This is a genomic window from Luteimicrobium sp. DT211, assembly GCF_049844995.1.
Classification (GTDB): Bacteria; Actinomycetota; Actinomycetes; order Actinomycetales; family Cellulomonadaceae; genus Luteimicrobium.
In genome coordinates this window covers 220,892-451,577 of the sequence record NZ_JBNCMC010000003.1, presented here as the reverse complement: position 1 = coordinate 451,577, position 230,686 = coordinate 220,892, and the positions used below count along the sequence as shown (strand labels likewise).

Here is a 230,686-nt window from a genome sequence, read left to right as displayed (position 1 = left end):
GACCAGGGCTGCTACAGCTTGGTGACCGGCGAGAACCTCAGCAGCAGCCGCTTGGTGCCGTCGGCGCCGAAGTCGATCTTGGCGACGGCGTTCCGCCCGGAGCCCTCCAGCGCGACCACGGTCCCGAGCCCGTACGCGTCGTGGGTGACCTTGTCCCCCAGGCTCAGCGACGGGATGGTCGCGTCGTCCCGCGGCGTGGCGGACCCGAACGACGGCGACGCCTCCTCCCGGGCACCGATCCGCCCACCCCGCGTCGGCGACCGGAAGCCATCGTGGTCCTGGGGGGAGGACTCGCGGCGCGTCTGCCGGGAGGACGCACCCCAGCCGCCGGAAGAGCCGTAGAGCGACCCGCCCGCGCGCAGGGTCTGCATCGACGACTCCGCGCGCCTCCAGTCGACGAGCTCGTCGGGAATCTCGTCGAGGAACCGGGACGGCGGGAACTCGTTGGCCATGCCCCAGGCGGACCGCACCGCGGACCGTGACATGTAGAGCCGTTCGCGGGCGCGGGTGATCCCGACGTAGGCGAGGCGGCGTTCCTCGGCGAGCTCGGCGTCGTCGTGCAGGGACCGCATGTGCGGGAAGGTGCCGTCCTCGAGGCCGGTGAGGAACACGACGGGGAACTCGAGGCCCTTGGCGGTGTGGAGGGTCATGAGGGTGATGACGCCGGGGTCGCGCGCGCCGTCGTCGGCGCCGTCCCCGGCGGGGATCTGGTCGGAGTCGGCGACGAGCGAGACGCGCTCGAGGAAGTCGGCGAGGGTGCCGTCGGGCTCGTCCTGCTCGAACTCGAGGGCGACGGCGTGGAGCTCGGCGAGGTTCTCGACGCGGCTGGCGTCCTGCGGGTCGTCGCTGGCGCGGAGCTCGGCGAGCAGGCCTGACCGGTCGAGGACGGCGCCGAGCACCTCGGCCGGTCCCACGCTGGTGGCGGCGAGCTCGCGCAGGCCGGCCATGAGGTCGCGAAAGCCTTCGAGGGGTCGCAGGGTGCGCGTGGTCATGGCGGGGATCGCGTCGAGCCGGCCGAGCGCGGCCCCGAACGAGATGCGCTCGCGCTCGGCGAACGACGCGACGAGCGCCTCGGAGCGTTCGCCGATGCCGCGCTTGGGGACGCCGAGGACGCGGCGGAGGTTGACGTCGTCGTCGAGGTTGTCGACGGCGCGCAGGTAGGCGATGGCGTCCTTGATCTCGCGGCGCTCGTAGAAGCGCGTGCCGCCGACGACCTTGTAGGGCAGGCCGACGCGGATGAGCACCTCCTCGAGGGCGCGGGACTGGGCGTTGGTGCGGTAGAACACCGCGACGTCGCCGGGCCGGACGCCGTCGCTGTCGCCGAGACGGTCGATCTCCTCGGCGACGAACCGGGCCTCCTCGTGCTCGTTGTCCGCGACGTAGCCGATGATCTTGGTCCCGGCGCCCGAGTCGGTCCACAGGCGCTTGGGCTTGCGGTCGGGGTTGCGGGCGATGACGGCGTTGGCCGCGGTCAGGATGGTCTGGGTGGACCGGTAGTTCTGCTCGAGCAGGATGGTCCGGGCGTTCGGGTAGTCGGCCTCGAACTCGAGGATGTTCCGGATGGTGGCGCCCCGGAACGCGTAGATGGACTGGTCGGCGTCGCCGACGACCGTGAGCTCCCCCGGCGGGACGGGCGCCGCGTGATGGGCCTCCCGCTCGTCCCCCTCGACCGTCTCGACCTCCTCGGCGCTGACGCCGGCGAGCTCCCGGACGAGCATGTACTGGGCGTGGTTCGTGTCCTGGTACTCGTCGACGAGGATGTGCCGGAACCGGCGGCGGTAGTGCTCGGCGACGCCCGGGAACGCCTGCAGCAGGTTGACCGTCGTCATGATGAGGTCGTCGAAGTCGAGCGCGTGCGCCTGCTGGAGGCGCTGCTGGTAGCGCACGTACACGTCGGCGAGGACGGCGTCGAACGGGTTCGCGCTCTCGCTCGAGGCTCCCGACGTCGACCGGTACGTCTCCGGGTCGACGAGCTCGTTCTTGAGGTCGGAGATCTTGTTGGCGAGCGACCGCGGCGGGTACTTCTTGACGTCGAGGTCGAGCTCGCGGCACACGAGCGTCACGAGGCGCTGGCTGTCGGCGGCGTCGTAGATGGAGAAGGTCGACTTGAGCCCGAGCTGGTCGTGCTCGGCCCGCAGGATCCGCACGCACGCGGAGTGGAACGTCGACACCCACATGCGCCGGGCGACCGGCCCGACGAGCGCCGCGACCCGCTCGCGCATCTCGGCGGCGGCCTTGTTGGTGAACGTGATCGCGAGGATCTCGCCGGGCGTCGCGCGCCCGGTCGCGAGCGCGTACGCGATGCGGTGGGTGAGCACGCGCGTCTTGCCCGAGCCTGCGCCGGCCACGATGAGGAGCTGCCCGCCCTCGTGCACGACGGCCTCGCGCTGCTGCGGGTTGAGGCCCTCGAGGAGCGCCTCCGGATCGCGCCGGCCACCGGCCGCTCCCCCGCCCGACGCGCGGGGCGCGGCCGCGTACGAGGGCTGCGCCTCGTCGTCGGGCGCGGGGCGTACGGGCGAGCCGCCGGAGGGGAGGCGTGCCTCCTCGGGGACGCCGGAGAGCCCGGTCGTGGTAGCGCCGAAGGTGCTGAGGCCGGGCAGTGGAAGGTTCTCGAAGAGCGGGTTCATCTCGGGGACCAGCCTAGGCGTCGCCGCCCACGCCCGGGGCGCCGTCAACACCGGCCGCCCTCACCTCTCCACTCTCAACGTATAGCGCAGTGGGGGTCTTGCGGCAAGGGCCCCCCGACGGCGGAGAATCGCAGGCCGCGGCCCGTCCGGCCGCGGACCCCGAGCGGAAGCTGAGCCGTGACGCACCCGAACCCGGACCTGTTCGACCTCCCCCACCGCCTGGCCGCGAAGGCCGACCCCGCGCTCGTCGCCGACGACGAGCGTCACCTCGCGGCGGTCGCCGCGTGCCTGGAGCGGACGGTCGCCGACCTCGCCGCCCGCCTCGACGCCACCCGGCGCGCACCGGCCCGCGCGGGCCAGCAGGCGCTCGACCGCGACCAGGAGGTCCACCGCCTCACCGCGCGCCTGCACACGCTCCGCCGCCACGGCGTCGACCTGTGCCTCGGACGCATGGTCCCCGCGGACGGCGGCGAGCCGGTGTACGTGGGGCGGCTCGGGCTCACCGACGCGGACGGGCGCCAGCTCCTCGTCGACTGGCGTTCGCCGGCCGCCGGGCCGTTCTTCGGCGCGACGCTCGCGGACCCGATGGGGCTCGCGACCCGGCGGCGCTACCGCTGGACCGGCGGGCTGATCACCGACTACTGGGACGAGCTGTTCCTCGCCGACGCGGCCGACGGCGAGGCCGGCCCCCTCGCCACCGCCTCCCTCGACGACCAGTCGGCCTTCGTGGCGAGCCTCGGCGGGGCCCGGTCGGCGCAGATGCGTGACGTCCTCGGCACGCTGGCCGCCGACCAGGACGCGGTCATCCGCGCGGGCGCCCGCGGTGCGCTCGTCGTCGACGGCGGACCCGGCACCGGGAAGACCGTCGTGGCCCTGCACCGGGCCGCCTACCTCCTGTACGCCGACCCGCAGGTGGAGGCGCGGCGCGGCGGGGTGCTCGTCGTCGGGCCGCACCAGCCGTACCTCGACTACGTGGCGGACGTCCTGCCGAGCCTCGGCGAGGAGGGCGTGCAGCTCGCGACCCTGCGCGACCTCGTGCCCGAGGGCGGCCGGGCCGGGGCCGAGGAGGACCCCGAGGTGGCGCGGCTCAAGGGCTCGGCGGACCTGGTCCGCGGGATCGAGACCGCGGTCCGCTTCTACGAGGAACCGCCGACGCGCGGGCGCACCGTCTCGACCCCGTGGGCCGACGTGCGGCTCACCGCCGGCGACTGGGCCGAGGCGTTCGCCGCGCCAGAGCCCGGCACTCCTCACAACGACGCCCGCGACGAGGTCTGGGACGCGCTCGTCGACATCCTCGTCGACAAGCACGACGACGACGCGCCGCCCGAGCAGGTGCGCCGGGCCGTCGAGCAGGACGCCGAGCTCCGGGCCGCGCTCGGCGAGGCGTGGCCGCTGCTGGACGCGGCGGACGTCGTCGGTGACCTGTGGTCCGTGCCCGCCTACCTCAGGCTGTGCGCACCGTGGCTCTCTCCCGAGGAGGTGCGGCGCCTGCAGCGCGCCGAGCCCCAGGCGTGGACGACGTCGGACCTGCCCCTGCTCGACGCCACCCGGCAGCGGCTCGGCGACCCCGCGGCCTCGCGCCGTCGGCGTCGTGAACGGGCCGAAGGCGAAGCGGCAGCGGCCCGGATGGACGACGTCGTCGCGGACCTCGTCGCGGCCGACGACTCGGAGCTGCAGGTCATGAGCATGCTGCGCGGCGACGACCTGCGGGGCGCGCTCGACGGCGCCGCGACGACGCCCCGGTCCGACGTCGACCGGCTCGCCGGCCCGTTCGCGCACCTCGTCGTGGACGAGGCGCAGGAACTGACCGACGCCGAGTGGCAGGTGCTGCTGCTGCGGTGCCCGTCGCGCAGCCTGACGATCGTCGGCGACCGGGCGCAGGCGCGGCACGGGTTCACGGACACCTGGCCGGAGCGGCTCGCACGCGCCGGGATCGAGGGGGCGCGCGTGGCCGGGCTGGGCATCAACTACCGGACGCCGTCCGAGGTCATGGCCGAGGCCGCGCCGGTGATCCGCGCCGCGATCCCCGACGCCAACGTCCCGCGGTCCGTCCGATCGAGCGGGCTCCCGGTCGTTCGCGGCCGGGTCACCGAGCTCGACGACGTGCTCGACCGCTGGCTGGCGGAGCACGACGGCGTGGCGTGCGTCATCGGGGTCGAGCCCGACCGCGAGCGGCGGGTCTCCCGCGGGCCCGACCGCGAGCGGGTCCGGTGGCTCGACCCCGTCACCGCGAAGGGCCTCGAGTTCGACCTCGTCGTGCTGGTCGACCCGGGCGGCTTCGCCGCCGGGGAAAGCACCGTCGCCGCCGCCGTCGACCGCTACGTCGCGATGAGCCGAGCGACGCAGCAGCTCGTCGTGCTGGAGCCGTAAGGTCGCAAGCTAGCTACTTTACGACGAGGCGAGATCAACCTGGAGGCCACCCTCCCAAACTCGAATCTCAAGAACGTACGAAGCGAACTCAATAGCGAGTGCTTGAATCTGGTTTACAGAGTTACGGTCCAGTCGTGTGGCCGTCACACTCAGCCCGACCAGCTCGAAAAGCGGGCCGCCGGGATCCTCACGCCTGAGCTTCCACCTCCCACGGCCCCAGTCCAAAACGCTTCTCGCGGCACCGTCAAACGGGCCCGTCCATTCACGATCGCTGATTTCAAGTTGCCAGTCGCTCTCGCGGGCTCGACTAGCGTCAACCCATTCCACACCCAACGAATCTGCAGAGCACCCAGAAGAGAGCTGGCCACCTGGAGCAACGTGATGCGCGAGGGAGATTTCTACGCATTGTTGGCTCAGGACTGGTAGACAGTCCACTAGTGAAAGCCCTCCGCTTCCTTATATGGCTCACCGTTCCGTAGGGAGGAGGCCTGGCGGCGCGACGGGCTGGGTGTAGGGGTCGAGGTCCCCAATGATCAGAAGCACCAACCACTGATCGACTTAAAGGACCTCGACGTTGTCCAACGCTACGGGGTTCGCTGGCGCGCCCACCACTACTCATCCATGCTCGGGTTGCGATGCGCTGCTCGGGCTGCCTGGCGTGAATGTCGAGCGCGTCGAGCGGGACGACGGCGTGATGATGGTGACGGTCTCCACGCCATGGCAGATGGCGGGCTGCCCGGACTGCGGTGTGGTGGCCCCGAGCCGGGGCAGGCGCGGGCGCGTCCTGCCCGACGCGCCGCACGGCAACGCGCAAGTGCGCCTGGTGTGGCGGCAGCAGATCTGGCGCTGCCCGCAAGCTGCGTGTTCCCGGGGAACGTTCGCCGAGCAAGTCCCTGAACTGCTCGCGCCGCGGGGATCCATCACGGCCCGGGCGGTGTTCTGAGCGGTCGGACAGCTGCGACGCGAGCACGCCACGGTCGCCGGCCTCGGCCGCCGCCTCGCGGTGTCGTGGTGGACGCTATGGCGGGCCGAGAAGCCCGTGCTCGAGCACCCCGCCGCGGACGAGTCCCGGTTCGCCGGGTCACCTCGCTCGGCGTGGACAAGCACACCTGGCGTCACGGTGACCGGTGCACGAAGGACCCCAAGGACCTGACCGGGATGGTCGACCTGACCCGAGACGGGCGGGGGCGGGCGCACGCCCGCTTTTGCGACCTGGTGCCAAGCCGACCAAGAGAGCCTACGCGGACTGGCTCGCTGAGCGCGGCGAAGCGTTCCGGGCCGTGATCGGCGTCGGGCCCTCGACCCGTTCGGCGGCTACAAGTCCGCGATCGCCGAGCAGCTCGAAGACGCCACCGCGGTCCCAGACGCGTTCCACGTCGTCAAGCCCGGCACCACCGTGGTCGACGAATTAGGAGCGACGGCTCGGATGGTCCGAAAACCGTAACTGGTACGAGTAGATCTACCAGCACAGCGCCCTCGGATGTCCCGCGCACCCGGGCGCTGTGGCGAAACGCCGTCGACGCTGCCCGCCGCCCGGCTGCGCTGGCCAACCCAGACGTGAACTGCCCGCCCTGCAGCGGAGGTTGAACGCCCGCACGCACATCAATGCGCCACTGCCAAGCAGCGCCCTCGGGAAAAATCACAAGAACACAAGCTCCGCAACCAAGTCGCGGAAGCGCGGCTCTCCAGTCCCATCGCTGCACTGGGCAACAATATGGCGCGGGCTCACGACATCGACTCGCATACCTGAGTTCCCTATCCAGGCATGAGTGACATTGTGCACGCGCCAGACGTTCCACATCCGGAGAGATCGCCTGTCAGTCGAAGTCCAGAGAACATCGACGTCGACCACGTCCGGTGCACTGTCGCGCCACAAGATCATGTCAGCAGCTTTCGTGCCGGCCACACAAAGCACGCCCCCGCGTACCTTTATCCGTAAGCCCTGCACGGGATTTTCAACGGCATCCAGGAATCGGGCTTCGAATCGGTGAGAGTCGGTCGGGAGGTCGTACAGGCTGTAGAGCGGCCCTCCCCAATCGATTACATTCGACTCTTGCTCGGCAAACAGGTCTGCAAGGACTGGTTCCATCTCAGTACCCCGGATGTCTAAACGGGTCGTGCTCCGCGTGATCCTGAGGCCAGCGAGGATAAACCTCGGTCCCGCCGTCACGGAAGGGCACTGGTTCGTGACTCAACTCCATTGATTCGATGCCACCCTTATCCGGATTATAGCGCTGTGGGGCGCGGCCCCTTCGCATCCTCGTGAGTTGGGCCTCTGCCCAGTCGCCATATTGTGGCGATGCGGCCTCATTCTTCCAAAATCGCGCCCGGATCGCCGACCAAGACGGCTTCTTCCCTGCCCAGGTGGGCGCATTGATGTCATCACCCAGTTTCCATCCACGAGATACTACTCCAGACGCTACCTCTCTCGCAGCCCCCTCTTCAGCGATCTTTGCGACCGCTTTCGCCCCGCCCTTCTCTATGGCCTTGACCCCCAGGCCTTCGACGCCGCCAACGGGGAGGAGGGCTACGGACAAGAACGCCCCGCCGCATGCGAGTTTTGACCCGTTGTTGCAGTCGTCCATGTAGTCGAAACCGAACGCATACCACAGACCCCATTCGAAGATGTTCTGCGGCCGGTCGTGGAATTTGCGGTTCGGATCGTAGACACCAGTGGAGGAAGCCGGATACGAGGAGGTGCTCGTCGACGAGGTCGCCGGGGTGTTGCCCGCCCCGCCAAGATAGGAGCTGCGGGTCCCGCCGCGCGACGCGGTCGGGGTGTCGGACCTCGCGCTGCGCGTCGGGGTGTTCTTGTCCACCGACGCTGGCGGGCGCGCCTGTCCGGGGACCAGGTACTCGCCGTTGGAGTACGGCACCGGGGCTAGCCCGCTCGGGTCGCTGTACAGGAGCGGGTTGTTGCGCGCATAGGCGTACCCGTTCCAGTGCTGCGGGTCCGTCGGGGTCAGCAGCGGGTCGACCGAGATGAACGTCCCGGTCTGCTCGTCGTAGTACCTGGCGCCGAGCAGCGTCAGCCCGGTGGACTCGTCGCGGGTCTTGCCGAGGAACTGCCGATCCCCCGGCACGGTCTCGATCGTCGACGGACCCCGCACGGCCCCGAACGGGTCGGTGAAGAACCGCTCCACGCTCGTCGCAGTCCAGCTCGTGTTCGGGATCGCTGCCAGCGTCGTGCCGTGCGGGTCAGTGACCAGCGAGGTGACTCCGCCCAGACCCCGGTCCGTCCGCACCGCCACCGTCTGGCCCGAGAATGTGTAGTACCGGGTCGCGGTCACTCCGCCGTCGGAGTCGACGTGGAACTCCTGCCCGCCGGGCAGGTACACCGTGGTTCCGCCGGCGTCCGTGCGGGCGATGCGGTTGCCGTCCGCGTCGTAGACGAACGACGCCTCGCCCTCGTCCAGTCCTGGGTCGGACTCGTCGCCCGCACCGGTCGCGGCGATCTGGGAGAGCGCGCCTTCCGCGTCCCACGACATCGTGAATGCCGACGTCCCCGGCACGTGACGTGAGGTTTGCTGCCCTGCCGCGTCATACCCGAAACTCGCCCCGGCGACCGCCGTGCCACCGTTCGCCGCCGTCGTTGTCGATGTCAACGCGTGTGGGCCCGCGCTCTGCCCGTACGTGTAGCGGGTCGTGGTGCTGCCGGTCGACCCGTCGGTGGCGTGGTCGACCTTGGCCGTCCGGTTGCCAAGCGGGTCGTAGGAGTACTCGGTCCAGTACGGAGCAGCACCACCGACCTTGGCCGCCGTCACCTGTGACGGTGCGAGGGAGCAGTCGGCGGCGGCGGCCGCCGTCCATGCGGTCGTCAGCCGTTGCAGCCCGTCATAGGTGAAGCACTGGTTGTCCTGTCCGGCTGCGCCGCCGAGGGCGGTGTTGGTGGGCTGGTCCTTGACGGATGTGACGTTGCCCGCTGCGTCGTACGTGTAGGTCACGGACAGGTCGGTACCGGTGATCTGCTCGCGCTTGAGCGCGACGTTCGTCAGGCGGCGGGTCACCTCGTCGTACTGATATGACGCGACTGCCCCATAGGTGTTTCCGAGGTCGATCGCGAGCGGCTGCCCGTATGCGGAGAACCGGGACTCGGCCACATAGGTACCCCACCCGAATCCGCCACCCATCCACCGGGCGTGCGAGGCGGTGTCGTAGTAGGTGGTGACCCGCTCCTGCCCGAGCACGGTCGTTCCGCCCGACGAACCGCCCGTCGTGATCTTCGGCAGGGTCGTCGACGCGACCTGTCCGTCGGCGGTGTAGGTGGTCTTGGTGGTAAACGTGCGCCCTGTGAGCTTTGCGAGATCGCCAGTCGCGGGCAGCGTCACGGTGCTCGACAACGGGCGATATCCCTCGTCGTACGTTGACACCGAGGTGGTGTAGGCGGCGCCGTTGACGTAGCGGGTCGACGAGGCGACCTGCCCGAGGAGCGCCTTGCCGGCGGTGTCCTTGGCGGTGTCGTACGCCCACTTGGAGCGCACGGTGCTTCCCTCGCTGACCGTGGTTGGTCTGCCGATCCCGTCGTAGGCGTAGGCGAGCTTCTTGCCCGTGGCGTCGGTGGTTGAGGTGACCTGGCCGGCGGCGTCGAAGGTGGTCGACGAGACGCCGGCGTCGGGGTCGTCAGCCTTGATCTGCTGGCCGGCGAAGTCGTAGGTGTACGACCAGGTGTTGCCCTTCGGGTCCTTCATCGCCGTGAGCTGGCCTGCCGCGTCCGTGGTGTAGCTGGTGGCCTGGTAGGACGACGTGGCGAGGGTGCGCGGGTCGAAGCCGCCCAGCGTGCTCGACTTGCTCGGCGCTCCCTTGGTGACGGCCGGGCGCGCCAGGTGCTCCCACATTCCGGTCGTGCGCCCGCGGGCGTCGGTGACGGTCGTGGTCGCGGTGCCGCCCGAGGGCGGCACGACAGTCGTGTAGCGGCCGTCGTAGTCGGTGACCGTCCGCCACTGCTCGTAGTCCGGGTTGGAGTCCGTCCCGTTCCACAGGATCTGGTCGGTGACCCGGCCTGCGCCGTCGTACACGTACGTCGTGTGAGCGACCGGGACCACCGGTGGCGTCACCGCGGAGCCTGTTGGTGCGCCCTTGGCCCACCACTGGTCGGTCTGGTTGTGGACCCGTCCGGCCGTGTCGTAGTAGGTGTGCTGGATGACCCGTCCCCGCGTCGTAGCGGAGTCCTTCTGCGAAGCTCCACCGTCCGCGGACTCGGTCTGCGTCTGGAACTGCCGCATCAGGCCGTCGTAGAGCACGCTCGACGCGTGCTGGGTCTTCCCGTCGGCGCCGATCGTCTTGGTGACCACGGAGTTCAGGCCGTTCTCATGGACGGCGTACTCGTACGCGGTCGAGGGAACCGCTGCGCCCTGCCGGTCGGGGTTACGCACCTCCTTCAAGCGCCCGAGCGCGTCATAGATCCCGGTCGTTTTCTTGCCGTTGGCGTCCCGGGTCTCGGTGACCGCTCCCGTCAGCGGGTTGTAGACGGTCGTCGACGTCATCCCGGCGAGAGCGCCCGCGCCATCGGGGTCGGGACTGGTGGTCACGACCTGCTGCAGCAGCCCGCCGGCTGACTGCGTGTAGGCGAGGGTGGTCTGTCGTCCGAGCGCATCCTTGGTTGCCGTCGGTCGCCCTCGGTCGTCGTAGGCCACGACTGTCTGCGTCTTGGTGTACCCGGCGTGCGTCTCCGGGTTCAGTGTGCCGGTCGACCGGTTCAGGTCAGCGGCGACCGCCCATCCCTCGAGAACCCTGCCCTTGGAGTCATAGACCGACAGCGAATCGGAGACAACGTCCTTGGGGCGGCTCGGTGTGGTGTCGCACGCCGTGGACACGACCTCGGTGCGGGACGGCAGCGCCACCATGTTGGCGTCGGCGAACGTCGCGTCCGCTTCGTGGGCGTAGGTGGTGCGGGTGCACAGGTCGTCGGCGGTCGTCGTCACGTCGCCGGCGTCGTCCACCGTAGAGAGCTGGGCGTGGGCGTCGAAGCTGCTGACGGACTTCGTCCGCTGGTCGACAGCTCCGTCCTGGCCGAACGTGAACCCGTACGTCGTGGACTTCCCGACCCGGGTCGCCTTGGTGCCGTCCTTGTCCGTCGCGGTCGTGGTCAGACCGCTCGGAACGATCACGGTCTGCGACACCGCCTTCGAACCGCTGCGCTGCTCGACTGAGAAGACCTGCCCTTCGAGGTTTGCGTTGTCACTCGCCGTCACCTCGTACCCGCCGGGCCCTGCTGTCACGTCGCCGCCCTGGCCCCGGAAGTAGCGGGTGACCGTGGTGGTCGCCTCGCCCTCGTCGCCGACGGTCGTGGTGACCGCCGGATACCCACGGAAGTCCGAGTACGTGAGCTGCTTCGGCTTCAGCAGCGCGCCGGTGGGCTTGGCCCACGCCGCATCACCTGCGTAGCTGTACGTAGTGGTGACCTGCGCGCTGCCGGTGACGAGGGTGTTGCTGCCCTGGTTCGGCGCCGCGCCGTTCTCGACGATCGAGCGCACCACGTACTTGTGGAACCACTCGGGCGCGTTCTTGGTCTCGCCCTCGGGGTCCCAGTTCACCGGGAAGCAGAGCTTGGTGTTGGTCTTGGGGTCCGCTGGCAACGTCGACGGCGTGCAGTCGGACCCGTCGCTGTAGTTGACGGAGGTCAGGGCACCGGACTCGCTGCGGATCGACGAGACGCGGGGGCGCCACATCGACGGCGGGCCCGCGGTCACCGAGTTGACCCGGTTCTTCAGCATCTGCTTCTCGAACAGCACCGCAGGGAGGGCGATGTCGTCGCTCGTGCTCGCCGTGCCGCCTTGGCCGGTGTGCACGATGGACTTGAGCCACAGGATCTTGCCAGTTCCACCCGCTCCCGCGGAGCCGTCGTTCGGGCTCACGAACGACTGAGTCAGGGTCCAGGAGTCGACCGGCTGGTACGTCGTGCCGTCGTACGTCTCCGTGGTGATCTTCGTGAGCCGGTACCGGTCGAAGAAGACCGGGCTGTACTGCGTGGGGCACGAGTCCGCCCCTGACGCGCAGTACAGGTCGGACGGCACGTCGGGCCACGCGGCCTTGTTCGCAAGGATCTTCGAGACCGAGCAGTCGACACCGGTCTTTGCCTCGCACCGCGTGGCGGCGGTGAACTCCACGACCGCGGGAGCCTTCGTCGTCAGGTCGCCGCTGCGTGTGCCGTACTCGATCTTCGTCAGGCGGCCGCCTGACGTGTACGTCGCGACGTCGGGGCCCTGGACCTTCTGGTAGGCGGCAGTCTCCGGGGCGTACCGGTAGGTCATCGTGTTCCCGGACGGGTCGACGACGTAGTCGAGGTTCCAGCGCCAGGTCTGCCGGCATGACGACGCCTTGAATGTGTCCTCGTGGCAGGGCTCACCCGGGTGGTTGCCGTACACGGGCACTGACCACGCCGAGCCGAGGCTGGAGTCGCCGGCGGACCGCTTGTCGCGGCCGAAGTAGTACTTCGTGCCGTCGCCGGTCGTCACCACCCAGTACTGGTGCCCGACCTCGTCGTCGTTCCATCCGCCGGTCTTGAGCTCGACTCGCGCCCCGTCCTCGGTCTTGGGATGCCACTCGCCGGTCGAAGCATCCTTCACGAGCTCGACGGCCGACCCGTTGAGGACCAGGGACGCGTTCTCGCCGCCCCAGCACAGGTCGCCGGTCTCCAGGTCCGAGTTGTTGGGGGTCTCCGTGGCCGAGTCGCCGGTCGTGTCGACCGGGTCTCGGTCGTCGAAGCACGGGACGTACTTGCGCTCCACGTAGCTCGACGTGAGGTCGAAGCCTTCCCCGACCCACGACGCCTGGTTGTTCGTCGACGCCACCCGTCCGTCGGACGCGGCTGAAGAGTACGACAAAGCGAGGTCCGGGCTCGGACCCGCGGGCACGGCGGGAAAGCGCAGCGGGTAGGACCAGGTGAACGCACCTGTTGCACCCGAGGTACCCCACGAGGCAGACGAGGCGAGGCTCGTCGCACTCCAGCTACCCGCCGAACCGGAGGCACCGGCAACAAGGGCGAGCGTCGTAGCCCCGGCCGTCGCTGCCGTTTGAACCATCGCGGCGTTGCTGAAGCCCGCGCCCGAGGTGACAGAGGTGCCCGTGGGAGCGACGCCAGTGCCGGCCGAAGGCAGCGTGACCGTTGCCGTGACGACCTGAGCCGACGGGTCGTTCTCGGACTCGACCGGGAGGGGCTGGCAGGCCGGCTCTGCCGGCGTGTCCTGGGCGCAGGCCGGGAGCTCGACCAGGTGAAGACGCGATGCCCAGTCCCCTCCGGCGAGACCCGCGAACTTGCTGTAGTCGAGCGAGATCTGGACATGGGTGGGCTCGCCGGCCGGCGAAGCAGAGGCATCCGACAGGTCGAGCAGCACGCCAGTGACTCCCGCCTGAGCGCTCTCGGCCTGGTCGGCCACCCTGATGGTGACGGCGTCCGGTGCGGCCTCACCGGCAGTCGGAGTAACGCTGATGGGCAGCCCCCCGACAGTGACGTCGACTGGCGCGGGAACCTGGGGCTCCTCTGTCTCCGACCCGGCAAGGGCGCGGAACACCGCTGGCTGCGTGGAGCTGGACGTGCCGCCGAGCTCTACTGTCTGCTGGTCTGCACCGGGGAGCTCCGCCGGAAGGTCGGACTCGTCGTCGTCAGGCGCCGGCACCCACGCTTCGCCTGTGATCTGTGTGACGTCTGCGCCGCTGCCGATGTCGAGGCCGCCCACGACGTCCTCGAAGTTCTTCTCCCGCGTCTGCAGTTCGTCGACCGCGCCCACGTCATCAGTGACCAAGCGCGTGACCGCTGAAGCTAGCGACCCGGGGTCCACACCGAGCGTCAGCACCACCAGGCCAGCCACTAGGGCCAGGCCTGCGGGACGCCGCACGAACCTTCTCCGCATGGAGACCACCTTCACGTTCGCGCGCCGCATCACAGGCCACCCATGGTCGTCGGGTCGAGCGCGGTGTCACCCGTGCTGAAGTCGTTGGCCTCCGCGCCCTGGCACATGCGCCGGATCTTGGCGGGTGCGACGACCTCGTTCTTGAAGATCCGGACGTTGTCGATCTGGCCGTCCCACCAGTTCTCCTTGGCGCCGTCAATCTGCCCGCGACCCAGGACGACGGGACCGGCTGCGCGCCACATCGGGTCCGGTGACGGCGCCTCGGCAACGACGGGTTCACCGGGCGCGGGGTCGTCGGGGGTCCCGATGTCGCAGGTCCACAGGCGGACCTTCTTCTCCGTCTTGTCGAACTCGGCCGTCAGGTGCGTCCACTGCCCGACCTTCGGCGGGACCGGGGAGTACACGGCCTTCCACGCTCCGCCCTCGGTCGCGTACATCACGAAGAGCCAGCACCCACCCGTCCAGCCCGCGGGCTCGTACGCCTCGCAGCCGTTTGGTCGGTACCCGAGGCGCCAAGCGTTCTTCCAGGCGCCCTCCTGGATGATCGCGGTGTGCCACTTCGTCGCCTCGTCGAGACGAAGGTGCGCGCTGACCACGAAGCTCTGCGTGGTATCGAAGACCGGGGACTCGGTGAACGCCTCATCGTTTACGCCGTCAAAGTTCAAAGCCCAGTCCCCATCACGCGAGTCGAACAACGTGTGCGGGCCCGTCACCCATGTAGCCCCCGAGACCGTCAGATCCCCAGCAGGGTTCGCCTCTCCGGTGTCCTTGCGCGACGTGTCCGGGACGGGGTTCGCCTTCGTGTCGAAGTTCCAGATCCCGTCCTCGCGCGCGGTCGCTACCTCGTAGGTGTAGGTGCGCGAGGCCGACACGTTCCCCGCCTTGTCCTCCGACCGGGCGTACAGCCGGTTCGTTCCGGCGGCTGTCGGCGCCCCGGCCGGTGTGCACACTTGCGCCGTCCCGTCGGAAGCCGGCGTCACCGAGGTGCCGTAGGTCGTGGTGTTGAACGAGTACTCGAAGTGGTCCACGTCAGTCGAAGAGCCGCGACTGATCTTGAAGCAGCCCTTCTGTCCCACGCCACCACGTTCGACGTCAGGAACGTAGACGGCCCGGATGCTCGAGTTCGCGCCCGTCGGCTCGACTGGGGTGATCGTCGGGGCCGCCGGCTTGGTCGTGTCGACGGTGAACTCGCACCAGCCAGCCCAGGACGAGTACCTCGCCGCACCCGATTCGTTGTCTTTGCCCCGCGCCCGCCACTTGTACGTCGAACTGGAGGCGAGCTCCCCGGACGGAACGGCCTTGGTGTGCGTCGCTCCCGAAGCCTGCGCGGACGTCGTGGCGGACCAGGCAAGTGTGTCGCCCTTGTACACCTCGAACGTCACCGCGACGTTCTGCCCATCGGGATCCTTCGCCACTACCGACAGGCTCGGCGTCGTGCTCGTGATGAGCGGTCGGCCGGTGCCCGTTTCGCAGCCCTCGTTCGTGGCACCGACCAGCGTCTTCATGCTCGACGGCGCCGTCGGCGCCCGGTTGTACTCGATCGCCAGGGTCGCGTTGTAGAGCTTGTAACGGCGCCACGACGACATCGAACTCTCGCTCGGTGACCTCAGCTCGAGGATCATGTTGTTCGAGCTTCCCGCGATCGCCTTTGCGCCGGCCGTCGCATCCCACGAGACCCACGACGGGGCCCCACACTGCCCGTCCCGATGCACCGGGTTCTGGGTGTCGAGGTTGAGCTTCGCCGACGGCCCGTTGCTCCACGTCGTGCCAGAACTGATCCCGGCAGCCATCATCACGAGGTCGAGCTCGTAGCCCTTGCAGTCGTAGGAATGGGTGCCGTACGCCTTGAAGGTTGCGGACACGATGTCAGCAGCATCGAACGACGCGGTGCTCAGTCCCGTGAACTCCCAGAGCAGGCGCTGCTTGTTATCCAGGTTGCACGCCGCATCCGCCTGCACGTCGCACAGGCCCACACCCTCAGACGCCGTCGTCTTGTACTTCGTGTAGGTGGGGAACCCGGACCGGATGACGGTCCACTCGTGTCGCGTGATCCCCGACATCGGTGGATCGATCGCGACCGGCCAGGTTGTCGAGTCGTCCCCGATCATGGCCTCGTCAGGCGTCAACGTGACTTCCTGATCGCCCTGAGGTGAAACCACCAACGGCGCCTCGGTGTCACCCGCAGTGCGTTCGAGCCCCGCGGCAGGAGATTCCGCGGCCGTGGCCATCGGATTGCTTGGCGTTGGGCCAGACACTCCGGGGGTTGGCGCGATGGGTTCCGGCTCGGTCATCGCACCCGGCTCGGTTGCCCCTGAGCTATCCCACTGCAGCGCCTCGCCGCCCTCGAAGACGTGGACACCCGCACCGTCGACGACCTCGAAGCCGGCACTCGTGGACTCGGCGGGCGCGACGGTGAGTCCGTCGCTCGTCGTGACCGTGAAGGCCAGCCCGCCCGGCCCGGCCGCCTCGGAAACCTCGTCGTAGGCCCGCCGGTCGGCGACCTCGACCACCGGTGTGACACCCGTCGCATCCGGATGGACGTCGGCCCGCACCAGGGCGCCCTCGATCGCGCTTCCGGTGGCATCCATGACCGGCCACGACACGCTCGCTCCGTCGATCTCCGGCTCTCCCAGAGCCAGCGGGAGCCCCATCGAGACCGAACCTGCTTCGCTCGACATCGAGATCAGCTTGTCCGGGGAATCACCGTCAAGGCTCACGTCGTAGACCGGTGACGCGACGGTCAGCTCGCCCGTCGATGAATCCTTCACGATCGTCGGGTCCACCGGCTGCCATGCGCCCGACAGGTCGGTACGCACCGCTCCCGCGTGCACTTCCTCCCGAACCGTCCCGCGCGGTGTTGCGACCAGCGACGTCCACGGGTCGTAGCTGTCCACCGCAGCGACATCATGCCCGCACGCCACGGCGAGATCGGAAGCCTCGCCCATCGTCGGCGCCTCAACCGCGGCGCAATCAGGATCGGGCTGCTCCGATGACGAGTCGCCCCCGTCGGGCAGAGCGGCCCACGCCGCACCTGCCACGAGTGCTGCGATCGCTGTCATGCCCGCCGCACGCCTGACGCGGCGACTCGAAAGAGCCACTGTGCTCCACTCTCTGTTCTGCCCTGATGGCCGCATTGGTGCGGGCCTTCCCAGCACATAGCGATGCCTCGCACAGGCGCCACACACGGCATGGTGACCGGAGGTTAAGGTGGGTCAATTCGGGGAACCGACGTCATCTCAGCATTCGAGACGGATCGCAGATACCGGGGCATCGTCCTTGCGCATCAGCGGAGACGCGGAAGGGCCGACCTCCACGAGGAGGTCGGCCCTTCCGCGCTCGACTGTTACGGGAACCCGCGACTCACCCCGCCCGCCGGCAGCAGCGTCGTCGGGCGGGGGGAACGAGGTCAGAGCCAGAAGACCGCGATGACGATGTTGACGAGCACGAGGGCGCCGACGCCGTGCTTGACCCACATCGGCGTCTGCTCCTTCTTGCGCTGCGCGACGAACGCGAGCACGGCGACGATCAGCGCGAAGACGAGCTTCACACCGAGCGCGGCCTCGGACAGGTGGTAGCCGAGCAGGTCCTTGTTGGACTCGTAGATGCCCATCATGACGATGCCGGCGACGACGGCCGTCGCTGCCCCGTGGAAGACGCCCACGGGCAGGCCCGGCTTGCGCAGGCTCGTGAGGTACCCGCCGAGGACGATCGCCCAGCCGACGAAGTGGAGGATCAGGAAGATGTCGAAGAGGACCTTCATGGGCGCGATCGTATCTTTCTGACACGGGTGTCGTGAAACGGGCGCACCGTGGGATCCGACACGTCAGTTGAGCGCCGCCACCGTGCGCGTCAGTCCCTCGACCCAGGGCGTGGTCACGGCGGGCGCGACGAGCCGGCCGACGGCGAGCCCCGGGACCAGCGCGTCGACGTCGTCGGGCGAGGGCGCGACGTGCTCGATGCGGGCGTCGAGCCCGAGCACGGACCCCACGTCCTCCGCGACGCGCTGCACGGTCAGTCGTGGGCCGCCGCCGACCGTGACGGACTCCCGCCGCTCGCTCGCGGCGTAGTCGAGCAGGCCCGTGACGACGTCGTCGACGAAGCACACCTGGCGCGACCGCGCGCCGTCGCCCGGCACGGTCAGGTGCTCGCCACGCCGCGCCTGGCCGACGAACGTCGGGATCATCCGGCCGTCGTCGGTGCGCATGCGCGGCCCGTACACGTTGTGCATCCGCACGACGCCGCCGTCGAGCCCGCGCGACGCCAGCCAGGTGCTGGTCTGCGCCTCGGCGAAGCGCTTGGCCTCCACGTAGACCGAGAGCGGCGGCGCGCCGTCGGGGGTGGCCCAGCGCGAGCGGACCAGGTACGCGAACTCGGGGTCGGTGTCGAGCGCCGACGACGAGCCGAGGACGAACCGTGCACCCACCGCCCGCGACGCGGCGAGCACGTTGCGGGTGCCGACGGCGCCGGCCTCGAGCGTCTCGACCGGCCGGCGCGCCGAGTCCACGGTCGACGCCGCCGACGCGAGGTGGACGACCAGGTCGGCCCCGGCGAACAGCCGCTCGGCGTGCTCGGTGGTCAGGGTGCGGACGTCGAGCTGCTCGCAGTCGAACGCCCGCTCGGGGCCCAGGTCGGCGAGGTTGTGCTCGACCCCGGTGGAGAAGTCGTCGAGGCAGAGCACCTCGACGTCGTGCGCGACGAGCGCCTCGCAGACGTGACTCCCGACGAACCCCGCGCCGCCCGTGACGACCGCGCGCCGGAACCGCCGGGAAGGCCCGACCGCGGGCCGCAGCTCCTCGGCCGGCGCCTCCGCGCCGTCCGGGACGGCCGCCGTCTCCTCCGCGGCGTCGCCGCCCGGGACGACCAGCTCGCCGGCCTCGAGCCGGTAGCTGAACACCTGCGACGACCGGTCGAAGAGCCGGAACCAGTCGGCCCAGTCGACCAGGGTGAGCCCGGCGTCGTCCCCGGGGAGCGCGAACGTCGGCTCGGCCCGCCGACCGCGCCAGCCCGTGCGCGCCACCGCCGGTAGCGCGCCGTGGACCGCGGCCCAGGCCCGGATCTCCTCGTGGTCCGTCGTGTGTCGTGTCCCCCGCGAGCGCGGCGGAAAGTCCGTCATGAAGTGCCCCTCTTCCTGCCGCCGTCCTCGGCGGGCCGTGCTGCACGACTCGTGCGGGGCCGCCTCGTGTTTCGTCCCCGCGTCGCTTCTCGACGTGCCCCCCTACGGTGACATCGTTGGCATCGATTGCGCCAGGAGACACTCCAATCGATTCGACCGCGGACGGGCGTTCTCGCGCACTTTCACCCGCGAGCCGATCCTCGGTCGACCAGAGCCCGGCCCGGATCCCGAGATTGCGGTCCACCATCCGGACAGCCGCTAGGCACCCGACCTGCGGGCGACTAGCGTCTAGCCCCATGACCGCATCCGCACGTCCCCTCGCGCCGGCAACCCCGGCCGCCGCGGCGTGCGCGGGCACGTGTCTGGGCATGCGCCCGGTCGCAACGTGTTGTTGTTGACCCGCCCGACCTCGGAACCGCCGCCCACGCGGCACCATCCCCCGAGCGAGGGCGCGCGACAGCGGTCCTCGGCTCCCCCCGGTCCTGCCGGCTGAGGCTCCCCGCTCCGCGCGTGCTCGCGGCCCCAAGGAGCCCGATGACCACGCCCGCCCCCGCGTCGACATCACCCGTCCGCCCCTCCCGCAACGCCCGGCCGAACGGCCAGTGGAAGGTCGACGGCACCGAGCCGCTCAACGCCAACGAGAAGTGGAAGCAGGAGGACGGCGGCCTGGCCGTCCGCGAGCGCATCGAGCAGGTCTACGCGCTCGAGGGCTTCGACTCCATCCCCGGCGACGACCTCCACGGCCGCTTCCGCTGGTGGGGCCTGTACACGCAGCGCAAGCCCGGGATCGACGGCGGCAAGACGGCCACGCTCGAGCCCGAGGAGCTCGAGGACCGCTACTTCATGCTGCGGGTCCGCTCCGACGGGCAGCTCCTCGACGCCGACGCGCTGCGCGTCCTCGGCGGCATCTCCGAAGACTTCGCGCGGGGCACGGCCGACATCACCGACCGCCAGAACGTCCAGTACCACTGGGTCGCGGTCGAGGACGTCCCCGAGATCTGGCGGCGCCTGGAGACCGTCGGGCTCGAGACGACGACGGCGTGCGGCGACACGCCCCGCGGCTTCCTCGGGAGCCCGGTGGCCGGGATCGCCGCGGACGAGATCATCGACCCGACGCCCGTGATCCTCGAGATCAAGCGCCGGTACATCGGCGACCCCGAGCTCGCGAACCTCCCCCGCAAGTTCAAGACCGCGATCACCGGGCACCCGAGCCTCGACGTCGTGCACGAGATCAACGACATCTCCCTCGTGGGCGTCGTGCACCCCGAGCTCGGCCCGGGCTACGACCTGTGGGTCGGCGGCGCGCTGTCCACCACCCCGCGCCTGGGCGAGCGGCTCGGCGTCTTCGTCACCGAGGACCAGGCGGCCGACGTCTGGCACGGCGTGATCCGGATCTTCCGCGACTACGGCTACCGGCGGCTGCGCACCAAGGCCCGCCTGAAGTTCCTGCTCGCCGAGTGGGGCACGGAGAAGTTCCGCGACGTCCTCGAGACGGAGTACCTCGGCTACCGCCTGCCCGACGGCCCGCCCCCGGCGCCCGCGAGCGGCCGGGGCGACCACGTGGGCGTGCACCTCCAGAAGGACGGCAGCTACTACGTCGGCGCGGCCCCCACGGTCGGGCGGATCGGCGGCGGCACGCTCACCGGTCTCGCGGAGCTCGTCGAGCGCACCGGGTCCGCCGGCGTCCGGCTGACGGCCCACCAGAAGCTGGTCGTCCTCGGGGTCCCGCCGGACGCCGTCGACGCCCTGGTCCGCGGCCTCGAGCCGCTCGGCCTCACCGCGACCCCGAGCCCGTTCCGGCGCTCGACCATCGCGTGCACCGGCCTGGAGTTCTGCAAGCTGGCGATCGTCGACACCAAGGACACCGCGACCGCGGTGATCGCCGACCTCGAGCGGCGCCTCGCGGACGTGCCGTCGCTGGCCGAGCACCCGATCGACCTCAACGTCAACGGCTGCCCCAACTCCTGCGCCCGCATCCAGACCGCGGACATCGGCCTCAAGGGCCAGATCATCACCGTCGACGGCGAGCAGGTCCCGGGCTTCCAGGTCCACCTGGGAGGCGGCCTCGTGGGCACGGGGCGCGACGCCGGGGGCCTCGGGCGCACGGTCCGCGGGCTCAAGGTGCCGGCGAGCGAGGTCGCGGACTACGTCGAGCGCCTCGTCCGGCGCTACGAGGCCGACAAGCTCGACGGCGAGACCTTCGCCGAGTGGGCCCACCGCGCCGACGAGGAGGCACTCCAGTGACCACCGCAGCACAGGACCCGCTGGCCGCCCTGCGCGCGGCCGCCCAGGAGCGCACCCGCACGCGCGACGCCGCCAAGGCGGCCGACGCGGCCCGGCGCGCCGTCGAGGCCCGCCCGAAGCGCTCGGCCGCCGAGCTCCAGGAGATCGTGCAGCGCGGGCAGGCCGAGCTGCACGGGCCCGGCTGGCCGGGCGCCTCGCCCGACGCCACGCGCGAGGCCACCGCCGAGGAGGTCGTGGCCTGGGCTGCGCGCGAGTTCGGCGACTCGGTCGCCGTCGCGTGCTCCATGGCCGACGCCGTCCTGCCGCACGTCGTCGCCGCGATCAAGCCGTGGGTCGACGTGCTGTTCCTCGACACCGGCTACCACTTCGCCGAGACGTACGGCACGCGCGACGCCGTCGAGACCGGCATGGAGGTCACGGTCGTCGACGTCACGCCCGAGCAGACCGTCGCCGAGCAGGACGCCGCGCACGGCAAGGACCTGTGGTCGCGCGACCCCGGGCTCTGCTGCCAGCTCCGCAAGGTCGCGCCCCTGCACGACCGGCTCGCCGGCTACGAGGTCTGGGTCACCGGGGTACGCCGGGAGGAAGCGCCCACCCGCAGCGCCACCCCGCTCGTCACCTGGGACGCGAAGAACGGCCTCGTCAAGATCAACCCGCTCGCGGCGTGGACCTTCGACGAGCTGCTCGCGTACGCGACCAAGCACCAGGTCGTCCTGAACCCCCTCCTCAACGACGGCTACCCGTCCATCGGCTGCGCGCCGTGCACGCGTCGCGTCGCCCCCGGAGAAGACCCCCGCTCGGGCCGCTGGGCCGGCCTCGACAAGACGGAATGCGGACTGCACGTATGACACTCACCGACACGATCGACGCCCCCGGCACCCCCGTGCCCGACGACGCCGTGCCGAGCGCTGCGCTCGTCGCCGGCGAGCGCCGGCTCACCCAGCTCGAGGCGCTCGAGTCCGAGGCGATCCACATCATCCGCGAGGTCGTCGCGGAGTTCGAGCGGCCCGTGATGCTCTTCTCGGGCGGCAAGGACTCCGTCGTCATGCTGCACCTGGCGGCCAAGGCGTTCTTCCCCGCGCCCGTGCCGTTCCCCGTGCTGCACGTCGACACCGGCCACAACTTCCCGGAGGTCCTCGCGTTCCGGGACGCGACCGTCGATCGGCTGCGCCTGCGGCTCGAGGTCGCGAGCGTCCAGGACTACCTCGACGACGGCCGCCTGCGCGAGCGCGCCGACGGCACCCGCAACCCGCTGCAGACCCAGCCCCTGCTCGACGCGATCACGGGGCACCGGTTCGACGCGGTCTTCGGCGGCGGCCGGCGCGACGAGGAGAAGGCGCGCGCCAAGGAGCGCGTGTTCTCGCTCCGCGACGAGTTCGGCCAGTGGGACCCGCGCAACCAGCGCCCGGAGCTGTGGAACCTGTACAACGGGCGGCACCGGCCGGGCGAGCACGTGCGCGTGTTCCCGCTGTCGAACTGGACCGAGCTCGACGTCTGGCGCTACATCGCGACGGAGGACATCGCGCTGCCGGAGCTGTACTACGCGCACGAGCGCGACGTGTTCGACCGGGACGGCATGCTCCTCGCCGTCGGGCCGTACTCGCAGCCCCGGAACGATGCCGAGGCCGCGGCCGTCCGCACCGAGACGGTCCGGTACCGGACCGTCGGCGACATGTCCTGCACGGGCGCCGTCGAGTCCGACGCGCGCGACGTCGAGGCCGTGATCGCCGAGGTGGCCGCGACCCGCATCACCGAGCGTGGCGCGACCCGCGCGGACGACCGGATCTCCGAAGCCGCCATGGAAGACCGCAAGAAGGAGGGCTACTTCTGATGAGCACGCCCACGCTCTCCCCCACCACCGCTGCGGCACCGGCGCTCCCCACGGGCACGCTGCTGCGCCTCGCGACCGCGGGCTCCGTCGACGACGGCAAGTCCACGCTCGTCGGGCGGCTCCTGTTCGACTCGAAGTCGGTCCTCGCCGACCAGCTCGACGCCGTCGAGCGCGTCTCGCGCGACCGCGGCCTCGAGACGGCGGACCTCGCGCTGCTCACCGACGGCCTCCGCGCCGAGCGCGAGCAGGGCATCACGATCGACGTCGCGTACCGGTACTTCGCGACCGCGCGCCGCTCGTTCGTGCTCGCCGACTGCCCGGGGCACGTCCAGTACACGCGCAACACCGTGACCGGCGCGTCCACGGCCGACGCGGTCGTGCTGCTGATCGACGCGCGCAAGGGCCTGCTCGAGCAGACGCGGCGCCACCTGGCCGTCGCGAGCCTGCTGCGCGTGCCGCACGTCGTCGTCGCGGTGAACAAGATCGACCTGGTCGACTACTCGCGCGAGCGCTACCTGGAACTGGAGCGCGAGGTCGCGGCCGCCGCGCGCTCGCTCGGCGTCGCCGACGTGCACACGATCCCCGTGTCCGCGCTGGTCGGGGACAACGTCGTCGAGCGCGGCGCCGGCACGCCCTGGTACGACGGCCCGACCCTGCTCGAGCTGCTCGAGGAGCTGCCCACGGGCGACGACCCCGACACCGAGGCCTTCCGTCTGCCGGTCCAGGTCGTGATCCGGCCGCAGGGTGCCGCGGCGGACGACGCCGCGGCCGACGTCTTCCGCGACTACCGCGGGTACGCCGGCCAGATCGCGTCGGGCGTCGTGCGCGTAGGCGACGAGGTCGTGGTGCTGCCGTCCGGGCGCCGCACGCGGGTCGCGGGCATCGACACGGCCGACACCCTCCGGGACCCGGCCGACCCGCTCGCCGGGCTGCCCGAGGCGTTCGCGCCCCAGTCGGTCACGCTGCGGCTCGCGGACGAGATCGACGTGACCCGCGGCGATCTCGTGGCGGCCGTCGGCGACGCGCCCGAGCTCACCCAGGACGTCGAGGGCACCGTGGCGTGGCTGTCCGACCGGCCGTTGCTCCCCGGCGCCCGCGTGCTGCTCAAGCACACGACGCGCACGGTCCAGGCCGTGGTGCGGGACGTCGTCGGGCGGCTCGACCTCGACGCCGCAGAGCTCGTCCCGGCCGAGCGGCTCGACCTCAACGACATCGGCCGCGTGACCCTGCGCCTCGCCTCGCCCGTCGCCGCCGAGGAGTACGTGACGTCCCGCCGGACGGGCGCGTTCCTGCTCGTCGACGGCCAGGACGGCGGCACCCTGGCGGCCGGCATGGTGGGCGACGCGCTCGCCGCCACGCGCCACCCGGAACAGCGCCCCGCCCAGTACGCCATCTGACGTCGTAGGTTGAGCGCCATGACCGATGCCCTGTACCCGCTGGCTCTGCGGGTTGCGGGCCGGCGGGTCGTCGTCGTCGGCGCGGGGCCCGTGGCCGCGCGCCGGGTGCGCGCCCTGCTCGACGCCGGCGCCGACGTGCTCGTCGTCGCGCCCGACGCCGTCGACGAGGTCGCCGCGCACGCCGGCGCCGGCCGCCTCAGGTGGGAGCGGCGGGCGTACCGCCCGGGCGACCTGGACGGGGCGTGGCTGGTGCACGTCGCCACCGGGGACCCGGCGGTCGACGCCGCCGTCGCCGGGGACGCCGAGGCGCAGCGCACCTGGTGCGTCACCGCCGCCGACGCCGGGCTCGCGACCGCCTGGACCCCGGCGGTCGCCCGCACGACGCTCGACGGCGGCGCCGAGGTCACGATCGCCGTGAACGCGGGCGGCGACCCGGGCCGGGCGCGCGCCGTGCGCGACGCCGTGTCCGCCGCCCTCGAGTCCGGCGAGCTGCCCGTGCGCGCGGTCCGACGCCGCGACGACGACGCCGTCGGCAGCGTCGCCCTCGTCGGCGGGGGCCCCGGCGCTGACGGTCTGCTCACCGTGCGGGCCCGGCGCCTGCTCGCCGAGGCGGACGTCGTCGTCGTCGACCGGCTGGCGCCCCGCGGCGTGCTCGCCGAGCTCGCGGCCGACGTCGAGGTCGTCGACGTCGGCAAGACGAGCGGCCACCACCCGGTCCCGCAGGACGAGATCAACCGCGTGCTCGTCGAGCGGGCGCTCGCGGGGCACCGGGTGGTGCGGCTCAAGGGCGGCGACCCGTACGTGTTCGGGCGCGGCGGCGAGGAGGCCGAGGCGTGCCGGGCCGCGGGCGTGCCCGTCGAGGTCGTGCCGGGCGTGACGAGCGCGATCGCCGTCCCCGCCGCGGCCGGAATCCCGGTGACGCACCGCGGCCTCGCGCGCGGGTTCACCGTGCTGACCGGCCACGAGTCCGTCGGCGCCGTCCCGGCGGCGCCCGACCACACGCTGGTCCTGCTCATGGGCGTCTCGCACCTCGCCGCCACCGCCGACGCGCTCGTCGCGCACGGGCGCTCCGCCGACACGCCCGCCGCAGTCGTCGAGGACGGCTACGGGCCGCGCTTCCGCACGACCGTCGCGACGCTCGGCACCCTCGCCCGGGTGGTCGAGGAGGCCGGTGTGCGGGCGCCGGCCGTCGTCGTGGTCGGCGACGTCGTGACGCTCAGCCCGGCGTGGCGGGAAGCGCACGACGGCGCCGAGCCGACGCGCTGACGGATCACCCCTCCGGGCGGTCGGCCGGCTCCTGCTCGCGCTGCTCGTCGCGCGTGAAGAAGGACATCTGGCCGTTCGCCTCCAGCACCGCGACCCGGATGTCGCGCACGTGCTCCACCCCGTGCTGGCGGGCGGCGTCGAGCAGGTCGTCGAGCGACACGCGCTCGCGCTTCATCACGTCGTAGGCGGGCTCGCCGTCTGCCACGATCACGACGGGCATGCCGTGCACCACGGGACGCGCGCGCGGGAAGCGCGAGCCGACCCAGGTCAGCACGATCGTGAGCAGCGCGAACGTCCCGACCGCGAGCACCGACGCCGTCACCGAGTAGTCCTGCTGCGTGACGCCCTGCTGGATCAGGTCGCCCATGGTCACGAACAGCACGAGCTGGAAGGTGCTGAGCTCGCCGAGCGTCGACCGTCCGACGACCCGGGTCACGAACCACAGGAAGCAGAACAGCACGAGCGCGCGGACGACGATCTCCATGGCAGCTCCTAGGGCAGCAGCGTGGTGCGGAACGGGGTGGACGCGACCTCGCGCCCGTCGACGACGACGGCGACCCGGCCCGACGCGCCCCGGTGGCTCGAGGGCTGGATGTACGCGTCGAACGACACCGCGAACGTGTCGCCAGCGGGCGCGCTGAACGTCCAGGTGTCGTCCGTGCCGTCGGACGTCTCGTCGCTCGGCTCGGGGTCGAGGCCCTGGCTCTCGAAGATGTCGAAGTACGACGAGGTGACGCGCAGGGTGATCTGGTCCCCGAAGCCGCCCGGGTGCTGGACCGTCACCGTCCACGGGGCGTCGAGCCCGGCGCGCGCGATGCGCGCGTAGTGGACGCTCACCGTCCAGTCGCCGTCGGTGCGCGTCGTCGTCGAGGTCCACAGCCCGAACAGGTTGAGGGCCCCCGCCAGCACCACGACCAGCAGCGCGACGGTCCCGATCCGACGTGCCAGGACCGGCCGGGGTCCTTCGTCGACGGCCCGCGGCGGGTCGAGGGTGGCGAGCGACGGCGTCGGCCGCGGGTCGGAGGTCACCCCCTGATCGTGGCCCAGCCTCCCGGCGGTCGCTCGCGCAGCCGGGCCGTCAGAGCCGGGCGGCCGCGTCGTACCGGTCGAGGACGATCGCCGCGAGCTCCGCCGCCGGGGCGAGCGGGGCGGACACCACGTCGGCCCCGGCGCCCGCGAGCTGGTCGTGGAAGAACCCGGGCGCGAGCAGGTACGACGCCACGACGACGCGCTCCGCCCCGGCCGCGCGGGCCGCCTCGACCGCCTGCGCCACCGACGGGCGCGCGATCGAGCCGTAGCCGACGGTCACGGGTCCGTCCCAGCGGGAGGCGAACGCCGCGACCACGGCCTCCACGTCCGCGACGGCGCGCGCGTCGCTCGAGCCCGCGGCAGCGACGACGACGGCGTCGCCCGCCTCCGCGCCCGCCTCCAGCACGCGCCGGTGCAGGAGCGCGACGAGCCGCTCGTCGGGACCGAGCGCGTCGGCGGCCACGGTGTCGGGACGGCCGCCGGCGGCCTCCGCGATGTCGACGTACACGTGGAAACCCGCGGACAGCAGCAGCGGCACCACGACGGCGGGCACGCCGCCCGGGACGGTGCCGAGCACCTCCTCGACCTGCGGCTCCTGCACGTCGACGTACGTCTCGAGGACCGCGAGGCCCGGGCGGGCGGCCCGCGCGTCGTCGAGGATGCTGCGGATCGCGGCCTGGCCGGCGCGGTTCGCGGTGCCGTGGGAGCAGCCCACCAGCGTGGGAGCGGTCGTCGTCACGGCACCACCCTAGGGTTCCGCGAGGCCCCGCCCGGCAAGCGGTCCGCGCCTCGAGCGAGCGGCCCGCCGCCACGTGCTCGGCGTGCGGGCCCGCTTGCCCGTGGAGGTCAGGGCCGGGCGCCCTCGTCGGCCTCTGGCTCGTCGGTCGGCAGCGCAGTCCTGGGCGCCGCGGACGGCGGCGTGTCCGACAGCGGCGCCTCGGGCTGCGGCTCCGTCGCCGGCGGAGTCGCCGAGGGGGCGGCGCCGCTCGGGGCCGCGGCCGCGGGCTGCGACGGCTCCGCGGGCGACGGTGCGGCGTGCGCGGGCTCGGCGTGCGCGGGCTCGGCGTGCGCGGGCTCGGCGTGCGCCGGAGCAGCGGCCGCGGGAGCAGCGGCGGCGAGCGCAGCGGGCGACGACGGCGCCGGGGACTCGGGCGGCGTGGCGGCCCGCGCCGACGTGCGCTCCACGGGAGGCGCCGCGGCCTCGCGCGGCGGTGCCGCCGGGCGGGTCGGCTCGGCCGGCGTGACCGGTGCGCTGGGTCGAACCGGCGCCACCGGTGCGGCCGACGCCCCCGCCGCCCCGGCGGGCACGACGTCGAGGACGCTCACGTCGCCGCGGCCCAGGCGCCGCAGCGCGATGCCGATGAGCAGGAAGAGCAGGCCGCACGCCACCACGAGCAGCGCGACGCCGAACGCGACGACCGACGTGAACAACGACGCCCGCAGGAACGACGCGTTCATCACGGTGGCCCGGCTCGGGTCGTCCTGGGGCAGCTCGGCGTACGTCTTGCCGCCGGTCATGGCGAGCGCGTGCTTGTTGATGACCTCGGCCTGGGAGTAGGCGGTCAGGGGGTCCTGGACCCGGGCGCCCCCGAAGAACTGCGCGTCGTCGGAGACGGTGATGTTCTCGTCCCGGAGCTGCGACGTGACCATCCCGTAGGTGACGCCCCCGGCGAGGATCATGATGATCCCCACGATGATCGAGAAGAGCCCGATCCCGCGCACCCCGCGCACGGGCCGGACGGTGACGCTGCTGGACATGGTGAGTTCCCCTCGGTGAGTCGGGTCGCGCACGTGCCACGGGCAGGCTCCTGACCTGCCCCGACATTCACGGTAGACCGGACACCGGGCCGCCGCTCGGCGGCACGACGGGACGCGCGGCTCCTCGGCTCAGAGGATCCGGCGCGCGGCCGCCCACCGGGTGAGCTCGTGCCGCGACGAGAGCTGGAGCTTGCGCAGCACCGCGGAGACGTGCGTCTCGACCGTCTTGACGGAGATGAAGAGCTTGCTCGCGACCTCGCGGTAGGTGTACCCCCGGGCGATCAGCCGCATGACCTCCTGCTCGCGCGCGGACAGCCGGTCGAGCTCGTCGTCGGCGATCGCGACGTCGCCCATGCCCGTGCCGAACGCGTCGAGGACGAACCCGGCGAGCCGGGGCGAGAAGACGGCGTCGCCGGCGGCGACGCGCTGGATCGCGCCCGACAGCTCGGGCCCCGTGATCGCCTTGGTGACGTACCCGCGAGCGCCGGCGCGGATCACAGCGACCACGTCCTCCGCGGCGTCGGACACGGACAGCGCCAGGAAGCGGGTGCCGGGCGCGAGGTCGGCGCACCGGCGAGCCACCTCGGCGCCGCCCCCGCCGAGGCCGCCCGGCAGGTGCACGTCGAGGAGGACCACGGCGGGGCGCAGGGCGTGCGCGGCCTCGACGGCGGCGTCGACGTCCGCGGCCTCGCCGACCACGTTCACGCGCGCGTCGAGGCTCGCGCGGACGCCCGCGCGGAACATCAGGTGGTCGTCGACGAGCAGCACGTCGACGGGCGCGGGCGCACCAGCGGCGGGGTCGGTGCTCACGGGGTGGCCTCCTCGGTCGGGGTCCGGTGGTGGGGTGGCTGGTCGGGGCCGGACGCCGCGCCGGGCGGGGCTGCGTCGGGCGCGGGCGCCGGCCGGGCGCGCGTCGCCGCGCGGGGCATCTCGAGGTGCACCTCGGTGCCCCAGTCGGGCCGGCTCTCGACGACGGCGCTCCCGCCCCGGCGCTGCACGCGGCCCAGGATCGACTCGCGCACGCCGAAGCGGTCGTGGGGGACGTCGTCGAGCTCGAAGCCGTCCCCGCGGTCCCGCACGAACACCTCGACCGCGTCGGCGCGGACCTCGAGGTAGAGCGACACGGGCGGCGCGCCGTGCCGGACGGCGTTGAGCAGCGCCTCGCGGGCGGCGCGGAGCAGGGCCGAGGTGTCGTCGTCGGGCACGCAGTCCCCCACGACGACGACCTCGACGGCCACGGCGTGCGCGTCCTCGACCTGCCCGACGAGCTCGCGCACGTCGGCGGCGAGCGACGTGCCGCTGACCGCCCGGTCGGTGTAGAGCCACTCGCGCAGCTCGCGCTCCTGCGCGCGGGCGAGGCGGGCGACCTGGTCGGCGTCGTCGGCCGACGCGCGGATGAGGGCGAGGGTCTGGAGGACCGAGTCGTGCAGGTGCGCCGCGATGTCGGCGCGCTCGGCCTCGCGGGCGCGGGCGGCCCGCTCGTCCCCGAGCGCCCGGACGAGCCTGAGCCACCACGGCGCGAGGACGAGGGCGGCGCCGGCGAGCACCGCGACCGCGGCGACCCAGGCGCGCGCCATGTCGGCGGTCGACGACGTGCGCCCGACGAGCAGCAGCGCCCCGACCAGGACGAGCAGCAGGCCGCCCCCGAGGCGGAGGACCGAGCCGGGGGTGCGCCCGCCCGCGTGGGAGAGCATGCGGCCGCGCTGGGCGGCGTCGAGCTGGCTCCAGGCGAGCGCGAGCCCCGCGAGCAGGACGAGCACGGGCAGCGCCCAGCCGGCGTTGACATCCCAGCCGAGGCGCTCGGCGACGAGGATCCCCGCGGCCGCGAGAAGGATGGCGCCGGCGAGCACGTCCCGGACGGGGAACGTGCGGCGCTCGCTGCGCAGCCGCCGGGCGAGCCGCTGCAGCTCGGCGGGACGCGACTCCTCGGCGGCCGCGTGCGGGTCGCCCACGGGGATCGTGATCCACCAGAACACGTACAGGAGGATCCCGACGCCGGACAGCCCGGCGAGGATCATCGCGAGGCGCACGGTGCGGACCGGGATGCCGACGTGCGCGGCGACGCCCGCGCACACCCCGCCGACGCGTCGGCCCGCCTCCGGGCGCAGCAGCGGCGGGCGGGCCGGGAGCGCCGCGCCCCCGCGCGTGCCCGGGGCGGGCTGCGCGGGCGCAGGCGTCGGTCCGGGCAGGGTGGTCATGTCCCGATCGTGGCACGCCGGGCGGGGCGGGGAGGCATCCGGGCGCCCCCTGGGCCCGAGAATCAGGGGCTTTCTCCCCGCTCCAGGGGTGGGGTCAGGGTCGGATCAGGGCTCCACCGCATGGCCCGCGGCACCCCCGCGCGACGACGATGGAGCCATGAACACGACGACTGGCGCCCCGGGCTCGGAGCCCGGGGGCACGACGCAGGGACAGGGGGCGCCGCAAGGTGACCTCCCGCCGCAGGGGCCGACGCCCCACGGGGACTCGTTCTGGGAGTGGATCGACCGCCTCGGCCTCCGCCGCACCGACGACCGCTGGGTCTCCGGCACCGCCGGCGGCGTCGCGCGTCGCCTCGGCCTCGACCCCCTCCTGGTGCGCGGCATCTGGTTCGTGCTCTGCCTGGTCGCCGGCGCCGGCCTCGTGCTCTACGCGATCGCGTGGGCGCTGCTGCCCGACGACCGGAACGGCCGCAGCCTCCTGCGCGACGCCGTCCACGGGCAGTTCCGCGGGGAGATGGTGGGCCCGATCGTCGCATTCATCCTCGGCGTGAACTGGCGCCTCGGCGCCTGGAGCTGGTGGCGCGGCGACGACTGGATCGCCGGCATCTTCTGGCTCTGCCTGTTGGCCGGCGTCGCCGTGATCGTGGCGGCGGTGCTCGGGTCGCGCGGCACGTGGGGTCCGTCCTCGGGCCCGCAGTACCCGGGAGCCCCGCAGCCGCCGTCGTCGACGCAGCAGTACCCGACCGCGCAGCAGCCGACCACTCCCTACCCGACTGCCCGGTACCCGTCCGCCCCGGTCGGCGGCGCCGTCCCGCCGGCTCCGCCCACGCCGGGGGCCCCGACCGCGTCGTTCTCGGCCCCGGCGGCGCCCTCCCCCGCCGCCGCGCCCTACGCGGCCGCGCCGTACGCGGCCGCGCCGTACGGCGCCCCGGCGAGCGTCCGCGCACCCCAGCCGCTGCCCGTGCCGGACCTCACGCTCCCGACGCCGCCGCTCGCCACGAAGGACCGTCGCGACCCCGGTCGCCGGCGAGGGTCGGGCGCGGTCGCGAGCGCCGTCGTCGGGCTCTGCCTCGTCGCGGGTGCCGTCGTGTTCGGCCTGGACCGGGGCGACCACCTCTCGTCCCCGTGGCTCGTGTGGGGCGGCGTGAGCCTCGTGCTCCTCGGGCTCGGCATCGTGGTCGCCGGGCTGCGGGGTCGCGGCTCGGGCGGCCTGACGACGCTCGCGATCCTCCTCGGCGTCGTCGTGCTGCCCGCAGCGACGCTCGACAGCAGCGGGGCGTTCGACGGCGACGTGCGCGCCATCGCACCCGACACACCCGTCGTCGCGACGGACGTGACGAGCGCCGAGGACGGCTATACCTACTCGGTCGGCGACCTCACGGTGGATCTCACCGGTCTCCCGCTCCCCGCCGCCGGAGGGACACCGGTCGAGGTTCCCGTGAAGCTCGGGGCCGGCGACACCACGATCCAGGTGCCCCAGGGCGCCGAGGTCAGGGCCACGGTCCACCTGTTCGCGGGCGACGTGGACTGGCTCGTCGGCCCGACCGCCGACCACCAGTCGCGCCACGGCGGGCACGCCAACCGCGACACCTTCGAGACCGCCGGCGTCGCCGCGGGCGGCACCCCGCAGCTCGTGCTCGACATCAGCTCCGGGGCCGGCACCGTGACCATCGAGGAGAAGTGATGACCACCCAGCAGCCCGGGACCGGACCGGTCCCCGACGGCACCGAGGGCCCCGAGGGCACGTCCGGCGACGACACCCAGCGCCTCGACGCCGTGTCCGACGGCGGCGCCCCGACCGAGCGCCTGGACCTCGCCCGCGACGACGCCCACGACGGCGGCACGCGGATCCTGCCCGCCGCGGAGGAGCCCTCGGGCGTCGACGCGCTCTGGGGCCTCGGCCGTCCCGACGACGCCGCGGCGAGCTCGTCCGTAGGCTCCGGCGAGGCCTGGTCGTCGGCCGCCGCCGGCCCGACGACGGCCGCAGCATCGTCCCCGTCGGCCGCGCCGTCCGCGCCCATGGCGTCGGACGAGCCGTCGGCGCCGACGCAGCCCCGGGAGCGAACCGGGCGGCGAGGGGTCCGCGTGGGCGCCGTCGTCTGGGGCCTCGTGGTGGCCGTGTGCGGCGTCCTGGCGCTCGCCGCGGCGGGCGGCGCGAGCATCGACGGCGGCACGGTCGCGATCGCGATCCTCGGCGGTGCCGGCGTCGCGCTCGTCCTCGGCTCGATCGTCACGGGGCTGCGCCGCCGCGACCCGCGCTGACCCTCCCGCGTGTGGGCATCCGTTCTGCTGTCCTCGCCCGGGCGAGGACAGCAGAACGGATGCCCACACGCCGGTTCCGGGTCGGCTTGACCGCGCGAGAGGCGACGGCCTAACGTAGCGTCGCTCGCTCGTGTGACCTGCGGCACATGCCGTACGTCCTGCGGGCGTGCAGTCCGAGACAACGACGTCCCGGACTTCTACGAGTGTGGGAGCGCTTCCATGAAGACTGGCACCGCGCACAGCACGACCGGCCGCTCACCAGCACGGGCGCTCCCCGCACGACGACGGCGCGTCGCGTCCGTGGTCGCCCTCGTCGCCCTCACCGTCTCGGTGGGCGCGACGGCGCTCCCGGCGTCGGCGGCCTCCCCCGGCGCCACCACGGCGGCCGGCTCCCCGTCGGCGACCGCCACGCCGTCACAGCTGTGGGTCGACCCGGACAGCACGACCCTGCAGGCGGCCCGGACGCTGACCGGCCAGGCCCGCGACGACGCGGTGCAGCTCGGCTCGTTCGCGTCCGCCACCTGGATCACGTCCGGGACACCGGCCGAGGCGCAGGCCGAGGCCCGACGGGTGACGACGTCCGCGGCCGACGACGGCGCCGTTCCGACGATCATCGTCTACGACATCCCGTATCGCGACTGCGCCCAGTACTCGGCCGGCGGGGCGCAGGACACGGCGGCCTACGAGGCCTTCGTCGACGGCGTCGCCGCCGGGATCGGCGACCGGCCCGCGATCGTCGTCCTCGAGCCCGACGGGCTCGGCATCATCCCGTGGAACACCGACCTGAACGGGACTGCGGAGTGGTGCCAGCCGGCCGCCGTCGACCGCGCCACGGCCGTCTCCGACCGGTACGCGCAGCTGAACCACGCCGTGGACGCCCTCAAGGCCGGGGACAGGACGAAGGTCTACCTCGACGGCACGCACGACGGCTGGCTCGGCGCGGGGGACGCCGCCGACCGGCTGATCAAGGCGGGCGTCGAGCGGGCCGACGACGAGGCTCGAGCCGGGCTCGTCGACCTGCTCGACGACGGCGCCCTGCGTGAGGCGCCGGGGCGCCGCGCCGTCCCCGCCGGAGTCTCCCCCGACGACGCCGGACGCCTGCTTGGGCACGAACCACAGGTCGACGGTCGAGCCGGTGCTGACGCGCTCCGAGAGGGTCCCGCTCACGGGCACGGCGACCGCGCGGACCTCGACGTCGGACGCCTTGCCGAGGACGGTGCGCGGCACGAGCTCGCCCGAGCGGACGACCCCGGTGGCCACGGCGCCCGCGACCAGGCCGTCGTCCTCGGGTGCGAGGTACCGCGCGGACTCGCCCCCGAGGTTCACGTCGACGACGCGCAGGTCGGACGCGGAGACCGGGTCGCCGGGGACGAGGTCGTGCGCCGCCACGTACACGGGGGCCGTGTCCCGCGCGGACGACACGACGGTCGCCCCGAGCGCGACCGAGCCCGCGACGAGGGCGCACCCGACGAGCAGGCGGGGGTCCCGCCAGGTGGGTTGTCGCAGGCGCGGCGCGACGGGGGTGGGGAGGGGCTCGAGGGTCGGCCGGAGGGTCGTCGTCATCGTCGGTCCGTCTCTGGGGAAAGGTCGGCGTGGTCGGTGGGTCGGCGGCGGCGCGGCGGGTGCGCGCCGGCACGTCCGGGCGGACGCGGAAGCTCGCAGTCTCTCGCGCGAAGGACGGCGGAGGGCCGGCCGTCCACCGACCTGTGGAGAACCGGCTCGGGACGTCGCCGGCATGGAAGACTCGGGGCATGGCTTCCCGGTTCCTCACGCTCGCCGACGTCAAGGAGGCGCTGAACGTCTCGGCGGCCCAGGCGTACGCCCTGGTCCGCTCGGGCGACCTGCCCGCGATCCAGGTCGGCGGGCGCGGCCAGTGGCGGGTCGAGGCGACCGCGCTCGAGGACTACATCCAGCGCATGTACGCGCAGACGCGCGCGCGGATCGACGCGGGCACGCTCGACGAGCGCGAGTGACCGCGCCGTGCTCCCCGGCGGGTCCTGCCTGCCGCACCTGAGCTGAGCCCCCTGCACCCCCGTCACGTCGTCAGACCACCTCGCTGACGCAGAGCACCCGCTCCAGCGGCAGCGCCGTCGTCGAGGACCGCCGCCCTCCGTGCCCCCACCCGCCGAGGTCCGCGCTGCCGACCCCGACCGTGCGCGCGCCGTCCGGCCCGGCGTCGTCGAGCTCGAGGTAGTCCTTGCCCACGCGCGCGATGCGGCCGGCGACGGCGCCGGCCCGCGTGAGCGCGAGCACGCGGACCCGGTCGCGGGCGAGCGCGCGCAGCGCGGAGGAGAGTCCGAGCCGCCGCTCGACGACGCCGGGCCCGGGCGCAGCGAGCGACCCCACGCCCTGCACCCACGAGACGGCCTGGAGGGGGACGAGGTGGCGACGCACGCCCTCCTCGAGCTCGAACCACTGCTCGGCGGCCGAGGCGACCCGCCCGCGCACGAGCGTGCCGTCGTCGAGCGCGACCGTCACGGCCGTCCCGCCGGACGCGCGCAGCCGCGAGGCGAGCGCCACGCCGGCGTGCTCGGCGCGCGTGAGGTCCTCGACACGGGCGTCCAGCTCGCTGCGCGTCATGGCGGCGAGCTGCGCCTCCATGTCCTCGAAGAGGTCGTCCCAGCGCACGCCCACAGGGTGCCCGAGGCACGCGTTGGGCAACACGTTCGTCCGTATGCCGGAACGAAGGCTTGACGAGGAGGCGTCTATCGGCTTTGATCGAGCACAGTCGACATCAAACGACATCAAACGACATCACCAGCCGTCGAGCATCAAGGAGTCCGCCGGCGCCAGGAGCGTCGCACGACCTCCGCGGTCCGCGAGGCTGGCGAGAGGGGAAGACCATGGGCCGGGCCGCACGCCAGGACAGCACCCCCGCCGCGAGGTCGCGCGGCAAGGCCGCCGACGGCGCACGCGCATCGGGCGGGATCGGCGCCCTGGCCGGCCTGCTGGGGCTCGCGGTCGCCGCCCCCGCGCTCGCCGTCTGGCTCGCCGTCGTCGCCCGCGGCCTGCTCGGTCCCGCCCTCGGCGCCGACCTCGCCTTCGCCTCCCGCCTCGACGCCCTCGGCATCGAACGGCTCGTCGCGGTGCCGATCCTGCTCGCCGGCGCCGTCGTCGCCGCGCGGCTCACCGTCCACACGCTGCTCGCCCTCGGGTACGTCGTCGCCGCCCGCGCCGGGCACCCGCTCCCCCGGCTCCGCCGCGTCGTGGCCGACCGGGCGCCCGCCCTCGTCCGCGGGCTCGCGCGCCGTGCCGTCGGTGCGGGCGTCGGGATGAGCCTGGGTGCCGGCGCGGCGCTCGCCGGAACGGCCGCCGCGGTCGCCGCACCGGCCGCAGTGGCGGCGCCCGCCGCCGCGGTCGTCATCCACGAGGGCGCGAGCGCCGGCGCCGACACCGGGTCCGCCGCCGACCGCCCGGACGCCGTCAGGCCGGCCGCGGCGCTCGACCTCGGCTGGCACGGGACCGCCTCGGCCGACGACGGTGCGAAGCCCGCCGCAGCAGCCGAGCCACGCGCGGGCGCGAGCGGGAGCACGCTCGACCTCGGCTGGCACGCGGTCGGGACGGCCACGGGCGCGACCCGGGCGGCCACGGCAGCTCCGGAGGCCCGCGTCGCTGCCAGGACGCCCGCCGCGCCGCGCGGCTCCGAGGTCGTCGTCCGCCGGGGCGACACCCTCTGGGACGTCGCCGCCGCACACCTCGGCCCGGGCGCGTCCGACGCCGAGATCGCCCGCGCCTGGCCGCGCTGGTACGACGCGAACCGGCACGTGATCGGCGCGGATCCCGACCTGCTGCACCCCGGCACCGTGCTCGTCGCACCGGAGTCGGCATGACCGGCCCCGCCGCCGACGGCGCACCCGCCGCGCACCCGCCCGCCACCGACCCGGAGCCCTCGCCCGAGACCACCGCCCCGAAGGAGACCGCGATGACCACCCTCGCCGAGACCGTCCACACCACGCGCCTGGCCTCACCCCGCGCCGCGACGCGCCGCGGCGCGCAGGCCCTTCCCACGCGGGCCTACGGCCAGGCCGACCCACGGCCCGTCGCCCCACCCCGGGTCCGGGCCGTGCCCGCGCCGGCCCGCGGCGACCTGCTCGACGCCGAGCCCGCGCCCGTCGTGCCGCTCGTGCGCGTCAGCGGGCGCCGGGTGGTGGCCGACCTCGACGAGCTCGCCGACCGGGCGCGCCGCCTCACGTCCGGCGACGCCGCAGCGACAGCCGCGCCCGCGCCCGCCGGCGAGCAGTCTGAGCTGCCCGACCCGACGCGCCTGTGCTGCGCCGTCGTGCGCGGGGCCGTGGAGGTGGCGCGCGGCGACCGGCCGGTCGCCCAGCTCGCGCGCTGGGTCAGCCCCGAGGTCCTGGAGGCCCTCAGCACGCGCGCCGCGTTGGTACGGGGGCTGCCGCGCCCGCCCCGCGTGCCCCGTCCTGCGCTCGTCCGGCGGGCGCGCGTCGTCCGGCTGAGCCCGACGAGCGCCGAGGCGAGCGTCGTCGTCGAGGACGTCGACCGGGTCCGCGCGGCCGCGCTCCGCGTCGAGGCGCACCGCGGGCAGTGGCGCGTGGTGGCGCTCGAGATCGGCTGACGTTGGTCGGTGGTTCCGTCGGGCGCTTGTGGCCGGGTCCGCGGGTGGGTCCGGGCAGCCGGGCCCCGCGCCGTCGTCGGACAGGTCAGTCGATGCGCGCGGCGGGATCTAGGCGCGCTGGGTGACGCCGTCGGAGCGGATGAACTCACCCGCGAGCTCGAGGCGCACGGTCTTGGCGACCAGCACTCCACCGGCCTCGAGCGCGACGTTCCACAGGAGGCCGAAGTCCTCGCGGTTGATCTGGGTGGTCGCCGAGAAGCCGAACAGGTCGCGCCCGTACAGGTCGCGGCGGGCGCCGCCGTACTCGACCTCGAGCAGGACGGGGCGGGTCGTGCCGCGGATCGTCAGGTCGCCGAACAGCTGGAAGCGCGGGAGCGTCTTCGGCTCGGGCGGCGTCGCACGGTCGGGGTCGTGGCGGCGGAGCCGCGCCCAGGACAGGATCGGGTCGGGCTCGGCGCTCCGCCAGGTGATACCCGTCGAGCGGAAGTCGATCGTGGGGTGGTCGTCGGCGTCGAGGAAGTCGGCGCTGCGCAGGTGGCCGTCCCGCTCGGAGTTGTCTGTGTCGATCGACGCCGACTCCAGGTGCGCCGTTGCCCACGACTCCATCGGGTCGTCGGCGATGTAGACGTTCGCCCCGCCCGACCGGAACTCGCCGCGGACGGCGCTGATCATCATGTGCGTCGCGTTGAAGCCGAGCCGCATGTGCTCGGTGTCGAGGTGGTAGGCGCCCGGGGCGGGGATGTCGAGGCCGTTCCAGGTCCGTAGGGGCAGGTCGGTCATCGGTCCTCCGGTCGGGGTGCGGCGGGGGCGGGCCGCCGGGCAGTCCTCCGAACTACTTTACGCTTCAACCTCATGCCCGATGCCCGAGGCACCCGTGTCGTTGGTCACGCCGGAACGGCGACGGGCGCCGAGACCCCGTGGGGGTCCCGGCGCCCGTCTGCCCGGTGCGGAGAGGGTCAGTCCTCGTTCTTGCCGTGGCAGAGCTTGTACTTCTTGCCCGAGCCGCACGGGCACTGCGCGTTGCGGGGCGTGCCCGGGAACGTCCGGCCGTCCGACTCCGGCGCACCGACCTCGCCGTGCAGCGCCTTGCGGGCCGCCGACGCGTCGCCGCGCGTGCTCGTCGAGCCGTCGTCCGACGGCGCCGTGTACTGGAGGTTCGCCGGACGCTCGGGTGCGTCCAGGCCCTTGCCGACCAGGCGGCCGGGCGCCGGAGAGGCCGGGGACGCCTGGACCGACTGGCGGTCGGCCTCCAGCTCGCGCGCCGCCTCGACGTCGAGCGCACGGGCCTCCGGGCTCGTCGGGTCGTCGAGCGCCGCGAGCTCCGCGGCAGCGGCCTCCAGCTCGGCGGCGAGGCGCGCCTCGTCGTCGGCCGCGGGAGCCGCCCCGCCGTCGCCGCCCACGGTGATCTCCTCCGCGGGCTGCACCTGGACCTCGAGCTGGAACAGGAACGAGACGGTCTCCTCCTTGATGGCGTCCGTCATCGCCTGGAAGAGCTGGTAGCCCTCGCGCTGGTACTCGACCAGCGGGTCGCGCTGGGCCATCGCGCGCAGGCCGATGCCCTCCTTGAGGTAGTCCATCTCGTAGAGGTGCTCGCGCCACTTGCGGTCCAGGACCGACAGCGTCACGCGCCGCTCGAGCTGGCGCATGTTCTCCTCGCCGAGCTCCTCCTCGCGGGCCTTGTAGGCGTACTCGGCGTCGGACAGGAGCTCCGTGAGCACGACGTCGCGCGTCAGGTGGTGGATCTCCCCCGCCTGCTCGACGACCTCGGCCGGGGTGATCGACACGGGGTAGACCGCGCGGACCGCCGTCCAGAGCGCGTCGAGGTCCCACTGCTCCGGCTGGCCCTCGGCCGTCGCGCCGTCGACGTAGGCGGTGATGACGTCGCGGATGAAGTGCTGCACCTGGTCGACGAGGTCCTCGCCCTCGAGCACGCGGCGGCGCTCGTCGTAGATGACGCTGCGCTGGCGCGACAGGACGTCGTCGTACTTGAGGACGTTCTTGCGGATCTCGAAGTTGCGCGACTCGACCTGCGACTGCGCGCTGCGGATGCCGCGCGTCACCATTTTCGACTCGAGCGGGACGTCGTCCGGGAAGCCGGCGCGGTTCATCATCGACTCGGCGAGACCCGAGTTGAACAGGCGCATGAGGTCGTCCTGCATCGACAGGTAGAACCGGGACTCGCCCGGGTCGCCCTGACGGCCGGAACGACCGCGGAGCTGGTTGTCGATGCGGCGCGACTCGTGGCGCTCGGTGCCCAGCACGTACAGGCCACCGAGGTCGGTGACCTCCTCGTGCTCGGCGGCAACGGCGGTCTTGGCCTTCTCGAGCGCGGCAGGCCACGCGGCCTCGTACTCCTCCGGCGTCTCGTTCGGGTCCAGGCCGGCCTGCGCCAGCGCGTCGACCGCCATGTGCTCGGCGTTGCCACCGAGCATGATGTCGGTACCGCGGCCGGCCATGTTCGTGGCGACGGTGACGGCGCCCTTGCGTCCCGCCTGCGCCACGACGCGGGCCTCGCGCTCGTGCTGCTTCGCGTTGAGGACCTCGTGCGGGACCCCCTGCTTCTTCAGCAGGCTCGACAACAGCTCCGACTTCTCGACGGACGTGGTGCCGACGAGCACCGGCTGGCCCTTCGCGTGCCGCTCGACGATGTCGTCGACGACGGCCCCGAACTTGCCGTCCTCGTTCTTGTACACGAGGTCGGCCTGGTCCATGCGCTGCATCGGGCGGTTCGTCGGGATGGGGACGACGCCCAGCTTGTACGTGCTCTGGAACTCCGCGGCCTCGGTCTCGGCCGTACCGGTCATGCCGGCGAGCTTCTCGTACAGGCGGAAGTAGTTCTGGAGCGTGACCGTGGCGAGCGTCTGGTTCTCAGCCTTGATCTCGACGCCCTCCTTCGCCTCGATGGCCTGGTGCATGCCCTCGTTGTAGCGCCGGCCGGGCAGGATGCGGCCCGTGTGCTCGTCGACGATGAGGACCTCGCCGTTCAGGACGACGTAGTCCTTGTCCCGCTTGAACAGCTCCTTGGCCTTGATGGCGTTGTTGAGGAAGCCGATGAGCGGGGTGTTGAGCGACTCGTACAGGTTGTCGATGCCGAGGTAGTCCTCGACCTTCTCGATGCCCGGCTCGAGCACGCCGACGGTGCGCTTCTTCTCGTCGACCTCGTAGTCGGTGTCCTTCGCGAGGCGGCGAGCGACGCGCGCGAACTCCGTGTACCAGCGGTTCGCGTCGCCCGACGACGGCCCCGAGATGATGAGCGGGGTGCGGGCCTCGTCGATGAGGATCGAGTCGACCTCGTCGACGATCGCGTAGTGGTGGCCGCGCTGCACGAGCTCGTCGGTCGTCCACGCCATGTTGTCGCGCAGGTAGTCGAAGCCGAACTCGTTGTTGGTGCCGTACGTGATGTCCGCGGCGTACTGCTCGCGGCGCTCGGCCGGCGTCTGGCCCGTGAGGATGCAGCCCGTGGTCAGCCCGAGGAACCGGTACACGCGGCCCATGAGGTCGCTCTGGTACTCGGCCAGGTAGTCGTTCACCGTGATGACGTGGACGCCCCTGCCCGTGAGCGCGTTGAGGTACGCGGGCGCCGTCGCGACGAGCGTCTTGCCCTCACCGGTCCTCATCTCGGCGATGTTGCCCATGTGCAGCGTCGCGCCACCCATGAGCTGGACGTCGAAGTGACGCTGCCCGAGGGTGCGGCGCGCCGCCTCGCGGACCGCACCGAACGCCTCCGGCAGGAGGTCGTCGAGGGTCTCCCCCGCCGCGAGCCGTTCCTTGAAGCGGACGGTCTCCTCGCGCAGCTCGGCGTCGGTGAGCTCGGTGAAGCTGGGCTCGAGCCGGTTGATCTGCTCGGCGAGGCCGCTCAGCTTCTTGAGGATCCGGCCCTCGCCGATGCGCAGGACCTTGTCGACAATCGCAGGCACGCACGTCTCCGTTCGGTGGGATCCCGGTCGGGCGACCGGGTACGGCGCCCTCCACCACGAGGGTGCACCGGGTCACCATCGTAGGCGCAAAGGCTGGGCGCTCCCGGCGCGTTCGCCACGGGCGTGCCCTGCCTCGTCACCGTGCTCGACGACGGCGCCGTCAGACCGCGAGCGCCGTCGCCGACACGTCCGCGGACCGGGCGGCGGTGGCCAGCGCCGCGGCGAGCGCGCCCACCGGCTCGACGACGACCTCCCCGAGCCCGAGCCAGCCCGCCAGCGTCGACAGCTCGGCCGCGAGCTCGGCCGCCGTGTCGGGGCGGGTCGCCGGCTCGTCGTGCGCCGAGAGCACCCGCAGCACTCCCGCCGCCCGGTCCGCCTTGAGGTCCACGCGGGCCGTGATCGCGTCGCCCTGGAGGAACGGCAGCACGTAGTAGCCGTGGACGCGCTTCGCGGCCGGCACGTAGATCTCGATCCGGTAGCGCGTGCCGAAGAGCTCCTCGAGACGGCTCCGCTCGAACACGAGCGGGTCGAACGGGCTGAGGAGGGTGCGCGCGTCCACGACCCGGGGGAACGTGGCGTCCCGGTGCGCCCAGACCCGCGCGTCCCAGCCGCGCACGGCCACGGGCAGCAGCACGCCCTCCTCGACGAGGTCCTCGATCGCCCCGTCGACGAGCGGCCCGCGCACGCGGTAGTAGTCGGCCAGGTCGCGGCGCGTCGCCACGCCGTGCGCGCGGGCGGCGGTCTCGACGAGCGTGCGCACCTGGTCGGCGGCCGGCGGGGTCGGCGCCGCGAGGACCGCGGGCGGCAGCACGCGCTCGGCCAGGTCGTAGCACCGCTCGAACGCGGCGTTGCGGCGCGCGGGAAGCACCTCGCCCGTGAAGAACAGCAGCTCGAGGGCGCGCTTCGCGACGCTCCAGTTCCAGCCCCACGCCTCGCGCGTGCGCGGGTGCTCGTGCTCGAACAGCTCCTGGACCTCGCTGGCCGTGACCGGCCCCGCGTCACGCACCACCTCACGCACCCGCTCGACGACGTCGGGGTGCTGGTGGACGACGGACCGCACGTTCCCCCACGCCTCTTTCTCGAAGGACGCGCGGCGGAACGCCAGGGACGGGAACAGGTCGACGGGCACGTAGGACGCCTCGTGGGCCCACGCCTCCACGACCCGACGCGGGGAGCGGCCGGACGCGCGGTCCAGCAGCGCGGCGTCGTACGGGCCCAGCCGCGCGTACAGCGGCATGAGGTGCGCGCGGGCAAGGACGTTGACCGAGTCGATCTGGAGCACCCGCAGCCGGTCGACGACCCGCTGCACGCCCGCCATCGTGACGCGGGCGCCCGGCCGGTCGGGGCGCCGCCTGGCGAGCCCCTGCGCCGCGAGCGCGGTGCGGCGGGCCTGGGCGAGCGTGATCGTCGGGACGTCGGTGGGGGCCACGTCGCCCAGCCTGCCGCGGGCCACCCACGACGCCGCGGTGCGGCGCGTGGGCGGCCCGGGTCGGACCGGTCTCAGGCGCAGTCGCAGGACGTGTCGAGCTGCACGATCCCGTACGTCCAGCCGTGGCGGCGGTACGCCACCGACGGCCTCTTCGTCTCCGTGTCGACGAAGAGGAAGAAGTCGTGCCCGACCATCTCCATCTCGTAGAGCGCGTCGTCGACGGACATCGGCTGCGCCTGGTGGAGCTTCTCGCGGATCACCACGGGAGAGTCGCCGAGCCCTCGCTCGACCGAGTCTCCCGGGTGCTCCGGCGGCGTCGGCACCGGCTGCGGGGTCTCGGGTTCCGGGATCTGGGACGGCGGTCGCACGTCGACGGGCGGAGTCACCTGGTGCTGGCGGTGGTCCTTGCGCCGGTCGCGCGTGCGGCGCAGCCGTTCGGAGAGCTTGTCGAGGGCGAGGTCCAGCGCGCCGAAGCGGTCGTCCGCGGCGGCCTCCGCCCGGACCACCGGCCCCTTGTCGCGCACCGTGAGCTCCACGCGTTCCCGGACGTTGGCGAGCCGCGGGTTGTTCTCGCGGGTCACCTCCACGTCCACGCGCTGCGCGGTCGGTGAGAGCTGCTCCACCTTCGCGAGCTTGTCCTCCGCGTGCTGGCGGAAGCGGTCCGCGACCTCGGTGTGCCGGCCGACGACGACGATCTCCATGTGAGCCTCCGTGAGGATGGACGCCCGCCGGCCTCTTCGCGGCGGCGGCGCGTCGGATTCGAACGGTTCGGGCACCGCGTCGGGTGCCAGGTTGGGCATCACCTCCCGACGCTCGGGCTCGACGTCCGGTCGTACTACCCGGACCATGGGCTCGCCTCCACACTAGCCCGGCCGGGGGGTCGCCGCGAGGACGAGCGCGCCCACGACGACGGCGCCGCAGCGGGCCAGCACCAACTCGCAGGTCGCGAGGGTCGCACCCGTGGTGAGCACGTCGTCGACGAGCAGCACCGGGCGCCCCCGGCACCGGCCGGCCGCCCGTCGCGGCCTCAGCCGGTCCCGGACGTTCGCGGCCCGGGCCCGCGCCCCCAGCCCGACCTGGTCGCGCCCACGGCGCTCGCCCAGCGCGTCGACGACCTCCACGGCCCCGAGCCCCGTGCCCGACGAGCGCAGCGCGGCAGCCACGCGGACGGCGAGCTCGCGCACGGGCACCCGGCCGCGCTCGAGCCGCGCCGCCCACGTGGACGGCGCCGGGACGACCACGAGACCGGGCGGCCCCTCCCCACCTCGGCGCGCCGCGCCGCCGAGGACCATCCCGAGCGGTCGGGCGAGCTCGGACGCCGCGCGCTCGACCGCGTCGCCGAGGGGCCGGGCCAGGTCGGCGCGGCCGCGGTCCTTCCACGCGACCACGAGGCCCCGCACCGGGCCCGCGTACGGCGCGAGCGCCCAGACCGGCAGGGGCGGACGGCCGTCGAGCCGGTCGAGCCGGGGTGCCCCGTCCTCGCACCGGCGCGGGCGTCCGAGGAGCGCCCCGCACGCCCCGCACAGGGGCACGTCGAGCGCGCCGCAGCCCGGGCACTCGACCGGCAGCACCACCCGCGCGACGTCCCGGAGCGCCAGCAGCGGTCGCGCCCCTCGGCCACCCCGCGCCGAGATACCGAGATTCGGCCGAGATACCGAGCGCGGGTCGGTATCTCGGCCGAATCTCGGTATCTCGCCGGGTGGGAGGGGCGACGAACCGACCGGGTGGATCGACGGGGCGGGAGCGGGTGGTGTCGTGGGCTGGGGCACCGGCCCACCGTCCCCCGCCCGGCCCGCGCGGCGGGCGGGCCGGTGCACCCGCGGTGCGTGACGTCGTCGGGCGGGCGGCTGGGGGTGGGCCAGGACGCAGCTCAGCCGGGGAAGGCGGCCGCCTCGACGCCCGTCGCGACGGAGAGCCACGTGGCGCCGGTGGCGCGACGACCGAACAGCTCGTGGCCGACCGTCACCGCGTAGAGGGCCGACTCGCCACGCCCCGACGCGATCGACGCGACGTCGCTGACGGCCGACAGCGAGCGGGCGTAGTCGGCGACCGGGACGACGTTGACCGTGGGGCTCGTGCCCGCGCCGGCCCGGCCGAGCACCGCGAGGTCGTCCTCGTCCACCCAGACCACCTGCCGGGCGTCCGTGAGGGTCGCGCCGACCGTGACCGGGTCGGACAGCCGCACCGGCGCGCCCGCGCCGCTGCGCACCACCCCGGCGAGGTCCACCTGGACCCCCGTCGCGCCCTCGGTCACGAGCGCCACGCGGGCGCCGTCCCGCGAGACCTGCACCGACCGCACCGTGCGGCCCTGCAGCCACGTCACCGCGAGCCGGGTGTGCCGGCCGTCCCGGTCGAAGAGGTCGAGGTGGCCGTCGTCGTCGGCGCGCGCGGACCAGATCCAGCGGAACCGGTCCACCGACGGCCCGGCGACACCCGTCCCCGTCAGCAGGGTGCGGGCGGTGTCGCCCGAGACCTGGACGAGCCGCGACGTCCCGACCCGCACGATCGCCGGGTTCCCGTTGGTCCCGACGGCGAGCGCCGTGACGTCCGACGGGGTCGCGACCGTGCTCGCCACGGTCTCCTGCTTGCCCGTCGCGGACCGCAGCAGGCGCACCTTGTGGTCGGTGACGACGTAGGGGTCGTCACCGGGCGACGGGTCCCGCGACAGGCTCGCCGGCCCCGTGACCTTGAGCGGGCTGCCCGCGACCTCGAGCCGCACCGACCGCACCTGCGGGAACTGGGTGAGGACGGTCGTGAGCTGCTGCAGCAGCACCGCGCGATCCGTCCCCGTGGCCGACAGTGCGGGCGCCGTGAGGTCCACGGTCGCCACGCCGTCCTCGTCGACCGCGACCGCGTCGACGCTGAGCGTCGTGCCCTCCGGGACCACGGAGTCGACCGAGTCCCGCAGCCAGGTCACGGGGCCCTGGAGCACCGCCTGGACGGCCTGCGTCTGGGCGGTGCGCTGCGGGAACCAGCGGACGTCCGGCACCAGCACCTGGTGGTCCGTGCTCGGGAAGTACACGCTGACCGACCGGTACACGTACTCGAAGTTGGCCGCGGACATCGCGATGCCGTCGTCGAGCTCGGCGATCCGCCACTGGCCGTCCGCGTCGGCCTCGAGCGTGAACGTGAGGTCCTTGGTGCGGTCCGGCGCCTCCTGCTGGAACTCGCCGTCGGACGCGACCGTCGCGAGCGACGCGAGCCCGCCGTGGACGACCGTGCGGGTGCCCGGCTTCGGGGTGGCGGCGGCGGCCTTGTCCGTCGCCGTGGGCTGCGCGCCCGACCGCACGGCGAGCGCCGGCTCGCCCGAGAACACGGTCACCGAGTCCCACGGGTCCCAGCCCGACGCAGCGGGCGCGAGGTACTCCTTCGCGACCGTGAAGTCGTCGCCGACGCCCGCGGCCTGCGCGTCGATGAAGCCGCGGACGATGTCGAGCGGCGACGCGTCCTCCTGGGGCGAGTCGGGGGTGCCGAGGTAGACGGGGCCGGGCCCGGGGACCGCGGTCGTGCCGGCGTGGACGCCGCCCGTCACGGGGAGCGAGGAGCACGCCGCGAGGACGCCGACGACGGCGCAGACGGCGAGCGCCAGCGCGGCGCGGGCCCGGCGGCGCGGGCCGCCGGGGCCGGGGGCCGGTCTGCGGGTCACGGTGCCTCCTCGGGGCCGGCGACGTCGTGGTGCGCCCCGGTGGACAGGTCGGGGAGCGCCGACGGGCCGCTCGTAGCGCCCGCGTGGTGCCCCGCCAGCGGCGCGAGCTCCACGTGCGCCTGCGCGGGCCAGGAGCGCGGCACATCGGTCGGCGGGACGAGCGGCAGCGGCGACCCGGTGAGCTGGATGCCGGCGCGCCGCGGCAGCGTGAGCCGGAACGCCGCGCCCCGCGCCGGACGCCCCCAGACCTCGAGCCACCCGCCGTGCAGGTGCGCGTCCTCGAGGGCGATCGCCAGGCCGAGTCCCGTGCCGCCCGTGGTCCGCGCGCGTGCCGGGTCGGCGCGCCAGAACCGGTCGAACACGTGCTCGCACTCCGCCTCGGTGAGCCCGACGCCGAAGTCGCGCACCACGACGGCCACGGCGTCGTCGTCGCCGCCCACCGTGATCTCGACCGGCCGGGCCTCCGCGTGCTCGATCGCGTTGACCACGAGGTTGCGCACGACACGCTCGATCCGGCGCGGGTCGAGGTCCGCGACGACGGGCGCCGGCGGGAGCTGCACCGACACCCACACGTCCTTGCGCTCCGCGAGGGTGAGGACGTTCTCGACGACGTCGTCGACGACCTTCGACAGGTCGGCGCGCTCCGCCTCGAGGCCGACCGCGCCGGCGTCGAACCGGGAGATCTCCAGCAGGTCCGCAAGGAGCTCCTCGAACCGGTCCACCTGGGTGCGTAGCAGCTCCGCCGACCGCCGCGCGCCGGGCGAGAAGTCCTCGCTGGACGCGTGCAGGACGTCGCCGGCCATGCGGATGGTCGTCAGCGGGGTGCGCAGCTCGTGCGACACGTCGGAGACGAACCGCCGCTGCAGCGTCGACAGCTCCTCCCACCGGGCGATCTGGACCTGCAGCGACTCCGCCATGCCGTTGAACGCCCGGCCCAGCGTCGCCATCTCGTCGGTGCCGCGCACCGCGAGGCGCTCGTCGAGGTGGCCGTCGGCGAGGCGGCCCGCGACGCGGGCCGCGTTGCGCACCGGGGCGACCACCTGCCGGGTCACGAGGAACGTCGACATCCCCACCAGCACCAGGAGGACGACCGCGCCGATCACGAGGACCCCCTGGATGAACCGGAGGGTGTCCTCGTCGTCCTGCATCGAGTACAGGTAGTACAGCTCGAACGTGCCCACGATCGGCACCTGCACCGTCGAGCCGACGACGACGCCCGGCTCGACCGACCCGTCGGCCTGCGGGATCCCGACCGACTGCCAGTACTGGCCGCTGCCCTGCTCGACCTCCGAGCGCAGGTCCGGCGAGATCAGCGGGAGGTAGCTGGCCGCCGACATCGCGTCGGTGACGGAGCCCGCCGCCGTCGAGCCGGCCGGCTTGAGGAGGAAGACGTCACGGTTCCCCGACCCGCCCGTCTGCAGGCGCAGCACCGTGTCGTTGAGGAGCTGCTGGACCTCCGTGGAGTCCTTCGCGGACGCCGAGGTGAAGGTCGACTGGGTCTCCTGGGTGGACCGCTGCGACTCCGTCAGGACCTGGTCGACGCGGCGCTCGAAGAGCCCGTCCCGCACCGACTGCGACAGGTACGCGCCGAGGGCGAGGATCGCGAGGAGGCCCACGACGAGCGCGGTCGTCACGACGCGCACCTGCAGCGACGCGCGCCAGCCCTCGACGGCGCGGCGCGGCGCGGCGGCGCACCAGCGCGAGAAGCGGCGCCACGTCAGCCGTGCCCGCACCCCGAGCCCACGGCTCGACCGTCGCCCCGCTGCCACCCGCACCGTCCTCGTCCTCGCGTCCCGCCCCTCGTCCGTCCCGCACCTCTCGCCCCGACGGGATCAGCCCTGCGACGTCACCCCGGCCTTGTAGCCGACACCGCGCACCGTGAGCACGATCTCCGGGCTCTCCGGGTCGTGCTCCACCTTGGAGCGCAGCCGCTGGACGTGGACGTTGACGAGCCGCGTGTCCGCGGCGTGCCGGTACCCCCACACCTTCTCGAGGAGCACCTCGCGGCTGAACACCTGCCACGGCTTGCGCGCGAGCGCCACCAGCAGGTCGAACTCGAGCGGTGTCAGCGCGATCGGCTCCCCGTCACGCGTGACCCGGTGGCCCGTCACGTCGATCTCGACGTCCGCGACCTTGAGCACCTCCGGCATCGGGTCCTCGGTGCGGCGCAGCCGCGCCTTGATCCGCGCAACCAGCTCCTTGGGCTTGAACGGCTTCGAGATGTAGTCGTCGGCGCCCGACTCGAGCCCCTGCACCACGTCCACCGTGTCGCTCTTCGCGGTCAGCATGATGATGGGCGTGCCCGACTCGGCGCGGATCTCGCGGCAGACCTCCGTCCCGTCCTTGCCCGGCAGCATGAGGTCGAGCAGGACCAGGTCCGGCTGCGACGCCCGGAAGACTCCGAGCGCGGCGTCGCCGTCCGCGCAGAACACGGGGTCGAAGCCCTCGGACTTCAGCACGATGCCGATCATCTCGGCCAGGGCGGTGTCGTCGTCGACCACCAGCACACGAGCTCTCATGGGCAAAGTCTGTCATGCAATGCCGACTCTCCGGGGCGCCGGGGCGGGGGTGAGCGGGTGAGGTGACGCCGCGGTCCGATGCGCCGACGACGGCGCGGGGCCAGGCTACCGAGGCGAGCTGACGGCCGGAGCGGGTGGGTGCGGGCAGGTGGTGAAGGACGTCAAGGAGCCCGGAGGCCCCCAGGGCCGGAGGGCGACGCAGTCCGAACCGCCTGCCCGCACCCACCCGCGGACCGACACAAGAGGCCTGACGGAACCACCGTCGGCGCGTCCCGCTAGGGTGGCGGCACGCAGAGGGGCAGGCTCCGACCACCTGCGGCGCGCACCGCGCGGACAGCACCGGGGCTCCGACGCGACCCGAGGACCGATGAGCACACCCGACACCGGGCCCGAGCAGCCCACCGGCGACGACAGCGCCGCACCCCCGCCGCAGCCGCGCTACGGGCAGTACGCCCCCGGCTACGGGCCGGCGGGTGCCACGCCGCCCGGGCAGCAGCAGCCCGGTCAGCCGCAGCAGGGCCAGCCGGGGTACGGGCAGCAGCCGCAGTACGGCCAGCCGGGGTACGGGCAGCCGGGGTACGGGCAGTACGGCCCGGGCTACGGGCAGCAGACGTACGGCCGCCCGACGTACGGCCCGCCCGGCTACGGCGCGCCCGGCGCACCCCCGATGGCACCGGCGGACCAGCGTCCCGGCATCGTCCCGCTGCGGCCGCTGGGCCTCGGCGACCTGTACGACGGCGCGTTCCGGGCCATCCGCCACAACCCCAAGGTCGTCCTCGGGCTGCCCGCGCTGCTCTCGGTGTTCTCGGCGATCGTCTCGGCCGTCGTGACGTGGCTCTCGCTCTCGCAGCTCTCGTGGCTCTACGGCGCCCTCGACGACATCGACACGGGCCGGTACGACTCGATCCAGGATCCGTCGGCGTCGACCCTGTGGGGGCTGGCCCTGCTGTTCCTCGCGGCCGGCGTCGTCCAGGTCGTCGTGAGCGTCCTGGCCAACGGCCTCGTCATCTCGAGCGTCGGCCGCTCGGTGCTGGGTCGCGTCGCGTCCCCGGGCGAGGTGTGGGCCGCCGTCCGCGGCCGTCGCCTCGGCGGGCTGGTCGTCCTGTCGCTGTTCACCTCGGTGGCCCCCGTCGTCGCCCTCATCGTCTGGCTGCTGGTCGTCGTCGCGCTCGCCCAGGTCTCCGCGGGCGCCGCCGTCGCCTTCGGCGTGATCGGGTTCCTCGCGCTCGTCGTGGGCCTGGTCTGGTTCCTGGTCCACGTCGTCTTCGCGGCGCCCGCCTACGTGCTCGAGCGCGTCGGCCCCCGGAAGGCGATCGCCCGGGCGTGGGCGCTCGTGCGCGGGTCGTTCTGGCGGGTCTTCGGGATCGTGGTGCTCACGCTCGTCATCACCTACGTGATGTCGACCGTGGTCCAGGTGCCGTTCACCATCCTCAGCTCGGTGCTCGGGTTCGGCACGATGTCGTCCGACACCCCGACGGGCGGCGCCCTCCTGGCCTACCTCGTCGCGACGGGGATCGGCGCGCTCGTCGCCGGCACGCTCGCGACCGCGTTCCTCGGCAGCGTCGTGGCACTGCTCTACATCGACCAGCGGATGCGCCGCGAGGGTCTCGACGTGGCGCTCGCCGCTGCGGCCGCGGCCCCCGCGCCCGACGACGGCCCTCGGCCGCCCGCGCCCCCGACCCCGCCGCCGACGCAGCCGGGCATGTGGGACGGCTCGGGCGGCTGGGGCGGCCCGACGCCGCCGGGGTCCGCGGGACGGTGACCGCCGCGGCCCTGCTCGTGCGTGCGTCCGGCGTGCGGCTGGACGGGCCTCCGGTGACCCCGGACGGCCCGACGGCGCAGCGCTGGGCCGTCGACGAGCTGTCGCGCCCCGAGTACCACCAGCGGGAGTCGCTCCTGGCCCGGTTCCTGCACTGGCTCGGGGGGCTGTTCGACGGCGCCCCGACGCTCGGCCTGCCGCCCGGGTGGGCCGCGCTCGTGGTCGTGGGCGCGGTGGTGGTCGTCGTCCTGATCGCGCTTCTGGTCGCGGGGCCCGTCCGGCGCACGCGCCGCGTGCGCACCGCGCGTCCCGTCTTCGACGACGCGCCGCGGTCGTCGGCGGACCTGTGCGTCCTCGCCGACGACGCCGCGGCGCGCGGCGACTGGGACACGGCCGTCGTCGAGCGGTTCCGCGCGGTCGTCCGGGCCCTCGAGGAGCGGGTCGTGCTGGGGGAGGTGCCGGGCCGGACCGCCGACGAGGCGGCACGCGAGGCCGCCGCGGCCTTCGACGACGGCGATCTCGCGAGCCGCCTCGCCGCGGCCGCCCGCACCTTCGACGACGTCCGCTACGGCGGGCGCCGCGCCGCACCCGCCGACGACGCCGCCCTCCGCGCGCTCGACGACGCGCTCCGGGCCCGCAGGCCACGCCGCGCGGACGCACCCGTGGGGGCCGGCGCGTGAGCGCGGACCCGGGGACGACGACCGCTCCCCCGACGCCGCCCGGGACGGACCCGTTCGCCGCGCCGGGACCCCGACGCCACCCCGGCGGCTCCGGCCCGGTGCGCGGCGACGGCACCACCACCCGGACGCGCGCCGGGCGCCGGTGGCGCGCCGTCCGGTGGGTCGTCGGGCTCGTGCTGCTCGGCGGGTTCGTGACGCTGCTGCTGGCGCTGCTGCGGCCGCCGGCGTCGGACGTGCCGTACGCCCCGGACTCCGCCGGGCCCGAGGGCGCCCGCGCCGTCGCGCAGATCCTCGGCCGGCACGGGGTCGACGTGACGTACACGCGGTCGGCGGAGAAGGCGGCGCGCCTCGCCACGGCCGGCACGACGCTCGCCGTGCTGCCGGGGGACGTGTACGGCGACGACCTGAGCGCGGCGGACCTGCGGCTGCTCGCCGGGACGCAGGCGGACCTCGCTGTCGTCGGGCCGAGCGACGCGTCGCTCGGGGCGCTGGCCCCCGGCCTCACCTGGGGCGAGGGCGGCGGGTACGTGACGACGGCGACGGCGCGCTGCGCGGACCCCGACGCGCGGGCCGCCGGGACGATCACGAGCGCGGGCGGCGGCTTCACCGCGACCCGGCCCGGCGACCCGCGCGTCACGACCTGCTTCCCGCCCGAGGCCGCCGAGGCCGGGACCGGCTCGTACGCGGTCGTCGACGGGTCGCGCCGGGTCGCCGTGCTCGACGACGCCGCCGTCCTCACCAACGAGCACCTGACCGAGGCCGGCAACGCGGCACTGGCGCTCCGGATGCTCGGCCGCCACGCGGACCTCGTGTGGCTCGTCCCCGAGCCCGACCGCGCCGCGGAAGCGTCCGACAGCCCCGGCACCCTCGACCTGCTCCCGCCCGGCGCGGGAGCGGTCGCCGCGTGGCTCGTCGTCGTCGTGCTGGTCGCGATCGTGTGGCGCGGGCGGCGGCTCGGGCCCCTCGTCCCCGAGGACCTCCCGGTCGTGGTCCGCGCGTCCGAGGCCACGCGCGGCCGCGGCCGCCTGTACCGGGCCGGCGGCTCGCGCGGGCACGCCGCCGCCGGGCTGCGCGCCGCCACGGCCACCCGGCTGGCCGCCCGCCTGGGCGTGCCCGCCGGCGCGACCCCGGAGGCGCTCGTCGACGCGGTGGCCCGCGCGACCGGGCGTCCCGCCCCCGACGTCCACGGGCTGCTGTACGGCCCACCCCCGCCCGACGACGCCGCGCTGCTCACGCTCGCGCGGCACCTCGACGACCTGGAGAGCGAGGTCCGACCGTGACCGAACCGACCCCGAACGTGCCCCAGCAGCCGCCCGCTCCGGACGCGGCCGCGCCGGCGCCCGCCCCCGACCTCTCGCTCCAGCACGCGCTGGCGAGCGTGCGCACCGAGGTCGGGAAGGCCGTCGTCGGGCAGGACGCGGCGGTCTCGAGCCTGCTGGTCGCGCTGCTGTGCCACGGGCACGTGCTCCTCGAGGGCGTGCCCGGCGTCGCGAAGACGCTGCTGGTCCGCACGCTCGCGGCCGCGCTCACCCTCGACACCAAGCGCGTCCAGTTCACGCCCGACCTCATGCCGGGCGACGTCACCGGCTCGCTCGTGTACGACGCGCGGACGGCCGCGTTCTCGTTCCGCGAGGGCCCGGTGTTCACGAACCTCCTGCTCGCGGACGAGATCAACCGCACGCCCCCCAAGACGCAGGCGTCGCTGCTCGAGGCCATGGAGGAGCACCAGGTGTCGGTGGACGGGCAGCCGCGCCCGCTGCCGGACCCGTTCCTCGTGATCGCGACCCAGAACCCGGTCGAGTACGAGGGCACGTACCCTCTGCCCGAGGCGCAGCTGGACCGGTTCCTGCTCAAGGTCGAGCTGCCCGTCCCCGACCGCGCGTCGGAGGTCGAGGTCCTCGCGCGGCACGCGGCGGGCTTCGACCCGCGCGACCTCGCCGCCGCCGGCGTGCGCCCGGTCGCGGGCGCCGCGGAGATCGCGCGCGCCCGGGCCGGGGTCCGGACCGTCCAGGTGGCGCCCGAGGTGCTCGGGTACGTGGTCGACGTCTGCCGCGCGACCCGGACCTCCCCGTCGCTGTCGCTCGGCGTCTCGCCGCGCGGCGCGACGGCGCTCCTCGCGACGGCCCGCGCGTGGGCCTGGCTGTCGGGTCGCGGCTACGTCACCCCCGACGACGTCAAGACGCTTGCGCACCCCACCCTGCGCCACCGCGTCCGGCTGCGGCCGGAGGCCGAGCTCGAGGGCGTGACGGCCGGGAGCGTCCTGGACTCCGTCCTCGCGTCGGTGCCGGTGCCGTGGTGACCACTGCCGTGACGGCCCCGGACGGGCGGCGCGCGGGGGCGCGCCCGTGATCGTCACGTGGCGCGCGGTCGCGCTCGCCGGCGTGCTCACGGTCGCGGTGCTCGTGGCCCCGACGGCGGCGACGGTGCTCGTCGCCGCGCTCGTCGTCGTGCTGGCCTGCGCCGTCGACGTCGCCCTGGCGGCGAGCCCGCGCGACGTCGTGGTCGAACGCGAGGTGACACCGGCGGCCGTGCGGCTCGGGGGCGCCGCCCGCAGCGCGCTGACCCTGCGCAACGCGTCCCCGCGGGCGTTGCGCGGGGTGGTCCGCGACGCGTGGGTTCCGTCCGCGGGCGCGGACGACAACCGGCACCCGCTCGCGCTGCCGCCCGGCGAGGCCACGCGCGCCACCACGCGGCTGACGCCGACCCGGCGCGGCGACCGGGCCGCGGGTGCCGTGACCGTCCGGACCCTCGGCCCGCTGCGGCTCGCCGGGCGCCAGGCGTCCCTGCCCGTCCGCGGACGCCTCCGGGTGCTGCCCGAGTTCGCGTCCCGCAAGCACCTGCCGTCCCGGCTCGCCCGTCTCCGCGAGCTCGACGGCCGCGCGACCGTGCAGGTGCGCGGCGAGGGCACCGAGTTCGACTCGCTGCGCGAGTACGTCATCGGCGACGACGTCCGCTCGATCGACTGGCGCGCGACCGCCCGCCGCGGGGACGTCGTCGTGCGGACGTGGCGGCCCGAGCGGGACCGTCGCGTCGTCGTCGTGCTCGACACGTCGCGGACGGCCGCGGCGCGCGTCGGCGACCAGCCGCGCCTCGACGCCGGGATCGAGTCCGCGCTCCTGCTGGCCGCGCTCGCGTCGCACGCCGGGGACCGCGTCGACGTCCTCGCCTACGACCGCGCCGTCCGCGCGCGCGTCCGCGGGGCGGCCGGGACCCGGCTCCTGCCCGCCCTCGCCGAGGCGCTCGCGACGGCCGAGCCCGCGCTCGTCGAGGCCGACTGGCCCGGTCTCGTCGCGCAGGTGCGCGCCCTCGTGTCCCAGCGGGCGCTCGTCGTGCTCGTGACGACCCTCGACCCGGCCGCGGTCGAGACGGGGCTGCTGCCCGTCGTCGGGCCGCTGGCCGCACGGCACCAGGTGCTCGTCGCGTCGGTCGCCGACCCCGAGCTCGACGCGTTGCGCGCCGCCCGGGACACGAGCGCCGAGGTGTACGACGCGGCTGCGGCCGAGCGGGTCGGGCTGGAACGCACCGCCGTCGCGGGGATCCTGCGGCAGCGCGGCGCGGAGGTCGTCCAGGCGGGACCGGACGAGCTCGCCCCGCGCGTCGCCGACGCGTACCTCGCGCTCAAGGCGGCGGCCCGCCTCTGACCCGCCCCCGGGCGTCTCAGAACGTGGTGCCCGTAGACCGCGTCGCAGTTCTGACAGGTCCGATGGGTACGCTCGGGGCATGGCCCGACTGACCCGCGAGGAACGGCGCCGGCGCACCGCGATCATCGTGGTGATCGCGCTCCTCGCCACGTTCGTGATCCCGTTCCTCGCGATCGTCCTGACCTGACCGTGCCCCGCCCCGCGCTGCCGTCCCCGCCCGGCCGGTCCCAGGCCTCCGACACGCCCGGCCCGCACGCGCTCGCCGTCGCGCGGACGGTCCTCGTGGCGGTGACGAGCCTCGTCCTCGCGGCCGGGGCGCACGCGGTGTGCGGCGGAGTGCTCCCGAACGGGCTCGGCCTGGTCGGCGTCGCCGCCGCCTGCGCCCTCGTGGGCGCACTGTGCGCCCGCGCCCGCCTGCGCGCGGCCGTGACCGTGCCCGCGCTCCTCGCCCTCCAGTACGTCGCGCACGCCGCGTTCGCCGTGCTCCCCGCCGGCCCGACGACGTCCCCCGCCTCCCCGCTCTCCCTCGCCGGCCACGGTGGTCACCTCGGGCACGGGGGGCCGGTCGCACCGGGGGCGACACCACCGGCCGGTGCGGGGGCCGCCGTCGAGCACGCCGCCGGCCACGTGCACGGGCTGGCCGCGGGCCTGACCGGCACCGCCGCGGACCGCGCCATGCTCGCCGCCCACCTGGCCGCCACGCTGGCCGTCGCGGTGCTCGTGGTCGCCGGCGACGCGGCCGCCACGCGGACGTTCACCTGGTGGGCGCGGGTGCTTCCCGCGGTCCTCGCCGTCGCGTCCCGGCCGCTGCTCCCCCGGCGTCGCCCGGTGGCCGCCCCGCCGGCCACGTCGGCCGCGCCCCGCGGACGGGTAGTCGCCGGTCCCCTGCTGCGCCGCGGCCCACCCCTCGCGGTCGCGTAGCGACGGGCCCCGGTCCGTCGCCCTCGCGCGCCCGGACCACCCGACGCCACGACCCGTGGAGCACCACCATGACCTCGCCCCTTCCCGGGCTGCCCTCCTCAGGGCTGCCAGACGCCGGACCGTCCCCCTTGCAGCCTCCCGACCCCGACGACCCGCTCGGCGCCCCCGCGCCACCGCCACGCCCGCTGCCGCCCGGCGCCGTGCTGGCCGCGGCCGTCCCGCTCGGGCTCGTGGCGCTCCTCGTCGCACTGTCCTTCACCGGAGCGCTGCAGGGCGTCAGCGTGCTCGACGCGGGGCCCGTGGTCGACGTCGGCCTGCCCGTGGCCCGCACGCTGCAGGACGGCGCCGCGGCCCTGACCATCGGGTTCCTCGTGCTGGCCGCGACGGCGATCCCGGGCGCCCGCTCGGGTTCGCGGACGATCGGCCGGTCGCAGTGGGTGGCGACGCGCTGGGCGGTGCGCGCAGGCGTCGTCTGGCTCGTGGCACTCCTGGCGAACCTCGTGCTCGAGGCCGCGGACATCATGGGCGTCCCGCTCACGTCGCCCGGCTTCGCGCACCAGGTCGTGTTCCTCGCCCTGCACGTGGAGCTCGGGCAGACGCTGCTCGTGTCGTCGACCCTGGTCGCGCTGGCGCTCGTCGTGCTGCTGGCGAGCCGGCGCACCACGGCCGTCGCGATCGCCACGGCGCTCGCGCTCGGCGCCCTCCTCCCCCTCGCGCTCGGCGGCCACGCCGCAGGCAGCGCGGAGCACGGGAACGCCGTGAACGCCCTCGCGGTGCACCTGCTCGGCGTGACGGTGTGGCTGGGCGGCCTGGTCGCCCTGATCCTCCTGCGCGGCACGCTCGGCCGGTCGCTGCCCGTCGTCGCGCGGCGCTACTCGACGCTCGCGGGCATCGCGTTCGTCGCGGTCGCGGCGTCCGGCGTCGTCAACGCGTGGCTGCGCCTGCAGTCGCCGGCCGACCTCGTGACCACGGCGTACGGCGCCCTGATCCTCGTCAAGGTGCTCGCCCTCACGGCGCTCGGGGTCGCGGGGTGGCAGCAGCGCCGCCGTGCCCTGCCCGCGCTCGACGACGGGCACCGCGGCGCGTTCCTCCGGCTCGCCCTGGTCGAGTCGCTCGTCATGGCGGTGACGCTCGGCGTCTCGGTCGCGCTGTCCCGCAGCGCCCCGCCGGTCGCGCAGAACCCGATCAGCGGCGACGCGCGCCACGAGCTCCTCGGGTTCCCCTATCCCCCGCACGTCACGCCGCTCCGCATGCTGACCGAGTTCCACCTCGACTGGGCGTTCGCGGCGCTCGCGCTCGCGATGGCCGGGCTCTACGTGGCCGCCGTCGTGCGGCTGCGGCGCCGGGGCGACAGCTGGTCCACCGGGCGCACCGCTGCCTGGCTGCTCGGCTGCCTCCTGCTGCTGTACTGCACGTCGGGCGGCCCCGCCGTCTACGGGTCGGTGCAGTTCAGCACGCACATGATCCTGCACATGGGGCTCATGATGTTCGTGCCCCTGCCGCTGGTCCTGGGCGCGCCGGTCCTCCTGGCGCTGCGGGTGCTGCCGTCGCGCGGGGACCACAGCCGCGGCCCGCGCGAGTGGATCCTGCTCGGCGTCCACTCCTGGTACGCGAGGCTGCTCGCCCGGCCCGCCGTCGCGGGCGTGATCTTCGCGGGCAGCCTGGTCGCGTTCTACTTCACCGGCTGGTTCCAGGCCGCGTTGTTCGACCACCCGGTGCACGTGCTCATGCAGGTCCACTTCCTGCTCAGCGGGTACCTGTTCTTCTGGCTGCTCGTCGGCGCCGACCCGGGGCCGGCCCGGCCCGAGCCGCCGATGCGCCTCGTCGTCCTGCTGATCACGCTGACCTTCCACGCGTTCTTCGGGATCGCCCTGATGTCCACCGACGCGCTCATCGCCGCCGACTGGTGGCACGCGATGGGGTACACGAACGACGCTGCCCTGCTCGCCGACCAGCACAGCGCCGGCGGCATCGCCTGGGGCGCGGGCGAGTTCCCGACCTTCATCGCGGCCGTGATCGTCGCGATGCAGTGGCAGGCGTCGGACAAGCGCGAGGCGCGACGCAAGGATCGCCAGGCCGACCGGGACGGCGACGCCGAGCTCGTCGCGTACAACGCGGAGCTCGCCGCTCTCGCCCGTCGCGACGCCGCGCTCGACCGGCGGGGGTGAGCGGCGGGCCGAGGACGGCGTCGGGCCGGCGGCCGGCCGTGAGTCCGGCGCGTCCGCCTCAGGCGGCGACGGGCCGCACGTCGCCGCCCCGCTCGACGTCGACGTCGCCGGTCTCTCCGGCCCGCGCGGCGCGTCCGCCCAGCACGAGCACGTAGGCCCAGAACGCGGCGAGCGCGACGGCGCCGATCCCGAGCTTGACCCACGTCGGCAGGCCGGAGCCGGTCACGAAACCCTCGATCAGCCCCGACACTGCGAGCGCCACGACGAGCGTGATCGCGACGGTGAGCAGCGAGCGCCCCTCCTCGGCGAGCGCGCGCGACCGGGGACGCGGGCCGGGATCGACGAGCGTCCAGAAGATCCGCAGCCCCGCGGCTCCGGCGGTGAACAGGGCCGTCAGCTCGAGCATCCCGTGCGGCAGGATCGACGCGAAGAAGTCGTCGAGGCGGCCGTACGTGGCCATGAGCCCAGCCACCGAGCCGACGTTCACGGCGTTCGTGAAGAGCACCCACGCCGGGCCGATGCCGGTGATGCCGAGCGCGACGCACAGCGCCGACAGCCACGCGTTGTTGGTCCAGACGACGCTCGCGAACGTGCTGCTGGGCGCGTAGTAGTCGCTGAAGTCGTGCAGGGCGTACTTGTCGCGCGCCGACTTCGGGCCGAGCGCGGCGAGCGCGCCGTCGTCCGTCGCGACCCACCAGCCGACGACGACGGCCACGACGATCGACGCCGCGGCCACCCCGACGATCCACCAGCGGATCCGGTAGAGCGCGGCCGGCGCGGTCACGACGGCGAACCGTGCGACGTCGGACCACGCGGGCTCGTGGGCCCCGGCCAGCCGCGCGCGCGCCCGCGCGAGCGACCCCGAGAGGTTCGCGACCGCGGTGGGGTCGGGCGCCGTCGAGCGGATCGTCGACAGGTCCGTCGCGACCGACTGGTACAGGCGTGCCAGCTCGTCGGCCTCGGCGCCGTCGAGCCGGCGACGCCGGGCCAGCTCGTCGAGGCGCGCCCACTGGTCCGCGCGTGCGGCGGTCAGGGCGTCCAGGTCCACGGCGCCACCCTCCCACATCCTCGGCCGCCCGGACCGGTACGCTCCGACGGGTGGAGGCTCCCGCGGACGGCGTGCTCATCGGCGAGGCCGTCGTGCTCGAGACGCGGCCGGCGTCGTTCGCGTCGCGCATGCTCGCGGGCCTGCTCGACCTCGCGGTGCTCGGCGTGCTGGCGATCGCCGGCCTGATCGCCCTCGGCGCGCTCGCCACCGACGCGACCGCGCCGGCGCTGGCCATCGTCCTGCTGGCGCTGCTGCTCGTCGGCGTCCCCACGGCGGTCGAGACCCTGAGCCGCGGGCGCTCGCTCGGCAAGCTCGCCGTCGGGACGCGCGTCGTCCGCGACGACGGCGGCCCCGTGCGGTTCCGGCAGGTGTTCGTCCGGGCGCTCGTGGGGGTCGTGGAGATCTGGCTGACGCTGGGCTCGATCGCGCTGATCGTCAGCCTGTGCAACGCGAAGGGCAAGCGCGCAGGCGACTACCTCGCCGGCACGTACGTGCTCCGCGTCCGCGGCGGCCCCGGGCTCGCGCCGTTGCCGGCCGTCCCGCCGCAGCTCGTGGCCTGGGTCCGCACCGCCGACGTCGCCCGGCTGCCCGACGGCCTGGCCCTCGCCGCCCGGCAGTTCCTGGGCCGCGCGGCCCGCATGGCCCCGGCGAGCCGGGCTCGGGTCGGCACCGACCTGGCCGCGCGGGTCGAGCGCTTCGTCGCGCCCGGGCCCCCGTGGGGCACGCCGCCCGAGCTGTTCCTGGCCGCCGTCCTGACCGAGCGGCGCGAGCGCGAGCACGTCGCCGCGCTCCGCACCACCGGCGCCCACCGCGAGGTCGCCGAGCGGGTCGCGCGGCTGCCGTTCGGGGTGCCGGACCCTCGCCGCTGAGCCCCGCCCACCTGTGGACGAATCCGCCCACACACAGCCTGCACCACGGCTCTTCGGCATCGTCACCCCGGCGTGGCAGAGTGTGCCCGTGACTCTCACCCACGGCGCCCGCGCAAAGCTGCTCGGGACCCTCGCGTCCGTCCTCACCGCGCTGGCCGTCGTCGTCGGGGCCGTGGGGTTCGCCGCCCCCGCGCAGGCGGCGACGACGCACGTGACCCTCACCGGGCACAGCACCGCGTGGAGCGACCGGACGACCGTCTTCACCGCGACCTGGAAGGTCGGCACCCACGGGCACAAGGGCACCGTCACTCTCCAACGGAAGTCGGGGTCCACCTGGAAGAAGGTCGCGGCCAAGACCACCAGCACCAAGGGCGTCGCGAAGTTCTCGGTCAAGCCTGCGTCGACGACGACGTACCGGGTGCTCACGTCCACGAAGAAGTCCTCGTCGGCCAAGAAGCTCACCGTCAAGAAGGCGTACGCGCTCACGAGCACGGCCGGGTCGACCATCATGTCCGGCACGAGCAAGACGTTCGCTGTCTCCTTCACGCACCACGGGGTCGGCCTCACGAGCGCCGTCGTGCTCGAACGCCGGAGCGGCTCCCACTGGGTCAAGGTCCAGAACGTCAGGACCACCAAGGGCCGCGGCAGCGTCGCCGTGAAGCCGACCGCGACGACGACGTACCGGTTCCGCAAGCCCAGCATCGTCACCAGCGCGTCGCACACCGTCACCGTGAAGCCGCCGTCGTCGTTCACCGTCAGCGGCTCCGGCTCCGGCCACGGGGTGGGGCTGTCGCAGTACGGGGCGTACGAGATGGCGCTGACGAGCACCGGTACCAACACGCTCACCACGGCCCAGTCGATCCTTCGGCACTACTACACCGGCACCACCGTCGGGAACGTCACGACCCCGGACCGCATCAAGGTCCAGGTCTGGGGGCCTGAGCCGTACTCCTACGCGGCCGGGAAGTACTCCGACACCGACACGACGACGACAGTCAGCTTCGGCGGCCCGTGGCGCGTCACCGGCGGCGGCTCGGGTGACGCCCTGACAACCGTGCTCGCTGGCACCTCGGCGCAGGACCTGCGCGTCAGCGTGAGCAACGGTCGGCTCAGCTTCGCCCTGCTCAACGGGTCGATGCCGACGCGCACGGTCACCGCCTCCTCGTCCACGGCCGCCTACCAGGTGCTCTGGGACTCCGGCAGCGCCTCGGTCAAGGGCAGCCAGGGTTTGTATCGCAACGGCTGGTTCGACGTGACCGCCATCGGCGCTCACCCCAACATCGTCAACGACGTGCTCCTCAACACCGAGTACCTGTACGGCATCGCGGAGATGCCGTCGTCGTGGGGCCTGGGCGGTTCCGGCAAGGGGAGGGCGGCCCTCGAGGCCCAAGCCGTCATCGCGCGAACCTACGCGCTCAGCAAGCTCGGGTCGACCAACGCCAAGTGCGGCTGCAACGTCGTCGACGACGTCCGCGACCAGAACTACACCGGCTGGAAGAAGCAGAGCGAGGGCACCGACGCCGTCTACGGCAACCTCTGGGTGACCGCCGTGAAGGCCACGACGACCAGCGCCACGAGCGCCGAAGCCGTCACCGCCGGCGGGAAGCCCATCCAGACGCCGTACTTCGCGGCGTCGGGCGGACGTACCGCCAACAACAAGGACGTGTGGCAGAGCGCGACGACAGTCCAGATGCCGTACCTCGTGTCGGTCAGCGATCCCGCGAAGTCTGCCCCCGGCAACTCGTACGCGTCCTGGACGCGGTCGATCACGCAGGCGCAGGCGAAGAAGATCTTCTCCTACGCGAGCGTGCCGCTCGCCGACGTCAAGTCCGTGTCGGTCTCGCAGAAGTACTCGAGCGGCCAGGTCAAGGAGCTCAAGGGCACCTCGGCGGCCGGCAAGACCGCCTACGTGTCGGCCAGCCCGGAGTGGTGGCGGACCACCCTCGGCCTCCCGGCCGCATGGGTCGCGTCGTTCACGCCGAAGAAGTGAGGTCCCGTCTTCGGCCGCGAGCCTGACCTGCGGGAACGTCGCTCGGGGTGACGGACCTCTGGCCCCGTGTCACGGTGGACGCATGGGGACACTGGGACGGATCCGCAGCGTCGCGGTCGCGACGGGGCTCTCGGTAGCGCTCGCCGCCGGGCTGAGCGTCGGCCTCGCGGGCCTCGCGGCACCGGCGCAGGCAGCGACGACGACCGTCACGCTGACCGGGCCGTCGAGCGCTCGCCCGGGCGTGTCGACCAAGCTCACGGTCACGTGGAAGGTCGGAGGCAAGGCGCACGCCGGCACGGTCGCGGTGCAGCAGCGGGTGAGCGGCGTCTGGTACGCGCTCGGCACGGTGAAGACGTCGACCGCCGGCACGGGCACCATCAGCGTCAAGCCCAAGGCGACCGCGGTGTTCCGCGCGAAGACGTCGTCGGGCGTCTACTCCGCGACCAAGACCCTGACGATCACCACGGCCGCGCCGTCGTCGTTCACCGCGAAGGGGTCCGGCTTCGGCCACGGGGTCGGGATGCCCCAGTACGGCGCCTACCAGCTGGGGCTCAAGGGCCACTCCTCGACGACGATCCTCAAGACGTACTACAAGGACACGACGCCGAAGACCGTCACGACCCCGCAGAACATCGCCGTCCAGGTCTGGGGACCGGAGCCGTACGGCTACGCGGCGGGGAAGTACTCGGACACCGCGACGTCCACGAGCGTGCACGTCGACGCCGGGACCTGGCGGCTGCGCTCGTCGAAGAACACGACGCTCTACGAGGGCAAGGCGCCGATCACCGTCACCATCGGGGTCAGCGGCACCAAGGTCACGGCGTCGTTCCCGGTCAAGAGCGGCACCAAGACCGTCACCAAGAAGTACACGGACTCGACGCTCCGGATCCACTGGTCCGGGACGACGTACTACAAGTCAACCTCCACCAAGGCCGTCGCGACCGTCAAGGGCGCGCAGGGCAGCTACCGGAACGGCCGGCTGACGATCTCGAACATCGGGGGCCACCCGAACGTCGTCAACGACCTGCGGCTCAACACCGAGTACCTGTACGGGATCGCCGAGATGCCGTCGTCGTGGGGAGCGGGCAAGGGCGTACACGCGCTGGCGGCGCAGGCGATCGTCGCGCGCAGCTACGCGCTCACCAAGCTCGGTAGCACGAACGCGAAGTGCCGGTGCAACGTCGTCGACGACGTCCGCGACCAGAACTTCACCGGCTGGAAGAAGCAGAACGAGGGCACGAACGGCTACTACGGCAAGCTCTGGGTCGCCGCGGTGAAGGCCACCCTCACGTCGACCACCAAGGCCAAGGCGCTCACCTACGGGGGCAAGGTCGTCGCGACGCACTACTACTCGTCGTCGGGCGGCCGCACGGCGAACTCGCAGGACGTCTGGTCCGCCAAGGTGCCGTACGAGCAGTCGGTCGCCGACTCCTGGAGCCTCACCGCCCCCGGCAACTCGTACCGGTCGTGGACCCGCACAGTCTCGCAGGCGACCGCGAAGAAGGTCTTCGGGCTGCCTGACGTGAAGTCGATCAGCGTGTCCGCGAAGTACTCGAGCGGGCAGATGAAGACCCTCACCGCGACCTCGACGGCCGGCAAGAAGGCCAGCGTCACCGGCAAGGCCGACACCCTGCGGGGGAAGTTCGGCTTCCCGGCCGCATGGGTGTCGTCCTTCACCGCGAGCTAGCCCGACGACGGCGCTCACCTCCGCCGCTCGACCCGCCCGAACACGGCCACCAGCCCGCCCAGCGCGGCAGCCATCGCGGCGAACCACGTGAGCCGCGTCGACCACCAGTCCGCGGACCACGGCACCGGCAGGTGCTCGTGCATCCCGAGCATCACGACGCCCGCCACGGTGAACATCGCGGTCAGGTGCCACAGGTAGAGGGTCATCGAGCGCGCGCTCACCCAGGCGACGAGCCGCGTCCCGCGGCCCGTCGTCGCCCAGCGGGTCAGCGCGTCGCGCGCCAGCAGCGCGAGGCACACCTGCGCGACGGCGAAGGCGGCGACGGGCGCCGTCGGCGGGGCGAGGTTGGAGAACGCGTCCCCCGGCATCCCGACGAGGCTGATGGGGTACGGGCCGGCGACGATGAGCGCCACGGCCGCCGTGATCCCGCCGAGCGCCCCGGCCGCGAGCGCCGCGGGGCGACGGGTCAGGGTGCCCTCGGCGTAGGCGACACCGAGCGCGAACGGGATCAGCCACACGAGGGCGAGGTTCAGCCAGCCGGCCCCGGGGTGCCCGGCGCCGATCCGCACGTAGTCCACCGCGACGACGGCCACCATCGCGAGCCCAACCGCCGCCGGGAGCCGTTCGCCCAGGCGGCGGACCGCCCTGACGACGAGCGACGTCGCCGCCGTCAGCGCGAGGTAGACGCCCAGGAACCACAGGGGCTGCGGCACCTTGTGCAGGACCGGGATGACGACGCCCTCCGGCACGCCGAGCGCGAGCAGCACCGCGGCCGCGCCGGCCCAGACCGCGAGCAGGACGCCCACCGGCCGGACAAGGCGCCGGATGCGGTGCACCGTGAGCGACCACGGTCCGCGTGTCGTGGCACGCCGTTCGTGGCCCGCGGCCGCGCCGGCCGCGAAGAACAGCAGCGGCAGGGGCATCAGCCACGTCATGAGCCAGCCCGGCCCCGAGCCGAGCGCGTTGCCCACGTGCAGGGAACCGCCGCTGATCGAGGCGTCGACCATCGACCAGTGCAGCGTGATCACGCCGAGCGTCCCGAGGGCGCGCACGACGTCGACGAACAGATCGCGGGGCCGACGGGCAGGGCGGACGGCGTCGGGCCGGGCGCCGGGGCGACCGCGGGCCGGGTTGAGAGGCGCGGACGGCGGGGCGACGAGCTCGTTCGACGGGTCGGGCTGGGCCGTGGGCCGGCCCGTGGCCCGCGGCGGGGACGCGGCCGGGCGGGGTGGGGACGGTGGGGCGACGATCGCCATGAGACGCTCCTGAGACGGTTCCTCGGGGACGTCTCCACTCTCCGAAATCGCAGGTCAGCGCGGTATGGCGCGCTCCTCCGACCGCGTCGCGGGCGGGCACGAGCACCGGACGGGGGGCTGTCCCCCGGGTGCTGGCTCCGTCGGTAGATCAGGCCGCGCGGAAGCGGGGGACGACCCGCCCCAGCGCCCCCGTCGTCCGCTCGAGCGCCCGCGTCACGCCCCGCCGCAGCGCCGGTCCCGCGCGCTTCTCCAGCCCGTGGTGCACGAGCGCCGCCACGCCGAGGACCACGAGCAGGACCGTCGCGAGCGTGAGGTAGGCGGGGACTCCGGCAGGGAACAGGTGGATCAGCCACCAGCCCCACCACTCGTGCAGCAGGTACACCGGGTAGGTGAGCGCCCCGGCGAGGACGAGCCCCGACCAGCGCACCCGCCGGAGCGGCGACCACGTCGCGGCGAGCAGCAGCGCCGTCGCGACCAGCAGGCCGACGCGGATGACGTCCGTCGACACCGCGTGCTCCGTCGTGCCCGCGAACCGGCCCTGGAGCCGCGGCGCCAGCAGCCACACCACGAGGCCGGCGTTCGACGCGAGCACCGCGAGCCGGGCGGGCGTCACGCCGTGCCGGGCGACGAGGAAGATCATCATCCCCGCGGCGAACAGTCCCGCGTACTGGTCAACGAGCAGCGCGGCCGGCCAGTTGATCCCGCCCGGCCACGACGACCAGTCCACGGGGAGCCGCGTAGCGAGGAACCACGCGACCGGCGGCCAGACGGCGCACAGCCAGGTCACCCGCCGGGGCGTGAACCCCCAGATCATGAGCAGCCCGACCAGGAGGTAGAACCGCAGCTCCGTCCAGAGCGTCCAGTAGACGCCGTCGACGTCGTTCACCCCGAACGCCGCCTGCGCCATGGTGAGGTTGACCGCGACGTCGTGGACGCCGAGGTCCTTGCGCGGCCAGACCACCAGCAGCAGGAAGCCCGTCGACAGCACCCCGAGCCAGTACGCCGGGTACAGGCGCCCGACCCGCGACGCCACGAACGCCGGCACCGTCCGACCCCACGCGCTCATGAGGATCACGAACCCGCTGATCAGGAAGAACAGCTCCACGCCCAGCGCACCGTAGACCGTCACGCCGCCCAGGTTCGGGAAGAGGTCGGCGACGTCGGCGTGCCAGGCCGGGTTGGTGCGCGCCGTGAAGTGGTAGAGCACCACGCCCAGCGCGGCGAGCAGGCGAAGCCCGTCGACGAGGGCGAACCGCTCGCGCGTAGGCGCGGGGCGTGCGCCCGGGAGGCGGAGCGGCGGCAGCCTCAGGACGGGCGCCGGGGCGGGCGGCGCTGCCGCGGTCCCCGGCCGAGCGGACCGTGCCGCCGACGGCGGCGCGCTCGACGCGGCGGCCGAGTTCGGCTCGGCGCCCGGTGCGGTCGGGGTGGTGAGTGGACGTGCGGCGGGCGCTGTCATGCGCCTCCCTTCGGGGCGGCTCTGCGGCCGCCTCGTCGGCGTCGGTTCTGCGTGCTTCGTTCCCGTCGTTATCGTTTCGTGATCAACGACCGTACGAAGATCCCGCCCCTCGACGCAAGCTCGGACACGCCGTCGGAACCGATCGCCAGGAGACCCACAGCCGCCGCCCGGCCCGCGCGCACCGGCTCCCGGCACATAGCGCGACCTACCTCCACAGCCGGGTCACGACAACCTCGCACCACCACACGCGACAACCGATTCGCCCCTTAACAGCGAAATGTTCTCGGGTCGACATGGAGCTGTGTAGGTCAGTCGCGCTACCTGATGGGCTGAACCACCCGAAACCCCGGAGGCCGGGTCGCGAGTGCGGCGCGCACCGCACGGACCACGCAGGTCGGATCGTCGACGATGTCCTCATAGGTGAACCGCAGCACCACGAGTCCACCCGCGTGCAGGATGCGGTCGCGCCGCCGGTCGTTCCGGAACGTGACCCTGTCCTTGTGGTACTCGTAGCCGTCGCACTCCACCACGACGAGGCCCTCGACGAGGAGGTCGACGTCCCCCACGTCCTCGAACCTCGCCTGGGTGCGAACGGTGAATCCCGCGTCGACCAGGGCGAGCCGCGCCAACGTCTCGATGACCGACTTCCCGCCGGGGTCGGCGAGCGCCAACGCGGACCAGACGCGAGCCGGCGCGTTGCGCGGCAGATGCCGGGACACCCCTTCGACCGTGGCGAACCCCTTCCACAGCGCGCTGTCCAGGGCGACCACCGCCTCGTCCCGGGGGACGCACGTCAAGGCGCGCGCGAGTGCCCGCTCGACCGACCGCACCCGGCCGTCGACGAGCGCGAAGCCCGGCTCGTCGTCCGAACGGTGCAGCCGGACCCTTCTCAGCTCGCGCGCCGGCCACCTGTTTCCGCCGTGGTCCCGTGGGAGGTGCAGGTGCGTCACTGCCGGACGGTGGAGCGTCGCGACGTCTTGCAGCGGCAGCGCGCTGACGCAGTCGACGTGCGCGTCGAACCGGGCAGCGACGATCAGGTCCGGATGGGCGGTCGGCAGCACGTACACACCGAAGCCGGCGCGGACCAGCATGCCTTCGGCGAGGAGGTTCTTGAGCGGCGCCTGGTCGGCGCCCGTGCGCACGAGCTCGCCGTATCGAGCGGTCCCACCGGCGGACAGCAGGCGGCGGTACACGGGCGAGACGCGAAGCTCGGATCCTGTCGGTCGGCGGCGCGGCATGCACCAGGGATCCCACATCAACGCGGCCCAGACCAGCGCCGGGCAGCGGGCTGTGCACAACGGTCGTCGACGTCGGCCTGTGGGTGGGCTTCGCCACCTGTCACGTCAGCGCCCGGCCCCGCACACCGAGCAGCGGCGCCGCGGAGCGTCACTGGTCCCCGAGCCCCGCTCCCCTACCGACGGCGAAGGCGAAGGCACGGCCATCCGCCCGCATCGACGCACCCCCGGACGGGGGGGGTCGACCTGGCGTAGCGCGACTGACCTACACAGCACCCCGCCGCACCGAGGCCACCGGCAGCAACATGCGCCTTACGCACCCTATGCCGAACGAGTCGGCCGGACGGTTCCACCGACTGTGTAGGTCAGTCGCGCTACGACGGCGAACCTACTGCCCGCGCAGGTACCGCAGCACGGCGAGCACGCGCCGGTGGTCGGCGGAGTCGGGCGGCAGGCCGAGCTTGTCGAAGATGGACGTCACGTTCTTCTCGACCGCGCCGTACGAGAGGAACAGCCCCTCCGCGATCGCGCCGTTCGACCGCCCCTGCGCCATCAGCTCGAGCACCTCGCGCTCGCGGGGCGTGAGCCGCGCGAGCGCGTCGTCGCCGCGGGACGCGCCCATGAGCTGGCTGACGACCTCGGGGTCCAGCACGGTCTGCCCGGAGGCGATCCGCTCGAGCGCGCCGAGGAACTCCCCCACGTCGGCGACGCGGTCCTTCAGCAGGTACCCGAGGCCCCGCGCGTCGTCGGCGAGGAGCCGGGCGGCGAACTGGGTCTCGACGTACTGCGAGAACACGAGGACGCCCTGGCCGGGGTTCGCGGTGCGCAGCTCGATCGCGGCGCGCAGGCCCTCGTCGGTGAAGGTCGGGGGCATGCGGATGTCGACGACGACGACGTCGGGCGCCCCCGAACCGCCGTCCGCGACGAGCGCGGCGTAGGCGGCGCGGAGCGCGTCGGCGTCGGGCACGGCCCCGACGACCTCGTGGCCCCGCCGCTGCAGCAGTGCGACGAGGCCGTCGCGGAGGATCGCGGAGTCTTCCGCGATGAGGATGCGCACGTTCAGTTCTCCCCGGGGACGACGGTGGGCAGGAGGACGTCGACGCGGGTCCCGGCGCCGACGGGGCTGGTGACGTCGAGGGTGCCGTCGACGGCGCGGACCCGCTCGACCAGGCCGGCCAGGCCGCTTCCCTCACCGGGCCGCGGGTCGGTGAGGTTCACGGCGGCGCCGCCGACGCCGTCGTCCCGGACCCGGATGCGGACGAACCGCGTGGGCTCGGTCGAGCCGGGGGCCGGCGGGCGGGCGGCGGCCGCGGGCTCGACGAGCACCCACACCGTCGACGCGTGCGCGTGCTTGGCGGCGTTGGTGACGAGCTCGGCGACGGTGTAGTACGCGAGCGCCTCGATGGCCGAGGCGAGCGCATCGTGCTCCGCGACCGCGGGGTCGACGTCGACGACGGTCCGCACGGGCGAGCGCGCCGCGAGCGTGCCGAGGGCGGCCGCGAGCCCGTTGTCGAGGACGGGCGGGTGGATGCCGCGGGCGATCTCGCGGAGCTCCGTCAGCGCCTCCTTGGTGGAGTCGTGGGCGAGCGTGACGAGGCCGAGCGCGTCGTTCACCGTCGCGTCCCGGCCGTCACCGGACGGCGACCCGGCGAGCTGCTCCTTGGCCTCGCCGAGCTGCATGGCAACGGCGACGAGCCGCGCCTGGGTGCCGTCGTGGAGCTCCCGCTCGATGCGACGCAGGCGGGCGTCGGCGTCCTCGACGGTGCGACCACGGGCTCGCTCGAGGTCGGCCACCCGGAGGCTGGCCTTCGTCGGGCCGAGCAGGTTGACGATGAGCAGCCGCGTCACGTGGACGAACCCGCGCTGGACCTGCGGCCACAGGAGAAGGAGCAGCACGCCGGCGCCCGCCTGGACCCAGATGCGCTCGGGCGTGTCGACGAACCAGTCGGGACCGTACTGGGCGCCCCGGTGCCAGGTGCCGTCGGTCGCCTGCTGCAGCGGGAGCCAGCGGTACCAGATGCCATAGGTCAGGGCGCCGAGCCCGTACCCGAAGAAGATCAGCGAGAACACCGCTCCGACGAGGTTCGTCACGAACGACAGGAAGAGGAACGCGAGCGCGCGCCACCCGGCGGTGTCGCCGAGCATCCGGCCCATGCCGCCCCAGAAGCCACGTCCGCGGCGGAACGGCAGTGGCGCGGGCACGTCGACGCCGAGCAGGGCGCGGCCCTGGGCGCGGTAGAGCCCGCCCCACATGCGTGCCCCGACGACGAGCGCGCCGCCGACGTAGAGACCGACGACCGTCACCCCGAAGCCGACGCCGGCCCCGATGGTGAAGAAGAAGTAGGCGAGGCCGACGGAGCCCGTCACGAGGGTGCAGACGAGGAACAGCAGCTCGCTCCAGGTACGGCGCCGGAACGGCCCGGTGAAGAACCCGACAGGCTGCAGCCGGCGGACGGCGGACACCGCCGCCTGGTCCGAGGCCTGGGGGTGCGCCGCCGGCGCGGCGGGACCCTGAGGTCCCGGCGCGTGCGGGGCCGATGCCGGGGGTGTGGGTGCGGTCGTCGTGCTCATGCCTCCATCCTGGCCGTCCCGCGCCTGCCGACCCACGGGGCCGACCGCCGACTCATGCGGGGGTAGTCCCCCCCACCTGCCGCGCCGCTGCGGCGTGTCGCCCGGGCGCCGCGAGCACCTGCACGGCGACGACGAGCACCACGGTGAGCAGCGCGATCCAGAACGCTACCGCGCCCGTCGGGTAGTGCCAGAACACGAGCACCAGCCCGCCCAGCACGACGAGCGCGACCGTGAGCAGCACGGCGTAGCGTGCGATCCAGGCCTCCCAGGGCCGCGGCTCGCGGGCCGTGTCGCCGGCCCGGCCGCCCGACGCACGGCCGACCAACCACATGAAGCCGTTGCGGACCGCTTGGGCGGCGCCGCCGGGCCCGACGAGGAAGCTCGCGAGCGCGACCACCAGCGCGACGACGAGCACGAACCGGAGCGTGCCGCGCAGCGGCTGGACCACGCTGTCGAACACGACGGCCGCGGCGCTCGGCGGCAGCACGTGCGCGGGCACGGCCCCGAGGTAGACGGCACGGCCGATGGTGATCCCCAGCCCGAGGACGATCATCCCGAGGGCCACCGCGGACGCCGCGACCACGACGGCCCGCCTGCGCCGGCCGGGGGGTGCCACCCCGACGGCGAGCGCCGCCACGAGCAGCGCGATCCAGGGCAGCCAGGTGGCGAGGCGGTCGAACGCGCGCGTCCAGCGCTGCGCCTTCGCGAGGTCGGACGACTGGAACACGGTGATGGTCGTGGTCACCTGCGGGATGTTGCTCGCGAAGCTGAGCCCCCGGGCGACGAGCCGCTGCTTCACGGTGTCCACGACGGGACCGAGGTCGAGCACGACCGCCCCGTCGGCCGTGCCGGTGAGCGCGCGGCCGCTGCCGCCGGTGAGGACCGCGACGACGTTCGCGTGCGCGGCCCGGTTCGCCTGGACCCACAGGTTGGCGAACGCGTCGGACCGGACGAACCGGGTGACCTGGTCGCCGATGAACCCGTTGGCCTGGCTGGCGAGGACCGGCGCGAGCCCGACGATCTGCTCGGGCACGCGCGGCGCGTTGTCGGTGATCGCGGTGAGCGCGTTGCGCGTGAGGGTCTCGAGGTCGAGCTGCTGGACGATCGCGTCGGTGACCTTGGTGGCGACGGCGTTCTGCACCGCCGGGTCGTCGGCGAGGGGGGCGACGGTCGCGACGTAGCGGTCGGTGTCGAGGAGCTGGCTGCGCACGTAGCGCGCACCCACGGCGGAGATCGCGAGAAGCGCCGCGAGCACCACGAGCACCCCCGTGGCCGTCCACCGCACCCAGCCCTGCCGTCGCCGGCGCGGACCCGCGGACGTGGCGCCGTCGGGCGCGCCGCCGCCCGCCCCGCCCGACGACGACGCCTCCTGGCGCAGCCGGGTCACCTCGGCGCGGAGGGACTGGAGCTCCGCGCGCTCGTCGTCGCTCAGGGATGCGTTGGCCGTCACACGACCAGCGAACCAGACCACGACCGCGGCGCGCCTCATCCACGTGGGATGAAACGCGCCGCGTCGCCGAAGTACTGCTCCCGGAGGCCCTACGTCGCGAGGGAGGGGATCAGTAGCGGTAGTGGTCCGCCTTGTACGGGCCCTCGACGGGGATCCCCAGGTAGTCGGCCTGGTCCTTGCTCAGCTCGCTGAGCCTGACCCCGAGCGCGTCGAGGTGGAGGCGGGCCACCTTCTCGTCGAGGATCTTGGGCAGGCGGTAGACCTCGCGCTGGTACTGGCGTCCGCCGTCGGCGGCGTTCCGAGCGTCCTCGAAGAGCTCGAGCTGCGCGATCACCTGGTTGGAGAACGAGTTGCTCATGACGAACGACGGGTGCCCCGTCGCGTTGCCGAGGTTGAGCAGACGGCCCTCGGACAGGACGATCACGGAACGCCCCGCGGCCTCGCCGCCGGGTCCGGCCTCGGTGAACGTCCACTCGTGGACCTGCGGCTTGATCTCCGTGCGGACCACGCCGGCGACCTGCGCGAGGCCCGCGATGTCGATCTCGTTGTCGAAGTGGCCGATGTTCCCGACGACGGCCTTGTCCTTCATCGCGACCAGGTGCTCGGTGCGGATGACGTCCTTGTTGCCCGTCGTGGTGATGAAGAAGTCGGCCTCGCCCACGACGTCCTCGAGCCTCGCGACCTGGTAGCCGTCCATGACCGCCTGCAGCGCGCAGATCGGGTCGATCTCGGAGACGATGACACGCGCGCCCTGGCCGCGGAACGCCTCCGCCGCGCCCTTGCCGACGTCGCCGTAGCCCGCGACGAACGCGACCTTGCCGCCGATCAGGATGTCGGTGGCGCGGTTGATGCCGTCGGGCAGCGAGTGACGGATGCCGTAGCGGTTGTCGAACTTCGACTTCGTGACCGAGTCGTTGACGTTGATCGCCGGGAACAGGAGCTGCCCCTGCTCGGCCAGCTGGTAGAGCCGGTGGACGCCCGTCGTGGTCTCCTCGGTGACGCCGAGAAGGCCCTCGGCGATGGTCGACCAGCGCAGCGGGTCGGCGTCGAGCGCGCGGCGCAGCACGGCGCGGACGACGTTCGACTCCTCCGAGTGGTCGGGCTCGCCGGGGCGGGTGTCCGGCGGCACGGCGCCCGCACGCTCGTAGGCGACGCCCTCGTGGACCAGGAGCGTGGCGTCGCCGCCGTCGTCGAGGATCATGTTGGGGCCGATGACCCGGGGCCCGTCGGGGGACGTGTCCTCGGTGGGCCAGACGAGGATCTGCTCGGTGCAGTCCCAGTACTCGGGCAGCGACTCGCCCTTCCAGGCGAACACGGGGACGCCCTGCGGGTCGTCGGGGGTTCCGTCGGGCCCGACGACGATCGCCGCGGCGGCCTCGTCCTGCGTGGAGAAGATGTTGCAGCTCGCCCAGCGCACGTCCGCACCGAGCGCGGTGAGAGTCTCGATGAGGACGGCGGTCTGGACCGTCATGTGCAGCGAGCCGGCGATCCGTGCACCCGCCAGCGGCTGGCTGGGGCCGAACTCGTCGCGGAGGGCCATGAGGCCGGGCATCTCGTGCTCGGCGAGGCGGATCTGGTGGCGGCCGGCCTCGGCGAGCGCGAGGCTGCGGACCTTGTAGCGGCCGGGGACCTCGTCGAACCCGGTGCTTCCTGCGGACGAAGCGTTCTCGGACATGCGTGCTCCTTGGACTCGTGCGCTGGGGGCTCCCGTCCGCGCGGGTGGTCGCCGCGATGGGCGGCGGATCACGTCCAGAGTAGTAGGGAACGCCGACGGTGACGTCTCGTTCGCCGACGGTGACGTTGCAGCCGCCGACGGTGACGTTGCACCCGCCGACGGTGACGCACTCACCTGTGGACGGCGTCGTCGTGCACAGGAGAAGGTCAGCCGCGGCGCGGACGGGGGCCGGCGCGTGAGGATGCGCGGCATGACAACGCTCCTTCCTCTCACTTCTTCCGACGACGCCGCTCCCCAGGACGTGCTCCGGCTTCCGCGGCCCGCGGCCGAGGGGCTGCCGACGAGGTCCGTCCTCTTCGGTGCGAGGCTCGGGGCCGCGCGTCGCGTCCTGCCCGACGACGCCGTGTTCTGCGGCGACACCGCGCTGTGGATCCACGGGGTCGACTGGTTCACGGGGGACGACAGCCCGATCCATGTCGCGATGAGGCACACCGAGCGGATCCGCCGCCGCGACAGGCTCGTCATCCGTGCGCGTTCGCTGCACCCCGACGACGTCGTGACCTCGCCGTACGGTCCGGTGACATCGGTCGAACGCACCGCCTATGACGTCGCGCGCGATCCGCTCGTCCTCCGGTCCGTGCCCCGGCTGGACGCGTTGGCCCGCGCGACCGACCCGACCGCCGCCGTCCCCCGCATCCCGGACCGAACGTCATCCTCCCGCCGCCGTGCGGCATCGACCTCGACGGGGTGCAGGCGATCGTCGACCGCAACGCCGGCGCGCGCTGGATCAGCCGCGTCCACGACTCGCTGCTGCTCATGGACGGCGGCGCACAGTCACCCCGGGAGTCGAAGGTCCGCCTCCGGGTGGTCACGCTCGGCTTCCCGCGGCTCAAGACGCAGATCGAGGTGTTCGACGGCGCCCGGTTCGTCGCGCGGCTCGACATGGGCTGGCGGGAGCTGCGGCTCGGGATCGAGTACGACGGCGAGTATCACCTGCGGCCGGAACAGGTGGCGAGCGACCTGGCCCGGGCCGACGACGTCGTGGGCTGCGGCTGGGCGCTCCTGCGGATCGACAAGGCCGCCTACGGCAACGAGCAACGCATGATCGAGACCATCGCCCGGGCGCGTTCGAGCCGGCTCGCGCTCCTCCGCACGAGCTGACGTCACCGTCGGCGCGTGCAACGTCACCGTCGGCGCGTGCAACGTCACCGCCGGCGTAGGAACGGAACGCGCGTGCGCGCGCACACGCGCGATACCGAATCTTGACCGCGGACGCAAGGTCACAATGCGATAACTCGTTGACCAAGGCCAGCATCCGCACCATTCCGCGGTTCCTGGCGGCCCAATCGACGCCCGCCGACGCCGTTCTGCCCCGATCCATTAGAGATTTTCCCTGGATTTTGGCAAGGTGGAGGGTCGGAACGACGCCGGGCCCACCTGGGTCCCGGTCCCCGCCTGCGCCGCGCTCCCGCGCCGCGCGCTCGCCGAGGGATCGCGTCCGCGTCGCCGAGCACGTCGTGATGGAGGTGATGAGTCGCATGTCTGCGACCACGTCCCGGGTGACCGGGAGCGAGGCCCCCGCTGTCCGGGTGGAGAACGTCTACAAGGTCTTCGGCCGTCGACCGCAGAAGGCGGTCCGCCGGCTCGAGGAGGGCGCGAGCCGCGAGGAGGTCAAGGACCTCGGCACCGCGGCGGTGATCGACGTCAGCTTCGACGTCGCCCCGGGCGAGATCTTCGTCGTGATGGGCCTGTCGGGGTCCGGCAAGTCGACGCTGATCCGCATGGTCAACGGCCTCTGGACGCCGACCGCCGGCCACGTGCGCCTCGGCGACGAGGACCTCGTCGCCGTCAGCGCCGCCCGCCTGCGCGAGCTGCGCCGCACGCGCGTCTCGATGGTCTTCCAGCACTTCGCGCTGCTCCCCCACCGCACGGTGCTGGAGAACGCGGCCTACCCGCTCGAGATCCAGGGCGTCGCGAAGGCCGAGCGCCAGGAGCGCGCCGCCAAGGCGCTCGACCTCGTCGGCCTCGACGGCTGGCACGACTCGCTGCCCTCGCAGCTGTCGGGCGGCATGCGGCAGCGCGTGGGCCTGGCCCGCGCGCTCGCGGCCGACACCGACGTCCTGCTCATGGACGAGGCGTTCTCCGCGCTCGACCCGCTGATCCGCCGCGAGATGCAGGAGCAGCTCCTGGAGCTGCAACGCACTCTCGGCAAGACCATCGTCTTCATCACCCACGACCTCAACGAAGCCATGCACCTGGGCGACCGGATCGCCGTCATGCGCGACGGCCGCGTCGTGCAGATCGGGACGCCCGAGCAGATCCTGTCCGAGCCCGCCGACGACTACGTCGCGCAGTTCGTGACCGACGTCGACCGCACGCGCGTCCTGACTGCCGCGTCCGTCATGACGCCCACGGGCGAGCCGGACGACGCCGCCCCGGGCACCGCCGCGATCCCCACGCCCGACGGCGTCCCCGTCGTCGGGGAGGACACGCCGCTCGCCGAGCTGTTCGCGCCCGCGAGCGAGAGCGAGATCCCGCTCACGGTGCAGGACGGCGCCGGCCACGTCGTCGGCCACATCGACCGCGAGGCGCTGCTCGGGGCGATGGTCCCGGAGCAGGGCACGACGCCGGACCCGACGGTGGTCCCCGACGCCGAGCCCGCCGCGACGGAAGGAGCGCTCCGATGATCGCCGGCATCCTCACCGCGACGAACCCCGAGACCGGGACGATCGTCCCCCGCATCGACCTGGGCGACTGGGTCAACAGCTTCGTCGACTGGCTGACCACGAGCTTCACGGGCTTCTTCGACGGCATCAAGAGCCTCATCAACGGCGCGTACGACGGCGTCGACTGGCTGTTCTCCACGCCGCCGTTCTGGGTGGTCGCGCTCGTGCTGGCGCTCCTGGCCATGTGGGCCAAGACCTGGCGCCTCGGCCTGACCGTGCTGGTCGGGTTCGTGATCATCGCCGGCGTCGACCAGTGGGACAACGCGATGGACAGCCTGTCCCTCGTGCTCGTCTCGGCGGTGATCGCGCTGGTCATCGCGATCCCGCTCGGCATCTGGGCGGCGCGGAACGACCACGTGTCGCGCGCCGTCCGGCCGGTCCTGGACTTCCTCCAGACCATGCCCGCGTTCGTCTACCTCATCCCGACGGTCGTCATCTTCCTCACGGGCGACGTCCCGGGCATCGTCGCGACCGTGCTGTTCGCGCTGGCCCCCGGGGTGCGCTTCACCGAGCTGGGCATCCGCCAGGTCGACTCGGAGGTCGTCGAGGCCGGCCGCGCGTTCGGCGCGACCGACCGCCGCATCCTGCGTCAGATCCAGGTGCCGCTCGCGCTGCCGACCATCATGGCCGGCGTCAACCAGGTCATCATGCTGTCCCTGTCGATGGTCGTCGTCGCGGGCATGGTCGGCGCCGGCGGCCTCGGGGCCGACGTCGTGGCCGCCCTGCAGCAGATCGACATCGCGCTCGGCTTCGAGGCCGGCCTGTCGGTCGTGATCCTCGCCATCTTCCTCGACCGCGTGACCTCGGCGCTGGCCGGCCGCGCCCCCGTCTCCCGGGCGCTGGCGAAGGTCCGCGCCTGACCCGGGCTGCGCCGTCGGGCGGGCTCACGGCCCCCGACGGCGCAGCCGCCCATTCCCCCGTCCGGCCGCACGGCCGGTCCACCGACCCAGGTAGGCGTCAGCCTGCCGAAGGAAGGAAACCCCGCATGTTCACCGCACGTCGCACCCGCTACGCCGTGGCCACGGTCGCCGTCTCCGGGCTGGCTCTCACGCTCGCCGCCTGCTCGTCCGACGACGACGCGTCGGGCTCCGGCAAGTCCGACAAGACCATCTCGATCGCGCTGCCGCCCGCGGGCTGGGACGAGGGCACGGCCGCCTCGTACGTGATCAAGAAGGTCCTCACCGACCAGGGCTACACCGTGAAGACGCAGTCCGCGGACCTCGGGATCATCTTCACCGGCCTGGCCGGCGGCAGCTACGACATCTACGCCGACACCTGGCTCCCCACGACGCACGCCGCCTACCTGAAGAAGTACGGCAGCAAGCTCGAGGACCTCGGCACCTGGTACGACAACGCCAAGCTGACGATCGCCGTCAACGAGGACTCCCCCGCGAAGTCCATCGACGACCTCAAGAAGTACGCGAAGGACTACGACAACAAGCTCGTCGGGATCGAGGCCGGTGCGGGCGAGACCGGCGTCGTGAAGAACGACATGATCCCGGGCTACGGGCTCGACGACCTCACCTTCCAGACGTCGTCGACGTCGGCGATGCTCGCCTCCCTCAAGAGCGCCGAGAGCAGCGGCAAGAACGTCGCGGTCACCCTGTGGCGTCCGCACTGGGCGTACACCCAGTTCAAGATCCGCGACCTCGAGGACCCGAAGGGCCTGATGGGGAGCGCTGAGCAGATCCACGCCTACGCGAAGAAGGGCTTCGCGGCGGACCACCCCGACATCGCGAAGTGGATGAAGAACTTCAAGCTCACCGACGACCAGATCGGCGAGCTCGAGAACCTCATGCGCAACAACGACCAGTACAAGAACGACCCCGAGGGCGCCGTCAACGCCTGGCTCGCCAAGAACCCGGACTTCGAGAAGAGCCTGACCGGCGACGCCGCGGGCTCGGGCTCCACGGAGACCTCCGGCTCCTGAGTCGCGGCTCCCCGCACGACGACGCGAGGCCGGCACCCTGCTCGGGTGCCGGCCTCGCTGTGCGTGGGTCGGGCGTCGTCAGCCGTTCCTGGAGGCGCGGTAACCCGCCGCGCGCGCGGCGGCCGTCGTGGTGAAGCAGATCTCCGGCTTGGTCGCGTTGTAGTAGCGCCCACCCGGCAGGTGGTAGATGCCGCTGTCGGCGTTGCCCTTGATGGGCGCCCAGCTGGGGCAGTCCCACGCGCTGATCGGCGCCGTGTGGCTGGGGCGCTTGCCCGCCTTGATGACGAGCTTCTGGGCGAGCGACTTGGACTTCGTCGCCGACCAGACCTTGACGGTCGTCGAGCCCGACTTCTTCAGCGTGTACGTCTTGTAGGTGACCTTCGTCGTCACCCGGTACGTCCCAGCCTTGAGCTTCACGGACTTCTTGTTCTTCGCGACCGTCGCGGAGCCGTGCTTGACGGTGAGAGTCTTCGACTTCACCGAGACCCTGCCCGACGCCGTCACGCGCGGCTTGATCGTCGTCTTGCCCTTGTACGGCGCGGTCTTCGAGGCGATCTTCTTGATCGTGACCTTGGTCGGCGTCACCTTCGCGGCGACGGCGACCGTGTGCACGGGCGCGGCCTGTGCGGCGGTCGCGACGACCGCGGATCCGGAGACGAGGAGGCCGCCGACGAGGACCGTGGCGACGAGCGAGCGAAGGGAACGCATGGTGACGACTCCTGGGGCGGTCCGGCGCCAGGCGCGGACGGGAACGAGACGCCTGATCGTACGGTGCCGCGCGGACCGCCGAACGGTGCATATCGCCCGTAACGATCTCTCACGAAGGACGTCACCCGCGATTTCATCCTGCCGCGCGACCCGCCGGGAACAGCAGGAGGCCGGCACCCTCGACGGGTGCCGGCCTCGCGCGGTGGAACGGGTCAGCGCTGCTTGAAGTACTGCGTCACCGGCTTGGCGCCCGACGAGTCGGTCACCTTCCAGACGCCGGTCTTGGCCGTCGCCGCCGACACGGGGACCGTCGCGGTGGCAGCGAAGTCGTAGTCGCCGCCTTCGTACTTCGTGACGACTGGAGTGCCCTTGTATGCCTGGCCGCCCACGAGGAGCGTGAAGCTCAGGTCACCAGTAGCGGCGTGCGTGCCCGGGTAGGCGAAGAACGTCGTCTTCACAATCGACGGGTTGTCGCCAGTCACAGTCGTCGTGCCACCCTGAGCCTCAGTGTCGAGCCCGACGATCCAGCTGTTCAGCAGTGCGAAGCCGTCGACGCCGTACGGGTCGCTGGCGCTCGAGTCGACTAGGACGAGCGAGTCGTCGCTCGCGACCTTCCCGGCCTTGTTCGAGATCACGACGCGGTAGTCGTCATGCGTCGTCGTGCTCGCCTTGAACGAGTAGGTCGGGTGAGTGGCGCCCTTGATGGAGCGGTAGCTGCCGTCGCCGTCGGCGGAGTCGTCCGCGTACTGCCACTGGTAGGTGAGCCCGATGCCCGACGCCTTGACGGCGAGCGTGACCCTCGTTCCGCTCGGGACCTGCTGTCCCTCGACAGGCTGCTTGGTGATCTTCGGCTTCGTGATCACGGTGAGCTTGGCCGACGACGACACGACGCGGCCCGCCTTGTTCGACACTGCCACCTTGTACCGGTAGCCGTTCTTGGCAGCGCTCGTCGTGAACGTGTAGCGGGCGCTCGTCGCGTGGGCCACCTTGGCGTACGACTTGCCGGGAGCCTCGGCGTACCACTGGAAGTGCAACGCGTTGCCGGTCGCATGGACGGCGAGCGACGCCTTCTTGCCGGTCACGACGGCCGTCGAGCGCGGCTGGCTCGTGACGCGCGGCGTGACGGCGACCGTGAGCCTCGCCGCGTGCGACGTCGTCTTCCCGTGGCTGTTCTTCACGACGACGCGGTACAGGTGACCGTTCAGCGACGTCCTCGCGGTCACGGAGTGCGACGCGTGGGTCGCCTTCGAGATCGTCTTCCACGAGCCGTGCGTGTTGACGTACCAGCGGTACGTCAGGCCGGCGCCGGAGGCCTTGACCTTGAACGTGGCCTTCTTGCCCGACGCGACGACCACGGACTTCGGGTTCGACGTGATGTGGGGCTTGGCCGTCGTGCTGGCTGCGAGCGTCACCGACGACGCGACGTGCGGTGCGGCGAACGACGCGGCGGCTGGTGCGGTGACGCCAGCGGCGACGACGGCCGCGAACGCGGCGACCGCGGCTGCACGGCGACTGCGGATAGTCAGGCGGTGCATGGATCCTCCGGGGGGCGAGCAGGGATGAGAGCCGGACCGTCCTGGGCGTTCGTGGAGGACCCGCCAGTAGGCCGGGCGTGAACGTAGCACGCGGCGAACGCCGCCCGGCACCGCTGGGGATCGCACCACGCTCACGCCCCTGGAATTCACCCGCCGGGCTCGCGGTGCGGCCCCATGAAGGCCTCACAAAAACCGGACTCACCGGGCAGATCGGGCGCGCGCGGGCCGGCGATAGCAGGGGTTATCTGGCAGCTCGTGACGGGATGTCTGTTGACGGTGCTAACTTCTCGCTCAGCCCGATCTCCAACCAGGGCGTACGTGCCATTGAGGCGGGAACGGACCCGCCTGCAGGGGGGCAAACGGCGCCAGCATTCCCTTCTCCTGACTCTTTCCCGGGCGAGCACACCAGTCGATGTCGTGATGCCTGCGCGCGGCCCGCGCGCACCGAAATATCCGTTATCTCAAGGAGTCACCATGCAGCTTCCTCGCAAGGTTGCCGCCAGCGTTCTCGCCGCCACGGTCATCGCCGGGGGCATCGCCTTCGGTGTCGGGGGGACCGCCACCGCGAAGAGCCACTCGTACGTGACGGGTGCGGACATCCAGAACGGCACCATCACCGGCGCCGACGTCAAGGACTCGTCGCTCACCGGGTCGGACATCAGGAACGGCTCCATTCATGGGGTCGACATCGCGAACGCGTCGCTCACCGGCGCGGACGTCCTGAACTCCTCCCTCACCGGGTACGACATCGAGAACGGCTCGCTCTCGACCGCCGACTTCTCCGCCAGCACCAAGAAGGCGCTCACCGGCGCGACCGGCAAGACCGGCGCGACCGGAGCCAAGGGCGCGACCGGTGCGACCGGGGCCAAGGGCGCGACCGGGGCGGCCGGGGCCCGGGGCGACAAGGGCGACCCGGGCACCCCGGGCACCCCGGGCACCAAGGGAGACACGGGCGACAAGGGCGACAGCGGCCTCACGGGTGCCGTCTACCGCGTCGAGAACTACAAGAACGGCGGTGGCGGATCCGCCACGGTCGCGTGCGCCGACAACGAAGCAGACTCGCAGAAGTACATCGCCATCGCGGGCGGCGTGCAGGGTAGTGAGTCCGGAGTCACGGAGACCGCCGAGAGCTTCGCCGTGACGTCGTCCTTCCCGGGTCGGATGAACTGGGACACCGGCAAGCCGAAGGCTGACCGCCTCGACGGCTGGATCGTGTTCGGCAACGGCAAGTACACCAGCACGCTCAAGGTGTGGGCGCTGTGCGTGCCGGCGGTCTCCATCCCGGTCCAGCAGGTCGATCTGGACAACTGACCGCTTCACAGTCGAAGGCTGTGCCCCCGAGCGCCGTTGATGCGGCCCAGCCCGATTCGAGGTCGGGCGGGGGACGAATACGGCAGCATTCAGCGGCCACCGTCCGGAGTTCTTGGAGGATGTATCACATTGCGCCATTCACGAGCCGTCGGCAACAGTTCGCTCAAATCGGTGGCCGCGGTGGCGACAGCTATTGTTCTCACGATCGCCGTGACGGCCTGCTCGGGAGGAGAACCAGCACCTACCAAGACCGTCGTCATCGTCGAGACGCCGGCACCGGCGGACCCGCCGGCGACGAAGGCCGCCACGACGAAGAAGCCGGCTGCAGCCAAGCCCGCCCCCAAGAAGTCGGCCGAGGCAGAGGAGACCTTCACCATGCCGAAGGTCATGGGGATGGTGCTCCAGGACGCGCAGGACGAACTCCAGTCGCTCGACTCGTACCTCATGGATCAGGAGGACGCCATGGGCTGGGGACGCCTGCAGTTGCTCGACGCGAACTGGAAGGTGTGCACGCAGAAGCCGTCGCCCGGCAAAAAGGTGCCGATCTCGACCGTCGTGAAGCTTGCGTCGGTCAAGCTGAGTGAGGACTGCCCCTGAATCCGCGCCCGGTACGACGCTGCCGGCCGCTCGATCGAGCATCGGTTCGTGATCGCGTCGTGCGTCCGTTGCCGGTGCTAACGTTCGCTAAGCCCGTCCCTATCGAGGGCGCACGTGCCACTGAGGCAGGGATTCGTCCCCACCTGCAGGGGGGCAACGACGCCAGCCCTTCCTTCTCCTGACGCATCCCGGGCGAGAACACCGAACGATTCGCGACGCCCGCGCGCGGCCTGCGCGCACCCTCGTTCTTCTCTCCTGGAGGATGCATGAAGCTCCATCGTTCTCTGGCCGTGCCTCTGGTCACGGCCCTCGCCGCCGGGCTGTCGATCCCGGCCCTTGCCACCAGCGCGTTCGCCGCGAACGGCGACTCGCCGACCGCCGGCTCCGCGGCCTGCACCAGCGGTACGGAGTCGCAATCGGACTACGCCACCGAAGACGTGTCGCCGAGCTTCGTCAGCAGCGGCATCAAGCTGGACGGCAGCACCGCCGCCGGTCAGGCCGTCGACTTCTACCACGCCGAGTCCGGAGCACTGTCGAGTGTCGCTGGGCTGGGCTACACGATCGCCACCAACGACGGCGGCGCGCAGCCGTCGTACGTGATCGAGATCGACCCGCAGAAGGGTGACCTGCACTACGCGACGCTCGTCTGGGAGCCGTACCAGAACGGGTACGCGCTGGCCACGGCGACCGGCAGGTTCTCCGACCTCGAGGCCGGCAAGTGGTGGACGAGCAAGATCCCGTCCGGTCCCGGTTCGCAGGCCGAACCGACTTCGCTCGCCACGGTCGAGAGCCTGTTCCCGGATGCGACCCTGCTCTCGCACGGAGTTCACCTCGGGACCGGCCAGACCACGGTCAGCGTCATCTCCGACACCACCTTCAACTGCCTGACGACGACGTTCGGCCTGCCGTCGGACGACGCGGCCGTAGCGCTCGGTAGCGCCGCGGTCGGCAAGCCGGTGGCGCCTGATCTGACGAGCTGGCAGCCCGTGAGCCCGTCGTTCGCATGGAGCGTCGACGGCCATCAGGTCGCGACCACCGCGACCTACACGCCCACGGCTCAGGACCTCGGCAAGCCGCTCACGGTCTCCGTGAGCGGAGCCGCCGACGGTCACGTGCCGGCCACGGTGACGAGCAAGCCGGTCACGATCGCCAAGGGCACGTTCGCCTCGACCGAGGCACCCGTCTTGTCGGGGACCCCGGTCGTGGGCCAGACCCTCACGGTCACGACCGGCTCGTGGTCGGCGCCCGACACCACGGTCACCTACCAGTGGTACCGCGACGCCACCAAGATCGGGACCGGCGCACGCTCGTACAAGCTCACGGCCGACGACAGCGGCCGGAAGGTGTCCGTCCAGATCACGGCCCACGCCAACGGCTTCAACGACGCGACGACGACCACGACGCCGTCGTCCGTGACCGTCAAAGCTGCCGCCTTCGGCGCGACGACACCCACGATCACCGGAACCACGAAGGTGGGCGCCACCCTCACCGCCCACGCCGGCAGCTGGCCGAACGCAACCCGGCTGACCTACCAGTGGAAGCGCAACGGCTCTTCGATCTCGGGGGCGACGAAGACCACTTACGTGCTGACGTCCGGCGACCGCGGCACCAAGATCACGCTCACCGTGACCGGGACGCTGCCCGGCTACACCACCGTCTCCCGGACCAGCACCGCGACCCCGACCATCGGCTACGGCACCTTCACCCGCACCACCACGCCGTCGATCACCGGGACCGTCCGGGTCGGTAACACAGTCAAGGCATCCGTGGGCACCTGGTCATCGGCCGCCTCGTTCACCTACCAGTGGAAGCAGAACGGCCACACCATCACGGGCGCCACCCGCTCGACCTACACCCCGTCCGCGTCCTACCGAGGCCACAAGCTCACCGTCACCATCACCGCCAAGCGCACCGGCTACACCACGGCCGTCCGGACCAGCCCCGCGAAGACCATCGGCTACGGATACCTCTCCGCCCCCACCCCCCGCATCACCGGCACCCACCAGACCCGCCACACCCTCAAGGCCTCGGCCGGCACCTGGAAGCCGTCCGCCCACCTGACCTACCGGTGGAAGCGCAACGGCGTCTCGATCAAGGGCGCCACCCACGCGTCCTACAAGACAACCACCGCGGACCGCGGCAAGCACCTCACCGTCACCATCACCGGCAAGCGCACCGGTTACAGCACTCGGTCACGCACGAGCGCCTCGGCGTACATCACGGCGCCCTTCACGCACACGCACGCCCCGACGATCACTGGGACGACCCGCGTGTACTCACGCCTCACCGCCCACGTGACGGCCTGGTCGCCGAAGGCGTCGATCTCCTACCGGTGGAAGCGTGACGGGAAGGCGATCTCAGGTGCCACGCACTCCACCTACAAACTCGCTGCGGCGGACTACCACCACCACATCACCGTGACCATCACCGGCAAGCGCGGCACCTACACCACCACCACCCGCACCAGCACCCGCACCCCCGTCATCTACGGGCCCAAGGGCGTCACGACCCCGAAGATCACCGCGCAGCCGCAGCCCGTGCTGGTCAACGCGGGTACCACCACGTCGTTCTCGGTCAAGGCCACGGGCGGAATGTTGCATTACCAGTGGCAGTACTCCGACACCAACGGTGCCAGCTGGAAGTCTCTCTCGGGAAAGACGTCCGCGAAGCTGACCGTCGTCGCTCACTCCGTGGTCGACCTGAGGCGCTTCCGGGTGGTCGTCAAGAACGTCGTGGGCAGCCGTACGAGTGCGGCAGCGATCATCTTCATCAACTCGTCACGGTCTCAGCCCTTCATCGCGAACCAGGTCTTCCAGCTGGACAGCTACCTCGCCGTCGTGGGCAAGTCGTCGTGGGCGCCGAGCCCGTACGGCGGCAACTATCTCGCCGCGCCCGCGCAGATCTGCGCCTTCAGCGACGGGCAGGCGATCGCGCCCTGGACCGACCTCCACGTCGCGTACATCGGCGGCAACGGGCACGTCTACGCCGACGAAGCCTCCGACCAGGCCGACGACGTCTACAACACGATGTCTCTGGACAAGGACGGCTGCGCGACGTTCACGCTCTACGCGCCGGTTCCGTCGTCCGCGGTGTCGGGTGGGACCTGGCGCATCACCGACAGCACCTACTCCACGTACAACCAGTACGTGCGCTGGTACTAAATCTCACCCGCGCTGACCCCCGGCGGCCCGTCGCTCCACGCGAGCGGCGGGCCGTCGTCATCCGCGGACCCGGCATCCCGGTACCCTCGACCGACGGGCCGCACTCTTGCGACCCACAGCATGCCCTGGGGGAACCATGCGCCGACGGCGCCGCACCATCTCGCTCGCCTCGACTCTCGTGGCGGGCGCGCTGACCCTGTCGCTCACGGCCCCGGCGGTCGCCGCGTCACCGTCGGCGAACGTGACGTCACCGTCGGCGGATGGGCGGGACGACACGCTCCCGTACACGGCCCGCACGACGCCACCGGCTTCCCCGGTCCCGGCGCCGGACTCGCTCCTGCGGACCTCGTCGCCCGACGGCCTGAGCCCCCTCGCGACGACGACCTCCGTGCACCAGCTCGACATCGTGGTCGCGACGCCGACCGGCAAGACCAGCGCCGTGACGGACGCCGACGTCGACTCCCTCGTGTCGGACGTCTCGACGTATTGGTCGGGCCAGACGAACGGGCGTGTCGCGTTCCACGTCAAGACGATCAAGCGCATCAGTACCGGAGCGAACTGCAGCACGGACGACGGCCTGACGACGATGTGGACGCAGGGTTCGAAGGCGGTCGCCGGTAAGGACTGGTGGGACGACGGCAACCCGGACGTCGGTCCTCCGGCGCGCGAGCACCTCGTCGTCCTCTACCCCTACGCGGCGGGCGACAGCGAGGGCGCGACGACGTGCGACGGGACGCTCGGACTCGGCACCACCCCGACCACGCCGAGCCTCGGGAACAACGGCCTGACGTTCGCGCTGTTCGGCGCGCCCGACGCCGGCAGCAACCACGCGAGCGCTCCGCAGTTCTACACGTCCCGCCAGTCGCTCGCGCACGAGCTGGGCCACAACTTCGGCCTCCAGCACGCCGGCTTCTGGTGGTGCGACTCGGGGGCGAGCGACGGCGCATTCACGTCGTCTGCCTGCGGGCAGCTCAGCTACTGGGACCCGCTCGACCTCATGGGTGCGGGCTTCGGCGACAAGGGCATCCCGCCGCTGTCGAGCCCGCAGCGGCTCCGGCTCGGGCTGCTGACGACCGCCCAGCACAAGACCGTCACGGCGTCGTCGACGCAGGTGGTGACCGCTCTGCCCGCGAGCCAGGTCGGGGCGCCCGCGCGCCCGCAGGTCGTGCAGGTCAAGGACCCGAAGACGGGCGACGTGTACGACGTCGAGTACCGCCCCTCGATGCCGGGGGTCTCGTTCCCCGCACCTGCCGAGTCGCCCTTCGACACCTACACCGTCGACGGGACGGGCAGCTACCGGATCGGCTTCGGCGTCCGGGTCCTCCGCTTCACCCCGCGCGACACCGACTACTGGGCCAGGTACGAGCAGTCCGTCGTCCCCGTCGGCGGGGCGTCGTCCCGCACCTCCTACCTCGCGACCGGGCACACGTTCACGACCCGCTCGGGCAAGGTCTCGTTCAAGGTCACGACGACGAACGGCGCGACCGCGACGCTCGCCGTCGTCGTGCACAAGACGCCCGAGGTGTCGCTCACCCGTTCGACGAGGGCGCAGCGATACCGGCAGACGGCGGTCCGCCTCACGGCGCGGGTCGGCTCGGTCGACGGTCGGCACGCCACCGGAACCGTCGCCTTCAAGGACGGGTCGCACACGCTCAAGACGGTGCGGACGTCGTCGGTGGGGACTGCGGCCTACACGCTGCCGAAGACCCTGGCCGTGCGCACGCACACGTTGACCGCAGCCTTCACGCCCGACGCCGCCAGCAAGGCCCGCGGCGTCGACGCCACGAGCAAGCGCACGACGGTCAAGGTGACCAGGGCGTCGGCAGCAGCGAGCGTCAAGCTCGCGCACACGACGGTCAGGAAGGGCGCGAAGCCGAAGATCACGGTCCGGGTCTCGGTCAAGGGAATCTCGAAGCCCACGGGGACGATCAAGCTCTACGAGAACGGCCACAAGGTCAAGACCGTCAAGCTGACGTCCTCGAAGAAGGGCAAGGTCACGGTCACGCTGCCGCGGACGACGAAGCGCGGCACCGTGAAGATCGTCGCGAAGTACTCAGGGTCCTCGACGGTCGCCGCCAGGACCACGAAGGCGGCAACGCTCAAGGTCAGATGACGCCGAGCGCCAGCATCGCGTCGGCGACCCGTGTGAACCCGGCAACGTTGGCGCCGAGGACGTAGTCGCCGGGACTCCCGTACTCGTCGGCCGTCTCGAGGCACCGGTCGTGGATGCCGCGCATGATCTCCTCGAGCCGCTGCTCGGCGTGCTCGAAGCTCCACGAGTCCCGGGACGCGTTCTGCTGCATCTCGAGCGCGCTGGTCGCGACGCCGCCCGCGTTCGCTGCCTTGCCGGGCGCGAAGGTGACCTTGGCGTCGACGAGGACGCGGACGGCGTCGGGCGTGCACGGCATGTTGGCGCCCTCGGCGACGACGGCACATCCGTTCGACACGATGGCGCGCGCCTCACGCTCGCCGATCTCGTTCTGGGTGGCGCACGGCAGCGCGACGTCGCACGGGACGTCCCAGATGCTGCCGCCGGCGACGTAGCGGGCCTCGGGCCGCGCGTCGGCGTACTCGGAGATCCGGGCGCGCCGGGCCTCCTTGACGTCCTTGAGGAGCTCGAGGTCGATGCCGGCGTCGTCGACGACGTAGCCGCCCGAGTCGGAGCACGCGAGGACGGTCCCGCCGAGCTGGTGCACCTTCTCGATCGCGTACGTGGCGACGTTGCCGGAGCCGGAGACGACGACCTTGCGACCGTCGAGCGACTCGCCGCGCGAGCGCAGCAGCTCGTCGACGAAGAACACCACGCCGTACCCGGTCGCCTCGGGGCGCACCAGCGAGCCGCCCCACGTGACGCCCTTGCCGGTCAGTACCCCGGACTCGTACCGGTTGGTGATCCGCTTGTACTGGCCGAACAGGAACCCGATCTCGCGCCCGCCGACGCCGATGTCGCCAGCCGGGACGTCCGTGTACTCGCCGATGTGGCGGTACAGCTCCGTCATGAACGACTGGCAGAAGCGCATGATCTCGCCGTCGGACCGCCCCTTGGGGTCGAAGTCGGAGCCGCCCTTGCCTCCGCCGATGGGCAGGCCGGTGAGCGAGTTCTTGAAGGTCTGCTCGAACCCGAGGAACTTCACGATCCCCAGGTACACGCTCGGGTGGAACCGCAGTCCGCCCTTGAAGGGGCCGAGCGCGGAGTTGAACTCGACGCGGAAGCCGCGGTTGATCTGCACGACGCCGGCGTCGTCGACCCACGGCACCCGGAAAATGATCTGGCGCTCCGGCTCGCACAGCCGCCGGATGACCTCCGCGTCGACGTACTGCGGGTTGCGGTCGAGCACGGGCCCCAGGCTCGACAGCACCTCGTGCGCCGCCTGGTGGAACTCCGTCTCGCCGGGGTTGCGCCTGACCAGCTCGTCGTAGACCGCGCCGAGCCTGTCGTCGATGACCGTCACGTCCTCACTCCTCCTCGCGGCTCCGTGGTCGCGTCGTTGCCTCGCCACCATAACCGCGGCCACCGAAGGCCGCCGCGAAGGCTCACACCTCGCGACGCCAGCGCGTGAGGTCACGTTGTCTCACCAGCTGAAGTTGGCGTCCACGATGCGGCGGCACCGCCCGTACGATCGGCGGATGCCTCCCGGCCCGCTCGCCGTCGTGCGCCGTCGGCCCTCGACCTCCCGTCGCGAGGGCCTGTGAGCATCGACCCGGCCCTCGCCCTCGGGGGCCTCGTCGTGGGCTTCGTGGTCGGGCTCACCGGCATGGGCGGCGGCGCGCTGATGACGCCGATGCTCATCTTCGTGTTCAAGGTCGACCCGCTGACGGCGGTCTCCAGCGACGTCGTCGCGAGCCTGTTCATGAAGCCCGCGGGCGCCGTCGTGCACCTGCGACGGCGCACCGTGAACCTGCGCCTCGTCGGCTGGCTGTGCCTGGGCTCGGTGCCCGCCGCGTTCTCGGGCGTGCTCCTGCTGCGCGTCCTGCCGCTCGGCGACGGGTTCGACGACGCCGTGAAGGTCGTTCTCGGCATCGCGCTCCTCATCGCGTCCGCGGGCCTGGTGGTCCGCGCGGTGCTCCAGATGACGCGCCGTCGGTCGCCGCTCGGCGAGGGTCCGGCCGAGCCGTCCGCGCCCGACGTCGTCGTCCGCCCGCTGCCCACCGTCGCCCTCGGCGCCGTCGCCGGGCTCCTCGTCGGCATGACGTCCGTCGGCGCGGGATCCATCGTCATCGTGATCCTGCTGCTGATGTACCCGGCGCTGAAGGCGTCCCAGGTCGTCGGGACGGACCTCGTGCAGGCCGTTCCGCTCGTCGCGGCGGCGTCGCTCGGCCACCTGCTGTACGGCGACTTCTCCCTCGGCCTGACGACGTCGCTGCTGATCGGCGCGCTCCCCGGCGCCTGGCTCGGCGCGCACGCGTCGAGCCGCGCGCCGGGCGGGATCATCCGGCGGGCGCTCGCGATCCTGCTCCTCGCGTCGGGGCTGCGGCTCGTCGGGCTGCCGATCGGGTGGGTGGCGGCCGCGGCGGCCGCGGCGCTCGGCCTCGGGAACGTGCTCTGGATCGCCGTGCGACGACGGTTGGCTGACCGGCCCGAGCAGCTCGCGGCGCCCGCGGGCTAGGCGCGCCCCGGGAGGTCGGCGACGCGGACCGGCGGACGGATCACATTCCGGCCGACGGCGAGCCCGACGGCCCGGACCAAAACGACGAGGCCCCCTCCCAGCCGGAAGGGGGCCTCGCCGCAGGGACATGCCTACTTGGTGGCGAGGTACTCGTACTCGCCGGTCACGGAGTCGCGCAGCTTCCACGTGTCACCGGTCGCGCTCTGGAGCGCCGCCTTCGACGGCGTCGCGCGGAACTTGAGGATCAGCGTGCGCGAGTCGATGGCCGCGTACTTCGTGATCGTCGTCGCGGTGCCCGCGCCGGACGCGTCGCGGAACGCCGCCCGGAGGTCGCTCACGCGCGCCGTCGCGTCCACCTTGTGCACGTAGACGTACGCCGACACCGCGGTCGACGAGTGCCCGGTCTGCACGACCGTCCAGAACCAGCCGCTGGTCAGCGCCCCGGCGGATGCGTCAGGCGACACGGCGAACGGGTCGCTCGTCGTGGAGTGGACGCGCAGCAGGGCCGAGTGGCCGTACGTCGAGCCGCCGGCGTTCGTGACCTTGGGGCGAACCTTCCAGCCGTCGCGCACGGTGGCCGCCTTGAGCGTGATGGCGGCGGTGGTCTTGCCGGCGAGGGGCTGCCACTTGGTGCCGCCGTCCGCGCTGTACTCCCACGAGTACGTCGTCGTGCCGGTGGACTTGGCGCTGACCTGGTAGTGCGCCGTCTGGCCCGACCAGACCCACTGGTCGGCGGGGCGGGTGACGGTCGGCTTCGCGACGGTCGAGTCGGCCGCGGACGCGGGACCGACGAGCCCGGCGGCTGCGCCGAGCGAGACCGCGACGACGACGCCGGCGCGGGTCAGGGAACGGAGAGAGAACACGTGAATCTCCTGCGATGAGAATCCTTTGACGGGTGGCGACGCCGCCCGTCGGCCACCCCCAGATCGTCCCCCCTGCGGGGCACGCACCGGCTCGGCGTGGGCATAGAGTACTCGCTGCAGCACGCGACACCACACGTGGCAGGGGCGCCCGCAGGTCCTCCGTGCCGGACAGCTCCACGAGGACTCATGACGCTCACCAGCACCGACCATGCCGAGGCGCCCGCTCGGGCCCGTCGAGGGCCCGCCTCCAAGGCCCGCCGGGACATCCAAGGGCTCCGCGCGCTCGCCGTCGCTCTCGTGGTCCTCTCGCACTTCTGGCCGGCGCGCCTGCCCGGCGGATACATCGGCGTCGACGTCTTCTTCGTGATCTCCGGCTTCCTCATCACGTCTCACCTGGCCTCCAGGCCCCCGCAGCGCTGGGCCGACCTCGCCGCCTTCTGGGGTCGCCGGGTACGCCGCCTTCTACCCGCCGCGACGCTCGTCCTGCTCGTGAGCCTCGCCGCGAGCGTGGCGTTCCTCCCGGCGACGGCGCTCCCCCGGATCGCCCACGAGACCGCCGCCGCTGCCGTGTACGCGGAGAACTGGGCCCTCGCCCGCTCGGCCACGGACTACTTCGCCGCCGACGACCTGCACACGCCGGTCCAGCACTACTGGTCGCTCTCGGTCGAGGAGCAGTTCTACATCGTCTGGCCGCTCGTGATCGGGGCGGCCCTGTGGTGCGCTCGCCGCTTCCGCGTCCGGTTCCCGTGGGTCGAGACCGGCCTCGTCGCGGTGTTCGTGGCCTCGCTCGCCTACTCGCTCCGTGACACCGCGACGAACCCGGCGCCCGCGTACTTCGTGACGCCGACCCGCATGTGGGAGCTCGCGCTCGGCGGGCTGGTGGCGCTCGCGGCGGTCCGCGGGTTCAGGCTCGTGCCGCGCGCCGCCCGGGCGCCCCTCGCCTGGCTCGGGCTCACGGCGATCGTCGCGGCAGCGCTCCTGTACGACGCCGCCACGCCCTTCCCCGGCATCGCCGCGCTCCTGCCGACGGCCGGAGCGGCGGCTGTCATCGCAGCGACCGCCGACGACGTCGACGGGTCACCCGACCGGCTGTGGAGCCTCCGGGGCGTCCAGCTCGCGGGCGACGTCTCGTACTCGATCTACCTGTGGCACTGGCCGCTGATCGTCGTCGCGCCGTTCGTGCTCGGTCACGACGTGTACTGGCCCGCGAAGATCGCGCTCGTCGTCGGCGCGTTCCTCCTCGCCTGGGTCACCAAGGTGGCCGTCGAGGACCCCGTGCGCCGCAGCCGCGGCCTGGCGCGGCCCGTGTGGCGGACGTTCCTCGTCGGCGCGCTCCTCATGGGCGTCACCGTGTCTGCGGCCACGGCCGTGCGCGTCCACGAGGAGCGCGTCGCGCAGCAGGCGCAGGACGCCGTGGCGGAGGCGCTGCACGCCGACTCCACCTGCTTCGGCGCGGCCGCCGCGCGCAAGGGCTCGTGCGACTTCGTGGGCGACGAGCTCCTGACACCGGCGACGTTCGCGAAGACGGACAAGGCCCAGGTCTACGAGGACGGCTGCTGGAACTCGCAGCCATTCACGTCGCGCAAGACCTGCACGTACGGCGCGAAGAACCCGACCAAGCGGATCGCGCTGGTCGGCAACTCCCACGCCGGGTACTGGCAGCCGGCGCTCGCCGACCTCGCGAAGAAGAACGGGTGGCAGGTCACCACCTACCTCGCGTCCCAGTGCTACACGGTGGACGCCGTCCAGCTCATCGGGCCCGCGTCGGACGGCGAGAACTGCCGCAAGCTCGCACGGTGGCAGGTGGCGTCGGTCGCGAACGGCCACTACGACCTCGTCGTCATCGCCGACCGCACCTGGCTCCAGCTCAAGGGCGTGTCCAAGGCGGACCGCGGCGACGTGGCGCGCGGCCTGTACGCGAAGACGCTCCAGACCTGGACCCGCGCCGGAGTGCCCGCGCTCGTCCTCCGCGACGTGCCGTTCCACCAGCAGTCCGTCCCTGACTGCGTCGCGCAGAGCAGCACCGACCTCGCGGCCTGCGCGGATCCCGAGAAGACCGCACTCATCCGGGACCCGCTGTTCGAAGCGGCCGAGGCGGACACGTCCGGCAAGGTCAGCACCCTCGACCTGACGCGGCGGTTCTGCAAGGACGGCACCTGCTACGGCGTCGTCGGCGGTGTGATCGCGTACTTCGACCAGGGACACATGTCCGCCACGTTCTCGCGTACCCTCGAGCCGGACATCGAGGCGCCGCTCGCCCGAGCGCTCGGGGAGTGATCTCCCCCGCGACAGCGATCCGCTGACGCCACTGTCCCCTCGTCTCTCGTCACCACCCGGAGAACCCCGTGACTTCCTCCCTGCCTGCCCGCGCACGCCTCGTCGCGGGAGTCGCCGCCGCGCTGATCCTCGTCGCGCCGGCCACCGTCGCGAGCGCGGAAGCGGCCGGTCCCCCGCCCGTACGCGTCGGAGCCCTCGAGACCTCGAGCTTCGTGGAGGACGCCGCCTTCCGGGCTGCGTGGGAGTCCACCGACCCGAGCATCGCGTTCGTCGGGGAGTCGCACGACGGCGCCGAGGTCGGCTTCGCGGACGGCGGCCTCGCGCTGAGCACCGGCTCGTCCGACGCGTCGCAGGCCGTCGCCCTGATCGCCGTGCGGGCGCCCCTCGGGTCCCTCGCGAGCGAGCCGCGCCTCACGCAGGCCGGCGCGCCGCTGGGTCTGCAGGTGCGGGGCGACGCGGACGGTGACGGTGCCTACGACGCCGACCACTACTTCACTCTCGTGAGGTACGGCGACGACGACTGGGGCCTGTCCCGCGACTCGGCCCAGACGCTCAAGGACGCCAACCCGGACACGCACACCTTCGCCGCCTGGCGGACGGCCCTGGCGACGGCCGAGATCCGGGACGTGGGTGTCTCGCTCGGCTCGGGCACGCCGGACGCGCAGGCCACGCTCGCGTCGCTCGACGTCGCCGGGGCCACCTACGTGTTCGAGCAGTCGGGTGAACCCGAGACGCCCGACGCCCCCGACACACCGGACGCGCCGGACTCGCCGGACACGCCGGACACGGCTCACGACTTTACGGCGACGACCGTGACGATCGCCGGTGCGGCGAGGGTCGGATCGACGGTCACAGCCGACGTGTCGGGCTGGGAGCCCGCGCCGGACGCGACGTATCGGTGGAACCTGGACGGCACGCCGATCGAGGGCGCGACCGCGGCGTCGTACACGCCCGCCGCGGCCGGTCTCGGGCGGGAGCTCTCGGTCACGGTCGCCGGCACGCTGGCGGGCTATCGCGGCACGTCCACGACGACCTCCGCCGGCAAGGTGGCCGTGGGGCGCCTCGCCGCGACCCAGGCACCCGTCCTGTCAGGGACGCCGGTCGTGGGCCAGACCCTCACGGTCACGACCGGCTCGTGGTCGGCGCCCGACACCACGTACACCTACCAGTGGTACCGCGACGCCACCAAGATCGGGACCGGCGCACGCTCGTACAAGCTCACGGCCGCCGACAACGGCCGGAAGGTGTCCGTCCAGATCACCGCGCACGCCAACGGCTACAACGACGCAACAACGACCACGACGCCGTCGTCCGTGACCGTCAAGGCCGCGACCTTCGGCGCGACGACACCCACGATCACCGGAACCACGAAGGTGGGCGCGACCCTCACCGCCCACGCCGGGAGCTGGACCACGGGCACCAAGCTCGGCTACCAGTGGAAGCGCAACGGCTCGTCGGTCTCGGGGGCGACGAAGACCACCTACCTGCTGACCGCAGCCGACCGCGGCACCAAGATCACGCTCACCGTGACCGGGACACTCGCCGGCTACACCACCGTGTCACGGACCAGCACCGCGACCACGACCATCGGCTACGGCACCTTCACCCGCACCACCACCCCCGCCATCACCGGAACCGTCCGCGTCGGCAACCCCGTCAAGGCATCCGTGGGCACCTGGTCACCGGCCGCCTCGTTCACCTACCAGTGGAAGCAGAACGGCCACACCATCACCGGCGCCACCCGCTCGACCTACACCCCGTCCGCGTCCTACCGAGGCCACAAGCTCACCGTCACCATCACCGCCAAGCGCACCGGCTACACCACGGCCGTCCGGACCAGCCCCGCGAAGACCATCGGCTACGGATACCTCTCCGCCCCCACCCCCCGCATCACCGGCACCCACCAGACCCGCCACACCCTCAAGGCCTCGACCGGCACCTGGAAGCCGTCCGCCCACCTGACCTACCGGTGGAAGCGCAACGGGCACCCGATCCCCGGCGCCACCCACTCGACCTACAAGACAACCACCGCCGACCGCGGCAAGCACCTCACCGTCACCATCACCGGCAAGCGCACCGGATACACCACCCGCACCCGCACCAGCGCGTCGGTCTACATCACCGCGCCCTTCACCCGCACCTACGCCCCCACCATCACCGGGACCACCCGCGTGTACTCCACCCTCACCGCCCACGTGACGGCCTGGTCGCCGAAGGCATCGATCTCCTACCGGTGGAAGCGTGACGGGAAGGCGATCTCAGGTGCGACACACTCCACCTACAAGCTCGCTGCGGCGGACTACCACCACCACATCACCGTGACCGTCACCGGCAAACGCGGCACCTACACCACCACCACCCGCACCAGCACCCGCACCCCCGTCATCTACGGGCCCAAGCCGGCGCTGACCACCAACGGGGCGTTCGTGGTGGGCCGTCAGATCGCCGCCGGGACGTACGTCTCGAGCGCGAGCGCGGAGGCGTGCTACTGGGAGCGCCGGTCCTCGTCTGGCGACTCGCTGACCGGCGTGCTCGCCAACGACTTCGGCTCGGGCCGGCGCGTCGTCACCATCGCCGCCACCGACCGCTACTTCGCGACGACTGGCTGTGGCACGTGGACCCGCTATGCGGCGCTGGGCGCACCTGCGACGAGCGCGGCCGGCAGCGGCGTCGCGGTGATCGGCGGCCAGCTGCGCGCCGGCACCTACCGCACGTCCGGACCGTCGAAGGGCGCGCTGGGCTGCTACTGGGCGATCGACGCGGACTTCCTCGGCACCACGAGGAGCGTGAGCAGGGACGGCTACGCGAGCGGTCCGACGACCGTCACCCTCCGGTCGTCGGACCGGGGCTTCTACTCGGACGGCTGCGGCACCTGGGTGCGCGTCAGCGGCTGAAAGCCCCGTGCAGTGCGGTCGGTCAGGAGATCGAACCGCACGGCGCCGCGTGAGCGCCGATCTTGCCCCACTGCGTCGTGTACGCCTGGGCAACCTGGCGGATGAGCGTGGCGCGCGACGTCGTGGCGGTCGCGGTCGACAGCACGAACTCGCTCTCGTCGTTCGTCCGGAGCGCCGCGGTCGTCCAGTTCTCGGAGCCGTCCAGGACCATCGACTGCCCGCGCTTGCCGTGGACCTCGACCCCCCGCAGCGCCACGTACTTGGCATGCATGCCGTAGACGCACCGGGGCGCCACGCCGCTCGCCTTGTGCAGGGCGCTGATCGCGCTCGCCGCGGTCGGGGCACGCGTCCCCTGCCCGGCGACGACCCGGACGTCGCAGCCCTCCTTGCGGAGCCTTCCGAGCTGCGTCCCGATCGTGCGTGCCCGCCAGTCCGTGGTCGTGAACATCGCCACGCGGACCGTGCCGCCGGCGTGGCACGTCACGCTCTTGAGCGTGTCGACCACGTTGTCGCGGCTGGTGACGGCAGGCAGGTACTGGTATGTGAGGCCCGACCCGGCCGATCCGGGCAGCACGGGGTCACCGCTGACGCCCCAGTAGCCGCGGCTGCCCCGCACCCAGGGCGCGCCGAGCACCGAGCGGATGGTGGAGCAGAGCCCGGCTCCGCAGGTCCGCATGCGTGCCTGGTGAGCGACGGCGTCGCGGTACAGGGAGCGGTCGCCGTAGAAGAAGGTCTCGGTCTGCCAGTAGATGTCGAACTGCCGGTCGGACCAGTTGGCCGACCCCATGACGACGAGCGGATCCGTGCCCGAGCGCCACCGCGTGTCGGAGATCGCCAGGAGCTTGTCGTGCATCTTGACGGTCGGGCCACACCCGAACCGGCACGTCGTCACCCGCGCGAAGCTGCGCAGGTAAGACACCGTCGACGCGGGGATCCCGCCGAAGTCGTTGACCCCGGTCTCCAGCACGAACCGGATGCCGACGCCACGCTCGGCGTGCACGTAGCGAAGGGCGTCGAGGATGAGCTTCGCGCGGGCGTCGTTCTTGTTCAGGATGTACATCGAGACCGTCACGGTCGCGCCGTTCGCCGCGGCACAGATCGAACCCTTGATCTTGTTCGCGAGAGCAGCCCCGCTGGACGCTGTGGCCTGCGTGAAGCTGACGGAGATCGCTGACGGCCGTGCCGAAGCCGTGCACGTGGCATGGCGCAGGGTCATCCGGGAGCTGACCGCCTTGACCTTGCCCGTGGCGCCGAGCACCACCACGCGCAGGTGGTGGGTCCCGGACCTCAACGCCGTGGAGCTCATCGCGACCTGCATGCGGTACGCGCCGGCCGCCGTCGTCGTCTTGCCTGCGACCGCTGACCGCCAGCTGCTCCCGACCGACCGCTCGAGCCGGACCTTCGTGCCCTTCGACACTCCTCGCGCCGTGCCCGCGACCGCGACGGTCTGCCCGCGCAGGTACGTGCTCGTCGACAGGTGCGCATCCACCGACACCTTGGCCGCCTCCGCGACGGGCGCGGCGCCGAGCGCACTCCCCAGCAGAACGGCCAGCACCAATCCGAACGCCGGCCACAGTGGGCGGCGGCGCCTGGATGGCCGCCGCAACTCAAAACGCCATTCGCTGGCGACGACGGACATAGACTCCCCAACATTTCGACAAAGGCCCCGTTCGGCCGCTCGTCCCGGCAATACTCGGCAATCCTCGACCGCTGGATCTACGCCCACTTCATACCGGCTTCAACCCGCTTAACCGCTTTCACAACCCGCTCACGATTCTTCCCATCCGGCGCCCGAAACTCTCGGACCATCCGATCCAAATAGACAGGGTCGACCTCACCGTGCCTGACCACAATTTCACGGACGAACATCACGGCAGCGCCACTTTCTTCCGCCACGGGCCCGAATCCGTCAGTAGCAAAATCAAAATAGCCTCGACGAATAAAATGTCCACCGCCATACGTGTCCTTCAGATCGAACTGAAAGTAGACAACCGGCCGACGAACCGCAGCGGCATCGAACACGACGGATGAATAGTCCGTCACAACGACCATCGAACGGGCAATCAGTTCCTGCACGTCCGCCGAAACGTACGACGCGAACTCGACTCCATCCGGCACGGCCCAGTCGTGCAGATATGGTGACATCTCCGGATGCGGAAGAAATACGATACGAGCGCCTGCCGTGCGCGCCGACTCCGCCAACCGGGGGTCAGTGAGGAACGACTGCCAGGCGTGGAAGTATTCCGAATCGAAGAAGGCATCCACACGCTCGCGATTACCCGCCGCGAGCTTGCCAACCAGGGACTGCCGCCATGTCGGCGCCACGAGGATTACGTCTCGACGCCCTTCCCACTCCCGAGCAACACGGCCCAGTCGATCATGACGCGGAAGTCCCGAACGCAAAACCTCGCGCCGAGTAAACACGAACGGCGACCCGTCGTCCGCAACAAATTCCGCTTCGCGCTCCGTGGTCGTCACCATGAGTCGAATTGGCTTCGAGTTCAACCACTGCGACAGGTCGTTATGAATAACACCATGCTGCAAAAAGACAAAGCGCCACCGTGGCCCACCATACGGCGCAAGCTCAGGAGGTCGCACTACATAGACATCTGCATGCGACGAGATCATGAATCTTGCGTTCAGCGCAAGGAGCTTCCAAGTTAGCGAACCGAACGATACAACTCGTCTATAGCCCTCGCGTTTTAGACGCACCCAGTCGTCGGTACCCCTTCGGACCACGAACCAAGCATTCACAGACCTGTCATATTCGCGCAAGTATCTGAAGAGGTGCTCCGCGTTGTCCCAAGAATTCCGATCACGGTCCATCAGGACCCAAGCATCGCCGAATATTCGACCGACAATCGCCGTTGACGCCAGCTTCTGCACGAGCGCTGCGTTTCGCGCCTTCCGCGCCTCGAGCCCGAATTTACGAAGCCAGGTCCCGCGTGCTCGCGTCCACAACGAGGCTCGCTTTCTCTTCACGCCTCCCGCAAATCGCGGCTTGACCCGAAACATGCGGTCCACGTCGCGCGCGCGCACGTCCCGCATCGTTGAGAGTCCCGCGTCGCGCGAAAGCGGAACGGCCACACCGTCCAGCTCGAACGCGATCTGCCCCCTAAGTGGCAACCATACAATCCGCTCCCAAATGAGGGTCTTTCCTGCAAAGTCAACCCGCCGCCGTTTGGCCCCCTTCGGACTGACTGCCACTCCACCGACGAGGATCTTTTCCGCCGGAGCTGGACCCACATACCAATAACGAAACTTGACCCATCGCTCCTGGTGATCGAATTCAGCAACCTGCACAGCGGGCGAGTGCCAAGCTTTACCGCGGTAGCCACGTGCGAGGGCGACGCGAATAAGTTCGGGTAGCCCGGTCACCCGGTACGCCTCCACCGACTCCGGTGGGACATGGCTCAAAATCTCGCCCACGAGCTTGTGAAACTCGCTTGCGACTCCGAGATCTGCGGCGGTGGGGCTACCAACCCCAGCAGTGAGATCCGGGCGAAGGAGCCATTGCAACTCATAAATGAGTTCAGTTTGCAACCATCTCGGAACATTCCCGTGAGTTCGCTTCGCTGTCTCGATAAGATCCAGCAGGCCAAATCGCAAAGGATCTACATAGCGCTCGGGCATGAACTTCGCACGATCGATAGTCGATGAAGCGTCTGAGCGTTTCCTATAGATATACTCGACACTGTCAAGCATTCCGACGAGGGCCCGGTCCTGGCCGAGGAGGTAGCGCCCAATAAAATGACCGTCCTCGCCGACCGGCTTGACCCGCGGGTCTCCTTGAAGGTTCAGCCGCCGAATATCGGCAAGGCGCAGGAAGGATGAGGCCCAGTGCAGATGGAAATAGTCCGAAACTCGGTCCACGTTAACGACATGGTCCCCGAGCGCGAAGCGATAGCGGAGTGGATGCGTGTCGCTCTTTACATTCGTCTCCTCGTGGTGCATTACGAGGTGGGTGGCAACCATCGAGATTGCGGGATTTTCCCTAATGAATGCTCTAACTTTTGAAAAATAGTTGACGCCGAGCGTGTCATCAGGGTCCGGATACGTCACCCATTCACCCCGAGCAACTCGCGTGCCAGCGTTTCGAGCCGCCGACTGACCAGCGTTGGCCTGGTGAATGACGCGGACGTGGGCGGGGTGCTGTGCAGCCCACTCGTCGGCGATCCGTCCGGAACCGTCAGTCGCTCCATCGTCAACGAGAATTATCTCGACGCCGTCAAGGCCGTCATCCTGCGCCTCCAGTGACTCCAGGAATTCTGGAAGGTACTGCTCCACTCCATATATTGCGGAGACGACGCTGAGCCACGGTTCTGCGACATGGGCGCTCGCCAATAGTGATCCCTCTGCTATCATTCCAGATCCTTCTGTACGGTACGATCCATCGGCGAAACTGTCCCCAAGCACCAATCAATCGTCGGATATGCGGGCGTCTACCCGGTTCTTGCCGTGTCGAGCCCGGCGCGCGTTGGCGTCGGGCGCAAGGGCGGCGCCAGGGGCGCGGCGATCGAGGCGTCCACCGGCTCCGGCGCGTCGATGGCCGCGATCGCACGGACCACACGTGCCGAGGACTGGTCGTCGCGCTCGGGGAACGTCGCCTCCATCCGGGCGGCGTACTCGGGCGCGGGCTCGAACCCGTCGCCTGCGATGCGCTCGAGCGCGTCCAGCGCCTGGTCCTCCGTCTGCACCACGGGCCCGAACCCGTCGTCCTCGTACGAGAAGTACCCCTGACGGACGGTGTGGGTCCCGCCGAACGCCTCGTCCTGGTCGAACTGGTAGTACACGATGGGATGCCCCACGTATGCGGCGTCGAACACCACCGAGGAGAAGTCCGTCACCACGACCTTCGCGCTGACCAGGACTTCCTGGATGTCGTTGCCGCCGTAGCTCAGCACCTCGACGTGGGCCGGGAGGTCGAGCCGAGAGAGGTACGGCTGGATGTTCGGGTGCGGCATGAACGCGACCGTCGCGTCGTGGCGGCGCGCCAGCTCCGCGAGGCGGGGTGACCGCAGCAACCCCGACCACGCCCGTGCGTACCTGGTGCTCTCGAAGTCGTCGATCAGCTCACGGTCGCCCTTGGGTCCGATCTTGCCCAGCAGGTACTCCCGCCAGCTGGGGAGGACGAGGATCCGCCGTCGTCCGCGCCCGCCGGCCTGCTCGTTGAGCCGGAACAGGCGGTCGTGCCGGGGCAGGCCCGTGAGAGCGACCTCCCGCGACGTGAACCGGTACATCGACTCCGTGCCGGCGATCGCCGCGTACTCGTCGGTGGTGGTCGTGAGGAAGAGGTCGAAGTTGCGCCGGTTGAGCCAGCGCGACAGGTCCGTCGCGATGACGCCGTGCTGCAGGAACACGAACCTCCAGGACGGCCCGCCCAGCGGCCGCAGCGCCACCGGGTTGTAGACGTACGGTCCGGCCTGGGACGAGATGACGTGGCTGGCGTTGAGGCACACGAGCTTCCAGCGCAGCGAGCCGTAGGCCAGCAGGTGGCGGTTCCCCTCGCGCTTGAGCCGCTTCCAGTCGTGCGTCCCGCGCTCCAGCGCGAACCAGGCCGGCGTTGCCGGCTCCTGGGCCCGGAGGTGCTTGAACAGGTGCTCGGCGTTGTCGTGGCCGCTGTCCACGCGATCGAGGAGGACCCACGAGCCCTTGTAACGGCGCCGGACCGGGCCGAGCCCGGCGACGGTGCGCGTCAGTCGGTGACCCCACCATCGCGGCGAGAGGACACGCCCGAGGAGCCCCCGTGCCGTGAGGTCCTCCGATGCCTTGCCGCCCCCGAAGGCCTCGCCGAGCGTCGGCGGCTGCCAGAGCGTGCGGGACAGCGGCGTGCGGACCCGCGAGACTGGTACCGACCGACCGTCGAGGCGTACCTCGACAGCGGCCTCGCTGCTGACCCAGAGGATCCGTTCGCGGACGAGCGTGCGGCCGGCGTAGACCTGGCAGCGGACCTTGCCGTGGTGGGCGGCGGCGGGCCGGCCGTCGACGAGCAGCTCCTCGCGGGGCGCAGGCCCGGTGTAGCGGTACGAGAGCCGGACCAGCCGGCGGCGGCGATCGATCTGCTCCAGCACGACCGGCTCCTCGTGCCACGTCTCGCCCCGGTACCCGCGGCGGAAGGCGATCCGCCGGTCCAGCGGGAACGTCGCGGGGTCGAGCGAGTCGAGGACCTCCGTGTCGACGAGCGCGACGATCCGCTCGACCAGGGAGTGGAACGTGTCCGCCACGTGGTGCATCTCGGCGTTCATCTGCCCGGACAGGGTCTCGTCCGCGCGGAAGTAGGTGCCGACGTCCGCCAGGACGAGCCTCTGGAGCCACACCGGCGCGCGGCCCGAGGAGGCACAGTCCTCGAGGAGCCGCAGGGGCCCGTGCGCGAGCGCCGTCGTGAACTTCGCGGGGTCGCGGAACGGCTCGCGCGCGCCGGTCGCCTCCTCCTGACGCTTGCGGAACCGGTACTCGGCCCCGCGAGCGAGTGCCACCCGCGCGTCGCCGGCCAGGAGCGCGCGCGCAAGGAAGTCGAGATCACCGAAGCCGGACGCGAGCTCCGGCGCGAACCGCAGGCCCGAGCGTCGCAGGGCGTCCAGGTCGAGCGCCACGGCGCGCAGCGCGGTCGCCACCGGGTCGGGCCGCACGGCGAGGTCGACGACGGCGTCACGCGTCGAGAACGGTCCCTCCGACCTCGGTGGGTCCACCGCGCCGCGTGCCTCGTCCCAGACGAGCTCGCGCGCGAGCACCGCGCACGTCCGGTGCTTGGCCGCCGTCGCGCGTACGGCCGCAACGAACCCGGGAGCCCAGACGTCGCGCGCGTCGGGGAACGTGACCCAAGCGCCCGCGGCGACGTGCTTCTCGGCCCAGGCGAGGGCCGCGTTCCGCGCGGCCGGGAGATCGGACTCCGCGCCCAGGTGGGTCACCTGGGCCGGGAACCGCGCCGCCCACCCGGCGAGCACGTCCGCCGTCCCGTCCTGCGAGCCCGCATCGAGCGTGACGACGCGCAGCGTCGCCCACTCGTCACCCTGAGCCTCGAGCGAGGACAGCAGTGCGGCCAGCTCGGTCTCCACGTCGCGCGCGACGACCACGGCGACCAGGCTGGGCGCCCCTGCGCTCGCGCTCATACGTTCCTCTCCTCGGGCTCCGCCCTAGCCGGCAGGCTCCGGCGGCGACGCAATTCTAGGTGGCGATCGGTCTGCTCAGGCACGCGGTCCGCGGGCGCACCCGGCCGGTTCAGCGGCCTTCGAGCTCGAAAGCCGACCTGACCGGGAAGTACGTGCGGAGCATCTCCTGGATCATCCGCGACCGGTCCCCGCGCTGCTCGTCGTCGAGGTTCGTGTCGTTGAGACAGAACACGTCGAAGTCCCGGGCACGGGAGATGCGGTTGAGCGTGAGGACCGCCTGGTCGCTCGCAAGGTCCAGGTAGTCGTAGGCGATCGCGCCCTCGACCGCGCGTCCCGTCACGTAGGCGTACCAGTGATGCAACGCGGATGCGACCGAGTGGTCCTCGGGGTCGCGGAACCTCGACCCGACGAGCTGCTTGAAGACCTCCGGGTACCGCTCCTCGAGCTCCTCGAGGACCCGGCGCTGCTGGGGGTGCGGGGTGTGCTTGACCTTGCGCGTGAGCGTGCGGCTCGTGAGGTTCTCGATCAGCTCCCGGTTGTGCTTGGCGGCCGACATGACCGGGAGGTCCCGGACCGACGCCGGCCCCAGCTCGAGGAGCGCGCGCGACAGGAAGAAGCGCGAGAGGCCGTTGCCCTCGAAGAAGAGCTCAGGCGCGACCGGCCGGCCGAAGAAGACGTCGTCGTTGAGATACAGGTACCGGTCGGCGAGACCCGGGATGTGGTGGAGCTGCGACTCGATCGCGTGCGAGTTGAACACCGGCAGCGAGGTCGTGTCGCTGAAGATCTCGCGGTGGTCGACCACGGACACCTGAGGGTGGGACACGTCGAGCCACTCGGGCATCTGCCCGCTCGTCACGACGTGCACGCGCCGGACCCAGCTCGCGAACATCTCGATCGAGCGCATCGAGTAGCGCAGCTCGTCGTGGCCGAGGAACCGCGAGCTGCTCACCGCGTTCGGGTTGACCGCGCCGTCCGGGAGCTCGGCCTGCGCCCGCGCGCGCGCCGCCTGCCACGCGGGGTCCGTCCCGTCCACCCACGTGTAGACGACGTCGATGGGCTCGTCGACTTCCGTGAGCCCCGCGTGCGTGACGAGACGCCGGTCCACTCTCCGCTGCGCTGCTGCCCACGTCGACGGCGTGAGGTACGCCGCCGTCCCGTTGTACCGGGGGGGGAGGAGCGTGCCGCGCACGTGGAGGCCACCGTCCGCGCAGGGCGTCTCGTCGTCGGCGACGGAGGACCACAGCTCGATCTCGACCGCCTCGCTCGCTGAGCCGAGCGCGGTACCGTCGGCGGCGACGAGGGCACGGAAGACCGAGACGGCACGGTCCGGCCCGCCCCGGCGCAACCATCGCACGAGGGGCACGGACGCGCCCGAGGAACGCACCACCGTCCACTCGGGTCGAGCGAGTGCCGCGAGCACGCGCCTCAGGGCGGCGGCGTGCTCGAGCGGGACGACGACTCGAACCGGGGCCTCCCCGAGCACGGCGAACGGCACCTCCGCGCCACGGAGAGCGTCGACCATCGCCTCCGCCGTCTCGCGCCGAACGGCCCACGAGTCAAAGCGGTCGACGACCCGGCCGAGCACCGGTGCGCGCAGCGTTCCACCCAGGCGATAGCCGTCGGGTACGCGCGGGCCACGAAGGGAGAGGGCCGCGGACGAGGCCGCGCGCTGCCAGCCGAGCTCGCCGCGCAACAGGCGGGAGACGCGCAGGCGCGCGCCGATGGAGAGGTGAGCCGCCGCCGCGGTGCGCACGCCCATCAGGTCCCTCGATCAGTCGACAACACGGCCCCCCGCCACCGTCCGTGAACTCACAGGTTCAACTCGAGCAAGGAGGCGCCAGACAGTGTAGCCTCTGCACCCCCGTGCCCCGGGGACCCTGCCCGGCCTGTGATCAACTGCTTCGGCTACCGCCCCAATGCGCGCCGCACCCGCGTGCGAAGGCCGGGGCGGGTCGACCGCACGACGGGCTCGCCGTCCTCCGCCGGCTCGGTCAGGTTCCAGTACGCCTCGGACTTCTTCACCGTGCTGGCGTCCGGCTTGTAGAAGGGCCGCGTGAGGGACAGGTGCGGCCGCTCCCAGGCGATGTCGCGACGCACGACCCGCGCAGGCGCGCCGACGGCGATGCAGTTGTTCGGGATGCGCCCCTTCACGACCGAACGGAACCCGATCACCGAGCCGTCGCCGACCTGAGCGCCGGCGAGCAGCACGGCGTCGAACGCCAGCCACACGTGGTTCCCCACCGTGATCGAGCGCGACCGGTTGACCCGCTTCCCCGTCGTCACGTCGAAGATCGGGTGACCGTCATCCGCCCGGAGCTGGTTCCCCGTCGCAAGCATCACGTCGTCCCCGATGGTCACGCTCGTTCCCTCGACGGCCGAGATCACCACGTTGCCCGTCGACGAGACGTTGCGCCCGACCGTGACACGGGAGTCCTGCCCCACGCGCACAATGCCACGGAACGGTGGGACGCCGGCGCTGGCGTCGATCTCGCACAGCCCGTCGTCGCAGTCGAAGGTCACCGACAGGTGGGCGAGCCGAGCCTTCGGGTCTACGCGGAGGACGTTGCCGGAGCCACGGAACACGACCTTGATCCGGGCGTCCGTCGGCGGCGGCCCTTCGAACTCAACGCGGTTGCCGCGATCGTCGGACCACGGCGCAAGAGACTCGAGGGTCGTCGGCATGACGCGTAGCCTACTGGCCGCCCGACCGGCTCTCAGACGCCTCCCGGACCGCTGCCAGGTGCTCGCCCCGGACCACCGCCGCCAGCACGGTACCGGGCACCACGGCCCCGCGACCGAACTTGTAGCTGATCTTGTGGACCGGGTACGTAGCGACCAGGTCGGACAGCCGATCGTCCCCGTTGTCACTCTCAAGCGCCCCGAGCAGCGCGAGCGCCTTCCGTGGGTGCTCGTGACGCGTAGCGTCCCACTCGGCCCTGAACCGCGCGTCGAGCAGGTACAGCATCTCGAGCACGTAGTGCAGCTGGAAGTAGTCGGCAAGGTAGTCCTGGCGCTCCCACCACAAGAACATCGCCTCGCGCAGCAGCGTGACCGAATAGCCCCCCGCCTCCGCCGCCATCAACCACGAGCCCACGCGGGGTCCCGAGTAGTTGAAGCAGAAGAAGTCCTGGTCGACCAGGTCGCTCAGCGCGGGGAAGTCGTGAGTCACGAGGCACGTCGCGTCGAGCCACAGGCCGCCGTACCGGGCGAGCAGGTCGACCCGGATCAGGTCGGACAGGTGCGTGTAGTTCGTCCCGACGCGCGCCCGGACGACCGCCGGGATCTCGACGTAGTACGGGAGCGACTCGCCGTCCAGCGCGTGAACGCGGTCGCCGAAGACGTCGCGGACGGTGGCGTGACAGCGCCGCACCATAGGCGGTGCGTCAGCGAAGCCCTGGTGCCAGTACGTGAAGACCGGTCGCTGTCCCTGCAGCGGTGAGCGGAACGGCGCAGGATCCGTGGCCCGCGCGCGGATCTCGTCCAGATGGTCGCGGACGAACCTGCCCAGCACGATGCGGGGCTCGATGCCCTTCGGGTCGATCCGCATCGCCGTCGTCATGTCGAAGGGCAGCGTGTCGTCGCCCGCAGCAGTCTCGAGCGCGACGGTCTTCGCGGCGTCGAGCTGCTTGCGACGCGCCAGCACCGTGGACAGCGCGTAGCCCGCCCGGCGTTCTCCCGCTTCGCGCGCCTCCCGGTACCGCCGCTCGGCGAGCGCAAGATCGCGCTGTCCCTCGGCGATCCGGCCGAGCTCCAGCTCTGCCAGCCCGGCCGTCGAGGTGCGGGTCGCCGCCTCGAGCTCCACGACTGCGCGCTCGTCGTCGCCGCGCCACCGGGCGAACGATCCCGTGAGGAAGGGCAGCTCGGGGTCGTCCGGATACGTCTCCGCGAACCAGTCCTCGAGCAGCGTCAGCTCGACGGCCGCCCGCTCAGCCCGCAGCGTGCCGCAGAGCTCGACGAGCCGCCGGGCTCGCGACGGCGCGGCCGACAGCAGGCGGGCCAGCTCCTCCGGCTCACGGAGGCGACGCACGGACGTCGACACGTCGGGCGCACCGGTCCAGCCGAACGTGTGCAGGTCGGTGTCGGGCGTGCGTCCGTCGAAGAACGCGACCGCATGATCGGTCGCCGTCAGGACCAGCTCGTCCCAGAAGACCTCGCCACCGCCGGCGGCCATGCCTGAGACGAAGCGGACCCACGCCGCGGTCGCGTCCTTCGGCACCGTGAACGTGTGGCTGATCGCGTGCGTCCCCACGGCGTTCGTCGCTGGGAGGGACGGCGACGGGTTCCACCGGCGTGTGCCGTCCGTGATCCACCCGGGCGAGATTCGCAGGTGGGTCGCCGCGAGCGGGCCCGCGAGAGGGTGCGGGAGCCGCAGGGTCGCGCCGACCGCGTAGGTGCGGCCGGGCTCCAGCCCGAGCCGGAACGCGCCGTCCGAGTCGCGACCGCCCGGTGCGAAGTGCGTGTCGTACTTCTCGTTCACCCCGACGACGCGCAGCGACCGTGATCCGGTCGCGGACCACGCGTCCGAGAGCGTCGCGTCGATGTTGCGGTGGAGGTAGTACCCTCCCGCAGCGGGAAACACCGGCGGGCGGTCTCCTTCGCCTGCCAGGCCGAACGCCCCGTTCGGGACGAGGTTGACGACGTCCGCCGCGGCGAAGCGCCGTTCGACCGTCACCGTCCTTTCGGCGGCGTCGGGACGGTCGCCGGTCTCGGGCGCGTCGGCGGCTCTGCGGAACTTGAGCTTGACCATCATGAGTCGCTCAGCCGGCGACGCGGCGTCGGGCCGCTCCGGCCACGCGCCGGGCTCGGCGCATCCCGGTCCGCACCAGCACCTCGCTGCGAAGCAGGAGCCGACGAGGCGCGGGGGTACGCGCGGTCTTCTTCTCGGTCGCGAGCTGGTAGTTGAGCCGCACCCATTCCGACGAGCGCGCGAGAGTCAGAGGCATCGACCGTGTCTTGCGCTGGAAGCTGTCGCCGGAGAAGTGCGCCCTGAGGTCGCGCCGTGTCATCCCGGGCGCGTACTCCTGCTCCTTCGTCCCCAACGCGACGGCGTCGTGCAGCGGTGCGAGGTTGCGGACGAACGTCGGTGCGTCGTTCTCCCGGCGGAAGTACTCGAAGCCGAAGCGGAACACGTCGCGCGCGATCCGGTCCGCGTCCAGGAAGTCCAGCGCCCCGAACCGGTGGGCGTACTCGACCAGCTCGCGCTCGAGGGCGTCGTGCAGCTGCGCGTTGTTGGCACGCGGCTGGACGATCGGCTCGACGCGGTCTCCCCGCTCTTCGTAGCCGAGCACGGTCCCGTGCGGCAGGTTGGCGAAGATCGCCTCGACGAAGAGCATGGAGTGGGTGGCCGTGGTGAAGCGGTGACGGATGGAGTGGCCCTCGGTCGGGAGGACTGCCCGCGCGTAGTAGACCGGGTTGTCGATCGGGCGCCCCGCTGCCTCGGCGAGGATGCGGGTCATGCAGGTCTGCGTGTAGCCCCTCCCCCAGTACTCGACGACGGCGAAGGGCTCGTCGAGATTCATCTCCTGCCGGAAGTAGCGTGCGACCAGCCCGCGCTCGTCGGCGGCCGCCCGCAGCAGGTGCCCGCGAAACTCGTCGGAGCCGGCGAACGCGGCGACGACCGCGCTCCGCGTCTGCGCGTCGTCGAGCTCGGTGTCCGTCAGCGTCGCGAACTCGGGGAACATCGCCGCGAACTCGGAGCGCCCGAGCCGGGCGTTCGTGAGCAGCGCGTCGACGGACCGGGCGTTGAGGAAGTCACCGTGGGGCTCGAACAGGTCCTCGTCGAGGCGGTCGACCTGGGACGCGATCCGCCAGGCGGTACGGGAGCCGTAGATGTAACGGGTCTTCAGGTCGAGGCCGCGCTCCTCGATCAGCGCGTCCGCAGCTCGCTTCAGGTGATAGCCGTCGCGCGAGACGAAGTAGAGGCTGCGGTAGCCGCGCCGGACCGCGTCGCGGACGACCCAGTCGATGTAGGGCACGAGGTAGCTGCCGACGTGGTTGAACGCGTAGTTCTCCGCACTCCGGTGCGGGCCCTCCATCCGGAACGACCGCAGCATGCCGGCGTAGAGGTGCCCGTCGAACGTCGGGATGTCCTCCACGACGGCGGTCTCGAACCGGCCCAGCCGGGTGCGGGGCACAGTGTCCACCGTGATCCCCAGCGCGCGGGCCTGCTTGACGTCGCCCCAGGGCGCGTCGCCGTGGTGGACCCACTCCGCGAAGTCGTACCCGATCTCGCGGTAGAGCTTGAGGTAGAGCGACTTGGTCGCCTTCTGCTCCCGCGTGTCCGAGGAGAGGTAGAGGGGCAGCTCCGCGAGGAACGGATCGGCCGTCTTGAGAAGATCCGTGACGACCTCGCGCGGCAGGTACATGTCGCTGATGAGCACGACCGGGTCGCCGCCCTCGAGGATCTCCCGGATCCGGGCCACCATCGCGGTGTCGGCGACGCAGCTCGCGAGCTCGCCCTCGACCTCCCACTCCATCAGAGCGGCGGTCTGCTCGGGCGTGAGGTCGAAGACGTCACCGATCCGCTCGTGGATCTCCTCGAACGTGATCTCGAGGACCGCGTCCTTGACGAGCTGGGGGTTGCGGCGCCTTCGGTCGCGCTCGGCCGACTCCGCCTGCTGGCGCACCTCGGGGAAGCGGTCGACGAGGTAGCGGGGGAACCCGAGGTCGCTCTCCTCCATGCGGCTCTTCACGAAGAGGAACACGGAGTCGGGCGTGACGCCGCGCCGGTGGATGACCGTGTCGAAGACGTCGAAGGTGTGGAGCGTCTTGAGCGGGAGGTCACGGATCTCGTACTCGAGGGCCCGGTCGACCATCTGCTCCATGCTCTCCTTGCTCGAGTACGCCCAGAAGGCGTCTTCGAGCTCGGCGAGCTTGGCGTCGTCGACGCGGTTGTCCTGGCCGAGGACGTCGAGCAGCTCCTCGAAGGTCTTGGCGACCGTCCCGCACGAGAGCCCGAGGTAGTCGAAGCCGGGCGCGACGACTTCGTTGCCGTCGTCGTAGTCGAAGATGTACCGCACGAAGCTGCGGACGCCGGCGTCCATCATGTCGTAGAGGATCGACGAGTAGTCCATGACGGCCAGGTCGATCTTCGGGAAGATCTCGTAGACGTCCTCGCTGTTGTCCCAGAACATCAGGTGGCGCCGGTCGCCGAACGACTCCTTGAGCTGGCGGAAGTAGCGGTCCTTCGACATGTGCGGGTGCATCTTGAGGATGAGGAGCGTGTCGTTGCGCTCCAGCGTCTCGACGAGGCGCTCCATGTCGGGGAACGCGCGGCGCAGGAAGTCCGGCGTCGACGTGCGGCGCGGCGTCGGCGCGTAGAGCGCGACCTTCGTCCCCGCGGGCAGGCCACGCCGGGCGAGGACGTCGTGGTCGTACGTCGAGTAGTCGCCGAAGTGCTGCGCGTACAGGTTCTGCGGGTAGCCGCCCCGGACGACGCTCTCCTCGTCCAGCCCGAGCTGGCGGCGGAAGTTCTCCTCCATCATCGGCGACGTCACGAGGAAGAGCTGGTTGTTGCGGTACAGCGCGTTGTGGCGGATGTACTTCTTGGCGATGCGCTCCTCGAGGTAGCCCTTGTTCATCGCCCGCTCGACGCCCTTGACGCCGACGCCGTGCCACAGGTTGAGGAAGACGGCCCCCCGGAGACCGTCCGGGATGACCTCCTTGACCTGGTTCACCACGTACACCCCGGCGCGGGCCTGCAGCGCGGGCGCCTGGGGGCTCTTGAAGGTGAGGGCCTTGAAGCCGAGCCCGCGAACGTAGCGCGCGGTCTCCTCGGTCTCGCAGAGCCAGTACGCCGTGATGTCCGGACGGAACTTGCTCACGTACACGAACAACCACTTGGGATTGCCCGTGAAGGTGTCTCCGCTGTTGAACATCCAGACGCGCTTGTCCCGCTGCGACACATGCCCTCCGTCACTGGCCCGTCGGGCACTTCTGCCCGTCCTCGTCTCGCCGCCGAGCGGTGGCGACACGTGCCCGACATCGTATAGGGCCGCCCTGGTGACGCGGCGGACGCGCCAGCCCCCGTCACCGACGCAGATCGGGCTCCAGGTAGATGGTGCTCGCGATGGGCACCGCCGCGCGGACGCGTGCCTCCGCGTCGTCGATGGCCTGCGCGATCTCGGCCGCCGTCTCCGTGGACGACACCTCGATCTTGGCTGCCACGAGCAGCTCCTCCGGTCCGAGATGGAGCGTCCGCAGGTGGATCACGGACGGGACGCCGTCTCCGACCAGCGCGTTGCGGATCGTGGCGACGTCGGACGGCGCGGCGGCCTCTCCGAGCAGCAGGGAGCGGGTCTCCAGCGCGAGAACCACGGCAATCACGACGAGGAGGAGACCGATGGCCCCGGAGCCGACGGCGTCCCAGCGGCCGTCGTCGGTCGCGAGCGTCATCCCGACACCGAAGAGCGCGAAGACGAGGCCGACGAGCGCCCCGAAGTCCTCGAGCAGCACGACCGGCAGCTCAGGCGCCTTGGCCTCCCGGATGTACTGGAACACCGACTTCTTGCCACGAGCGTGCTTCGACTCCCGCATGGCCGTACGGAACGACGACCCCTCCATGACGATCGCGGCGAGCAGCACGGCCACCGGGACCCACTGCCACGAGTCGATCGGGTGGGGATCCTCGAACTTGTGCCACGCCTCGTACAGCGCGAACACGCCACCCAGCGTGAACAGCACGATCGACACGACGAACGCGTAGAGGTACCGCTCGCGGCCGTAGCCGAAGGGATGGGTCTCGTCAGCGGCCTTGCGCGCGCGCTTGCCCCCGAGGAGCAGGAGCAGCTGGTTGCCGGAGTCCGCGAGCGAGTGCACCGACTCGGCGAGCATCGACGAGGACTGCGTGAGCAGGTAGGCGACGAACTTGGTGATCGCGATGCCGACGTTGGCGGCCAGGGCCGCGAGGATGGCGCGCGTCCCGCCGCCGTGGGCTGTGGGCTCGGCGGGGGCGACGTGCTCGTCCGAGGAGGCCGTGGTCATGCACGCGAGCCTAGTGGCAGCACCCGCCGGCACGGACGGGAGCGGTCTCAGCGTTTCCTGGCGCGCCCGCGGACGTACTGCCGGTACGCCTCCGTGACCTCGGCGGTGGGTCCGTCCATCACCAGGTGCCCTTCGTGGATCCACAGCACCCGCGAGCAGATGGCCTGGACGGTCGCGAGCGAGTGGCTCACGAGGAACACCGTGCCGGCATGCTCGCGGATGGCGTCGATCCGCGCCTTGCTCTTCTCACGGAACGACGCGTCTCCCGTCGCGAGCGCCTCGTCGATCATGAGGATGTCCGGGGTGGACGCCGTCGAGATCGCGAACCGGAGGCGTGCCCCCATGCCCGACGAGTACGCCTTCATCGGCAGGTACACGAAGTCCCCGATCCCGGAGAACTCGACGATCTCGTCGAAGCGCTCCTGGACCTCGGCGCGCGACAGGCCCAGGGCGAGGCCACCGATCATGATGTTGCGCTCGCCGGTCAGGTCCCCCATGAGCACCGCGTTCACACCGAGGAGCGACGGCTCCCCCGCCACGTAGACGGAGCCGGACGTCGGCGGGATCAGGCCGGCGACGGCCCGTAGCAGCGTGCTCTTGCCCGACCCGTTGATCCCGACGATCCCGATCGACTCGCCGTGGCGCGCCACGAACGAGATGTCCTTGACCGCGCGGATCTGCTGTACGGCTCCCACGTGGCCCGAGCCTCGGCCGAGGACGCGACGGAGCGAACGGGAGCCGGCGGTCGCCGTCGTCCCGAGCTTCTTGCCGCCGAACACGCGGTAGGTGATGTCCAGGTGGTCGACCACGAGGGACACGCCGCCGAGCTCGCGGTCGGGCGGCGCGAGCCCCTCGAGGTCCTCGGGGTCGACCTCGAAGTCGAGCTCCGCGTCAGTCACGCCCGTACCGTTCCTCTCCGCGCCAGAAGTAGATGAACCCGCCGACGCAGAACACCAGGGCCCAGGCGGCGCCCCACACCCAGATCTGCCACGTCATCGGAATGGTCGGCTCGTTCAGAAGGCAGGCACGGCAGAGGTCGAGGAACACCGCGACAGGCTGGTGCTGCAGCAAGCGCGCCACCACGTCGTTACCGACGAAGTGCTGGATGCTGAAGATCACGCCCGAGCCGTACATGATGAAGCGCATCGCGAACCCGATGAGGTTCTGCACGTCCGGCGCGACGGCGACCCATCGTGCCATGACGAACGCGCAGCCCGCGTTGAACACCGCGAGCAGAAGAACGGCGAAGGGCAGCAGGAGCCAGCGCCACGATATCGGGACGGGCGCGTAGTTCGGGAAGTACCCCGACGCGTAGGACACGACGACCATGACGAGGAGCGCGGGCCCGAGCGTCACGAGTTCCGAGAGCACCACCGAGATCGGCAGCACTGCCCGCGGGAAGCGGATCGCGCGCACGAGCGACGTGTTGCCACGGATCGCCTTCGCGCCACCCGTCACCGAGTGCTCGAAGAAGCGGAAGATGAACGTCCCGACCACCATGAAGGCGATCGCGTTCTCCAGGCCGCGACCCGTCTCAAGAACGATCCCGAAGATGATCACGTAGACGGCCGCGTTGAGGAGCGGGGTCAGTACCGACCACGCCTGACCGAGGTAGCTGTTCCGGTTCTTCGCGTAGGCCTTGGACCTCGACAGCTCCCAGGTGAAGGCTCGCCGGCCCCACAGCTCGGACAGGTACTGGCGCAGCGGCGGGCGTACGCCCATGGGCTCGAGCCCGCTCGAGACCGCGAGCGCGCGCAGCTCCTCCGACGACACGGCGGACTGGATCGGTGGCGGCGGGCTCGCCACCGCACCGGCACGCCTCGCGTCCCGTGTGGTGGGGGCGGGCGCGACCGAGTGGGAAGAAGCGGTCACGTGGGTGTGCACTCTTTCCTGGATCGGGGCACAAGGCCTGGGCCCGCGTGCGAGCCGCCGGGTCCCGTTCATCGTAACCGCACGGTGACGGCCTGTTCGGCACGCTGAGGGACGCATCGTAGACTCTGGCGCTACGACACGCGGCAGCGTCGACCGCTCGCGCCGTGCTCTGGCTCACGCACCTACAGGAGACACACTTTGCCTCGCTTCAGGAAGCTGCGGCGGCTCGCCGCGCGACGTCTGCCGATCGCGACCAAGGACCAGGTCCGGGCCGTGGAGGCACGGACGAAGGCGTGGCGCGAGGCCTACGAGCGACTGCTGGCCGCCGCGGAGAACCGCGCCGTCGGCAAGACGCCCGGCAAGCTCCCGAAGCCGGACCCCGCGGCCAAGGTGCGTCGCGCCTCCGAGCAGCGCGCGGGCTCGCAGTTCCTGACGAGCGTCCAGCACGGAAGCTCCCTCGCCGCCGTCTCCGTGCGGACCGTGCGCGAGATGCTCGCCGCGAAGAAGCTCACCGAGGCGCGTGCACTCGCGTCCTCGCTCTCGGACCGGGCCGAGACCCGCGAGGTGGGTCTCCTCCTCACCGGCGTCGTGGCGTCGCGCCAGCACCACCACGAGCTCGCGCTGACCTCGTTCGACGGCGTCGCCGCCTCGCTCGTCAGGGAGCATGCAGCGGGCGACTACTTCCGCAGCCTGTTCGCCGTCGACCCAGACCGGGGCCTGGCAGAGGCCAGCGCCGTCGCCGCCGAGCCGTCGGCCTGGGGCGCTCGCACCTGGTTCGAGCTCGTCAAGCTCGCGTTCGGGCACCGCGACGGGGCGCTCGCCCACCGCCTCTTCGACCGGATGGTCGAGGCCCACCGTGCGAACCCCGGAGCCTGGAAGACCGCGGACACCGAGATCGCGTGGCTCGAGAAGTGGATCGGCGTCGAGCGGCGCCGCAGCTCGGGCCCGACGCCGGACGGCCGGGTCTCGTTCGCCCTCGTCGACTACGTCCAGCCGGGCCGGGCGACGGCCTCGCAGAACATCGGCGACCAGATCCAGACGCTCGCCTCGCTCGGACACGTCGTCCGGCACCAGAACCTTCGGTTCCACGGTCAGCCCGACGTCGTGGACTTCGTCGACCGGATGCAGCAGCGGGTGCGGCCGGAGCTCGCCCTCGACTCCGTCGACGCCGACGTCGACCTCTACACCGTGGCGCGGGACGCTTCGACGTACCAGGAGTTCCCCGAGAACACGTGGCTCATCGAGTTCGGCTGGCACATGCACGGCCTGTTCGGTCTCGAGGAGTACGACTTCCCGATGCACCCGAACCTGCGGCCGATCTTCGTGTCGTTCCACTGCCGCAAGCGCAACATGATGACGCCCGAGGCGATCGAGTACCTCCGCAGCCACGGGCCGATCGGCTGCCGCGACTGGACGACGGTCGACCTGCTCCTCTCGGTCGGCGTCCCCGCCTTCTTCTCGGGCTGCCTCACGACGACCGTCAACACCGTGTTCCCGGACCTGCCGAGCAAGCCGGCTCCGGCGACGGTGTACGTCGACGTCCAGCGCAGCCCGGTGCCGGCGGGCCACGAGAACGTGCGCCAGTCCTACGGCGAGGTCAAGAAGCGGACGTTCGCCGAGAACATGCAGGATGCCGTCGACCTGCTCGAGCGCTACCGCCAGAACTACACGGACGTCGTGACGCTACGGCTCCACTGCTACCTTCCGACCACGTCGCTCGGGATGAAGGTCCGGTTCGAGCCCGGCAACAACGCGGACGCACGCTTCAACGGGCTGTTCCGCCTGGACGCCGCCGAGTTCGAGGCGATCCGCACGCCTATGCGCGACCGGCTCCAGCCGGTCCTCGAGGCCATCTTCGCCGGCAAGTCGAGCGACGACGTGTACGCCCTCTGGCGTGAGATCACCGAACCCGAGGTCCGCGCGGCCCGGGAGCGGCACGCCCGCCCGGCGCCCGTCGACGAGGGCGCGAAGGCTCTGGCCGAGCGCGCCCTCGGGCTTGCGCCCGCCAGGCCCGAGCACGGACCGGTCGACGTCGTGATGACTCCGAGCACCGGGGAGCTCGCACACGTCCGGACGGTGCTGGCGAGTGCGGCAGCCGCCTCGACCCGCCCGGTCCGGGCCTGGCTGGTGGGGCGCCTCGACCCGGGCGCGGTCGAGGTGCCGGGCGTCGAGGTCCACGTCGTCGACACGCGGTCGCTCCACGCGGCCGAGGCCGGCGTGACGAGTGAGCGCGCGCTCGACCGAGCCCTGATCTCGCAGCTCGTGCCCGTCGACCGCGCGGTCGTGCTGCCCGTCGACGCGCTCGTGGTCCGCGACCTCGCCGAGCTCGTCGACGTCGAGCTGGACGACACCCTGCTCGCGGCGCGCACGACGTCGAGCGCGGACACCAGCGGCTTCTCGGTCATGTACGCCGCCGCGCGCCGTTTCGACGACGCACCGGACACCGCCTACGAGCTGTACCGGCAGATCCACGGGCGCCACGTGTTCGACTTCGATGCCTTCGACACCGCGATCTTCGTCGCGGACCTGGCCGGCATGCGTTCCGCCGGTACCGCCGCCGACGCGCTCGCGGTGATGCGTGCGTTCCGCCTCAACGACCGCGAGGCGCTCGTCTGGGTCTTCGGCCCGCACCGCACCGTCCTCGACGAGCGCTGGGCGTACGTCCCGACGCGGGACAGCGCGCGCGAGCCCGCGATCTGGCACTGGGCCGACGCGAGCAAGCCATGGTCCAAGGACTACGCCACCGGCCGCGAGCTGTGGCTGGAGGCCGCGCGAGCCCACGCCTGAACCGGCCCCGACCGTCGCTCCTCGTCGACCGAGAGGAATAACCATGTACTCGCTCCTTCTGCTCAACGGAGGGGTCGGCAGCCGCGTGGCCGCGGGCCAGCCGAAGCAGCTCATCAAGGTGCGCGGGATCCCGATCCTCGTGTACTCGCTCGTCGCCGCTGACGCGGTGCCCGAGATCGACCAGATCGTCCTCAACTACCCCGAGGGGTGGCGGGACGACGTCGAGCGGATCGTCGCGGCCTACGCGATCAAGACGCCCGTCGTCTACGTCGAGGCGGGCGCGACCCGCCACAGCTCCGTCGCGAAGATGCTGGACTCGGCCACGAACGACGACGTGATCATCCACGAGACCGCACGCCCGCTGGTGTCGTCGGCGGACTTCTCCGCGCTGATCGCCGCGCCGGCCGCGAACGTGTCCCTCATGCTCGAGATCCCGTTCACGGTGGCGCCGGTCGATCCCGAGACCCGCACGGTCACCGGCTACCTGGAGCGGTCGACGCTCCGCAACGTGCAGCTGCCCCAGAAGTTCGCCAAGGCCGACCTGGCCGCGGCGCACGCGTTCGCGGCGGCCGAGGGACGGACCTTCACCGAGGACGCGACCCTCGTCGCGGTCGCGGGCCACGAGGTCCACTTCATCAACGGCCAGGACCGCAACATCAAGGTCACGACGCCGACCGACGTCCAGCTCGCGACGTACCTGCTCACCGGCGGCGAGGAGAACTGGGATGACTAAGACCCTCATGGTGACCGGCGCGTCGAAGGGCATCGGGCTCGAGACCGTGCGCCGCTTCCTCGAGAACGACGCCGACCTCACGACCGTCGTGCTCGTCGCCCGGAAGTCCGACGAGTACGACCAGGCGCTCGCCGAGCTCGAGGAGCTCAACACGCGCGGCGTCACCCTCGCTCCGTACTACGCGGACCTCGCGGACCGTGAGGGCGTCATCGCGCTGTGCGCCGACGTCGCCCGCGACCACGGCAACGTCGACATCCTCGTGAACAACGCCGGCTACACCAAGCCGGTGCCGCTCCAGCAGGTCGACTTCGCCGACTTCGAGCGGACGATGGCCGTCAACGTCTACGCGCCGTTCACGTTCGTCCAGGAGCTGCTGCACCAGGGCAACCAGTTCCAGCTGATCGTGAACATCGCGTCGACCGCCGGCATCAACGGCCGCTCGGGCTGGCTGACGTACTCCGCGTCCAAGGCGGCCGTGATCAACATGAGCGAGGTCATGCGCGAGGAGCTCGCCATCTACGGCACCCGCGTCGTGTGCATCTCCCCCGGCCGCACCGCGACCGCCCTGCGCCGGGTGCTCGCCCCGGACGAGGACCCCTCGACGATCATGCAGCCGCAGGACGTCGCAGCGGTCATCGAGATGCTCGCGTCACCCGTCGGCCGCTTCGTGGACTCCGCCAACCTGGTGGTGCGCCAGTAGTGCGAGAGATCGCAGCGGCCAACGCGCGGATCGGCGCGCTCGCCGTCCTCGGTGTCGGCGCGCTCGTCCTCGCGGCGCTCGGGTCTCCGCCCCTCGTGGTGGCGACGCTCGTCGCGGTGGCGGGGGTGCTCGAGGTGGCGGGTCAGCTCGGCCCCCTCGCCCGGGGCTCCACGCTCGGCACCCCTGACGCCGTCTCGCGCGCAGCGGCAGCAGCCGCGGCACTCGCGGCCCTCGTCGGGACGGGGGTCACGACGGCGACCGTCTGCGCCGGCGTCGCCGCGGTAGCCGCGCTCGGGGTCGTCTGGCTGGAAGGCGTGGTCGGCTACGCATGGCGCGAAGCCACCCGCGTGGTCGAGCGGCTCCCCGGCTACGAAGCGCCGTACAGCCTCGGCGCCCGGCAGCAGCTCGTCACGGCCGGGTGGTACGTGGCCGTCGTGCTGGCGACCCTCACCGCCGACGGCGTGCGGGGCAGGCTCGCACTGGGTGTTCCCGCCCTGCTGGTCGCGCTGGCGACCGCCCTGACGTTCGTCCTCGTGACGCGCGCTGCCACCCGCGCGAAGGCCACGGTGACTGCGAGGATCGCGGACGCGCTGCGGGCGTACGGCGCCCCGGTCATGGTCTACCTCAGTGGGCCCGCGGGCACCGAGTACCAGCTCGGAGTCTGGCTGAGCACCCTCGAACGGCTGAGCGAGCGCGTCGTGGTGGTCGTCCGGGAGACCGCGCTGGCGCGCGCCGTCGTGAGGATGACGTCGCTGCCGGTCGTCTCCGCCCCCGCGATGGCCGACCTGGAGGGGCTGCAGGTCGATTCCTTCCGCGTCGCGCTCTACGTGAACAACGGCGCCAAGAACGGGCACAACGTCCGCTACCGCGAGCTCACGCATGTCCAGCTCCTGCACGGCGACAGCGACAAGCCGTCGAGCTACAACCCGGTCACCGCCATGTTCGACAAGGTCTTCGTGGCGGGGCAGGCGGGCATCGACAGGTACGCCGCGCACGGCGTCGCGATCCCGTCCGACAAGTTCGTGATCGTCGGACGACCGCAGGTCGCGGACATCGCGGCCGGCTTCGTGGGGGCTCCGGTGCGGACGGTCCTGTACGCGCCCACCTGGACCGGCTTCAATCAGGACAACGACTTCGGGTCGCTCGACCCGACGGGTCCCGCGATCGTCCGTGGCCTGCTCGCGCACGAGTGGACCGTGATGTTCCGCCCGCACCCGTACTCGCTCGACGACGCTCGCTCCGTGTCGGCGATCGAGGAGATACACCGGCTGCTCGAGGCCGACGCCGCCGCGTCCGGCCGTCAGCACCTGTACGGCGATCGCGCGAGCAGGACCATGTCGATCGTCGAATGCTTCAACGCGTCGGACGCCCTCGTGTCCGACGTCTCGTCCGTTCCCGCCGACTACCTGTACAGCGGGAAGCCGTTCGTGATCACCCAGGTCGACGAGTCCCCGTTCGAGTCGTTCGTCGAGGAGTTCCCCTTGGCACGTGCCGCCTATGTCGCTCGCCTGCGGGAGCCGGGCTCGCTCGACGCCGCGCTCGACGCGCTCGTGCACGACTCGCACGCGTCGGCTCGTGAACAGATGCGGACCTACTACCTCGGCAACTTCGCGCGCGAGGGGTACGCGGACGTGTTCGCGCGGGCGGTCGACCACCTCGTCGAAAGTCCCGAGCGCGCCGCCGCACCCGAGCGCCGTCCCGCAGCGGGAGCCGACCGATGACCGCCATCGGGCCGGGCACCGGCATGCGGGGCGGGGGCGAGCTCCACGTTTACATGGTCGTCGGCATCCTGGGAAGGGGCGGCATGACCAGCGCGATGATGAACCGCGCCCGCATGTTCGCCGACCACGGGGTCCGCACCACCATCGTGACGCTCCAACACGACCTCGAGCACGCGAGCCGGAACGCCGAGTACACCGCGATGGGCTGGCTCGACCCTCGGGTCGAGGTCGTCAACGCGTTCGACGACGCCGCCCACGCGCTCGAGAGTAGCCTCCCAACTGAGCCCCACGGACTGGCAGCCCGGCTCCGCACCTGGCTCCCGAGCCGCCGCCGGCGCGCTCGCCCGGCGCCGGCCCGCGTGGCCGACGAGGCCGGGCTCACGGTCGACGTCCAGCGGCGCGACGACGGTTCGGTGCGTCGCGTCGAGCACCGAGACGCCGAGGGTTCGGCCGTCCGGGTGACCGAGTACGACGCCTCCGGGGCGCTGCGCCACGAGACCGACCTCGACCCCGCCGCAGGCGACGTACTGGAGGAACGGTTCCTGACGCCGTCCGGCCACGTCTACCTGCGACGGTCGTACCTCGAGGGCGGAAGCCCGTCGGCGTGCTTCGCACTGGACCGCGAGGGCAAGGTCAAGCGGCGCTACAGCGGGCAGACCGCCTGGCAGGCGGCCTACCTCACACGGCTGGCCCGCCGTTCGCCGGGGAACGCCGTCTTCATCTGCGACGGGCCGGGGAGCGCGAGCAAGGTCTTCCGGATCCCGAGGCGCGACGCCGCGACGCTGTACATGGTCCACAACAACCACTTCAAGTCGCCGTGGCGGCCGGGAGCGCCCGTGCGCGACGACTACGGCGCGATCTTCGAACGCGCCGACGACATGGACGCCCTGGTCGTGCTCACGGACGAGCAGGCGCGCGACATCGGCGACCAGTTCGGCAACTTCGGCAAGATCCGGGTCGTCCCGAACTCGGTGGCCACGGAACCCGTCGAGGCGTCGGAACGTTCTCCCCGGACGGTCTCGATGTTCTCGCGTCTGGTCGGCCAGAAGAACCTGCCGGAGGCCGTCGCGCTCTTCGCCGACGTGGTCGCGCGAGTGCCGGACGCCGTCCTCGACATCTACGGAGAGGGCCGGCTCGACGGCCAGCTCCGGGCACTCGTGACGAAGAAGGGCCTCGAAGGGTCGGTCCGGCTGCGGGGCTACTCGCGCGACGCCCTCGGGACCATGGCACGCTCGGCGATGGTCCTCTGCACGTCCCACTACGAGGGGCTCCCCGTGAACTTCCTCGAGGCCTACCGCACCGCCACGCCGGTCGTCTCGTACGCGTGCCGCTACGGGCCACGGGATCTGATCGACGACGGCGTGACCGGGTTCGTCGTGCCCTTCGGAGACCGGGCGGCCGTCGTGGACCGGATCGTCCGAATTCTTGAGGATCCTGCGCTCGGACACCGGATGGGAGCGCAAGGTCAGCGCTCGATCCTGTCGCAGTACTCGAACGACGCCGTCTTCGGGACCTGGTGGAGGGTGCTCACCGAGGCGCACGAGCATCTCGTCGAGCGTCGGGGGCACGAGGCCATGACGAACGTCGACCGTCGTGGTGCGGATAGGGTGCACCGGTGAGCGCTTCAGCCCCACCCCGCAGATCCAGACTGCGCGCCCTGGACGGCCTCCGCTTCCTTGCGGCCGCCGCAGTGCTGATGTATCACTTCACAGGCATCCGAACGGCCTTCTGGGGCACGGCACCCACGCAGGAGTTCTCGGGCCTCAACCACCTCACGCGCTACGGGTTCCTCGGCGTCCAGCTCTTCTTCGTGATCAGCGGGTTCGTCATCCTCATGACCGCGTACGGCCGGCCGGTCACGGCGTTCACGGCCTCCCGCGTCGCCCGCCTCTTTCCCGCCTACTGGGCCGCGATCATCGCGACGGTCGTGCTCCAGGCGTTCTGGAGCGCGGGCCGGCAGCCGTCGAAGCTCGACTCTCTCGTCAACCTCACGATGCTGCAGGGCGCGTGGGACGCCATGGACGTGCAGGGGGCATTCTGGACGCTCTGGTACGAGCTCAAGTTCTATCTGCTGATCGGCGTGTTCATCCTCGTCGGGATCACCCGTCGCCGGATCATCGCGTTCGCCGTGCTCTGGCCCCTCGTCGGACAGCTGGCGCACGCCACGCACTCCGGCATGCTCGACTCGCTGCTGATCCCGACCTACGCCCCGTACTTCGCAGCCGGCATACTGCTCTTCCTTCTCTACCGCGACGGCAACGACGTCGTCGTCTGGCTGGGCCTCGGACTCACGACGATCCTCGCCGCGCAGCAGGCCCACGACTACGCGTCGCGCGCGTCCAAGCTCGTCGGTGCCCCGGTGTCGTCCACGGTCTGCGCCGCCGCCGTGGTGGCCATGATCGCCGCGATCTGGGCATGCACGTGCGGCCCGCTACGAGACCTGGACTGGCGCTTTCTCTCGGTGCTGGGCGCGCTGACCTACCCGCTCTACCTGATCCACGGCCAGTTCGGCTTCTTCGTGATCGACCAGCTGCACGGGTCGCTCAACAAGTGGGTCGTACTCGCGCTCGCGACGCTCCTCGCCCTCGCGCTCGCGGTCGTGCTGCACTACGCCGTCGAGAACCGCGTCCACGACCCGCTTCGCGCGGCCGTCAACCGTGCCTTGGAAGACGTGCCGGTTCGCGAGCGCGTCGCAACTCGCGCGCCCCGGGCCGAGACGCCGACAGCGCCCCCGCCGGACGAGACGAGCCCGGCGCCCACCGAATCACCGGTGCCGGCGACGGGTCGCTGACGCTCTCGCCGGGCTCTCAGTCCCGAACCAGGTGGAGCCGGCTATGCAGCTCGCGCCGGAAGCCGGGGTTCGCGGCGACGAACTCGTCGACGGCGTCGCGGCACCCGGACCACGAGAAGTAGTCGTCGATCACGAGGCGGCCGCCTGGAACGACGCGCGGCCCGATCCGCTCGAGGCACGTCCGTGTCGACTCGTACCAGTCGCCGTCGAGGTGGGCGAGGGCGACGGGCTCGTCGCCTTCGATCGTGTCCTGGAACAGCCCCTTGACGAGGCTCACGTGCGCCTCCTCGACGGTAACTCCGAGCCGCGAGAACGATGCCGTGACCTCGTCGTACAGGCTGTCGCGATACCCGTAGTACGTCTCACCGGCGACGCCCTGGGCGTGCCCGTCGACGATAGTCCGGTACCGGGCGTGCACGTCCTCGCCGTCGCGGTCGGTCGGTGGCGGGATCATGCCGAAGACGTCGTACACCATCATCCGGCGTTCGGGCGCCTTAGCGCTCGCGAGGACGATCGCCGACCCGCCGCGCGCCGTCCCGCACTCGATCACGAGACCCTCGAGCCCGCGGAGCTCGGCGTCGAGCATGGCATGACCGAGCTCGGCGAGCGGCGTCGGCTGGAGCAGCGTCAGATGCTCCGCGCGGACGCGGGCCACGGTCGCCGCAAGTCCCTCCGGGAGGGTCGCCACCGCACCTTCGCTCTCGAGCCGGTGGATGCGGCGGCGGAGCCGCGCCGTGACCTCGCGCTCCTTGGCCAGCTCGGCGGCGACGTCCTCTCCCGCCCCGAGCTTGGCGGTGAGCGCGGCGTTCTTCTTTCGCAGGGCGGCGTTCACCCGGCGAGCCTCGGCCAGGTCCCGTTCTACCAGCGTGGTCTGGCGTGTCGTGGGCCACGCGCGCGCGAGCCTGTCGATCGCTCTCACCACGGCGGAACGGCCGGGCGACGTCGTACGTCGCCCCGTCGTCGGACGGTTGACCTCATGACCCGCGCTGGACACCCGCTCATCCAACCACGGGTCGTCAAGTGTGGCGGACGACACGCCCCCGAGGTCCGCCGACGCGCCCGTCTAGCGCGCCGACGCAGCCCGGTGCGCGGCGATCGTGGCGTCGCACGCGTCGAGGAACGCCTCCGTGGCGGCGCCCGGGCGAAGGTCGCCGAGGTAGTACTCGGCGAGCGTCTCGCGCTGCGCGCGACGCGGATCGTCGTCGAGCTCGCGCCGCACCACGGAGACGACCTCGCCGAGGGTGCCGACGCCGATGCGGGCCGCGGCGTCGAGCAGCGGGGTCGCGGCCGTCACCACCTCGGGGCCCGCGGGCTCGGTGACGACGAGCGGCCGACCGGTCACGAGCCAGTCCATCGCCACGGCGGAGACGTCGCACACGAGCAGGTCCGCCGCCGCCAGGTCGACCATGAGCTCGCCCGACGTCGAGACGGCGTGCCCGGCGGACGGCGACGCGGTGCGGGCCTCCTCGATCCGTCGCCGGATCGCCGCATCCGCCTCCCCGTACGCCGCGAGCCGCACGCCGGTCAGCGGGTGCGGCCGGTAGATGACCCTGAGGTCGGGTTCCGCGAGGAGGGCCGCGACCACCGCCTCGCCGAGCGTGTCCACGCTGCCGTATGCGGCCGATGGCTGCGCGCCCTCCCACGTGGGCGCGTACAGCACGGTCCGGCGCTGCTCGGGGGCCGGGGCGGGGCGTTCGGCGACGAGCGCGAGCGCGTCGTCGAGCTGAGGACGGCCGATGACGACGCAGCGGTGCTCCGCGTCGAACAGCGGCAGGTAGCGCGCCATCCGGTCGATCGCGGCACGGCCCGCTACGTACGAGAAGTCGTAGGCCTTCGCCTGGTTGGAGACCGAGACGACCTTGTCGCTGTCGCCGTGCAGCAGCGAGACGTGCGCGACCGAGGCGAACCGGAGCATCGAGAAGTTCTCGGGGTTGTGGTTGACGTACAGCACGAGGCGCACGTCGGACCGGGCGAGCAGTCCGTCGAGCGTCGCATACCGGGCGACGGTGACGACCTCGAAGCCAGTCTCGGCGCGGATCAGGGCCGCGGTGCGTGAGTCGGCCGTGATGACGGCGATCTGGTGCCGACCGTCGAGGGCGGCCAGGGGGGCGTACCACTGCCGGAGCTGGTAGAGCCCGTCCTCCGTGTCGGCGAAGAAGACAAGGACCTCGGCGTCGAGGCGCTGCGTCGCCAGCCGGGCGTCGTCGCCGTTGCGGTCGGGGACGCCGCCGGGAAGCAGCCCCATCCGCCGGATGAGCCCACCTCCGAGCGACCGGACCCTCCGCTTGAGGCTCGCCCCACGGGTCGCCGGTGCCATGCCGTTCCTCTCGGTCGTCGAACGGCGGCATGAGCCGCCGAGCAAGTCTAGACGGGCCGTCGGTGCAGGTGACGGCGGTCGCGATGTGCCGGTCGGGCGGCTACGAGCGGGCGCCCGACCCGAAGCGGCGGAGCCACCGGGACGTCGACGACGCGTCCGGCAGCGCGCCGGCGTAGGCGCGGCCGAGCCGACCCCAGCGCACGAGCGCGGCGGCGTGCAGGCGTACGGCGCGCGCAAGGGCGCGACGCGCGCGGCGCGGGTCCCGCACGAGCGGCGAGGAGCCGTCCGCGAAGACGACGGCGTCACGGCCGAGGCCGTCCGCCCACCCGAACTCGCTCGGGGCGTCGAGGCGCGCGGTGCCGGTGCCGGCCGCGACGCCCGCCGCCCGGACGAGCCCTGAGACGGCCCGCCACCCGGCCGCGGTACGCGCGAGCGGCACCGTCGTCGCCGGTTCCGCGCCCACGGGGACGCCCACGACGGGCGCCGGCGGCATGGCGTCCAGGAGGGCCTGAGCCTGCGGCCTCACCGCCGTGAGGTCGGCGTCGAGCCACGCCGGGCCCTCGAGCGTCTCGGCGAGGGCGGCGTTCCAGAGCTCGGCCGTCGCGTACTGCAGGCTGAGCACGTGCTTGACCTGGTGCGCGAACGAGTCCGCGAGGACCCCGACGCCGGCGCCGTATGCGGCTGCCGTGGCGAGCCGGTTGCGGTGGAGCGGCCACGACGACCACGAGGAGCTCGTGCCCTTCGTCGCCCACGTCGGGTGGCGCACCGCGAGACCGGGGAGCGTCCGCACCTCGTAGCCGGCCTTCGCGGCCCGAAGCCCGTACTCGGCGTCGTCCCACTTGAGGAAGAACGGCGCGGCGAGCCCCAGGGTCTCGCTCGCCCCGGCCGGCACGAGGCAGCCCCACCAGCCCCCGTACTCGGCACGGTCCGTGGGCCGCGTGAACGACCACCTCTCGGGCGTCCCGACCGCGACGTCCACGCCGCCCTCCATCTGCCCGACGCCGTCGGTCGGGCCCCAGCGGAACGTCCGGCGCTCGACGCCCTCCGCGAGAGCCTGGAGGCGGGTCGGCGCGTCCGCGGCGAGCAGCCCGGTCCCGAAGAACGTGCGGGGCGCGAGCGCCGCCAGGACGCCGAGCCGGCGCAGACCCTCGGCGTCCGCGACCGCGTCGTCGTCATGCAGGAACACCGGGCTGTCGGGCCAGCGGGTCGACGCCTCCCAGAGCCCGCGTGAGTAACCTCCGGAGCCGCCGAGGTTCGGCTGCTCGACGAGCAGCACCCGGTCGCCGGCCTCGGCGAGGACCTCCGCGGCGCCCGGGTGTGCACGGAGCGTCCCGCCCTGGTCCACGACGATGACGCGTCCGACGATGCCCGCGAGCGCCGGCGCGGTCAGGCGCGCCACCTGCGAGAGCGCGTCGTCCTCGGCGTGGAAGGTCGGGACCACGACCGTCAGGGGCTGCGGCTCGGCGTCCGGCGCCCCGGCCTGCCACGCGACCTCGGACAGGAGGCCGTCCTGCGCGAACGGGGCCGCGAGGTCGAGCCAGCACCAGTCCATGTCGGTCGTGAGGTCCAACGTCCACGGCTCGTCGGCGCACAGCTCGACGTTCGCGGCCACGTGCGCGACGCCGTCGCGAGCGGTCCGGACCGTCAGGACGCCGGACCCGGTGACGGTGAGACGGACCCGCGCGATCCCGAGACCGGCCCACCAGCCCAGAGGCGCGGCGTTCCGCCAGGTGCCGAGCCCGATCGACTCCCCGGCCTCGACGGCGAGGGCGCCGTCGGGGCGGACGTGCGCACTGCCACGCCAGCACAGCGCGCGGCCGAGGTCAGCGTCGTCGGGCAGGGCGAGACGGTGGAGGATCAGCGGGGACGGCACCGCACGATTCAACCATTCCAGCGGCCCACGACCGTCGCCCACCGTGTTGAATGGGCCTATGCGCGGGATCATCCTGGCCGGGGGCTCCGGCACCCGCCTGCACCCCATCACCCTCGGCACGAGCAAGCAGCTTCTCCCGGTCTGGGACAAGCCGATGATCTACTACCCGCTCTCGACGCTGATCCTCGCGGGGATCCGGGACGTGCTCGTCATCACGACGCCGCACGACGCCGCACAGTTCCACCGGCTGCTCGGCGACGGCTCGCAGTTCGGGATCGCGATCACGTACGCGGTGCAGCCGGAGCCCAATGGTCTGGCGCAGGCGTTCGTGCTCGGCGCGGACTTCGTCGGCGACGGCCCGGTCGCGCTCGTCCTGGGGGACAACATCTTCTACGGGCCGGGCCTCGGCCGGCAGCTGCTGCGGTTCCAGCGCATCGACGGCGGCGCCGTCTTCGCCTACCAGGTGCAGGACCCGACCGCGTACGGCGTGGTCGAGTTCGACGCGGACGGCATGGCGCTGTCGATCGAGGAGAAGCCCGCGCGTCCCCGTTCGAGCTTCGCCGTGCCGGGTCTCTACTTCTACGACAACGACGTCGTCGAGATCGCCCGCGGACTTCGGCCCTCGGCGCGTGGGGAGTACGAGATCACCGACGTGAACCGCACCTACCTGGCGCAGGGACGGCTGCACGTCGAGGCCCTGCCCCGCGGGACGGCCTGGCTCGACACCGGGACGTTCGGCTCGCTCCTCGAGGCCAGCGACTACGTCCGCGCGATCGAGAACCGCCAGGGCCTCAAGATCGGCTCGCCGGAGGAGGTCGCCTGGCGCCGCGGCTTCCTCACCGACGACGAGTTGCGCGAGCGCGCCGAGCCGCTCGTGAAGTCAGGCTACGGCGACTACCTCCTGCGCCTGCTCGACACGAACCGCGCGAGGTAGCGAGCCGCGCCCCTCGCGAGGTACCGCGCCCGGAGGCCTACGTCGCGGAGTTCAGGGCGAGGACCGACGGAGCGGCCTCGGCCCACCGCGCGCGCCAGTCGCCGATCGGCTCGATGCCGGCGCGGCGCAGCGCGCCGTGCCCCAGCACGGAGTAGGCCGGCCGAGGTGCGGGCCGGACGAACGCGGCGGACGTCGTCGGGCGCACGGACTCGGGCTCCAGCCCGGCGGACGCGACCGCCGCGCGCGCGAAGTCGAACCACGTCGCATCCCCCGAGGACGTCGCGTGGTAGACGCCGCCGGGCGCCCGCGCGTCGAGCAGTCGCAGGAGGAGATCGGCGACGTCACGCGTCCACGTCGGCTGCCCCCGCTGGTCGTCGACGACGGCGGCCGTGCCGCGCTCTTGGACGACCCGCACGATGGTCCGGGGGAAGTTGACGCCGCCCGCGCCGTAGAGCCAGGCGGTCCGAAGCACCAGGTTGTCGGGGCTCGCGGCGAGCACCGCCCACTCCCCCGCCGCCTTGGTCCGGCCGTAGGCCGAGCGCGGCGCGACAGGGGCGCCCTCGGGGTACGGCGTGCCGGCGTCGCCCGCGAAGACGTAGTCGGTGGACGGCTGCACGAGTCGCGCACCCGCGGCCGCCGCGGCACGGGCCAGGTTCGCGGCGCCGACCGCGTTGACGGCGAACGCGTCGGCCTCGTGCTCCTCTGCGTCGTCGACGCGAGTGAATGCGGCGCAGTTCACGACAACACCCGCACCGGTGAGCACCTCCGCGCAGGCCTCGTGATCCGTGACGTCAAGCTCCTTGCGGATCAGCGCGGTGACGTCACGCCCGGCCTCCCGGGCAGCGGCGACGACGTCCTGCCCGAGCGTGCCGGCCGCGCCGACGACGATCCAGGGTGCGGACGGCTCCGAAATGGGCGGGCGGGCGCGTCCGGGGCTCATCCCGTGACTCTAGCGGCGCGGCTCCTGGTTCCGGGCCGCGTACGCACTAGCCTCTGCCCATGTCCAGACGTCCGTGGTACGTCAACGTCTCACGCATCCGCCTTGAGGCCGTCGTCAAGCGGTTCGCGCGCCGCGTCCCGGCCGGGACACTCGTCCTCGACGCGGGCGCGGGCAACGGCGTGTACCGGCGGCTGTTCAAGGACGCGCGGTACGAGGCCGCCGACTTCGCCGAGCTCGGAACCCGCTACACGCCGCTGGACTACGTCTGCGACCTCTCCTCGGTGCCGGTCGAGGACGACCGGTTCGGCGCGGTCCTGTGCACGCAGGTCTTCGAGCACCTCCCGGATCCCGCCGCGGTCGCCCACGAGCTGTTCCGGGTGCTCGAACCCGGTGGCGAGCTCGTGTGCAGCGCACCCTTCTACTACCCGGAGCACCAGCAGCCCTACGACTTCTACCGCTACACGAGGTTCGGTCTGCGGCGGGTGTTCGAGGAAGCCGGGTTCGACGTCGACCGTGTCGTCTGGCTCGAGGGGTACTTCGGGACCGTCTCCTACCAGCTCGATGCCATGGCCCGGGGACTCCCCCGGGATCCGCGGGCCGTGACCCGGGGGCCGCGGCTGCTGTACATCGCGCCTCTGCTCCTGCTGACGCGGCTGGGCGCCCGCTTCCTCGCCGGCGCGTTCTCCCGCGCGGATCTCCGCTGGAAGTACACCAAGAGCGGGCACCCCAAGAACTACGTGCTCGTCGCGTTCAAACCGGCCCCGTCCCAGCCCGCAGCGCCACCTCAGTAGGCTCGCCCCATGCAGATTCGTCCGCTCGCCGTCCCGGGTGCCTTCGAGGTCACCCCAGACCAGCTCGGCGACCCGCGCGGGCTGTTCCTCGAATGGTTCGCCGAGCGGGAGTTCATCGCTGCCGCAGGTCACAGCCTCGACCTGCAGCAAGCGAATCTCTCGGTGTCGGCGGCGGGTGTGCTCCGCGGTGTCCACTTCGCTGACGTCCCGCCGAGCCAGGCCAAGTACGTGACGTGCGCCAAGGGCGCCGTCCTCGACGTCGTCGTCGACGTTCGGGTCGGCTCGCCGACCTTCGGCAGCTGGGACTCCGTCCTGCTCGACGACGTCGACCGGCGCGCGATCTACCTGTCCGAGGGCCTCGGACACGCCTTCATCTCGCTCGAGGACGGTTCGACCGTGCTCTACCTGTGCTCCGCGCCGTACGCACCGGGCCGCGAGCACGGGGTGCACCCGCTCGACCCGGCGATCGGGATCGAGTGGCCGACCGTCGGACGTGACGGACGCCCGCTCGAGCGGCTGCTGTCGGCGAAGGACGCGGCGGCGCCGACGCTCGCGGACGCCCTCGGGCAAGGGCTCCTGCCCCGCTTCGACGACGTCGGGAAGTTCGTCGCCACGCTGCGCTGACGGCGGGCCGCGTCAGCCCTGCCCCGACGTCTGGTACTTCGCCTCGGTCGCGGCCTTGCGCGGGCGCCACCACGCGTCGTTGTCGCGGTACCAGCCGACAGTCGCCTCGAGGCCCTCGCGGAAGTCGGTGTACCGGGGCTTCCAGCCGAGCTCGGTGCGCAGGCGGGTCGAGTCGATCGCGTAGCGCAGGTCGTGGCCGGCGCGGTCGGTGACGTGGTCGAAGTCATCCGGCTCGCGACCGAACACCTCGAGCAGCGTCCGCACGACGTCGAGGTTGGACTCCTCGCCGTCGGCCCCGATGAGGTACGTCTCCCCCGGCTGCCCGTCCTCGATGATCCGCCACACCGCCGCGTTGTGGTCGTCGACGTGGATCCAGTCGCGCACGTTGAGCCCGGCGCCGTACAGCTTGGGCCGGACGCCGTCGATGAGGTTGGTGACCTGGCGCGGGATGAACTTCTCGACGTGCTGGTAGGGCCCGTAGTTGTTGGAGCAGTTCGAGATCGTCGCGCGCACCCCGAACGACCGCACCCACGCGCGCACCAGGAGGTCCGAGCCGGCCTTGGTGGACGAGTACGGCGACGACGGGTTGTACGGGGTCTGCTCGGTGAACCTGACCGCGGTCGCCGGGCCCGCGGGGTCGCGGAGCGGTAGGTCCCCGTAGACCTCGTCGGTCGAGATGTGGTGGTAGCGCACGCCGTGCCGGCGCACCGCCTCGAGCAGCGTGTACGTCCCGACGAGGTTCGTCTGCACGAAGGGCGACGGGTCGGCGAGCGAGTTGTCGTTGTGCGACTCGGCCGCGAAGTGCACGACGACGTCCGCGTCCGCCACCAGCCGGTCCACCAGTGCCGCGTCGGCGACGTCACCCTGGACGAACGTGACGGCGTCGGCGACCGGAGCCAGCGACGACCGGTCGCCCGCGTAGGTGAGCGCGTCGAGGACCGTCACGACGGCGTCCTGCCGCGTGCGCACGGTGTGGTGGACGAAGTTCGCGCCGATGAAACCGGCGCCGCCCGTGACCAGCACCCTCATACGTCCTCCTCGTGCGGCACCGGAGCCGTCAGGCCCGCACCTTGGGCGCGAGCTTGTTGTCCACCATCGACAGCGCCGACCCGATGGCCATGTGCATGTCGAGGTACTGGTACGTCCCGAGCCTTCCCCCGAAGAGCACATCCCGTTCGGCGTGTTCACGCTCGGTGAGCTCACGGTACGCGACGAGGCGCGCCCGGTCGGCCGGCGTGTTCACGGGGTAGTACGGCTCGTCCCCCCGCTCGGCGAACCGGGAGAACTCCCGCATGACCACGGTGCGGTCGGTCGGGTAGTCGCGCTCGGGGTGGAAGTGCCGGAACTCGTGGATCCGCGTGTACGGCACGTCGAGGTCGGCGTAGTTCATGACGGGCGTGCCCTGGAAGTCGCCGACCTCGAGGACCTCCTGCTCGAAGTCGAGCGTCCGCCACGCGAGCTCGCCCTCGGCGTAGTCGAAGTACCGGTCCACCGGGCCCGTGTACACGACGGGCACGTTCCCGACGACGGCCTCCTTGTGGACGGGCTGCGTGGCGTCGAAGAAGTCGGTGCCGAGCCGCACCTCGATGCGCGGGTGGTCGGCGAGCCGCTCGAGCCAGGCGGTGTACCCGTCGACGGGCAGGCCCTCGTGCGTGTCGTTGAAGTACCGGTTGTCGTACGTGTAGCGCACGGGCAGGCGCGAGATGATGCTCGCGGGCAGGTCGCGCGGGTCGGTCTGCCACTGCTTCGCGGTGTAGTCGCGGATGAACGCCTCGTACAGCGGCCGCCCGATCAGGGACACGCCCTTCTCGTCGAGGTTCGCGGGCTCGCGGCCCGCGAGGACGTCGTCGAGCTCGGCGGCCTGCTCGCGGATCAGCGCGCGCGCCGCGTCCGGGCCGTACGCGGACCGGAAGTACTGGTTGATGGTCCCGAGGTTGATCGGCATCGGGAACACCTCGCCGCGGTACGTCGTGTACACGCGGTGCACGTAGCCCGTGAACGCCGTGAACCGGGTCGCGTACTCCCAGACCCGCTCGTTCGACGTGTGGAACAGGTGCGCGCCGTAGCGGTGCACCTCGATACCCGTGGTGGGCTCGTCCTCCGAGTACGCGTTCCCGCCGATGTGCGGGCGCCGGTCGACGACGAGCACGCGCGCGCCGTGCTGGCTCGCCATCCGTTCCGCGACGGTCAGGCCGAAGAAGCCCGACCCGACGACGACGAGATCACAGTCCACGCGCAGCCTCCGAGGGTTCGGCCGCGCCCGCGGCGCGGTCCTTGACGATGATCGAGCGGTACGCGGCCTTGCGGAGCCCCTCGGGGACCAGACGGTAACCCCCGCGCACGACGACGTTGCGAACGTACTGCGACCTGCTGGTGAACCCCTCGTCGCGCAGGGTGCGCTGGAGCCGCAGCTCGGAGCGCAGGAGCCGGGCGCCCCCGCGCCTCGCGTAGGCGCCGGCCCCGACCCGGTAGAGCACCAGCGGCTCGGCGACGTTCGCGACGTTCGCGCCCCCGGCGATCATGCGCGCGAACAGGAGGTAGTCCTCCATGAGGTCGAGCGTCTCGTACCCCCCGGCGCCGCGGACGGCCGTGCGCCGGTACACCACCGAGGGATGGTTGAACGGGTCGTGGAACCGGGAGTACTGCGCGATCTCCTCGGGGGTCGTCGGCGGGGTGCGCGTGCGGCCCCACTCCGCCTCGTCCTCCTCGATCTCGACGATCGCCGAGCCGACCAGGTCGTAGCCCGCCACCACGAGCGGGACCTGCACGGCGAACCGGTGCGGCAGCGACACGTCGTCGGCATCGACGCGCGCCACGATCTCGTGGTCGCAGTGGTCGAGGCCCACCTCGAGCGCCGCGGCCAGCCCGACGTTCCGCGGCAGCTCCAGGAGGTCGACGTCGAGGCCCGGCGTCGCGGCGAGCTTTTCGAGCAGCTTCTGGAGCTTCGGCCGCACCGGCCCGTCCCGGACGATCACGACCTGCGCCGGCGGCAGCGTCTGCTCGCGGGTCGCCGACTCGAAGGCGCGCCGGACGAACCGGCGCTTGTCGCCGTCGTACACGGGCATGAGCACCGTGAACGGCTCGACGTCCGTGGGCGCGAGGTCGTCCGGGCCGCGGTCCTCGCGCGCCACGCTCATGCGCGCCCCCGCGCGACGGGACGTCCCGCTCCCGCCTCGACGGCGCGGACCTCATCCTCGACCGGGCCCAGCCCCGCGAGGACGGCGTCGGCGGGCTGCGGGGCGCTCGTGACGCCGTCGCGCAGGCCCTTCCAGCCGGAGGTGACCAGCGTGCCGCGGTCCTGCGAGCGGACGAGCGTCCGCGTCCACCGCACGAGCGTCGACGCGCCGTAGGTCGCCGTGTCGACGGGGCCGAGCGCGCGGGACCGCGAGAACATCCAGATCTTGTTCCGGACCTCGTTGTAGAACCGGGGGCCCGGGTCGAGGTCGCTGCCGGCGAACTTCGCGGTCCGGTGCTCGACGACGCTCGCCGGCACGTAGAGGCCCGGCCGGCGGCGCAGGAGCCGCGTCGAGAACTCGAAGTCGTCGTTCCAGATGAAGTAGTCCGCGGCGGGGAGCCCGTCCTCGTGGACGGCGCGCGCGTCGACGAGCATCGAGACGAACGAGCTCGACCGGACCGGGATCGCCCCCGCGACCTGGGCGCGGCGCACCTCGTCCTCCGAGGCGCGCGGGCGGCGCCGCGGCGTGTTCATCGGGTGCTCGCGCCCGTCGGTCCACACGGCCCTCGAGCCGGCGATCGCGACCGGCTCTCCCCCGGCCGCCTCGAACGCGTCGCGGGCCGCGAGGAGCTCCGCGAGCGCCGTCGGGGTCGGGATGGTGTCGTCGTCCATGAGCCAGACGAGGTCCGCCGGCGGCTCGCCGTCGGACGGGGCGACGGCGTGCGCCATGCCGGCCGCGAAGCCGCCCGCGCCGCCCGTGTTCCTCGCGAGCGCGAGGACCTCGGGGGCGCTGGGGTGCTCGCGCGCGACCGTCAGCGAGTCGTCGGTGGACGCGTTGTCGACGACGACGACGTGGTCCGCGGGGCGCGTCTGCGCGGCGACCGCATCGAGGGCCGCGGCGAGGAGGTCCCGCCGGTTGTACGCGACCACGACGGCGACGACACGGGCAGGCACGGCTTCCACGCAGCTCCTCGGGACCGGACGGACAACCCCCCCATCCTAGGGGGAGGCCCGCACGGCCCCGACGGGCCCGCCGTCGTGCTCGCCCGTCGCCCGGTCACGGCGTTCGCGGGAACGCCACCAGCGAGAAGGCCTTCTGCTTGCGGTCGACGCCCTGGAGGACGGCGGTGCCGGAGTGGGGCTTCTTCATCGAGATCTTCACGGTGACCGCGTGGCGCCGGGTCGTGCTGTGCAGGTTGAGGTACCCACACGTGACTCCGCCGATGACGACGCGCATCTTGCCGAACTGGGGTCCGACCTCGGCCTTCACGACGACGCTGCGTGCGTCCTTCACGTGGTAGACCTTCGCCGCCGCGGTCGAGCTGACGGTCGTGTAGACCTTGCCGCTGAAGTATGCGCTGCCGTTCACGCGCGTCCACGACGACGACCAGTGGATCACCGCCGGGTTCACGGGCCGGGTGAGCCGGTGGAGGGTCTTTACCGGGCCACGCCGGTGGGCGGAGTCCAACGGCCTGACGGCGACGACGCGCGACCAGCCGGCCGGCGTGCTGAACGTGTAGGACGTCCCCTTCACGGTCGCGGACACGTGCCACATGCGCGTGTCCCGAAGGCTGCCGCTGATCGACGCCGTTCGCGTGAGGATCTGGTACTGCGTCGCGCCCCGGACCGCCTTCCAGCGGTACGTCGCCCGTGAGAACCACTGGACCGGGACGACGCTGCTCGAGACCGCGACGACCGAGGGCGTCCCCGTCGTGTATCGCACGGTGCCCCACTTGGCGCGGGCCGCCGCGAGGCGCTGGTGCACGGCCGACCGGATCGCCGGGAGCTTCGCGTACAGGTAGGCGCCCGGACAGGCCGTCCCGTTCGTGTCACGGTGCCCCAGGATCGTGGGGACGCGGACCCAGGTGCCCGACTTGGCCCTCGTGTTGCTCCCCGTGCTCGAGCCGGTGAGCAGGCGGGTGTGCCCGAGCGAGTTGATCCCGTACTCGTAGGCCTTCCAGGCGAGCACCTTCTCGATCGAGGTGAGCATCGCGGACGACGGGCGCGCGGTCTGGAAGTTCCCCATCGCCGACACCCCGATCGTGTCGGTGTTGTAGCCGCCCGCCTGCGCGCCGATCGGGTTGTCGTAGATCGCGTCCTTACGACCCTGGAAGACCGTGCCGTACTTGTCGACGAGGAACTGGTACCCGATGTCCGGCCAGCCGCGGGACTTGGTGTGGTACGCGTAGATCCCGCGGACGATGGCCGCGGACTGCGACTTGCTGTAGCTGTTCGTGCCCGCGGTGTGGTGGACGTACATGGCGTCGAGGTGCGCGGAGACGTCCGCCCACGAGCTCGACAGGCTCTCATCGGCGCCCCAGCCGGCACGCGTCACGATGTTCGGCTTGTTCTCGTAACCGGTCGCGGCCTCGGCGCTGGCGGCCGGGCTCGCGGTCTCGCCGGCGCGAGCGTCCGCGGCCGAGGTCCCCGGGTCCACGACGTCCACCTGGACGTCCTTCGGTGCCGACCCGTCCTTGGTGACGACGCGCACCTGGATCCCGTCAGCCCCCGACGTGGTCAGCGGGTCGGTGCCGGGGCGCTCGCCGCTCACGCCGACGTCGTTGACCTCGAGCTCCGTCCACGGCGACCACCGCCCGTCCTCACGGATCCGGACGGACACGAGGACGACGTCGGACGTCCCCGACGCCCAGGTGACGCCCGCGACCAGGAAGTGCCCCGTGCTCTCCTGGGCGCCGAGGACGGCGAGACGGCCGCCGTCGAGCGCGGGATGGCTGTCCGCGACGGGCGTCGGCGTGCCGCTCGGCCTGGAGGCGAACGGGCTCGCCGACGCCTTCCGCGGGACCACGGGCTTGCCGTTCTCCCCGACGGCCGGGTCGAGCGCCGACGTGTCCCGGCGAGCGTTCCCGTCGATGCCGCGCACGTGGTGCGTTCCGACGTCGGGCTTCACGACGTGCGCCGCCGGCGCCGGCAGCGTCGCGACCGGCGCGACCACCGCCGCTCCCGCCAGCAGGCCCGCCGCGGTCAGCCGGACGACCGTGCGTCGCGCCCCCGCCGCGACGCGCGACCCCCGACGCTGCGTCCCCTCCTCGACCCTGACACCCATGACGACCCCCTCGTCGGTCGTGCCCGATCTGCGCACGTTGCGCCGCACACCAGGGTGCGCGGCATGGATGGCCCGCGCATCTCGGACGGGTTCGTCGGTGGTTCAGTCGGGCGCCGTGGTTTCGTCCGCGGGTGGGGGCGGGCAGGCGGTTCGGACTGCGTCGCCTTCAGGCCCTGGGGGCCTTCCGGCTCCTTGACGTCCTTCACCACCTGCCCGCCCCCACCCGCTCCCAAGGTCACGTCACCCGGGCGACCCAGCCGTGCGCCGTCGTCGGCCGGCCCGCGTGCCTCGCGAGACAGCGGGTTTGTCGCGAGTCACCGGGAAGTTGGCGCTGACTCGCAATGAACTGGCTGACTCTCGAGCGGACGAGACGTCACCGTCGGCGAACGCACCGTCACCGTCGGCGAACAGAGGCACGGGCAGGCGACCGGCTGTGGAGGTGAGACGACGGCGAAGCGTGGGGCGGGGGGTGTGGCGCGCGGTCGTGGACGGGTCTGGCGTGGGGCCGAGGGAGTGGAACGGGCAGAGGGCGAGGCGGATGGACCGTCGCGCGCCACACCCCCGGCCCGCCCGCCCCGCCCACGAGAGACGCCAGGGACTACAACGCGCGGGCGTCCGACTCCAGCAGCACGGGGATCCCGTCGCGCACGGGGTACGCGAGCGGCCGGTCGGGGTCGGTCGAGTGCAGCTCGGGCTCACCGTCGGGCCCGACGCCGTCGACGAGCGTCGCGCCCGTCACGGGGCAGCGCAGGAGGTCCCGGGCCCAGGCGTCCAGGGGAAGGGGGGTGCTCATGCCTGCTCCTCGGTCTCGGTACCGTCGGCGGCCCGGACGAGCGAGAGCACGTCGTCGCGGACCTTCTCCATGATGTCCTCGTCTGCCGCCTCGACGTTGAGCCGCAGGAGCGGCTCGGTGTTGGACGCGCGGAGGTTGAACCACCACTGCGGCGTGGCGTCCCAGTGCGAGACGGTGAGCCCGTCGAGCTCGTCGGTCGTGACGGGCCCGGCGCCCTGCTGGGTCACGTACGCCTCGACGACGCGCGCCCGCGCGGCGGGGACGTCGGCGACGCGCGAGTTGATCTCCCCGCTGGCGACGTACGGCTGGTAGGCGTCCGCGAGCGCCGACAGCGGGTGCGGCTGCGAGCCGAGCGCGGCGAGCACGTGCATCGCGGCGAGCATGCCGGTGTCGGCGAAGAAGAAGTCGCGGAAGTAGTAGTGGGCGGAGTGCTCGCCCCCGAACACGGCCTGGTGCTCGGCCATCTGCGCCTTGATGAACGAGTGGCCGACGCGCGTGCGGACGGTCTCGGCTCCCGCGGCCTGCAGCAGGTCGGGGACGGCGCGCGAGGTGATGAGGTTGTGGATGACCACCGGCCGCCCGCCACCCTGCTCACGCTTCTCCTTCGCCACCTCCCGCAGCCCGACGAGCGCGGTGATCGCCGACGGCGACACGGGGTCGCCGTGCTCGTCGACGACGAAGCACCGGTCGGCGTCTCCGTCGAACGCGAGCCCGAGGTCGGCGTCGTGCTCGACGACGGCGGCCTGCAGGTCGCGGAGGTTCGCGGGCTCGAGCGGGTTCGCCTCGTGGTTGGGGAAGGACCCGTCGAGCTCGAAGTACAGCGGCACGACATCCAGGGGCAAGGGCGGCAGTCCACTTCCCGTACCGAGCACGGCGGGCACGGTGTAGCCGCCCATGCCGTTGCCGGCGTCGACGACGACCTTGAGCGGGCGGATCCCCGACAGGTCGACGAGCCCGCGCAGGAAGTCGGCGTAGTCGTCGAGCATGTCGCGGTCGGCGAGCGCGCCCCGCGCGTCGGCAGCCACCGGTTCGGGCAGCCCCTCTCCCAGGTAGTCGCCGGCAAGGTCGCGGACGTCGGCCAGGCCGGTGTCCTGCCCGACGGGCCGTGCGCCCGCGCGGCAGAGCTTGATGCCGTTGTAGACGGCGGGGTTGTGGCTCGCGGTGAACATCGCGCCGGGCACGCCGAGCGAGCCGGACGCGAAGTACAGGCCGTCGGTCGAGCACAGGCCGATGCGCACGACGTCGACGCCCGCGTCGGTGAGCCCGGAGGCGAACGCCTCGACGAGCCCCGGCCCGGACTCGCGCATGTCGTGCCCGACGACGACGCTCGCCCGGGCGCCACCCTCGGCCTCCGGCAGGACGACCACGCGCGCGAACGCCGCCCCGATCGCGCGGGCGACGTCGGGCGAGAGCTGGTCGGGGACGGTCCCGCGGACGTCGTAGGCCTTGATCAGGGAGGACAGGTCGATGCGCGTCACGGTCCGAGCGTAGCGGGGACCGGCGCCTCCTCCGGCGCGACCCCGGCCACCCCGAGCGCGGCCACGGCACCCGAGACGGCCACCGCGCTCCTCTCCCCCACGAAGAGGACGTTGTGGTACCGGGTGTAGGCGTAGTCGGCGCCCGAGCCGTAGGTGAGGTCGGGCGCGACCGGGTAGGCCAGGCCGGCGTCGTCGTCCACGGCCCAGGCCCGCGTGTAGCCGCGCTCGCCGAGCAGCCCGTACAGGGTCGCGAAGTCGTCGCGCGAGAGCACCTCGGCGAGGAGGACCGGCTGCTCCGTCGTGAGGAGCTCGCGGGCCCCGGCGAGGACGTGGCTCTCGTGGCGCTCGACGTCGATCTTCATCAGGCCGACGCGCGGTCGCCCCTCCCCCTCCCACCACGCGTCGAGGGTGGTGACCTCGACCTCGGTGGTCGCGGCGCCCTTCGCTGCGTCGCGGTCGGCGAACGGCTCGAACGACGACCCCGTCGCCATCGGGACCGCAGCGTTCCGGTGCAGGGTCATGGTGCCCGGCGCGCTCGAGACCCCGACCGCGTGCACGCGCACCCGGTCCTCGAGTCCCGAGAGCCGCACGTTGGTCCCGGTGCGCCGCGCGATGCGGTCGACCACCTCGAATGCGTGCACGACGACGTCCGGCGCGGACGCCCCCGCCACCAGCGAGAAGATCCCGGTGTGGGCGCCGACGTCGAGCACGTGACCCGCGCCGGGCGCGAGCGCGGAGAACAGCGCGGTCGACAGGGACTCGTACGCGTTCGGACCGAACCAGAACGACACGGCCGCGACGAGGTCGTCCTCGTCGAACCACATCCAGGCGGGGCGCCCCTCGCCGACCTGCACCAGCACCGGGCCCGTGTACGGGTGGGCACGGCGCAGCGCGCGCAGGTCCGGCGACTGGACCCGCGTGGGGATCGAGCGGCCCGCGGCGAGCCACGGGCGGGCGGCGTGCGCGGACACCGCCTCGCGGGTCCCCCGCCGGGGCGCCGACGGCGGGGTCGGGGCGACGGGCGCGGCGAGCGCGACCTCGACCCTCCGGTCCACGAGGCGACGCAGCTCGTCGCCCGCCAGCGCGTCGGCCCGGCGCAGCACCCACCCGCGCACGCCCCGCGGCGCGCCGCCCCGATCCGCTCGTGCGTCCCCCATGGCGTCTCCCTCGTGTCGGAGTCCCTCGCGTCGGCCCACGCCGGGTCGGCGTGCTCGGTGTCAGCGCCGCGCCGCGCCCAGGCCGAGCCGCCGGCGCACGTACCTGGTCCCCCGGCCGACGGTGGTCGCCGGCGCGTCCGGGTCGGTCACGACCTCGAGGGCCCGGCGCACCTGCGTCGCCCGCGCGACGTCGCCCTCGGCGTAGTACTCCTCGCGACGGTCCCGCAACCAGTCGCGCGCGACGGCGGCGCGGTCGTCGTCCGACAGAGAGGCCGGGCCGGTCGGCCGCGCGGCCGGGGCCGCTGGGCCGCGGGTGCGGCCTTCGAAGAGCATCGTCTTGGCGTGCAGGCGGCTCGACAGCCACACCTCGAGCTCGCCGAGCGGCAGGCACTCGCGCTCGTCGGGCAGCGTGCCGGTGAGCGTGCGGTAGATGCCGGACAGGTTCTCCAGCGTGACGTCGTAGAGGCGCTCGCGCTCCTTGGCCGCGCGGTCCTGCATGACGTCGTACTCGTCGTGGCAGCGCTCCACGTTGGCCACGATCCGCGCGCCGAGGTCCGGGTCGTCGACGTCGATCAGCAGGTCGTCGATGCCGACCTCGCGGGCGAAGTAGACCATCTTCGGGGAGTTGTCGATCGGCACGACCAGGGACCCCGCTCCGAACGGGACCATCGCCCCGTGGCCGCGGGTCGCGACGACGACCGGCACCTGCGAGAAGTGGCGCGGTCCGAGCAGCACGTCCCGGTCCTGGGTGTTCATCTCGACGAACGTGAAGTCGTCGAACCCCCGCGAGCGCAGGTAGTCCGCGATCGCGGCGTCGAACTTCGCGAAGAACGACACGAGCTCGATCTCGTAGCCCGCCGCCTTGAGCGCCCGGCACGCCTGGAGGACCTGCTCGGGCACGCGGTCGTCCTTCTCCGACGGCGACCGCGTGATCTGGAGCGTCACCTTCCGCGCCCGCTCCGGCACGGCCGCCGGGTCCCCCGCACCGTCCACGAGGTGGCGCAGGAACGTCGTCGGGCACGGCTGGAACACGATCTTGTCGTGGAACCGCGGGTCGACGATCTCCTTGAGCCGCTCGATCGAGCCGTGGTTGCGCAGCCCCACGAACGGCGAGTCCTCGATCATCGCCTCGAAGTGCTCCTTGAACACCGGGGCGAGGCCGTTGTGGTTGCGGTAGAGGTTGAAGCCCACCCCGAAGACGATGGTCCGCCGCATCTTCCGGGCCGTCGCGACGCTGGACCGGAACGCCCAGCCCGACAGGTCGTGGTTGCGGGGGATGATCACGCCGCCGCCCGCGATCAGGGCGGCGTCGTACGTGTTGGCCCGCTCGACCAGCTTCGGACCGATCGGGAAGCGGCTGTCGGCGCCGTCCTCCACGCGGAAGTACCGCCGCCCGCCGAACGAGTGGAACAGGTAGCGCACCGCCTCGACCAGGAGCGCGTCGCCGTAGTTGGCGTGCGTGTAGTACTGCCAGGCGAACAGGCGCACCGGTCCGTCGGGGGCTGCCAGGGTCGTCATGTGAGGTGTCTTCCTTCGTCTCAGGCCGCCGCGAGCGCGTCGCGCCCCGGCTGCCACGCGTCCATCAGCCCGGCCGTGCCCGACCCGGTGGCGTCGTCCTGCAGCGCTCCGTCGAGCATCCGCGCCTCCGCGGGCGACGGCGCCGCCAGCAGCCGGGCCAGCGCCCACGTCGCGGAGTCGGGCCGCATCGCCAGCAGCGGGACGCGCTCGCCGAACCGCGCGAATACGTCGCGGACGAACTCCCCGATCCCCCGCTGGATCTCGGCGTTGCGCCTGTCGGCGGCGACCGTCGGCGCGAGCACCGGGCGCCCGCCTGGCCCGAACCCGTGGCACTCGGGCAGCCCGACGGGCGTGAGCAGGTACTCCAGCACGGTGCCGTACCGGAAGAACGTGCGGTCCTGGGACCAGGGCTCGAACCGCGCGCCCGTGATGACGGCGTACTCGAGCGCGTGCTCCATCCCGGTGAAGTACAGGCCGTCGACCCGTCGCCCGAGGCTCGCCATGATCGCCCGCTGCGACGACCCGGAGTAGCCGAGGTCGACGACGGCCGGGCGCTCGGCGTCGCCGAGCTGCTCCGCGTAGTACCGGCGCGCGACGGCGCTGCGGTCGGCGCACGCGGCGGCGATCTCCTCGGCGTGCTCGACGAGGACGGCGACGAGCGCGGCCGCCCGGTCGGTCCCGAGCGGGGCGTCGAGGTCGGTGATCCGGGCGGCCGCGAGCGCCGGCTCCAGCATCCGGACGACGGCCGGTCCGAACCGCGTCGCGAGCAGCGTGCGCGGCGTGTTCGCCGGGTTGAGCCCGTGGACGAACTGCGTGGAGGCGACGTGCGCCGGGTCGCCCGAGAAGACCTGGAAGGCCGCGCGACGCGACGCGAGCAGGTAGCGGGCCCGGGGCAGCTCGGGGTCGTGGTCGCGCAGGCGCTCGTAGATGCCGTGCGGGACGTACCCGTCGCGGGCGAGGAAGGCGACGTCGTCGTACCCGAGGTCGCGCGCCTGCCGCGCCACCCACAGGGTCCAGCCCAGCAGCGCGGGACCGGCGACGCCGTAGCCGAGCGCGTGGGGCGTCCCGAGCGACGCGGCGCCCTTCGGGAACGTCACGAACGGGTTGTCGAAGAACCGCTGCGCGACGACGCCCTTGACGAGGGACAGGCCCTTCTCCTCGCGGAACCCCTTCCACAGCCCGCCGAGCGCGTGGGTGCGCCGGGCGGCGTCGGCGGCGGAGGGCACGTGGAGCGTGGCGATGCCTCTCCCGGCGGCGCGCTCGACGTCCGAGACCGGGTGGTCGCCGACGTGGAGCAGCTGGTCCGGCGTGATCCCGAGGTCGTGCAGGACGACGTCGAACAGCGCGCCGCTCGCCTTGGTCGCGTCGGCGTCGGCGGACGCGAACACGAAGTCCGGCTCGACGGGCAGGTGCGGTTCGACGAGGTCGAGCAGCTCGGCCGCCGAGTAGAAGGTGTCGGAGACGAGGCCGACCCGCTTGCCGAGCCGGTGCGCGAACAGCATGAGCGCCGCGCCGAGCGCGCGGGGCGCCAGGTGCCGCTCCTCGAGCGCGACCTCGGCCGCCAGCAGAGCCTTGCCGTGTGGGGCGCCGCCGAGGAGCCGCGAGGTCTGCTCGGCCACCGCCTCGATCGGGTACTCGTCGCGCTCGGCCCCCACGACACGGTCGGCCGCACGGAGCGTGCCGACCGCGGCGTTGCGCGCGTTGCTGTACCGCGCCATGGGCGTCAGGTCGGGCGCCAGCTCGCGGTCCAGGACGCTCACCAGGTCCGACGCGCGCGAGACCGGCCGGGTCACGAGCGTGTCGAACACGTCGAAGGACACGTACGGCGCGTCCGACGCGCGCAGCGTGCGGAACGCGTCCGGCAGGCCCGGGGTGACCGCTCCCCCGACGCCGTGCACGGCCGCGAGCAGCGGGTCCTGCGTCGTCGGCGGCACGGAGTCGACCTGGCGCTCGAGCACGGTCCACGGGTCGACCCCGCCGTCGACGGCGGGCAGCTGCGCGACGGTCGGGATCCGGTCGCGCAGCGCGAGGGTCGTGGCGAGCAGGCCCGTCCGCTCGGCGCCGATCGCGGCCGACATCCGGAGGCCGAAGTCGACGTCGACCAGGAACGACGGCACCCCCAGCAGGTGCGGTGCCGTGAGCAGCAGCGTCGAGCTCACCGCGACGACGGCGGCCGGCCGGGACGTGCCGATCAGCACCTCGAGCGGGAGGTCGCGGTTCGTCATGAGGCTGAGCGCGCCCGCGTCCGAGGCGGGGAGCGAGTCCGCGATCGCCCGGTACACGGCCGACGCGTGCCGCGGGTGCGGTTTGTATGCGACCCGGTAGCCCTTGGCGAGCAGGTCCTGGACGGTCTCGCGGTAGACCGCGACCAGCTCGTCCGTCGAGACCGCGTCGCCCTTGCGGTCGAAGTACTGCTCGACGAGCACCACGGTGTCCGGCGTGAGCTCCGCGTCGTGCCGCCCGCAGGCCCGCTCGAGGGCGCCCGTGAACGCCGTGGCGTCGATCTCCTCGAAGAGCTCCGGGTGGCCCGCCGCCGACAGCGGCGCGAACGCCCCGAGGTAGTGGTGGTACTCGACCCGCACGACGCGGTCGAGGAACTGCAGCGGGCCCAGGTTGTCCGGGTAGAGCCCCGCCATGCCCTCCTCGAACAGGCTGACCCCGGCCTCGGGGAACGCGCCCGCGAGCGCGTCGAGCAGCCAGTGCGAGTGGGACAGGAACATCCGCAGCTGCTGCGGGGTCTGCCCCTCGCACAGCTCGGTCATCTGCTCGGCGTCGGACAGGATCTCGAGGTACTCGGACGGCTCGCGCAGGAACGACACCGTCCTGACGCCCCGCAGCCGGCGGATCCGCCGCGTCAGCCGCGGCTCGTCCCGCGGGTCCGTGAACAGCACGACGACGTGGTGGTCGTCCTCGGGACCGACGTACCGGGACGCGAACGAGTTGACGGCCGAGTACAGGCCCGTGACCAGGTGGAGGGTCGTCATGCGCGCAGCCCCACCGCGCGCCGGCCGGCGGTCGTGTACATCCGGGCGTAGGTCCCCGCCGACGCGCGGCGCTGCCCGCGACGGCGCTGCACCTGGGCCAGGACCCGCAGGTTGCGGACCGACCCCGGCCAGCGCTCCAGGTTGCGCAGGGCCACCCGCTCCGCCTCGTCCAGGCGCCCCTCCTCCATCAGCTCCCGTGCCGCCAGCCACCGCTTGGTGCTCACGGCACCCGCCGGGAGCCCGGCGTCCGTGGCGGCGATCGCGACGTCGTCGGGCCCGGGGACCTGCTCGCCCGCGGCCTCCTGGGCGACGCGGGCGTCCGCGGCGCGCTGCCGCGCCCGCTCGCGGGCCAGCTGCCACAGCGTGAGGTAACCGAGGTAGTCGGGGCCGAGCTGGTCGATCCACAGGCCGACCAACGACTCGGGCAGGTCCGGGTCGCGGTTCCACGGCTTGGGGCCCACGAAGTGCAGGACCTTCACGTCGCCCAGCCCCACGACGCCCGGGTTCGAGTCGAGCATCCGCCACAGCGTGTTGTAGGAGCTGTCGAGCCAGTCGATCTCGGGGAAGTAGCCGTTGAGGAAGCCCTGGTCCCCGCCGTCGTACGACTCGAGGGTGCCGTTCTTCGCCATCATGTCCCGGAACAGGTCGGCGTCGGGGCGGAACGCGAACACGCCGCTGTTGAAGATCTCCCGGTTCAGGGAAAAGCCGAAGTCCGGCGCCGCCGACAGCCCGTCCCGGTCGAACAGGTCGTCGAGCCCGTCGAGCACCACGGTGTCCGCGTCGAGGTAGACCCCGCGGTCGAGGAACGTGAGCGCGAAGACGCCGAGCTTGGAGAACGTGTACTCGAACCGGCCCTGGTGCGCGCCCCCGAACAGCGCGTTGCGGATGCGCGGCGCGCGCACGATCGTCAGGTTCTCCGGCAGGTAGGGCACGTCGGGCAACCGGTAGCCCGCCGGTACCAGCGCGAGCAGCGGGTACGACGAGACCTTGGCCAGGGAGCGCGCCATCGCGAGCGCCCCCCAGAAGTAGCCGTCGTCGTCGAAGTAGGTCACGTACGCGACCCGCCGCTCGCCCGACGGCGTCTGCCGCAGGGCGTAGAGCTGCTGGGGGGCGAGGTCGCCGGCCTGCTTGGCCTCGGGCGTGATCCGCTCTCCCTCGACCGCGGGGGCGTGCGAGACGAACTGCTTGAGCGGCTCGCTCGCGGCGCCGTCGACGATGGCCGCGCCGGGGAAGGCGTCGCGCAGGTGCTTGAGGTGCCCGAGCTCGTACGAGTACGCCACGCGGCTCGTCGAGCGCAGCCCCGCGCCGACGGCGTCCTCGGTGAGGATCGACCGCCGGATCTTGCCGACGTACGTGCCGTCCGCCTGGCCGTCCAGCACGACGACCCGTTCGAACCCGAGCGACAGCGCCGTGCCCAGCATGACGGCGAGCATGCTCGGCGGGTGGGGGTCGGCGAGGATCGAGGCCGTCGCCGGCGTGCCCACGAGGTAGTCGGCCCAGTCCTCGACCTGGCCGTCGCGGACCATGCCCTCGAGCGTGTGCCCGACGAGCTGCTGGGCCCGACGCAGGTCGGTCAGGACCGCGCCGATCTCGTAGTCGCCGCGGTAGACCGTGGAGCGGACCTTCGCGAGCGCCGCCTGGCGCGGCGTCACGAACCAGGCCGCGACCTCGCGGCCGAACCAGTAGTGGTCCTCCGCGGCCAGGTCGCCGTCCCGGAAGACGTACGCGTCGGCCGGCAGGCTCGCGTAGTCGATCTCCTCGAGCGACACACGTGCCGTGACGAGGACGACGGGACGCGTGACGTCCAGACTGCTGAGAGCCTCCACGGGCCTGCCCTTCCCGGCCCTGCGCGGGCCCTTCCTCGGTCCTCCGACGCTCGACGACGGCGGCTGCTCGTCAGCCGCCGGACGGGACCTTCTCGTGCAGGTCCGGGAGCACGCGACGCGCCGCGGCACGTACGTCCTCCCACAGGTCTGCCTGGAGATTACTCACGTCCTGGCGGTACTCAGGCTCTCTCGCGAGCACATCGAGCGAACGTTCCAAGAGTTCATCGGCGAGCCCGTCGTCGTTCACCTCGAAGCCCCACTCAGGTCGCCGTACGTCGTCGAGGAAGTACCGCGTCTTGGGATGCGAGACGATGCTGAGGACGGGCGTGCCGAGCCCGAACGGGATCATCGTGGCGTGCCCCCGCATGCCGACGACGAGCGACGCGTCCGCGTAGACGCGGTAGCCCTCGTCCGGCGTCATCGCGTGCATCGCGACCACCGGCACGTCGAGCCCGTGGGCCGCGGCGAGGTCGGTGGCGAGGCGAGCGTCGGAGTCCAGGTGGGCCGTGAGCGCGACGTCGGCACCGTGCGCACGCAGCCCCGTCACGTAGCGGGCCATGGCCTCGAGGAACCGCGGGTAGCCGCCATCGAACCGGCGCTCGGCTCGGTCGAAGGCGGCGTTGAGGTAGACGCGCCCCGACCCCGGCTCGCCGTCGGGCGGGTCGGGCAGGATGCGGCGGAGGAGCGTCGTCGGACAGGGCACGTAGGTGACCTTGTCGTGCAGCGCGGCCGGCAGGAGCTCGCGCACGCGCTCGATCGAGCCGTGGTTGCGCAGCCCGACCTGCGCGGCCCGCTCCGCGAGCACCTCGAGGCTGTCGCGGAACAGGGCGGTCGGGAACGACTGCCCGCGGAAGAGGTTGTAGCCGACCGCGAACACGTGGAGCGGCACCTCGAGCCGCTCGAGCGAGGCGCGCGGCACGTTCCACTGCCAGCCGCTGTTCCCGTTCGGGGCCGTGTCGGGCAGGAACAGCCCGCCTCCCCCGACCACCAGCGCGCGCTGGGCGTTCGCGAGCTCGACGCGTTCGTCGTCGAAGACCTGGTGCACGTGGAAGGGCACCCAGTCGGGCGGGGCGTCCCCGGGCGCTGCGGCCTCGATGCTCCGCCGGACCGCGTGCGGCAGGACCACGTCGCCGAAGTTCCCGCCGTCCGGCAGGTACAGGGCCGCGTGCCCGACGCCGCCGGCGGGCGGCACGTGGGGCGGCCGGGTGCGCGGGGTGACCGGCTCCTCGTTGCGGCGCAGCCAGGTCCGCGCGAGAGCGTGGTCGGGGTCGGTCTCGAGGACGCTGCGCGCGGCGGCGGCGCCGGCCGGGTAGTCGTGCACGAGCCAGCCGAGCTGGGCCCGCGTGAGCGCGGCGCGGGTCAGCGCCTGCGGACCGGTCCCGGCGAGGCGCACGGCGTCCCGCGCGGCGTCGTACCGGCTCGTGGCCCGCAGGAGGTCGACGACGAGGAACACGGTCGCGTAGTCGAGGACCCCCGGCTCGTCGGCGACGTCGGCGAGGACGTCGAGCGCGGCCGCGTGGGCGGCCTGGGCGGCGAGCTCGGTGGCGCGCTCGCGGGCGGCGACGAGCCGGGCCGTCGGCTCGGGGGGCGGGCGCAGGCCCGCGAGGTACGCGTCGACGAGGCCCCGCGGCAGCCGGCGGCCGGCGAGCGCGAGCCGGGCGAGGCGCTCCTCGGTGACGACGCCGAGCGCGGCCGTCCGGGCGGCCTGGGCCGCGAGCCGGGCCCGGAGCCCCTCGCCGCGGGCCCGCTCCTCCTCGACGGCGGCGGCCAGGGACCGCTCGCGCTCCTGGAGCGTGCCGACCGCGGCCCGGAGGTCGGCGAGATCGTCGTGCGCCTCCTGGAGCCGGCGCGTCAGCTCGTCCTCGCGCGTCGCCTGGCGTGCGGTCGGGCCGGCGAGCTCCTCGCGGGCGAGCGTGCGCACCCGCGCGTCGAGGCGCCGCGCGGCGGGCCGGACGAGCCACGTCAGGAACCCTGCCGGATCCCGCCCGGGCGCGTGGTGCGACATGGCGACAGCGAACCACGGCGCGCAGGCGCACGACGGCCCCCCACGGGCTTCTGCACGCGCCCCTCACACCCCGGCACCGGGCGGTGAACTGCGGCTGAACCGCCGGCGTCGGGCACCGGCCGGACGACGCTCAGTCGGCCTGGCGGAGCACCCGTAGGTGGGCTCGGCGCGTGCCGTCGGGCGCTGGCTCGGGCGGTGCGGGCTGGGCGGCGCCGGCGCGCCGGACGGCCTCCGCGAGGGCGGACAGGTCGTCGGGGCTGGGCGGGGGCTCCTCGAAGCGGTCGGCCAGGCGCACGACGTCCCAGCCCCGGGGCACCGTGAGCTTCTGGGCGTGGTCGGCGCACAGGTCGTAGCTGTGGGGCTCGGCGTAGTGCGCGAGCGGGCCGAGGACCGCGGTGGAGTCCGCGTAGACGTAGGTGAGCGTGGCGACCGCTGCTCCCGTGCACGCCGTCCGCGAGCACTGCCTGACCGATTGCACGGAGGGAACGGTACTCCGCCGCGCGGGTCGCGCGCGCCTCCCACGCCGCCCGCGCACCCGGGCGACCGTGGCTAGGCTCGTGGGGTGAGCGACTTCCCCGCCTTCCCCGGCCCCGATGACGGCGCGGCCGCCCGGCCGCTGCCGGTGCCGGTGCCGTCCGACGGCGCCGCCCCCCGACCGTTCCCGCGTCGCCGCGACCGCCGGGGCCGGGGGCCGCGGGGGCCGCTCCTGCCGCCCGGCGTGCCGGCTGCCCGGACCCGGGCCGACCGGTTCGACGACCTCGTCCTCGCGACCGTCGAGCGGCTCGAGTCGCGGTGGGGCGACCAGCTCGACGGGACGGAGTTCGCGGTCGAGGACGTGCCGCCGTCGGACCCGGCGCCGTGGGAGGACGGCACGGTCCCTCTCGGGCGGTGCTTCCCGGCCGAGTCGGGGCAGCCCGCGCGCGTCGTGGTCTACCGCCGGCCGGTCGAGGCGCGTGCCCTCGACGACGACGACCTCGCCGACCTGGTCCGCGACGTCGTCGTCGAGCAGGTCGCTCACCTGCTGTCGCGCCCGCCGGAGGACATCGACCCGCGCTACGAGGGCGACTGACCTGTCAGAGGCTCGTGAGCCCGGAGGCTCACCAGGTTCTGACAGGTCGCATCAGGGCAGGCCGAGCGTCGGGTCCTCCTGGGCCGTGACGGTGCCGCCGGACCGGACGCTCGCCACCGGCGCGAGCACCGACACGAGCTGACCGTTCGCTCCCCCCGCCGGCACCCCCGACGACGGCGCCCCCACCGAGGCCACGACGCCCCAGGCGAGGGCCGCCCCACCGCTCGGGGTCACCGCGTCGACGGCGACGCCGGCGAGGTCCTTGCCCGGCGCGAGCGCCGCGAGGTCGAGCACCGCGGTCTTCGCCGCCTCGACGGTCGTCGCGCGGCTCGCCACCTGCGCGCCCGTGGCGTCGAACAGCCGCACCGTCGCCTTCACCGAGCCCGTCGCCTTCGCGTCGGCCGAGCGGTCCGCGGGGAGCGCGGACAGGACGACTGCGTCGGCCGTGCCGCGCGGGAGCGCGACCTCGCCCGCGTCGACGGGCCCCGCACCGATCGATCCCCCGCCCGACGCCGCGGCCTCCGCGTCGGGGACCGCCTGCGCGGGCACCCACGCCCGGTCCCAGGGGGTCCGCGCGTCGGCCGGGGACGGCTGCCCCGCCGCGCCGGTCGTGCCAGGCCGCTGCTCGACGACGCCCGCGACGACGCCCTGGTCGGCGTCGACGCTGACGGTGTAGGTCCCCGCCGGCAGCCCGCCGAGCGGCACGTCGACGACCTGCCCGGCGTCGAGGGCGACCTGCTCCGCGCCGCGCAGGTGCACGCGGCCCGACGGCCCCCACAGGCTGACGGTGGCCTTCGCGGCGTGGCTCGGCGCGAGCAGGCGCAGGACCGGCGCCCGTGCGTCCGAGATGGCCTCGCCGCGGCCCACGACGCCCGCGAGCGCGAGGTGCCGTGCGGGCGCGGACCCCGCGACGACGTCGTCGACGCCCTGCGGGACGATGCCCGACAGCGTGGAGTGCTGGAGGTAGGCGCCCACGAGGCCGCCGGACGCCTTGACCTTCACGACGAGCCGGTCGACGCCGGGCGCCGCGGCCTCGAGGAGCCGGACGACCTCCTTGCCCGCCGGGACGACCAGGGAGGCCGAGCTCGCGAGCGGGAGCTCGCCGTCGGGCCCCCACGCCCGCACGCTGACCGTCGCAGGCGTGAGCCCCGGGTTCTGCAGGACGAGCTGGGTGCTGCTGCCCACCTTGGTGTCGCCCCCGGCGAGCCAGGTGATCGTCCCGGGGGTCTGGCAGCTCGCGGCGACCAGCCCCCGCAGGTCGCCCGACGACGTCGTGGAGGAGACGGCCGCGGCGAGCCGGTCGGCGCCGTCGTCGGGGGCGGTAGCGCGCAGCGCGAGGCCGCCCGGGAGCGGCGAGCCCTGCCGCAGGACGCTCGCGCCGTCGCCGCCGGGCGCGGCCGCGAGGTCGCCGGTCTTGGTGCCGTCGAGGGCCCGCAGCGTGCCCGCGCCGGAGGCGAGGGCGAGCGCGCCGAGCTGTGACGTCGTCGGGACGGGCGAGGCGCGGAACTGGGCGTCGCCGCCCGAGTCGGGGTCGGTGAGACGCGCGGGCGCGGGGCACACGAGCATCCGGTCGCCGGGCGCCACGTCGACGGTCGATGTCCGGTGGGCTGCCCCGTCGGACCGCGCGGCCTCCGGGTCGGGCAGCACGTGCGGAGCGAGCGCCGCGCCCCCGGCCACCAGCGCGACCGCGACGAGCCCCGTCCCGCCGAGCGCCGCCCGGCGCCACAGCCCCCTCACCGCAGCACCGCCCGTCGACGGCGCACGGGCAGCGCGAGCAGCACCACCACGAGCAGGAGCACGCCGGAGGACCACAGCCAGAGGGCGCGGTGCGGGGCGTCGTAGGCGACGACGAGGTGTCCGGCCTGGCCCGCGGGCACCGTGAACTCCTGCTGCCAGTCGTCGCCGCCCGCCCGCGCGAGCGCGTGCCCGTCGAGGGTCGCGCGCCAGTGGTCGTGGGCGTGCGAGGCGAGGACGAGCGTGGTGGCGTCCTTGCGCGCGGGGAGCGTCGCGTCGACGCCGGCGTCCTGCGACGACAGGGAGCGGAGCACCGTGCCGTCGGCGTCGCGCAGGGTGGCCCAGGCGCCGCTCGTGGACGTCTGCGCGGCGCTCGCCCCGGGGAGCGCGACCCGCCACAGCACGGACGCCTGGCCCTCGGTGACCCGGGCGAGGCCCGGGACGGTGTCGAGGCGCGCGGTGAGCGCCGACCGGGCGGACCCGCCGGTGCCGTCCGCCGGCAGGAGCACGCCGCCGATCCCGAGGTCGGACATCGCGTCGGCGAGGCCCCGCGACGACGGTGCGACGCCGTCGCCCGCGAGCTGCGCCACGACCTGCGCGAGCTGCGCCTCGGGAGCGGACGGCGCGGGTGTCCTGCCCTCGAGCGCGGCGCGCGCCGCCCGCCCGTCGACGACGACCGACGCGTCGACGAGCTGCGTGCCGTCGGCGCGCGGCAGCGTGTACCGGACGGTCGGCGTCGCGTCGGGCTGCGCCGCGGCGGGTGCCGCGTCGAGCAGGAGCAGCCGGGCGCCCGACGCCTGCATCTGCTGGCCCACGGGCGGCACCACGGGCGTGCCGGTGAGCGCGAGGTCGCCGACGGTGTGGTGGGTGCCGTCGACCTCGTGCGCGACCCACGTCCCGACCGCCGCGCACGGCAGCGCGAGGGCCAGCACGACGACGGCGCCTCGGAGGGTCTCGCGGCCGCGGTGCCGCTCGTCGTACCGGCCGCGGAGCACGGTGCGCTCGGGCAGCCCGAGCAGGGCGGCGCCGAGCAGCCCGGCGAGGACGAGGCTCGTCCCGGGCCCCGGCCACGCACGGACCAGGCCGGACGCGCTCGTCGCGACGGTCACCAGGGGCGCGGCGACGGCCAGCGCGAGCCCGACGGCCGCGAGCAGCCAGGCGACCCGCACCGCGACGGGCCTGCGCGACCGCACCAGCGCCACGACCGCGACCGCGGCGACCGACCCGGCGAACGCCCAGGCGACGACCGTCACCCAGGTCCCCGACGTGCCGAGCGCCGCCGACGGCGGGACAGGCCAGCCCAGCGCGCTCTGCCAGGGCGCCGCGTCGTCGTAGCCGGTGGGGTTGCCGGGTGAGGCGAGCAGCAGGCGCCAGCCGCCGCCCTGCCGCCCCCAGGTGCGCCCGACGTGCCACAGGAACGGTCCGAGGACGACGAGCGCGGGGACGGGGACGAGCAGGAGCCGCAGGTAGCGTCTCGGCCGGGCCGAGGTGACCGCGGTCGCGACGGCGGCGACGACCACGGCCGCGACGCACACGGCGAGCAGCGCGGGCGCGCCCGCGGCAACGGGGACGAGCAGCAGGGCGGCCGCGGCCAGGGCCCCGAGCGACGGCGACCCGAGCCGTCGCGCCGGCCCGCGCCCCGTCGCGTCGAGCGGCCCCGCGGCGGGCGCGATGCGGTCGTCCACGACGACGCCGACCCCGCGTACCGTCGCGAGGACGAACCACGGCAGCGCGGCGTGGGCCACGAGCGCGCCCAGCCGCCCCTGCCCGACGGCGAGCAGCAGGGCGGGCGACGCGGCCCAGACGAGCGCGGCCCACGCGCGAGCGGGGTTCCACCGGGTGAGAGCGCCGGCCGCGAACCACGCACCGAGGCCGGCGGCGAGGAACGACGCGCCGATCAGGAGGTTCACGGCGACCTGCACGTGCCCGAGGGTCAGCACCGACGCGCCGAGCACGACGGCGAGCACGGGGTCCGCGGGGGCCGCGTGGCCGAACCCGGACTGCACCCAGCCGCTCGTCGCGGCGGACCACAGCTCGCCCCAGCTCGACGACGCGGGCAGAAGCGCGCCGCCGACGAGCCGCTCGCCCGAGGCGAGCGCCCCCGTGAACGAGGCGAAGACGAGGCCCGTCAGGACGACGAGCGCGAGCGCGACCACGCCCAGCGCCACCCGGCGCCGGGTGGCGAGCTGGGCGAGCTCCGCGCGCTCGAGCTCGCTGGGCGCGAAGGTCGACCGCCGCTGCTCGGCCGCGCCGAGCCGCCGCTCGCGCCGTCGCGCCGCTCCCTCGCGCCAGTCCTGCTGCAGGGGTCGGACGGCACGCCGCGGCACCGTCGAGGTGCGACGCGCCGACCGGCGCCCCCGGACCAGCCCCGGCACCCGGACGAGGACGAGCAGCGGTGCGAGCAGCTCGTCGCGGGCGTGCGCGGGCTGCTTGAGGGCGAGCCGGTACATCGCGCGGAACGGCGCGCAGACGACGAGCCACACGACGAGGGCGGGCAGGAGCGCGAGCGGCGCCCCGACGAGCCGCAGGTAGACCTCGCTGCGCCTCCGCGCCCCGAACGACTCGTCGGCGGCGTCCTCGAGGTCCGGGTCGTCGAGCCGGGCGGGGTCCGCCGGGTCGACCCGGTGCAGGGCCAGCTGCGCGTGCTCGACGACGGCGCCCGGCACCACGACCACGCGGTGCCCCGCGAGCCGGGCCCGACGGCACAGGTCGAGGCCGTCGCCGAAGGCGCCGAGCTCGGGGTCGGTCCCGCCGAGCGCGTCCCACACGCTGCGGCGGACGAGCGCGCCCGCGAGCCCGACGCCGAGGACGTCGTCGCGCCCGTCGTGCTGGCCCTGGTCGATCTCGTGCGGCTCGACGACGGACACGCGCCGGCCCGCCCGGGAAGTCGTGACCCCGACCTCGACCAGCTCCGGGATCCGCCGGGCGTCGGGGTCGAGCGCGCTCACCCCGGGAGCGGGGTGAGCCGACCAGCGCCGCTGCTTGGCGCCTGCGACGGCGACCGCCGAGGAGTGCTCGACGGCCCGCAGCAGCGCGCCCAGCGCGCCGGGATCGGGGGCCGAGTCGTCGTGGAGGAGCCACAGCCACTGGCCGTCGGGCTCCTCGCGCAGGGCCGCGGTGACGCCCTCGCCGAACGTGCGCGCCCGGGGCGCGGCCACGAACCGCGCGTCGCCGAGCTGGAGGTCCGCGTAGCCGCTCGTCGCGTTCGAGGTGGCGACGTCGACGACGACGAGGCGCGTGGGCGCCCGGTGCTGCGCGCGGACCGCGGCCAGGGTCCGGCGGAACCAGGGGTTCGCGCCCCGCGTGACGATCACCGCGGTCACGCTCGCGACGACGGGGACGGTGCCCGTCACGGCGGACACGATCGACGCGCCGGCGTCCGCCGGCGCCGTGGACAGAGCGCTCGCGTCGTTCATGGCTCCGCCATCATGCGACGGCCGCGCGCCGAACCGTGGGACCTCGTGAGGTCGGCGCGGCGCACGCTCGGCGCATCCGCGTCCGGCCCGGAGGAACAGCGGGCGGAGCGGCCGGGAGGCGCGAACCGCCCGTGCCGATGCCGCCGTGGATCAGATGGCGCGACGCTTGAGCTTGCGTCGCTCGCGCTCGGAGAGCCCGCCCCAGATCCCGAACCGCTCGTCGTGGGCGAGCGCGTACTCGAGGCACTCCTGGCGGACCTCGCAGCCCGAGCAGACCTTCTTGGCCTCGCGCGTCGAGCCGCCCTTCTCGGGGAAGAACGCCTCCGGGTCCGTCTGGGCGCAGAGCGCCCGCTCCTGCCAGCCCAGCAGCGTGTCGTCCTCGGTGAGGTCACCGAAGAGGGAGACGACCGGCGCGAGGCCGAGGTCGTGATGGACGAGCTCCTCGGGCGCCTGCGCGGCGCCATAGCTCGTCGTCGCGTCGGACGGGAATACCCCGCCGTCCCCGTCGAGAAGGTTCCACATGTTTCGCCCCTTTACCTGCGGTCCTCGTGAAGAAACTGCATTGGTAGAATTACACGCGTGTCATCCGTGAGCGTCAAGCCGAAATGTGGTAGCGCCCCGGGGACGAGGGGTGAAGTTCACGTGCAGATCGGCGTGTCGCTCGACGTGAGCGGCGCCGCCGTACCGGCTCTAGGCTGAGCCCATGGAGCCAGCCGCGCCGCCCCCCACCAGCACCGTCGCCCGGGCGGACGGCACCGCTGCCCCCGCGGGCAGGGACGCGGCCTGGCTGCTCGCGCGGGTCGCCTCGGCGGCCGGTGCACCACGCCTCACGTGGTACGCGGCCGGAGGCGAGCGCGTCGAGCTCTCCGGCGCCGTCCTCGCGAACTGGGTCACCAAGACCGCGAACCTCCTCGTCGAGGAATTCGATCTCGGCCCGGAAAGCATCGCGACGATCGATCTTCCTGCGCACTGGCGGAGCATCACCTGGGCGCTCGCCGCATGGCGTGTGGGAGCCGGTGTCGTGCTGACGCCGGACGCCGCGTCCGACTCCGGCGCGACCGACGTCGTCGTGACCGACGGTCCGGACCGGTGGGCCGGCCGGGGGCGCGACGTCGTCGCCGTCAGCCTCGCCCCGCTCGCCCGCAGCTTCGGCGCCCCGCTCCCGGCGGGCGCGGTCGACGCCGCGGCCGCCGTCATGACCTACGGGGACGTCCTGGGGTACGTCCCTCCGGCCGACCCGTCCTCCCCCGCGCTCGTCGCCGGCGACGAGACCGTCCCGCACGCCGGGCTCCTCGCCTGGGCGCTCGCCGGGCCGGCGGGCGCCCTCGAGCCGGGCGCCCGCGCGCTCACCGTCGCCCGCGAGCCCGTCGACCTCCTCCGCGACGCCGTCGCGGCCTGGGCCCGCGACGGCTCGCTCGTCGTCGTCACGCCCGACGTCGCGTCGCTCGCCTCGTCCGAGCCCGCGCGCTGGCAGCGCCTGGTCGAGGGCGAGCGCATCGACGTCCAGCTCGCCGACGCTGGCCACGAGGCCACGCCCGACCGACGGCCCACCGAGCCGCGGGCGGGATGAGCGCCCGGCCGCGCGTCCTCGTGGTGGCGTTCACGCGCCACCAGGACGACGCGCGCGTCCGGCGCCTCGTGCGCGCCCTCGCGCGCACCTCCGACGTCACCACCGCCGGGTACGGACCGTCCGCGCCGGGTCCGGTCCGGCACGTGACCCTGGGACCCGCCGACAGCCCGCACCCGCCCGCCTCCGCCGTCGCGACCGGCTGGCTCGCGCGGGGGGTCTCGCCGCTCCTGCGCTCCCCCGCCGCACGCACCACGGCCGCGGCGCTCGCGGGCGACCGCTGGGACGTCGTCGTCGCGGTCGGCGCCGAGGCCCTGGCCGTGGCCCGGCACCTCGCCGACGGGGCACGCATCTGGGCGGACGTCAGGGCGTGGCCGGACGCGGGCCTGCACGGCCCGTTCGCCCCGCTCGAGCGCGACGCGCTGCTCCGTGTCCTGCGCGACGATCTGCCGCGCAGCTCGGCGGTGACCACGTCGTCCGGCGCGCTCGCGGACCTCGTGCGACGGGAGGTCCCGAGCCCGGCGCCCGACGTCGTCGTCGTCCGCGACTCCTGGCCCCTGGCCGACCTGGAGCCCACGCCCGTCGGCGACCCGGTCCGCATCGTCCGCGCCGGCGTCGCGCGCGTCGGGACCGGGCTGGAGACGACCGTCGACGCGATGCGCGCGCTCGGCGACGGCTGGACGCTCGACCTGCTGCTCGCCCCGGGCCCCGACGGCGGCGCCGTCCTGCGCCGGCTGCACGAGCACGCCGAGGACCTCGCGCAGGTGCGGATCCTGCCCGCGCCCGACCCCGACGACCTTCCGGGAGCCCTCCACGGGTACGACGTCGCGGCGTGGTGGGTACCCCCGACGACGACGCAGGCGTGCGCCGCGCTCCCCTCGTTCCTCCTCGCCGCGGTGCAGGCGCGGTGCGCCTTGTCCGTGGGGCCCGCGGCGCAGGCCGAGCGGCTCGTGCGGACCTACGGGCTCGGCGTCGTCGCGGTCGACGTCTTCGCGGCGACGTGCGCGGCGTCGGTCCGCCGCCTCGGGCGGGACGGGATCGCCGCAGCCAAGGAGCGGGCCGCCGACGCCGCCGCCGAGCTGTCCGCGACGGCCGACGACACGCGGCTCGCCGGGGTGCTCGACCGGCTCCGCCTGGGCTGACGTCCTGGCCCGGTCCACAGAGAACCCATCTCCACAATCCCTCCACCGCGCGCGCTCCGGCGCCGCGCCGGGCCTGCGCAGGGCTCCGCTTAGGATCACATCCCGTGACGACCAACACCGCCTCCGAGAAGGGCGCCACCCGCCACGCCCGCTACCTCCACACCCACGGTGTGGCGAAGGTCGTGGGCCTGGTCCTCGTGGGCGCGCTCGCGGCAGTCAGCGGCGGGGCCTACGCGTTCGTCCGGCACTACCAGGGGAACATCGACACGAACAACACGTCGTTCCTCGTGGCCAAGGAAAAGAAGACCAAGGACCCGAGCGACCCGGACGCCGGGCACGACCTCAACATCCTGATCCTCGGCTCGGACTCCCGCGGCGGCGCGAACGGCTCGATCGTCAAGGACAACAACGGCGGCCAGCGCTCCGACACGACGATCGTCATGCACATCTCCGCGGACCGGAAGCGCATGGAGGCCGTCTCGATCCCGCGTGACTCGCTCGTCGACATCCCCGCGTGCCAGATCGACTCCAAGGGGAACTCGACGGGCGCCGCTCCCCACACGATGTTCAACGCCGCGTTCTCGTACGGCGCCGACAAGGCGAAGGCGCTCGGCGGCGACGACTCGGCCCAGATCGCCGGCGGTGCTGCGTGCACGTGGCAGACGGTCGAGTCCACCACGGGGATCGCGCTCGACGGCTACGTCGTGCTGGACTTCAGCGGCTTCGAGGGCATGATCAACGCCCTCGGCGGCGTGCCCATGTGCATCCCGACCGACATCGACGCCCCCAAGGCGCAGCTCAACCTCAAGGCGGGCTACCAGACGCTCAAGGGCAAGACCGCGCTGGGTTACGCCCGGGCGCGCGAGGGCGTCGGCGACGGCTCCGACCTGAGCCGCATCAAGCGCCAGCAGGAGCTCATGGGCTCGATCGCGAACAAGGTCTTCGCGCAGAACTTCCTCACCGACAGCCCCAAGCTGCTCAAGTTCCTCGACGCCGCCACCAAGTCGCTGCACACGTCGAAGACGGACGGCGGGCTCAACCTCGGCTCGATCACGAGCATCGGCGGCCTCGGCTACAGCCTGCGCCACCTGTCCTCGTCGAACATCACGTTCCTCACGATCCCGAACGGCGCCGACCCGACGAACCCGAACCGCGTCGTCTGGAGCGAGCCCGCGGCGTCCGAGATCTGGGCGAAGCTCGCGGCCGACAAGCCGCTCACGGCGTCCGAGGAGAAGGCCGCGAAGAAGGCGACCGCGACGTCCACGAGCAAGGCGACCAGCAAGGCGTCGTCGAGCACGTCCGACAAGTCGTCGACCACCACCAAGAAGCCGAGCACGACCACCACGACGAAGGACCGCGACAAGGAAGGCATCACCGCGGCCGACGTCGTCAGCTCGAAGGCGGCCTGCACGTCATGACGCCCGACCCCCGGTCCCTCCCGCCGAGCTTCACCCCGCAGTCGGGGCGTGAGTCGCGCCCCGAGCAGGCCGACGGGGTCATCAAGGTCGGGCCCGACGGCGGGGGCGGCGCCACGCCTCCTCCCCCGCCCGCGCGTCCCGCGTCACGGGTGACGCGCCAGTCGAGCGGGCCCGTCCCCGTCGACCGCAGCGGCGGCCGCGCCCGGGCACGCACCGCGTCCGGCCCGCCGCCGACCATCCCGCCCGGGGGCGTCACCCGGGCACCGCGCGCGGCCGGCGACGAGCGCCGCCCGACGACGTCGCCTACCACGCGCGCCCCCAGCCGCCCGCCCGGCGGCGGCGGCGCCGGGCGAGGGCCGGGCGACGGCGCGCGGTCGGGCACGGCGCCCGGCGGCACCACCCCGGGACGTCTGCACCTGCGCAAGGGACGCATCGCCGCGATCGTCGCCGGCCTCGTGGTCGTCGCGATGATCGCCTGGCCCGTCGGCGTCGTGGCCTGGGCCAACGGCAAGCTCGACCACGTCGACGCGCTGTCCGACGCAGCGGACACCCCGGGGACGACCTATCTCATCGCCGGCTCGGACTCGCGCGCGGACGGCGTCGTGAAGGACGGCACCTCCGGCGCCCGCACCGACACGATCATGGTGCTGCAGGTGCCCGACTCCGGGACGACGTCGCTCATCTCGATCCCGCGCGACTCCTACGTGAAGATCCCCGGTCACGGCAGCAACAAGATCAACGCCGCGTACGCGTACGGCGGCGCGCCCCTGCTCGTCAAGACCGTCGAGAAGCTGACCGGCATGCACGTCGACCACTACGCCGAGGTCGGCTTCGGCGGCGTCGAGGGCCTGGTGGACGCCGTCGGCGGCGTCCACCTGTGCCTCGACTACGACGTCGACGACAAGAAGTCCGAGCTCAAGTGGAAGGCCGGCTGCCACGACGTCGGCGGCAAGACGGCGCTCGCCTTCTCCCGGATGCGCTACTCCGACCCGACGAGCGACTTCGGGCGCACGGAGCGCCAGCGCCAGCTCGTGGACGCGATCTCGCAGAAGGCGGCCAAGCCGAGCCTGCTCTTCAAGCCGGCCACGCAGGTCAAGCTCATCGACGCGGGCACGGGCGTGCTCGAGGTCGACAAGGGCACGAACATCGTCGACCTGGCGAAGCTGGCGATGGCGTTCAAGTCCGCGAACGGCAAGGACGGCGTCACCGGGCTGCCCCCGATCTCCGACCGCGACTACCGGCCGGGCGGCGTCGGCTCGAGCGTGCGGCTCGACCCGGACAAGGCGCCGAAGTTCTTCGCGAACGTCATGAACGGCAAGCTCAAGGCCGGCACGGTCAACTCCGACTCGAAGAGCTGAGCCGCGGCGGCGTCGTCAGCCGCCGAAGCCGACCTTGCCCGACCGCGACGCCCGCAGGCGCGCGCCCTTCTCGCGGGCCTGGTCCCCGAGGCGCACCTGGAACTCGGACATGCGCGCGCGCAGCGCGGCGGCGTCGTCGCCCGCGCCGGCACCGAGGATGCGGGCGGCGAGCAGCCCGGCGTTGCGGGCCCCGCCGACCGACACGGTCGCGACGGGCACGCCCGCGGGCATCTGGACGATCGAGAGCAGCGAGTCCATGCCGTCGAGGTGGGCCAGGGGCACCGGGACCCCGATGACGGGGAGCGGCGTGACGGCGGCCAGCATCCCCGGCAGGTGCGCGGCCCCGCCGGCGCCCGCGACGATCACGCGAAGCCCCCGGTCGGCTGCCGTGCGGCCGTACTCGATCATCTCGGTGGGCATCCGGTGCGCCGACACGACGTCGACCTCGACCGGCACGCCGAACTCCGCCAGGGCGTCGGCCGCGGCCTGCATCACGGGCCAGTCCGAGTCCGAGCCCATGACGATCCCGACGAGCGGCCCGGCGGCCTGCTCCGTGCCGGTCCCTGCAGCCTGCTCGGTCATGCTCGCTCCTTCGTGGTGGTCGTCGGCGTCGCGTCGCCGTCGGGGCCGGTGGTGGTGCCGCGCAGGGTCGCCACGGCCGCCCGAGCGCGGTCGCGGGTCGCGGCGAGGTCCTGGCCGCTGACGTTCACGTGCCCCAGCTTGCGCCCGGGCCGCACGTCCTTGCCGTACAGCCAGACCCGGGCGTCGCCGTCGGCGAGCACGTCGGGCAGCGCGTCCGTGAGCTCCGCGCGCTCCGATCCCAGGACGTTCGCCATGACCGTCCAGGGGGCGACGGGCCCCGTGTCGCCGAGCGGCAGGTCGAGCACCGCGCGCAGGTGCTGCTCGAACTGGCTCGTCACGGAGCCGTCGATGGTCCAGTGGCCGGAGTTGTGCGGGCGCATCGCGAGCTCGTTGACGAGCACGCGGGCCGGCTCGCCCGGTGCGGCGCCCGGCACCTCGAACAGCTCGACCGCGAGCACGCCGGTCACCCCGAGGCCCTCGGCCACCGCGGTGGCGATGTCGCGCGCCTGCGCCTCGAGGGCGGGATCGAGGTCCGGCGCGGGCGCGGTCACCTCCGCGCAGACGCCGTCTCGCTGCACGGACTCCACGACGGGCCACGCCCGGACCTCGCCCGACGGACGTCGCGCGACGAGTGCGGCGAGCTCGCGCCGGAACGGCACCTTCTCCTCGACGAGGAGCTGCGGTCCGCCGTCCTGGGCGGCCGCGAGCCAGTCTGCGGCGTCGTCCGGCGCGCTGACGACCCGCACGCCCTTGCCGTCGTAGCCGCCGCGGCTCGTCTTGACGACGGCCTCGCCGCCGACCTCCGCGAGGAACGCCGCGAGCTCGCGCGCGCCCTCCGCGGCATCGACGGCGAGCGGCGCCCAGCGCGGGCACGGCACGCCGAGCGCCGTGAGCCGAGACCGCATGACGATCTTGTCCTGCGCGTGGCGCAGCGCGTCGGGGCCGGGGCGCACGGCCACGCCCTCCGCCTCGAGCGCTGTGAGGAGTGCCGACGGGACGTGCTCGTGCTCGAACGTGAGCACCGCGGCGGCCTCGCCCCCGGGCGGCGCGACGAGAGCACGGACGGCGGCCTCGTCGGCGGCGGTCCCTACGGGAGCGTCCGCGACGACCTGCGCCGCGGAGCCCTCCGGCGACTCCACGAGCACCCGCAGCCGGACGCCCAGGCGGGCGGCGGCGGGTGCCATCATGCGGGCGAGCTGCCCGCCTCCGACGACGGCCACGACTGGTGCTGACACGGTGCCCGAGCCTATCGGAACCTGGCGCCCAGGCTGCTGCGCTACCGTTCGAGGAATGACCGACGTGACGCCTGCCGCCGAACCCGGCCGCGCCGGGGCCGCGGAGGCCGACCGCCACGGCGCCCTCCCCCTCGTGCTGGCGGCGTCCGAGGCGCCCGGCACGGACGTCGCGCACGTCGCCGCCGACACCCTCGACGGTTCGCCTGCCGCGGCTGCGACCGCCGGCGAGGCTTCCGCCACCCGCCGTCCGCGCCTCGGCAAGGACCGGCTCTACGAGCTCGCCAAGTTCGGGTCCGTCGGTGCGGTGTCGTTCGTCGTCGACCTGGGCCTCTTCAACCTGCTGCAGTTCGGCCCCGGGCACCTGCTCGACTCCAAGCCGCTGACGGCGCGCGTGGTGTCCGTCGCCGTCGCCACCCTCGTCGCGTGGGTCGGCAACCGCCTCTGGACCTTCTCCGAGCGGCGCACCGAGAACAGGTCGCGCGAGCTCGCCGGGTTCCTCGTCGTCAACGTGGGCGGGCTGCTCATCGGGATCGGGGTCCTGGCGCTCTTCGTCTACCCGCTGGGGCTCGACTCGCCGCTCGAGAAGAACCTCGCGAACCTGCTCGGCATCGGGCTCGGCACGATCTTCCGCTACTTCGCCTACCGGCACCTGGTCTTCACGGGCGACCGGAGCCCCGCGAAGTAGTCCTCCCGCCCGTCCACCTCGGGATGAGAGCGGGTCAGCCGTCGCCGGACCTGCGCCTGCCTCGGCGCCCCCGGGCGCTCGAGACGGTCGCCCCGGCGGGCAGCACGACCCGCGGGTCGAGCGTGTGCGGCACGCCCGCGAGGAACACCGAGAACACGGCCGGGCGACGCTGCGACAGCTCGAGCCGGCCACCGTCCGCGGCGGCGAGGTCGCGCGCCAGCGCCAGACCGAGGCCGGTGCCCTTCCCCGACGTCACCTCGCGCTCGAAGATGGTGGGGGCCAGCTCGTCGGGGACGCCCTCGCCCTCGTCGGCCACCTCGATGACGATCGAGCCGGACCGTCCGGGACGGGAGCGGACCGTCGTCGTCCCGCCGCCGTGCGTGAGCGAGTTCTCGACGAGCGTCGCCAGCACCTGGGCGAGCGCGCCCGGGGTGGCCAGCACGTACGTGTCGAGGGGGATGTCGACGACGAGGCGGCGGCCGGCCGCCTCGAAGCTCGGCAGCCACTCCTCCTCCTGCTGCCGCACGACCTCCACGAGTCGCACCGCCTCGGTGGTGCCGCCCTGGGCGCGACGCGAGCGCGTCAGGAGGTCGTCGACGACGGTCACCAGCCGCTCGACCTGCTCGAGCGAGATCCGCGCCTCCTCCTGGACCGCCGGGTCCTCGGACATGAGGGAGATCTCCTCGAGGCGCATCGACAGGGCGGTGAGCGGCGTGCGGAGCTGGTGCGACGCGTCGGCGGCGAACTGCCGCTCGGTCGCGAGCCTGCTGGCCAGCCGGTCGGACGTGCGCGCGAGCTCCGCCGCGACCAGGTCGAGCTCCTCGACGCCGGACTCCTCCATCTGCGGGCGCACCTGTCCCGAGCCCAGCTGTTCCGCCGACGCTGCCAGGTAGACCAGGGGCGCGGACAACCGGTTCGCCTGGATCACCGCCATCGCGATGCCGGCGAGGATCGCCACCACGGCCGCCGCGACGACGAACAGGACGATCCGCATGGACTGCCAGTACAGGGCCCAGTACGACACCTCGAGCGTGACGAGCGCGCCCTCCGACGTGCGCACCGCACGCTCCTCGACGCGCCCGTGGATCTGGTCCCCGGCCTCGAGGCGGCGGCCGTCGTAGCTGATGACGACGTGCGCGGGCACCTGGTTGTGGCCCCCGGTGGCGACCGTCACGCTCGCCGGGGACGCGAGCACCTCGTCGCCGTTGCCGATCGCCCGGTCGACGGCCCGCGCGAGCGTCTGGGTGCGGCGCTCGAGGTCGTCGAGGTCGTTGTCGTGGACGTACTGGGCTCCGAAGAACGCGAGCGGGAAGCCGAGGAGCAGCACCGCCACCGCGACCGCGGCCACGGTCGCCTGGAGCATCCGCTGACGCACGTCTCAGACCTTCCCGACTCCGTGCCGTGTCACGCGCGTCATGGCGTCACCGACATCGCCGCCGTCGCGCCCGTCAGCCGCCGGCCCCGCCGTCAGTGGCCGCCGGTCTCGAAGCGGAAGCCCAGCCCGCGCACCGTCGCGACGTAGCGCGGCGAGTTCGCGTCGTCGCCGAGCTTGCGCCGCAGCCACGAGACGTGCATGTCGAGCGTCTTGGTGGAGCCCGCGGGCTCGGCGCCCCACACCTCACGCATCAGGGTGTCCCGCACGACGACGCTGCCCGCGTTCTGGACCAGGACGCGCAGGAGGTCGAACTCCTTGGTCGTCAGGTGCAGCTCGCGGTCGCTCTGGAACGCCCGGTGCGCGGCGACGTCGACGACGACGTCCTGCGCCACGAGCTCCTCCTCGTCGGGCGTCTCCCCGCCGTGCGTGCGGCGCAGCAGCGCCCGGACCCGGGCGAGCAGCTCCGCGAGCCGGAACGGCTTCGTGACGTAGTCGTCGGCGCCGGCGTCGAGGCCGACGACGAGGTCGACCTCGTCCGCGCGTGCGGTGAGGACGAGGATGGGGGTGGTCAGACCAGCGCCGCGGATCGCGCGGGCGACGTCGAGGCCGTCCATGTCGGGCAGACCCAGGTCGAGGACGACCACGTCCGCGGCCTCCGCGGAGTCGATGGCACCTTGCCCCGTGCCTTGCACGACGACGTTGTATCCCTCGCGCGTGAGCGCACGTGCCAAAGGCTCGGCAATCGCCGTGTCATCCTCGGCCAGCAATACGTTGGTCATTGGGCCATGCTAGAGCATCACGCGGACCGGAGTCTCCCGTTTCGCACGAACTCGTCCGCACCCGCGCAAGGCCCTGACCAGGCGTCCCGCACACGTGCCGCCGACGCGTCGGCGGCCCCGGGAGGGTAGTCCCGCGCGCCGCGCGCCCGCCGGCGTAACCCGCCAGGACGACGCCCGCGGAGCGTGCATCGGACCAGGGGCGGACGCGCCGCCGGCGTCGTCGATCCTACGCTGAGGCGATGGGCTGGTACGAGAACGCGACGCGATGGACCGAGCGCCACCGGTTCGGCGTCGACGCGGCCGGTGCCGCGGTCCTCACCCTGTTCGTCCTCGCCGCGAGCGCAGCGGAGCGGAGCTACCTGCACGCCCCCGGCTGGTTCGCGCTCGCGCTGTGCGTGCCCCTGGCCTGGCGCCGCACCTGGCCGGTCGCCTCCGTCGTCACCGTGTACACGGCCGCGCTGGTCCAGCTCGTCGTCGACCAGAGCCCGTCGATCGCGTCGGCCCTGGCCGTGCCCGTCGCCCTCTACTCGGTGACCGTGAACGGGCCGCGCTGGGCGCACCGCACCGCGATCGGCACCGGACTGCTCGGCGCCGTCGTCGTCGCCGGCCTGCTCGCCGACCGCGGGCTGGGGACCGTCGAGGCCGCCCGCCAGGCGACCGCCATCGCCGTGTTCGTCGGCGTCGCCCTGCTCGCCGTGTGGGCGTTCGGCCTCGTGCGCCGCTCGCGCCGCGAGACCCTCGCGGCCCTGCGCGACCGCGCGGAGCGGCTCGAGGTCGAACGCGACCAGCAGGCGCGCCTCGCGACGTCCGCCGAGCGGACCCGGATCGCCCGCGAGCTCCACGACATCGTCGCGCACTCCCTGTCGGTGATGATCGCCCAGGCCGACGGAGGCAGATACGCGGCGGCGTCCGACCCGACCGCGCCCGAGCGGTCGCTCGCGACCATCGCCGAGACGGGCCGCGCCGCCCTCGCCGACATGCGGCGCATCCTCGGCGTGCTGCGTGCGGACGGGGCCGACGGGGACGGGGCCGCGGGCGGCTCGACCGGCGCGGCCGCCGTCGGGGTGGCTGCCGCAGGCGCCGCCGGGGCCACGCGGCAGGGCGCCTCGCCGGTCCCTGCTGCACCGGCCGCGCTCACGCCCCAGCCGTCGGTCGAGGGCCTCGAGGCGCTCGTCGAGCAGGTCCGGGCCAGCGGTCCGCGCGTCTCGCTCGTCCGGGTCGGCACGCCGCGCCAGCTGCCCCCCGGCGCCGGGCTCACGATCTTCCGCGTCGCGCAGGAGGCGCTCACCAACGTCCTCAAGCACGCCGGCCCGTCGCCCGCGGTCACGGTCGTGCTGCGCTGGGACCGCGACGCCGTCGTCCTCGACGTGCAGGACGACGGCCGCGGGGCCGCCGCCACGGGCGACGGCGGCGGCTACGGGCTGCTCGGGATGCGCGAGCGGGCCGCGGTGTTCGGCGGGACCGTGAGCACCGGGCCGCGCCCCGGCGGGGGCTACCGCGTCCACCTCGAGCTGCCGTCGCGGCTGCGTGCCGAGCAGCCGCCCGTGCCCGACGCCGGCACGCCGGTAGAGTCCGGCACGTGAGCGCGCAGGGAGACGGTCCGACGGGAGCCCCGACCGATGGCTGGGGCGCGGGCGCGCCCGGGGCACCGGTGCGGGTGGCGCTCGTCGACGACCAGCAGCTCGTCCGCGCCGGGTTCCGCATGGTCATCGACTCGCAGCCCGACCTCGAGGTGGTCGTCGAGGCCGGCGACGGCGCGCAGGCGCTGCGGCTCCTGGCCTCGCACCCCGTGGACGTCGTCCTGATGGACGTGCGCATGCCGAATCTCGACGGGCTGAGCGCCACGGCGCAGCTCACCGCGGCCGCCGCCGACGCGGGCCCGGGCGTCGTCCCGCGGGTCATCGTCCTCACGACGTTCGACCTCGACGAGTACGTCCTCGCGGCGATCCGCGCCGGGGCCAGCGGGTTCCTGCTCAAGGACGCGCCGCCCGAGGAGATGCTCGCCGCGATCCGGACGGTCCACGCCGGGGACGCCGTGATCGCGCCGTCGTCGACACGTCGGCTGCTCGAGCACCTCGTGACGGCGCTCCCCGCGGACGCGCCGGCCGACCCGGAGGCGCAGCACGCCGTCGAGCAGCTCACCGACCGCGAGCGCGAGGTGCTCGTCCTGATGGCCCGGGGGCGGTCGAACCTCGAGATCGCGTCCGAGCTGTTCGTCGCCGAGGCGACCGTCAAGACGCACGTCGGGCGGATCCTCGCGAAGCTGCGCGCGCGCGACCGCGTGCAGGCCGTCGTGACGGCCTACGAGACGGGCCTCGTGCGCCCGGGATCCCCGGACTGACCCGCCCGCCGCGCGCCACTGCGCCGCAGCCACGAGTTGTCAGAACCTGGAGAGCGTCGAGGCTCACCACCTTCTGACAGGTCGAGTTCCAAGGCGCGCGTGTCAGAACGTCGTGAGCCTCGAGGCTCACCACCTTCTGACAGGTCGACGATCGAGCGCCGACAGGTGGCGGCGGACGATCGCGAGCACACGGTCCGGCTCGTGGCGCGCCGCCCCCGCGAGGATGCGGATGCGGACGGTCTCGGCGTCGGAGCCGAGCTCCGCGTCCCGCAGGAGGTCGTCGTACCACTGCTCGTGCGCGAGGTGCCCGACGCCGTCCACCTCCACGACCAGTCGCCCACCGTCCCGCAGCCGCCACTCGACGTCGAGGAACCGGACCTTGCCGCGGGAGTCGCGCCGTCGTTCCTGCCGGGACGGCTCCGGCAGGCCCGCTCGCCGGCACAGGCGCGCGAAGTCGATCTCCTCGAGAGACTGCGCGCCGCCCATCACGTCGAGCAGGGCGAGCTGCATGGTGCGCCGGTGCCGGATCCGGCCCGCACGCTCGAGCTCGCCGAGCACGGCGTCGGGCGTCGTGAGGCGCTGCTGCACGACGGCCGCCACGAGTCCGGACGCGGTCCGCCACGACGGCTGCCACGCCGCCGCGTCGATGGCGGCGCGCTCGACGCCGTGCACCGGCAGCCCGGCCTGAACGGTCACGTCCTCCGCGTCGTGTCGCCGCGACTCGTGCACGACGAGCCACGGCCAACGGGCCGGCTTGTCGCCGCGAGGCACGACGACGTGCACCTCGTCGCGCGTCCAGCCCTGGAGCCGGTGCCGCTCGAGCGCCGTCCAGCACGCGAGCGCCACCGGGACCGACCCGGCGCCGAGCACAGCGGCCCAGCACCGAGCCTCCCGCGTCGACGGCCCGCGGTGCAGCACCACCACGTCGTGCGCCACCTCACGCCACCGCCGCGCCCTCAGCTGCGCCGCGACGTGGTGGGGCGCTACGCCGAGACCGGCGAGCTGCGCGCGCGTGCACACCCCGTGCTGGCGGGTCGCGAGGGCACGGATCCCTGGCACTCGGTCGAGGAAGGCTGCGCCGCCAGTCATGGCGTAGCGATCGTCGGCCCGCTCGCCGCCAGGACGCGCGCGGTCGGCGCCTGGGCACGCCGCGGGCCACGGCGCAGCCTGTGGGTGGCTCACGGAACGGCGCCGCGCGGGCGATTGCGACTCCTGCGCCTCCGACCACCTGTTCCCGACTGGACCACAACGCAGGCCGGACGCCTGCTCGAGAGCCGGGCGCCGTCGCCGGTCCACTCAGTTGTCAGAAGCTCGTGAGCCTCGAGCCCCACCACGTTCTGACAGACCGCGGGACTCGCAGACCGGTCAGAAGCTCGTGAGCCTCGAGACCAATGAGCTTCTGACACGAGCCGGAGGGTGGGCCGGACGCCGCGACGGGTACGACCTGAGGATGACCCGGCCGGACCGCCGACCCGACCGCCGGGCGACGCGACCGCGCCCGAGCCGCCCGTAGCGTCGGGAGCGCGGCCCGCCGAGGGCCCGAGGCAGCGACCGCACCCCGCCGACCATCGACCGAAGGAGCCACCGTGGCCCCGTCCGACCAGCCCACCCCGACGCTCGATCCCGCCGCCTCGGCGGCCGACGCCACGATCCGCTCCACCGCCGTCCGCGCCCGCGCCCTGACCAAGACGTACGGTCGCGGCGAGGCGACGGTGCGCGCGCTCGACGGCGTCGACGTGGACTTCGAGGCCGGCGCGTTCACGGCGATCATGGGGCCGTCGGGCTCGGGCAAGTCGACGCTCATGCACCTGCTCGCGGGCCTGGACTCGGCGACGAGCGGCAGCGCCTACCTGGGGGCCACGGAGGTCACCCGCCTGACCGACAAGGAGCTCACGCTCCTGCGCCGGGAGCGCGTGGGCTTCGTGTTCCAGTCCTTCAACCTGCTGCCGATGTTCACGGCCGAGCAGAACATCACGCTGCCCGTCGAGCTGGCGAACGGCACCGTGGACCGCGCGTGGCTGGAGATCCTGGTCGAGACCCTCGGCCTCGGCCGGCGCCTCACGCACCGGCCGTCCGAGCTGTCCGGCGGCCAGCAGCAGCGCGTCGCGATCGCTCGTGCGCTCATCACGAAGCCCGAGGTCGTGTTCGCCGACGAGCCCACCGGCAACCTCGACTCGCGCTCCGGCGCCGAGGTGCTGAGCTTCCTGCGTCGCTCGGTGCGCGAGCTGGGGCGGACGATCGTCATGGTCACCCACGACCCGTCGGCCGCCGCGTACGCGGACCGCGTCGTGCTGCTCGCCGACGGCCGCGTCGCCGGCGACATCCAGGACCCGACCCCGGAGGCCGCGCTCGCGGGCCTCGACGCCCTGCGCTCCCTCGACGACGCGGCGGTGGCGGCCCGATGATTCGGCTCACCCTCGCGCAGATGCGCCGGAGCGTGGCGCGGCTCGCCGCGGCCGGCATCGCGATCGCGATCGGCACCGGCTTCGTCGCCGCGACGCTCGTCGCGTCCGACCTCATCCGCACCGCGACGACCGACTCCGTCGCGGCCCCGTACGCCCGGGCCGACCTCGTCGTGACCACCGACGGCGAACAGCTCCGCGCCAAGGATCTCGCCGCGGTGACGGCGGCCCCGGGCGTCGCTGCCGCCGCTCCCCTCGCGTCCATGTCGGAGGACGTCGCCGCGAACGGCAGGACGATCAACGCACTGTTCACCGGCAGCCCCACCGACGCCCGGCTCGAGCCGCAGCGCGTGCACGACGGCGCCTTCCCCACGTCCGACGACGAGGTCGCGCTCCCCGTGAGCCAGGCCGAGCGGCTGGGCGTGGACGTCGGGGACACGGTCACCGTGACCGTCGTCGGCGGGTTCGACGCCGAGGGCGCCCAGGCCCCCGCGCAGACGCACCGGCTGCGCGTCGTCGGGACCCTCGACGACCCGTACGGCGCCTGGACCGCGTCGGGCGGCGCGAGCGTCGTGACCGCCTCGACCCTCGGCGCCTGGCAGGCGACGGACGCCGGCTCGCCCGCGGACGTCACCTACTCCGACGTGCTCGTCGCGCTCGCCCCGGGCACCCCTGCCGCCGAGGCCACCGCGAAGATCAGCTCGCTCCCCCTGCCCGACGGCGCCCGCGTGGTCACCCGCGAGGCCCTGGCCCGCGAGCTCGCGGCGCAGGCGACGGGCGACGACGACGTCTTCACCTACGTCGTGCTCACGTTCGCCGCGATCGCGCTCGTCGTCGCGGCCCTCGTCATCGCCAACACGTTCCAGGTGCTGGTCGCGCAGCGCGCCCGCACCCTCGCCCTCCTGCGCTGCGTGGGCGCGTCCAAGAGCCAGCTCGGCCGCTCGGTGGTCTTCGAGGCGACCGTCCTGGGCCTGGTCGGCTCGGCGGTCGGGGTCGGGCTTGGCGTCGGTCTCACGCAGGCCGTGCTCTCCGTCCTCCGCCCGCGCACGACGACGCCCCTGCCGTCCTCGATCCACGTGTCCCTCGTCGCGGTGCTCGTGCCGATCGTGGTGGGGACCCTGGTGACCGTCGTCGCGAGCCTCGCGCCGGCCCGGGCCGCGACCCGGGTCGCGCCCCTCGCGGCGCTACGTCCGTCGGAGGCGCCGACCCTGACCAGCCGCAGCGGCAAGGCCCGCGGGGTGTTCGCGCTCGTCGCGACCGTCGGCGGGCTCGCGCTGATGGCCCTCGCCGTCGCGGCCGGGACGACGGCCTCGGCCGAGATCGGCCTCGCGCTCGGTGTGCTGGGCGGCGCGGTCTCGTTCGTCGGCATTCTCGTCGGCGCGGTGTTCTGGATGCCGCGCGTCGTGCACGCCGCCGGCGCGGTCCTCCGCCGGGCGGGAGCGAGCTCGCGGCTCGCGTCGGCCAACACGCTCCGCAACCCCCGCCGCACGACCGCGACCAGCACTGCGCTCCTCATCGGCGTCACCCTGGTGGCGATGATGGCGACGGGCGCCGCCGGTGCCCGGGTCACGCTCGGGTCCACGCTCGACGAGCACTATCCCGTCGACGCCATCGTGCAGTCCTACGACGGCGACGGTGGCGACGGCCTCACGCCCGCGCTGCGCACCCGCCTGGCCGACACGGACGGGGTGCGCCGGGTCGTCCCCCTCGCGAGTACCGGCGCCCAGCTCTCGGGGGATCACCAGACCGCGGATACGGCGCTGTTCGGCATCGACCCCGGGACGGCCCGCGACGTCGTGCGGAACCCTGCCGTGTTCGACGACCTCGACGACTCCACCATCGTCGTCGACCCCCACGGCTCGTCCGTCGGGGACCTCGGCCTCGCGGACGGCGACACGGTGACGCTGCGCGCCACCGACGCCGACGGCAAGCCCACCGGCAAGGGCGTCCGCCTCGAGGTCCGCCTCGTGACCGTCGACGCGGGGTCCTCGTTCGTCACCCCCGCCGTCCTCGCGCGGATCGCCCCGCACGCCGGCACCGCGACGGCCTGGCTCGCGTTCGGCGACCACGCCGACGCCGCGCGAACGCTCACGGCCGTCCAGGACGCCGTCGCCGACCAGGACTCCTCGATCGGGGTGGTCGGCCCCGCCGCCGAGCACGCGTCGATGGAGAAGGTCGTCGACACGATCCTCGCGATCGTCCTCGGCCTGCTCGCCGTCGCCGTCGTGATCGCGCTCGTCGGGGTGGCGAACACGCTGTCGCTGTCCGTCCTCGAGCGGCGCCGCGAGTCCGCGACGCTGCGGGCCATCGGCCTCACGCGCGGCCAGCTGCGCTGGATGCTCGCGCAGGAGGGCATGCTCATCGCAGGCGTGGGCGCCGTCGTCGGGATCGTCCTGGGCGTGGCGTACGGCTGGGCCGGCGAGGCCGCCGCCCTGGGCTCCTTCGGCCCGTCGCCCCTCGTCGTGCCGTGGGCCACGCTCGGCGTGGTCCTCGTGGTGGCGCTCGCGGCCGGTCTGGTCGCGTCGGTGCTGCCGGGCCGCAGCGCCGCGCGGACCTCGCCGGTGGCGGCGCTCGCGGTCGACTAGGTCTCGGAGCCGTCGTCGCGCGGGGCGCGGTCGGTGGTCAGCGCGACGACGCTCGGGACCATGAGGAGCACCAGCAGGGCGACGGACAGGAGGACGAGCAGGCCCGCCCACGGCGACCGCGTCCCCTGCCACCAGGTCACCCCGACCAGCGCCTGCAGGATCTGCCAGGTCGCGATCGGCGCCCGGGACCAGCGCGCACCCGCGTGCAGGGCGCGCCCCGCCGCGGCGAGGAGGGCCCCCAGCGCGAGGGCCAGGACCGCGAGCGCGACGCTCGTCCCGACGGCGTCCGAGTCGCCGCGGGCCAGCTCGACGAGGACGACGACGGCCCCGACCGCGAGGCCGAGCGCCTCGAGCAGGATCCCCCAGACGAGGCAGCGGAGGGTCCACGGACGGGCGGTCCGGCCGGGCGCCGGGCGGGGGGTGCTCACTGCGTCATTGTCCCGCAGCGGCGCCCGCGAGCGCGCCCCACGCAGCGACCGCCGGCCCCTCCAGCGCGCGAAGTGGGACGTGTGACCAAGATCTCTCGGTCACCCCGAAGAAACCTTGTCGTAACTCTTGTGCCGCGCGCGTCCGCCGGGGAGACTTGATTTCAGAGTCAACAACCCCCGCAGAACCCTGAAGCGAGTTCGCCCGGACGTTCGACACGACGCGCACCGAGCGTCACCCGCACAAGCCCCCTTCGGCTTCGTCCCGTCGTGCCCGATCGCTGCCCGCCCAGGGATCCCCCCACAAGGAGCGTGAGATGGACTGGCGTCACCGTGCCGCATGCCTCGACGAGGACCCGGAGCTGTTCTTCCCGATCGGCAACACCGGTCCGGCCCTGCTGCAGATCGAGGAGGCCAAGGCCGTCTGCCGCCGCTGCGAGGTCGTGGACACCTGCCTGAAGTGGGCCCTCGAGTCCGGTCAGGACGCCGGCGTCTGGGGCGGCATGTCCGAGGACGAGCGCCGCGCGCTCAAGCGCCGCACCGCCCGCGCCCGCCGCGCCGGCTGACGTTCAGCACCGCCTGCGAAGGCCGTCGCCCCTCGGGGTGGCGGCCTTCGTCGCGTCCGGCGACTACTTCCCGCCCAGCCGCAGGCGGACCTCCAGCTCGACCTCGGTGCCGCCGCCGTCGCGGTCCTTCCAGATGATCGTCCCGCCGAGCTCGTTCGAGACGAGGGTGTTGACGATCTGTGTCCCGAGCCCCGACATCGGGCCCTTGCCGTCCACGAGGCCCACGCCGTCGTCGCGCACCACGACCTTGAGCGAGCGCTCGGAGCGCTCGGCGACGATCTCCACCGTGCCCGTGGGGCGCCCGGGGAAGCCGTGCTCGACGGCGTTCGTCACGAGCTCGGTGAGCACGAGCGCGAGCGGCGTCGCGTCCTGCGCCGGTACGAGCCCGAAGCCGCCCTCGCGCACGGTCCGGACGTGGGTGTCGGCCGACGCGACGTCGGCCGCGAGCCGCAGCGCCCGGGACACCATGTCGTCGAACTCGACCTCCTCGTCGAGGGTCTGGGACAGGCTCTCGTGGACCAAGGCGATGGTCGCGACCCGCCGCATCGCCTCCTCCAGCGCCTCGCGCGCCTCGGGGACGTTCATGCGCCGGGCCTGGAGCCGCAGCAGGGCCGCGACGGTCTGAAGGTTGTTCTTCACGCGGTGATGGATCTCGCGGATCGTCGCGTCCTTGGTGATGAGGTCGCGCTCGCGACGCCGGAGCTCCGTGACGTCGCGGCACAGCAGCACGGCGCCGATCCGCTGCCCGTGCTCGGTGAGCGGCAGCGCGCGCAGCGAGAGCATGACGCCGCTCGCCTCGATCTCGGTGCGCCACGGCGCGCGCCCCATGACGACCAGCGGCATGGCCTCGTCGACCGTCGTCTGCGGCTGGTGCTCGATGAGGTCGGTCGTGATCTCGACGAGCGCCCGCCCGACCAGCGGCCCGATCACGCCCAGCCGGTGGAAGCAGCTCAGCGCGTTGGGGCTCGCGTAGAGCACCTCGCCCTCCGAGTTGAGCCGCAGCAGCCCGTCGCCGACGCGCGGGGCGCCGCGCCGCTGCCCTGTCGCCGCGCCCGGCGACGGGAACTCGCCGCGCGCGATCATCGCCACGATGTCGTCCGCCGCCTCGACGTAGTTGAGCTCGAGGCGGCTCGGTGTGCGACCCGAGCCCAGGTTCGTCTGGCGGGCCAGGACCGCGATCGCCCGTCCCTCGTGCACGACGGGGATCGCCTCCTCGCGCACGGCGTACGCGCCCAGCCAGCGGGGCTCGCGCGCCCGGTGGATCTCGCGCGTCGTGAGCGCCTTGCTGAGCTGCGGGAGCTGGCCCTCCGGCGGCCGCGTGCCGACGACGTCGTCGTAGTGGACGGTCGCGCCCGTGGACGGCCGGGCCTGCGCGATCGCCACGAACGAGGCGTCGCGCGTGGGCACCCAGAGCACCAGGTCGGCGAACGCGAGGTCGGAGACGACCTGCCAGTCCCCCACGAGCAGGTGCAACCACTCGGCGTCGGCAGGCGTGAGATCCACGTCGGAGGTGATGAGGTCGCTCATGGCTGGCACGCCCCCAGCCTACGCACGCGCGCGCGAGGTCCCGTCCCCGCGCGGCACACCACCCGCGCCGGGCCGTCACCGACGTGTGACCACGATAACGATTCGGACTCGGCGCGAACCCGGCCGTCGCGCTGACCTGCGGATTCGTGGTCGACGAAGGTTGCGGGTCGGTCACGGGGGCGGGAGGCCGCTTGACACGGGGTGGGGTCCGGCAGGACCGTTGCTCCTCGGATGGAAGCGCTCCCACCCGCAGGGGTGGTAGCGCTCCCAAGCCGACATCAACGCCCCATCGACAAGGGAGTCACAGTGCTGACGCACCGTTCGTCACGCCCCGCCCGCCGCATCATCGTGGCCGGCGCCTCCGTTGCCGCCCTCGCGCTCACGCTGACCGCGTGCAGCTCGGGTGGCAGCGGCTCGAGCTCTTCGAAGACCCAGGACTCGAACGAGAAGATCACCCTGACGGTCGCCACGTTCAACAACTTCGGGTACACCCAGGAGCTCCTGGACTCGTACAACCAGAGCCACCCGAACGTCACGGTCAAGCAGGAGATCGCCGCCACGTCCGACGACGCCAAGGCGAACTTCACGACCAAGCTCGCCGCGGGCGGCGCCGGCCTCGCCGACGTCCAGGCCGTGGACGTCGACTGGCTGCCGACCGTCCTGCAGTACGAGGACAAGTTCACCGACCTCACGGACAAGAGCCTCGACGGCCGCTGGCTCGACTGGAAGGCCAAGCAGGCCACCGCGCCCGACGGCAAGCTCCTCGGCTACGGCACCGACATCGGCCCCGAGGCCATCTGCTACCGCCAGGACCTGTTCGAGAAGTACGGCCTGCCGTCCACGCCCGACAAGGTCGCGGCGCTCCTCGGCGGCACCAACGCCACCTGGGACAAGTACTTCTCCGTCGGTGAGGACTTCGTCAAGAAGTCCAAGGGCAAGGTCGCCTGGTACGACAGCCCCGACGGCACGTACCAGGCCATGGTCGGCCAGCTCGCCAACCCGTACGAGAACTCGGACGGCACGCCCAAGGACCTCGCGACGAACGCCGACATCAAGGCGCTCTTCGAGAAGGTCGCCACGGAGTCCAAGGACAAGGGCCTGTCGGCGCACAACCAGGAGTGGCAGACGGACTGGACCTCGTCCTTCCAGAAGAGCGCCTTCGCGACGATGGCCTGCCCGCCGTGGATGACCGCGTCGATCGAGACCAACTCGGGCGGCGTCAAGGGCTGGAACATCGCCAACGTCTTCCCGGGCGGCGGCGGCAACTGGGGCGGCTCCTTCCTCGTCGTCCCCGCGGCCGGCAAGCACACCGCCGCGGCCAAGGAGTTCGCCGCGTGGCTGACCGCGCCGGAGCAGCAGCTCTCGGCGTACAAGAAGGCGAACAACTACCCCAGCCAGGTCGAGGCCGAGAAGGACCCGGCCGTGGCTGACTCGAAGAACGACTTCTTCGCCAACGCGCCCGTCGGCAAGATCTTCGCCGACCGCGCCGCGGCCGTGACCGTGACGCCCTTCAAGGGCCCGAACTACTTCACGATCAACAAGGCCGTGACCGACGCCCTCGTCGCCTACGACGTCCAGGGCAAGGGCAGCGTCGACAGCAACTGGAACGCCGCGGTCGACGCGTACAAGGCGCTCGGCCTCGGCTGACGCACCTCCCACGCACGGGGCCCGGTCCGGCGCACGCCGGACCGGGCCTCCGGCCCGTCGTCCACACGTCCCAGAGGAAGAATCCATGACCGCCCTGTCCACCGCACCCGCGCCCCAGCGCGTCGGTCCGCCCGAGAAGCGGCGCCGGCGGCTCGGGTTCTCCCAGCGCATGAGCCGCTGGGACGTGAAGGTCTCGCCCTACCTGTACATCTCGCCGTTCTTCATCATCTTCGCCATCACGGGCCTCTTCCCGCTGCTCTACACGGGTTGGGTGTCGCTGCACCACTGGACGCTCATCGGCGGCGACGCGGGCTACACCGGCTTCGACAACTTCACCGCGGTGTTCCAGCAGAGCGAGTTCTGGCTCTCGCTGCGCAACACCTTCATGATCTTCGTGCTGTCGAGCGTGCCGCAGGTGATCATCGCGATCATCCTGGCGGCGCTCCTCAACCAGAACATCCGCGCCAAGACCTTCTGGCGCATGGGCGTGCTGATCCCCTACATCGTCGCCCCCGTCGCGGTCGGCCTCATCTTCGGCCAGCTCTTCGCCGACCAGTACGGCGTCATCAACACCGCGCTCCACGCGATCGGCCTCCCCAAGATCGGCTGGCACAAGGACACGTTCGCGAGCTGGACCGCCATCGCGACCATGGTCAACTTCCGCTGGATCGGCTACAACACGCTGATCTTCCTGGCTGCGATGCAGGCTGTCCCGAGCGACCTCTACGAGGCCGCCGTCCTCGACGGCGCCGGGCGCGCGCGCCAGTTCTTCTCGATCACGCTCCCGCAGATCCGCGCCACGCTCATCTTCGTCATCATCACGTCGACCATCGGCGGCCTGCAGATCTTCGACGAGCCCCGCACGTTCGACGTGGCCGGCACGGGTGGCCCGAGCCACCAGTGGGAGACCACGACGATGTATCTGTGGAACCTCGGCTGGGGTCCGCAGCAGAACCTCGGCCGCGCCGCAGCGGTCGCGTGGCTGCTGTTCGTCGTCATCGTGATCTTCGCCCTCATCAACTACGTCATCTCGTCGCGGATCTCGACGTCCGAGGCACGCCGCGGCAAGAAGAAGCAGGGCGCCCGACGCCGCCCGTCCGACCGGAAGGGGGCCACCCGATGAGCTCCGTGGCCATGACCGCCCAGACCGCCGGCAAGGGCGCCGCCCGCCGGGCCGCCCGCCGCCGTAGCGGCGGCGGGTTCGGCGCCGAGCGCCGCCCGCGCTGGCTGACCTACACGATCCTCGCGCTCGTCGTGCTCGTGTCGATCGCGCCGCTCTACTACACGCTGATCCTCGGCTCGTCCGACCAGACGACGATCTCGCAGCACGTCATCCCGCAGTGGCTGCCCGACGCGAGCCTGTTCGACCGGTTCAGCGACGTCATCAACAGCGGCTCCTTCGACTTCATGAAGGCGCTCACGAACTCGATCATCATCTCGGTCGTCACGTCCGTCTCGGTCGTGCTCTTCTCGACGCTCGCGGGCTTCTCGTTCGCGAAGCTGCGGTTCAAGGGCCGCCGCGCGCTGCTCGTGTTCGTCATCGCCACCACGGCGGTCCCGACCCAGCTCGGCGTCATCCCGCTGTGGATCGTCGTCACGAAGCTCGGCTGGCAGAACCAGATCCAGGCGGTCATCATCCCCGTCCTGGTCTCGGCGTTCGGCGTGTTCTGGATGACGCAGTACCTCGAGTCGGCGCTGCCGTACGAGCTCATCGAGGCCGCGCGTGTCGACGGCGCGTCGATGATCCGCACGTTCTGGTCGATCGCGATGCCCGCCGCGCGCCCCGCGGCCGCGATGCTCGCGCTGTTCACGTTCATCCAGCAGTGGACCAACTTCTTCTGGCCCTCGATCGTGCTGTCCCAGGACAACGCGACGCTGCCCGTCGTCGTGAAGCTCCTGCAGGGCAGCTTCCACACCGACTACTCGCTGGTCATGGCGGGCGTGTTCCTCACGACCGTGCCGCTGATCATCGTGTTCATCCTCGCCGGGCGCCAGCTCGTGGCCGGCATCATGCAAGGAGCTGTCAAGGGATGACCCCCCGACCCACGACCACCGGCCCGCTCGCCTCCGGGCTGGCACACCCCGGCCTGTCCGCGCTGCCGACGGCGACCCCGTCCGACGCCACCGTGCGGATGCCCGACGGGTTCCTCTGGGGCGCGGCGACCGCGGCCTACCAGATCGAGGGAGCCGCCCACGTCGACGGGCGCACCGACTCGATCTGGGACGCGTTCGCCCGCGTGCCGGGGGCGGTCGTGGGCGGCGAGGACGGCGAGGTCGCGTGCGACCACTACCACCGCTACGCCGACGACGTGGCCCTCATGGCCGGCCTGGGGCTCGGCACCTACCGGTTCTCCACGTCGTGGTCGCGCGTGCGGCCCGACGGCGGGCCCGTCAACGCCAAGGGCCTCGACTTCTACTCGCGCCTCGTCGACGAGCTCCTCGACCACGAGATCCTCCCCTGGGTCACGCTCTATCACTGGGACCTGCCGCAGGCCCTCGAGGAGCACGGCGGCTGGACGAACCGCGACACGGCCTACCGGTTCGCCGAGTACGCCGCCGACGTGCACGACGCGCTCGGCGACCGGGTCGGCGTCTGGACGACGCTCAACGAGCCGTGGTGCTCGTCGTTCCTCAGCTACACGGCCGGCGCGCACGCCCCCGGGCGCCGCTCCCGCGAGGCCGGCCTCGCGGCCGCGCACCACCTCATGCTGGGCCACGGCCTCGCGACGGCCGAGCTGCGCCGTCGGGCGCCGAGCGCGAACCTGGGGATCACGCTCAACCTCACGGTCACCGACCCCGTGGACCCCACGGACGAGCGCGACCGCGACGCGGCCCGCCGCATCGACGCGCAGTTCAACCGGGTGTTCCTCGACCCGATCCTGCGCGGCGCCTACCCCGCCGACCTGCTGACCGACCTCGCGGAGGTCGGCCTGGACGGGGCGGTCGACGACGTCGTGCACGACGGCGACCTGGGCGTGATCTCCACGCCCATCGACACGCTCGGCGTGAACTACTACCACGGCGAGGCGGTCTCCTACCGGGCGCCGGAGCGCGAGCTCCACGGCAGCGCCCCGGTCTCCCGCCCGACGTCGTCGCCCTACCCGGCGGCCGACGGCGTGCAGGTGCACCCGCGCCCCCTGCCCGTCACGGCGCAGGACTGGGAGGTCCAGCCCGAGGGCCTCACCCGCCTGCTGGTGCGCGTCCACGAGGAGTACACGGCGGAGCGCGGCATCGCCCTCTACGTGACGGAGAACGGCGCCGCGTACGACGACGTCGTCGCGGAGGACGGCTCGGTCGACGACCAGGACCGGCTCGCGTTCGTCGACCTGCACCTGCGGGCCATCCACGACGCGATCACTGCGGGCGTCGACGTGCGCGGCTACTTCGCGTGGTCGCTCATGGACAACTACGAGTGGGCGTGGGGCTACTCGAAGCGCTTCGGCGTCGTCCGGGTCGACTACGAGACGCAGGAGCGGACCGTGAAGGCTTCCGGCCAGTGGTACGCGGACATCGCCCGGACCGGCGTGATCCCGCCGCTGCCGGCCGCGAGCCTGGCCGCGCTCGACCGTCCGTCCGACACGCAGGGATGACACCGGTTGTTCCCGGGACTCGGACGACGGGATGATGCACGGGTGAGCAACGACCGCCACAGCACTGCGCCGACCCTGGAAGAGGTCGCGCTGGCCGCGGGCGTGTCACGCTCCACCGCGTCGCGCGCCATCAACGGCGGCGACCGCGTCTCCCCCGAGGCCCAGGCCGCCGTCGACGACGCCGTCGCCCGGCTCGGCTACACGCCGAACCGGGCGGCGCGCTCGCTCGTGACCCGACGGACCGGGTCGATCGCGCTCGTCATCCCCGAGCCGGACGGGCGCGTGCTCGCGGACCCGTTCCTCGCGGGCACGCTGCGCGGCGTCGGGCACGCCCTGGACCCGACCGACCTCCAGCTCGTGCTGCTCATCGCCCGGCCGGGCGAGCACGCGGGCCGGATCGCCCGGTACCTCAAGGGCGGGCACGTCGACGGCGCGATCATCGCGTCGCACCACCAGGGCGACGAGCTGGAGAACGCGATCCTCGCCGCGCAGCTGCCGGCGGTGTTCATCGGCCGCCCCGCGGTGCTCGCGGAGTCGCTGGTGTACGTGGACGTCGACAACGTCGCCGCAGCCCGGCGGGCCACCCAGCGGCTCGTCGACGCCGGTCGCAAGCGGATCGCCACCATCGCGGGGCCGCTCGACATGTCGGTGGGCTCGGACCGTCTGGAGGGCTGGCGCGCCGCGCTGACCGACGCTCGACTCGACGTCACGGCCAGCGCCGACGGCGACTTCACGCTCACGGGCGGCGCGATCGCGATGCAGCGCCTGCTCGACGACCACCCCGACCTCGACGGCGTCTTCGCGGCCTCCGACCTCATGGCGCAGGGCGCGCTGCGGGTCCTGCAGTCCGCGGGCCGCCGCGTGCCCGGCGACGTGTCGGTCGTCGGCTTCGACGACCTCGGGGTCGCGGCCGCCACCACGCCGCCGCTCACGACGCTGCGCAACCCCGTCGAGCAGATGGCGCGGACCGCGACGAACGTGCTCCTCGACGAGCTCGAGGGCCGCGGGCGTGCGACCCGGCCGATCCTCTACCCGGCCGAGCTGGTCGAGCGCGCCTCCGTCTGAGGCACCCGGAACCGTGGGTGGCGGACCCTAGGCTGCCGGCATGGCCGACGCGGACCTCGAACGACCGACGCTGACCCGCCGCGACGTGCTCGCGTTCCGGTGGCGGGCGCAGGGCCTCGACGCCGAGCCGGGGTCCGTCCGTGATCTCGACGCGCTCCCCGTGCTCGACCTCGGCGTCCAGGACACAGGCGGCGACGGGGCGCTGTGGGCGCTCGTCGCGCGCGGGCTCGCGGCGCAGGACGACGATCCGTGGGCCGGCCTCGCGCTGGCGTGGACCCTGCGCGGCGCGCCCCACGCCTACCGGCGACGCGACCTGGCGGACGTCGCCGTCGCCACCTCGCCGTTCTCGCCCGCCGACGCCGCGAAGCGCGTGTTCGACGCCGCCAGGCCGCTGCGCGCGGCCGGCGTCCCGGTGCTGGACTCGCTGCGCGAGATCGCCGCGCTCGAGCGGGAGCTCGTCGCCGAGCCCACCGTCAAGGGCGAGCTGTCCACGCGGCTCACGCCCCTGCTCCGGCCCGAGCAGGTCCGCTGGTGCAACCCGTGCCAGGCGACGCACTCGTGGGAGATGCCGTTCCGGCTCGCCGCGCTCCACGCCGGCCTCGAGCTCGAGCCCGGCACGTCCCCGCCCGTGCTCCGGCGGGCGCCAGGCCTCGCGCCGGCGGGATTCGCCCGCACGGCCGCCGACGCGGAGCCACGGTTCGACGTCGTGCGGGCCTACCTCCGGCTCTTCGGGCCCGCCACGGTCCGCGAGATCGCCGCGTACGTCGACGCGCCGCCGCGCGACGTCGAGGCGCACCGGCCCGACGACGCCGTCGAGGTGGCGGTGGCCGACGTCGAGCCGACCCGGCTACGCGGCAGGCCGGAGCCTCGCTGGATGCTCGCCGACGACCCCGCGCGCGCCCGCGCTGCGGGCGAGTCCTCGGCGAGCGACTCCGATGCTCGTGCCGGCCGCGTGCACCTCCTCGGCCCGTTCGACCCGTACCTGCAGCTCCGCGACCGCGCGACGCTCGTGCCCGACACCGGCCGGCAGAAGGACCTGTGGCGGACGCTGGGACGTCCGGGCGCGCTCGCGTCCGGCGGCGAGGTGCTGGGAACCTGGCGTCCTCGCACGTCCGGGCGGCGGCTGACCGTGCGCGTCGAGCCCTGGGCGCCGCTCGACGCCGTGACGTGGGCGGCCGTGGATGAGGACGCGGAACGGCTCGCCGCGTTCCGCGGGGTCACCCTCGCAGGCGTCGAGCGAGGCTGACGCCCCTCAGCGCGGCTGCACGTGCCCGTAGCGGTGACGCGTGCGGCTCACGGCCTGCTCGCGCAGCACGGCCAGCAGCTCACGCTCACCGCTCGCGACCACCGGCTGGTCGAGCACCGTCACCTCACCCGCGCGGGCCGCGGCGGCGTCCCGCAGCCCCGGCGCCCGCCCGACGACGCGCACACGTCCGCGGATCTCCCCCGCCGCCACCCGCGCGGCGAACGCGTCGTCCGCCTCGCCCGGGCCACCCGCAAGGGCGGGCACGGTGCTCACCACGGCGGGGACGCCGGCGGTCCGGGCAGCGTGCAGCACGCGGCGCAGCTCGACGTCCTGCGCGCCGTCGCCGACCCGGACCGTGAGGACGTCCACCGGGCGGTAGCGCAGCGCGTTCTCCTCGGACCTCAGGCCGGACGGGTCGTGGGCGCGCGAGAACACCGCGTCCCACGCCCGGACGTCGTCGGCCTCCGCCCAGGCGAGCCACGCCTCGGGCTCGTCGTCGCGCGGGGGCACGGGGCCGCCGTCGGGCACGAGCGCGTCCCGCCACGCGCCGAGCTGCGCCACGTAGTGCGGCCCGCCCGCCTTCGCGCCCGGCCCGACGACGCTCGCCTTCCACCCGCCGAAGGGCTGGCGCCGCACGATCGCGCCCGTGATGTGGCGGTTCACGTAGGCGTTGCCGGCCTCCACGCGGTCGAGCCAGTGCTCGACCTCGGCGTCGTCGAGCGAGTGGATCCCGGCCGTGAGGCCGAAGTCGACGCCGTTCTGCAGGTCGATCGCCTCGTCCAGCGTGGCGGCCGTCATGATCCCGAGCACCGGCCCGAAGCACTCGGTGCGGTGGAACCACGACCCGGGCGCGACGCCCTCCTTGAGGCCGGGGGTCCACAGGCGGGCGTCGCGGTCGACGTCGAGCGCGCGGGGGCGGACGAGCCAGCGCTCGCCGTCGTCGAGCGTGGTCAGCGCGCGCAGGAGCTTGCCCTCCGCGGGCTCCGTGAGCGGCCCCATGACGGTGCCGAGGTCCGTCGGAGGCCCGACCGCGAGCGAGCCGACGGCGTCGACGAGCTGGCGGCGCAGCCGCGCCCCCGTCGGGGTCCGGCGGTCCCCCGCGGCGCCGACGAGGATGACGAGCGAGGCCGCCGAGCACTTCTGGCCCGCGTGCCCGAACGCGGAGCGCACGACGTCGGCGACGGCGAGGTCGGGGTCCGCGGCCGGCGTCACGACGATCGCGTTCTTGCCCGACGTCTCGGCGAGCACGTCCAGGTCGGGGCGCCACGAGGCGAACAGCCGCGCGGTCTCGATCGAGCCCGTCAGGACGACGCGCGCCACGTCGGGATGCGTGATCAGCCGGCGGCCCGGGGTGTCGTCGCCCTCGCCGTCGGCGAGGCGGACGAGCTGCACGAGGTCCGGGTCGGCGCCGCACTCGGCGAGCGCAGCGCGCACGGCGTCGACGACGACCTCGTAGCACCGCGGCGTCGGGTGGGCGGGCTTCGCGATCACGGCCGAGCCGGCCGCGAGCGCCGCCAGGACGCCGCCCGCCGGGATCGAGACCGGGAAGTTCCACGGGGGCGTCACCAGCGTGACGCCCCGCGGCTCGAACACCGCGCCCCGGACCGCGTCCGGGCGGGCCGGGTCGAGGCGCTCGGCCGAGCCCGCGTACCACCGCGCGAAGTCCACGGCCTCGCTGACCTCGGGGTCGGCCTCGGCGACCGTCTTGCCCGGCTCGTGGACCATCGCCGCGACCAGGTCGGAGCGCGCGGCCTCGAGGTGCCGCGCGGCGACCCGCAGCACGTGCGCCCGCTCGGACGGCGGCGTCGTCGCCCACGCCGGCGCCAGGCGGGTCGCGCGGTCCACGACCTCGTCGACCTGCGCCGTCGTCGTGAGCGGGACGGTGCGGGGAACGCCCGCCTCGAGGGAGTCGCGGGAGACGATCTCGGCCGCCCACGCCCGCGCGGCCGCGACGGCGGGGTCGGTGTCGGGGGCGTTGGCGAACCCCTCCCCCGAGCCGTCAGGAGCTCGTGACGCTCGAGGCTCACCAGGTTCTGACAGGTCGGGTTCGGGGCGGGGGCGACGGCGTGGGGTGAGGTCCTCGGCGGTGGTCGCGGCAGCCCGCCCGACGGCGACGCGGAACGCGCGCTCCTGGCCCGGGATCCCGCCGCTCGCCCCGCCCGCCGGCCCGCCGTCGCCCGCGAACATGGCGTGCAGGAAGTTCTGGGGCGCGGCGTTCTCGTCGAGCCGCCGGACGAGGTACGAGATCGCGACGTCGAAGTCCTCGTCCCGCACGACGGGCGTGTACAGGACGACCCGCCCTCCGCGTACACCGCCGGCGCCGTCGGGCTGACGGTCGCGCGCGACCTCGTCCCGGACCGCCCGCGCCTCGGCGGGAGCCATGCCCTGCAGCATCTCGACGTCGAGGGCGTCGGTCACCCCGCGGGCCCGCGCGAGCCCGACCGCGTAGGCGACGTGGAACAGGTTGTGGCTCGCGCACCCGATCCGGACGCCCAGGGTGCGGGCCGGGTCGAGCGCACGGACGAGGAGCCGGACGTAGTTCGCGTCGGTCTCCTCCTTGGTGTCGTAGGGCGCCGACGCCCAGTCGTGCTGCTCCGCCTCGACGTGCTCCATCGCGAGGTTGGCGCCCTTGACCAGCCGCACCTTGATGCGCGCCCCGCCCCGCTCGACGCGGTGCAGCGCGAACGCCGTCAGGTCGTCCAGCGCCGCGACGGCGTCGGGCAGGTACGCCTGCAGGACGATCCCCGCCTCGTACCCGAGCAGCTCGTCGCGGCCCAGCAGGTCCTCGAACACCGCGACCGTGAGGGCCAGGTCGCGGTACTCCTCCATGTCGAGGTTGACGAACGTCCCCGCGTCGCGCGCCGCGCGGAACAGGGGCAGCAGCCGCTCGACGACGCGCTCGCGAGACCCGTCGAGGTCCCACGTGACGAGCTGCGCCGCGACCGACGACACCTTGACCGACACGTAGTCCACCGACGGCCGCCGCACGAGCTCGACGGTCCGGGCCAGCCGGGCGCGCGCCTCGTCGTCGCCCAGCACGGCCTCGCCGAGCAGGTTGACGTTGAGCCCGAAGCCCTGCGCGCGGGTCCGGGCGAGGTGCGCGTCCAGCCCGGGACCGGCGTCGGCGACGAGGTGCCCGACGAGCTGCCGCAGCCGGCGACGCGCGGCCGGCACGACGACGCGCGGCGCGGCCGGCGCGAGCCCGGCCCCCGTCTGCAGCGCCAGTCGGTCCACGGGACCGAGGAAGCTGGAGCCGTCCCGCCCGACGCCGGACGCCAGCCCGCCCAGGCGCGCGAGGCCCCGCGCGGCGACGTCGAGGTCGAGGGGGCGGGCGACGTCGTCGACGAACCGCAGCGCCAGCTCGAGGCCCGCCGGGTCGGAGACGAGGGCGCCCAGCCGGTCGGCGGTCCGCTGCTCGCGGCGCACCCCGCCTCCCGACTCGGCCCGCGCCCGGGCGAGCCAGGCGTGAGCGCGGCGGACGGCGTCGTCGACCAGAGGCTGCGTCATCCGCCCAGCGTGCCGCGCGCGCGGCCCGGCTGCACGTCGCGACGGCTCGGCGTGCGAAGCCCCTCGCCGCGGGGGTGAAGATGGAGCCATGGCACCAACCCCTGCACCGGTCCCCACGATCCCTCGCGTCTCCCTGCCCGGCGGCGACATCCCGCTGCTCGGCCTCGGCACGTGGCAGTCCGAGGGCGACGACGCGTACCGCGCCGTCCTGCACGCCCTCGAGGCCGGCTACCGGCACGTCGACACCGCGACGGGCTACGGCAACCAGACCCAGGTCGGGCGCGCGCTGGCCGAGTCGGCGGTCCCTCGCGACGACGTGTTCGTGACGACCAAGCTGCCGCCCAGCAAGGCCGACGCCGTCCGCCAGACCCTCGAGGAGTCCCTCGAGCAGCTCGGCACCGACCACCTCGACCTGTGGCTCATCCACTGGCCCCCGGACGGCGCGGCGCGCCCCGACGTGTGGGAGCAGTTCGTCGCGGCGCGCGACGAGGGGCTCGTGCGGTCGATCGGCGTGAGCAACTACTCGGTCGCGCAGATCGACGAGCTGGTCGCGGCGACCGGCGAGGCGCCCGCGATCGACCAGATCCCCTGGAGCCCCACCGACTACGACGCGGGCCTCGTGGCCGCGCTGCGCGAGCGCGGCGTCGTCCTCGAGGGGTACAGCCCGTTCAAGCGCACCGACCTCGACGCCCCCGCGCTCACGGAGATCGCCGCGGCGCACGGCGTGAGCACCACCCAGGTCGTCCTGCGCTGGCACCTCGACCACGGCTTCGTCGCCATCCCGAAGTCCGTGCGCCCCGACCGGATCGACGCCAACCTCGACGTCACCGGCTTCACGCTCGACGCCGACGAGCTCGCCCGCATCGACGCGCTGGGCGTCTGACGCGGCGCGCCGCGGGGCCCGTGCGGATCGCGCGGGGCCCCCGCGCGTCGGGCACCCCGGCGGCGAGGGCCGGGGCGATACCGTGGTCCCGAGCCGCAGACCCCGCGGCGCGCCACCGCGACCGACGCCCCGACCGGGCGCGGCGCACCCAGGCCTCAGGAGAAGCCGCAGAGATGATGACGACGCCGTCACGCCCGTTCCGCTCCGACAACCCCGCCCTCGACAACGCGCTCGGCCAGCTCGCCGGCGCCGTCGAGATCCTGGGGTACCACGTCGGCATCCACGAGACCCTCGCGACCCCGCGCCGCGAGATCAACGTCGCCGTGCCCCTCCGCCGTGACGACGGCCACGTGCAGGTGTACCGGGGCCACCGGGTCCAGCACAACGTCTCCCGAGGACCCGGCAAGGGCGGCCTCCGGTTCCACCCGAGCGTCGACATCGACGAGGTGCGCGCGCTCGCGATGCTCATGACCTGGAAGTGCGCCGTCGTCGACCTGCCCTACGGCGGCGCGAAGGGCGGGATCGACATCGACCCGGCCGAGCACAGCGTCGCCGAGCTGGAGCGCGTGACCCGCCGGTACACGAGCGAGATCATGCCGCTCATCGGCCCGACGCAGGACATCATGGCGCCCGACATGGGCACCGGCGAGCGCGAGATGGCGTGGGTCATGGACACCTACTCCGTCAACGTCGGGCACACCATCCCCGCCGTCGTCACCGGCAAGCCGCTCGCCATCGGCGGGTCGCGGGGGCGCGGGACGGCGACCGCCCGCGGGATCTTCCACGTCGCCGACGCCGCGATGACCCACGAGGGCCAACGCATCAAGGGCTCGCGGGTCGCGGTCCAGGGCTTCGGCAAGGTCGGCGCGAACGCCGCCAAGATCTTCTCCGACGAGGGCGCCGTCGTCACGCACGTGTCCGACGCGTTCGGCGCCGTGCGCAACGACGAGGGCCTCGACGTCCGGGCGCTGCTCGAGCACGTCGCGGCCACCGGGTCCGTGGTCGGGTTCGACCGGGCCGACGCCGCCGACGGGGCCTCCGTGCTCACCGCGGACGTGGACGTCCTGGTGCCCGCCGCCGTCGACTCGGTGATCACGGCCGACAACGCCTCGGACGTCAAGGCCCGGTTCGTCGTCGAGGGCGCGAACGGGCCCACGACCCAGGAGGCCGACACGATCCTCGGCAAGAACGGCGTCACCGTGGTGCCCGACATCCTCGCCAACGCCGGCGGCGTCGTCGTGTCCTACTTCGAGTGGGTCCAGGCGAACCAGACGTACTGGTGGACCGACGCCGAGATCGAGGACCGGCTCGCCGGTCGGATGCGGTCGTCGTACGCGGAGGTCGCGCGCCACGCGCACGACCACGGGCTCACGCTGCGCGACGCCGCCCTCGTCATCGGCGTGCAGCGCGTCGCCGACGCGCACCGCCTGCGCGGCCTCTACCCCTGATCGGGGCGTTGCCGCGCGGGTTCCGGCCGGGCCGCGCGCTCAGACGAGGCTGAATCCGGGCGGCAGGGTGCCGCGGCCGAGCAGCGCGTCGAGGACGACGCCCGCCCGGCCCGAGTCGACCGCCACCTCGGCGGCGAGCAGCGCGACCGCCCGGAGGAGCGTCGTCGGGACGTCGAGCTCGAGGTCGAGCGCGCGGGCCAGGTCGCGACTGTGGACGACGAGCTCGAGGACCCGGGTCGGCAGGTAGTCACGCACGCGGATCCCGCCGACGATGCTCCCCATGACGTCGTCGGGCTCGACCTCGTCGAGTCGGGCCAGCGCGCGGGCCCGGAGGCCCTGGACGGCGCCGAGCGGGTCGTCCCCGAGCGCCAGGCCGGCGGCGCGCCCCCGCTCGTCGACCGCGCCGGGATCGCTCGCCGCGAGGACCGCCGTCGTCGCCACGTAGTAGCCGGCGGCGGACTCGGCCGCGACGGAGGGCGGCCGCTCGTCGAGGTAGGCCAGCACCGTGACGAACGAGCGGCTCGTGTGCCCGACCAGGTCCCGCACGTCCCACGCACCGAGCGCCGGGCGGTGCCAGGCGCCGTCGGGCACGCGGGCGACGAGCCCCACGAACAGGGCCCCGGCCTCCTCGTAGAACGCGTCGCGCACGGCTCAGGCCCCCGTGGCCGCGGGGAGCGTCGTCGCCGCGTACTGCGACCAGCTGCCCGGGTAGAGGCGCGCCCGCCCGAGTCCCGCCTGCTCGAGCGCGAGCAGCGTGTGGCACGCGGTCACCCCCGACCCGCACATCGAGACGACGTCGCCCGCCTCGACCGCCGCGGCGGTCACCCCGGCCGCGGCGAACCGCTCGCGCAGCGTCCCGACGGGCAGCAGGTGCCCCCGCTCGTCGACGTTCTCGCGGCACGGGACGCTCGCCGCCCCCGGCACGTGCCCGACGCGCGGGTCGACGTCCGCTCCCTCGCCGCGGTACCGCTCGGCCGGGCGGGCGTCGAGCACGACGGCCCGGTCGTCGCGCGTGCCGGGGGCGACGTCGTCGAGCGTGGCCAACAGCTCGACGGGCCACGCTCGCGGCGTGAACGTCGCGGGTTCGCGCGCGACGACGTCGGTCGTGACGCCGCCCGCCCACGCACGGACCTCGGGAGCGAAGAACCCGCCGTCGAGCAGCGCGGCCTCGTGACCGAGCGCGCGGAGCATCCAGACCAGCCGGGCGGCGATCACGCCGCCCGCGTCGTCGTAGGCGACGACGGTCGTGTCGTCGCCGATGCCCACCGACCCCATGCCCCGCGCGAAGACCTCGGGTTGCGGCAGCGGGTGCCGGCCGTCGGTGGCGGTGGGCGGGCCGGCGAGCCACGCGTCGAGGTCCACGTACACCGCGCCGGGCAGGTGGCCCTCCGCGTAGGCGGCGTGGGCGGCCGAGCCGTCGGGGTCGGTCATGTACCAGCGCACGTCGGCGAGCACGACGTGCGCGCCGGTGCCGCCGCCGGGGGCGTGCGTGGCGAGCCAGGCGGCGTCGACGAGGGGCGGGATGCGGGGTGCGACGGCGTCGGAGCTCACGATCCGACCCTAGCGGTGCGGGCCGCCCGGCGGGCCCGTGCCCAGGGCTTCCGTCCCGTGGACGCCGACGACGCCGTCGGGGCAGGCTCGCTACCGTGGTCGCCGCGGGCGACGGCTCGTCGCACCGCCCCCGACGCTCCTCCGAGCGCCGCCGCCCTCCGTCGCACGAGGAGTCCCGGTGACCGACGCCGTCCTGCGCCTCGACCACGTGTCCGTGGTCCGCACGTCCAACGTCCTGCTCGACGACGTGACCCTCGAGGTCCGCGCCGGGGAGCACTGGGCGCTGCTCGGCCCCAACGGCGCCGGCAAGTCGACCATGCTCGGGCTCGTGGGCGCCCAGACCCACCCGACGCGCGGGACGGTGGACGTGCTCGGGCACCGCATCGGGCGGGTCGAGCTGCAGGCGCTGCGCCGCGAGATCGGGCACGTCGATCCCCGTCATCCCGTGCGCGGCCCGCTGACAGTCGACGAGGTCGTGCTCACGGGCCTCACCGGGACGAACCTCATGGTGATGCGGTGGGAGCCGTCCGACGAGCAGCGTGCCCACGCGCGCGAGCTGGTCGAGCAGCTCGGTCTGGCGGGCAAGGCGGGCCGACCGTGGGCTGTCCTGTCCCAGGGCGAGCGCGGGCGCGCCCTGATCGCGCGCGCCCTGGTCAACGAACCTCGCCTGCTCCTGCTCGACGAACCGGCGACCGGCCTCGACGTCGCCGCTCGCGAACAGCTCCTGGAGACCGTCGACCACCTGCACACGCTCTGGCCGAGCCTCGGGTCCGTGCTGGTGACCCACCACCTCGAGGAGCTCCCGGTCACGACGACGCACGCCGCCCTGCTGCGTCAGGGCCGCCTCGTGGCGACCGGCCCGTCCGACGACGTCCTCACGACCGAGCAGGTGAGCGCGACCTTCGACCACCCGATCCGGATCGCGCGCGAGCACGGCCGCTGGCGCGCGTCGTCGGGCCGGACGGCACTACCCACAGCCTGACGCCCCGTCATCGCAGGGGCGGCGGGGTCGGGGCGCTGGCGCGCAACCGCATGCTCGCCGAAGTACCCTCCCGAACGCCTACCTCGCGAAGTACCCCTCCGGGAGGCCTACCTCGCGAAGCAGCCGACGCCGTCGGGCACCCCGGGGAACGTGGGACGACGGCGCAAGGCGCGGGGCGGGGATGTCGCGCGCGGTCGTGGCTGGGTGGGCGGGAAGCCGAGCGAGGAACGAGCGAGGCGGATGGAAGACCGCGCGCGACGCCCCGCCCCGCGCCGCCCCAGCCGACGAAGCGCCGACCAACCGGGAGCTCAGGCGAGGGGCTGCTGAGCCGCCCACTCGACGAGGTCCACCCGCGGCCCGGTGTAGAACGGGATCTCCTCGCGCACGTGGAGCCGCGCGTCGACGGCGCGCAGGTCGCGCATGACGTCGACGATGCGGTGCAGCTCGTCGGCCTCGAAGGCGAGGATCCACTCGTAGTCGCCGAGCGCGAACGCGGACAGCGTGTTGGCGCGGACGTCCTTGTACGCGGCGGCGGCCATGCCGTGCTCGCGGAGCATCTTCGACCGCTCGGCGGGGTCGAGCAGGTACCACTCGTAGGACCGGACGAACGGGTAGACGCACGCGTAGTCGCGGGGGGCCTCGCCGGCGAGGAACGCGGGGACGTGCCCGCGGTTGAACTCGGCGGGCCGGTGCATCGCGGCGACGGACCAGACGGGCTCGAGCAGGCTGCCGAGCTCGGACGCGCGCAGCCGGTGGTAGGCGCCCTGGACCGACTCGATCGACGGCCCGTGCCACCAGACCATGAGGTCCGCGTCGGCCCGGAGGCCGGCGACGTCGTACCAGCCGCGCACCGTGAGCTCGCTCGTGGCGTCGGCGGGGTCGACGCCGTCCGCCGCTCCCCCGCCCACCGCGCGCTCGGCGGCGCGGACGAGGGCCTCGCGCGCGGCGTCGTCGGCGGGGAGCTCACCGGTGAGGGCGAACACGGAGTACATCGCGTAGCGGATGCCCTCGTTGATGGCGCGGGTGTCCACCGTCTCGCCGGTGTCGCCGTGGACGTGCTGGGCCGGGGACGCCCCGGTGCTGTCGCTCATCGTTGCCTCTCGGGATGCTGCCGGGTCAGGACTGAAGGTCGGTGCTGCACAGCGCCGGGATCCCCGACGGCTCGCCGTCGCGCCGCAGGCAGCAGCCGGGGGCGCACACGGACCGGAACGCCGGCAGCCCGCCGACGGTCGCCTCGTCGACGTCCTCGCCTCGCGCGATCGCGGCACGCTCGAGGAGCAGGTCGACGAGGCCTCCGACGAACGGCTGACGCGTGCCGACGGTGCCCGCGCGGACGGCGGTCATGCCGAGCCTGCCCGCGGTCTCGAGGGCCTCGGTGTCGAGGTCGTAGGCGACCTCCATGTGGTCGGAGACGAAGCCGATCGGCGACAGGACGACGTCACGGAGCCCGTCGCCCGCGAGCCTCTCGAGGTGGTCGTTGACGTCCGGCTCGAGCCAGGGCTGGCTGGGCGGCCCGGACCGCGAGCAGTAGGCGAGGTCCCACGGCACGTCGAAGCCGAGCCGCTCGGACACCTGGGCGGCGACGACGCCGGCCAGGTCCAGGTGCTGCTCGGAGTACGTCGCGTGGGAGATGCGCGACGCGGCCTCCATGGTGGTCGGGATGGAGTGGGTGACGAACACGACGCGCGCGGCACGCGGGTCGCCGCCCTTCGCGGCGAGCGCCTCGAAGCCCTCGACGACGGCGTCGACGTTCGCCTCCGCGAAGCCGGGGTGGTTGAAGTAGGACCGGATCTTGTCGAACTGGACGGTCGTCGAGCCCTCCGGCCCGAGCTTGCCGAGTCCGTCGAGCGTCACGGCGAGGTCCTCGCGGTACTGGCGGCAGCCGGAGTACGACGAGTAGGCGCTCGTGACGAGGACGACGGTGCGCTGCGCCCCGATCTCCTCGAGCTCGGCGACGGCGTCGCGGGTGTACGGCTCCCAGTTGCGGTTGCCCCACACGACGGGGAGGTCGAGGCCGCGCGCGGCGAGCTCCGCCTCGAGCGCCGCCTTGAGAGCGAGGTTCTGCTCGTTGATGGGGCTCTTGCCGCCGAACCCGTAGTAGTGCTCGCCGACCTCCTCGAGACGGGAGTCGGGGATCCCCTTGCCGGCGGTGACGTTCCGCAGGAACGGGACGACGTCCTCGGGCTTGTTGGGTCCGCCGAAGGAGTACAGGAGCAGCGCGTCGTACGGGGTGAGGCTCACGTCCAGCATCTTCCCACTCCGTCCGAGACCGGCCCGGTCCGAGCCGGACAACAGGGACGTGACATCGACACGACAGGGTGTCAGGTCCCCGGGGACGCCTCCGCGGCGCCCGCGCGGGCCCGCTGGTCGGCGTCGTGCAGGGCCCGGCGCAGACGCTCCTGCGCGCCCGGCTCCCACGGCCCGGAGACCGCCAGCGGGATCTCGGTGAGGTGCCGACGACGCGCGGCGGGGACGAGCGCGACCAGCCGGTCGGGGTCCTCCGCGGCCGTCCCGTAGAGGGCCGGTCCGTCCGCGTAGAAGGGGTCGGTCAGGACGAGCGTGCCGTCGGCCCGGCGCATGACGTTGCCCGGGTTGGTGTCCACCGGACCCCAGAACGGCTGCTCGGCGGCGCCCCGGGCGTGCACCGCCCGGACGTGTGCGGCGAGGGCCACGAGCTCCGGGTCGCCCTCGTCGAGCCGACGGTGGAAGTCCGCGGCCACGGGCGCCGGGACGGGCTCGAGGTGCTCCATGACGAGGAGCGACGCGCCGCCGTCGAGCGGAACGAGCCGCGCGTCGGACGGGACCCGTCCCGTCCCGGCGGCGGCCGCGTACAGGGCCGCGGTGTATCGCGCCGCAGGGTCGAACGGGCTGATCCGGGCGGCGTGCCGACGGGACGGCGACCGCAGCACCCACGCCCAGTCGCCCGCGCCGGCGAGCGTCCAGCCCGCGTCGAGCAGAAGGTCGCGCGCGGTCCGCCAGGACGTCGTCGGGCCGAGGCCGAGGGCGGCAGCGAGCTCGGGGTCGTCGGTCGGCACCTGGCCAGCGTAGGGGCGCGGGACAGGACGCGGACGCAACCGGGCCCGGCCGCGCGGCAGGGGTTTCCGCGCGGCCGGGCCCGGATGGGGCGTCGTCGGGCCGGCCGGGGCGGGCGGGCCCGACGACGGTCGTGTCGCTCAGCCCTTGACCGCCCCGCCCAGCCCGGCACCCGAGAGGAACAGGCGCTGGAAGACCAGGAACAGGACCACGGGGATGAGCGTCGAGATCGCGAGCGCCGCGAGGAACACACCCAGGTCCGTCTGGGCGGCGATCGCGGGCAGGCGCACCGACAGGGGCTGCTTGGCCGGGTCCTTCAGGACCAGCATCGGCCAGAGGAAGTCCTTCCAGCTCGCGATGAACGCGAACACCGACACGACGCCGAGGATCGGCTTCGACATCGGCAGGACCACCGACCAGAACAGCCGGAACGGCCCCGCGCCGTCGACCCTCGCGGCCTCGAACACCTCGCGGGGCAGGCTGTCGAAGAACCGCGCGACGAGCACCACGTTGAACGCGCTCGCCCCGGCGGGCAGCCACACGGCGAAGAAGTTGTTGATCAACGACGTCCCGAGGACGGGCGGGTCGAGGATCGTCAGATACAGCGGCACCAGGAGCACGACGCTCGGGACGAACAGCGTCGCGATGACGAGGCCGTTGACGATCTTGGCCCACGCCGGGCGCAGCACCGACAGCACGAACCCGCCGGTCGTGGCCACGAGCAGCTGCATGAACCACGACCCGAGCGCGAGCCAGATCGTGTTGAGGAAGTACTTGCTGATCTCGACGTCGTTCCAGGCCTCGGTGAGGTTCGCCCACCGGATGCCGTGCGGGAAGATCGCGAGCGGCGTCCGGATGATGTCCTGCGTGGGCGTGACCGCGTACTTCGCGAGGAGCAGCATCGGCCCGACGCCGACGACGCAGAGCAGCACCAGCAGGATCAGGTGCAGCGTCTTCATGGTCCGGTTGACGCTGGGACGTCGCCAGTCCTGCTCGGAGACGAACCCGCGGTCGCCGTCGAGCTGGGAGCGCTTGGGCCGCCTGGTCCGCGCCGTGGTCACGGTGGCCGCGGCGACCTCCACGCCGGCCGCGGGGCCGGTCGTTGCGACGTTCGCCATGGGGACCTCCTCCTCGAGGATCTGCCGGCCGGTCACGACTTGCTCCAGGACGCCGTGACCCTGAAGTACACGAGCGAGAGGATGGCGAGGAACGCGGCGAGCATGACCGACAGCGCGGTCGCGGCGCCGTAGTCGCCGCCGAGCGACCTGCCGAACGCGTAGTTGTAGATCATCAGCAGGATCGTCAGCGTCGCGTTCGCGGGCCCGCCGCCCGTGAACAGGTAGGGCTCGAGGAACACCTGGACGGTGCCGATGATCTGCAGGATGAAGGTGATGAACAGGACGCCGCGCAGCTGCGGCATCGTCACGTGCCACACCTTCTGCCAGATCCCGGCGCCGTCCACCTCGGCGGCGTCGTACAGCTCGCCCGGGACCCCGATGAGCGCGGCCAGGTAGATGATCACCGTGCCGCCCGCCGCCGCCCAGGTCGCCTCGAGGACGAGCGACGGCATGGCCAGGGTCGGGCTCGACAGCCAGGCGTAGGGCCCGAGCCCCACGTACCCGAGGATCGTGTTGAAGACGCCGTCCGCGGAGCCGTCGTAGAAGAACTTCCACAGCAGCACCGCCACGACGGGCGGCACCACCACGGGCAGGTACGCGAGCACCGAGTAGAGCCCCTTGAGGCGCTTCACGGAACTCATGAGGACCGCCGCGACCAGCGGGACCGGGAAGCCGATCACGAGCGCCAGCAGGGCGAAGTACAGGGTGTTCCGGATCGCCGTCGGCAGGTCCGGGTCGGTGAGGACGTACTGGAAGTTGTCCCAGCCCACCCACGTGGCCGGCGTGACCAGGTTCGTCTTCTGGAAGCTCATGACGACCGATCGCACGATCGGCCACCACGAGAAGACCCCGAAGACCACCAGGACCGGGAGGGCGAACACCAGGGTGCTCAGACCTCCCCGCCGGACCCACGTCACCGGGCTCCGGCGTACCCGCCGCTCTCGCGGCGGACTGGTCGGTTCGCCGTCGTCCACGACGACGGTGTCGGCGCTCGCAGCGCTCACGTCACATCACTCCTCACCCGGGCGGCGGGGCCGCCGGACCTCTCCGGCCGGCGACCCCACGCACCTGCGGTCGTTCTTGCTGGTGCTGCTCAGCTGGCCGAGTCGATGGCGCGCTGCGCCTTCGTGTTCGCGTCGGTCAGGAGCTTGTCGATGTCGGCGTCCTTCTTGGTCAGCACAGCCTGCACCACCGGGTCGAGCGCCGCATAGACGTCCTGGGTGGCCGTGGCGGGCTCGTTGACGAGCTTCGCGTCGAAGATCTTGCTCGTGAAGCCGGTCATCTGGTCGAGCGGCACGTTGACGTAGGGCTTGATCCACGTCTGGTACTTCTCGTACTGCGCCTGGCTGAAGATCGGCAGCTCGGGCGTGCCGACGGGCTGCTTGCTCGCGACCTGGGTCTGCGCGTTCTTCACCGCCGCCTGCTCGTTGGTGTACTTGCGCAGGTAGTGGAAGTCGATCCACTTGATCCCGGCAGCCTTCTCGTCGTCCGACGCCTTGCTGGAGACGGCCGCCATGGTGCCGCCGCCGAGCACGCCCGAGTTGTCGCCCTCGAGCGGGATCATCGTGAGCCCGTACGTCTTGGGGTCGATGTTGTTGGCCTGCACGAGGGCCGTGTAGACGTCCTGGCCCGAGGTGTACATGCCGATCTTGCCGGCGGCGAACGCCTGGTTGATGCCGGCCCAGTCGTAGTTGAAGTTCTGGCCCATCGAGTTGTCGGTCCAGCGCAGGTCCTGGAGGAACTGCAGCGAGGCCTTCGTGGCGTCGTTGGTGAGCGTCGCCGTCTTGCCGTCCTCCGACTCGACGCGGCCGCCGCGGGCGTACGTGTCGACGGTGAGCTGCCAGCCGCCGGTGCCGCTCTGCGACATCTGGGCGAAGCCCGCCTGGCCGGTCTTGTCCGCGATCGCCTTCGCGTCCGTGCGGACCTCGTCCCACGACGTCGGCGGCTTGTCGGGGTCGAGCCCCGCCTTGGTGAACAGGTCGCGGTTGTAGTGCAGGCCGACGGCGTAGATGCTCTTCGCCGGGATGGCATACACGTCGCCGTCCTGGCTCTGGCCGTACTGCAGCAGGTTCTTGTTGAAGTCCGACGCGTACGAGAGCTGGTTGAGGTAGCCCTGCATGTCGGCGATCTGCTGGTTGGCGATCAGCGTCTTGGCGTCCGTGAACGGGATCTCGAACACGGTCGGCAGGGTGCCGCCCGCGAGGTCGGCCGCGAAGGTCGTGGCCTTCCACTCGTAGTCGTGCGTCTTGACCGTGATGTTGGGGTTCTCGGTCTGGAACTCGGTGACCTCGTCGGCGAGCGCCTGCTGCGCCTCCTTGGTGGAGCCGGGCAGCAGGCCCACGACGTTGAGCGTGACCTTGGTGTTCGGGTCGAGGGTCGGTGCGGCCGTGGCCGACGGCGACGTGCCGCCGTCGCCGGAGCCGCTGTCGGACGAGCACGCCGCAAGCGTGCCGCCGAGCGCGAGCGCACCCACGAGGGTGAACGCCAGCGTGATGCGTGGAGACTTCATCGTCGCTCCTTGTCAGGTGCAGGCATCCGGTCCTGCACGATGGTGTTCGACGGGGTCGTTCCCGTCGGTGGTCGGTGGTCGGCTCAGGTGCGGAGCCAGACGGCGGTGTCCGTGGGCAGTGCGCCGCCGGGGAGGTCCCCGCTGGCGAGCAGCACCCCGGAGTGCGGGGGCAACGGCGCCGGCGCGGCGCCGAAGTTCACGAGGCACGCGACGTCGTCGCGCGCGAAGGCGAGCACGCCGGAGTCGGTGCCGGGCAGCTCCAGCCAGGCGAAGCCGCCGTCGCGCAGCCCGGCCTCGCCGCGGCGGACCGCGATCGCGGTCCGGTACAGCGCCAGCATCGACGCGGGGTCGGCCTCCTCGACGTCGACGGCGTACCGGCCCCACCAACCGGGAAGGGGCAGCCAGGGCTCGGCGGTCGCGCCGTCGTCGGCGGCGGGGGTGGAGAACCCGTGGGCGCGCGCCGGGTCCGCGGTCCAGGGCAGCGGGACGCGGCAGCCGTCGCGGCCGGGGTCGACGCCGCCGGACCGGAAGTGCATCGGGTCCTCGATGACGTCCCGGGGCAGGTCCTCGTCCTCGGGCAGCCCGAGCTCGTCGCCCTGGTAGAGGTAGAGGCAACCCGGGAGCGCCGCCGTCAGCAGCGCCGCGGCGCGCGCCCGTCGGGTGCCGAGCTCCAGGTCGGTCGGCGTCCCGAAGCGCTTGGCCTCGAACGCGAACGACGAGTCCTCGCGGCCGTAGCGCGTGACCGGTCGGGTGACGTCGTGGTTCGACAGCACCCACGTGGCCGGCGCGCCGACGAGCGCGTGCGCCTCGAGCGTCGTGTCGATGGACTCACGCAGCGCCTTCGGGTCCCAGGGCCGCGCCATGAAGTCGAAGTTGAACGCCGTGTGCATCTCGTCCGGCCGCAGGTAGTCGGCGAACCGCCGCGCGTCGGGCAGCCAGATCTCGCCGACGAGCACCCGCGGGTCCTCGTAGGAGTCGGCGACGGCGCGCCAGCCGCGGTAGACGTCGTGCAGCTCGTCGCGGTCCGTGAACGGGTGGCCGCCGGGCGCCGGGTCCGCGGGGACCTCGGGCAGCGCGGGGTCCTTGATCAGCAGGGCCGCGGAGTCGATGCGGATGCCGGAGACGCCCCGGTCGAACCAGAACCGCAGGATGTCCTCGTGCTCGCGGCGGACGTCGGGGTGGTTCCAGTTGACGTCCGGCTGCTCGGGGGTGAACAGGTGCAGGTACCACTCGCCGGGCGTCCCGTCGGGGTTCGTCGTGCGGGTCCAGGTGCTGCCCTGGAAGCTCGACACCCAGTGCGTGGGGATCTGCGCGCCGTCCTCGCCGACGCCGCGGTGGAACCAGAACCGCTCGCGCTCCGGCGAGCCGGGCCCGGCCTCGAGCGCGGCGCGGAACCACACGTGCTGGTCGGAGACGTGGTTGGGCACGACGTCGACGATCGTCCGGATGCCGAGAGCGGCCGCCTCCGTGATCAGCGCCTCGGCCTCCTCGAGCGTGCCGAACGCGGGGTCGATCGCCCGGTAGTCGGCGACGTCGTAGCCGCCGTCCGCGAGGGGCGAGACGTACCAGGGCGTGAACCAGACCGCGTCGACGCCGAGGCCCTTGAGGTACCCGAGCCGCGAACGGACGCCCGCCAGGTCGCCGGTGCCGTCGCCGTTCCCGTCGGCGAAGCTGCGCGGGTAGACCTGGTAGATGACGGCGTTGCGCCACCACTCCTGGGCCCCGGACGGGTGTCCCGGCGTCGCGCTCGGGCTCGTGCTCACGTGTGGACTCCTTCGTCCCTGCGGTCAGGGTCGTTCCTGAGCCGACGGCGGTCGGCGATGAACTGACCGTAACTACCCGACAGTCGGAGCGCAAGAATCTGACAGCGTCGTTATCGAAACGCGATGTTAGCTTCCGTACCTCCTTGCTCGAGGACGTCGCGCACCGCCGTCCGGGCATGCCGGAGACCTGTCAGAAGCTCACGGGGGTAGAGCCACGCCAGCTTCTGACAGGTCGACGGGTGCGGTGGGGTCAGCGCGCCCCGACGCGAGCGGGAGCAGCCGCCGTCGACGCGCGGACCACGAGCTCGGGCTCGAAGAGCAGCTCGTCCGCGGGGACCTCGGTCCCCGCGATCTGGCGCGCGAGGAGATCGACGACCGCACGCCCCATCGGCTCGATCGGCTGCCGGACCGTCGTCAGCGCGGGGTCGGTCGAGTTCATCAGGGCCGAGTCGTCGTAGCCGACCACCGACACGTCGCGCGGGACCTCGAGCCCGGCCCGCCGCACCGCCCGGATCGCCCCCAGCGCGAGCGGGTCGCTCGCGCACACGATGGCGGTCGCGCCGGCGTCGAGCAGGCGGTTCGTCGACGCCTGGCCGGCCTCGAGCGCGTACTGGCTGTGTGCGACGAGCGCGGGGTCGATGGTCACGCCGGCCCGCTTCGCGAGCCGTTCCGCCGCGTCGAGCTTGCGCTCGGAGGGGATGTGGTCGTCAGGGCCGAGCAGCAGCCCGATGCGCTCGTGGCCCAGGGAGAGCACGTGGCCGATCGCCTGCTGCATCGCGACGATCTCGTCGCAGGAGACGCGCGGGAAGTGCAGGGACTCGATCGCCCCGTTGAGCAGCACGACCGGCAGCCCGATCTTCTCGAGCCGGTGGTAGTGGGAGTGGTCGGCGTCGCGCTCGGCGAACAGCCCGCCGGCGAAGATCACGCCCGACACGTGCTGGCCCAGCAGGAGGTCGATGTACTCGGCCTCCGTGATGCCGCCCGCCGTCCGGGTGCACAGGACCGGCGTGAAGCCCTGCTGCGCGAGCGCCCCGCCGATGACCTCCGCGAGGGCCGGGAAGATCGGGTTCACGAGCTCCGGGAGGACGAGGCCCACGAGCCGTCCCCGCTCGCCGCGCAGCTTGGTGGGCCGCTCGTAGCCGAGCACGTCGAGCGCCGTGAGCACCGCGTCCCTGGTGGCCTGCGAGACCCCCGGCTTGTCGTTGAGGACGCGCGAGACCGTCGCCTCGCTCACGCCGACCTTCTTCGCCACGTCCGAGAGCCTCTTCGCCATGAAGGGCAGTCTACGCATTCGCGCAAGTGGCTTGCGCAGATCTTGCGAGGTCGCTGAAAGTCGAACGGGCCAGTTCACAGCCGCTGACCATGGGATCGGACACCTGCAACCGGCGCCGACCATGCGAGCACCCACCTTCTCGGGCCCGAGAAGGTGGGTGCGCCCATGGTCGACGTCGCGCGACGACGTCGACCGCATGTTCGTGGGCGCGGGTCTCGGCGGGCGGGCGGACGCAGCGATCGACGACGGCGCGTCGCTAGGCTCGGACCCGTGCCCGACGACGGCCCCGGCCCGCTCCCCCCGACCGACCGCCCCGCCACGGTGCCCGGGCTGCGCGAGGCCGACCTCGTCGGCGCACCGTCGGAACCGTTCACCGTCGGCCCGACGACGGTCGTCCGGACCGCGCCCGAGCTCGCCGCTGCGGCAGCCACGTGGAAGCGGGAGGCCGAGGACGCCGGCGGGCTCGCGCTCGGCTGGGACGTCGTCGGGCCCGTCGCGCAGCCGCCGACGGACGGCGCCTCCTCCCGCTGGGAAGCCGAGCCTGCCCTTCTGCGCGGCACGGTGACGTTCGAGCTCGACGACGACCTCGAGCCCGGTGCCTACGGGCTCCGTACCCGGACCGAACGCGTCACCGTCCGCGCGGCGGACGTCGCCGGGGCGCACGCCGCCGCGCAGACGCTCCGGCAGCTCGCGGGCCCCGCCGCGTTCCGCCGCGCCCCCGTGGGCGACTCCCCCCTCACGGTCCCCGGCGGGCTGTACGCGCACGACGGCCCGGCGCACGCCTGGCGCGGCGTCCTGCTCGACGTCGCCCGCCACTTCCTGCCCAAGCACGACGTGCTGCGCTTCGTCGAGCTCGCGGCCGCGCACCACCTCAACGTCGTCCAGCTCCACCTCACCGACGACCAGGGCTGGCGGTTCGAGTCCCGCTGGCACCCGCGGCTCACGGAGGTCGGGTCGTGGCGGCGGGAGTCGAACGTCGGCACGTGGCGCGCGGGCGTCCTCGACGGTCGCCCCCACGGCGGCTTCTACACCCAGGACGACCTCCGCGAGATCGTCGCCCACGCCCGCGCGCACGGGGTGACCGTCGTCCCGGAGCTCGACGTGCCCGGCCACGTCGAGGCGGCCGTGGCGGCCTACCCGGAGCTCGGGACGCGCAAGCGGCCCCACGAGGTTCGCACCACCTGGGGCATCAGCACCGAGGTCCTCGACCCGTCCGAGGAGACCCTCGGCTTCTTCCGCGACGTCCTCGACGAGGTCATGGACGTGTTCGACTCCCCGTACGTCGCGCTCGGCGGCGACGAGGTCCCGACCGCCCTGTGGCGCGCCAACCCGGACATCGTCCGACGCGCGGCCGACCTCGGCCTCGACGACGTCGCCGACCTGCACGGCTGGTTCCTCGGGTCGCTCGCCCGGCACGTCGTCGACGCCGGACGACGCCCGGTCGTCTGGGACGAGGCCTTCCGCCCGGGCGACGACACGCTCCCGCGCGAGACCGTCGTCACCGCCTGGCGCGGGTGGACCGTCGGGCTCCGGGCCATGGCCGCCGGGCACGACGTCGTCATGGCCCCCGAGCAGGCCGTCTACCTCGACCACCGCGCGGGCGACGGTCCGGACGAGCCCGTCCCCGTCGGGTTCCTCCACACCCTCCGCGACGTCCACCGGTTCGAGCCTCTGCCCGCGGGCGCCCTCGCCGAGGCCGGCGTCGCCGACGTCGGCACCCTCCCCGGGAAGCTCCTCGGCGCCCAGGCCGAGCTGTGGGCCGAGCACCTCGACTCCGCCCGCCGCCTCGACTACGCCGCCTACCCCCGCCTCGCCGCGTTCGCCGACGTCGTCTGGCGCGACGAACCGCTCGACCAGCGCGACACCGACGCGTTCCTCACCGTCCTCGAACGCGACCACCTCCCCCGGCTCACCGCCTTCGGGGTCGAGTTCCGCCCTCTGGACGGCCCACACCCCTGGCAGACGCGTCCCGGCGTCGCCGGTCACCCGCGTGACCTCGCCGCGGAGCTCGCGTCCGGCGGGTTCGCTGGTCTGGGGGGCTGGGTCGAGGACGGGTCGGGGACGCGCACGAACGAGGTGGGCGGATGAGTGGGTCCGGCGTGCCAGGGCCAGGTTGGGGCGGGGGCGGGGGGGGGGAGGGGGGCCGCGGGTCTTCCATCCGGTCGCTCGTGCCTCGCGACCTCCCGCCAGGCCCACCACGACCCGCGACCCCCCTCCCCGCCCCCTCCTGGTCCGGCTCGCCCTCCGCGTCGGCCGGGCACCCCCCGCTGCTCGTCCGGGGCGTCCATGTGCCGTCCTCCGAGCATCCGGACGGCGGGCCGCTCGTCGACGTGCTGGTCGGCGACGGCCTGATCCGGGCGATCGAGCGCGCCGGTGAGATGGACACGGGAAGGGTTGCTGCGTCGTCGGCGGAACTGCACGTCATCGAGGGCCGGGGACGCCTCCTCGTGCCGGGCCTCATCGATGCGCACGTGCACGGCGAGGCCGCGGTGTTCGACCGGGACGTCCAGCTGGCGATGCTGCGCCAGGGCATCACGACGATCGTCGTGGGCCAGGACGGCATCGGCTTCGCCCCGACTCCGCCGAGCGCGACGCGCGAAACCGAGGGAACGCCGTCGGGCCCCGAAGGTCCGGAGAACGCGACCACGCCGGAAGGTGACGCACCAGCGGGCGGGGTCGGGGGTGTTGCGCGCGGATCGTGGACGGGTCTGGCGGGAGCGGAGCGAGGAACGAGCGACGCGGATGGAAGATCCGCGCGCAACACCCCCGGCCCCGCCCCCCAGCCGAGGACGGACGCGTTCGCCTTCTCGACGGAGTACTTCCGCGCGATCAACGGCGCCCACCCGACGTTCGCGGGCGGCACCGTGGCGGAGCTGAAGCAGACCTACGCCGGACTGCCGATCAACGTCGAGGTGCTCGCTCCCCACGGCACGATCCGGTACGCGGTGCTGGGCGCGGACGCCCGCCCCGCGACGGAGGACGAGGTCGCCGCGATGGTCGCGCTGCTGGAGGCCGCGCTCGACGACGGCGCCGTGGGGATGTCGACAGGCCTCGAGTACGTGCCGGCGGCGTACGCGGACGAGGCGGAGCTCGTGGCGCTGGCCCGGGTGTGCGCGGCGCGCGGGGTGCCGCACGTGAGCCACATGCGCGGCTACGAGGAGAAGGCGGGGCGCGCGTTCGCGGAGCTGGTGCGGGTCGCGCGGGCGTCCGGGGTGGCGACGCACGTGTCGCACTTCCACGGGCCGGCGGACGAGCTGGTGGGCTACGTGGACGACGCGCGGGCGTCGGGCCTGGACGTGACGTTCGACTCGTACCCGTACCTGCGGGGCAGCTCGATCCTGTCGATGGTGACGCTGCCGACGTGGCTGCCGATCGCGGAGCCGGTCCGGACGGTGGCGCTGCTGCGCGACCCGGCGGTGCGTGAGCGGCTGCGGACGGAGCACTTCCCGGGGCTCGCGGACCTGTGGGAGCGGGTGACGATGGCGAACGTGCCCGGCGAGCTGCGCTGGACGGAGGGCCTCGCGCTCCCGGAGGTCGCGGCGCGGCTGGGCCTGGACGCGGAGGACACGGCGCTCGAGCTGCTGGTGAGCACGCGGCTGCAGGCAGGCTGCGTGTTCGCGCAGCCGCCGACGAACTCGGCGGTGTCGGTGCGCACGCTCGCGAACCACGAGGCGCACCTGGCAGGTTCGGACGCGATCTACGGGGGCGGGCGCCCGCATCCGCGCGGCTGGGGCGCGTTCGCCCGTTTCGCGTCGGAGCACGTCGGTGCGGGAGACTGGTCCTGGGCGGACGCGGTCGACCACCTGTCGGCGCGGGCCGCCCGCCGGTTCGGGCTGGCGGGGCGCGGGACCGTCGCCGTGGGCGCGGTCGCCGACCTGGCGCTCGTGGACCCGGCCACCGTCCGGGACCTGGCCACGTACGACGACCCGCGCACGCCCGCCCGGGGCGTGGACGACGTCGTCGTCGGGGGGCGCCACGTGCTGGCGAGCGGTGTACTGACGGAACAGGAGAGGGCATGACGGAGCGCCTCGAACGAGCGCTGGAGCCGGTCGTCGCCGACCCGCGGACCAAGGGGCTGCGGCTTCGGGGCGAGACGTCGGGCAACGGCCTCATGATCGGCACGGCGACGATCGACGACGGTCCGTTCGGGCTCCCCCTGCTCACGCTCCAGACGGCGGCGCTCGACCACAACGTGGCGGTCATGGCGGCCGCGGTCCGCGAGGCGGCCGACGCCGCGGGGGCCCCCGGGTCGGTGGAGCACGCACCGCACGTCAAGACGCACATGTCGGCGCAGATCTTCTCGCGCCAGCTCGCGGTGGGCGCGTGGGGCGCGACGGTCGCGACGCCCAACCAGCTGCGGGTGGTGCGCGACTGGGGCACCCGCCGCGTGCTGCTGGCGAACGAGCTGACCGACCCGGACGAGATCACGTGGTTCCGCGACGACCTGGAGCGCGACGAGGGCGCGGAGCTGTGGCTGTACGTCGACTCGGTCGAGGGGCTGACGATGCTGTCGCGCGGCCTGGCGGGCGCCGCCGACTCGGTCCGTGCCCGGCTCGGCGTCCTCGTGGAGGTCGGCGTGCCGGACGGCCGGACGGGCGTCCGCTCGACGGCGGACGCGCTGGGCCTGGCCCGGGCGGTCCGGGCGAGCGGGCTGACGCTGCGCGGCGTGGCGGGGTACGAGGGGACGGTCGCGTCCGAGTCGACGCCCGAGACCCGCGAGCGGGTCGCCGACTACCTGCGGGGCCTGCGCGACGTCGCCGAGCAGCTGGTGGCGGAGGGCCTGGTGGCCGGGGGCGACGTCGTCGTGAGCGCGGGCGGGAGCGCGTTCGTGGACGTGGTGCTGCAGGTGCTGCCGGGCGCGTTCCCGGCGGGCGGGCCGGCGGCGGGGCACGCGCCGCGCGTCGTCGTCCGCTCGGGCTCGTACGTGGTCCACGACCACGGCCACTACGCCGACCTGGACGCGTTCTCGCGCGTGCCGGGGGCCGAGCCGCTGCACGCGGCGGCCACGGTGTGGGGCTCTGTGGTCTCCGTCCCGGAACCGGGCCTGGTGCTCGTGGGGGTCGGCCGGCGCGACGTGCCCTACGACCTCGACCTGCCGCGCGCGCTCTGGCTGCGCTCGCGCGCCGACGACGGCCGGGCGCTCGGCTCGCCGCTCGAGCTGCCCCGCGCCACGGTCACGGACCTCAACGACGAGCACCTGTTCCTGCGGATCGACCCCGACGACCCGACGCTCGCGCCCGAGACGGGGCACGTGCGGCCGGGCGACGTCATCGGGTTCGGGATCTCGCACCCGTGCACGCTGTTCGACAAGTGGCGGGTGGGGGTCGTGGTCGACGGCGACCGCCCGCTGGGGCTCGTGTCGTTCGACTTCTGAGCCCACCTCCGCCCGACCCGCACCGAAGGAGCCCCCCGTGACGACCGACAAGACCCCCCTGCGCACCGACGGTGCACCGGCGCCCGCCCACACGTTCCACCAGGGCGTGCGCAAGGGCCCCTTCGTCCAGGTGTCGGGCCAGGGGCCGCAGGACCCGGCGACCGGCGCGTACCTGTTCCCCGGCGACGTCGCGGCGCAGACCACCCGCACGCTCGAGAACGTCAGGGCGATCGTCGAGGCCTCGGGCGCCACGTTCGACGACGTCGTCATGCTGCGCGTGTACCTCACGAAGCGCGAGGACTTCGCCGCCATGAACGAGGCGTACGGCGCGTTCGTGGCGGCGCACTCGCCGTCGGGGGTGCTGCCGAGCCGGACCACCGTCTTCGTGGGCCTGCCGCGCGAGGAGATGCTCGTCGAGATCGACGCGTTCGCGGTCGCCGACTGAGCGCGGGCGTGAGCGGGCAGGCGGGCGACTTCAGCCTCCGGAGCATCGCGGTCGCGGCGTTCGGCCCGTCGATCCTGTTCGGGCTGGCCGAGGGGGCGATGCTGCCCGTCGTGCCGCTCACGGCCGTGGACCGGGGCGCGTCGCTCGCGCTCGCGTCGCTCGTCGTGTCGATGCTGGGGATCGGCTCGATCCTGTCGAACATCCCGGCGGGCATCCTCACGACCCGGGTCGGCGAGCGCTGGGCCATGGTCGCGGCGGCGGGGATCAGCGTCGTCGGGCTGGGGCTCTGCCTGCTGGAGGCGGGGCTCTGGCCCTTCGCGGCCGGGGTGCTGCTGGTCGGCGCCGCGAGCTCGGTGTTCAACCTGGCCCGGCAGTCGTACCTCACCGAGGCGGTGCCGATCCACCTGCGCGCGCGGGCGATGTCGACGCTCGGCGGCAGCATGCGGGTCGGCGTGTTCGTCGGGCCGTTCCTGGGCGCCGCGGCCATGCACGTCATGGGCAAGCCCGGCGGCTACGTGGTCGCGCTCGTCGCGGTCGTCGCCGCGGGCGCGCTCGCGTACCGGGTGCCCGAGCTCGAGGCGCCGGCGCTCCGGCACGCGGCCTCTCCGGGCTCGGCCGCCGCCCCCGCCCAGCCGACGACGCGCGGCATGCTCCGCGACCACTGGCGCACCTTCGCGACGCTCGGGTCGGGCGTGTTCCTGCTCTCCGCTGTGAGGGCGAGCCGGCAGGTCGTGATCCCGCTGTGGGCGGCCCACATCGGGCTCGCGCCCACGACGGCGTCGATCGTCTACGGCATCGCCGGCGCCGTCGACATGCTCGTGTTCTACCCGGCGGGCAAGGTGATGGACCGGCGGGGCAGGGAGTGGGTCGCGGTCCCGTCGATGCTCATCATGGCGTCGGCCATGGTGGCGATCCCGCTCACGCACGCCGTCGGGACGTTCACGGCCGCGTCGATGGTGCTGGGCTTCGGCAACGGCATCGGGGCGGGGATCGTCATGACGCTCGGCGCGGACACCTCCCCGTCCGTCGGGCGCCCCACCTACCTCGGGATCTGGCGCGAGCTCGCCGACGGCGGCGCCGGCGTCGGGCCGCTGCTGCTGTCTGCGATCACGGCCGTCGCGAGCCTGGCGGCCGGCGTCGTCGTGGCGGGGGCGCTCGGGTACGCGGCGGCCCTGGCACTGTGGCGGTGGATCCCGCGCCGTCGGGTCCGGGTCGGGTTCAGCGCCCCTGGTTCCCCGCCGGGCTGAGGTCCTGCGTCCCGAGGACGCGCAGCAGCGCGAGCGCCTCGGCCTCGGGCGTCCCGGGACCGGCCGAGTACACGATCACCGACTGGTCGCTGTCGGGCACGTGGAGCGTGTCGCAGTCCAGCGTGACGAGGCCGAGCTGGTCGTGCTCGATGGTCTTGCGGTGGCTGCGCCAGCGGCCCGTGATCCCCGAGTCCCAGAGCCGCGCGAACTCCTCGGAACCGGCGCGCAGCTCGCGGACGAGCTCCGCGAGCCCGGGGTCGGCCGGGTACCGGCCGGCGGCGGACCGCAGCGACGCGACCGTCTGCGCGGACGTCTCCTCGCGCTCGGCGTCGGACAGGGCGACCCGCCCGCGACGCCGCACGCTCACCCCGAGGAACCGCATCCGCGCGAGGTTGCGCTCGCGGGCCGGCAGCTCGGCCCAGTCCCCGAGCAGCGCCGACGACATCGCGTTCCACGCCAGCACGTCGCTCTTCGCGGACAGGACCATGGTCGGGAGGTCCGAGAGCCGGTCGAGGAGGCGCTGGACGCTCGGCCTGACGTGCAGGTCGACGCGCCCGGGCGGCGGCGGCGCGGTCCCGGCGAGGTGGTAGAGCTGGTCGCGCTCGTCGTCGTCGAGGCGCAGCGCCCGCGCCAGCGACGCGAGGACCTGCGCCGACGGCCGCGGGCCGCGGCCCTGCTCGAGCCGGACCACGTAGTCCACGCTCACCCCGGCGACCAGCGCGACCTCTTCGCGCCGCAGCCCGGGCGTGCGGCGCCGGACGCCGGCGGTCAGCCCGACGTCGGCGGGCGTGAGGCGCTCGCGCCACCGGCGCAGCGCCCGCGCGAGCTCCTCCCTGTTCACGCCCTCCATCGTGCCCGACGCGCGGCGCGGGCGCGCCGCCGCCGGCCGGCCCAGGCTGGTACCGCGAGTCCCAGGCTCCGCCCGTCCTGGTGCGGCTCGCGGCGTCGTCGGACGGTGGAGCCATGACCACCACACCGGAGCTCACGCAGCTCACCCAGGAGACCGGCGCCGCCACGGGCGGCGCGACCGTCGCGCTCGTCACGGGCGCCAACAAGGGCATCGGCCGGGAGACGGCCCGCCGCCTCGCCGCGCTCGGCTGGACCGTCTGGCTCGGCGCCCGTGACGCCGAGCGGGGCGCCCTGGCCGTGCAGGAGCTCACCGACGCCCAGCCCGGCGCCGACGTGCGCTTCGTCCAGCTCGACGTCACGAGCGACGCGTCCGTCGCCGACGCGGTCGCGCGGATCGAGGACGCGTCGGGCCGGCTCGACGTGCTCGTCAACAACGCCGGGATCGGGGGCGCGTTCGTCGGGCCCCGCGAGGCGACCCCGGCGGACTTCATCACGGTCTACGGCGTCAACCTGCTCGGCCCCGTGCGCGTGACGCACGCGTTCCTCCCGCTGCTGGACCGGTCAGAGCGCCCGCGCGTCGTCATGGTGTCGAGCGGCATGGGCTCGTTCGGCGTGACGACCGACCCGGACCGGATCGAGTCCACCCTGCGCAGCCCCGTGTACCAGTCGTCGAAGGCGGCGCTCAACATGGTGACGAGCCAGCTCGCGAAGGAGCTCGACCGCTACCAGGTCACCGCCGTCGACCCCGGGTACACCGCGACCGACCTCAACGACCACGGCGGCCCGCAGACCGTCCAGGAGGGCGCGGAGTCCGTCGTGCTGGCCGCGACGTTCCCGCCCGACGCCCCGACGGGGCGGTTCGTCGACCGCCACGGCCCCCTCCCCTGGTAGGGCCCGCTCCGCACCTTCCGCCGAGATACCGAGATCCGGCCGGGATACCGATGCAGACTCGGTATCCCGGCCGGATCTCGGTATCTCGCGGGGCCGGGACGGTCAGCGGAGGACGAGGCGGGCGACGTTGTCGGCGACGTCGGCGAGGCGCGTGGGCGCGTGGACGACGAGCTCCGCGAGCGTCGCGGGACCGGTCGCGAGGCTGAACGCGGCCGTGATCCCGGCCTCGGCCGCCCGCGAAGCCGGCAGCAGCACCTGCCCGGCGATGACGACGACGGGCGGCCGGGTCGACGCGCGCGCCGCGACGGCCGCGACCTGGTCCGCGACCTTGCCGCCGACCGACTGGGAGTCGAACGACCCCTCGCCCGTGAGGACGAGCGCCGCGCCCTCGACGGCGTCGGCGAGCCCGACGGCGTCGGCGACGAGCGCCGCACCGCCCTCGAGCTCGGCGCCGAGCACGGCGTGGAGCCCGCCCGCGACCCCGCCGGCGGCCCCCGCGCCCGGCAGGTCGCGCACGTCGACGCCGGCCGCGTCCACGAGGACCCCCGCCCAGCGTTCGAGGCCCGCCTCCAGGTACTCGAGGTCGGCGTCGCCGGCGCCCTTCTGCGGCCCGAAGGTCCGCGCCGCGCCCCGGTCGCCCACGAGCGGGTTCGTCACGTCGACGGCGAGACGCCACCGCACCGCGCGCGCCCGCGGGTGCAGGCCCGCGAGGTCGAGGCGGGCGACCCGCGCGAGCCCCTCGCCGCCGTCGGGCACGGGCTCCTCGTCGGAGTCGACGAGGCGCGCGCCGAGCGCACGCAGGATCCCCGCGCCACCGTCGGTGGACGCGGACCCGCCGAGGCAGAGGAGGATCTCCCCGACACCCGCGTCGAGCGCCTCGCGCAGCACCAGGCCCGTGCCGAAGGTCGTCGCGAGGAGCGGCTGCGGCAGCGCGTCGGCGACGTCGGCGAGCCCGCTGGCCTCGGCCAGCTCGACGACGGCGAGCGCGCCGTCCGCGGAGACCGCCCACCGCGCGGGGGTCGGCCGGCCGAGCGCGTCGACGGTGTCGGTCCGGCGCTCGGCGACCCCCCAGGCGGCCACGAGCGCGTCGAGCGTCCCCTCGCCGCCGTCGGCCATCGGCAGCCGCACGACGTCGGCGTCGGGCCTGGCCCGCAGCACGCCCTCGGCGAGAAAGCCCGCGACGTCGGCCGCGGGTGCCGAGCCCTTGAAGGAGTCCGGCGCGATCACCACCCGTGGGCGGGCGGTCGTCGTGGTGGGTGGGGCCTCGGCACGTGCGTCACGGGGGCTCACGTCCGCGAGCCTAGCCAGGGCGCCCGGGCCTGCACCCCGGGACACGCCTGGAGCGGCGCCCCGGACCCGTCAGCCGCCGCTCACCCAGGCCCACCAGCACAGCCAGAAGACGCCGAACCCGCACACGTAGTTGAGGCGGAGGAACGCGCGCCAGCCCCGGTTCGCCCGCGCGGCGTCGGCGTCCGGGACGTCCCGGTAGGGCCACGCGGCGAGGACGTACGGGACGACGAGCACGGCGGCGCACGCCGCGGGGACGCCCGCGAGCAGCACCACGAGGCCGGCGACGACCCACAGGGCGACGGCCGCGCGCACGGTCCGCCGCGCACCGAGCACCGTCGCGACCGACGCGATGCCGGCCTCGCGGTCCGGTCCGACGTCCTGCACCGCGCCGAACGCCTGCGCGGCCATGCCCCAGCAGAAGAACGCCACGACGACGGCGAGGACGGTCCTCGTCGGCTCTGCGCCGCCCGCGACCAGTCCGACGACGGCGGGCCCGACGAAGTGGGTGCTCGACGTGGCCGAGTCCAGGACCGGACGCTCCTTGAACCGCAGCCCGGGCGCCGAGTACGCGACGACCGCGAACAGGACGACCGCGAGCGCCACCGCCGTCCAGCCGCCCCGCCCGGGCCGCTCGACCTCCGCGAGGATGGGGACGGCCACCGCGAAGGGCACGGCGAGGCCGATGGACCAGTGCAGGACGGAGCGGAGGCTCGAGGTGGCGAGCAGCGCTCCCTCGGCGCCGCCCTTGCGCGGGTTGCGCTCGTCGGACTCGTGGTCGAACACGTCGTTCACGCCGTACATCAGCAGGTTGTACGGGATCAGGAAGAAGAACGTCCCGACGACGAGCAGGGCGCCGGCGTGCCGGCTGCTGAGGAGCAGGGCGGCGGCGAACGGGAAGGCGGTGTTGATCCAGCTCAGCGGACGCGAGGCGACGAGGAGCTCCCGGACGCTCGCGTGCGCGCGAGCCGGTGCGGTCGCGGTCATGGCGCGGTCCTGTCGTCGTGGTGGTCGCGGCCCGGTGGTGCGCCGCCGGGGCGGAGCAGCTCCCAGACGCTGGGCAGCAGGAGGACCGCGCCGACGGGGTAGGCGAGGTCCTCGACGGGCGCCCGCCCCACGTGCAGCCCGACGAGGGCGGACGGGTCGTAGGTGAACAGACCCGCCGCGATCATGAGGGAGTCGAAGACGACGGTGACGACGACGAGCGCCAGCGCGGCGAGCGCGAGGGCTCCCAGCCGGTGGGCCAGCTCGCCCTGCCGGGACCAGCGCCTGCACGCCAGGCCGAACGGGACCGACAGCACCGCCAGCGCGACGAGGTCGAGCAGCAGGTAGCTCACCGCGGCACCCCCCGGGCGGAGGCTCGAGGCCGGGCGTGGCGGCCTCGTCCCCGGTCCGTCACGCGGCGGGCGATCTCGACGAGCTCGAGCGCGACGTAGCAGAGCAGGACGAGGAAGACGGGCTCCTCGACCGGGAGGTGCGGGAGGATCTCGACGCCCGTCGACCAGCGCCCGTCCCCGCGCCGGAAGATCCCCAGGCCGATGCCGGCGAGGTCCCAGGCGAGGAACGCGGCCAGCCCGGTGCCGAGGGTCGCCAGCCCGCGCCGCAGGTCGCGAGCGAGGACCAGCCTGAACCGCGCGTCCAGCACGCCGAGGCCCGCGAGGCTGACGAGCAGGGCCAGGAGGTAGGCGCCCCTCACGACCGCACCGCCTCGGTGGCGCCCGCCGAGGCGGCGCGCGTGACCCGTGCCGCCGCCAGCTCCGCACTGATCAGGCACATCGGCAGGCCCACCCCCGGGATCGTCGAGCCGCCCGCGTAGACGAGCCCGTCGACGCGGGCGGAGGCGTTCCGCCCACGCAGCAGCGCCGACTGGCGCAGCGTGTGCGCGGGCCCGAGCGCACCGCCCGACCACGCGTGCAGGTTCTCGGCGAACCACGACGGCGTGAGCACCCGGCGCACGACGACGCGGTCGGCCAGGTCGGGCGCGCCGGTCCGGCGGGCCAGGTCGGCGAGGACCCGGTCGACCAGCGCCGTCACCCGCGCGTCGTCCGGGGTCAGTCCGGGGTCGGCGGGCACGGGGACGAGGACGAAGAGGTTCTCGTGCCCGGCCGGCGCGACCGTGGGGTCCGTCGCGCTCGGGCGGCACACGTAGTAGGACGCGGGGTCAGGCAGGGCGCCGGGGTGTCCGAAGACGGCGTCGAAGTTGGCCCTCCAGTCGGGCGTGAAGACGAGCGAGTGGTGGGCGAGCGCGTCGAGCCGGCCCCGCACGCCCAGGCAGACGAGCACGGCCCCCGGCCCGGGGTCGCGCCGTCGCCACCAGCGCTCCGGGTAGGTGCGGTAGGGCGCGGGCACCAGCCGGGTCTCCGTGTGGTGCAGGTCGCCGGCGGCGACCACCACGTCGGCGTCGATCCGCTCCACCGCGCCCGTCCGCCCGTCGCGCACGACGACGCCCCGCAGGGTGCCGCGGGGCCGTCCGGCCAGGCGCCGGACGCGTCCGCCGTCACGCGCCGGCTGCACGACGATCCGGACCGCCTCGGTGTCCGTCCGGATCCGCACGCCGCGCTCGAGCGCGAGCCGCTCCAGCGCCGCCGCGAGCGTGCCGAACCCGCCGCGGGGGTAGCGCACGCCCTCGACCAGGTCGAGGTGGCTCATCAGGTGGTACAGCGCGGGAGCCCGGTACGGCGAGGCGCCGAGGAACACCGCCGGGTACGCCAGCACCTGGCGCAGCCCGCGGTCGCGCGCGACCCGTCCGGTCCGGCGCCACAGCGACGAGCTGACGAGGCCGAGCAGGTCGGCGAGCTCCCGAGGACCGAGCCCGCGGACGAGGCGGGCGACCTCGCGCGGGGTGGCGAAGTCCGTGTAGAGGAACCGCTCGACCGCGGTGCGGTAGGTACGCTCGGCCGACCTCAGGTAGGTCTCGAGGCGGGCGCCGGACCCGGGTTCGCGGGACTCGAACTCCGCGACGGTGCGGGAGACGTCGTCGGTGGCGTCGAGCGGCGGGGCGTCGTCGAAGAACGCCCGGAACGCGGTGGGCAGGTGGACCAGGTCGAGCTCGGCGTCGGCGCTCGTGCCGAGCAGCGTGAAGAAGCGCTCGAAGACCTCCGGCATGAGGTACCACGAGGGCCCGAGGTCGAACGTGAACCCGCCCTCGCGCCACACGCCGACCCTGCCGCCCACGACGTGCCGTCGTTCGACCACGGTCACGTCGTGCCCGTCCTGAGCCAGCAGCGCCGCCGCCCCGAGGCCGGCCGTGCCGGCGCCGATCACCACGACGCGGCTCATGCGTGCCCGCCCATGAGCCCGGCCTCGACCACGGCGCGCGCGGTGAGGGCGAGCTTGACCGGGTCGGGGACGCGGACCCGGCTCGCGACGATGGCAGCCGGCTCGGTGCGGGCCAGACGCCGCGCGAGCTCGAGGAACAGCGCGTGCGTGGCGAGCACCGCGGCCCGCGAGCTCGGCGGTAGGAGCGGCACGACCGCCCTCGCCCGCGCGAGGTCGCGCCGGACGTCGGCGACGAGCGCGTCGCGGGTCGCCGCGTCCAGGTGCTCCGGGTCGACACCCGGGAAGTACCGCCGCCCGAGGCCGCGGGCGTCGTCGCCGAGGTCGCGGAGGAAGTTGACCTTCTGGAACGCCGCCCCGAGCGCGCGCGCCCCGGCCTCGAGCCGGCGATCCTCGTCCGGGCGGGCGACGGCGGCGCCCGTGCGGTCGGCGAGGAAGCACCGCAGGCACATCAGCCCCACGACCTCGGCCGACCCGTACACGTACGTGCGGAACGACTCCGCGGTGTGGACGCGGACGTCGAGGTCCGCCCGCATCGACGCGAAGAAGGGGCCCACCAGCGCGGGCGGCAGACCGACCCGGCACGCGACCTCCGCGAAGCTCTGCACGATCGGGTTGGTCGAGTACCCCGACCCCATCGCCGCGAGCGTCTCGGCCTCCAGCGCGTCGAGCGCCGCCCGGCAGCCCGCGACCGCCAGGCCCGCGTCGCTCGCCGCGCCGTCGACGACCTCGTCCGCCAGCCGGACGAGCGCGTAGACCGCGACGACGTCGTCGCGCACGCGCCCCCGCAGCAGCCGCGAGGCGAGCGCGAACGACGTCGAGTAGGTGCGGATGACCTGCTGCGACGCGCGCTGCGACGCGAGACCGTACCGCTCCAGCGCGACGCTCATCGGACCCTCGCCACCACGGACCGGGCGTAGGGCTCGAGGGCGGCCCGCAGCGGCGGCGGCACGACCGGGTCCGCGAGGAGGCCCGCACCGTGCTCGGCGTACTGGCGGACGAGCCCCTCGAGCTCTGCGCGGACCCCGGCGCGCTCGAGCACCGAACGCACCCGCCGGGCGTCGGACGCGGTGACGGACGGGTCGCCCAGGTGCGCGGCGACCTCGGGCCACGCGGCGGTGCGCCGGGCAAGGACGACCAGCGCGGTGACCTTCCCCTCGGCGAGGTCGCTGCGGATGCTCTTGCCCGTCAGGCGCTCGTCGCCGAACGTGCCGAGGACGTCGTCCTGCAGCTGGAACGCCACGCCGAGGCTGCGACCGGCGACCCGCAGCAGGTCGACGAGGCCGCCTGACGCCCCGGCGAGCTCGGCGCCCACGACGAGGGGAGCGACGACCGTGTACTCGGCGGTCTTGCGGGACGCGGTCCGCAGGACGTCGGTGAGCCGGGCGTGGGCCGGCTCCACGACGGCGAGGACGTCGTCGAGCTCGCCGGACGCCGAGCGCTGCACGACGCCGTCGAGCAGGTCCAGGAGGCGCTCCCGCGTCGCCGGAGCGACCGGGGCCGTCGCGACGAGGCGCATCGCCAGGGTCAGCGCGAGGTCACCCGCCAGCACGCCCGCGGCCACGCCGCACGCCTCGGCCTGACCGGCCGAGGCGCCGGCGGCGCGGGCCCCGGCGGTGTAGCGCGCCGAGACCGTGGGCCGGCCGTGCCGCTCCGTGTCGCGGTCGATGACGTCGTCGTGGAGGCAGAACGCGGTGTGCAGGAGCTCGAACGCGGAGGCGAGCTGTCGCGCCGCCTCGTCCTGGGTCCCCCCGAGCGCTCGGTGCGTCGCCAGCAGCAGGCGCGGGCGCAGCCGCTTGCCGCCGAGCGTGGCGTCCCGGACGTCGTCCCACAGGGCCTCCGCGCCGGGCCCGGCGGCACGCGCCCTGGAGCGGGCGTCGTCCAGCCTGCGCTGCAGCTCGGTCTCCAGCTCGACGACGAGGTCGGCGTCGGCCGCCGGAGCGAACCCGCTCTCAGGCATCGCGCGCCAGCTCCTCCAGCTGGGCCACCGACCAGGGGCTGAAGGCCCAGGGCGCGGCCTGCACCGCCGCCGCGAGGTCGCCCGGCGCCACCCAGCGCCAGGCCGCCACCTCGGACGGGTCGGGCGCGAGCTCCGGGCCGTCGCCCGCGACCGTGGCCAGCAGGACGGGGCAGAGCTCGTTCTCCTGCGTGCCCGCGTCGTCGACCGCCCGGTAGGTGAAGTCCGGCAGCACGACGCGAGGCGGTCGCGAGAGCTCGAGCCCGAGCTCCTCCACGCCGCGGCGGACGGCGGCGGCCACGACGGACTCGCCCGGGCGCGGGTGGCCGCAGAACGCGTTCGTCCAGACGCCGGGCCAGCTCCGCTTGGCGAGCGACCGGCGGGTCACCAGCACCTGCCCCGACGCGTCGATGACATGGCACGAGAAGGCGAGATGGCGCGGCGTCTCCCGGCCGTGGACGCCGTCGCGCGGGGCGGTCCCGCACGGGCGCCCCCGCTCGTCGACGAGCACGACCTCGTCGGCCTCGAGCGGTGCCGGCGCGAGCGGCGCAGCGTCTGGTGATCGCCTCATGGGTCGCCAGGCTAGTTGCTAGCCAGGCTAGTTACAAGCCGTCGTAGACTCACGGCATGACGCGACCCGGACGCAGCCCGCGGCCCCAGCCGGACTCGTCCCCGAGCTACTGGTACCCCCGCGACGGGTGGGGCGAGGCCCGGACCCTGGACGCGGTGCGCCGGTTCCTGCGCGCCGACGAGGCCATGCGCCGCAAGCTCCAGCGCGACATGGACATGAACGAGACCGACCTGCGCGCCGTCCGGTACCTGGCCGCCGCGCAGAAGGACCACCGGGCCGTCGCGCCCCGGGACCTCAGCCGCGAGCTCGGCATCTCCACCGCGTCGACGACCAAGCTGCTCGACCGCCTCGAGACCGCCGGGCGCCTGCGGCGGGTCCAGAACCCCGCGGACCGGCGCGGCCTGCGGATCGAGCTCACCGACCACGTGCACACCGAGGTCCACGACACGCTGGGCGGCATGCACGCACGCATGCGCGAGGTCGCGGCATCCCTCGACCGCGCCGAGTCGGCGGCGGTCGTGCGGTTCCTCGACGCGCTGGCCGACGCCGTCGCGCCGCCGGCCGGGGAAGGCGACGCCGACGCCGACGCGGTCAGCCCGAGCGGTCGCGCCGCACGTCCGGGATCGACGCCTGGGCCTCCGACAGCTTGAGCGTGAGCCGACGCAGCGCGTCCAGGTCGGCGTCGTCGAGCGCGCCGCCCACGTAGGCGGCGATCGCCTCCGCGTGCCGGCGGCCCGCCTCGCCCTGGACGCGCGCACCCTCCTCGGTGAGGACGACGAGCGTGCCGCGGGCGTCGTCGGGCACGGCCTCGCGGGCGACGAGCCCGCGCGCCTCGAGGCGGTCGACCATGCGGGACAGCGACGGCTGGCTGAGCAGGCTCAGCGCCGCGAGGTCCCGCAGGCGGGCGGCGTGGCCGGGCCGCGACCGCAGCGTGAACAGCACGTCGTACTCGCGGAACGACACGTCGTGCCAGATGTCGTCGCCGCCGAGGCGGCGCACCACCGCGACCTGGGCCCGGAAGAGGGCCTCCCAGGTCTCGACGGCGCGCCTGGGGTCGGTCGGGCCGTCGGACGGGACCATGCCTACTTCCCCAGCCGGCGCTCGCGCGTCGAGTAGGCCCGCAGGGCGCGCAGGTAGTCGACCCGCCGGAAGTCCGGCCAGTACGCCTCGCAGAAGTAGAACTCCGACTGCGCCGACTGCCAGAGCAGGAAGCCCGACAGGCGCTGCTCCCCCGACGTGCGGATCAGCAGCTCCGGGTCCGGCTGGCCCTTCGTGTAGAGGTGGGCCTGGATGTGCTCGACGTCGAGGTCGTCGGCGACCTGCTCGAGCGTGGCGCCCTCCGCGGCGCGCGTGCGCAGCAGGTCGCGGACGGCGTCGGCGATCTCGTGGCGGCCGCCGTAGCCGATCGCGACGTTGACCTGGAGCCCGCCCGTCACGGCGGCCGTGCGCGCCTCGGCCTCGCGCAGCGCCTCGGCGGTCGCGGCGGGCAGGAGGTCCAGGCGGCCCATGACCCGCAGGCGCCAGCGGCCCGTGCGCTCGCCGGTGTCAGCGAGCTCGCCGACGGCGTCGTTGATGATGTCGAGCAGGTCCTGCAGCTCGCTCGCGGGCCGACCGAGGTTGTCCGTGGACAGCATCCAGAGTGTGACGACCTCGATGCCGAGCTCCTCCGACCAGCCGAGGAACTCCTCGATCTTGTCGGCGCCGCGCCGGTGGCCGGTGGCCGCCGTCTCGCCGAACGACCGCGCCCAGCGGCGGTTGCCGTCCAGGATCACGCCGACGTGGCGGGGCATGCTGCTGGGCGGGAGCGACCGGGCCAGACGCTTTTCGTAGACGCCGTACAGCACGTTCGGCAGCCGCACGGGCCCTCCTCGCCGGTCGTCCGGGGCCAGGTCACGCCCCGGGTCGCATCTCGCTCACACCCCGGTGACACGGTACCCGAGCCGACGAGGCCGCCCGCGCCGCTGGACCACCTACGCGACCGTAACCTACGATGGCGTAGGTTACCTGCCCGGACTGCCGTCCGAGCGTCGCCCGACCCCAGGAGGCCCCGTGGCCCGGCCCGTCGACCCCGCCCGCACCCCCTCCGCCCCGCTCCACCTGGACCGGGTCACGGACGCGGTGACGGACGCCGTGTCCGACGCCGCCGGCACCGTCGCCCGGGCCGTCAAGCCCCGCCTGCGCGGGTGGATCCACGCGGGCGCGTTCCCGCTCGTCCTCGCCCTGTCGATCGTCGTCGTGTGCCTCGCCCCGGCCGGCGCACCGCGCTGGTCGTGCGTGGTGTTCGGGCTCAGCGCGTGCCTGCTGTTCGGAACGTCGGCGGTCTACCACCGCGGCACCTGGTCGCCCCGCGTGGCCGCCGCGCTGCGCCGCGCCGACCACTCCAACATCTTCCTCATCATCGCCGGGACCTACACCCCGCTCGCCGTGATGCTCCTGCCGCACGGCACGGCCGTCGCGCTGCTGTGGACGGTGTGGTCGGGCGCGCTGCTCGGCCTGCTCGCCCGCGTGTTCTGGCTCGGCGCCCCCCGCTGGGTCTACGTCCCGATCTACGTCGCGCTCGGCTGGGTGGCCGTCGGGTTCTTCCCGCAGTTCTGGCGCACGGGCGGCCCCGCCGTCGTCTGGCTCGTCGCCGCGGGCGGCCTCGCGTACACGCTCGGCGCGGTCGTCTACGGGACCAAGCGGCCGAACCCCAGCCCGCGCTGGTTCGGCTTCCACGAGGTCTTCCACGCGCTCACCGTCGTGGGCTTCGCGTGCCACGCGACCGCGATCGCGATCGTCGCCGTCGCCGCTTGACGGCGAGCTCCGAAGGACGCGGCCGGGGGGTCGCGCTCAGCGGGGGACGACGACGTAGCGCCTGTTGACGAGGGACGGGTTCGCCGCGCGGACCTCGCCGAGGCGCCGCGGGTCGAGCTCGACGGTCACGCACGCGGGGTCCTCGCCGAGCTCGGCCAGCACGTCGCCGTCGGGCCCGACGACGACCGAGCGCCCCAGCACGCCCGGGCCGCACTGCCCGACTCCCACCACGAACGCGGTGTTCTCGATAGCCCGCGCGCGCAGCAGCGTGCGCCAGTGGTCGGCCTTGAGCTCGCGCTCGGCCGTACGCCCCAGGCTCGACGGCGCGGCCCAGGCGGCCGGCACGAGCAGCACGTCGGCACCCGCGTCGACGAGGCGCCGCGCGGACTCGGGGAACCGCAGGTCGTAGCAGGTGAGCACCCCGGCGAACAGGCCGGGCGACCGCGTGGTCGCGTCCGGCGCCCAGGCGGTCCGGTCCAGCACCAGCGGCGGCGCCGACGGCGCACCCGGCTCCAGCCGGTCGGACTCGCGCTGGCCGAACGCGTCGTACAGGTGCACCTTGCGGTACCCGCCGACGAGCGCGCCGTCAGCCCCCACGCCGACGACGACGTTCACCGCCCGCGCCGGGTCGGAACCGGGGACCGTGGTCCCCGCCACGACGGCGACGCCCGCGTCCCGCGCGGCGGCCCGCAGCCCCTCGACGAACCGTCCGTCGAGCGGCTCCGCGAGCACCGGATCCGGGCCGCGCGGGTCGAACGCCGACGCGTACTCGGGGAGCACGACGACGTGCGCGCCGTCTTCCGCGGCCCTGCGGACCGCGTCACGCGCGAGCGCGAGGTTCGTGGCGCCGTCGCGCGTCGACGCGACCTGGGCGAGGGTGAGCCGGAGCGCGACGGGCGCCGGCCTGTCCTCGGGCCGCTCGGGCACGGTGGGCGCCACGGTCAGCCTCAGGACCGCGCGTCGGGGGCGCCGGGGTCGTCCGCACCGGCGCCGGTCCCGCCGGCGCCCGCGCCGCCGCGACCGCCGCCTCCCCTGCCGGACGAGTCGGGCCCGCGCCAGCCCTCCGGGTTCTGCGCCGTCGCGATGCCCGACGCCGGACGGTCGTGCTCGGGCTCGAGCTCGCCGTCCTCGACCTTGCGGGTGTAGTTGCGGTTCATGCGACGGAGCTGCCGCGCCATGAGCAGGCCGATCCCGATGCACGCGAGCGCCAGCAGGATCGACACGACGAAGAACGCGAAGCTGTCCTTGCCGCCGCCGCCGGTCGTCTCGAGGTCGTCGTTCGGGCCCGGCGTCGCGGCCGCCGCGAGCTGCCAGGCCATCCCGGCCAGCCGCCCGGTCATGCCTGCTCCCCCGCGGCCGCGCGCGTGCCGTCCTGCCCGGCCGCGCCGACCAGGTCCCGGACGCCGGCGAACAGGTCGTCCTCGGGGAGCGTCGCGGGGACGCGCGACTCGGCGAGCTCGTACTCCTCCCACGGCCACACGTCGGCCTCGAGGTCGCGCGGCACCGCGAAGAAGAAGCCCTGCGGGTCGATCTGGCTCGCGTGGGCGACCAGCGCGGCGTCGCGCTGCGGGAAGTAGGCGGACACCTCCACACGCGTCGTCACCGGGCGCTCGGGGATCTCGCGCGCCGCGCGCGACTCGATCCAGTCGCCGAACGGCGAGACGAGGCCCTGGCCCTCCATCGCCTCGTGGATCGTGCGCATCCGGGTCAGGGAGAAGTCGTGGTTGTAGTACAGCTTGAACACCTCCCACGGCGCGCCGGCGCCGGGGTAGCACGACGGTTCGCCCGCCTTCTGGAACGCCTCGAACGCGACCTTGTGGCACATGACGTGGTCGGGGTGCGGGTAGCCCCCGCTCGGGTCGTACGTCGTCATGACGTGCGGGCGGAACTCGCGGACCAGCTCGACGAGCGGACGGGCCGCGACCTCGAGGGGCTCCAGCCCGAAGCAGCCCTCCGGCAGGGGCGGCAGCGGGTCACCCTCGGGCAGACCCGAGTCGACGAAGCCGAGCCACTGCTGCCGCACGCCCAGCGCCTCGCGGGCCCGCGCCATCTCGCTGCGGCGCAGGTCGCGCATGCCCTCGAGCGTCGTCGGGCCGGGGCCGAACGACGGGTTGAGCACGTCGCCCCGCTCGCCGCCCGTGCAGCTCACCACCAGGACGTCGACGCCCTCCGCCGCGTAACGGGCGGTGGTCGCCGCTCCCTTGCTGGACTCGTCGTCGGGGTGGGCATGCACGGCCAGGAGGCGCAGCCGCTCAGGGGCGCCACCGCTCTCGGGTGCGACGGTCACGTGCGGCTCCAGGGGACGGCGGGCTCCGCGCGACGCGCGCCGGGCCCGGACAGGCGGGCGGGTCCGTGCGGACCCACCTGGGAACACCGTCGAGGATAGTCGGAGACAATGGGTCCATGACCGCCACCGCGCTCCCCCCGGGGCGGTACGGCTCCGCGCCCACCGGGCCCGGACGACGCCGCACCGTCCTCATCGTCGTGCTGTCCGTCGTCGTCGCGGCCGCCATCGGGGTCCTCGTGTGGTTCGGGCTCGCGCAGGGCACGTCGGTGAGCGTCGAGACGTACGGGTACTCGGTCAAGGACGCGCAGAGCGTCGAGGTCACCTTCAGCGTCACCGCGAAGAGCGGGACGCCCGTGGTCTGCACGATCGAGGCGCTCAACGACGCGCACGCGCAGGTCGGGAGCAAGGACGTGCAGATCCCCGCGGCCGACGAGCAGGTCACGCAGTACACGACGACGGTGGCCACGTCGGAGCGCGCGGTGACCGGCGTCGCCGACTCCTGCCGCACCGCCGGCTGACGCTCCAGGGGCGGACGTCCGACCGCCCCGCGCCCGATTTGATAACCTGGGACATTCAGCGCGTGCCGCCCGACCGGGCTGCACGCGTGATTCTCATCACCCCGCGGAACCCACCGCGACGACACGCCCTCGTAGGAAGGAGCGAACCGTGACCGACACCTCCGTCACCTGGCTGACCCAGGAGGCTCACGACAGGCTCCAGGCCGAGCTCGAGCGCCTCTCCGGCCCTGGACGCACCGAGATCGCCGAGCGCATCGCCGCCGCGCGCGACGAGGGCGACCTCAAGGAGAACGGCGGCTACCACGCGGCTCGCGAGGAGCAGGCCAAGAACGAGGCCCGGATCCGCGAGCTCACCGAGAAGCTCCGCACCGCCCAGATCGGCACGCCGCCCGACGACGGCACCGTCGAGCCCGGCATGGTCGTCACGGCCACGGTCGCCGGCGACGAGATGGTGTTCCTGCTCGGCTCGCGCGAGATCGCCGGCACCACCGACATCGACGTGTTCTCGCCGGGCTCGGCGCTCGGCGCCGCGATCAACGGCAAGACGGTGGGCGACTCCGCCAGCTACACGGCCCCGAACGGGAACGAGATCCCGGTCGAGATCGTCGCCGCCAAGCCCTTCCAGGGCTGACCCCCGACCCTCGGTCCACGACGGCGCCCGGTCTCCTCCCTGCACGGAGGCGGCCGGGCGTCGTCCTGCGCGGGGACCGCGGCTCCGCGCACGACGACGCGTCGGGCCACGATCCGGACGACACCTCCGGCGCCTTCCGCTCCGGGCGTAAACTGCTTGGCATATTGCAACTTTGCCCGCATCGTGACGCCCGGAGACCCGTGAACTCGCGCTCGCTCTTCCTGCCCAAGGACCACCCCCGCTACAAGTGGGTCGCGCTGTCCAACACCACGCTCGGCATGCTCATGGCGACGATCAACGCGTCGATCGTGCTCATCTCGCTGCCGGCGATCTTCAAGGGCATCGACCTCGACCCGCTCCAGGCGGGCAACGTCAGCTACCTGCTCTGGATCCTCATGGGCTACATGCTCGTGACGGCGGTCCTCGTGACCAGCTTCGGGCGGCTGGGCGACATGTTCGGACGGGTCCGCGTCTACAACCTCGGCTTCGTCGTCTTCACGTTCGGCTCGATCCTGCTGTCGTTCGACCCTTTCCAGGGCGGGCACGGCGCCATGTGGCTCATCATCTGGCGGATCGTCCAGGGCGTGGGCGGCGCGATGCTGTTCGCCAACTCCACCGCGATCATCACGGACGCGTTCCCCGCCGACCGCCGCGGCATGGCCCTCGGCATCAACCAGGTCGCCGCCATCGCGGGATCGTTCATCGGCCTGCTCGTGGGCGGCCTGCTGGCCGTCGTCGACTGGCGCGCCGTGTTCTGGGTCAGCGTCCCCATCGGCATCATCGGCACGATCTGGTCCTACCGGTCCCTCCACGAGACCGGGACCCGCAACCCCGGCAAGCTCGACTGGCCCGGCAACCTGACGTTCGCGCTCGGGCTGACCGCGCTGCTCACGGGCATCACGTACGGGATCCAGCCCTACGGCGGACGCTCGACCGGCTGGACGAACCCGTGGGTCCTGTCGGCGATCTTCGGGGGCATCGCGCTGCTCGTGGTGTTCGTGCTCGTCGAGCTGCGCGTCAAGGCGCCGATGCTCGACATGCGCCTGTTCCGCATCCGCGCGTTCTCGATGGGCAACCTCGCGGGCCTGCTCGCATCGATCGGGCGCGGCGGCCTGCAGTTCATGCTCATCATGTGGCTTCAGGGCATCTGGCTCCCCCGCCACGGCTTCAACTACGAGGACACCCCGCTGTGGGCGGGCATCTATCTGCTGCCCATCACCATCGGGTTCCTGCTCGCCGGCCCGCTGTCGGGGACCCTGTCGGACCGGTTCGGCGCGCGCGGCTTCGCGTCGGGGGGCCTGCTGATCGTCGCGGGGACGTTCGTCGCGCTGATCTTCCTGCCCGTGAACTTCGAGTACTGGCAGTTCGCGATCATCACGCTGCTGTCGGGCATCGGGTCGGGCATGTTCGGGGCGCCCAACCGGTCGGCGATCATGAACGCGGTGCCCGCGAGCGAGCGCGGCGCGGCGTCGGGCGTCGCGGGCACGGTGCAGAACGCCGGGTCCTCGCTGTCGATCGGCGTCTTCTTCTCACTGATGATCGTCGGCCTCGCGTCGACGCTCCCCGACGCCCTGCGCACCGGCCTGACCCAGCACCACGTCCCGGCCCAGGTCGCCGACCAGATCTCGCAGCTCCCGCCCGTCGGCAGCCTGTTCGCGGCGTTCCTCGGCTACAACCCGATCCAGTCGCTCGTCGGCACGGACACGCTGCAGCAGCTCCCGCAGGCCGACCAGGACGCCCTCGTCGGCAAGGAGTTCTTCCCCCAGCTCATCTCCGACGCCTTCCACCACGGCCTCGTCGTCGTGTTCAGCGTCGCCGCCGCGATGTCGCTCGTGGGCGCGGTCGCGTCCCTGTTCCGCGGCAAGCGCTACGTGCACGACGACGTCGCCTCCGGACCGGCGTCCGGTGCGTCCGACGCCGCGGCCGAGCCGGGCGAGGACCGCTCCGTCGCGGCCGCCGTCGCGGCCCGGGCCGAGGGGCCCGCCGTGGCGCGAGGCGGCGCGGGCGGAGTCGGCACCGACGAGCCCCACGTGGGAGGATCGCCCGCGTGAGCACCACCCCGGACCCCACGGCCGTCGCCGCCAGGCTCGCGGTCGTCGTCGGACGCATCGCGCGACGCATCCGCCCGACCCACGGCGACCTGTCCGCCGGCCACTTCTCCACCCTGGCGACGATCGAGCGGCTCGGCCCGCAGCGGCCGAGCGACCTCGCGCGCGTCGAGCGCGTCGGCGCACCCGCGATGACGCGGATGGTCGCGCTGCTGGAGTCCCGCGGCCTCCTCGAGCGCAGCCCCGCGCCCGACGACGCCCGCTCCGTCCTCCTGCACCTCACCGACGCCGGTCTCGAGGTCGTCGAGGAGGTGCGCACCGAGCGCGCGGGGATCGTCGCCGAGCTGATCGCCGGCCTCGACGCCGACCAGCTGCGCGCCGTCACCGACGCCCTCGACCCGCTCGAGCAGGTCGCCCGCACCGCGACCCAGCGCTGACGGCCCGCCCCGGCCCCACCGCCTGGCGCCACAGCCCCGGCGCCGAACACGGGCTCGGCGCCCGTCAGCTCGCGCTGACGGACGCGCACCCCGTCCTCGACGAGCCACGATCCCGTGCTCGCGAAGCTGGCGGGATCAGTCCCGGACCACCCGGTAGCCGACCTCCCGCAGCCGCGACACCAGGGCGTCGCAGTGCTCGGGGCCCTTGGTCTCGATCTGCATGGGCACCCACACGTCGTTGAGCCCGAGTCCGACGTCGGTCCGGGTGTGGTCGATGTGCATGATGTTCCCGCCCAGGCCGGCGAGCTCGCCGAGCAGGTGCGCGAGGGCGCCGGGACGGTCGTCGAGCATGACCCGCATCTTCAGGTAGCGCCCGGCGGCGACCATGCCGTGCCGGATCACCCGGAGCAGCACCAGCGGGTCGATGTTCCCGCCGGACAGCACCGCGACCACGGGCCCCTCGAACGGCACCTCGTCGCCGTGCCCGGGCGCCGCGAGCAGCGCCGCGACGCCGGCCGCACCCGCGGGCTCGACGACGAGCTTCGACCGCTCCGCGACCAGCAGCAGCGCGTGGGACAGGTCCTCCTCCGAGACCTCCCGCACCTCGACGCCGAGGCGCTGCAGCACCGCGAACGGGACGTCGCCCGGGCGCCCGACGGCGATGCCGTCGGCCATCGTCGGCTTCACGGGTACCGCGACCGGGTGGCCCGCGCGCAGCGACTCTGCGAAGCCGGGCACCCGCTGCGTCTGGACCGCGACGACCCGGACCTGGGGCGCCAGCTCGGCCAGCACCGTCGCTATCCCCGCCACGAGCCCGCCGCCGCCCGCGGGCACGAGGACCGTGCGCACGTCCGGCACCTGCTCGAGCAGCTCGAGCGCGAGCGTGCCCTGCCCGGCGACGACGTCGGCGTGGTCGAACGGGTGGATGAGCACCGCACCCGTCCGCTCGGACTCCGCCCGGGCCTCCAGGAGCGCCTCGTCGACGGACGCCCCCACGAGGCGGACCTCGGCGCCGTAGTCGCGCGTGGCCGCGATCTTGGGCAGAGCGGCGTCGACGGGCATGTAGACCACGGCCCGCAGCCCGAGCAGGCGGGCCGCGAGCGCCACGCCCTGCGCGTGGTTGCCCGCGCTCGCCGCGACGACGCCCCGCGACTTCTCCTCCTCGGAGAGCCGCGCCATGCGCACGTACGCGCCGCGGACCTTGAACGACCCGGCGCGCTGCAGGTTCTCCGCCTTGAGAAGCACCGGCGTCCCGGCGGCGTCGGACAGGGCGCGCGAGGCGAGGACGGGGGTCCGCCGCACGACGCCGTCGAGCAGCTCCGCGGCGGCCCGCACCTCCGCGAGGGTCACGGGGGCCGGGCCGGGTACGGCGGCGGTCACGACGCCGTCGTCCCGTCCTCGGCGCCCGGGAGGTCCCGCTCGGCGCGCGCGACCATGGGCGGGACCAGGCCGGCGGGCCCGTCGTCCGAGGTGTCGTGCCCCCGGATGGTGAGGTGGTCGTCGGTCCCGAGCTCCGGGAACTTGTCGTGCCCGTGCAGGTAGAGCGTCACGGTGTTGAGCACGGCGACGAGCGGCACCGCGAACAGCGCCCCCACGATGCCGCCCACGAACGACGCCGCCGCGACCGACAGCAGTACCGCCACCGGGTGCAGCGACACGGCGTGCCCCATGAGGAACGGCTGGAGCACGTGCCCCTCGATCTGCTGCACGAGCAGGACGACGCCCAGCATGATCAGCGCGATCACCCAGCTCTTCGCGACCAGCGCGACCGCCACCGCCACCGCACCCGTGACGACCGCGCCGACGATCGGCACGAACGACCCGACGAAGACGAGGATCGCGAGCGGCAGCGCCAGCGGAACCCCCAGGATCGCCGCCCCGAGTCCGATCCCGACGGCGTCCACGAGCGCCACGAGGATCTGCGTGCGCGTGTAGGCGGACAGGGTGACGAGGCCGCGGCGTCCGGCCTGGTGCACCCGGTCGCGGACCCCGAGCGGCAGGAGGCCGACGACCCAGCCCCAGATGGTCCGGCCGTCGTGCAGGAAGAAGAAGGTGCAGAAGAGCGCGATGAGCGTGCCGGCGGCGACGTGCCCCACGGTCACCGCGGCGCCGAGCGCGCCCGAGACCCAGGTGCTCGTGTTGGACGACAGCGACTTGGTCAGGGTGTCGGCGTACCGGGTGATGTCAGCGGAGTCGAGGTTCAGCGGGCCCGTCCGGAGCCAGTCCATGAACTCGTCGAAGCCCGCCTGCGCCTGGTCCTTGAGGTCGGCGAAGCCGGACGCGATGGAGCCCCCGGCCGCCGCGACGAGTGCGAGCACCACGACGATCAGCCCCACGAGCGCGGCGGCGCACGCGAGCGCACGGGAGAAGTGGAGGCGGGTCTCGCAGAACCGCACCACGGGCGTGAGGAGCACCGTGAGCATGAGCGCGATCGCGACCGGCACGACGATGACCTTGAAGACGACCGCCAGGTACCCGATGACGACGAGTGCCCCCGCGATCGCGAGGAGCCGCCACGACCAGGAGGCGGCCGAGCGGACCGACGGCGGCACGGGCGACGAGGCGTCGGGGCCAGGCAGAGGGGCAGAGGTGGCGCTCACTGGATCACCCTACGGCCCACGGAAGCGCCCGCACGGGCAGCCGGAACCTGCGCCGCGGCGTCCCGGTTGCGGGGTGACCCACCCTTCGCCGTCGTCCACCTTCGCCGCCGGCAACGTCGGGCGCCGTGGCTGGGGCAGGCGGTCCCACCTCCGCAGGCCGCCGGCTTCCCGTCACCCCCGCAGGCGGGCGGCACATGCGCCGAGTACGAGGTTTCTCGCCGAACACGAGCCGAAAACCCTCGATCTCGACGAGAACCCTCGTACTCGGCGCGGGGGCGACCAGCATGCCGAGCATGCGGGCGTCGGGCGGGTCAGAAGCGCGGCTCCCGCTGCTCGACGACGTGCTGCAGGGCGGCGGTGTCCTCCGCCGTCCAGCCCTCGGGCGCGCCGAGCGCCGCGAAGCCCTGCGCGTACTCGAGCTCGAAGTGGTGGCCGTAGCCCATGGGCACGTCCGCGCCCGCGGCGAAGAACAGGTCCACGGTGAGCTGCTCGAACGTCACGACCGGGAACCAGCGGATGGCGGCCACGACCCCGCGCCCGCGCGGCTCGGAGAGCCAGTCCGGTGGGTCCCAGATGGTCTCGGGCGACCACCATGTCACGCCGTCGGACGGGTGCTGCGCGTACACCACCCGGGGCTGGCGCCAGGTGGCGGGCAGCAGCAGCGGGTCGCCGGTGCTGCCGGGCGGTCCGGTGAGGAACCGGACCTGAGCGCCGCCGTCGACGACGGGCGCGACCTCCGGGGTGCCCGCGTCCCGGTCGTCGGTCACCGTGCTCCACATCGGGGTGAAGCTCGGCGTGCCGACGAACAGGGCGCCGTCGGTGCGGCTCGCGACGTCGTGCGGACTGCTGAAGGCCGCCTGCATGCCGAACGAGCCGAGCGAGATGCCCGACACCTCGAGCTTCGGGCGATGGTCCGCGGGGAGCTGCGACCAGCGCGCGTAGACCGCGTCGAACAGGGCGAGACCGGCGTGGGCCGGGTGCTCGCGGTCGCCGATGAAGCTCAGCCAGCTCGGGAGGTTCGAGTACTGCATGGTCGCGATCGCGGTGTCGCCGCCGTGCAGCAGCTCGAACGTGTCGGCCATGCTCCAGTCGACCCAGCCGGAGCCGGTCGTCGTGACGACGAGCAGGTAGTCCCGGTCCCACGCGTGGGTGCGGTCGAGCTCGGCGACCACGCGCGCCGCCGTCGCCTCGACGTCGTCCTCCTGGCCCGCGTAGACGCGGATCGGCTGCCGCACCTCGGCCGCGGGGACGCCTGTCCCCGAGGGCAGCGCCGCCTCGAGGTCGGCGAGCTCCGCCGTCGTCGGGCCGCCCGTGACGAACCGCCTGCCCTCGCGCCCCAGGTGGTCCCACGACTCCAGCGAGTCGGGCGAGCCCGACCGCTCCGCCGCCGTCGGCCGGTCGACGCCCTCGTCGTACGACGCGTTGACGGCCGCGAACGACGCGTTCAGCGCGCTCAGCACGCCATCCCAGATGACGCCCGAGAACGCGCCCCACGCGAGCACCGCGACCACGAGGACCGAGACCGCGCGCGCGATCGACGCCGGCACCACGCGTCCCACCAGCCGCGCGAGCCGTCGGGACACCCCGCGCAGCCACCGCGCGAAGGCGAGCACCGGCACCGCGACGACGACCGCGACCGGCGGCACGAGCACATAGGCCCAGGAGCCCCACCCCGACGACGCCGGCATCGTGAGAGCCGCCCGGACGTCCTGGTCCCAGCGCGCCCCCAGGACGACCGACACCACGACCGCGACCGGCGCCACGACCGCGACCACGCGCCGCACCGGCCGGCGCACGGGCGCGAGCCGGTCGCGCAGGTCGAACGAGCGGACCAGCCAGCCCAGGACGGCGCCGACCCCGTACCCGGACACCGCCGCGAGACCCGTGAGCGCCCCCTGCACGGCCCAGCCGCGCGGGATGAGGGTCGGCGTCAGCGAGACGCACGCGAAGACGAGGGCGACGGCGCTCGCCGCCGTGCCGAGACGCGCCGGGTACGCGCGTGCCCACGCGCGGACACGTCGTGCGAGCGCCACGGCAACCTCCGCCGGAGTCCTGGGGTGCGGCGACGTGCGCGTCGCCGCGCGGAACGTACCACGCCGGCCGTGCTCGCCCGCCGACGGCGACGCGCGGGTCACTCGATCGCGCGGCCCGCCGCGACCAGCACCCGCTGCAGCCGCGCCCGGCGCAGGTTGGAGCGCACGACCCAGTCGAGGTCGCGGTCGTCCGCCGCGAGCGCCCCGACGTCCTCGAACGCCGGCAGGCCCGCCTCGGGGGCCCCGGCGACGGCCACGCTCCAGCAGTACCCGAGCGCCTTGCGCAACGTGCGGACCGGGGCCTCTCGCCGCTCGACGGCGGGCGCCGCGGCCAGCGCCGCGGTCGCCGCCCGGCACGCCTCGATCGCTGCCCGCGCGGTGTCCGGGTCGCGCAGCAGCCGCGGCTCGCAGATCCCCGCGACGGCGGCCCGCGCCACGAGCGGTTCCGGCCCGGCCGCCCACGCGACGGCGAGCCGTCGCAGACGCGCGGGCTCCGCGTCGCCCAGCCGCTGGAGGGCCATGGCCACGCCCTCGCGCTCCCGCCAGCCCTCGGAGGCCGCGGCCGACCGCAGCTCGTCCGCGAGCGCCCGGGCCTCGCGGCCGCCGTCGTCGGCCGCGGCGAGCAGGCGACCCAGCCCGACGACGCCGCACACGCGCTCGTACTCGTCGTCGGACCGGGCGAGGGCGCGGACGAGGGGCTCGGGGGCCACGTCCGCGCACGCGGCCACGAGCTCGAGGTTGGCCCGCGGACCCGGCAGCCCTGAACGTTCGGCGAGGTAGGACCGCAGCGCGACGCCGACGGCGTCGTCCGAGGCGTCGTCGAGGAGGAGCAGCGCGGTCAGGTCGGCGCGGTACGCGTCACGGCGTCCCATGCCCCCACTCTGCCCCGCACCCCGGCCGCGTGGCGCGGTCTTCCGGCGGCGCGTCGCTCAGCGCGGCCGGTGCCGCGAGCCGCCGGGACGCCGGCCGGGCCTGGCGCCCTTGCCCCGGGCCGCGCCGCGGGCCGACCCGCCCGCGGCGGGCCGGGCCTTCGCCGACGACGCCGCCCGTGCCTTCGGCGCCGGCTCCTCGGGCTCCGACCGGCGCCCGCGCGACGAGTTGGCGGTGCGCCCGCGGACGATGCCGACGAGGTCGTCGACGTCGTCGGTCGTGGCGTCCACCGGCCAGGCGAGGGCGACCGGGGCGGACGGGGCGTCGTCGAGCAGGCGGTACGTGAGGTCCTTGCGGTGGTGCAGGCGGGCGAGGGACTGCGGCACCACGAGCACCCCGATCCCCGCGGCGACGAGCTCGACGGCGAGGCCCGTCGTCTGCGGCTGCTCGACCGGGCGGACCCCGGGGGGGCCACCGTCCGGCCAGGCGAGGGGGTCGTCGGCGGGCTGCAGCAGGACCTCGTCGGCCAGG

Annotated in this window: 172 protein-coding genes and 4 pseudogenes (1 of these 176 only partly in view); 75 read left to right on the top strand and 101 right to left on the bottom strand. The window is 73.2% G+C overall.

Annotated features, from left to right (window positions below):
* Nucleotides 1-11 precede the first annotated feature (11 nt).
* Nucleotides 12-2,627, bottom strand: a complete 2,616-nt coding sequence (gene pcrA, locus ACLQ14_RS09720; protein WP_425812362.1) for a DNA helicase PcrA — start codon at nt 2,625-2,627, stop codon at nt 12-14.
* Between the two features lie 177 nt (nt 2,628-2,804).
* Here pcrA and helR point away from each other — a divergent pair, with 177 nt between their 5' ends.
* Nucleotides 2,805-4,997 (top strand): RNA polymerase recycling motor ATPase HelR, encoded by a 2,193-nt coding sequence (helR, locus tag ACLQ14_RS09715; protein WP_425812361.1) that lies wholly within the window; start codon nt 2,805-2,807, stop codon nt 4,995-4,997.
* A gap of 574 nt (nt 4,998-5,571) precedes the next feature.
* Nucleotides 5,572-6,408 (top strand): annotated as a pseudogene (locus tag ACLQ14_RS09710) (ISL3 family transposase); the annotation flags it as partial.
* Between the two features lie 679 nt (nt 6,409-7,087).
* Here ACLQ14_RS09710 and ACLQ14_RS09705 read toward each other — a convergent pair.
* From ACLQ14_RS09705 to ACLQ14_RS09690, 4 genes are all read right to left on the bottom strand, one after another.
* Entirely contained in the window at nt 7,088-13,018 is a 5,931-nt protein-coding gene (locus ACLQ14_RS09705) for an RHS repeat-associated core domain-containing protein (protein ID WP_425812359.1), read from the bottom strand.
* Between the two features lie 857 nt (nt 13,019-13,875).
* Complete coding sequence (locus ACLQ14_RS09700; RefSeq protein WP_425812357.1) at nt 13,876-16,905, bottom strand: LamG-like jellyroll fold domain-containing protein; 3,030 nt, start codon at nt 16,903-16,905, stop codon at nt 13,876-13,878.
* 347 nt (nt 16,906-17,252) lie between these two features.
* Nucleotides 17,253-17,606 (bottom strand): hypothetical protein, encoded by a 354-nt coding sequence (locus ACLQ14_RS09695; RefSeq protein WP_425812355.1) that lies wholly within the window; start codon nt 17,604-17,606, stop codon nt 17,253-17,255.
* A 63-nt stretch (nt 17,607-17,669) separates the two neighbouring features.
* Entirely contained in the window at nt 17,670-18,959 is a 1,290-nt protein-coding gene (locus ACLQ14_RS09690) for an NAD-dependent epimerase/dehydratase family protein (protein WP_425812353.1), read from the bottom strand.
* 534 nt (nt 18,960-19,493) lie between these two features.
* Between ACLQ14_RS09690 and ACLQ14_RS09685 the strand changes: the two genes are divergently transcribed.
* The 5 genes from ACLQ14_RS09685 to cobA are packed head-to-tail and all read left to right on the top strand — an operon-like array spanning nt 19,494 to nt 25,697.
* A complete protein-coding gene (locus ACLQ14_RS09685; RefSeq protein ID WP_425812351.1) occupies nt 19,494-21,203 on the top strand; it encodes a nitrite/sulfite reductase in 1,710 nt (569 codons plus the stop codon).
* Nucleotides 21,200-22,051: a phosphoadenylyl-sulfate reductase gene (locus ACLQ14_RS09680; RefSeq protein ID WP_425812349.1), complete on the top strand. Its 852-nt coding sequence runs from the start codon at nt 21,200-21,202 to the stop codon at nt 22,049-22,051. Before ACLQ14_RS09685 ends, ACLQ14_RS09680 begins: the two co-directional genes overlap by 4 nt.
* Nucleotides 22,048-23,034, top strand: a complete 987-nt coding sequence (cysD, locus tag ACLQ14_RS09675) for a sulfate adenylyltransferase subunit CysD (RefSeq protein ID WP_425812347.1) — start codon at nt 22,048-22,050, stop codon at nt 23,032-23,034. The genes ACLQ14_RS09680 and cysD overlap by 4 nt, the downstream gene beginning before the upstream one ends.
* Nucleotides 23,034-24,431, top strand: coding sequence for a sulfate adenylyltransferase subunit 1 (locus ACLQ14_RS09670; RefSeq protein WP_425812345.1), 1,398 nt, complete (start codon nt 23,034-23,036; stop codon nt 24,429-24,431). Before cysD ends, ACLQ14_RS09670 begins: the two co-directional genes overlap by 1 nt.
* Before the next feature lie 18 nt (nt 24,432-24,449).
* A complete protein-coding gene (gene cobA, locus ACLQ14_RS09665; protein ID WP_425812343.1) occupies nt 24,450-25,697 on the top strand; it encodes a uroporphyrinogen-III C-methyltransferase in 1,248 nt (415 codons plus the stop codon).
* Nucleotides 25,698-25,701: 4 nt separating this feature from the next.
* On the opposite strand, the gene ACLQ14_RS09660 is transcribed toward cobA, so the two are convergent.
* From ACLQ14_RS09660 to ACLQ14_RS09635, 6 genes are all read right to left on the bottom strand, one after another.
* A complete protein-coding gene (locus ACLQ14_RS09660; protein WP_425812341.1) occupies nt 25,702-26,181 on the bottom strand; it encodes a DUF421 domain-containing protein in 480 nt (159 codons plus the stop codon).
* A gap of 8 nt (nt 26,182-26,189) precedes the next feature.
* Nucleotides 26,190-26,726, bottom strand: a complete 537-nt coding sequence (locus ACLQ14_RS09655) for a hypothetical protein (protein WP_425812339.1) — start codon at nt 26,724-26,726, stop codon at nt 26,190-26,192.
* Nucleotides 26,727-26,775: 49 nt separating this feature from the next.
* Nucleotides 26,776-27,465, bottom strand: a complete 690-nt coding sequence (locus ACLQ14_RS09650) for a sirohydrochlorin chelatase (protein WP_425812337.1) — start codon at nt 27,463-27,465, stop codon at nt 26,776-26,778.
* Between the two features lie 107 nt (nt 27,466-27,572).
* Nucleotides 27,573-28,484 carry a hypothetical protein gene (locus tag ACLQ14_RS09645; protein ID WP_425812335.1) on the bottom strand — a complete coding sequence of 304 codons (912 nt, stop codon included), beginning with the start codon at nt 28,482-28,484 and terminating at the stop codon, nt 27,573-27,575.
* 129 nt (nt 28,485-28,613) lie between these two features.
* Entirely contained in the window at nt 28,614-29,294 is a 681-nt protein-coding gene (locus ACLQ14_RS09640; RefSeq protein WP_425812333.1) for a LuxR C-terminal-related transcriptional regulator, read from the bottom strand.
* Entirely contained in the window at nt 29,291-30,682 is a 1,392-nt protein-coding gene (locus tag ACLQ14_RS09635) for a PspC domain-containing protein (protein WP_425812331.1), read from the bottom strand. Before ACLQ14_RS09635 ends, ACLQ14_RS09640 begins: the two co-directional genes overlap by 4 nt.
* A gap of 157 nt (nt 30,683-30,839) precedes the next feature.
* On the opposite strand from ACLQ14_RS09635, the gene ACLQ14_RS09630 reads away from it, so the two are divergent.
* The 3 genes and pseudogenes from ACLQ14_RS09630 to ACLQ14_RS09620 form a co-directional block, all read left to right on the top strand.
* Nucleotides 30,840-32,366, top strand: coding sequence for a PspC domain-containing protein (locus ACLQ14_RS09630; protein WP_425812329.1), 1,527 nt, complete (start codon nt 30,840-30,842; stop codon nt 32,364-32,366).
* Nucleotides 32,366-32,944 (top strand): hypothetical protein, encoded by a 579-nt coding sequence (locus ACLQ14_RS09625; RefSeq protein ID WP_425812327.1) that lies wholly within the window; start codon nt 32,366-32,368, stop codon nt 32,942-32,944. The genes ACLQ14_RS09630 and ACLQ14_RS09625 overlap by 1 nt, the downstream gene beginning before the upstream one ends.
* A gap of 219 nt (nt 32,945-33,163) precedes the next feature.
* Nucleotides 33,164-33,850: pseudogene (locus ACLQ14_RS09620) on the top strand (glycoside hydrolase family 6 protein); the annotation flags it as partial.
* A 327-nt stretch (nt 33,851-34,177) separates the two neighbouring features.
* Here the strand turns inward: ACLQ14_RS09620 and ACLQ14_RS09615 are convergent.
* Nucleotides 34,178-34,507 (bottom strand): annotated as a pseudogene (locus ACLQ14_RS09615) (SAF domain-containing protein); the annotation flags it as partial.
* Between the two features lie 188 nt (nt 34,508-34,695).
* Between ACLQ14_RS09615 and ACLQ14_RS09610 the strand changes: the two are divergent.
* On the top strand, nt 34,696-34,917 hold the full coding sequence (locus ACLQ14_RS09610; RefSeq protein WP_425812325.1) for a helix-turn-helix domain-containing protein: 222 nt from the start codon (nt 34,696-34,698) through the stop codon (nt 34,915-34,917).
* Between the two features lie 70 nt (nt 34,918-34,987).
* Here ACLQ14_RS09610 and ACLQ14_RS09605 read toward each other — a convergent pair whose 3' ends face one another.
* Entirely contained in the window at nt 34,988-35,572 is a 585-nt protein-coding gene (locus ACLQ14_RS09605) for a hypothetical protein (RefSeq protein ID WP_425812323.1), read from the bottom strand.
* A 215-nt stretch (nt 35,573-35,787) separates the two neighbouring features.
* Here ACLQ14_RS09605 and ACLQ14_RS09600 point away from each other — a divergent pair, with 215 nt between their 5' ends.
* Entirely contained in the window at nt 35,788-36,774 is a 987-nt protein-coding gene (locus ACLQ14_RS09600) for a LysM peptidoglycan-binding domain-containing protein (protein ID WP_425812321.1), read from the top strand.
* The gene (locus ACLQ14_RS09595) at nt 36,771-37,520 is read left to right on the top strand and encodes an Rv3235 family protein (protein WP_425812319.1); all 750 of its coding nucleotides are present in this window, start codon (nt 36,771-36,773) and stop codon (nt 37,518-37,520) included. Before ACLQ14_RS09600 ends, ACLQ14_RS09595 begins: the two co-directional genes overlap by 4 nt.
* 108 nt (nt 37,521-37,628) lie before the next feature.
* On the opposite strand, the gene ACLQ14_RS09590 is transcribed toward ACLQ14_RS09595, so the two are convergent.
* From ACLQ14_RS09590 to mtrA, 9 genes and pseudogenes are all read right to left on the bottom strand, one after another.
* Nucleotides 37,629-38,300 carry a YceI family protein gene (locus ACLQ14_RS09590; RefSeq protein ID WP_425812317.1) on the bottom strand — a complete coding sequence of 224 codons (672 nt, stop codon included), beginning with the start codon at nt 38,298-38,300 and terminating at the stop codon, nt 37,629-37,631.
* 176 nt (nt 38,301-38,476) lie between these two features.
* A complete protein-coding gene (locus ACLQ14_RS09585) occupies nt 38,477-38,920 on the bottom strand; it encodes an SEC-C metal-binding domain-containing protein (protein ID WP_425812872.1) in 444 nt (147 codons plus the stop codon).
* 17 nt (nt 38,921-38,937) lie between these two features.
* Nucleotides 38,938-41,437: pseudogene (secA, locus tag ACLQ14_RS09580) on the bottom strand (preprotein translocase subunit SecA); the annotation flags it as partial.
* 160 nt (nt 41,438-41,597) lie between these two features.
* Nucleotides 41,598-42,866 carry a winged helix-turn-helix domain-containing protein gene (locus ACLQ14_RS09575; protein ID WP_425812315.1) on the bottom strand — a complete coding sequence of 423 codons (1,269 nt, stop codon included), beginning with the start codon at nt 42,864-42,866 and terminating at the stop codon, nt 41,598-41,600.
* 71 nt (nt 42,867-42,937) lie between these two features.
* On the bottom strand, nt 42,938-43,567 hold the full coding sequence (hpf, locus tag ACLQ14_RS09570) for a ribosome hibernation-promoting factor, HPF/YfiA family (protein WP_425812313.1): 630 nt from the start codon (nt 43,565-43,567) through the stop codon (nt 42,938-42,940).
* A 162-nt stretch (nt 43,568-43,729) separates the two neighbouring features.
* Nucleotides 43,730-44,440 (bottom strand): ComF family protein, encoded by a 711-nt coding sequence (locus tag ACLQ14_RS09565; RefSeq protein ID WP_425812311.1) that lies wholly within the window; start codon nt 44,438-44,440, stop codon nt 43,730-43,732.
* Nucleotides 44,441-44,736: 296 nt separating this feature from the next.
* Nucleotides 44,737-46,512, bottom strand: a complete 1,776-nt coding sequence (locus ACLQ14_RS09560; RefSeq protein WP_425812309.1) for an LpqB family beta-propeller domain-containing protein — start codon at nt 46,510-46,512, stop codon at nt 44,737-44,739.
* Nucleotides 46,509-48,281, bottom strand: a complete 1,773-nt coding sequence (gene mtrB, locus ACLQ14_RS09555; RefSeq protein WP_425812307.1) for an MtrAB system histidine kinase MtrB — start codon at nt 48,279-48,281, stop codon at nt 46,509-46,511. Before mtrB ends, ACLQ14_RS09560 begins: the two co-directional genes overlap by 4 nt.
* A gap of 63 nt (nt 48,282-48,344) precedes the next feature.
* Entirely contained in the window at nt 48,345-49,031 is a 687-nt protein-coding gene (gene mtrA, locus ACLQ14_RS09550) for an MtrAB system response regulator MtrA (protein WP_425812305.1), read from the bottom strand.
* A 367-nt stretch (nt 49,032-49,398) separates the two neighbouring features.
* Between mtrA and ACLQ14_RS09545 the strand changes: the two genes are divergently transcribed.
* The 7 genes from ACLQ14_RS09545 to ACLQ14_RS09515 all read left to right on the top strand — a co-directional run bounded on the left by ACLQ14_RS09545 (nt 49,399) and on the right by ACLQ14_RS09515 (nt 58,200).
* Entirely contained in the window at nt 49,399-50,793 is a 1,395-nt protein-coding gene (locus tag ACLQ14_RS09545; RefSeq protein ID WP_425812303.1) for a hypothetical protein, read from the top strand.
* Nucleotides 50,790-51,470, top strand: a complete 681-nt coding sequence (locus ACLQ14_RS09540) for a DUF4129 domain-containing protein (RefSeq protein WP_425812301.1) — start codon at nt 50,790-50,792, stop codon at nt 51,468-51,470. Before ACLQ14_RS09545 ends, ACLQ14_RS09540 begins: the two co-directional genes overlap by 4 nt.
* Complete coding sequence (locus ACLQ14_RS09535) at nt 51,467-52,750, top strand: DUF4350 domain-containing protein (protein ID WP_425812299.1); 1,284 nt, start codon at nt 51,467-51,469, stop codon at nt 52,748-52,750. Before ACLQ14_RS09540 ends, ACLQ14_RS09535 begins: the two co-directional genes overlap by 4 nt.
* Nucleotides 52,747-53,769, top strand: a complete 1,023-nt coding sequence (locus ACLQ14_RS09530) for an AAA family ATPase (RefSeq protein WP_425812297.1) — start codon at nt 52,747-52,749, stop codon at nt 53,767-53,769. The genes ACLQ14_RS09535 and ACLQ14_RS09530 overlap by 4 nt, the downstream gene beginning before the upstream one ends.
* Nucleotides 53,770-53,815: 46 nt before the next feature.
* Nucleotides 53,816-55,111, top strand: a complete 1,296-nt coding sequence (locus tag ACLQ14_RS09525; RefSeq protein WP_425812295.1) for a DUF58 domain-containing protein — start codon at nt 53,816-53,818, stop codon at nt 55,109-55,111.
* A gap of 189 nt (nt 55,112-55,300) precedes the next feature.
* Complete coding sequence (locus tag ACLQ14_RS09520; protein WP_425812293.1) at nt 55,301-56,032, top strand: hypothetical protein; 732 nt, start codon at nt 55,301-55,303, stop codon at nt 56,030-56,032.
* 128 nt (nt 56,033-56,160) lie between these two features.
* Nucleotides 56,161-58,200 (top strand): cytochrome c oxidase assembly protein, encoded by a 2,040-nt coding sequence (locus ACLQ14_RS09515; RefSeq protein ID WP_425812291.1) that lies wholly within the window; start codon nt 56,161-56,163, stop codon nt 58,198-58,200.
* Between the two features lie 58 nt (nt 58,201-58,258).
* Here ACLQ14_RS09515 and ACLQ14_RS09510 read toward each other — a convergent pair whose 3' ends face one another.
* Nucleotides 58,259-59,248 (bottom strand): stage II sporulation protein M, encoded by a 990-nt coding sequence (locus ACLQ14_RS09510; RefSeq protein WP_425812289.1) that lies wholly within the window; start codon nt 59,246-59,248, stop codon nt 58,259-58,261.
* A gap of 50 nt (nt 59,249-59,298) precedes the next feature.
* Here ACLQ14_RS09510 and ACLQ14_RS09505 point away from each other — a divergent pair, with 50 nt between their 5' ends.
* The 3 genes from ACLQ14_RS09505 (at nt 59,299) to ACLQ14_RS09495 (ending at nt 63,794) form a co-directional block, all read left to right on the top strand.
* On the top strand, nt 59,299-60,117 hold the full coding sequence (locus tag ACLQ14_RS09505) for an RDD family protein (protein WP_425812287.1): 819 nt from the start codon (nt 59,299-59,301) through the stop codon (nt 60,115-60,117).
* A gap of 88 nt (nt 60,118-60,205) precedes the next feature.
* Nucleotides 60,206-62,107: a SpoIID/LytB domain-containing protein gene (locus ACLQ14_RS09500; RefSeq protein WP_425812285.1), complete on the top strand. Its 1,902-nt coding sequence runs from the start codon at nt 60,206-60,208 to the stop codon at nt 62,105-62,107.
* Nucleotides 62,108-62,189: 82 nt separating this feature from the next.
* Nucleotides 62,190-63,794, top strand: coding sequence for a SpoIID/LytB domain-containing protein (locus ACLQ14_RS09495; RefSeq protein ID WP_425812283.1), 1,605 nt, complete (start codon nt 62,190-62,192; stop codon nt 63,792-63,794).
* A 14-nt stretch (nt 63,795-63,808) separates the two neighbouring features.
* On the opposite strand, the gene ACLQ14_RS09490 is transcribed toward ACLQ14_RS09495, so the two are convergent.
* From ACLQ14_RS09490 to ahcY, 7 genes are all read right to left on the bottom strand, one after another.
* Nucleotides 63,809-65,050, bottom strand: coding sequence for an acyltransferase family protein (locus ACLQ14_RS09490; protein WP_425812281.1), 1,242 nt, complete (start codon nt 65,048-65,050; stop codon nt 63,809-63,811).
* 148 nt (nt 65,051-65,198) lie between these two features.
* The gene (locus ACLQ14_RS09485) at nt 65,199-66,506 is read right to left on the bottom strand and encodes an acyltransferase family protein (protein WP_425812279.1); all 1,308 of its coding nucleotides are present in this window, start codon (nt 66,504-66,506) and stop codon (nt 65,199-65,201) included.
* A 317-nt stretch (nt 66,507-66,823) separates the two neighbouring features.
* On the bottom strand, nt 66,824-67,699 hold the full coding sequence (locus ACLQ14_RS09480; protein ID WP_425812277.1) for an endonuclease domain-containing protein: 876 nt from the start codon (nt 67,697-67,699) through the stop codon (nt 66,824-66,826).
* A gap of 430 nt (nt 67,700-68,129) precedes the next feature.
* Nucleotides 68,130-68,798, bottom strand: coding sequence for a LuxR C-terminal-related transcriptional regulator (locus tag ACLQ14_RS09475; protein WP_425812275.1), 669 nt, complete (start codon nt 68,796-68,798; stop codon nt 68,130-68,132).
* A gap of 2 nt (nt 68,799-68,800) precedes the next feature.
* Entirely contained in the window at nt 68,801-70,312 is a 1,512-nt protein-coding gene (locus tag ACLQ14_RS09470; protein ID WP_425812273.1) for a sensor histidine kinase, read from the bottom strand.
* 52 nt (nt 70,313-70,364) lie between these two features.
* Complete coding sequence (locus ACLQ14_RS09465; RefSeq protein WP_425812271.1) at nt 70,365-71,762, bottom strand: hypothetical protein; 1,398 nt, start codon at nt 71,760-71,762, stop codon at nt 70,365-70,367.
* 109 nt (nt 71,763-71,871) lie between these two features.
* On the bottom strand, nt 71,872-73,437 hold the full coding sequence (gene ahcY / locus ACLQ14_RS09460; protein WP_425812269.1) for an adenosylhomocysteinase: 1,566 nt from the start codon (nt 73,435-73,437) through the stop codon (nt 71,872-71,874).
* A gap of 747 nt (nt 73,438-74,184) precedes the next feature.
* Between ahcY and ACLQ14_RS09455 the strand changes: the two genes are divergently transcribed.
* From ACLQ14_RS09455 to ACLQ14_RS09440, 4 genes are all read left to right on the top strand, one after another.
* On the top strand, nt 74,185-74,598 hold the full coding sequence (locus tag ACLQ14_RS09455) for a hypothetical protein (protein WP_425812267.1): 414 nt from the start codon (nt 74,185-74,187) through the stop codon (nt 74,596-74,598).
* Between the two features lie 368 nt (nt 74,599-74,966).
* Nucleotides 74,967-76,124 (top strand): quaternary amine ABC transporter ATP-binding protein, encoded by a 1,158-nt coding sequence (locus tag ACLQ14_RS09450; protein ID WP_425812265.1) that lies wholly within the window; start codon nt 74,967-74,969, stop codon nt 76,122-76,124.
* Nucleotides 76,121-77,023 carry an ABC transporter permease gene (locus ACLQ14_RS09445; RefSeq protein ID WP_425812263.1) on the top strand — a complete coding sequence of 301 codons (903 nt, stop codon included), beginning with the start codon at nt 76,121-76,123 and terminating at the stop codon, nt 77,021-77,023. Before ACLQ14_RS09450 ends, ACLQ14_RS09445 begins: the two co-directional genes overlap by 4 nt.
* A gap of 125 nt (nt 77,024-77,148) precedes the next feature.
* Nucleotides 77,149-78,093, top strand: coding sequence for a glycine betaine ABC transporter substrate-binding protein (locus ACLQ14_RS09440; RefSeq protein WP_425812261.1), 945 nt, complete (start codon nt 77,149-77,151; stop codon nt 78,091-78,093).
* A 78-nt stretch (nt 78,094-78,171) separates the two neighbouring features.
* Here the strand turns inward: ACLQ14_RS09440 and ACLQ14_RS09435 are convergent, their stop codons facing one another.
* Both ACLQ14_RS09435 and ACLQ14_RS09430 read right to left on the bottom strand, forming a co-directional pair.
* Nucleotides 78,172-78,801, bottom strand: a complete 630-nt coding sequence (locus ACLQ14_RS09435) for a hypothetical protein (protein WP_425812259.1) — start codon at nt 78,799-78,801, stop codon at nt 78,172-78,174.
* Between the two features lie 212 nt (nt 78,802-79,013).
* Nucleotides 79,014-80,336, bottom strand: coding sequence for a hypothetical protein (locus ACLQ14_RS09430; protein ID WP_425812257.1), 1,323 nt, complete (start codon nt 80,334-80,336; stop codon nt 79,014-79,016).
* 474 nt (nt 80,337-80,810) lie between these two features.
* On the opposite strand from ACLQ14_RS09430, the gene ACLQ14_RS09425 reads away from it, so the two are divergent.
* The 4 genes from ACLQ14_RS09425 to ACLQ14_RS09410 all read left to right on the top strand — a co-directional run bounded on the left by ACLQ14_RS09425 (nt 80,811) and on the right by ACLQ14_RS09410 (nt 87,518).
* A complete protein-coding gene (locus tag ACLQ14_RS09425) occupies nt 80,811-81,647 on the top strand; it encodes a pentapeptide repeat-containing protein (RefSeq protein ID WP_425812255.1) in 837 nt (278 codons plus the stop codon).
* A gap of 171 nt (nt 81,648-81,818) precedes the next feature.
* Nucleotides 81,819-82,244, top strand: coding sequence for a hypothetical protein (locus tag ACLQ14_RS09420; protein ID WP_425812253.1), 426 nt, complete (start codon nt 81,819-81,821; stop codon nt 82,242-82,244).
* Nucleotides 82,245-82,510: 266 nt separating this feature from the next.
* Nucleotides 82,511-85,405 (top strand): hypothetical protein, encoded by a 2,895-nt coding sequence (locus tag ACLQ14_RS09415; RefSeq protein WP_425812251.1) that lies wholly within the window; start codon nt 82,511-82,513, stop codon nt 85,403-85,405.
* Between the two features lie 136 nt (nt 85,406-85,541).
* Nucleotides 85,542-87,518, top strand: a complete 1,977-nt coding sequence (locus ACLQ14_RS09410) for an Ig-like domain repeat protein (RefSeq protein WP_425812249.1) — start codon at nt 85,542-85,544, stop codon at nt 87,516-87,518.
* Here the strand turns inward: ACLQ14_RS09410 and gdhA are convergent.
* Nucleotides 87,511-88,848, bottom strand: a complete 1,338-nt coding sequence (gene gdhA, locus ACLQ14_RS09405) for an NADP-specific glutamate dehydrogenase (RefSeq protein ID WP_425812870.1) — start codon at nt 88,846-88,848, stop codon at nt 87,511-87,513. The two genes, ACLQ14_RS09410 and gdhA, sit on opposite strands and share 8 nt — an antisense overlap.
* Nucleotides 88,849-89,094: 246 nt before the next feature.
* On the opposite strand from gdhA, the gene ACLQ14_RS09400 reads away from it, so the two are divergent.
* Nucleotides 89,095-90,012, top strand: a complete 918-nt coding sequence (locus tag ACLQ14_RS09400; RefSeq protein ID WP_425812247.1) for a sulfite exporter TauE/SafE family protein — start codon at nt 89,095-89,097, stop codon at nt 90,010-90,012.
* A 131-nt stretch (nt 90,013-90,143) separates the two neighbouring features.
* On the opposite strand, the gene ACLQ14_RS09395 is transcribed toward ACLQ14_RS09400, so the two are convergent.
* Nucleotides 90,144-90,875: a hypothetical protein gene (locus ACLQ14_RS09395; RefSeq protein ID WP_425812245.1), complete on the bottom strand. Its 732-nt coding sequence runs from the start codon at nt 90,873-90,875 to the stop codon at nt 90,144-90,146.
* A gap of 186 nt (nt 90,876-91,061) precedes the next feature.
* Here ACLQ14_RS09395 and ACLQ14_RS09390 point away from each other — a divergent pair, with 186 nt between their 5' ends.
* A complete protein-coding gene (locus tag ACLQ14_RS09390; protein WP_425812243.1) occupies nt 91,062-93,152 on the top strand; it encodes an acyltransferase family protein in 2,091 nt (696 codons plus the stop codon).
* 68 nt (nt 93,153-93,220) lie between these two features.
* The gene (locus tag ACLQ14_RS09385; protein ID WP_425812241.1) at nt 93,221-96,046 is read left to right on the top strand and encodes a hypothetical protein; all 2,826 of its coding nucleotides are present in this window, start codon (nt 93,221-93,223) and stop codon (nt 96,044-96,046) included.
* A gap of 22 nt (nt 96,047-96,068) precedes the next feature.
* Here the strand turns inward: ACLQ14_RS09385 and ACLQ14_RS09380 are convergent, their stop codons facing one another.
* The 10 genes from ACLQ14_RS09380 to ACLQ14_RS09335 form a co-directional block, all read right to left on the bottom strand.
* Nucleotides 96,069-97,601 carry a phospholipase D-like domain-containing protein gene (locus ACLQ14_RS09380; RefSeq protein ID WP_425812239.1) on the bottom strand — a complete coding sequence of 511 codons (1,533 nt, stop codon included), beginning with the start codon at nt 97,599-97,601 and terminating at the stop codon, nt 96,069-96,071.
* Nucleotides 97,602-97,762: 161 nt separating this feature from the next.
* Complete coding sequence (locus ACLQ14_RS09375; RefSeq protein WP_425812237.1) at nt 97,763-100,411, bottom strand: CDP-glycerol glycerophosphotransferase family protein; 2,649 nt, start codon at nt 100,409-100,411, stop codon at nt 97,763-97,765.
* Nucleotides 100,412-100,488: 77 nt separating this feature from the next.
* Entirely contained in the window at nt 100,489-103,155 is a 2,667-nt protein-coding gene (locus ACLQ14_RS09370; RefSeq protein WP_425812235.1) for a CDP-glycerol glycerophosphotransferase family protein, read from the bottom strand.
* A gap of 109 nt (nt 103,156-103,264) precedes the next feature.
* A complete protein-coding gene (locus tag ACLQ14_RS09365) occupies nt 103,265-104,914 on the bottom strand; it encodes a stealth family protein (RefSeq protein ID WP_425812233.1) in 1,650 nt (549 codons plus the stop codon).
* Between the two features lie 146 nt (nt 104,915-105,060).
* Nucleotides 105,061-105,837, bottom strand: a complete 777-nt coding sequence (locus ACLQ14_RS09360) for an acyltransferase (protein ID WP_425812231.1) — start codon at nt 105,835-105,837, stop codon at nt 105,061-105,063.
* Between the two features lie 10 nt (nt 105,838-105,847).
* Nucleotides 105,848-107,905: a capsular polysaccharide synthesis protein gene (locus ACLQ14_RS09355; RefSeq protein WP_425812229.1), complete on the bottom strand. Its 2,058-nt coding sequence runs from the start codon at nt 107,903-107,905 to the stop codon at nt 105,848-105,850.
* A 7-nt stretch (nt 107,906-107,912) separates the two neighbouring features.
* The gene (locus ACLQ14_RS09350; RefSeq protein WP_425812227.1) at nt 107,913-111,059 is read right to left on the bottom strand and encodes a CDP-glycerol glycerophosphotransferase family protein; all 3,147 of its coding nucleotides are present in this window, start codon (nt 111,057-111,059) and stop codon (nt 107,913-107,915) included.
* A 124-nt stretch (nt 111,060-111,183) separates the two neighbouring features.
* Entirely contained in the window at nt 111,184-112,137 is a 954-nt protein-coding gene (locus ACLQ14_RS09345) for a cation diffusion facilitator family transporter (protein WP_425812225.1), read from the bottom strand.
* A 47-nt stretch (nt 112,138-112,184) separates the two neighbouring features.
* On the bottom strand, nt 112,185-113,036 hold the full coding sequence (locus tag ACLQ14_RS09340; protein WP_425812223.1) for an ABC transporter ATP-binding protein: 852 nt from the start codon (nt 113,034-113,036) through the stop codon (nt 112,185-112,187).
* A complete protein-coding gene (locus ACLQ14_RS09335) occupies nt 113,029-114,009 on the bottom strand; it encodes an ABC transporter permease (RefSeq protein ID WP_425812221.1) in 981 nt (326 codons plus the stop codon). The genes ACLQ14_RS09340 and ACLQ14_RS09335 overlap by 8 nt, the downstream gene beginning before the upstream one ends.
* Before the next feature lie 198 nt (nt 114,010-114,207).
* Here ACLQ14_RS09335 and ACLQ14_RS09330 point away from each other — a divergent pair, with 198 nt between their 5' ends.
* Genes ACLQ14_RS09330 through ACLQ14_RS09305 form a run of 6 tightly spaced genes read left to right on the top strand, consistent with a single transcriptional unit; the run spans nt 114,208 to nt 122,741 of the window.
* Nucleotides 114,208-116,796, top strand: coding sequence for a hypothetical protein (locus ACLQ14_RS09330; RefSeq protein ID WP_425812219.1), 2,589 nt, complete (start codon nt 114,208-114,210; stop codon nt 116,794-116,796).
* A gap of 43 nt (nt 116,797-116,839) precedes the next feature.
* Nucleotides 116,840-117,529, top strand: coding sequence for an IspD/TarI family cytidylyltransferase (locus tag ACLQ14_RS09325; protein ID WP_425812217.1), 690 nt, complete (start codon nt 116,840-116,842; stop codon nt 117,527-117,529).
* Nucleotides 117,522-118,229: an SDR family NAD(P)-dependent oxidoreductase gene (locus tag ACLQ14_RS09320; RefSeq protein WP_425812215.1), complete on the top strand. Its 708-nt coding sequence runs from the start codon at nt 117,522-117,524 to the stop codon at nt 118,227-118,229. Before ACLQ14_RS09325 ends, ACLQ14_RS09320 begins: the two co-directional genes overlap by 8 nt.
* Nucleotides 118,229-119,950, top strand: a complete 1,722-nt coding sequence (locus ACLQ14_RS09315; RefSeq protein ID WP_425812213.1) for a CDP-glycerol glycerophosphotransferase family protein — start codon at nt 118,229-118,231, stop codon at nt 119,948-119,950. The genes ACLQ14_RS09320 and ACLQ14_RS09315 overlap by 1 nt, the downstream gene beginning before the upstream one ends.
* The gene (locus ACLQ14_RS09310) at nt 119,947-121,569 is read left to right on the top strand and encodes a glycosyltransferase (protein WP_425812211.1); all 1,623 of its coding nucleotides are present in this window, start codon (nt 119,947-119,949) and stop codon (nt 121,567-121,569) included. The genes ACLQ14_RS09315 and ACLQ14_RS09310 overlap by 4 nt, the downstream gene beginning before the upstream one ends.
* Nucleotides 121,566-122,741: an acyltransferase family protein gene (locus tag ACLQ14_RS09305; protein WP_425812209.1), complete on the top strand. Its 1,176-nt coding sequence runs from the start codon at nt 121,566-121,568 to the stop codon at nt 122,739-122,741. The genes ACLQ14_RS09310 and ACLQ14_RS09305 overlap by 4 nt, the downstream gene beginning before the upstream one ends.
* A gap of 16 nt (nt 122,742-122,757) precedes the next feature.
* Here the strand turns inward: ACLQ14_RS09305 and ACLQ14_RS09300 are convergent, their stop codons facing one another.
* From ACLQ14_RS09300 to ACLQ14_RS09290, 3 genes are all read right to left on the bottom strand, one after another.
* Nucleotides 122,758-123,573, bottom strand: a complete 816-nt coding sequence (locus tag ACLQ14_RS09300) for a TylF/MycF/NovP-related O-methyltransferase (RefSeq protein WP_425812207.1) — start codon at nt 123,571-123,573, stop codon at nt 122,758-122,760.
* Nucleotides 123,574-123,804: 231 nt separating this feature from the next.
* A complete protein-coding gene (locus ACLQ14_RS09295) occupies nt 123,805-125,058 on the bottom strand; it encodes a CDP-glycerol glycerophosphotransferase family protein (RefSeq protein ID WP_425812205.1) in 1,254 nt (417 codons plus the stop codon).
* Nucleotides 125,059-125,158: 100 nt separating this feature from the next.
* The gene (locus ACLQ14_RS09290; protein ID WP_425812203.1) at nt 125,159-126,931 is read right to left on the bottom strand and encodes a glycosyltransferase; all 1,773 of its coding nucleotides are present in this window, start codon (nt 126,929-126,931) and stop codon (nt 125,159-125,161) included.
* Nucleotides 126,932-126,989: 58 nt separating this feature from the next.
* Here ACLQ14_RS09290 and rfbA point away from each other — a divergent pair, with 58 nt between their 5' ends.
* Entirely contained in the window at nt 126,990-127,865 is an 876-nt protein-coding gene (gene rfbA / locus ACLQ14_RS09285; RefSeq protein ID WP_425812201.1) for a glucose-1-phosphate thymidylyltransferase RfbA, read from the top strand.
* 37 nt (nt 127,866-127,902) lie between these two features.
* On the opposite strand, the gene rfbD is transcribed toward rfbA, so the two are convergent.
* Nucleotides 127,903-128,805, bottom strand: a complete 903-nt coding sequence (gene rfbD / locus ACLQ14_RS09280; protein ID WP_425812199.1) for a dTDP-4-dehydrorhamnose reductase — start codon at nt 128,803-128,805, stop codon at nt 127,903-127,905.
* 59 nt (nt 128,806-128,864) lie between these two features.
* Between rfbD and ACLQ14_RS09275 the strand changes: the two genes are divergently transcribed.
* Nucleotides 128,865-129,596 (top strand): class I SAM-dependent methyltransferase, encoded by a 732-nt coding sequence (locus ACLQ14_RS09275; protein WP_425812197.1) that lies wholly within the window; start codon nt 128,865-128,867, stop codon nt 129,594-129,596.
* Nucleotides 129,597-129,605: 9 nt separating this feature from the next.
* Complete coding sequence (locus ACLQ14_RS09270) at nt 129,606-130,220, top strand: dTDP-4-dehydrorhamnose 3,5-epimerase family protein (protein ID WP_425812195.1); 615 nt, start codon at nt 129,606-129,608, stop codon at nt 130,218-130,220.
* A 12-nt stretch (nt 130,221-130,232) separates the two neighbouring features.
* On the opposite strand, the gene rfbB is transcribed toward ACLQ14_RS09270, so the two are convergent.
* The 13 genes from rfbB to ACLQ14_RS09205 form a co-directional block, all read right to left on the bottom strand.
* A complete protein-coding gene (gene rfbB, locus ACLQ14_RS09265; protein ID WP_425812193.1) occupies nt 130,233-131,249 on the bottom strand; it encodes a dTDP-glucose 4,6-dehydratase in 1,017 nt (338 codons plus the stop codon).
* Nucleotides 131,250-131,277: 28 nt separating this feature from the next.
* Nucleotides 131,278-132,453, bottom strand: a complete 1,176-nt coding sequence (gene glf, locus ACLQ14_RS09260) for a UDP-galactopyranose mutase (RefSeq protein ID WP_425812191.1) — start codon at nt 132,451-132,453, stop codon at nt 131,278-131,280.
* Entirely contained in the window at nt 132,443-133,357 is a 915-nt protein-coding gene (locus ACLQ14_RS09255; RefSeq protein ID WP_425812189.1) for a glycosyltransferase, read from the bottom strand. Before ACLQ14_RS09255 ends, glf begins: the two co-directional genes overlap by 11 nt.
* Nucleotides 133,354-134,358, bottom strand: coding sequence for a glycosyltransferase (locus ACLQ14_RS09250; protein WP_425812187.1), 1,005 nt, complete (start codon nt 134,356-134,358; stop codon nt 133,354-133,356). Before ACLQ14_RS09250 ends, ACLQ14_RS09255 begins: the two co-directional genes overlap by 4 nt.
* Before the next feature lie 94 nt (nt 134,359-134,452).
* Nucleotides 134,453-136,459: an N-acetylmuramoyl-L-alanine amidase gene (locus ACLQ14_RS09245; protein ID WP_425812185.1), complete on the bottom strand. Its 2,007-nt coding sequence runs from the start codon at nt 136,457-136,459 to the stop codon at nt 134,453-134,455.
* Between the two features lie 598 nt (nt 136,460-137,057).
* Nucleotides 137,058-137,252 (bottom strand): Trm112 family protein, encoded by a 195-nt coding sequence (locus ACLQ14_RS09240; RefSeq protein ID WP_425812183.1) that lies wholly within the window; start codon nt 137,250-137,252, stop codon nt 137,058-137,060.
* The gene (locus ACLQ14_RS09235) at nt 137,249-138,730 is read right to left on the bottom strand and encodes a phosphomannomutase/phosphoglucomutase (RefSeq protein WP_425812181.1); all 1,482 of its coding nucleotides are present in this window, start codon (nt 138,728-138,730) and stop codon (nt 137,249-137,251) included. Before ACLQ14_RS09235 ends, ACLQ14_RS09240 begins: the two co-directional genes overlap by 4 nt.
* The gene (locus tag ACLQ14_RS09230; RefSeq protein ID WP_425812179.1) at nt 138,727-139,887 is read right to left on the bottom strand and encodes an FkbM family methyltransferase; all 1,161 of its coding nucleotides are present in this window, start codon (nt 139,885-139,887) and stop codon (nt 138,727-138,729) included. Before ACLQ14_RS09230 ends, ACLQ14_RS09235 begins: the two co-directional genes overlap by 4 nt.
* A gap of 60 nt (nt 139,888-139,947) precedes the next feature.
* On the bottom strand, nt 139,948-141,405 hold the full coding sequence (locus ACLQ14_RS09225) for a polysaccharide pyruvyl transferase family protein (RefSeq protein ID WP_425812177.1): 1,458 nt from the start codon (nt 141,403-141,405) through the stop codon (nt 139,948-139,950).
* 20 nt (nt 141,406-141,425) lie between these two features.
* Nucleotides 141,426-144,389 carry a polysialyltransferase family glycosyltransferase gene (locus ACLQ14_RS09220; protein WP_425812175.1) on the bottom strand — a complete coding sequence of 988 codons (2,964 nt, stop codon included), beginning with the start codon at nt 144,387-144,389 and terminating at the stop codon, nt 141,426-141,428.
* On the bottom strand, nt 144,386-146,215 hold the full coding sequence (locus ACLQ14_RS09215; protein ID WP_425812173.1) for a hypothetical protein: 1,830 nt from the start codon (nt 146,213-146,215) through the stop codon (nt 144,386-144,388). The genes ACLQ14_RS09220 and ACLQ14_RS09215 overlap by 4 nt, the downstream gene beginning before the upstream one ends.
* A 70-nt stretch (nt 146,216-146,285) precedes the next feature.
* Nucleotides 146,286-148,220: a polysaccharide pyruvyl transferase family protein gene (locus tag ACLQ14_RS09210; protein ID WP_425812171.1), complete on the bottom strand. Its 1,935-nt coding sequence runs from the start codon at nt 148,218-148,220 to the stop codon at nt 146,286-146,288.
* A gap of 130 nt (nt 148,221-148,350) precedes the next feature.
* Nucleotides 148,351-148,698, bottom strand: a complete 348-nt coding sequence (locus ACLQ14_RS09205) for a DUF3499 domain-containing protein (protein ID WP_425812169.1) — start codon at nt 148,696-148,698, stop codon at nt 148,351-148,353.
* An 84-nt stretch (nt 148,699-148,782) separates the two neighbouring features.
* On the opposite strand from ACLQ14_RS09205, the gene ACLQ14_RS09200 reads away from it, so the two are divergent.
* Nucleotides 148,783-149,289, top strand: coding sequence for a metallopeptidase family protein (locus tag ACLQ14_RS09200; protein ID WP_425812167.1), 507 nt, complete (start codon nt 148,783-148,785; stop codon nt 149,287-149,289).
* Nucleotides 149,290-149,340: 51 nt separating this feature from the next.
* Here ACLQ14_RS09200 and ACLQ14_RS09195 read toward each other — a convergent pair whose 3' ends face one another.
* From ACLQ14_RS09195 to ACLQ14_RS09185, 3 genes are all read right to left on the bottom strand, one after another.
* Entirely contained in the window at nt 149,341-151,026 is a 1,686-nt protein-coding gene (locus ACLQ14_RS09195; protein WP_425812165.1) for a DUF5719 family protein, read from the bottom strand.
* Nucleotides 151,023-154,439, bottom strand: a complete 3,417-nt coding sequence (locus ACLQ14_RS09190; RefSeq protein WP_425812163.1) for a glycosyltransferase family 2 protein — start codon at nt 154,437-154,439, stop codon at nt 151,023-151,025. The genes ACLQ14_RS09195 and ACLQ14_RS09190 overlap by 4 nt, the downstream gene beginning before the upstream one ends.
* A gap of 150 nt (nt 154,440-154,589) precedes the next feature.
* Nucleotides 154,590-154,808: a WhiB family transcriptional regulator gene (locus ACLQ14_RS09185; RefSeq protein WP_425812868.1), complete on the bottom strand. Its 219-nt coding sequence runs from the start codon at nt 154,806-154,808 to the stop codon at nt 154,590-154,592.
* 334 nt (nt 154,809-155,142) lie between these two features.
* Between ACLQ14_RS09185 and ACLQ14_RS09180 the strand changes: the two genes are divergently transcribed.
* From ACLQ14_RS09180 to ACLQ14_RS09165, 4 genes are all read left to right on the top strand, one after another.
* The gene (locus tag ACLQ14_RS09180) at nt 155,143-156,009 is read left to right on the top strand and encodes a TIGR03089 family protein (RefSeq protein WP_425812161.1); all 867 of its coding nucleotides are present in this window, start codon (nt 155,143-155,145) and stop codon (nt 156,007-156,009) included.
* On the top strand, nt 156,006-157,148 hold the full coding sequence (locus ACLQ14_RS09175; protein ID WP_425812159.1) for a hypothetical protein: 1,143 nt from the start codon (nt 156,006-156,008) through the stop codon (nt 157,146-157,148). Before ACLQ14_RS09180 ends, ACLQ14_RS09175 begins: the two co-directional genes overlap by 4 nt.
* Nucleotides 157,149-157,252: 104 nt before the next feature.
* Entirely contained in the window at nt 157,253-158,566 is a 1,314-nt protein-coding gene (locus ACLQ14_RS09170) for an LCP family protein (RefSeq protein WP_425812157.1), read from the top strand.
* On the top strand, nt 158,563-159,924 hold the full coding sequence (locus ACLQ14_RS09165) for an LCP family protein (protein ID WP_425812155.1): 1,362 nt from the start codon (nt 158,563-158,565) through the stop codon (nt 159,922-159,924). The genes ACLQ14_RS09170 and ACLQ14_RS09165 overlap by 4 nt, the downstream gene beginning before the upstream one ends.
* Before the next feature lie 15 nt (nt 159,925-159,939).
* Here the strand turns inward: ACLQ14_RS09165 and purE are convergent, their stop codons facing one another.
* Both purE and ACLQ14_RS09155 read right to left on the bottom strand, forming a co-directional pair.
* Nucleotides 159,940-160,506 carry a 5-(carboxyamino)imidazole ribonucleotide mutase gene (gene purE, locus ACLQ14_RS09160; RefSeq protein WP_425812153.1) on the bottom strand — a complete coding sequence of 189 codons (567 nt, stop codon included), beginning with the start codon at nt 160,504-160,506 and terminating at the stop codon, nt 159,940-159,942.
* The gene (locus ACLQ14_RS09155) at nt 160,503-161,741 is read right to left on the bottom strand and encodes a 5-(carboxyamino)imidazole ribonucleotide synthase (protein WP_425812151.1); all 1,239 of its coding nucleotides are present in this window, start codon (nt 161,739-161,741) and stop codon (nt 160,503-160,505) included. Before ACLQ14_RS09155 ends, purE begins: the two co-directional genes overlap by 4 nt.
* A 55-nt stretch (nt 161,742-161,796) precedes the next feature.
* Here ACLQ14_RS09155 and ACLQ14_RS09150 point away from each other — a divergent pair, with 55 nt between their 5' ends.
* Nucleotides 161,797-162,426: a GtrA family protein gene (locus ACLQ14_RS09150; RefSeq protein ID WP_425812149.1), complete on the top strand. Its 630-nt coding sequence runs from the start codon at nt 161,797-161,799 to the stop codon at nt 162,424-162,426.
* A 34-nt stretch (nt 162,427-162,460) separates the two neighbouring features.
* Here ACLQ14_RS09150 and ACLQ14_RS09145 read toward each other — a convergent pair whose 3' ends face one another.
* A complete protein-coding gene (locus ACLQ14_RS09145) occupies nt 162,461-163,801 on the bottom strand; it encodes an ATP-binding protein (protein ID WP_425812147.1) in 1,341 nt (446 codons plus the stop codon).
* Nucleotides 163,802-163,893: 92 nt separating this feature from the next.
* A complete protein-coding gene (locus ACLQ14_RS09140) occupies nt 163,894-164,580 on the bottom strand; it encodes a response regulator transcription factor (protein WP_425812145.1) in 687 nt (228 codons plus the stop codon).
* A 239-nt stretch (nt 164,581-164,819) separates the two neighbouring features.
* On the opposite strand from ACLQ14_RS09140, the gene ACLQ14_RS09135 reads away from it, so the two are divergent.
* Together ACLQ14_RS09135 and ACLQ14_RS09130 are read left to right on the top strand one after the other, a co-directional pair.
* Entirely contained in the window at nt 164,820-166,163 is a 1,344-nt protein-coding gene (locus ACLQ14_RS09135) for a sensor histidine kinase (protein WP_425812143.1), read from the top strand.
* A 68-nt stretch (nt 166,164-166,231) separates the two neighbouring features.
* The gene (locus tag ACLQ14_RS09130) at nt 166,232-166,921 is read left to right on the top strand and encodes a response regulator (protein WP_425812866.1); all 690 of its coding nucleotides are present in this window, start codon (nt 166,232-166,234) and stop codon (nt 166,919-166,921) included.
* 126 nt (nt 166,922-167,047) lie between these two features.
* On the opposite strand, the gene ACLQ14_RS09125 is transcribed toward ACLQ14_RS09130, so the two are convergent.
* Nucleotides 167,048-168,010, bottom strand: a complete 963-nt coding sequence (locus ACLQ14_RS09125) for a hypothetical protein (protein WP_425812141.1) — start codon at nt 168,008-168,010, stop codon at nt 167,048-167,050.
* A gap of 560 nt (nt 168,011-168,570) precedes the next feature.
* On the opposite strand from ACLQ14_RS09125, the gene ACLQ14_RS09120 reads away from it, so the two are divergent.
* Together ACLQ14_RS09120 and ACLQ14_RS09115 are read left to right on the top strand one after the other, a co-directional pair.
* Complete coding sequence (locus tag ACLQ14_RS09120) at nt 168,571-169,326, top strand: ABC transporter ATP-binding protein (RefSeq protein ID WP_425812864.1); 756 nt, start codon at nt 168,571-168,573, stop codon at nt 169,324-169,326.
* Nucleotides 169,323-171,908 (top strand): ABC transporter permease, encoded by a 2,586-nt coding sequence (locus tag ACLQ14_RS09115; protein ID WP_425812139.1) that lies wholly within the window; start codon nt 169,323-169,325, stop codon nt 171,906-171,908. Before ACLQ14_RS09120 ends, ACLQ14_RS09115 begins: the two co-directional genes overlap by 4 nt.
* Here the strand turns inward: ACLQ14_RS09115 and ACLQ14_RS09110 are convergent.
* Complete coding sequence (locus ACLQ14_RS09110) at nt 171,905-172,336, bottom strand: hypothetical protein (RefSeq protein WP_425812137.1); 432 nt, start codon at nt 172,334-172,336, stop codon at nt 171,905-171,907. The genes ACLQ14_RS09115 and ACLQ14_RS09110 overlap by 4 nt on opposite strands.
* Before the next feature lie 314 nt (nt 172,337-172,650).
* Between ACLQ14_RS09110 and ACLQ14_RS09105 the strand changes: the two genes are divergently transcribed.
* A complete protein-coding gene (locus ACLQ14_RS09105) occupies nt 172,651-172,899 on the top strand; it encodes a WhiB family transcriptional regulator (protein ID WP_036946793.1) in 249 nt (82 codons plus the stop codon).
* A gap of 63 nt (nt 172,900-172,962) precedes the next feature.
* Here the strand turns inward: ACLQ14_RS09105 and ACLQ14_RS09100 are convergent, their stop codons facing one another.
* On the bottom strand, nt 172,963-174,426 hold the full coding sequence (locus ACLQ14_RS09100) for a sensor histidine kinase (RefSeq protein ID WP_425812862.1): 1,464 nt from the start codon (nt 174,424-174,426) through the stop codon (nt 172,963-172,965).
* A gap of 306 nt (nt 174,427-174,732) precedes the next feature.
* Here ACLQ14_RS09100 and ACLQ14_RS09095 point away from each other — a divergent pair, with 306 nt between their 5' ends.
* The 6 genes from ACLQ14_RS09095 to ACLQ14_RS09070 all read left to right on the top strand — a co-directional run bounded on the left by ACLQ14_RS09095 (nt 174,733) and on the right by ACLQ14_RS09070 (nt 181,974).
* Complete coding sequence (locus ACLQ14_RS09095) at nt 174,733-176,073, top strand: extracellular solute-binding protein (protein ID WP_425812135.1); 1,341 nt, start codon at nt 174,733-174,735, stop codon at nt 176,071-176,073.
* A gap of 85 nt (nt 176,074-176,158) precedes the next feature.
* The gene (locus ACLQ14_RS09090; protein WP_425812133.1) at nt 176,159-177,196 is read left to right on the top strand and encodes a carbohydrate ABC transporter permease; all 1,038 of its coding nucleotides are present in this window, start codon (nt 176,159-176,161) and stop codon (nt 177,194-177,196) included.
* Nucleotides 177,193-178,107, top strand: a complete 915-nt coding sequence (locus tag ACLQ14_RS09085) for a carbohydrate ABC transporter permease (RefSeq protein WP_425812131.1) — start codon at nt 177,193-177,195, stop codon at nt 178,105-178,107. The genes ACLQ14_RS09090 and ACLQ14_RS09085 overlap by 4 nt, the downstream gene beginning before the upstream one ends.
* Nucleotides 178,104-179,663 carry a GH1 family beta-glucosidase gene (locus ACLQ14_RS09080; RefSeq protein ID WP_425812129.1) on the top strand — a complete coding sequence of 520 codons (1,560 nt, stop codon included), beginning with the start codon at nt 178,104-178,106 and terminating at the stop codon, nt 179,661-179,663. Before ACLQ14_RS09085 ends, ACLQ14_RS09080 begins: the two co-directional genes overlap by 4 nt.
* A 42-nt stretch (nt 179,664-179,705) precedes the next feature.
* Nucleotides 179,706-180,728 carry a LacI family DNA-binding transcriptional regulator gene (locus ACLQ14_RS09075; protein WP_425812127.1) on the top strand — a complete coding sequence of 341 codons (1,023 nt, stop codon included), beginning with the start codon at nt 179,706-179,708 and terminating at the stop codon, nt 180,726-180,728.
* A 40-nt stretch (nt 180,729-180,768) separates the two neighbouring features.
* Entirely contained in the window at nt 180,769-181,974 is a 1,206-nt protein-coding gene (locus ACLQ14_RS09070; protein ID WP_425812125.1) for a DNA glycosylase AlkZ-like family protein, read from the top strand.
* 6 nt (nt 181,975-181,980) lie between these two features.
* On the opposite strand, the gene ACLQ14_RS09065 is transcribed toward ACLQ14_RS09070, so the two are convergent.
* Nucleotides 181,981-185,481: a proline dehydrogenase family protein gene (locus ACLQ14_RS09065; protein ID WP_425812123.1), complete on the bottom strand. Its 3,501-nt coding sequence runs from the start codon at nt 185,479-185,481 to the stop codon at nt 181,981-181,983.
* Between the two features lie 88 nt (nt 185,482-185,569).
* Between ACLQ14_RS09065 and ACLQ14_RS09060 the strand changes: the two genes are divergently transcribed.
* Nucleotides 185,570-186,364, top strand: a complete 795-nt coding sequence (locus tag ACLQ14_RS09060) for an aldo/keto reductase (protein WP_425812121.1) — start codon at nt 185,570-185,572, stop codon at nt 186,362-186,364.
* 176 nt (nt 186,365-186,540) lie between these two features.
* Entirely contained in the window at nt 186,541-187,812 is a 1,272-nt protein-coding gene (locus ACLQ14_RS09055; RefSeq protein WP_425812860.1) for a Glu/Leu/Phe/Val family dehydrogenase, read from the top strand.
* Between the two features lie 39 nt (nt 187,813-187,851).
* Here the strand turns inward: ACLQ14_RS09055 and ACLQ14_RS09050 are convergent, their stop codons facing one another.
* Both ACLQ14_RS09050 and ACLQ14_RS09045 read right to left on the bottom strand, forming a co-directional pair.
* Nucleotides 187,852-188,460, bottom strand: coding sequence for a maleylpyruvate isomerase N-terminal domain-containing protein (locus ACLQ14_RS09050; protein ID WP_425812119.1), 609 nt, complete (start codon nt 188,458-188,460; stop codon nt 187,852-187,854).
* Nucleotides 188,461-188,463: 3 nt separating this feature from the next.
* The gene (locus ACLQ14_RS09045; RefSeq protein WP_425812117.1) at nt 188,464-189,363 is read right to left on the bottom strand and encodes a sulfurtransferase; all 900 of its coding nucleotides are present in this window, start codon (nt 189,361-189,363) and stop codon (nt 188,464-188,466) included.
* Between the two features lie 178 nt (nt 189,364-189,541).
* Here ACLQ14_RS09045 and ACLQ14_RS09040 point away from each other — a divergent pair, with 178 nt between their 5' ends.
* On the top strand, nt 189,542-190,345 hold the full coding sequence (locus ACLQ14_RS09040) for an ABC transporter ATP-binding protein (protein ID WP_425812115.1): 804 nt from the start codon (nt 189,542-189,544) through the stop codon (nt 190,343-190,345).
* A gap of 308 nt (nt 190,346-190,653) precedes the next feature.
* Here ACLQ14_RS09040 and hemQ read toward each other — a convergent pair whose 3' ends face one another.
* The 8 genes from hemQ to ACLQ14_RS09000 all read right to left on the bottom strand — a co-directional run bounded on the left by hemQ (nt 190,654) and on the right by ACLQ14_RS09000 (nt 200,041).
* Nucleotides 190,654-191,436 (bottom strand): hydrogen peroxide-dependent heme synthase, encoded by a 783-nt coding sequence (hemQ, locus tag ACLQ14_RS09035; protein ID WP_425812113.1) that lies wholly within the window; start codon nt 191,434-191,436, stop codon nt 190,654-190,656.
* A gap of 25 nt (nt 191,437-191,461) precedes the next feature.
* Nucleotides 191,462-192,595, bottom strand: a complete 1,134-nt coding sequence (locus ACLQ14_RS09030) for a ferrochelatase (protein WP_425812111.1) — start codon at nt 192,593-192,595, stop codon at nt 191,462-191,464.
* A 71-nt stretch (nt 192,596-192,666) separates the two neighbouring features.
* Complete coding sequence (locus ACLQ14_RS09025) at nt 192,667-193,380, bottom strand: hypothetical protein (protein WP_425812109.1); 714 nt, start codon at nt 193,378-193,380, stop codon at nt 192,667-192,669.
* 138 nt (nt 193,381-193,518) lie between these two features.
* Nucleotides 193,519-194,496 (bottom strand): carbohydrate ABC transporter permease, encoded by a 978-nt coding sequence (locus tag ACLQ14_RS09020; protein ID WP_425812107.1) that lies wholly within the window; start codon nt 194,494-194,496, stop codon nt 193,519-193,521.
* Nucleotides 194,497-194,528: 32 nt separating this feature from the next.
* Nucleotides 194,529-195,500, bottom strand: coding sequence for a carbohydrate ABC transporter permease (locus tag ACLQ14_RS09015; RefSeq protein ID WP_425812105.1), 972 nt, complete (start codon nt 195,498-195,500; stop codon nt 194,529-194,531).
* 89 nt (nt 195,501-195,589) lie between these two features.
* Complete coding sequence (locus ACLQ14_RS09010) at nt 195,590-197,005, bottom strand: sugar ABC transporter substrate-binding protein (RefSeq protein WP_425812103.1); 1,416 nt, start codon at nt 197,003-197,005, stop codon at nt 195,590-195,592.
* Nucleotides 197,006-197,088: 83 nt separating this feature from the next.
* Nucleotides 197,089-198,768, bottom strand: a complete 1,680-nt coding sequence (locus ACLQ14_RS09005; protein WP_425812101.1) for an alpha-amylase family glycosyl hydrolase — start codon at nt 198,766-198,768, stop codon at nt 197,089-197,091.
* Between the two features lie 250 nt (nt 198,769-199,018).
* Nucleotides 199,019-200,041 carry a LacI family DNA-binding transcriptional regulator gene (locus tag ACLQ14_RS09000; RefSeq protein WP_425812099.1) on the bottom strand — a complete coding sequence of 341 codons (1,023 nt, stop codon included), beginning with the start codon at nt 200,039-200,041 and terminating at the stop codon, nt 199,019-199,021.
* Between the two features lie 270 nt (nt 200,042-200,311).
* Here ACLQ14_RS09000 and ACLQ14_RS08995 point away from each other — a divergent pair, with 270 nt between their 5' ends.
* The 5 genes from ACLQ14_RS08995 to ACLQ14_RS08975 all read left to right on the top strand — a co-directional run bounded on the left by ACLQ14_RS08995 (nt 200,312) and on the right by ACLQ14_RS08975 (nt 207,107).
* On the top strand, nt 200,312-202,129 hold the full coding sequence (locus tag ACLQ14_RS08995) for a beta-N-acetylhexosaminidase (protein ID WP_425812097.1): 1,818 nt from the start codon (nt 200,312-200,314) through the stop codon (nt 202,127-202,129).
* Between the two features lie 200 nt (nt 202,130-202,329).
* Nucleotides 202,330-204,060, top strand: coding sequence for an N-acyl-D-amino-acid deacylase family protein (locus ACLQ14_RS08990; protein WP_425812095.1), 1,731 nt, complete (start codon nt 202,330-202,332; stop codon nt 204,058-204,060).
* On the top strand, nt 204,057-205,415 hold the full coding sequence (locus ACLQ14_RS08985) for an alanine racemase (protein WP_425812093.1): 1,359 nt from the start codon (nt 204,057-204,059) through the stop codon (nt 205,413-205,415). The genes ACLQ14_RS08990 and ACLQ14_RS08985 overlap by 4 nt, the downstream gene beginning before the upstream one ends.
* Before the next feature lie 37 nt (nt 205,416-205,452).
* Nucleotides 205,453-205,860 carry a RidA family protein gene (locus ACLQ14_RS08980; protein WP_425812091.1) on the top strand — a complete coding sequence of 136 codons (408 nt, stop codon included), beginning with the start codon at nt 205,453-205,455 and terminating at the stop codon, nt 205,858-205,860.
* An 8-nt stretch (nt 205,861-205,868) separates the two neighbouring features.
* Entirely contained in the window at nt 205,869-207,107 is a 1,239-nt protein-coding gene (locus ACLQ14_RS08975) for an MFS transporter (RefSeq protein WP_425812089.1), read from the top strand.
* Here ACLQ14_RS08975 and ACLQ14_RS08970 read toward each other — a convergent pair.
* Complete coding sequence (locus ACLQ14_RS08970) at nt 207,079-207,948, bottom strand: helix-turn-helix transcriptional regulator (protein WP_425812087.1); 870 nt, start codon at nt 207,946-207,948, stop codon at nt 207,079-207,081. The genes ACLQ14_RS08975 and ACLQ14_RS08970 overlap by 29 nt on opposite strands.
* A gap of 122 nt (nt 207,949-208,070) precedes the next feature.
* Between ACLQ14_RS08970 and ACLQ14_RS08965 the strand changes: the two genes are divergently transcribed.
* Nucleotides 208,071-208,847, top strand: a complete 777-nt coding sequence (locus tag ACLQ14_RS08965; RefSeq protein ID WP_425812085.1) for an SDR family oxidoreductase — start codon at nt 208,071-208,073, stop codon at nt 208,845-208,847.
* Nucleotides 208,848-208,949: 102 nt separating this feature from the next.
* Here ACLQ14_RS08965 and ACLQ14_RS08960 read toward each other — a convergent pair whose 3' ends face one another.
* The 8 genes from ACLQ14_RS08960 to idi form a co-directional block, all read right to left on the bottom strand.
* A complete protein-coding gene (locus tag ACLQ14_RS08960; RefSeq protein ID WP_425812083.1) occupies nt 208,950-210,137 on the bottom strand; it encodes a glycerate kinase in 1,188 nt (395 codons plus the stop codon).
* A 69-nt stretch (nt 210,138-210,206) separates the two neighbouring features.
* Nucleotides 210,207-211,121, bottom strand: a complete 915-nt coding sequence (locus ACLQ14_RS08955) for a prenyltransferase (protein WP_425812081.1) — start codon at nt 211,119-211,121, stop codon at nt 210,207-210,209.
* Entirely contained in the window at nt 211,118-211,471 is a 354-nt protein-coding gene (locus ACLQ14_RS08950; RefSeq protein ID WP_425812079.1) for a lycopene cyclase domain-containing protein, read from the bottom strand. The genes ACLQ14_RS08955 and ACLQ14_RS08950 overlap by 4 nt, the downstream gene beginning before the upstream one ends.
* Complete coding sequence (locus ACLQ14_RS08945; RefSeq protein WP_425812077.1) at nt 211,468-211,830, bottom strand: lycopene cyclase domain-containing protein; 363 nt, start codon at nt 211,828-211,830, stop codon at nt 211,468-211,470. The genes ACLQ14_RS08950 and ACLQ14_RS08945 overlap by 4 nt, the downstream gene beginning before the upstream one ends.
* Nucleotides 211,827-213,413: a phytoene desaturase family protein gene (crtI, locus tag ACLQ14_RS08940; RefSeq protein ID WP_425812075.1), complete on the bottom strand. Its 1,587-nt coding sequence runs from the start codon at nt 213,411-213,413 to the stop codon at nt 211,827-211,829. Before crtI ends, ACLQ14_RS08945 begins: the two co-directional genes overlap by 4 nt.
* Nucleotides 213,410-214,300: a phytoene/squalene synthase family protein gene (locus ACLQ14_RS08935; RefSeq protein WP_425812073.1), complete on the bottom strand. Its 891-nt coding sequence runs from the start codon at nt 214,298-214,300 to the stop codon at nt 213,410-213,412. The genes crtI and ACLQ14_RS08935 overlap by 4 nt, the downstream gene beginning before the upstream one ends.
* Nucleotides 214,297-215,370, bottom strand: coding sequence for a polyprenyl synthetase family protein (locus ACLQ14_RS08930; RefSeq protein WP_425812071.1), 1,074 nt, complete (start codon nt 215,368-215,370; stop codon nt 214,297-214,299). Before ACLQ14_RS08930 ends, ACLQ14_RS08935 begins: the two co-directional genes overlap by 4 nt.
* Nucleotides 215,363-215,938 (bottom strand): isopentenyl-diphosphate Delta-isomerase, encoded by a 576-nt coding sequence (idi, locus tag ACLQ14_RS08925; RefSeq protein ID WP_425812069.1) that lies wholly within the window; start codon nt 215,936-215,938, stop codon nt 215,363-215,365. The genes ACLQ14_RS08930 and idi overlap by 8 nt, the downstream gene beginning before the upstream one ends.
* A 56-nt stretch (nt 215,939-215,994) precedes the next feature.
* Here idi and ACLQ14_RS08920 point away from each other — a divergent pair, with 56 nt between their 5' ends.
* Nucleotides 215,995-216,588 carry a MarR family winged helix-turn-helix transcriptional regulator gene (locus ACLQ14_RS08920; RefSeq protein WP_425812067.1) on the top strand — a complete coding sequence of 198 codons (594 nt, stop codon included), beginning with the start codon at nt 215,995-215,997 and terminating at the stop codon, nt 216,586-216,588.
* On the opposite strand, the gene ACLQ14_RS08915 is transcribed toward ACLQ14_RS08920, so the two are convergent.
* Both ACLQ14_RS08915 and ACLQ14_RS08910 read right to left on the bottom strand, forming a co-directional pair.
* The gene (locus ACLQ14_RS08915) at nt 216,530-217,018 is read right to left on the bottom strand and encodes a MarR family winged helix-turn-helix transcriptional regulator (RefSeq protein WP_425812065.1); all 489 of its coding nucleotides are present in this window, start codon (nt 217,016-217,018) and stop codon (nt 216,530-216,532) included. The genes ACLQ14_RS08920 and ACLQ14_RS08915 overlap by 59 nt on opposite strands.
* A 2-nt stretch (nt 217,019-217,020) precedes the next feature.
* Nucleotides 217,021-217,797: an isoprenyl transferase gene (locus ACLQ14_RS08910; protein ID WP_425812063.1), complete on the bottom strand. Its 777-nt coding sequence runs from the start codon at nt 217,795-217,797 to the stop codon at nt 217,021-217,023.
* Between the two features lie 190 nt (nt 217,798-217,987).
* On the opposite strand from ACLQ14_RS08910, the gene trhA reads away from it, so the two are divergent.
* Complete coding sequence (gene trhA, locus ACLQ14_RS08905) at nt 217,988-218,731, top strand: PAQR family membrane homeostasis protein TrhA (protein ID WP_425812061.1); 744 nt, start codon at nt 217,988-217,990, stop codon at nt 218,729-218,731.
* Nucleotides 218,732-218,767: 36 nt separating this feature from the next.
* Here the strand turns inward: trhA and ACLQ14_RS08900 are convergent, their stop codons facing one another.
* From ACLQ14_RS08900 to mca, 3 genes are read right to left on the bottom strand one after another with little or no spacing between them, the layout of a single operon-like run.
* Nucleotides 218,768-219,670 (bottom strand): carbon-nitrogen hydrolase family protein, encoded by a 903-nt coding sequence (locus ACLQ14_RS08900; RefSeq protein ID WP_425812059.1) that lies wholly within the window; start codon nt 219,668-219,670, stop codon nt 218,768-218,770.
* 8 nt (nt 219,671-219,678) lie between these two features.
* Nucleotides 219,679-220,071, bottom strand: a complete 393-nt coding sequence (locus ACLQ14_RS08895) for a hypothetical protein (protein WP_425812057.1) — start codon at nt 220,069-220,071, stop codon at nt 219,679-219,681.
* Nucleotides 220,068-221,018 (bottom strand): mycothiol conjugate amidase Mca, encoded by a 951-nt coding sequence (mca, locus tag ACLQ14_RS08890; protein WP_425812055.1) that lies wholly within the window; start codon nt 221,016-221,018, stop codon nt 220,068-220,070. Before mca ends, ACLQ14_RS08895 begins: the two co-directional genes overlap by 4 nt.
* 116 nt (nt 221,019-221,134) lie before the next feature.
* Between mca and ACLQ14_RS08885 the strand changes: the two genes are divergently transcribed.
* The 4 genes from ACLQ14_RS08885 (at nt 221,135) to ACLQ14_RS08870 (ending at nt 224,652) form a co-directional block, all read left to right on the top strand.
* Complete coding sequence (locus tag ACLQ14_RS08885) at nt 221,135-221,536, top strand: DUF4307 domain-containing protein (RefSeq protein WP_425812053.1); 402 nt, start codon at nt 221,135-221,137, stop codon at nt 221,534-221,536.
* Between the two features lie 148 nt (nt 221,537-221,684).
* A complete protein-coding gene (greA, locus tag ACLQ14_RS08880; protein ID WP_425812051.1) occupies nt 221,685-222,167 on the top strand; it encodes a transcription elongation factor GreA in 483 nt (160 codons plus the stop codon).
* Between the two features lie 200 nt (nt 222,168-222,367).
* Nucleotides 222,368-224,218 carry an MFS transporter gene (locus ACLQ14_RS08875; protein ID WP_425812049.1) on the top strand — a complete coding sequence of 617 codons (1,851 nt, stop codon included), beginning with the start codon at nt 222,368-222,370 and terminating at the stop codon, nt 224,216-224,218.
* A complete protein-coding gene (locus ACLQ14_RS08870; protein ID WP_425812047.1) occupies nt 224,215-224,652 on the top strand; it encodes a MarR family winged helix-turn-helix transcriptional regulator in 438 nt (145 codons plus the stop codon). The genes ACLQ14_RS08875 and ACLQ14_RS08870 overlap by 4 nt, the downstream gene beginning before the upstream one ends.
* A gap of 135 nt (nt 224,653-224,787) precedes the next feature.
* On the opposite strand, the gene ilvA is transcribed toward ACLQ14_RS08870, so the two are convergent.
* The 5 genes from ilvA to ACLQ14_RS08845 form a co-directional block, all read right to left on the bottom strand.
* Nucleotides 224,788-226,032 carry a threonine ammonia-lyase gene (ilvA, locus tag ACLQ14_RS08865; protein ID WP_425812045.1) on the bottom strand — a complete coding sequence of 415 codons (1,245 nt, stop codon included), beginning with the start codon at nt 226,030-226,032 and terminating at the stop codon, nt 224,788-224,790.
* Nucleotides 226,029-227,252: an AI-2E family transporter gene (locus tag ACLQ14_RS08860; RefSeq protein WP_425812042.1), complete on the bottom strand. Its 1,224-nt coding sequence runs from the start codon at nt 227,250-227,252 to the stop codon at nt 226,029-226,031. Before ACLQ14_RS08860 ends, ilvA begins: the two co-directional genes overlap by 4 nt.
* Nucleotides 227,253-227,563: 311 nt before the next feature.
* The gene (locus ACLQ14_RS08855; protein ID WP_425812040.1) at nt 227,564-229,285 is read right to left on the bottom strand and encodes an alpha/beta hydrolase; all 1,722 of its coding nucleotides are present in this window, start codon (nt 229,283-229,285) and stop codon (nt 227,564-227,566) included.
* A gap of 98 nt (nt 229,286-229,383) precedes the next feature.
* Complete coding sequence (locus ACLQ14_RS08850; RefSeq protein WP_425812038.1) at nt 229,384-230,157, bottom strand: HEAT repeat domain-containing protein; 774 nt, start codon at nt 230,155-230,157, stop codon at nt 229,384-229,386.
* 57 nt (nt 230,158-230,214) lie between these two features.
* Nucleotides 230,215-230,686 carry the 3' portion of a LysR family substrate-binding domain-containing protein gene (locus ACLQ14_RS08845; RefSeq protein ID WP_425812036.1) on the bottom strand. 371 nt of this gene lie beyond the right edge of the window, so only the last 472 of its 843 coding nucleotides appear in the window; its start codon lies beyond the right edge, outside the window; its stop codon occupies nt 230,215-230,217.

Bases quoted from the DNA above. Each gene is read 5' to 3' on its own strand.
- pcrA (WP_425812362.1), bottom strand. From the start codon at position 2,627: ATGAACCCGCTCTTCGAGAACCTTCCACTGCCCGGCCTCAGCACCTTC.
- ACLQ14_RS09705 (WP_425812359.1), bottom strand. From the start codon at position 13,018: ATGGTTCAAACGGCAGCGACGGCCGGGGCTACGACGCTCGCCCTTGTT.
- ACLQ14_RS09700 (WP_425812357.1), bottom strand. From the start codon at position 16,905: ATGACAGCGATCGCAGCACTCGTGGCAGGTGCGGCGTGGGCCGCTCTG.
- ACLQ14_RS09695 (WP_425812355.1), bottom strand. From the start codon at position 17,606: ATGAAGGTCCTCTTCGACATCTTCCTGATCCTCCACTTCGTCGGCTGG.
- ACLQ14_RS09690 (WP_425812353.1), bottom strand. From the start codon at position 18,959: ATGACGGACTTTCCGCCGCGCTCGCGGGGGACACGACACACGACGGAC.
- ACLQ14_RS09685 (WP_425812351.1), top strand. From the start codon at position 19,494: ATGACCACGCCCGCCCCCGCGTCGACATCACCCGTCCGCCCCTCCCGC.
- cysD (WP_425812347.1), top strand. From the start codon at position 22,048: ATGACACTCACCGACACGATCGACGCCCCCGGCACCCCCGTGCCCGAC.
- ACLQ14_RS09670 (WP_425812345.1), top strand. From the start codon at position 23,034: ATGAGCACGCCCACGCTCTCCCCCACCACCGCTGCGGCACCGGCGCTC.
- cobA (WP_425812343.1), top strand. From the start codon at position 24,450: ATGACCGATGCCCTGTACCCGCTGGCTCTGCGGGTTGCGGGCCGGCGG.
- ACLQ14_RS09660 (WP_425812341.1), bottom strand. From the start codon at position 26,181: ATGGAGATCGTCGTCCGCGCGCTCGTGCTGTTCTGCTTCCTGTGGTTC.
- ACLQ14_RS09645 (WP_425812335.1), bottom strand. From the start codon at position 28,484: ATGTCCAGCAGCGTCACCGTCCGGCCCGTGCGCGGGGTGCGCGGGATC.
- ACLQ14_RS09635 (WP_425812331.1), bottom strand. From the start codon at position 30,682: ATGACCACCCTGCCCGGACCGACGCCTGCGCCCGCGCAGCCCGCCCCG.
- ACLQ14_RS09630 (WP_425812329.1), top strand. From the start codon at position 30,840: ATGAACACGACGACTGGCGCCCCGGGCTCGGAGCCCGGGGGCACGACG.
- ACLQ14_RS09625 (WP_425812327.1), top strand. From the start codon at position 32,366: ATGACCACCCAGCAGCCCGGGACCGGACCGGTCCCCGACGGCACCGAG.
- ACLQ14_RS09610 (WP_425812325.1), top strand. From the start codon at position 34,696: ATGGCTTCCCGGTTCCTCACGCTCGCCGACGTCAAGGAGGCGCTGAAC.
- ACLQ14_RS09600 (WP_425812321.1), top strand. From the start codon at position 35,788: ATGGGCCGGGCCGCACGCCAGGACAGCACCCCCGCCGCGAGGTCGCGC.
- ACLQ14_RS09595 (WP_425812319.1), top strand. From the start codon at position 36,771: ATGACCGGCCCCGCCGCCGACGGCGCACCCGCCGCGCACCCGCCCGCC.
- ACLQ14_RS09590 (WP_425812317.1), bottom strand. From the start codon at position 38,300: ATGACCGACCTGCCCCTACGGACCTGGAACGGCCTCGACATCCCCGCC.
- hpf (WP_425812313.1), bottom strand. From the start codon at position 43,567: ATGGAGATCGTCGTCGTCGGCCGGCACACCGAGGTCGCGGACCGCTTC.
- mtrA (WP_425812305.1), bottom strand. From the start codon at position 49,031: ATGAGAGCTCGTGTGCTGGTGGTCGACGACGACACCGCCCTGGCCGAG.
- ACLQ14_RS09545 (WP_425812303.1), top strand. From the start codon at position 49,399: ATGAGCACACCCGACACCGGGCCCGAGCAGCCCACCGGCGACGACAGC.
- ACLQ14_RS09495 (WP_425812283.1), top strand. From the start codon at position 62,190: ATGGGGACACTGGGACGGATCCGCAGCGTCGCGGTCGCGACGGGGCTC.
- ACLQ14_RS09490 (WP_425812281.1), bottom strand. From the start codon at position 65,050: ATGGCGATCGTCGCCCCACCGTCCCCACCCCGCCCGGCCGCGTCCCCG.
- ACLQ14_RS09485 (WP_425812279.1), bottom strand. From the start codon at position 66,506: ATGACAGCGCCCGCCGCACGTCCACTCACCACCCCGACCGCACCGGGC.
- ACLQ14_RS09470 (WP_425812273.1), bottom strand. From the start codon at position 70,312: ATGAGCACGACGACCGCACCCACACCCCCGGCATCGGCCCCGCACGCG.
- ahcY (WP_425812269.1), bottom strand. From the start codon at position 73,437: ATGTCCGAGAACGCTTCGTCCGCAGGAAGCACCGGGTTCGACGAGGTC.
- ACLQ14_RS09450 (WP_425812265.1), top strand. From the start codon at position 74,967: ATGAGTCGCATGTCTGCGACCACGTCCCGGGTGACCGGGAGCGAGGCC.
- ACLQ14_RS09445 (WP_425812263.1), top strand. From the start codon at position 76,121: ATGATCGCCGGCATCCTCACCGCGACGAACCCCGAGACCGGGACGATC.
- ACLQ14_RS09440 (WP_425812261.1), top strand. From the start codon at position 77,149: ATGTTCACCGCACGTCGCACCCGCTACGCCGTGGCCACGGTCGCCGTC.
- ACLQ14_RS09435 (WP_425812259.1), bottom strand. From the start codon at position 78,801: ATGCGTTCCCTTCGCTCGCTCGTCGCCACGGTCCTCGTCGGCGGCCTC.
- ACLQ14_RS09430 (WP_425812257.1), bottom strand. From the start codon at position 80,336: ATGCACCGCCTGACTATCCGCAGTCGCCGTGCAGCCGCGGTCGCCGCG.
- ACLQ14_RS09425 (WP_425812255.1), top strand. From the start codon at position 80,811: ATGCAGCTTCCTCGCAAGGTTGCCGCCAGCGTTCTCGCCGCCACGGTC.
- ACLQ14_RS09415 (WP_425812251.1), top strand. From the start codon at position 82,511: ATGAAGCTCCATCGTTCTCTGGCCGTGCCTCTGGTCACGGCCCTCGCC.
- ACLQ14_RS09410 (WP_425812249.1), top strand. From the start codon at position 85,542: ATGCGCCGACGGCGCCGCACCATCTCGCTCGCCTCGACTCTCGTGGCG.
- ACLQ14_RS09390 (WP_425812243.1), top strand. From the start codon at position 91,062: ATGACGCTCACCAGCACCGACCATGCCGAGGCGCCCGCTCGGGCCCGT.
- ACLQ14_RS09375 (WP_425812237.1), bottom strand. From the start codon at position 100,411: ATGATAGCAGAGGGATCACTATTGGCGAGCGCCCATGTCGCAGAACCG.
- ACLQ14_RS09370 (WP_425812235.1), bottom strand. From the start codon at position 103,155: ATGAGCGCGAGCGCAGGGGCGCCCAGCCTGGTCGCCGTGGTCGTCGCG.
- ACLQ14_RS09365 (WP_425812233.1), bottom strand. From the start codon at position 104,914: ATGGGCGTGCGCACCGCGGCGGCGGCTCACCTCTCCATCGGCGCGCGC.
- ACLQ14_RS09360 (WP_425812231.1), bottom strand. From the start codon at position 105,837: ATGCCGACGACCCTCGAGTCTCTTGCGCCGTGGTCCGACGATCGCGGC.
- ACLQ14_RS09355 (WP_425812229.1), bottom strand. From the start codon at position 107,905: ATGATGGTCAAGCTCAAGTTCCGCAGAGCCGCCGACGCGCCCGAGACC.
- ACLQ14_RS09345 (WP_425812225.1), bottom strand. From the start codon at position 112,137: ATGACCACGGCCTCCTCGGACGAGCACGTCGCCCCCGCCGAGCCCACA.
- ACLQ14_RS09325 (WP_425812217.1), top strand. From the start codon at position 116,840: ATGTACTCGCTCCTTCTGCTCAACGGAGGGGTCGGCAGCCGCGTGGCC.
- ACLQ14_RS09320 (WP_425812215.1), top strand. From the start codon at position 117,522: ATGACTAAGACCCTCATGGTGACCGGCGCGTCGAAGGGCATCGGGCTC.
- ACLQ14_RS09310 (WP_425812211.1), top strand. From the start codon at position 119,947: ATGACCGCCATCGGGCCGGGCACCGGCATGCGGGGCGGGGGCGAGCTC.
- ACLQ14_RS09295 (WP_425812205.1), bottom strand. From the start codon at position 125,058: ATGGCACCGGCGACCCGTGGGGCGAGCCTCAAGCGGAGGGTCCGGTCG.
- rfbA (WP_425812201.1), top strand. From the start codon at position 126,990: ATGCGCGGGATCATCCTGGCCGGGGGCTCCGGCACCCGCCTGCACCCC.
- rfbD (WP_425812199.1), bottom strand. From the start codon at position 128,805: ATGAGCCCCGGACGCGCCCGCCCGCCCATTTCGGAGCCGTCCGCACCC.
- ACLQ14_RS09275 (WP_425812197.1), top strand. From the start codon at position 128,865: ATGTCCAGACGTCCGTGGTACGTCAACGTCTCACGCATCCGCCTTGAG.
- ACLQ14_RS09270 (WP_425812195.1), top strand. From the start codon at position 129,606: ATGCAGATTCGTCCGCTCGCCGTCCCGGGTGCCTTCGAGGTCACCCCA.
- rfbB (WP_425812193.1), bottom strand. From the start codon at position 131,249: ATGAGGGTGCTGGTCACGGGCGGCGCCGGTTTCATCGGCGCGAACTTC.
- ACLQ14_RS09255 (WP_425812189.1), bottom strand. From the start codon at position 133,357: ATGAGCGTGGCGCGCGAGGACCGCGGCCCGGACGACCTCGCGCCCACG.
- ACLQ14_RS09245 (WP_425812185.1), bottom strand. From the start codon at position 136,459: ATGGGTGTCAGGGTCGAGGAGGGGACGCAGCGTCGGGGGTCGCGCGTC.
- ACLQ14_RS09240 (WP_425812183.1), bottom strand. From the start codon at position 137,252: ATGAGCACCCCCCTTCCCCTGGACGCCTGGGCCCGGGACCTCCTGCGC.
- ACLQ14_RS09230 (WP_425812179.1), bottom strand. From the start codon at position 139,887: ATGGGGGACGCACGAGCGGATCGGGGCGGCGCGCCGCGGGGCGTGCGC.
- ACLQ14_RS09225 (WP_425812177.1), bottom strand. From the start codon at position 141,405: ATGACGACCCTGGCAGCCCCCGACGGACCGGTGCGCCTGTTCGCCTGG.
- ACLQ14_RS09220 (WP_425812175.1), bottom strand. From the start codon at position 144,389: ATGACGACCCTCCACCTGGTCACGGGCCTGTACTCGGCCGTCAACTCG.
- ACLQ14_RS09210 (WP_425812171.1), bottom strand. From the start codon at position 148,220: ATGTCGCACCACGCGCCCGGGCGGGATCCGGCAGGGTTCCTGACGTGG.
- ACLQ14_RS09190 (WP_425812163.1), bottom strand. From the start codon at position 154,439: ATGAACGACGCGAGCGCTCTGTCCACGGCGCCGGCGGACGCCGGCGCG.
- ACLQ14_RS09180 (WP_425812161.1), top strand. From the start codon at position 155,143: ATGGAGCCAGCCGCGCCGCCCCCCACCAGCACCGTCGCCCGGGCGGAC.
- ACLQ14_RS09175 (WP_425812159.1), top strand. From the start codon at position 156,006: ATGAGCGCCCGGCCGCGCGTCCTCGTGGTGGCGTTCACGCGCCACCAG.
- ACLQ14_RS09165 (WP_425812155.1), top strand. From the start codon at position 158,563: ATGACGCCCGACCCCCGGTCCCTCCCGCCGAGCTTCACCCCGCAGTCG.
- purE (WP_425812153.1), bottom strand. From the start codon at position 160,506: ATGACCGAGCAGGCTGCAGGGACCGGCACGGAGCAGGCCGCCGGGCCG.
- ACLQ14_RS09150 (WP_425812149.1), top strand. From the start codon at position 161,797: ATGACCGACGTGACGCCTGCCGCCGAACCCGGCCGCGCCGGGGCCGCG.
- ACLQ14_RS09140 (WP_425812145.1), bottom strand. From the start codon at position 164,580: ATGACCAACGTATTGCTGGCCGAGGATGACACGGCGATTGCCGAGCCT.
- ACLQ14_RS09135 (WP_425812143.1), top strand. From the start codon at position 164,820: ATGGGCTGGTACGAGAACGCGACGCGATGGACCGAGCGCCACCGGTTC.
- ACLQ14_RS09125 (WP_425812141.1), bottom strand. From the start codon at position 168,010: ATGACTGGCGGCGCAGCCTTCCTCGACCGAGTGCCAGGGATCCGTGCC.
- ACLQ14_RS09115 (WP_425812139.1), top strand. From the start codon at position 169,323: ATGATTCGGCTCACCCTCGCGCAGATGCGCCGGAGCGTGGCGCGGCTC.
- ACLQ14_RS09105 (WP_036946793.1), top strand. From the start codon at position 172,651: ATGGACTGGCGTCACCGTGCCGCATGCCTCGACGAGGACCCGGAGCTG.
- ACLQ14_RS09100 (WP_425812862.1), bottom strand. From the start codon at position 174,426: ATGAGCGACCTCATCACCTCCGACGTGGATCTCACGCCTGCCGACGCC.
- ACLQ14_RS09090 (WP_425812133.1), top strand. From the start codon at position 176,159: ATGACCGCCCTGTCCACCGCACCCGCGCCCCAGCGCGTCGGTCCGCCC.
- ACLQ14_RS09085 (WP_425812131.1), top strand. From the start codon at position 177,193: ATGAGCTCCGTGGCCATGACCGCCCAGACCGCCGGCAAGGGCGCCGCC.
- ACLQ14_RS09080 (WP_425812129.1), top strand. From the start codon at position 178,104: ATGACCCCCCGACCCACGACCACCGGCCCGCTCGCCTCCGGGCTGGCA.
- ACLQ14_RS09070 (WP_425812125.1), top strand. From the start codon at position 180,769: ATGGCCGACGCGGACCTCGAACGACCGACGCTGACCCGCCGCGACGTG.
- ACLQ14_RS09065 (WP_425812123.1), bottom strand. From the start codon at position 185,481: ATGACGCAGCCTCTGGTCGACGACGCCGTCCGCCGCGCTCACGCCTGG.
- ACLQ14_RS09060 (WP_425812121.1), top strand. From the start codon at position 185,570: ATGGCACCAACCCCTGCACCGGTCCCCACGATCCCTCGCGTCTCCCTG.
- ACLQ14_RS09055 (WP_425812860.1), top strand. From the start codon at position 186,541: ATGACGACGCCGTCACGCCCGTTCCGCTCCGACAACCCCGCCCTCGAC.
- hemQ (WP_425812113.1), bottom strand. From the start codon at position 191,436: ATGAGCGACAGCACCGGGGCGTCCCCGGCCCAGCACGTCCACGGCGAC.
- ACLQ14_RS09030 (WP_425812111.1), bottom strand. From the start codon at position 192,595: ATGCTGGACGTGAGCCTCACCCCGTACGACGCGCTGCTCCTGTACTCC.
- ACLQ14_RS09020 (WP_425812107.1), bottom strand. From the start codon at position 194,496: ATGGCGAACGTCGCAACGACCGGCCCCGCGGCCGGCGTGGAGGTCGCC.
- ACLQ14_RS09010 (WP_425812103.1), bottom strand. From the start codon at position 197,005: ATGAAGTCTCCACGCATCACGCTGGCGTTCACCCTCGTGGGTGCGCTC.
- ACLQ14_RS09000 (WP_425812099.1), bottom strand. From the start codon at position 200,041: ATGGCGAAGAGGCTCTCGGACGTGGCGAAGAAGGTCGGCGTGAGCGAG.
- ACLQ14_RS08985 (WP_425812093.1), top strand. From the start codon at position 204,057: ATGACGGAGCGCCTCGAACGAGCGCTGGAGCCGGTCGTCGCCGACCCG.
- ACLQ14_RS08965 (WP_425812085.1), top strand. From the start codon at position 208,071: ATGACCACCACACCGGAGCTCACGCAGCTCACCCAGGAGACCGGCGCC.
- ACLQ14_RS08955 (WP_425812081.1), bottom strand. From the start codon at position 211,121: ATGACCGCGACCGCACCGGCTCGCGCGCACGCGAGCGTCCGGGAGCTC.
- crtI (WP_425812075.1), bottom strand. From the start codon at position 213,413: ATGAGCCGCGTCGTGGTGATCGGCGCCGGCACGGCCGGCCTCGGGGCG.
- ACLQ14_RS08935 (WP_425812073.1), bottom strand. From the start codon at position 214,300: ATGAGCGTCGCGCTGGAGCGGTACGGTCTCGCGTCGCAGCGCGCGTCG.
- ACLQ14_RS08930 (WP_425812071.1), bottom strand. From the start codon at position 215,370: ATGCCTGAGAGCGGGTTCGCTCCGGCGGCCGACGCCGACCTCGTCGTC.
- idi (WP_425812069.1), bottom strand. From the start codon at position 215,938: ATGAGGCGATCACCAGACGCTGCGCCGCTCGCGCCGGCACCGCTCGAG.
- ACLQ14_RS08920 (WP_425812067.1), top strand. From the start codon at position 215,995: ATGACGCGACCCGGACGCAGCCCGCGGCCCCAGCCGGACTCGTCCCCG.
- ACLQ14_RS08915 (WP_425812065.1), bottom strand. From the start codon at position 217,018: ATGGTCCCGTCCGACGGCCCGACCGACCCCAGGCGCGCCGTCGAGACC.
- ACLQ14_RS08895 (WP_425812057.1), bottom strand. From the start codon at position 220,071: ATGACCGGGCGGCTGGCCGGGATGGCCTGGCAGCTCGCGGCGGCCGCG.
- ACLQ14_RS08885 (WP_425812053.1), top strand. From the start codon at position 221,135: ATGACCGCCACCGCGCTCCCCCCGGGGCGGTACGGCTCCGCGCCCACC.
- ACLQ14_RS08850 (WP_425812038.1), bottom strand. From the start codon at position 230,157: ATGGGACGCCGTGACGCGTACCGCGCCGACCTGACCGCGCTGCTCCTC.